The sequence below is a fragment of the Maridesulfovibrio sp. genome, assembly GCF_963678865.1.
GTDB lineage: Bacteria > Desulfobacterota > Desulfovibrionia > Desulfovibrionales > Desulfovibrionaceae > Maridesulfovibrio.
On record NZ_OY787459.1, the window covers coordinates 3,092,501 to 3,323,186 of the forward strand.

Annotated in this window: 193 protein-coding genes, 8 tRNA genes, 2 rRNA genes and 3 pseudogenes (2 of these 206 cut by a window edge); 110 read left to right on the forward strand and 96 right to left on the reverse strand. The window is 46.6% G+C overall.

What is annotated here, in order from left to right; translation table 11 throughout:
* Together ACKU41_RS14155 and rrf are read left to right on the forward strand one after the other, a co-directional pair.
* Nucleotides 1-377, forward strand: a 23S ribosomal RNA gene (locus ACKU41_RS14155) (it extends 2,558 nt beyond the left edge of the window).
* A 201-nt stretch (nt 378-578) separates the two neighbouring features.
* Nucleotides 579-693, forward strand: a 5S ribosomal RNA gene (gene rrf, locus ACKU41_RS14160).
* Between the two features lie 245 nt (nt 694-938).
* Here the strand turns inward: rrf and ACKU41_RS14165 are convergent.
* Nucleotides 939-1,514, reverse strand: a complete 576-nt coding sequence (locus ACKU41_RS14165) for a hypothetical protein (RefSeq protein ID WP_321401672.1) — start codon at nt 1,512-1,514, stop codon at nt 939-941.
* Nucleotides 1,515-1,639: 125 nt separating this feature from the next.
* Between ACKU41_RS14165 and ACKU41_RS14170 the strand changes: the two genes are divergently transcribed.
* Entirely contained in the window at nt 1,640-2,599 is a 960-nt protein-coding gene (locus tag ACKU41_RS14170; RefSeq protein WP_321401673.1) for an AEC family transporter, read from the forward strand.
* 63 nt (nt 2,600-2,662) lie between these two features.
* On the opposite strand, the gene ACKU41_RS14175 is transcribed toward ACKU41_RS14170, so the two are convergent.
* On the reverse strand, nt 2,663-3,730 hold the full coding sequence (locus ACKU41_RS14175; protein ID WP_321401676.1) for an HD domain-containing phosphohydrolase: 1,068 nt from the start codon (nt 3,728-3,730) through the stop codon (nt 2,663-2,665).
* A gap of 208 nt (nt 3,731-3,938) precedes the next feature.
* On the opposite strand from ACKU41_RS14175, the gene ACKU41_RS14180 reads away from it, so the two are divergent.
* Nucleotides 3,939-4,118 carry a hypothetical protein gene (locus tag ACKU41_RS14180; RefSeq protein WP_319778049.1) on the forward strand — a complete coding sequence of 60 codons (180 nt, stop codon included), beginning with the start codon at nt 3,939-3,941 and terminating at the stop codon, nt 4,116-4,118.
* Between the two features lie 29 nt (nt 4,119-4,147).
* Here the strand turns inward: ACKU41_RS14180 and ACKU41_RS14185 are convergent, their stop codons facing one another.
* Together ACKU41_RS14185 and ACKU41_RS14190 are read right to left on the reverse strand one after the other, a co-directional pair.
* Entirely contained in the window at nt 4,148-5,896 is a 1,749-nt protein-coding gene (locus ACKU41_RS14185) for a chloride channel protein (RefSeq protein ID WP_319778050.1), read from the reverse strand.
* 21 nt (nt 5,897-5,917) lie between these two features.
* On the reverse strand, nt 5,918-7,159 hold the full coding sequence (locus tag ACKU41_RS14190) for a nucleoside transporter C-terminal domain-containing protein (protein WP_319778052.1): 1,242 nt from the start codon (nt 7,157-7,159) through the stop codon (nt 5,918-5,920).
* A 224-nt stretch (nt 7,160-7,383) separates the two neighbouring features.
* Between ACKU41_RS14190 and ACKU41_RS14195 the strand changes: the two genes are divergently transcribed.
* Together ACKU41_RS14195 and ACKU41_RS14200 are read left to right on the forward strand one after the other, a co-directional pair.
* Nucleotides 7,384-7,842 carry a chemotaxis protein CheX gene (locus tag ACKU41_RS14195; RefSeq protein WP_319779567.1) on the forward strand — a complete coding sequence of 153 codons (459 nt, stop codon included), beginning with the start codon at nt 7,384-7,386 and terminating at the stop codon, nt 7,840-7,842.
* A gap of 33 nt (nt 7,843-7,875) precedes the next feature.
* The gene (locus ACKU41_RS14200) at nt 7,876-9,465 is read left to right on the forward strand and encodes a HEAT repeat domain-containing protein (protein ID WP_321401680.1); all 1,590 of its coding nucleotides are present in this window, start codon (nt 7,876-7,878) and stop codon (nt 9,463-9,465) included.
* A gap of 48 nt (nt 9,466-9,513) precedes the next feature.
* Here the strand turns inward: ACKU41_RS14200 and ACKU41_RS14205 are convergent, their stop codons facing one another.
* Complete coding sequence (locus ACKU41_RS14205; protein WP_319778054.1) at nt 9,514-10,332, reverse strand: alpha/beta fold hydrolase; 819 nt, start codon at nt 10,330-10,332, stop codon at nt 9,514-9,516.
* A gap of 108 nt (nt 10,333-10,440) precedes the next feature.
* Between ACKU41_RS14205 and ACKU41_RS14210 the strand changes: the two genes are divergently transcribed.
* Nucleotides 10,441-11,478 carry a DUF1786 domain-containing protein gene (locus tag ACKU41_RS14210; RefSeq protein WP_321401681.1) on the forward strand — a complete coding sequence of 346 codons (1,038 nt, stop codon included), beginning with the start codon at nt 10,441-10,443 and terminating at the stop codon, nt 11,476-11,478.
* A gap of 127 nt (nt 11,479-11,605) precedes the next feature.
* Nucleotides 11,606-13,765, forward strand: a complete 2,160-nt coding sequence (locus tag ACKU41_RS14215; RefSeq protein WP_321401683.1) for a PAS domain S-box protein — start codon at nt 11,606-11,608, stop codon at nt 13,763-13,765.
* 47 nt (nt 13,766-13,812) lie between these two features.
* Here the strand turns inward: ACKU41_RS14215 and ACKU41_RS14220 are convergent, their stop codons facing one another.
* From ACKU41_RS14220 to ACKU41_RS14255, 8 genes and pseudogenes are all read right to left on the reverse strand, one after another.
* A complete protein-coding gene (locus ACKU41_RS14220; protein WP_319778057.1) occupies nt 13,813-14,232 on the reverse strand; it encodes a hypothetical protein in 420 nt (139 codons plus the stop codon).
* Between the two features lie 152 nt (nt 14,233-14,384).
* Nucleotides 14,385-14,885, reverse strand: a complete 501-nt coding sequence (locus ACKU41_RS14225; protein WP_321401686.1) for a hypothetical protein — start codon at nt 14,883-14,885, stop codon at nt 14,385-14,387.
* On the reverse strand, nt 14,885-19,009 hold the full coding sequence (locus ACKU41_RS14230) for a two-component regulator propeller domain-containing protein (RefSeq protein WP_321401688.1): 4,125 nt from the start codon (nt 19,007-19,009) through the stop codon (nt 14,885-14,887). Before ACKU41_RS14230 ends, ACKU41_RS14225 begins: the two co-directional genes overlap by 1 nt.
* A gap of 49 nt (nt 19,010-19,058) precedes the next feature.
* Nucleotides 19,059-20,258, reverse strand: a complete 1,200-nt coding sequence (gene rocD, locus ACKU41_RS14235; protein WP_407944432.1) for an ornithine--oxo-acid transaminase — start codon at nt 20,256-20,258, stop codon at nt 19,059-19,061.
* A gap of 199 nt (nt 20,259-20,457) precedes the next feature.
* Nucleotides 20,458-21,056: pseudogene (locus ACKU41_RS14240) on the reverse strand (TIGR00730 family Rossman fold protein).
* A gap of 1 nt (nt 21,057) precedes the next feature.
* Nucleotides 21,058-21,912 (reverse strand): hypothetical protein, encoded by an 855-nt coding sequence (locus ACKU41_RS14245; RefSeq protein WP_321401696.1) that lies wholly within the window; start codon nt 21,910-21,912, stop codon nt 21,058-21,060.
* Entirely contained in the window at nt 21,909-24,101 is a 2,193-nt protein-coding gene (locus ACKU41_RS14250; protein WP_321401698.1) for a SpoIIE family protein phosphatase, read from the reverse strand. Before ACKU41_RS14250 ends, ACKU41_RS14245 begins: the two co-directional genes overlap by 4 nt.
* A gap of 72 nt (nt 24,102-24,173) precedes the next feature.
* Nucleotides 24,174-24,857: a DUF554 domain-containing protein gene (locus ACKU41_RS14255; RefSeq protein ID WP_319778064.1), complete on the reverse strand. Its 684-nt coding sequence runs from the start codon at nt 24,855-24,857 to the stop codon at nt 24,174-24,176.
* A 202-nt stretch (nt 24,858-25,059) separates the two neighbouring features.
* Between ACKU41_RS14255 and ACKU41_RS14260 the strand changes: the two genes are divergently transcribed.
* Nucleotides 25,060-25,146 (forward strand) — tRNA-Leu (locus tag ACKU41_RS14260).
* A 247-nt stretch (nt 25,147-25,393) separates the two neighbouring features.
* A complete protein-coding gene (locus ACKU41_RS14265; RefSeq protein WP_319778065.1) occupies nt 25,394-26,302 on the forward strand; it encodes a hypothetical protein in 909 nt (302 codons plus the stop codon).
* A 119-nt stretch (nt 26,303-26,421) separates the two neighbouring features.
* Here ACKU41_RS14265 and ACKU41_RS14270 read toward each other — a convergent pair whose 3' ends face one another.
* From ACKU41_RS14270 to ACKU41_RS14280, 3 genes are all read right to left on the reverse strand, one after another.
* On the reverse strand, nt 26,422-26,859 hold the full coding sequence (locus tag ACKU41_RS14270; protein ID WP_319778066.1) for a hypothetical protein: 438 nt from the start codon (nt 26,857-26,859) through the stop codon (nt 26,422-26,424).
* Nucleotides 26,860-26,951: 92 nt separating this feature from the next.
* A complete protein-coding gene (locus ACKU41_RS14275) occupies nt 26,952-27,632 on the reverse strand; it encodes a hypothetical protein (RefSeq protein WP_319778067.1) in 681 nt (226 codons plus the stop codon).
* A gap of 51 nt (nt 27,633-27,683) precedes the next feature.
* Entirely contained in the window at nt 27,684-29,879 is a 2,196-nt protein-coding gene (locus tag ACKU41_RS14280) for an RHS repeat-associated core domain-containing protein (RefSeq protein ID WP_321401703.1), read from the reverse strand.
* A 397-nt stretch (nt 29,880-30,276) separates the two neighbouring features.
* Here ACKU41_RS14280 and ACKU41_RS14285 point away from each other — a divergent pair, with 397 nt between their 5' ends.
* From ACKU41_RS14285 to ACKU41_RS14305, 5 genes are read left to right on the forward strand one after another with little or no spacing between them, the layout of a single operon-like run.
* Nucleotides 30,277-30,486 carry a helix-turn-helix domain-containing protein gene (locus tag ACKU41_RS14285; RefSeq protein WP_319778069.1) on the forward strand — a complete coding sequence of 70 codons (210 nt, stop codon included), beginning with the start codon at nt 30,277-30,279 and terminating at the stop codon, nt 30,484-30,486.
* Nucleotides 30,483-32,117 (forward strand): YfjI family protein, encoded by a 1,635-nt coding sequence (locus tag ACKU41_RS14290; RefSeq protein WP_321401707.1) that lies wholly within the window; start codon nt 30,483-30,485, stop codon nt 32,115-32,117. The genes ACKU41_RS14285 and ACKU41_RS14290 overlap by 4 nt, the downstream gene beginning before the upstream one ends.
* Nucleotides 32,114-32,410, forward strand: a complete 297-nt coding sequence (locus tag ACKU41_RS14295) for a plasmid mobilization protein (RefSeq protein WP_321401709.1) — start codon at nt 32,114-32,116, stop codon at nt 32,408-32,410. The genes ACKU41_RS14290 and ACKU41_RS14295 overlap by 4 nt, the downstream gene beginning before the upstream one ends.
* Complete coding sequence (locus ACKU41_RS14300; protein ID WP_321401711.1) at nt 32,401-33,603, forward strand: relaxase/mobilization nuclease domain-containing protein; 1,203 nt, start codon at nt 32,401-32,403, stop codon at nt 33,601-33,603. Before ACKU41_RS14295 ends, ACKU41_RS14300 begins: the two co-directional genes overlap by 10 nt.
* A 3-nt stretch (nt 33,604-33,606) precedes the next feature.
* Nucleotides 33,607-33,807, forward strand: coding sequence for a hypothetical protein (locus ACKU41_RS14305; RefSeq protein WP_321401712.1), 201 nt, complete (start codon nt 33,607-33,609; stop codon nt 33,805-33,807).
* A gap of 90 nt (nt 33,808-33,897) precedes the next feature.
* On the opposite strand, the gene ACKU41_RS14310 is transcribed toward ACKU41_RS14305, so the two are convergent.
* Nucleotides 33,898-35,925: a pentapeptide repeat-containing protein gene (locus tag ACKU41_RS14310; protein WP_321401713.1), complete on the reverse strand. Its 2,028-nt coding sequence runs from the start codon at nt 35,923-35,925 to the stop codon at nt 33,898-33,900.
* Nucleotides 35,926-36,232: 307 nt separating this feature from the next.
* Between ACKU41_RS14310 and ACKU41_RS14315 the strand changes: the two genes are divergently transcribed.
* The 3 genes from ACKU41_RS14315 (at nt 36,233) to ACKU41_RS14325 (ending at nt 38,914) form a co-directional block, all read left to right on the forward strand.
* Nucleotides 36,233-37,150 (forward strand): Fic family protein, encoded by a 918-nt coding sequence (locus ACKU41_RS14315; RefSeq protein ID WP_321401716.1) that lies wholly within the window; start codon nt 36,233-36,235, stop codon nt 37,148-37,150.
* Between the two features lie 237 nt (nt 37,151-37,387).
* A complete protein-coding gene (locus ACKU41_RS14320; protein WP_321401718.1) occupies nt 37,388-38,428 on the forward strand; it encodes an IS481 family transposase in 1,041 nt (346 codons plus the stop codon).
* Between the two features lie 90 nt (nt 38,429-38,518).
* Complete coding sequence (locus ACKU41_RS14325; protein WP_319778078.1) at nt 38,519-38,914, forward strand: DUF2391 family protein; 396 nt, start codon at nt 38,519-38,521, stop codon at nt 38,912-38,914.
* Nucleotides 38,915-38,949: 35 nt separating this feature from the next.
* On the opposite strand, the gene ACKU41_RS14330 is transcribed toward ACKU41_RS14325, so the two are convergent.
* The 3 genes from ACKU41_RS14330 to ACKU41_RS14340 all read right to left on the reverse strand — a co-directional run bounded on the left by ACKU41_RS14330 (nt 38,950) and on the right by ACKU41_RS14340 (nt 41,568).
* Complete coding sequence (locus ACKU41_RS14330) at nt 38,950-40,131, reverse strand: HAMP domain-containing sensor histidine kinase (protein ID WP_319778079.1); 1,182 nt, start codon at nt 40,129-40,131, stop codon at nt 38,950-38,952.
* A 7-nt stretch (nt 40,132-40,138) separates the two neighbouring features.
* Nucleotides 40,139-40,351: a hypothetical protein gene (locus ACKU41_RS14335; protein WP_319778080.1), complete on the reverse strand. Its 213-nt coding sequence runs from the start codon at nt 40,349-40,351 to the stop codon at nt 40,139-40,141.
* 242 nt (nt 40,352-40,593) lie between these two features.
* Nucleotides 40,594-41,568 carry a site-specific integrase gene (locus ACKU41_RS14340; RefSeq protein ID WP_321401721.1) on the reverse strand — a complete coding sequence of 325 codons (975 nt, stop codon included), beginning with the start codon at nt 41,566-41,568 and terminating at the stop codon, nt 40,594-40,596.
* 671 nt (nt 41,569-42,239) lie between these two features.
* On the opposite strand from ACKU41_RS14340, the gene ACKU41_RS14345 reads away from it, so the two are divergent.
* From ACKU41_RS14345 to ACKU41_RS14395, 11 genes are all read left to right on the forward strand, one after another.
* Nucleotides 42,240-44,846, forward strand: coding sequence for an AAA family ATPase (locus ACKU41_RS14345; RefSeq protein ID WP_321401723.1), 2,607 nt, complete (start codon nt 42,240-42,242; stop codon nt 44,844-44,846).
* A 9-nt stretch (nt 44,847-44,855) separates the two neighbouring features.
* Nucleotides 44,856-45,167 (forward strand): hypothetical protein, encoded by a 312-nt coding sequence (locus ACKU41_RS14350; RefSeq protein WP_321401725.1) that lies wholly within the window; start codon nt 44,856-44,858, stop codon nt 45,165-45,167.
* A gap of 84 nt (nt 45,168-45,251) precedes the next feature.
* Entirely contained in the window at nt 45,252-45,653 is a 402-nt protein-coding gene (locus ACKU41_RS14355; RefSeq protein WP_321401727.1) for a hypothetical protein, read from the forward strand.
* Between the two features lie 112 nt (nt 45,654-45,765).
* Nucleotides 45,766-46,005, forward strand: a complete 240-nt coding sequence (locus tag ACKU41_RS14360) for a hypothetical protein (protein WP_319778086.1) — start codon at nt 45,766-45,768, stop codon at nt 46,003-46,005.
* Between the two features lie 5 nt (nt 46,006-46,010).
* The gene (locus ACKU41_RS14365) at nt 46,011-46,604 is read left to right on the forward strand and encodes a bifunctional DNA primase/polymerase (RefSeq protein WP_321401729.1); all 594 of its coding nucleotides are present in this window, start codon (nt 46,011-46,013) and stop codon (nt 46,602-46,604) included.
* On the forward strand, nt 46,528-48,051 hold the full coding sequence (locus tag ACKU41_RS14370; RefSeq protein ID WP_321401731.1) for a hypothetical protein: 1,524 nt from the start codon (nt 46,528-46,530) through the stop codon (nt 48,049-48,051). The genes ACKU41_RS14365 and ACKU41_RS14370 overlap by 77 nt, the downstream gene beginning before the upstream one ends.
* Nucleotides 48,052-48,317: 266 nt before the next feature.
* Entirely contained in the window at nt 48,318-48,617 is a 300-nt protein-coding gene (locus tag ACKU41_RS14375) for a MobC family plasmid mobilization relaxosome protein (RefSeq protein WP_321401733.1), read from the forward strand.
* Entirely contained in the window at nt 48,608-50,068 is a 1,461-nt protein-coding gene (locus ACKU41_RS14380; protein WP_321401736.1) for a relaxase/mobilization nuclease domain-containing protein, read from the forward strand. The genes ACKU41_RS14375 and ACKU41_RS14380 overlap by 10 nt, the downstream gene beginning before the upstream one ends.
* Nucleotides 50,069-50,211: 143 nt before the next feature.
* A complete protein-coding gene (locus tag ACKU41_RS14385) occupies nt 50,212-50,481 on the forward strand; it encodes a hypothetical protein (protein ID WP_321401738.1) in 270 nt (89 codons plus the stop codon).
* 61 nt (nt 50,482-50,542) lie between these two features.
* Entirely contained in the window at nt 50,543-52,642 is a 2,100-nt protein-coding gene (locus ACKU41_RS14390) for an AAA family ATPase (RefSeq protein WP_321401740.1), read from the forward strand.
* Nucleotides 52,642-54,750: a UvrD-helicase domain-containing protein gene (locus ACKU41_RS14395; RefSeq protein WP_321401742.1), complete on the forward strand. Its 2,109-nt coding sequence runs from the start codon at nt 52,642-52,644 to the stop codon at nt 54,748-54,750. Before ACKU41_RS14390 ends, ACKU41_RS14395 begins: the two co-directional genes overlap by 1 nt.
* A gap of 28 nt (nt 54,751-54,778) precedes the next feature.
* Here the strand turns inward: ACKU41_RS14395 and ACKU41_RS14400 are convergent, their stop codons facing one another.
* The 10 genes and pseudogenes from ACKU41_RS14400 to ACKU41_RS14445 all read right to left on the reverse strand — a co-directional run bounded on the left by ACKU41_RS14400 (nt 54,779) and on the right by ACKU41_RS14445 (nt 64,607).
* Complete coding sequence (locus ACKU41_RS14400; protein ID WP_320174254.1) at nt 54,779-55,075, reverse strand: HigA family addiction module antitoxin; 297 nt, start codon at nt 55,073-55,075, stop codon at nt 54,779-54,781.
* Nucleotides 55,075-55,353, reverse strand: a pseudogene (locus tag ACKU41_RS14405) (type II toxin-antitoxin system RelE/ParE family toxin). Before ACKU41_RS14405 ends, ACKU41_RS14400 begins: the two are co-directional and overlap by 1 nt.
* Before the next feature lie 58 nt (nt 55,354-55,411).
* Nucleotides 55,412-56,599 (reverse strand): site-specific integrase, encoded by a 1,188-nt coding sequence (locus ACKU41_RS14410; protein ID WP_321401745.1) that lies wholly within the window; start codon nt 56,597-56,599, stop codon nt 55,412-55,414.
* Nucleotides 56,600-57,064: 465 nt separating this feature from the next.
* Entirely contained in the window at nt 57,065-59,209 is a 2,145-nt protein-coding gene (locus tag ACKU41_RS14415; protein WP_321401747.1) for an HlyD family efflux transporter periplasmic adaptor subunit, read from the reverse strand.
* Between the two features lie 12 nt (nt 59,210-59,221).
* Nucleotides 59,222-60,583: an HlyD family efflux transporter periplasmic adaptor subunit gene (locus ACKU41_RS14420; RefSeq protein WP_321401749.1), complete on the reverse strand. Its 1,362-nt coding sequence runs from the start codon at nt 60,581-60,583 to the stop codon at nt 59,222-59,224.
* A 411-nt stretch (nt 60,584-60,994) separates the two neighbouring features.
* The gene (locus ACKU41_RS14425; protein WP_321401751.1) at nt 60,995-61,642 is read right to left on the reverse strand and encodes a sulfite exporter TauE/SafE family protein; all 648 of its coding nucleotides are present in this window, start codon (nt 61,640-61,642) and stop codon (nt 60,995-60,997) included.
* Nucleotides 61,642-62,199, reverse strand: a complete 558-nt coding sequence (locus ACKU41_RS14430) for a metal-sulfur cluster assembly factor (protein WP_321401753.1) — start codon at nt 62,197-62,199, stop codon at nt 61,642-61,644. The genes ACKU41_RS14425 and ACKU41_RS14430 overlap by 1 nt, the downstream gene beginning before the upstream one ends.
* A gap of 176 nt (nt 62,200-62,375) precedes the next feature.
* A complete protein-coding gene (locus ACKU41_RS14435) occupies nt 62,376-62,684 on the reverse strand; it encodes a hypothetical protein (RefSeq protein ID WP_321401755.1) in 309 nt (102 codons plus the stop codon).
* 144 nt (nt 62,685-62,828) lie between these two features.
* Nucleotides 62,829-63,893, reverse strand: coding sequence for an ACR3 family arsenite efflux transporter (gene arsB, locus ACKU41_RS14440; RefSeq protein WP_321401757.1), 1,065 nt, complete (start codon nt 63,891-63,893; stop codon nt 62,829-62,831).
* Nucleotides 63,894-64,262: 369 nt separating this feature from the next.
* The gene (locus tag ACKU41_RS14445; protein WP_321401759.1) at nt 64,263-64,607 is read right to left on the reverse strand and encodes a metalloregulator ArsR/SmtB family transcription factor; all 345 of its coding nucleotides are present in this window, start codon (nt 64,605-64,607) and stop codon (nt 64,263-64,265) included.
* Between the two features lie 153 nt (nt 64,608-64,760).
* On the opposite strand from ACKU41_RS14445, the gene ACKU41_RS14450 reads away from it, so the two are divergent.
* Nucleotides 64,761-65,222 carry an HD domain-containing protein gene (locus ACKU41_RS14450; protein WP_321401762.1) on the forward strand — a complete coding sequence of 154 codons (462 nt, stop codon included), beginning with the start codon at nt 64,761-64,763 and terminating at the stop codon, nt 65,220-65,222.
* A 97-nt stretch (nt 65,223-65,319) separates the two neighbouring features.
* Here ACKU41_RS14450 and ACKU41_RS14455 read toward each other — a convergent pair whose 3' ends face one another.
* From ACKU41_RS14455 to ACKU41_RS14475, 5 genes are all read right to left on the reverse strand, one after another.
* Nucleotides 65,320-66,441 carry an SEL1-like repeat protein gene (locus tag ACKU41_RS14455; protein ID WP_321401764.1) on the reverse strand — a complete coding sequence of 374 codons (1,122 nt, stop codon included), beginning with the start codon at nt 66,439-66,441 and terminating at the stop codon, nt 65,320-65,322.
* Between the two features lie 193 nt (nt 66,442-66,634).
* Nucleotides 66,635-68,293: a PQQ-binding-like beta-propeller repeat protein gene (locus ACKU41_RS14460; protein ID WP_321401767.1), complete on the reverse strand. Its 1,659-nt coding sequence runs from the start codon at nt 68,291-68,293 to the stop codon at nt 66,635-66,637.
* A gap of 434 nt (nt 68,294-68,727) precedes the next feature.
* Nucleotides 68,728-71,463 (reverse strand): autotransporter domain-containing protein, encoded by a 2,736-nt coding sequence (locus ACKU41_RS14465; RefSeq protein WP_321401769.1) that lies wholly within the window; start codon nt 71,461-71,463, stop codon nt 68,728-68,730.
* A 301-nt stretch (nt 71,464-71,764) separates the two neighbouring features.
* Nucleotides 71,765-72,388 carry a response regulator transcription factor gene (locus tag ACKU41_RS14470; protein ID WP_321401771.1) on the reverse strand — a complete coding sequence of 208 codons (624 nt, stop codon included), beginning with the start codon at nt 72,386-72,388 and terminating at the stop codon, nt 71,765-71,767.
* Entirely contained in the window at nt 72,378-74,381 is a 2,004-nt protein-coding gene (locus ACKU41_RS14475; protein WP_321401773.1) for a 7TM diverse intracellular signaling domain-containing protein, read from the reverse strand. Before ACKU41_RS14475 ends, ACKU41_RS14470 begins: the two co-directional genes overlap by 11 nt.
* 215 nt (nt 74,382-74,596) lie before the next feature.
* On the opposite strand from ACKU41_RS14475, the gene ACKU41_RS14480 reads away from it, so the two are divergent.
* The gene (locus ACKU41_RS14480; protein ID WP_321401775.1) at nt 74,597-75,121 is read left to right on the forward strand and encodes a C40 family peptidase; all 525 of its coding nucleotides are present in this window, start codon (nt 74,597-74,599) and stop codon (nt 75,119-75,121) included.
* A gap of 8 nt (nt 75,122-75,129) precedes the next feature.
* Here ACKU41_RS14480 and ACKU41_RS14485 read toward each other — a convergent pair whose 3' ends face one another.
* The 8 genes from ACKU41_RS14485 to ACKU41_RS14520 all read right to left on the reverse strand — a co-directional run bounded on the left by ACKU41_RS14485 (nt 75,130) and on the right by ACKU41_RS14520 (nt 82,475).
* Entirely contained in the window at nt 75,130-76,461 is a 1,332-nt protein-coding gene (locus ACKU41_RS14485; protein WP_321401778.1) for a hypothetical protein, read from the reverse strand.
* A 35-nt stretch (nt 76,462-76,496) separates the two neighbouring features.
* On the reverse strand, nt 76,497-77,444 hold the full coding sequence (locus tag ACKU41_RS14490) for a hypothetical protein (protein ID WP_321401781.1): 948 nt from the start codon (nt 77,442-77,444) through the stop codon (nt 76,497-76,499).
* Between the two features lie 279 nt (nt 77,445-77,723).
* Complete coding sequence (locus ACKU41_RS14495) at nt 77,724-79,781, reverse strand: AsmA family protein (RefSeq protein WP_321401783.1); 2,058 nt, start codon at nt 79,779-79,781, stop codon at nt 77,724-77,726.
* Nucleotides 79,782-79,819: 38 nt separating this feature from the next.
* Nucleotides 79,820-80,164: a hypothetical protein gene (locus ACKU41_RS14500; RefSeq protein ID WP_321401785.1), complete on the reverse strand. Its 345-nt coding sequence runs from the start codon at nt 80,162-80,164 to the stop codon at nt 79,820-79,822.
* A 101-nt stretch (nt 80,165-80,265) separates the two neighbouring features.
* Complete coding sequence (locus tag ACKU41_RS14505; protein WP_321405262.1) at nt 80,266-80,607, reverse strand: DUF805 domain-containing protein; 342 nt, start codon at nt 80,605-80,607, stop codon at nt 80,266-80,268.
* 143 nt (nt 80,608-80,750) lie between these two features.
* Nucleotides 80,751-80,942 (reverse strand): hypothetical protein, encoded by a 192-nt coding sequence (locus tag ACKU41_RS14510; protein ID WP_321401787.1) that lies wholly within the window; start codon nt 80,940-80,942, stop codon nt 80,751-80,753.
* Complete coding sequence (locus ACKU41_RS14515) at nt 80,935-81,303, reverse strand: hypothetical protein (protein WP_321401790.1); 369 nt, start codon at nt 81,301-81,303, stop codon at nt 80,935-80,937. Before ACKU41_RS14515 ends, ACKU41_RS14510 begins: the two co-directional genes overlap by 8 nt.
* A 377-nt stretch (nt 81,304-81,680) precedes the next feature.
* Complete coding sequence (locus tag ACKU41_RS14520) at nt 81,681-82,475, reverse strand: class I SAM-dependent methyltransferase (RefSeq protein ID WP_321401791.1); 795 nt, start codon at nt 82,473-82,475, stop codon at nt 81,681-81,683.
* Between the two features lie 848 nt (nt 82,476-83,323).
* Here ACKU41_RS14520 and ACKU41_RS14525 point away from each other — a divergent pair.
* Together ACKU41_RS14525 and ACKU41_RS14530 are read left to right on the forward strand one after the other, a co-directional pair.
* Complete coding sequence (locus ACKU41_RS14525) at nt 83,324-84,832, forward strand: sodium-dependent transporter (protein WP_321401793.1); 1,509 nt, start codon at nt 83,324-83,326, stop codon at nt 84,830-84,832.
* A gap of 2 nt (nt 84,833-84,834) precedes the next feature.
* On the forward strand, nt 84,835-84,930 hold the full coding sequence (locus ACKU41_RS14530; RefSeq protein ID WP_319778132.1) for a MetS family NSS transporter small subunit: 96 nt from the start codon (nt 84,835-84,837) through the stop codon (nt 84,928-84,930).
* A gap of 496 nt (nt 84,931-85,426) precedes the next feature.
* Here the strand turns inward: ACKU41_RS14530 and alr are convergent, their stop codons facing one another.
* The 4 genes from alr to ACKU41_RS14550 all read right to left on the reverse strand — a co-directional run bounded on the left by alr (nt 85,427) and on the right by ACKU41_RS14550 (nt 91,580).
* Complete coding sequence (gene alr, locus ACKU41_RS14535; RefSeq protein ID WP_321401796.1) at nt 85,427-86,572, reverse strand: alanine racemase; 1,146 nt, start codon at nt 86,570-86,572, stop codon at nt 85,427-85,429.
* A 149-nt stretch (nt 86,573-86,721) separates the two neighbouring features.
* Nucleotides 86,722-88,116 carry a sodium:alanine symporter family protein gene (locus tag ACKU41_RS14540; protein WP_319778134.1) on the reverse strand — a complete coding sequence of 465 codons (1,395 nt, stop codon included), beginning with the start codon at nt 88,114-88,116 and terminating at the stop codon, nt 86,722-86,724.
* A gap of 240 nt (nt 88,117-88,356) precedes the next feature.
* Nucleotides 88,357-89,478 carry an alanine dehydrogenase gene (gene ald, locus ACKU41_RS14545; RefSeq protein ID WP_319778135.1) on the reverse strand — a complete coding sequence of 374 codons (1,122 nt, stop codon included), beginning with the start codon at nt 89,476-89,478 and terminating at the stop codon, nt 88,357-88,359.
* 476 nt (nt 89,479-89,954) lie between these two features.
* Entirely contained in the window at nt 89,955-91,580 is a 1,626-nt protein-coding gene (locus tag ACKU41_RS14550; protein WP_321401799.1) for a sigma 54-interacting transcriptional regulator, read from the reverse strand.
* 260 nt (nt 91,581-91,840) lie between these two features.
* On the opposite strand from ACKU41_RS14550, the gene ACKU41_RS14555 reads away from it, so the two are divergent.
* Nucleotides 91,841-96,415, forward strand: coding sequence for a response regulator (locus ACKU41_RS14555; RefSeq protein WP_321401801.1), 4,575 nt, complete (start codon nt 91,841-91,843; stop codon nt 96,413-96,415).
* A 5-nt stretch (nt 96,416-96,420) separates the two neighbouring features.
* Complete coding sequence (locus ACKU41_RS14560) at nt 96,421-97,332, forward strand: diguanylate cyclase (RefSeq protein ID WP_319778138.1); 912 nt, start codon at nt 96,421-96,423, stop codon at nt 97,330-97,332.
* Nucleotides 97,333-97,335: 3 nt separating this feature from the next.
* Here ACKU41_RS14560 and ACKU41_RS14565 read toward each other — a convergent pair whose 3' ends face one another.
* From ACKU41_RS14565 to ACKU41_RS14575, 3 genes are all read right to left on the reverse strand, one after another.
* Entirely contained in the window at nt 97,336-100,011 is a 2,676-nt protein-coding gene (locus ACKU41_RS14565) for an ATP-binding protein (RefSeq protein WP_321401803.1), read from the reverse strand.
* Nucleotides 100,011-101,123 (reverse strand): substrate-binding domain-containing protein, encoded by a 1,113-nt coding sequence (locus ACKU41_RS14570; RefSeq protein ID WP_321401805.1) that lies wholly within the window; start codon nt 101,121-101,123, stop codon nt 100,011-100,013. The genes ACKU41_RS14565 and ACKU41_RS14570 overlap by 1 nt, the downstream gene beginning before the upstream one ends.
* 73 nt (nt 101,124-101,196) lie before the next feature.
* Complete coding sequence (locus ACKU41_RS14575; RefSeq protein WP_319778143.1) at nt 101,197-101,841, reverse strand: queuosine precursor transporter; 645 nt, start codon at nt 101,839-101,841, stop codon at nt 101,197-101,199.
* 238 nt (nt 101,842-102,079) lie between these two features.
* On the opposite strand from ACKU41_RS14575, the gene queF reads away from it, so the two are divergent.
* From queF to ACKU41_RS14615, 8 genes are all read left to right on the forward strand, one after another.
* A complete protein-coding gene (gene queF, locus ACKU41_RS14580; RefSeq protein ID WP_319778144.1) occupies nt 102,080-102,598 on the forward strand; it encodes a preQ(1) synthase in 519 nt (172 codons plus the stop codon).
* A gap of 135 nt (nt 102,599-102,733) precedes the next feature.
* Nucleotides 102,734-103,063 carry a metalloregulator ArsR/SmtB family transcription factor gene (locus ACKU41_RS14585; RefSeq protein ID WP_319778145.1) on the forward strand — a complete coding sequence of 110 codons (330 nt, stop codon included), beginning with the start codon at nt 102,734-102,736 and terminating at the stop codon, nt 103,061-103,063.
* An 88-nt stretch (nt 103,064-103,151) separates the two neighbouring features.
* Complete coding sequence (locus ACKU41_RS14590; protein ID WP_321401809.1) at nt 103,152-104,300, forward strand: permease; 1,149 nt, start codon at nt 103,152-103,154, stop codon at nt 104,298-104,300.
* A gap of 129 nt (nt 104,301-104,429) precedes the next feature.
* The gene (locus ACKU41_RS14595) at nt 104,430-104,846 is read left to right on the forward strand and encodes a putative zinc-binding protein (RefSeq protein WP_321401811.1); all 417 of its coding nucleotides are present in this window, start codon (nt 104,430-104,432) and stop codon (nt 104,844-104,846) included.
* Nucleotides 104,847-104,957: 111 nt separating this feature from the next.
* Entirely contained in the window at nt 104,958-106,196 is a 1,239-nt protein-coding gene (locus ACKU41_RS14600) for a diguanylate cyclase (protein WP_321401813.1), read from the forward strand.
* Nucleotides 106,197-106,404: 208 nt separating this feature from the next.
* Nucleotides 106,405-106,707 (forward strand): late competence development ComFB family protein, encoded by a 303-nt coding sequence (locus ACKU41_RS14605; RefSeq protein WP_321401817.1) that lies wholly within the window; start codon nt 106,405-106,407, stop codon nt 106,705-106,707.
* Between the two features lie 144 nt (nt 106,708-106,851).
* Complete coding sequence (locus ACKU41_RS14610) at nt 106,852-108,027, forward strand: efflux RND transporter periplasmic adaptor subunit (protein WP_321401819.1); 1,176 nt, start codon at nt 106,852-106,854, stop codon at nt 108,025-108,027.
* 74 nt (nt 108,028-108,101) lie between these two features.
* Nucleotides 108,102-111,239 (forward strand): multidrug efflux RND transporter permease subunit, encoded by a 3,138-nt coding sequence (locus ACKU41_RS14615; RefSeq protein WP_321401821.1) that lies wholly within the window; start codon nt 108,102-108,104, stop codon nt 111,237-111,239.
* Between the two features lie 137 nt (nt 111,240-111,376).
* Here the strand turns inward: ACKU41_RS14615 and ACKU41_RS14620 are convergent, their stop codons facing one another.
* From ACKU41_RS14620 to greA, 5 genes are all read right to left on the reverse strand, one after another.
* Nucleotides 111,377-112,015, reverse strand: coding sequence for a phosphatase PAP2 family protein (locus ACKU41_RS14620; protein ID WP_321401823.1), 639 nt, complete (start codon nt 112,013-112,015; stop codon nt 111,377-111,379).
* Between the two features lie 15 nt (nt 112,016-112,030).
* Nucleotides 112,031-113,218, reverse strand: coding sequence for a PAS domain-containing sensor histidine kinase (locus ACKU41_RS14625; RefSeq protein ID WP_321401825.1), 1,188 nt, complete (start codon nt 113,216-113,218; stop codon nt 112,031-112,033).
* Between the two features lie 22 nt (nt 113,219-113,240).
* On the reverse strand, nt 113,241-113,675 hold the full coding sequence (locus ACKU41_RS14630) for an META domain-containing protein (RefSeq protein ID WP_319778159.1): 435 nt from the start codon (nt 113,673-113,675) through the stop codon (nt 113,241-113,243).
* A 79-nt stretch (nt 113,676-113,754) separates the two neighbouring features.
* Nucleotides 113,755-114,513 carry a hypothetical protein gene (locus tag ACKU41_RS14635; protein WP_321401828.1) on the reverse strand — a complete coding sequence of 253 codons (759 nt, stop codon included), beginning with the start codon at nt 114,511-114,513 and terminating at the stop codon, nt 113,755-113,757.
* Nucleotides 114,514-114,619: 106 nt separating this feature from the next.
* Nucleotides 114,620-115,105 carry a transcription elongation factor GreA gene (gene greA / locus ACKU41_RS14640; RefSeq protein WP_319778162.1) on the reverse strand — a complete coding sequence of 162 codons (486 nt, stop codon included), beginning with the start codon at nt 115,103-115,105 and terminating at the stop codon, nt 114,620-114,622.
* A 409-nt stretch (nt 115,106-115,514) separates the two neighbouring features.
* On the opposite strand from greA, the gene ACKU41_RS14645 reads away from it, so the two are divergent.
* Nucleotides 115,515-116,705, forward strand: a complete 1,191-nt coding sequence (locus tag ACKU41_RS14645) for an HD-GYP domain-containing protein (protein ID WP_321401831.1) — start codon at nt 115,515-115,517, stop codon at nt 116,703-116,705.
* 81 nt (nt 116,706-116,786) lie between these two features.
* Here ACKU41_RS14645 and ACKU41_RS14650 read toward each other — a convergent pair whose 3' ends face one another.
* Complete coding sequence (locus tag ACKU41_RS14650) at nt 116,787-117,086, reverse strand: hypothetical protein (protein WP_319778165.1); 300 nt, start codon at nt 117,084-117,086, stop codon at nt 116,787-116,789.
* Nucleotides 117,087-117,975: 889 nt separating this feature from the next.
* Here ACKU41_RS14650 and ACKU41_RS14655 point away from each other — a divergent pair.
* The 3 genes from ACKU41_RS14655 to ACKU41_RS14665 are packed head-to-tail and all read left to right on the forward strand — an operon-like array spanning nt 117,976 to nt 123,067.
* Nucleotides 117,976-119,112 (forward strand): glutamate synthase, encoded by a 1,137-nt coding sequence (locus tag ACKU41_RS14655; RefSeq protein WP_321401834.1) that lies wholly within the window; start codon nt 117,976-117,978, stop codon nt 119,110-119,112.
* On the forward strand, nt 119,076-120,710 hold the full coding sequence (locus ACKU41_RS14660; protein WP_319778167.1) for a glutamate synthase-related protein: 1,635 nt from the start codon (nt 119,076-119,078) through the stop codon (nt 120,708-120,710). Before ACKU41_RS14655 ends, ACKU41_RS14660 begins: the two co-directional genes overlap by 37 nt.
* Nucleotides 120,711-120,739: 29 nt before the next feature.
* Nucleotides 120,740-123,067: an FAD-dependent oxidoreductase gene (locus ACKU41_RS14665; protein ID WP_321401837.1), complete on the forward strand. Its 2,328-nt coding sequence runs from the start codon at nt 120,740-120,742 to the stop codon at nt 123,065-123,067.
* 300 nt (nt 123,068-123,367) lie between these two features.
* Here ACKU41_RS14665 and ACKU41_RS14670 read toward each other — a convergent pair whose 3' ends face one another.
* Complete coding sequence (locus ACKU41_RS14670) at nt 123,368-124,012, reverse strand: RluA family pseudouridine synthase (protein WP_321401839.1); 645 nt, start codon at nt 124,010-124,012, stop codon at nt 123,368-123,370.
* 600 nt (nt 124,013-124,612) lie between these two features.
* Between ACKU41_RS14670 and ACKU41_RS14675 the strand changes: the two genes are divergently transcribed.
* Nucleotides 124,613-124,945, forward strand: a complete 333-nt coding sequence (locus ACKU41_RS14675; RefSeq protein ID WP_319778170.1) for a NirD/YgiW/YdeI family stress tolerance protein — start codon at nt 124,613-124,615, stop codon at nt 124,943-124,945.
* A gap of 246 nt (nt 124,946-125,191) precedes the next feature.
* Here the strand turns inward: ACKU41_RS14675 and ACKU41_RS14680 are convergent, their stop codons facing one another.
* From ACKU41_RS14680 to ACKU41_RS14695, 4 genes are all read right to left on the reverse strand, one after another.
* Entirely contained in the window at nt 125,192-127,516 is a 2,325-nt protein-coding gene (locus ACKU41_RS14680; RefSeq protein ID WP_319778172.1) for an ATP-binding protein, read from the reverse strand.
* Between the two features lie 56 nt (nt 127,517-127,572).
* On the reverse strand, nt 127,573-128,553 hold the full coding sequence (locus ACKU41_RS14685) for a BMP family ABC transporter substrate-binding protein (RefSeq protein WP_319778173.1): 981 nt from the start codon (nt 128,551-128,553) through the stop codon (nt 127,573-127,575).
* 226 nt (nt 128,554-128,779) lie between these two features.
* The gene (locus ACKU41_RS14690; RefSeq protein ID WP_321401842.1) at nt 128,780-129,721 is read right to left on the reverse strand and encodes a DMT family transporter; all 942 of its coding nucleotides are present in this window, start codon (nt 129,719-129,721) and stop codon (nt 128,780-128,782) included.
* A 222-nt stretch (nt 129,722-129,943) separates the two neighbouring features.
* Nucleotides 129,944-130,759, reverse strand: coding sequence for an AraC family transcriptional regulator (locus ACKU41_RS14695; RefSeq protein ID WP_321401843.1), 816 nt, complete (start codon nt 130,757-130,759; stop codon nt 129,944-129,946).
* A 202-nt stretch (nt 130,760-130,961) separates the two neighbouring features.
* On the opposite strand from ACKU41_RS14695, the gene ACKU41_RS14700 reads away from it, so the two are divergent.
* Both ACKU41_RS14700 and ACKU41_RS14705 read left to right on the forward strand, forming a co-directional pair.
* Nucleotides 130,962-131,300, forward strand: a complete 339-nt coding sequence (locus tag ACKU41_RS14700) for an MGMT family protein (protein ID WP_321401845.1) — start codon at nt 130,962-130,964, stop codon at nt 131,298-131,300.
* A gap of 14 nt (nt 131,301-131,314) precedes the next feature.
* Nucleotides 131,315-132,160 carry an aldo/keto reductase gene (locus tag ACKU41_RS14705; protein ID WP_321401847.1) on the forward strand — a complete coding sequence of 282 codons (846 nt, stop codon included), beginning with the start codon at nt 131,315-131,317 and terminating at the stop codon, nt 132,158-132,160.
* A gap of 70 nt (nt 132,161-132,230) precedes the next feature.
* Here the strand turns inward: ACKU41_RS14705 and ACKU41_RS14710 are convergent, their stop codons facing one another.
* From ACKU41_RS14710 to ACKU41_RS14730, 5 genes are all read right to left on the reverse strand, one after another.
* The gene (locus ACKU41_RS14710) at nt 132,231-134,375 is read right to left on the reverse strand and encodes a methyl-accepting chemotaxis protein (protein WP_321401849.1); all 2,145 of its coding nucleotides are present in this window, start codon (nt 134,373-134,375) and stop codon (nt 132,231-132,233) included.
* Nucleotides 134,376-134,651: 276 nt separating this feature from the next.
* A complete protein-coding gene (locus tag ACKU41_RS14715) occupies nt 134,652-134,828 on the reverse strand; it encodes a hypothetical protein (protein WP_321401851.1) in 177 nt (58 codons plus the stop codon).
* A gap of 41 nt (nt 134,829-134,869) precedes the next feature.
* Nucleotides 134,870-135,094 (reverse strand): DUF1538 family protein, encoded by a 225-nt coding sequence (locus ACKU41_RS14720; RefSeq protein ID WP_321405263.1) that lies wholly within the window; start codon nt 135,092-135,094, stop codon nt 134,870-134,872.
* Between the two features lie 129 nt (nt 135,095-135,223).
* Nucleotides 135,224-135,568: a DUF1538 family protein gene (locus tag ACKU41_RS14725; protein WP_321401853.1), complete on the reverse strand. Its 345-nt coding sequence runs from the start codon at nt 135,566-135,568 to the stop codon at nt 135,224-135,226.
* 27 nt (nt 135,569-135,595) lie between these two features.
* Complete coding sequence (locus ACKU41_RS14730; protein WP_319778181.1) at nt 135,596-135,988, reverse strand: response regulator; 393 nt, start codon at nt 135,986-135,988, stop codon at nt 135,596-135,598.
* A 595-nt stretch (nt 135,989-136,583) separates the two neighbouring features.
* On the opposite strand from ACKU41_RS14730, the gene ACKU41_RS14735 reads away from it, so the two are divergent.
* The 9 genes from ACKU41_RS14735 (at nt 136,584) to ACKU41_RS14775 (ending at nt 145,399) form a co-directional block, all read left to right on the forward strand.
* The gene (locus ACKU41_RS14735; RefSeq protein ID WP_321401855.1) at nt 136,584-138,290 is read left to right on the forward strand and encodes an ATP-binding protein; all 1,707 of its coding nucleotides are present in this window, start codon (nt 136,584-136,586) and stop codon (nt 138,288-138,290) included.
* A 3-nt stretch (nt 138,291-138,293) separates the two neighbouring features.
* A complete protein-coding gene (locus ACKU41_RS14740) occupies nt 138,294-138,725 on the forward strand; it encodes a response regulator (RefSeq protein ID WP_319778183.1) in 432 nt (143 codons plus the stop codon).
* Nucleotides 138,726-138,759: 34 nt separating this feature from the next.
* Nucleotides 138,760-139,176, forward strand: coding sequence for a response regulator (locus tag ACKU41_RS14745; RefSeq protein ID WP_321401857.1), 417 nt, complete (start codon nt 138,760-138,762; stop codon nt 139,174-139,176).
* On the forward strand, nt 139,148-139,525 hold the full coding sequence (locus ACKU41_RS14750; protein WP_321401864.1) for a response regulator: 378 nt from the start codon (nt 139,148-139,150) through the stop codon (nt 139,523-139,525). The genes ACKU41_RS14745 and ACKU41_RS14750 overlap by 29 nt, the downstream gene beginning before the upstream one ends.
* Nucleotides 139,526-139,541: 16 nt before the next feature.
* Nucleotides 139,542-140,822 carry a sulfite exporter TauE/SafE family protein gene (locus tag ACKU41_RS14755; protein WP_321401865.1) on the forward strand — a complete coding sequence of 427 codons (1,281 nt, stop codon included), beginning with the start codon at nt 139,542-139,544 and terminating at the stop codon, nt 140,820-140,822.
* Between the two features lies 1 nt (nt 140,823).
* Entirely contained in the window at nt 140,824-141,510 is a 687-nt protein-coding gene (locus tag ACKU41_RS14760) for a hypothetical protein (RefSeq protein WP_319778187.1), read from the forward strand.
* Nucleotides 141,511-141,665: 155 nt separating this feature from the next.
* Entirely contained in the window at nt 141,666-143,156 is a 1,491-nt protein-coding gene (locus ACKU41_RS14765; RefSeq protein WP_321401868.1) for an ATP-binding protein, read from the forward strand.
* Nucleotides 143,156-144,493 carry a sigma-54 dependent transcriptional regulator gene (locus tag ACKU41_RS14770; protein WP_321401870.1) on the forward strand — a complete coding sequence of 446 codons (1,338 nt, stop codon included), beginning with the start codon at nt 143,156-143,158 and terminating at the stop codon, nt 144,491-144,493. Before ACKU41_RS14765 ends, ACKU41_RS14770 begins: the two co-directional genes overlap by 1 nt.
* A gap of 297 nt (nt 144,494-144,790) precedes the next feature.
* Nucleotides 144,791-145,399: an EF-hand domain-containing protein gene (locus ACKU41_RS14775; protein ID WP_319778190.1), complete on the forward strand. Its 609-nt coding sequence runs from the start codon at nt 144,791-144,793 to the stop codon at nt 145,397-145,399.
* Between the two features lie 129 nt (nt 145,400-145,528).
* On the opposite strand, the gene ACKU41_RS14780 is transcribed toward ACKU41_RS14775, so the two are convergent.
* Entirely contained in the window at nt 145,529-146,683 is a 1,155-nt protein-coding gene (locus tag ACKU41_RS14780; RefSeq protein ID WP_321401873.1) for an iron-containing alcohol dehydrogenase, read from the reverse strand.
* Between the two features lie 281 nt (nt 146,684-146,964).
* Between ACKU41_RS14780 and ACKU41_RS14785 the strand changes: the two genes are divergently transcribed.
* Entirely contained in the window at nt 146,965-148,074 is a 1,110-nt protein-coding gene (locus ACKU41_RS14785; protein ID WP_321401875.1) for a metal-dependent phosphohydrolase, read from the forward strand.
* Nucleotides 148,075-148,155: 81 nt separating this feature from the next.
* Here ACKU41_RS14785 and ACKU41_RS14790 read toward each other — a convergent pair whose 3' ends face one another.
* Nucleotides 148,156-148,467 carry a TIGR03905 family TSCPD domain-containing protein gene (locus ACKU41_RS14790; RefSeq protein WP_319778194.1) on the reverse strand — a complete coding sequence of 104 codons (312 nt, stop codon included), beginning with the start codon at nt 148,465-148,467 and terminating at the stop codon, nt 148,156-148,158.
* A gap of 231 nt (nt 148,468-148,698) precedes the next feature.
* Here ACKU41_RS14790 and ACKU41_RS14795 point away from each other — a divergent pair, with 231 nt between their 5' ends.
* Entirely contained in the window at nt 148,699-150,048 is a 1,350-nt protein-coding gene (locus ACKU41_RS14795; protein ID WP_321401877.1) for a radical SAM/SPASM family putative metalloenzyme maturase, read from the forward strand.
* A 142-nt stretch (nt 150,049-150,190) separates the two neighbouring features.
* Here ACKU41_RS14795 and ACKU41_RS14800 read toward each other — a convergent pair whose 3' ends face one another.
* Nucleotides 150,191-150,985, reverse strand: a complete 795-nt coding sequence (locus ACKU41_RS14800) for a DeoR/GlpR family DNA-binding transcription regulator (RefSeq protein WP_394700673.1) — start codon at nt 150,983-150,985, stop codon at nt 150,191-150,193.
* A 620-nt stretch (nt 150,986-151,605) separates the two neighbouring features.
* Between ACKU41_RS14800 and ACKU41_RS14805 the strand changes: the two genes are divergently transcribed.
* The 3 genes from ACKU41_RS14805 (at nt 151,606) to glpK (ending at nt 156,107) form a co-directional block, all read left to right on the forward strand.
* Nucleotides 151,606-153,168 (forward strand): glycerol-3-phosphate dehydrogenase/oxidase, encoded by a 1,563-nt coding sequence (locus tag ACKU41_RS14805; protein WP_321401880.1) that lies wholly within the window; start codon nt 151,606-151,608, stop codon nt 153,166-153,168.
* Between the two features lie 661 nt (nt 153,169-153,829).
* A complete protein-coding gene (locus ACKU41_RS14810) occupies nt 153,830-154,537 on the forward strand; it encodes an MIP/aquaporin family protein (RefSeq protein WP_319778198.1) in 708 nt (235 codons plus the stop codon).
* A gap of 82 nt (nt 154,538-154,619) precedes the next feature.
* On the forward strand, nt 154,620-156,107 hold the full coding sequence (gene glpK, locus ACKU41_RS14815) for a glycerol kinase GlpK (RefSeq protein ID WP_321401881.1): 1,488 nt from the start codon (nt 154,620-154,622) through the stop codon (nt 156,105-156,107).
* An 88-nt stretch (nt 156,108-156,195) separates the two neighbouring features.
* Here glpK and ACKU41_RS14820 read toward each other — a convergent pair whose 3' ends face one another.
* Nucleotides 156,196-158,088, reverse strand: coding sequence for a DUF3365 domain-containing protein (locus ACKU41_RS14820; protein WP_321401883.1), 1,893 nt, complete (start codon nt 158,086-158,088; stop codon nt 156,196-156,198).
* Between the two features lie 100 nt (nt 158,089-158,188).
* Entirely contained in the window at nt 158,189-159,862 is a 1,674-nt protein-coding gene (locus ACKU41_RS14825) for a DUF389 domain-containing protein (protein ID WP_321401884.1), read from the reverse strand.
* A gap of 198 nt (nt 159,863-160,060) precedes the next feature.
* Between ACKU41_RS14825 and ACKU41_RS14830 the strand changes: the two genes are divergently transcribed.
* Nucleotides 160,061-161,212, forward strand: a complete 1,152-nt coding sequence (locus ACKU41_RS14830) for an ABC transporter substrate-binding protein (protein ID WP_321401885.1) — start codon at nt 160,061-160,063, stop codon at nt 161,210-161,212.
* Nucleotides 161,212-163,398 (forward strand): ATP-binding protein, encoded by a 2,187-nt coding sequence (locus tag ACKU41_RS14835; RefSeq protein ID WP_319778204.1) that lies wholly within the window; start codon nt 161,212-161,214, stop codon nt 163,396-163,398. The genes ACKU41_RS14830 and ACKU41_RS14835 overlap by 1 nt, the downstream gene beginning before the upstream one ends.
* Nucleotides 163,399-163,406: 8 nt before the next feature.
* On the opposite strand, the gene ACKU41_RS14840 is transcribed toward ACKU41_RS14835, so the two are convergent.
* The 8 genes from ACKU41_RS14840 to ACKU41_RS14875 form a co-directional block, all read right to left on the reverse strand.
* Nucleotides 163,407-164,855 carry a transglycosylase SLT domain-containing protein gene (locus ACKU41_RS14840; RefSeq protein ID WP_321401887.1) on the reverse strand — a complete coding sequence of 483 codons (1,449 nt, stop codon included), beginning with the start codon at nt 164,853-164,855 and terminating at the stop codon, nt 163,407-163,409.
* A 185-nt stretch (nt 164,856-165,040) separates the two neighbouring features.
* Nucleotides 165,041-165,117: transfer RNA gene (locus ACKU41_RS14845), tRNA-Asp, on the reverse strand.
* 40 nt (nt 165,118-165,157) lie between these two features.
* Nucleotides 165,158-165,233: transfer RNA gene (locus tag ACKU41_RS14850), tRNA-Val, on the reverse strand.
* A 69-nt stretch (nt 165,234-165,302) separates the two neighbouring features.
* Nucleotides 165,303-165,659 (reverse strand): STAS/SEC14 domain-containing protein, encoded by a 357-nt coding sequence (locus tag ACKU41_RS14855; protein ID WP_321401889.1) that lies wholly within the window; start codon nt 165,657-165,659, stop codon nt 165,303-165,305.
* A 22-nt stretch (nt 165,660-165,681) separates the two neighbouring features.
* Nucleotides 165,682-166,818 (reverse strand): HAMP domain-containing sensor histidine kinase, encoded by a 1,137-nt coding sequence (locus tag ACKU41_RS14860; RefSeq protein WP_321401891.1) that lies wholly within the window; start codon nt 166,816-166,818, stop codon nt 165,682-165,684.
* A gap of 141 nt (nt 166,819-166,959) precedes the next feature.
* Nucleotides 166,960-167,478, reverse strand: a complete 519-nt coding sequence (locus tag ACKU41_RS14865) for a DUF2087 domain-containing protein (RefSeq protein ID WP_321401892.1) — start codon at nt 167,476-167,478, stop codon at nt 166,960-166,962.
* A gap of 283 nt (nt 167,479-167,761) precedes the next feature.
* Complete coding sequence (locus ACKU41_RS14870; RefSeq protein WP_319778209.1) at nt 167,762-168,097, reverse strand: zinc ribbon domain-containing protein YjdM; 336 nt, start codon at nt 168,095-168,097, stop codon at nt 167,762-167,764.
* Between the two features lie 285 nt (nt 168,098-168,382).
* Nucleotides 168,383-168,988 carry a LysE family translocator gene (locus tag ACKU41_RS14875; RefSeq protein ID WP_321401895.1) on the reverse strand — a complete coding sequence of 202 codons (606 nt, stop codon included), beginning with the start codon at nt 168,986-168,988 and terminating at the stop codon, nt 168,383-168,385.
* A gap of 137 nt (nt 168,989-169,125) precedes the next feature.
* Here ACKU41_RS14875 and ACKU41_RS14880 point away from each other — a divergent pair, with 137 nt between their 5' ends.
* Nucleotides 169,126-170,010 carry a LysR family transcriptional regulator gene (locus tag ACKU41_RS14880; RefSeq protein WP_321401897.1) on the forward strand — a complete coding sequence of 295 codons (885 nt, stop codon included), beginning with the start codon at nt 169,126-169,128 and terminating at the stop codon, nt 170,008-170,010.
* A 594-nt stretch (nt 170,011-170,604) separates the two neighbouring features.
* On the opposite strand, the gene ACKU41_RS14885 is transcribed toward ACKU41_RS14880, so the two are convergent.
* Complete coding sequence (locus ACKU41_RS14885) at nt 170,605-171,054, reverse strand: GNAT family N-acetyltransferase (protein ID WP_321401899.1); 450 nt, start codon at nt 171,052-171,054, stop codon at nt 170,605-170,607.
* A 159-nt stretch (nt 171,055-171,213) separates the two neighbouring features.
* On the opposite strand from ACKU41_RS14885, the pseudogene ACKU41_RS14890 reads away from it, so the two are divergent.
* Nucleotides 171,214-171,324 (forward strand): annotated as a pseudogene (locus ACKU41_RS14890) (transposase); the annotation flags it as partial.
* 137 nt (nt 171,325-171,461) lie between these two features.
* Here ACKU41_RS14890 and ACKU41_RS14895 read toward each other — a convergent pair.
* Nucleotides 171,462-171,538 (reverse strand) — tRNA-Asp (locus ACKU41_RS14895).
* A gap of 264 nt (nt 171,539-171,802) precedes the next feature.
* Between ACKU41_RS14895 and ACKU41_RS14900 the strand changes: the two genes are divergently transcribed.
* Nucleotides 171,803-173,248, forward strand: coding sequence for a glycosyltransferase family 39 protein (locus ACKU41_RS14900; RefSeq protein ID WP_321401901.1), 1,446 nt, complete (start codon nt 171,803-171,805; stop codon nt 173,246-173,248).
* A 37-nt stretch (nt 173,249-173,285) separates the two neighbouring features.
* On the forward strand, nt 173,286-175,238 hold the full coding sequence (locus tag ACKU41_RS14905; RefSeq protein ID WP_321401903.1) for a glycosyltransferase family 39 protein: 1,953 nt from the start codon (nt 173,286-173,288) through the stop codon (nt 175,236-175,238).
* A gap of 82 nt (nt 175,239-175,320) precedes the next feature.
* Here ACKU41_RS14905 and ACKU41_RS14910 read toward each other — a convergent pair whose 3' ends face one another.
* From ACKU41_RS14910 to ACKU41_RS14925, 4 genes are all read right to left on the reverse strand, one after another.
* The gene (locus ACKU41_RS14910) at nt 175,321-176,223 is read right to left on the reverse strand and encodes a hypothetical protein (protein ID WP_321401904.1); all 903 of its coding nucleotides are present in this window, start codon (nt 176,221-176,223) and stop codon (nt 175,321-175,323) included.
* Nucleotides 176,220-178,052 (reverse strand): adenylate/guanylate cyclase domain-containing protein, encoded by a 1,833-nt coding sequence (locus tag ACKU41_RS14915; protein ID WP_319778212.1) that lies wholly within the window; start codon nt 178,050-178,052, stop codon nt 176,220-176,222. Before ACKU41_RS14915 ends, ACKU41_RS14910 begins: the two co-directional genes overlap by 4 nt.
* A gap of 26 nt (nt 178,053-178,078) precedes the next feature.
* Entirely contained in the window at nt 178,079-180,379 is a 2,301-nt protein-coding gene (locus ACKU41_RS14920; RefSeq protein ID WP_321401907.1) for a caspase family protein, read from the reverse strand.
* A 99-nt stretch (nt 180,380-180,478) separates the two neighbouring features.
* A complete protein-coding gene (locus ACKU41_RS14925; RefSeq protein ID WP_319778214.1) occupies nt 180,479-181,456 on the reverse strand; it encodes an autotransporter outer membrane beta-barrel domain-containing protein in 978 nt (325 codons plus the stop codon).
* A gap of 295 nt (nt 181,457-181,751) precedes the next feature.
* Here ACKU41_RS14925 and ACKU41_RS14930 point away from each other — a divergent pair, with 295 nt between their 5' ends.
* On the forward strand, nt 181,752-182,507 hold the full coding sequence (locus ACKU41_RS14930) for a hypothetical protein (RefSeq protein ID WP_321401910.1): 756 nt from the start codon (nt 181,752-181,754) through the stop codon (nt 182,505-182,507).
* Between the two features lie 19 nt (nt 182,508-182,526).
* On the opposite strand, the gene ACKU41_RS14935 is transcribed toward ACKU41_RS14930, so the two are convergent.
* The 3 genes from ACKU41_RS14935 to ACKU41_RS14945 form a co-directional block, all read right to left on the reverse strand.
* Nucleotides 182,527-183,780 (reverse strand): sigma-54 dependent transcriptional regulator, encoded by a 1,254-nt coding sequence (locus ACKU41_RS14935; RefSeq protein ID WP_319778216.1) that lies wholly within the window; start codon nt 183,778-183,780, stop codon nt 182,527-182,529.
* A 32-nt stretch (nt 183,781-183,812) separates the two neighbouring features.
* Nucleotides 183,813-185,459, reverse strand: a complete 1,647-nt coding sequence (locus ACKU41_RS14940; RefSeq protein ID WP_321401913.1) for a DUF4384 domain-containing protein — start codon at nt 185,457-185,459, stop codon at nt 183,813-183,815.
* 66 nt (nt 185,460-185,525) lie between these two features.
* Complete coding sequence (locus ACKU41_RS14945; protein ID WP_321401915.1) at nt 185,526-187,466, reverse strand: protein kinase domain-containing protein; 1,941 nt, start codon at nt 187,464-187,466, stop codon at nt 185,526-185,528.
* A 598-nt stretch (nt 187,467-188,064) separates the two neighbouring features.
* On the opposite strand from ACKU41_RS14945, the gene ACKU41_RS14950 reads away from it, so the two are divergent.
* The 31 genes from ACKU41_RS14950 to ACKU41_RS15100 all read left to right on the forward strand — a co-directional run bounded on the left by ACKU41_RS14950 (nt 188,065) and on the right by ACKU41_RS15100 (nt 214,482).
* On the forward strand, nt 188,065-188,331 hold the full coding sequence (locus tag ACKU41_RS14950) for a hypothetical protein (RefSeq protein WP_319778220.1): 267 nt from the start codon (nt 188,065-188,067) through the stop codon (nt 188,329-188,331).
* Between the two features lie 40 nt (nt 188,332-188,371).
* Nucleotides 188,372-188,647 carry a hypothetical protein gene (locus ACKU41_RS14955; RefSeq protein ID WP_319778221.1) on the forward strand — a complete coding sequence of 92 codons (276 nt, stop codon included), beginning with the start codon at nt 188,372-188,374 and terminating at the stop codon, nt 188,645-188,647.
* Between the two features lie 30 nt (nt 188,648-188,677).
* On the forward strand, nt 188,678-188,956 hold the full coding sequence (locus ACKU41_RS14960) for a hypothetical protein (RefSeq protein ID WP_319778222.1): 279 nt from the start codon (nt 188,678-188,680) through the stop codon (nt 188,954-188,956).
* 213 nt (nt 188,957-189,169) lie between these two features.
* Nucleotides 189,170-189,442: a hypothetical protein gene (locus ACKU41_RS14965; RefSeq protein ID WP_321401918.1), complete on the forward strand. Its 273-nt coding sequence runs from the start codon at nt 189,170-189,172 to the stop codon at nt 189,440-189,442.
* A 64-nt stretch (nt 189,443-189,506) separates the two neighbouring features.
* Nucleotides 189,507-190,499 (forward strand): ATP-grasp domain-containing protein, encoded by a 993-nt coding sequence (locus ACKU41_RS14970; protein ID WP_321401920.1) that lies wholly within the window; start codon nt 189,507-189,509, stop codon nt 190,497-190,499.
* 117 nt (nt 190,500-190,616) lie between these two features.
* Nucleotides 190,617-191,156, forward strand: a complete 540-nt coding sequence (locus tag ACKU41_RS14975; RefSeq protein ID WP_319778226.1) for an OmpA family protein — start codon at nt 190,617-190,619, stop codon at nt 191,154-191,156.
* A 96-nt stretch (nt 191,157-191,252) separates the two neighbouring features.
* Nucleotides 191,253-192,821, forward strand: a complete 1,569-nt coding sequence (locus ACKU41_RS14980) for a hypothetical protein (RefSeq protein ID WP_321401922.1) — start codon at nt 191,253-191,255, stop codon at nt 192,819-192,821.
* 326 nt (nt 192,822-193,147) lie between these two features.
* A complete protein-coding gene (locus tag ACKU41_RS14985) occupies nt 193,148-193,897 on the forward strand; it encodes a peptidylprolyl isomerase (protein WP_319778228.1) in 750 nt (249 codons plus the stop codon).
* Between the two features lie 58 nt (nt 193,898-193,955).
* Nucleotides 193,956-195,326, forward strand: a complete 1,371-nt coding sequence (locus ACKU41_RS14990; protein ID WP_319778229.1) for an HlyD family efflux transporter periplasmic adaptor subunit — start codon at nt 193,956-193,958, stop codon at nt 195,324-195,326.
* A gap of 91 nt (nt 195,327-195,417) precedes the next feature.
* Nucleotides 195,418-198,663: a peptidase domain-containing ABC transporter gene (locus ACKU41_RS14995; RefSeq protein ID WP_321401925.1), complete on the forward strand. Its 3,246-nt coding sequence runs from the start codon at nt 195,418-195,420 to the stop codon at nt 198,661-198,663.
* Nucleotides 198,664-198,700: 37 nt separating this feature from the next.
* Nucleotides 198,701-200,017, forward strand: a complete 1,317-nt coding sequence (locus ACKU41_RS15000) for an FHA domain-containing protein (protein WP_321401927.1) — start codon at nt 198,701-198,703, stop codon at nt 200,015-200,017.
* A 132-nt stretch (nt 200,018-200,149) separates the two neighbouring features.
* A complete protein-coding gene (locus tag ACKU41_RS15005) occupies nt 200,150-202,042 on the forward strand; it encodes a TolC family protein (protein ID WP_319778232.1) in 1,893 nt (630 codons plus the stop codon).
* A 14-nt stretch (nt 202,043-202,056) separates the two neighbouring features.
* Complete coding sequence (locus ACKU41_RS15010; RefSeq protein ID WP_321401930.1) at nt 202,057-204,006, forward strand: TolC family protein; 1,950 nt, start codon at nt 202,057-202,059, stop codon at nt 204,004-204,006.
* Nucleotides 204,007-205,902: a TolC family protein gene (locus ACKU41_RS15015; protein ID WP_321401933.1), complete on the forward strand. Its 1,896-nt coding sequence runs from the start codon at nt 204,007-204,009 to the stop codon at nt 205,900-205,902.
* Nucleotides 205,903-205,929: 27 nt separating this feature from the next.
* A complete protein-coding gene (locus ACKU41_RS15020; protein ID WP_321401934.1) occupies nt 205,930-206,943 on the forward strand; it encodes a hypothetical protein in 1,014 nt (337 codons plus the stop codon).
* 40 nt (nt 206,944-206,983) lie between these two features.
* Nucleotides 206,984-207,817, forward strand: a complete 834-nt coding sequence (locus ACKU41_RS15025; protein WP_319778237.1) for a protein phosphatase 2C domain-containing protein — start codon at nt 206,984-206,986, stop codon at nt 207,815-207,817.
* A gap of 406 nt (nt 207,818-208,223) precedes the next feature.
* Nucleotides 208,224-208,745, forward strand: coding sequence for a tetratricopeptide repeat protein (locus tag ACKU41_RS15030; protein ID WP_321401936.1), 522 nt, complete (start codon nt 208,224-208,226; stop codon nt 208,743-208,745).
* Entirely contained in the window at nt 208,745-209,500 is a 756-nt protein-coding gene (locus ACKU41_RS15035; protein ID WP_321401938.1) for a class I SAM-dependent methyltransferase, read from the forward strand. The genes ACKU41_RS15030 and ACKU41_RS15035 overlap by 1 nt, the downstream gene beginning before the upstream one ends.
* Nucleotides 209,501-209,512: 12 nt before the next feature.
* Nucleotides 209,513-209,869: a hypothetical protein gene (locus tag ACKU41_RS15040; RefSeq protein ID WP_321401941.1), complete on the forward strand. Its 357-nt coding sequence runs from the start codon at nt 209,513-209,515 to the stop codon at nt 209,867-209,869.
* A gap of 302 nt (nt 209,870-210,171) precedes the next feature.
* On the forward strand, nt 210,172-210,528 hold the full coding sequence (locus ACKU41_RS15045; protein ID WP_321401942.1) for a hypothetical protein: 357 nt from the start codon (nt 210,172-210,174) through the stop codon (nt 210,526-210,528).
* 62 nt (nt 210,529-210,590) lie between these two features.
* Complete coding sequence (locus ACKU41_RS15050; RefSeq protein WP_321401944.1) at nt 210,591-210,935, forward strand: hypothetical protein; 345 nt, start codon at nt 210,591-210,593, stop codon at nt 210,933-210,935.
* A gap of 62 nt (nt 210,936-210,997) precedes the next feature.
* A complete protein-coding gene (locus ACKU41_RS15055) occupies nt 210,998-211,345 on the forward strand; it encodes a hypothetical protein (protein WP_321401946.1) in 348 nt (115 codons plus the stop codon).
* Nucleotides 211,346-211,407: 62 nt separating this feature from the next.
* Nucleotides 211,408-211,752, forward strand: a complete 345-nt coding sequence (locus ACKU41_RS15060) for a hypothetical protein (RefSeq protein WP_321401948.1) — start codon at nt 211,408-211,410, stop codon at nt 211,750-211,752.
* Nucleotides 211,753-212,003: 251 nt separating this feature from the next.
* A complete protein-coding gene (locus tag ACKU41_RS15065) occupies nt 212,004-212,252 on the forward strand; it encodes a type II toxin-antitoxin system Phd/YefM family antitoxin (RefSeq protein ID WP_321401950.1) in 249 nt (82 codons plus the stop codon).
* Complete coding sequence (locus ACKU41_RS15070) at nt 212,242-212,526, forward strand: type II toxin-antitoxin system RelE/ParE family toxin (protein WP_321401953.1); 285 nt, start codon at nt 212,242-212,244, stop codon at nt 212,524-212,526. The genes ACKU41_RS15065 and ACKU41_RS15070 overlap by 11 nt, the downstream gene beginning before the upstream one ends.
* A gap of 138 nt (nt 212,527-212,664) precedes the next feature.
* Nucleotides 212,665-212,943 (forward strand): hypothetical protein, encoded by a 279-nt coding sequence (locus ACKU41_RS15075; protein ID WP_321401955.1) that lies wholly within the window; start codon nt 212,665-212,667, stop codon nt 212,941-212,943.
* A complete protein-coding gene (locus ACKU41_RS15080) occupies nt 212,930-213,064 on the forward strand; it encodes a hypothetical protein (RefSeq protein ID WP_321401956.1) in 135 nt (44 codons plus the stop codon). The genes ACKU41_RS15075 and ACKU41_RS15080 overlap by 14 nt, the downstream gene beginning before the upstream one ends.
* A 173-nt stretch (nt 213,065-213,237) precedes the next feature.
* Nucleotides 213,238-213,567 carry a type II toxin-antitoxin system RelE/ParE family toxin gene (locus ACKU41_RS15085; protein ID WP_321401959.1) on the forward strand — a complete coding sequence of 110 codons (330 nt, stop codon included), beginning with the start codon at nt 213,238-213,240 and terminating at the stop codon, nt 213,565-213,567.
* Between the two features lie 2 nt (nt 213,568-213,569).
* Nucleotides 213,570-213,866, forward strand: a complete 297-nt coding sequence (locus ACKU41_RS15090; RefSeq protein WP_321401961.1) for an addiction module antidote protein — start codon at nt 213,570-213,572, stop codon at nt 213,864-213,866.
* A gap of 144 nt (nt 213,867-214,010) precedes the next feature.
* Complete coding sequence (locus ACKU41_RS15095) at nt 214,011-214,235, forward strand: DUF6290 family protein (RefSeq protein WP_321401962.1); 225 nt, start codon at nt 214,011-214,013, stop codon at nt 214,233-214,235.
* Complete coding sequence (locus tag ACKU41_RS15100) at nt 214,219-214,482, forward strand: type II toxin-antitoxin system RelE/ParE family toxin (protein WP_319778248.1); 264 nt, start codon at nt 214,219-214,221, stop codon at nt 214,480-214,482. Before ACKU41_RS15095 ends, ACKU41_RS15100 begins: the two co-directional genes overlap by 17 nt.
* A gap of 100 nt (nt 214,483-214,582) precedes the next feature.
* Here the strand turns inward: ACKU41_RS15100 and ACKU41_RS15105 are convergent.
* Nucleotides 214,583-214,658: transfer RNA gene (locus ACKU41_RS15105), tRNA-Thr, on the reverse strand.
* Nucleotides 214,659-214,823: 165 nt separating this feature from the next.
* Nucleotides 214,824-214,900: transfer RNA gene (locus ACKU41_RS15110), tRNA-Pro, on the reverse strand.
* 287 nt (nt 214,901-215,187) lie between these two features.
* On the opposite strand from ACKU41_RS15110, the gene ACKU41_RS15115 reads away from it, so the two are divergent.
* Complete coding sequence (locus ACKU41_RS15115) at nt 215,188-217,764, forward strand: PEP/pyruvate-binding domain-containing protein (RefSeq protein ID WP_321401967.1); 2,577 nt, start codon at nt 215,188-215,190, stop codon at nt 217,762-217,764.
* A 94-nt stretch (nt 217,765-217,858) separates the two neighbouring features.
* On the opposite strand, the gene ACKU41_RS15120 is transcribed toward ACKU41_RS15115, so the two are convergent.
* Nucleotides 217,859-219,988: a mechanosensitive ion channel family protein gene (locus ACKU41_RS15120; protein ID WP_321401970.1), complete on the reverse strand. Its 2,130-nt coding sequence runs from the start codon at nt 219,986-219,988 to the stop codon at nt 217,859-217,861.
* A 232-nt stretch (nt 219,989-220,220) separates the two neighbouring features.
* Here ACKU41_RS15120 and ACKU41_RS15125 point away from each other — a divergent pair, with 232 nt between their 5' ends.
* The 3 genes from ACKU41_RS15125 (at nt 220,221) to ACKU41_RS15135 (ending at nt 222,518) form a co-directional block, all read left to right on the forward strand.
* A complete protein-coding gene (locus ACKU41_RS15125; RefSeq protein WP_321401971.1) occupies nt 220,221-221,885 on the forward strand; it encodes a glycosyltransferase in 1,665 nt (554 codons plus the stop codon).
* A gap of 131 nt (nt 221,886-222,016) precedes the next feature.
* Nucleotides 222,017-222,343: a metalloregulator ArsR/SmtB family transcription factor gene (locus ACKU41_RS15130; protein ID WP_319778252.1), complete on the forward strand. Its 327-nt coding sequence runs from the start codon at nt 222,017-222,019 to the stop codon at nt 222,341-222,343.
* A gap of 13 nt (nt 222,344-222,356) precedes the next feature.
* Complete coding sequence (locus ACKU41_RS15135) at nt 222,357-222,518, forward strand: hypothetical protein (RefSeq protein WP_319778253.1); 162 nt, start codon at nt 222,357-222,359, stop codon at nt 222,516-222,518.
* Between the two features lie 155 nt (nt 222,519-222,673).
* Here the strand turns inward: ACKU41_RS15135 and ACKU41_RS15140 are convergent, their stop codons facing one another.
* The 5 genes from ACKU41_RS15140 to ACKU41_RS15160 all read right to left on the reverse strand — a co-directional run bounded on the left by ACKU41_RS15140 (nt 222,674) and on the right by ACKU41_RS15160 (nt 226,345).
* Entirely contained in the window at nt 222,674-223,666 is a 993-nt protein-coding gene (locus ACKU41_RS15140; protein WP_321401973.1) for a hypothetical protein, read from the reverse strand.
* Between the two features lie 300 nt (nt 223,667-223,966).
* A tRNA-Asp gene (locus ACKU41_RS15145) sits at nt 223,967-224,043 on the reverse strand.
* A 41-nt stretch (nt 224,044-224,084) separates the two neighbouring features.
* Nucleotides 224,085-224,160 (reverse strand) — tRNA-Val (locus ACKU41_RS15150).
* A 136-nt stretch (nt 224,161-224,296) separates the two neighbouring features.
* A complete protein-coding gene (locus tag ACKU41_RS15155; RefSeq protein ID WP_321401974.1) occupies nt 224,297-225,070 on the reverse strand; it encodes a 2-amino-3,7-dideoxy-D-threo-hept-6-ulosonate synthase in 774 nt (257 codons plus the stop codon).
* A gap of 18 nt (nt 225,071-225,088) precedes the next feature.
* On the reverse strand, nt 225,089-226,345 hold the full coding sequence (locus ACKU41_RS15160) for an RsmB/NOP family class I SAM-dependent RNA methyltransferase (RefSeq protein ID WP_321401975.1): 1,257 nt from the start codon (nt 226,343-226,345) through the stop codon (nt 225,089-225,091).
* Between the two features lie 378 nt (nt 226,346-226,723).
* Here ACKU41_RS15160 and ACKU41_RS15165 point away from each other — a divergent pair, with 378 nt between their 5' ends.
* From ACKU41_RS15165 to ACKU41_RS15180, 4 genes are all read left to right on the forward strand, one after another.
* Nucleotides 226,724-228,370: an FG-GAP-like repeat-containing protein gene (locus ACKU41_RS15165; protein ID WP_319778258.1), complete on the forward strand. Its 1,647-nt coding sequence runs from the start codon at nt 226,724-226,726 to the stop codon at nt 228,368-228,370.
* 129 nt (nt 228,371-228,499) lie between these two features.
* Nucleotides 228,500-229,522: a TRAP transporter substrate-binding protein gene (locus ACKU41_RS15170; protein WP_319778259.1), complete on the forward strand. Its 1,023-nt coding sequence runs from the start codon at nt 228,500-228,502 to the stop codon at nt 229,520-229,522.
* A 99-nt stretch (nt 229,523-229,621) separates the two neighbouring features.
* Nucleotides 229,622-230,119, forward strand: a complete 498-nt coding sequence (locus ACKU41_RS15175) for a TRAP transporter small permease (protein ID WP_321401977.1) — start codon at nt 229,622-229,624, stop codon at nt 230,117-230,119.
* Between the two features lie 4 nt (nt 230,120-230,123).
* Nucleotides 230,124-230,686 carry the start of a TRAP transporter large permease gene (locus ACKU41_RS15180; RefSeq protein ID WP_319778261.1) on the forward strand. The gene runs 739 nt beyond the window's last position, so 563 of the gene's 1,302 nt are visible here — the first part of the coding sequence; its start codon is at nt 230,124-230,126; the stop codon falls past the right edge of the window.

A 230,686-nucleotide genomic window follows, 5' to 3' on the forward strand; every position in this document is an offset into this window, starting at 1 on the left:
GCTGAAGCAGGTCCCAAGGGTTCGGCTGTTCGCCGATTAAAGTGGTACGCGAGCTGGGTTTAAAACGTCGTGAGACAGTTTGGTCCCTATCTACCGTGGGCGTAGGATAATTGAAGAGGGTCTGTCCCTAGTACGAGAGGACCGGGGTGGACGAACCTATGGTGTTCCTGTTGTCACGCCAGTGGCATTGCAGGGTAGCTAAGTTCGGAAGGGATAACCGCTGAAAGCATCTAAGCGGGAAGCCTGCCTCAAGATTAGTTATCCCTATGCTTTAGCATCTAAAGATTCCAGGTAGACCACCTGGTTGATAGGCCGGAGGTGTAAGTGTGGTGACACATTCAGCTGACCGGTACTAATAAATCGTGCGACTTATTTTTCTTCTCTTCCCTTAACTTTGCTTATGGCACGCCATCTGCGAATTTTAAAATTTAATTTGTCGGCTCACGTATTAAGATACGCTTCGCCAACAAATGAAATTTGAAAATCCACATCTGACGCACCCTAAGCCAAGTTAAGAATCTTCTTTAGAGGATTCTATTTTGACAATATATTTTGCTCATCGATAGCAAGCCAAATTTGCTTGCGACCATTGAGGAGAGGTCACACCCGACCCCATTCCGAACTCGGAAGTTAAGCTCTCCATCGCCGATGATACTGCTAGGTAGCTAGTGGGAAAGTAGGTCGTCGCAAGCTTTTATTTCAAAGCCCTGATTAAGTTCAGGGCTTTTTTTTTGCCTAATGAATTTATTTATAGACCGGCATAGATATATGGGGCGGGATTTTGGCGTTTGTTGGAAGTGAGAAGCTTGGGGATACACGGAAGAAAGAGGCGCAAGGACAAAGCCTCTAATGATTTTTAAGTGGAATAGGAAGAATATAAATAAAAGTTCTTAAACCCGCGCAGTTAAGCCTTGGTATTGAATTGAGGTAGTGGCTTTTTACTTTGTGGCCAGTTTCCATCTTGCCTGCAGCATCGCGCATATTTCTTCTTGTGTCTGCGCAGACATTATTGCCATATCTAATGGGATGCGGTTTCCTTGTTTAGACAATTTGTTTATAAAATTCTCCACCTTGCGAGCTGAAAATTTTTGAACCAGACTATCGAATAAAATCTTTTCACTGGCATAAAGCTCGATATAAATTGTTTTGGGCGGCATAAGGGGCATTAATGGTGATAAGTTCTCTGAATCCGGTTCCGAAGCTGATTTCTCAATAGTGATATTTTTAATGTTGTCCCAAGTTATATATTGGGTAATTCCCCCCGTGATTCTGATTCCGTATTCACTGGTTTCCAGATAATTTTTTTTTGCGTTAAGAGTTACTATTTTCCAGATGAACACTGCCGAGCCAGTGCAGGCTAGAATACGGGCAATATAGATTTCTCCTTCACTTTGTGCCGTCAAGGAACCGAAAAAGCTGAAGAGCAAAAAAAACAGTGTAGCGATTAGTCCCAAAAAACACAGGGCAATCTCTACTGGACGCATGTTGTTTCTTAGAATAATTTCGCCTGACAAATCAGCCTCCAGTTGGTTCCAATAATTACATCATGTTATTATATAGATATTTTTTATAAAAATTGTCTACATTAATCCTACTGCTAGCAGTCTGGGTTTCAAAATTTTTAACCACAATTTCCATTATGCTTGTAATTGCTCTATCGGCTTTGACGCCTCTATTGATGATGATTTTGGCTGGGTATTTTACCTACCGCTACATGGTACTGCCTGAAAACTCAGCAGAAGTACTAAACGGTTTCGTATATTACTTTACTTTGCCAGCTCTTCTATTTTGCTCCCTCGCCACAACTCCTTTTGATGAGATTGCACAGGGGCGGTTTATTGCGGGTTATATGCTCGCCTTGCTAGTGATTTATATTGTGGGGTTTTTAGCTTCAAAGTTTATACTTAAGGGACATTTTACTGAAAACACCATGCGGGCCTGCTCTGCGTGTTTCCCAAATTCAGGCTATCTCGGCCTGCCGATAATGATGTATCTCTTTGATGGCTCCAGACAGGCGTTACTTGCAACAACGCTCGGGATTATTCTCCCGATTGTCATCGTGATTCTAATTGTGTCGAGTTTTGCGTTGCACCATGCTGATAAGTCTCAACCACGCATCAGAATTGTCTGGGATATAGTGCTGTCCATGTGTAAGGCTCCTATGATTGGAGCATCATTAATTGGTGCCGTTTTTTCTTTTATGCAATACGAGTTGCCTGATTTTCTTGAAACCGGCCTTCATAATTTCGGTATGGCATCAGTACCTTGTGCTTTATTTTCTGTAGGTATTCTTCTGGCAAAGAATAAAATGGAAATGAAGGTTATGAACATCGGGATGGTTAATTTCATCAAATTAATAATTCATCCCTTGCTCACTGCTATGTGTCTTCTGGCATTCGGGGTTAAAGGTACAATGTTATTGATGGGGATTCTGCTGACTGGAATGCCTGTTGCGGCTATTTCATGCGTATTGGCTGAATCCAATAAGACCCTTGAAGCAGAGACATCGGCCACATTCCTTTTTTCCATGGTACTATACATACCGATGCTGTATCTGACTTTACTGGTAACTGATATGTGGGGGCTATCTCTGGTTTGAAGTCAGGGATAATATTCTGACACAAAGAAAGTCCGAAATGTTTTTAACTCTTCGGACTTGTTTTTATTGAGCTGCTTTCTGCAAGGCTATTGCTCGAAGCTGCTGCATTTTTGCCTTATCCTGGAGCAGTGCTTTCATGTCCGGGTTGTTGGATATAATGAATGAAATCAAAGAGGTTGTCAGAGAAGTATCGTATTTGGTCTTGCTTTCTGTAAGGATGATCGCGGCGAGAATGGGGTTAAGGCCGGGCCGATGATGCCGATCTGAAATCATGCCGCAAAATGCGTCTGAAATAGCGCATACCCTTGCTTCCAGGGAAATGGCATCTCCCTTGCGCCCTTTTGGATACCCACTGCCGTCTATGCGTTCATGATGGTCAAAGACACAGGATTTTATGGTTTCATCGCGTATTTCGAGACGGTTGAGCATCTTTTCAGAAATATCCACATGTTCCTGCATGCGCATTCTTTCTTTGTAAAGTAATTTTGATGGCTTGGCGGATACGGCGGACGGGATCTGGGTCATGCCCAAATCGTGGAGGACCAGCCCCATTGCCAGAGGTTTCAGATCCATCTTTTCCCCTGGTTTGTAAATAATTTTCAGGTAGATGGATGTCCCTACAAAGAGAGTGTTTACGGCATGGCAGCAGATATCTTTTTCTCTTTTCAGGGTATTGAAAAAAAATGTCCATCTGTTTGGGTCCACCCATACGTATTCGCAGAAAACTGCGAGTACAGTATTAAGTTCGGAGAGGGTTTCCCCTATGGGATTGGAATAAAATGCACGTACCTTTTCCAATACTCCATCATAGAAAATTTCTGCTGCAGCGGCTTCGTCTAAAAAATGCTCAGTCAACAATGCACCTAGGTTCTGGCTGATGTGTCCGGCCAGTGAAGCATAATCCTCTTTGGAGATGAACAGGTTTCCTTCATTGCAGTAATTGTTTACCAGCTCCTGTTTCTTGTCTGAAAGTCTGGTGCCTTTGGAAAAAAGAGGAACGACGCGTTGGAATTCATCATCATGTATACATAATGATACCGGAAGTTTACTCCCGAAGGTATTCAATATGTTGAAACTGATTTGCAGGAATTCTTCTAATCCGGCATTCTGGTTCTCGGTGTCGCTACTCATGGTACTGATTCCTTTCAGTATGATACACTTTCCAAGTTATAAAGATTAAACGAAATTTAAGATTATTACAGGGTTGTGAAAAAGTAAATACCCCTCTTAATTTATCGTTAACCTTTCACTGTTTTTGGTATGTATTTTTGAAGATAGTGTAGTGGGGCAGGCTCCGTTAGACTATAGCGGCAATGTTAAGTATTGTTTCGGAGATGATATGGAAAAGATTCCCGGTAAATTCATGAGCCTTTCCAAAAAGTTGTTAGAGGAAGAGCCTGACCTTAAACGCAAGCTCGAGAAGGTCATGGGAAGAGTGGCTGATACAATTGTAAAAGATAAGTATGTAGATAATAGCGGGCATCCGAAGGGGAAAAGCAAAGATGGCGAACGGGACTGAGTGTGGAACCCTGTAAATTGGAACGCAGCCTAAAAAAGATTGTCGCTTTTTGCGTATGATTTCATCTCGCCTCTGTATGCAGCCAGAATATCTTCTTTGCTGATGAAACCTGCAAAGTCCCCGTCATTGATAACCGGCAGGGTGCGCTTGCCGCTGCGATTCATTATTTCCAGGATTTCGGCTGCTCCCATTCCGCTTTCGATCTGTGGAGCATTCCTGTCGATGGCTACTTCACCGATATTGCTTTGCTGTTGTTCGGGGTCGAAGATTGAAGAGCGGGCTGAAACCACATCCACCATGCCCATGAATTCCTTGGTTTCGTTGTTTATGATGGGGATGTGAGTCTGGCTTGTGCTGGCCAGAACTTTCAAAAATTCGCTTACTGTCATTTGCGGGCAGGCGTTGGCCGTGGCTTTACGTACAAGTTGCCCGGCATCAATATCGGCAAGGATTTTTTCATCGGTCTTGGGGCGGAGCAACTGGCCTTTTTCAACCAGATCCTTGAAGTAGAAAGATGACGGCTCAAAAGCATGGGTGAGCATGGAAGAAAGGAAAGTGACGGTCATGATGTGCATGACATCCTGATAACCGTGAGTTATTTCCAGCACCAAAAAAACGCTGGTCAGTGGCGCCTGCATCACTCCGCTGACAATTCCGGCCATGCCCAGTAAAGCATATGAACCTTCCCCGGTAAGTAGGTGCTGGGGGATAAACTGGGCGATTAGCCGGTAATATAAGGTTCCGAAAAGTGATCCGATAACCAGGCAGGGCGCGAATATTCCGCCCAAACCACCGCTGCCCAGAGTGAGTGAAGCGGTTGCAATGCGCAGGCCAACCATCAGGGCGACGATGCCTATGCCGGAAGGCAGGGCTCCGTGGATAGCCATTTTGATGGAATCGTAGCCCTCTCCGAGAGCCAGAGGATAGAAAATACCAATTATGCCTACAGCCAGTCCACCGGCAGCAGCTTTGAGCCATGGTTTGTTGCTTAATGCGGAGCAGACTGATCCGACCTGCCTGATGGAACGCACAAAAGCCACTGAAATAAGGGCTGCCAACAGGGCCAGCATGATGGATGTCCCCAGATCGGTAACCCCCATGGGCGGGAACTGATCATTGAAGGGAATGATATTACCCTCCAGAATACGTGATGTCTGGGTCGCTACAACAGATGATATGGCAATGGGGATTAAGTGGTAAGGTGTCCATTCCCCGAGGATTATTTCAACGGCAAAGATCATCCCGGTTACCGGGGCGTTGAATATGGCTGAGATTGAACCGGCTGCACCGCAACCGATTAGGGTCATGCGGGACTGTCCGCTCATTTTGCAGAGCCGGGAAAGGTTGGAACCCATAGCCGCTCCGCTGACTACAACCGGGGCTTCCGGTCCGGCAGAACCGCCGCTGGCGATGGTCAACAGGCTGGTCAAAAGAGAGCTGAGAATTGAAATCGGACGTAGAATTCCCTGTTTCAGCCCCACCTTGGCTATAACCTCACCCACTCCGTGTCCGCCAGACTCCTTGAAAACTTTTCGGCTAAGGATGAGGGCTGTGCCCGCACCGACAGCAGGCAGCAGGAACATCCACCAATGGTGGGAATTTGTTTTGCGCAGCATGGTCAGGAATTCAAGTGCCTTGTTCAGGGCTACTGCGGCAAATGCCGAGCAGCAGCCGATAGCAATTGCCGCCAGAATCAGGGCTGCATTGCGCGAGGGGGCTCTTCTGTGCAGAAAATGCTTCAGCTCTGCTTTATCTATTCCGTTAGCTATCTTAAACATGCCGTCTGATTCCTTTTAATTTCAATAAAGTAATCCTACGATCGCCCCGGTCATACATGTTGCCAGCGTCCCGCCGATAACTGATTTGCTCCCTAAATCCACGATTTCATCTTTACGCGATGGCGCGATGGTGATCAGTCCGCCGATCAGTATTCCAAGGCTGCCGAGGTTGGCAAAGCCGCACATGGCGTAGGTCATGATGATGGTCGAGCGTGGTGAGAGTGTTCCTTCCGGGAGTCCTGCCATTTGCAGATAGGCAAGAAATTCGTTGAGGATTGTCTTGGTCCCCATGAGCGAGGAAGCTGTATAGGCTTCACTGGCTGGAATTCCCATCAGCCATACTACGGGCCACATGATGAAGCCGAGAATGCGTTGTAGGGTCAGCTGTTCTCCGAAAATATCCGGCAGGAATGCCAGAACCTGATTTATCAGGGCTACAAGGGCGACCAGTACCAGCAGCATGGCTACAACGTTGATGAGAAGAGTAACTCCATCCGATGTCCCTTTGACCATTGCGTCCATGGAACTGGAGGCATTGCTTTTTATATTCAGGCCGTCCTCTCCCTGATGGTTTTTATGCTCCGGGACCATTACCCGTGAGATGAGGATTGCTGCCGGGGCGCTGATGATGGAGGCGGTCAGGATGTGGCCTATGGCACCGGGAAGTACCGGGTTGAGTATCGAGGCGTACAGCACCAGTACTGTGCCGGATATGGTTGCCATGCCGCTGATCATCAGGGTCATAAGTTCGCTGCGGCTCATGCTTTTCACATAGGGACCAATGATTATCGGCGCTTCGACCATGCCTACGAAAATATTGGATGCAACACCGAGCCCGAGCGCTCCGCCTATGTCCATGGTTTTTTGCAGGGCCAGAGAAAAAAATTTGACCACTACCGGGATGACTCTCCAATAGAAAAGAAGAGCAGAAAGGGCACTGACCACAAGGATAAGCGGCAGGGCGCGGAAGGCCAGAGTCCAGCTTGCTCCCGGTGAGTTCTCTGTGAACGGCAGGGGAGCTCCTCCCAGATAGCCGAACACAAAACTGGTTCCGGCTTGTGTGGCCTGTTGCAGGGCGTCTACAGCATGGTTCAAGTACATGACAAGGTCGCTGAAAAACGGAACTTTGAGCATAAGTACGGCAACTCCGAACTGTAGAATCAGTCCGCTGAGTATGTTTTTCATGCTTAAGTCTTTCCTGCTTTCGCTGAAAAGCCATGCTATAAAGATTAGTCCCAACAGTCCGGCCAGGCTTTGAATCATGTATATTGTCCTTTTTAAATTAGTCGCAAAATGATTACTTTGATTACATTATCCTATGCAAGCCTGCAACTTGGATTGCTTTGCCGGTGGTTTTTAATCATGTTTCTTGAACCTTTCTGTTTTTGCAGTTAGTATCGCTTAAATTGTGTTCTAAGTGGGAACAGGCCATGAGGCTGCAGGGAGTCCTGCTGCTGCAAATAACATCTGATGTAGGGAATGTTTATATGAATGTTGAGCTTGCCAAACCGTTTATCAAGGCTGCGGTGGATGTTCTGTCAATGATGGCGATGATCACCCCCAAACCGGGGAAGCCTTATGTAAAGAAGACCAAGACTGCCGTGGGCGATGTAACTGGGCTTGTGGGCATCACCGGCGACATGAACGGAACAATTTCAATTACCTTTACAAAAAATTGCGCAGTGACCATCGTCAAGAATATGCTTGGCGATGATATTCAGGATATTCTGCAGGATGTGCAGGATGCAGTCGGTGAGATCACCAATATGGTTTCCGGGCAGGCCCGTGCCGGGCTGGCCGAACAGGGGCTCCAGTTTTCGGGGGCGACACCTTCAGTTATTATGGGAGATAACCATACCATCACCCATATTGCCAGCACTCCGATCATGGCAATCCCCTTTACTACAGATGCAGGGGAGTTCACCATTGAGTTCTGCTTTGAATAACGAATAAGATTTATTGAAAAAGAGAGATCAGATATGTCTATATTAACCGATTTCAGGGAAAAATCTTTCTTGGATAAGATCAGTATCCTCAATGAGGTGGCTACCGCCAAGGATCCGTTGGAGCTTGAAGAACTGCTTGAACTCTTCCTGAATCCCGTTGGTGATACTTCCGTTGATTATATGGTGGTCACAGCTTTGAACGGCGTGCTTTCCGTTGATGAGCAGAAAACAGTTGATCTTTTAGAGCAGGGTGAAGGCAAGCTGCGTACCCTGTGCATCAGGGTCTGCGGTGAATTTCAGTTCAAGAGTGCTGTGCCCGTGCTGTTGCGTATGGCAGAAGAAAATTCCGATCCTGATTTTCTGTTTGAGGTTTTAACTTCCCTGTCCAAAATAGGAGGGGCGGAAGCTCTTGATCTTTTCCGCTCCAATATCAACAATGAAGATGATCTGATTGTGGTCATGTCCATTGAAATGCTGGGTGAACTTAAAGATAAAGAGTCCGTCCCCGCCCTTAAAGGATTTGTGGAGCGCAATAACGAAGACGGCAATTATGAGGTCTGCGACCTGACTACATGGAAAGCTGTTGAATGCCTTGCAGCCATCGGCACTGACGAAGCCCTTGATTTTATTGTCGCCAACCTGCATCACCGCAATCCCACCGTGCGCAGGGTGGTCACTGATTGCCTGACCGTACTCGGCGGCGCGGCTGTACCTTATCTGACTAAAGTAATCAGTCCGGGCAGCGACAAGGATGATATGATCCTTGCCGCCAACGTACTCGGTTTTGTCGGGGATAAGGCCGGTCTTGATGTGCTCATGGATGCCATTGAGAAAGAATACTCCACTGATTCCAGTGTGAAATATGCAATCTATGAAGCCATCGGAAGGATCGGAACCATGAAGGGCGTAATCAGCCTGATTGATGGTCTGGATGATGATGACGACCTTATTGCCGTTGCGGTTATGACCGGACTTGACGGTCTGGTTAATCCGGGTGTGAATAAAAAACTTGTTGAAATAATAGGTGCTGGCGGAAGCAAGGCCGGGAAAATTCTCAGGGCCATTGTCACTGCAAAGGCTGTGAATGTCTTTCATGGGTTATATGGTGAGGGTAAGATCGGCCGTTTTCTGATGAATGCCATTGTCGCTTCCAAGGACGCCGAGGTGCATGAGGCCTTCCGGGCCAAGCTGGTCGAGATTGGTGGTGAGGGAGCCGAAGCCGACATTTCAAGGTTGCCCGAGGCAGTAGAGGCCGTTGGGAAAAGAGCTCTTGCTGTCGACGATTCCAAGTCCATGCTTGCTCTCTACCGCAGCATTCTGACCAGTGCCGGGTACAACCCCACGGTGGCTGAGAACGGGCAGGATGCCTACTCCTATATCGAGATGAATGAAGTATTCGATGTGATTATCACCGATATGAATATGCCGGTCATGGATGGAATGGAATTTGTTTCCAAGCTGCGCCAGACCGATGACTATGCTGATATCCCGGTGATCATGGTTACGACCGAATCCGAATATTCCCAGCAGGAGCTGGCGCGTAAAACCGGGGTAAATGACTTTATTACCAAGCCTTTTACCGCTGATCAGCTGAAAGCAAAAATTGCTGAGTATGTTTCTTGAAATACGCGGATAAATTAATGAAGAAAGGGGCTAAACAGCCCCTTTTTTTTATGCTTTTTGAATTTTACGTATATTTTCCACTATGAGACCACTGACTTCCCTGCTGTAGAGCATGGCTACATGTCCAAGCGCATGGCTATGTATGATGTTCCAATTTCCTGAAGAAGGTTCAAGGTTGGTCCATGGCAGCACCAGTTCATCCATTGGGGAAATGATAGCCGTTTTGGGGATATCTTGCGGGTAAGCTATTCTGTTTTCACCTTTGAATAACCCACTTGCTGGATGGAGGCTTCGCCCCAGCCTGCCGATGGCTATTGATGCCAGAATACTTCCTCTGTACGGGGTGCCGAGAGATATGAGCCCGGCACACATGCTTTCTGTTTCCGGGGCCTGAGTTGCTCCGCAAGAAAGCAGACCTCCAAGGCTGTGCCCTATGAGAATTATTTTTTTGTTTGATTTATAGTGAAGTTTTTCAATGGTATCGCGTAGTTCTAACACCAATTCAGGATAAGATGTCATAAAACTGCCGTATTGCCACGTGTGCAGGTTGCTGTACCCGGCCAGATTTAAGCGGTAACGCATAATCAGCCATGCGGCTTTGTTATGGTAAAGCCCGTGGACCATTAGTATGGGAGTGTCATCACTATTTTTTTTTATCAGCGGCAGATTGCACAGAAAGGTGAAAGGACGGGTGCAGACGGCGTTCAGCAGACTTAATCCAGCTGAAAATGCAGCCCTGACAAAATCCTTGAGCATCTGCTTGGCACCTCTTTTGCGTACTTCTGCGGGATTGCAGAGGGTTGCAAAAAGAAAAAGAGGAATGGGCATTAATACCAGCAGCACAACGGCATTTATTATAAAGTTCATAGCGTCCGGTTATGGGTTTCGGTTAACATATTCTGTTTTCAATTGACGCAAATCGTTTCCGCCTGCAACATAATTATCAATCTTTACTGTTACAAATGGAGAGTTGAAGTGAAAGATACGGTCTTAAGTCTGGACATCGGCAGTGGAACTCAGGATGTCCTTTATTATATGAAGGGGGTGGAGATTGAGAATTGTTTCAAATTCGTACTTCCTTCGCCTGCACGGGTGGTGGGCGCCAAGATTAAGGAATTGACCGGACAGGGACGTGATATATATCTTTCCGGCAGGAACATGGGGGGCGGTTTCGGGCGTTCAGTCTATCCGCACATGGAGGCCGGGTACAAGGTCTACTCCCACCCTCGCGCTGCTCTCGCTCTTGGAGACGACCTGACCCGTCTGGAAAAAAACGGAATAATCCTTTGCGATGAAATGCCTGAAGGGTGCGTCGAAGTGCCACTTGCTGATTTTGATCCTGAGTGGTGGAAGGAATTTTTTGCGGCAGCGGGGCTTGATTATCCCGGCTATATTACTGCTTCGGTTCAGGATCATGGTTACCATCCGGGCAAGAGTAATCGTATCGGGCGGTTTAATCTTTGGAAACACCTGCTGCTGGAGAATAGCGGGCGTCCCGAAAGTCTTGTTTTTGAAACCGTACCCCCTGAATTCACCCGCATGGCTGAGCTGCAGGACAGTATCGGCGGTGGTGCAGTAAGTGATACCGGGGCGGCAGCAGTGCTGGGAGCTCTGTTTGTGGACGGGATTATGGAGCACAGTCATCGGCAGGGGGTCTGCCTGATTAATGTGGGCAATAGTCATACGGTTTCTTTTCTGATCTTTAAGGGTGCGGTTTACGGAGTTTATGAGCATCATACCGGAAATATGACCCCGGAAAAGCTCTGGAATGATTCCCAGCGTTTCCGGCAGGGTAAAATAAGTTTCCAGGATGTTTTTGATGACTGGGGACACGGCTGCCTGACTCTTGACCTGCCGGAAGAGGCGCAGGGGTTTGCTCCCACATATGTGCTTGGTCCCCGCCGGGCATTGCTGGAAGGTTATCCGGTAGAATTCCCTGCTCCCGGGGGGGATATGATGCTTGCCGGAAGCTTTGGCCTGATAAAGGGAATGGAGATGAAAGGCATATTGTAATGTAGTTGGCAAAATGACTTATCTCCTTGCTCTGCCAGCGTATTAGCGCTATTGATGATCAGGATTGTTCTTTTGTGAACTGTGCTGAATACCTTAAACCGGACTGATGTACTGAAGACCAGAGGCCATGTTTCGATCCATACTGTTTGCACTATTATTATTTCTGCCCGGCTGTACTGATATTTTTGCAGAAGGCTGGCTCTCCAGTACTCTTACTGAGCTGGGGGCGGGTAATCTGGACAGGATTCTTGTGATTGGTGCGGGTGTGATTATTGCTATTCTGCTGTTTTTTATCGGTTTTCTTTATTTGAATATCGATAAGAGAAAAAAAGTGGAAACGGAATTGCAGCGTGAACGCGATCTCATGGGCAGTATTATGGAAACCAGCCCCATGGGTATTTTGGTTATTGATAATGACGGCAGGATTATTTTTGCCAATGATCAGGCTGCCCGTGTGCATGGTGTGGCCCGTGAAGACATTATAGGTAAACAGCATAATGACCCGGTTTGGGAAATAACCGCCCATGACGGATCCCCTTTTCCTGAAGAACGGCTCGCTTTCAACAGGGTCATGAAAATCCGTAATGCGGTTTTGGATATTCGTCACGCCATCCATTGGATGGATGGACGCAGGGTCCTGCTCTCCATCAATGCTTCCCCTATTTTTTCTGATGACGGGAACATTCAGAAAGTCGTTGCCTCTGTAGAGGACATCACCACCAGAAAAAAAGTGGAGGAAGCTCTCAAGGAGAGCGCCTACCGTTTTCGTTCACTTGTTAAAACAGCTGAAAGTGTCATTATTCTCCTTTCCCCCGAGAAAAAAATTCTTGAATTCAACCGTATGGCTGAGCACATTTTCGGACGGACCCGCCATGAGGTACTGGGCCGTGATTATTATGAACTTTTTGTTCCGGAGAGATTTTGGGCTGACCATAATAAGCAGTTCTCAACAGTGCTTTCCGGTACTCCTTTGCGGTTGCTTGAGGGCTATGTGGTAGCCCATGGCGGTGAAGAGCGCATGATGCAATGGTCCCTTTCCCGGTTGCTGGATGCCAAGGGCGGAGCTTTGGGGGTTCTTGCAGTGGGACAGGACATCACCGAGCGCAAGCGAAGTGAAGCCGAACTTTGCGAAGCCCGTGATGCTGCCGAAGAAGCCAGCCGGGCAAAAAGTGAATTCCTCGCCAATATGAGTCATGAAATCCGCACTCCTATCAGCGCAATTATCGGCATGAGTGAAATGACTTTGAGCACCGACCTGACCGAAGAGCAGCAGGGGTATCTGGTAACGGTTAAAAAAGCTGCGGAATCATTGCTGCACATTATTAATGATATTCTTGATATTTCCAAAATTGAAGCCCGCAAGATGGAGTTGCGGCCCGAGGATTTCAATCTCTTTGAAATGCTGGAAAAACAGCTTTCAGTTTTGAAGGTGCAGGCAGAGGAAAAGGGCATAGAACTGCGCGCCAATGTCAGCGACGATGTTTCCCGCTGCTATTATGGGGATGAATACCGTCTTGGGCAGATCATAATCAATCTGGTGGGCAATGCCATCAAGTTTACTGAAAAAGGTTACGTGAAAGTCTCTGTGGAGCATGCCGGAAGTTTTGAAGAGGGTGCGGTTCTCGAGTTCAGGGTTAAAGACACTGGAATAGGTATTTCAGAAGATAAGGCCGAGAAACTTTTTGAAAGTTTTGTGCAGCTCAATGCCGGATATTCCAAACGCCATCCCGGAAGCGGTTTGGGGCTGGCTATTTCACGCCAGTTGGTGGAAATGATGGGGGGGCAGATTACCTTTACCAGCAGTGAAGGCAAGGGCACTGAGTTCAAGTTTACAGTAAGGCTCAAGTCCAGCGAAGGTGAATGTCTGGAAACCCCGGTTACTATTTTTGAGACTCCCGGTACTGGAAAGGCTCATCCTGCCCGTATCCTTCTGGCTGAGGATAATGCTACCAACCAGCTCTATATTGCCCATTTCCTGACTGAACAGGGCTTTGAGGTTGAAACTGCGGAAAATGGGATTGAAGCTTTGGAATTGCTGGCGAACAGTGATTCTTTTGACGTTATCCTTATGGATGTGCAGATGCCTGAGATGGACGGTCTTGAAACAACAAAGAGGATCAGGGAGCAGGGGAACGATATCCCGATCATTGCCCTGACCGCTTATGCCATGGAAGGAGACCGGGAAAAATTCTTGAGCAGTGGCATGGATGCCTATTCTTCAAAGCCGGTTAAGATTGACGAGCTGGTTAAGATTATCGGCAGGCTTGTTCCCCACAAGACCAATTAAAAAAGCGCCAAATCTGCGTGATCTGGCGCTAGTTCGTTTAGCATAATTTATTGTTCGTTTTTTTTATCTTCAATATTCCCTACCAGATCCTTCTGCAGGATTCCGGCAATCTGCTCTTTGAAGTCCATGAGTTCTTTGTTGTTGATTCCTGCAAGAATGTCTTCCGCAGATTCAATTTCATCGAATCCTTTGTTTAAGGAGCACACAAGATGAATACCCACTTTTCGACCTTCAAGATCAACTGTTCCAAGAATATTTGACTTTTTTATCTTTTTTCTTACCGCTTGCGGAAGCTGGGGGATGGCCAGCAGCATGTCGCGGGGGTAGAACAAGTAGCCGAAGGAAAAATTCTCGGCAGTAAAAGCGTCATTTTGAAATCCACCATTGAGGTCAAGATCACTGCCTTTGGCTGATTCCAGCATCTGCATGATATCAGAAGCGATAGTTTCCGCGTAACCTTTGTCCATATTGTTTCTCCCTGAAATATTATGTAGCCTTCGTTTGTTTGTAATTATTTCCCCGGCAGCGGCTGCGGGGGCAAAAGAGAATCAAGCATTTGCAGCCTGCAGATGTCAAGCTGATTGGGAGGCTTCGGTATATGAAATCGTATAGTCAGGAATTATGGCTGTTTTAATTTACCCCAGGGTTTAAATACAGAAACCCAGACCAGAAAGAGCAGGCAGCCGAAGACAGCAAATGCTGAGATTTCATTGAGCAATTGGCTGCGCAGGTATTCCGGGGTCTGCAGGGCCAGATCTCCTGTATTACCTGAAAGTTTACTCATATGTTCCAGCCAGGGCATGTAGCAGGTGAATCCGAAGACGATGAAGCCTATGTTGATTGCCCATTTGGTGATAATCCATTTAAACTTGAAAAATCCCCATGCACTTTTGCAGGCAAAGATAAATCCCGTGCACAGACAGCCCAAAGCTCCGGCGGTGACTACATATTGATCCACCAGCTTCAGGCAGATGTCCCGGCCATACAGGGCTTCCCCTGATCCCGGAACAAAAAGGCAGTGCAGCAGGACCAGTGAGAGTGCTCCGCCGCCCCAGAGGCAGGCGCTTAGCATGTGCATGGCGCGTAGCCATTTGGTTTGTGTCGGTGTGAGTTTTGTCATTATTTCAGTTTGTTGTATAAGTTAAGTGCGGTCTGTAGTAGTTTATCCCTTTTGATGGGTTTGGCTATGAACTCGTCCGCTCCTCCGGCAAGGCATTTTTCCCTGTGTTCCGGTGATACATGGGCCGTAAGAGCAATTATCCCGGATCGTTTCCCGGAATTCTCCTCCTCTTTTCTGAATTTATCAAGAAATTCATAGCCGTTCATTATGGGCATTTCCATGTCCAACAAAATTATATCAAAATAATTATTTGAGGTAAGTTTCATAGCCTGCCTGCCATCACCGGTCATGACAAGATTAACACCTGTGTTTTTAAAAAAATGTCTGATCAGGTCCTGATTGGAGAGGTTGTCTTCAGCCACCAGAATTCGCATGGCTGGGAGTTTAAATTCGTGCCTCTCTTCCGGGCTTTGTCCGTTTTTATGGGATAAATTCAGCAATTCCATTGTATTTCTGAGAAGTAATCTGCGTGAAACCGGCAGGGGTTGTCCCCGGCCTGTAATCCCTTGTTCCAGCAATTTTCTGTCAAAGCCGGCTCCCTGCTGGAGCATAAGAACCGGAGGCAGTTCGATGCCTTCAGCTTTAAGTGTGTGCAGCAGCCTCAGACCTTCTGAATTCTTAAGCGAAAGATCGTAGATGAGGAGTCTATATTTCTGCTCCTGCGCTGAATGGAGCAACGTTTTCAGACTTTCCGCAGTGGAGCAGGGCGTGGCTCTGCCATTGAAATAATTCAGGGTTTCGCAGAGAGAGATCAAGGTCTCGGGATTGCGGGCGGCCACCAGTATTTCAGAACATTTAAGATCCGGCTGAGGTTGCGGATTCGTTTCCGGGCAGTGGGGCAGGGGCAGGGTAACTGTGAAGGTGCTGCCTTTTCCGGGAGTGCTGCTGGCAGTAATGCTTCCGCCCATGAGCTCCGCCAGCTTACGGCTGATGGAAAGTCCAAGTCCGGAACCCCCATACCTGCGGGTGGTGGAAGTGTCGGCCTGCGAAAATGGTTCGAAAATGGTTTCCAGCTTTTCCGGTGAAATGCCGATTCCGGTATCGGATACGGTGAAGGTGATGTTGTCCGGTGAAGACCCTTTTCCTGAGCGTGATACGGTAACGTTTACTTCTCCGCTGTTGGTGAATTTTACAGCATTGGAAAGGAGATTGAGCATGATCTGGCGCAGACGGGTTGAATCTCCGGTTACAATTTCCGGTACCTCAGGCTTGTAACGCAGGACCAACTCCACATGCCGTGACGAAGCTGCTGTGCTTTGCAGATACATGAGTGATTCTGTCTCTTGCAGCAGGTCAACAGGTATGGATTCCAGTTGTATGTGGTTAGCCTCTATTTTGGAAAAATCAAGAATATCGTTAATGATAGTCAGCAATACTTCGCCGGAAGACTCAAATATATTAACGTATTCAGCCTGTTCTTCGGATATGTCCGTGTTTTTCAGCAGGTCGGCTACCCCCAGAATAGAGTTGAGGGGAGTGCGTATTTCATGACTCATGCTGGCAAGGAAAACACCCTTGGCTTTGTTGGCTTCCTCTGTTTTCAAAATTGCCTGTTCCAGTCTTTCTTCGGTTTTTTTGTGTTCTTCAATTTCCTGATTCAGATCGGCTGTACGTGCTTCCACCTGCATGGCCAGCGCATCTTTCTGTTTTTTCATCGAACGGGTTCGCTGGCGTACGATCAGGATAAACAGGAGGATGAAGGCGCAGAAAAGACCTGCAGCGAACCATGATGTTTTCCAGAACGGAGGGGTAATTGATATTCCCAGCCGGATTCCTTCTGTGTTCCATATTCCGTCACTGTTGGCTCCGCGGACCCTGAACACGTAGTTGCCGTGATCAAAATTAGTGAAAGTCGCTGTGGCATCCGGGGCGTCGATCCATGCGTCATTAAAACCTTCCAGCATGTATTGGTATTTGTTCAGTTTCGGGTTCTGGTAGTCCAGGGCTGAAAAATTAAAGCTGAACATGGCATCTTTCCATGACAGGGTAACATGAGCGGATTCGGTTATGTTACGTTCAAGTTTTGCCGGCCTGTTCATTATGCTCAACCCGGTGATGACCATGGGCGGGGGAGTGATGTTGATTTTTATTTCGCGGGGATCGAACATGGTTATACCCTTGAGACCGCCGAAGTACATCTTGCCGCTTTGGCCTTTGTTGTATGAATTTATCCAGAATTCTATTCCCTGCAGCCCGTCTGAAAGACTGAAATTCCAGACCTGTCCGTTAACCGGATTAAGGCGTGAAATACCCTTGAAGGTGGATACCCAGACGTGACCGCTATCGTCTAGGCAAAGCCCTTGAATCCCGTCGTTGGCAAGGCCGTTTTCCGTAGTGTAGCGAGTGAACATCCCGCTTACCGGATCAAAACGGTTCAAACCGGAATCAGTGCCCAGCCAGAGGGAACCATCCGCAGCTTCGGCAATTGGCGTAACTCGGTTGTTCGAGAGGGATTGCGGATTGTCCGGATCGTGCCGGAAATGTCTGAATGTACCCTTTTCCCGGTCCATCAAATTCAGTCCGGCATTGGTGCAGACCCAGAAATTGTTATTGCTGTCTTCAAAAATGTTGCGGACCCTTTGATGTCCAAGACTGCTCGGATCGGAGGAAACATAGTTGTAATGTTTGAACTTGCCGGTTTCACGGTCCAGCCTGTTGAGTCCTTTTTTGCTGGTCCCGATCCAGATATAGCCCTTGCTGCCTTCGTATATCCACCAGATATTGTTCTGGCTCAGGGAGTTGCTGTCAGCATTGTTCCGTTTGTACCTTTTGACAACTCCTCTCTCTTTGTTGATGACACAGATGCCTTTTTTACGGGTTCCCACCCAGATCAGCCCGGAACTGTCCTGAAAAATGCAGTTGATCCGGTCGCCGGATAACTTCCACGGGGCCGCAGATTTTGTATTGTAGGTTTTGATTTCTCCGGTTCGGGGGTCATAGGTGTTGATCCCGTTTTTATAGGTTCCCACCCAAAGCAGCCCTTCTTTATCTTCAAGGACGGCACTTATTTCCAGCCCCGAAAGTGTGTCCTTTTTCCATGGCTGGCGGGTAAGTAAGCCGAAAGCCTGCATTTTAGGGGTGAGTTTGCTCAACCCGGCTGTATAGGTGGCAATCCAGATAACTCCTGAGTTGTCCTCGAGGATTCCGGTAACCTTGTTACTGCTCAGGCTCTGACGGTCAAACTGGTTGTTCTTGAAGAAATGAAATTTCATTTTTTCCGGGCTCAATCCGGCGGTTGCAGGATCCCGTTTCGCCAATCCTTCAAGGGTTCCCAGCCAGATATTTCCGGAACGATCTTCGTAAATGTCGTTAATTTCCAGAGAGCTGAGTATGGACCTAAACTTTCCGCTACGGGGATCAAGGATGGAAATTCCTTTTTTAGTGCCTATCCATAATTCATTTTTTTTCTGCTGATAAAAGCAGAGGATTGTGTTGTCGTTGAGGCTTTCAGGATCATCGGGGTCATGCATGAAAGTTTTAAATGTTTTTTGTTTACGGTTGAATAGGTTAAATCCTCCGGCTGTGCCTACCCATATCCGGCCCTGCAGGTCTTCATAAACAGTCCTGATTTCATCATCACTGATGCTGCCCGGCTGTTCGGAATGACGGAAGCTGGTAAAGTTTCCTGATTTCCGGTTGAAAATATGCAGACCATAATGAGTCCCTACCCAGAGCTGCCCTTTGGAGTCCTCATAGATGGAGCTGACGTCTTTATCCGAAACGGGATGGGTATTATCTGTTGCAGGCTGAAAGCTTATGAAGCTGTCTGTTAAGCGATTATAGCGGTTTAATCCTCCGCCCTTTGTGCCGACCCAGATGATTCCGTCCTTATCTTCATAGAGGGCGCGTATATTGGCGTCGGAAAGGCTTCCGGCTTCTGTGCCGTCCTTGTATACTTTAATATGCCTGCCATCGTAGCGGTTAAGCCCATCATAGGTTCCGAACCACAGGAACCCCCGTGAATCCTGCAGCATGCAGAGGATGGAAGATTGCGACAGTCCGTCATTCAGGGATAAGTGGTCAAACCTGAGCTCTTCCTGGTACGCCAGTGCCGGTATTATAGGTAAGATGAATAATATCAGTATGCTTGTGATTAATGTCGCAATTCTTATATATCGGGGCATGCGTTGATCCATATCAGTTGGCGATGAAAGGGCAGTCCACTCTGTTCTGTTAAACTGAGAGGACTGACTTGATACGTTCAAGGGCCCAGTCCACTTGTTTTGCATTGATAACCAGCGGAGGCGCAAATCTTATGATGTTGTCGTGTGTTTCCTTACAGAGGAGCCCGTTTTCCTTGAGCTTTTCGCAATACTGCCTTGCTCCTCCGGCATTAAGCTTGAATTCAACGGCCAATAGCAGTCCTCTTCCGCGAACTTCCTTGATTTTGCCGTTTTGGATGGAATTAAGCCCGGCCAGAAATTTCGCTCCCATATCTTCAGCATTCTGAATGAGTTTTTCGTCTTTCAGGACTTTGAGAGCCTCTCTTGCCACAGCACAGGCCAGCGGGTTTCCGCCGAAGGTGGAGCCGTGTTCGCCGGGCTTGAGTACGCCGAGGACCTCGGTATTGGAAAGTACTGCCGACACCGGGTAGAATCCCCCGGAAAGGGCTTTTCCTATGAGGGTGATATCTGCCTCGATGCCTTCATGCTCTTCCGCGAGCATTTTTCCGGTCCGTCCGAGTCCGGTCTGAATTTCGTCCAAAATCAGATTGATGTTATGTTTGTTGCAAATTTCGCGGACTTTTTTCAGGTAACCTTCGGGAGGTATTATGACCCCTGCCTCACCTTGGATTGGTTCGACCATGAAAGCCACTGTGTTGGGAGTTATGGTCGCTTCAAGAGCCTCGGCATTGCCGAAGGGGATGATCTTGAAGCCGGGAGTGAAGGGGCCGAATCCCTTGCGGGAGCCTAGATCAGTGGAAAAACTGACGATGGTGATGGTCCGGCCATGAAAATTGTCGCCGCATACAATGATCTCGGCGCGGTCTTCAGGGATTCCTTTGACCATATAACCCCATTTGCGCACCGCTTTGATGGCGGTTTCAACCGCCTCGGCGCCGCTGTTCATGGGCAGGACTTTGTGGGAGTTGGTCAGTGCGCAAAGCTCTTCGTAAAAAGGACCCAACTGGTCGTTGCGGAAGGCTCTGGAAGTCAGGGTCAGTTTTTCTATCTGTTCCTGCATGGCCTTTTTGATACGAGGATGGCAGTGGCCCTGATTTACTGCGGAGTATGCGGAAAGGCAGTCCATGTACTTGTTTCCTTCAACGTCCCAGACCCAGACTCCCTCTCCTTTTTCAATTACAACGTCGAGGGGTTTATAGTTCTGCGCGCCAAATTTATCTTCAAGTTCAATGTATTCGGACTGTTTCATCATCTGAATCTCCGTTGAAGGATTGATTTGTCTATATATCTACTAGATTCAGTTTCATTTATCCAGCTTTGTCCTTTGTGTTTGTATAATATATTAGAGACCTTTGCGTTGTTTGAAGAGTCAGACGTGTCAAACGCCGCATGATTTTTGTTTTCATGCGGCGTTTGGTGAAGAAGATGTAGTACTTAAATAATAAAATTTATTGCCTTTTGCGTGGGGCTACCTCAATTTTTTCCACCCACTTTGATCCGCTGGGCGGTTCATAAGTAGCAAATGAGTCGATGAGCAGGTCCGGAGTGTCTGCGGTGAGCAGTTTTTCCAGATGGATGTCTTTCAGGAAACCTTCTTCAACAACACCGCCCAGAAAAGAGAGCAGTTTGTCGTAGTAACCGTCCACATTGAGCAGCCCGCAGGGTTTGGAGTGGAAACCGAGCTGTGCCCAGGTAAAAATTTCAAATATCTCATCCATGGTGCCGATGCCGCCCGGCATGGCGATAAAACCGTCGGAAAGATCGGCCATGAGGGCTTTGCGTTCATGCATGGAATCTGCAACGTGCAGCTCTGTCAGTCCGTGTGAGCGATTTCGATTTTATAGAGGCTTTCCGGGATAACCCCGATCACCTTGCCCCCAGCATCCAAAGCGGATTGGGCCAGTATGCCCATCAGTCCGGTGCGTGAACCTCCGTATACGGTGGTCAGGCCGCGCTGGGCCATTTCCCGGCCCATGTTGCGGGCCGCCTGAGCGTATTTAGGGTCGTTACCCGGATTGGCTCCAAGAAAAATGCATATGCTTTTCATTTCAGGATTCCTTGTCTTTTAGGTAAAATGAGTTGTAGGCGATGGTTAAAAGGACCGCAAACCCGGCCGAGGCAACTCCCAGAGCGGCATTGTAAAAGGGCGGTGCCGCAAGTGCAAGCCGAATCAACAGGGTGACCAGCGCGAATCCCGAGTTACGGAAAACCGCATGGAATGCCGGGAGGAAACGTTGGGAAATGAGTACCAGCAGAATGTCGCTGAAGATGAGTATGGTATAAAAAGTACTAAAGAAATCAAATGAGTGAATGCCCATGGCCGAGCGGAAAAAAACGTATCCTCCCAGACCCATGAATAAACCCAGCAGGAGCAGGGCAACCAGTTTTTTGCTGGCAACATAGCTGAATTTAAATGAAGGTTTTAAGGTCGGGCCTGATTTTTGGACACGGTAATATATGCCCAGCAGAACAAAAACCACAAAGGCTCCTGTTCCGTCTGAAAGGATTTGGTAAATGGGTGTCATGTTTCCGGTGAATGTTATCGGTTCCGGAAAATTAACCAGTTCCTTGAATGAGTTACGCATGAGGATCAGACAGAGAATCTCCAACTGCTTGCCGACGGATTTTGAAAAAGAGCAAGGCAGCACAAAGATGAAACTGATTACCTCAAGCACAAGAACCAGAGTGAAGGCAATTCCCACTGCCGCGTAGTGGCTGCTCGGTGTTTTGGCTGCAATTGCTGCGGGGAGCAAACCCTGCCTGCCCAGTTCGATTCCCAGCAGGGCGGCCAGAAAGCAGCCGATTAGAATACCCGCCACAGCCCGTTCCGTCTTTTCATTTTGCCAGAGCGAGTGCAGGGGATCAAAAACGTATGTCGCTAATTCATAGATTGAATATTTCATAAGAATTTTATTACTATGACCGTACAATCATCTTCCAATGGAAGTCCTTTGCGGTAGGCTTCCACCTCAATGAGGATCGTGTCGGCGATTTCCTGTGCTTGTTTGTGGTGGTTATCGCGGATTATCTGCTTGAGACTATCCTTGCCGAATTGCTTCCCGGACGGGCTGTGTGCTTCCCATATCCCATCGGTATAAAGGATCATGATCTGACCCTGCTTCATGGAAGTTACATAGTCCCGGTACGGGTAGTCTTCATCAACTCCCAGCGCAAGTCCTTCGCCCAGAAGCTGGTCGAAACTGTCACTGTCCGGGGAATAGATCAGTCCTGGATCATGCCCGGCCCTGATCCAGTTGACTGTCTTCTGCTCTGCATTGCATATGGCCATGAACATGGTCATAAAGTGCCCGGTCTGGGCACAGTCTTTTGTTATCAGCCTGTTGACATCCGTTACGGATTCCACCAGCGTCCTGCCCTGTCCGGAAAGGGCGCGCAGATAAGCCCGGGCGCTGGTCATCAGCAGGGCCGCACTTACGCCGTGCCCGGACACATCTCCGATTGCCGTGGCAAAACTTTTGGGTCCGCAGGTGGCACAGCCTGTAAAGTCATAATAGTCTCCACCTGTCTGTTCTGAAAAGGTGCAGCGCGCGCCAATTTCCACACCTTCAATCTCGGGCGGGGCCTTCGGGAAGAGTGATTGCTGGGCCTCATCCGCCAGATCCAGGGCTTGCCTGATCCTTGAGTGCTCTCGCAGTTGGGGGACCATATGGTTAAAATTCTGGGCAAGATCGCCGAGTTCGTCTTTTGAGTGGAATTCAGCGCGGACATCCCAATCACCGTCTCCGACTTTGATCATTGCTTCCGATAGCTTGCGGATGGGGGTGGAAAGGCTTTGCGATACAAAATAGGCTACAACGGCAATGGATAGAATCACTGCCAATGCAATCAGCGAGGTCCCTTCGAGCTGGTTGGCTATGCTTTCACGTACAGATTGTTCGGCCTCATCCGCTTCCGCAGTGAATTTATTGACCGGTGTTATAATGAGGATGGATACGGATTTATTGATAGGACTGTAAGTCCACAAAGAGGGGACCCCTTTGTAGTTCATGTGCAGAACTCCGGGGTTCTTGTCGTTGATATCCTTGATCAGGGATTCAAATTGCGGGTTGTCTTCAGTCAGCCATTCTTTTTCCGGCGGGGCCTGCCAGAAACGTCCGTGTGCAGGGTGGAATTCTTTTTCAGTCTGATTGTCATCAATTTTACCGATGACCAGCAGGGAATCGTGATGTGCTTCATCCCGGTGAAGAGTCGTGACCATGATCACTTTGGCGACTTGCGTGTCCGTTGACACCAGTGCCGTGTTCAGGCTTTCCTCCAGAGGAATTACCAGCGATGCAACTCCGATGAATTTACCCTTATCGTCGTAAAGGGGGGCCGTCAGTCTGTTGCATAATGTTTTGGTTGCAGCATCGAGTGATGGCAGAGTCCAGTTCTCTTTACCCTGTTTACGTGTCTCTTGATACCATACGTGCGTTCTTGGATCATAGCTGCGGGGAAATGAATTGTGACCCGGATAGGTGGCAATAAGACCGTTTTCGAGGATTATTTCCTGCCAGAGAACCAGATTTTTCAGGGCTGCGGCACATGATTTGAAATCATCAAGCAGCGGGGTGATCCTGTTGATATCCGTTAAGGCCTGCTCAAGGGGCAGATTTTCGCTCAGCCAGAAAGAGATATGGTCCGTTGTGATGGGCAGGTCGATAAGGTCACCGCGCTGCATGCCCGCCATGTGTTCACCCCTGCGGTTTGTTCCTCTGCCCATGAGTGCGCGTTTTTTGTAAGCCGGGAGATTGATGAGTTCAGGCTCATTAATATTTTTAGAGTGGGTAGTGATAAACGGTTTTATTGCCGGCGAAGCAACTTCGTTGGTGTTCAGCCGCAGTTCCGCTTCTCCTTGAATGCTTTTCAGGGTGGTCTTGTACAGACGTTCTTCAAGGTTGATCATTATCGCAGCACTTCTGGCCTGTTCGGCAAGGTTACGGGTGGCCCGCTCAAGGAGGGTCATACGAGTCTGGGTCTGCAAGTCCGATCCTAATGCCTTGAGTGAGTTGATCCCGTGTGTCTTAAGCACAAACAAGGGAATAAGGGAAAAGGTAAGCAGTATTATGAGCAATTTCCAGCGGATTTTCATAACAGTATTAAAACCTATCCAAACCAAATATTCAATGATGAAAATGTTTAAAACGTCCGCTTTACCGGGAAATTAATTGAGCAGAGCGGTTAGGGTTATAACCACTGGCAGTGAAGGCAGTAGATTTGCCAGGTTGATACGTTTTATTTCGAGCAGGGTCAGGCTGATACCGATTATGAGCAGACCTCCGGTTGCGGTAAGCTGGTCAATGATAAACGGCGAGAACCATTCCTGAAATGATTCGGCGAAAAGGGTCAGTGCGCCCTGATAGATTATTACCGGAATGAAAGAGAAAAGCACCCCGATTCCGTAAGAGGAAGCCAAGGCTATGGATGCGAAGCCGTCGAGCATGGCCTTTGTGAAAAGGATGGTGGTATCTCCTTTTATTCCTTCTTCCAATGAACCTATGATGGCCATGGCCCCGATGCAGAAGATAAGTGAAGCTGTAATCATTCCATCAATAAAACCGGTATCGCTGGAGCCGACCTTTTTTTTCAGCCATCCTGCACCTCGCTCGAATAAGGTATCAAGCCTCAGTAATTCACCAATGATTCCGCCAATGAGAAGACTGAAGATAACCACAAGGATATCTTGAACTTTTAAAGCCATCTGGATGCCGATCAGAACAACACCCAGACCAAGTGCCTGAAAAATAATCTGTCGAATGCGTTCAGGAAATCTGCTGTGCAGGAGGATACCGATTATGGATCCGGCGATGATGGCACCGCCATTGACCAGTGAGCCTATTGGAATCATGGGAATCTCTTTTGTGTAGAAAATTAATGAAAGGAGGCTGAAAATAGCACTGAGTTTTATGGTTTACAATAGAGCAACACCTTAATTTTATGTTTGCTGTGGGGTGTGTATGAGTATGACGATGAAGGTTTTTCCCGGAGATATATTGCTAAATGGTCTTGACAGCTGCTCAGTCATTTAATATTAACAATCCCTCACCTATGCCGGGATGGCGGAATTGGTAGACGCAGCGGACTCAAAATCCGCCGGGTTCACGCCCTTGCGAGTTCGAGTCTCGCTCCCGGTACCATCTGAAATTAAAGGGTTTTTCGCAAAAAGCGAGAAGCCCTTTTTTCATGTCCAAAACAGTTCTCCCCACACTCTTCCCCATAAAATTAAAAAAAGTGAAAAAAGTTTGATTAAGTTCAAATTTTTTTCACTTGGCGTTCCCCATGTCTGTTTAACTACTCAGTTAACTTAATTATTTTTAGATTTGTAAATATAATTTAGCTCGGTTAAGGATGGCTAAGCCTGATATAATTATGGAGAGTTTGAGCATGAATAAATCGCAAAATGGTAAAGCCAAGTCCAAAGTTGATGAGGAATCAAAACGTGAAATCCTGATTCAGCCGCTTGTTCAAGAAAAGCTGGATGAAGATAAATTGGTAGATGCAGTTATCCTGTTTCTTAGTTTGATTGGGCCTGTTCTTTTGGTCCAATATGGGCCGAATCCTTCGAACATGGCTTTTTTAGCTTATGCTTTTGTGTGTACCCTGATTGTTTGCGGATCAATTTGGTTGCTTAATCGTGCGGTATCTTATTTGGCTGAGGGCTTGAACTGGTTCGTAAAGTATGAAGTTAAGCGTAGAATACCAGTTTCAGAGTTGAGAGTTCGATGGAACAGAACGTCTAGTGCGGATTTTACAAATGTTGTTCTTGAAACCAGATTAAATGTATATTTTCAATTTGAGTATAATTCCAAAAAATTCTCAGTGCTGCGTTATTTCTATTCCTCATTTTTCCGTCAGGCCGAAAGATTGAAACGGCTTTTTGATGAGCGATGTTTCTTTGATTTAGAAGAAGTTGAACAGATTGAGCAGAAGTATCCGAGGTTTTTACCAAAAGCCGATAGAAGTGGAATAGAACAAGATTTAAAGATCGAAGAATTGGAAAAAGAGCTGGAAGATGCGCGAACTATGAAGGCCAGATTGACTAAGGCCAAGAAAAAGTTGGATGGCGCACGCAAGGAAGGTTTTTTCTTTTCCAACATGATTCTTGAGATGGTCGTTGACCCAACTCCGAAACAACAGTTTTCACACGAAGAATATAAAGCGATTGCGGACACGGTTATAGAAAAGGATTACATCAAAAAATTAAAACTGGTCAGACCAGCCAATTCCGTTATTGAAGAATTTAGGAAAAACATTCCTATCGAGTTCAGAAAAGAAAGCAATACAGCAAAATAAAAACTACGGGACAAAATGGACAATATGGACAAAATTAGATTTCTGTCCATTTTGTCCATATTGTCCGGGGTAATTTGATTCAAGAACAAGACCCCGAACCGAAGTCCGGGGCCTTGTGGTTAATCATCCTCTGGCTGAGGGAATTGTTCTGGAACATCTTTCAGCTCTGGATGCCGTTCATAAAAACCATCCAAAAGTTCTAATTTGGCTCCACATTCTGAGCAAATATCTTTCCGGCAATTTTCAGGGAGATCTTCTGCCAAATAAACCGTCTGGCATTTTGGACAAATCATGTCTTCCGGTTCGTTGCTTTCATCTGAGTTCAATGAAACGCTTTCTCTTGTTTTCCATAAATAAATAAGAACAATAGCACCGATAAATAATTGTATATATCCCACAAAGTCATATACTTTAAAACCTTTATATTTCCCTCCGCCAGTAAGAGGGGTCAAAATTCCAGATAAGAAAAAAGCCCAGCCTGCTAGGATAAGAACAAGTCTACCCGTTCCACCTTTTGATGGTTTGATTCTGTGTGATTCTTTTCTACTTTTTCCCATAATTATCCATAGCTTCTAGTGTTCTTGCTAATTAATGAGGCTATCGAATAGATATTCTTAATCAAGTTTTCCACATGCAAGTCCGCAGCTAGTTATGCAGCATTATCAGCAAAGGAGTTTTTGCCCACAGCATAAGACAAAACAGTTAGAATAATATAATACACAGAAAGAGCAGAAGCATATATATAAATATTGACTATCGACATTCCAATTAATGCGACTATAGAAAAAATAATAGAGTTTACAAAGAGTATCACCATTCCCATCGTTAGTTTAATAATAGATATAGACATCATTTTTTTTAAAGAAAAGCATAAGCACGCAAACATATAGATAAAAGGAGATGATAATGTATAAAAAAATGGCTCTATCAATATGCATACAAAACCTTCGTAGTTTAGATAACCACGATTCAACATGGATAGCATTTCAAATACATGCAATTTTAAATTAAAAAAATTTTCATCTATCATATACCATGATGAACTTGCAGCTAATTCTGTCGCCAGAAGCAGTGTCAAATATGCAAAAGTCATCCTGAATTGAAAGTCAAACCTAAATATTTTTAATCCTGAGTCTCTGCATCCGATACAACTTAATACAAATGACACAACTAAGCATGATGTGTAAGGGCTTATGTAATCTGTTATATGCCCAAAAAAGCAACTTATAAAGTTAAACATAAAATATGCATATACAATAACCAGAAAGGCATAGTCTCTATGTAGAATGGCCTTAAAATCATTCTTAACTTTTTTTAAATATATAAGCATATCTTATCCTAGCCCTGCAACAACATCGGTTTGTCGTTGCAGGGCTTGTTTTTAATTTTTATTTCTCTTCATAAATTCGCCCAGCTTAGTAATTCCATACTGAACTGGATACATTTTATCATCAGGAGTAGAAAGATAGACATCAGCATAATTTTCCAATTTATCCTGAACGCCAGCCTTAATAGTATTAGCCCTATTTTTTCTCACCTTTGGATCATTGCTGAAAATATCTGTGACTTTACTCGGATTAAGGTTTTTAGCAGCCGCATCTCTCCTTTGCTGATTTCGTTTTTCTTTTGCTGCCATATTATCCCAGCTTGCCTTTACGTAATCCTCTGCTTTTTCGAAAAATCCTTTATCCTTATCATCTTCATCGGCTGCCAGAGACGCACGTCGTGCTCGGCTTATCCGGTCGGCCTCAGCAAGAGCTCTATGTTCTTTTTTTGCCTGTTCATTAGCATTGAATTTATCCTGTCTACTAGTCAGCTCTTGAGCCTGCTTATCCACTTCCAAACCTTGTTGCACGCCTGCGTTATTTAGCTGATCAATAGCTTGCTGACTTTGCTGACCGAAAAAATCGTCATCTTTTGCCTGTTGGGTACTACGTGTCGCATTTTGGCTATGCCCTTCCCCGCCTAGGGTGTCATCACCATTGTAATGAGAGCCTCCCGGATCGGTATTATACCCCCAACCAGCGTCTGTAGGGCCGTAGGCACTTCCACTGGTTCCATTATACCCCGGACCGAAATCATTTCCAGCGTACCCACCGGAACTTGACGATTTGCTTTCGCTCTTCCCATCATCATCTGAACTGGATTCATCAAACAACCCCAGCCGATCGACAAAGTTAACCGGATCATCCCCGCAATAGCCATACAAATCCACATCACCGCCAGCATAGCCCAGCGGATCAGGAGAAATGAAACGCCCAATGGCAGGATCGTACTCACGGTAGCCGAAATGAATCAGGCCGGTATCGGAATCATACAATCCTCCGGCAAAGCCGAGCGGAGGCGCGAGTTCGGGACGACTGTTCTGTATCATCACCCCGAAAGAATCATATAGGATTTCCTGTACACTGTTTCCCGACAGATCAGCAACAGTAAAGGTACTACCCAACTGATCGGTAGCCAGTAGCAGCTTCTGGCCGTTGCGGATCATCCCGATAGCGTCCCCATCTTCATCATAGCGGATACGGGTCACACCGGAACGGTCTTCCACCGCAGACAGAGTGATCAGATCGTCCCACTGGTAACGCTGCACCAGCTTGCCGTTGATGAGCTTCTCGACACGGAATCCATTTTCATCAAAGCGATATTCAATTTCCCTGCCGTCAGGAAGCTGCACACCGCAAAGCTGTCCGCTTTCCAGATAATGATAGCGGGTAAGGCCATCTGAGTCCTGTTTAGCTGCAAGGTAGCCGTCTTCATTGTAGGAATAAGAGACCTCTCCGGCTTGAACGAGCTGCCCCTGTTCATTGTAGCTATATTTCAGCGGCTGACCGCCTGATACCTGCGAAAACACGCGCTGGCCCATGCGGTTGTAGCGATACACTTCAACCGGCTTTCCCTCGTAATGCACAACCTGCAACCTGCCTTCTTCATCGTACTGATATTCAAGGGCATGGCTGGATTCTGCTGAAGCGAGGATTTTACCAACAATGCGCAGTGTTTCATCCCGGTCAACACCCATGACAGCAAAAGTGTTCCGGGACTTGGGAGTCTGGAACTGCACGACCTCATCAGCCACTTCATTGAGGTCCACGTTATCGCGTTCAAGTTCATCACGGATAGTCCGCCCCGTACCAGCCTGCGGCATGCGGGACTTAAGCATCGACTGGCTTCCGCTGAGCATTTTCTGGAACTCAGCCTGAATTTCACTACCGTAAGTTGTGCCTTTCAGACCCTGAATCACGGGCAGGTTGGGATTTTCCTGCAGAAACTGGGCATGAACCATACGCTTCAACTTTGCATGTTGAGCTTTGGTTTCTTCCCATTCATAATTTTTCAGGTCCCAGCGGCGTTTGACTTCCGGATTCATCATGGATGGGTACATGCGGTCAGAGGATGAGAATTCATCAAAGTCAGGCTTTGGGTCTGCAAGTTCTTCACCTGTTCTGCGGTCAACGATTTTCCAGAGATTTTCAATCTGCATTTCCGCAGGTTCAGTTTCACCGTACAGTACCAGTTCGGTTGTCAGTTCGCTACGGGGCCTCAGTTCCATTTTGTAATGATTGAAAGATTTCATCTTTCCTCCATCGTTTATAATTCTGGGGATGTGCTAGGAGCCCTAGCGGTTCAAAAGCAACTCTTCCCCGGACATTTATAAACTAGCCGGGAGGTCGGACATGGAATGACTTGACAGTGTCCGTCTTGGAAGAAAGGTGAAAATTGATGATTCAGGTAGCCCAAAAGCAACTTCTGTCCTTCAATTCAGGACTTTTTTCAGAATTTGGATACTTCTTAGTTTGATTTTCATTACCTACTGATAATATAGAAATTTTATTACCAATTTCTGTCGTGATCTCACAGAACTTGGTGGTCCCTCCACACCATTTGTCCCCTTCCAGATGGTTTTACTGTCCGATTAAACGTGGTTGCCTTGCATCGAAGAAAAAATACCTCCAACCAACAAGGAGAAATCGATGCAAGGACTATTAAGCACAAAAGAAGCTGCTGAAAAATTAGGACTCAGCCCCGGAACCCTCGAAGTATGGCGTTGTCTTGGAAAAGGGCCGCGCTATATCAAAATCGGCAGGCGGGTCGGGTACGATCTTAAAGATCTGGATGCCTATGTGGAATCCTGCAAGGTCATTCCGCTTGAAGAAATGTCTGACCTGCCGAGGCACAGATGAACGAGTCCGGCACAGACATTCTTTCCATGTTCGGAAATAAGGCCCCAGTTCCATTGGGGCCTCAGTTTCCTCCTTCTCTATCATCGGTTCAATTACCGCCGATTCTGGCTGATTACAGCTTTGAGCTTAGCGAAGCGTTGCAGGTGCCTTATGAGATGGTGCTCTGCAATCTCCTTGGCGTCCTATCAACCGCAGCGCAGCGGAGGTTCCATGTGCAGATTAAAGAAGGTTATGAGGAATCCTTAAACCTGTACCTGCTTTCGCCGCTACCGCCCGGAGAAAGGAAAAGCGCGGTGACGCAGGCCGCAAGAAGACCGCTTATCGGCTGGGAAAATGAGCAGGAAAAGCTCATTGGTCCACTGGCGCAGGAAGCGCGTTCAAAACGGATGACTCTTGAACGCGCCATTGAGCATCGGCGCAACATGGCGGCCAAGGCAAAAAACTCGCAAAGCCGGGACAACCTCATTCAGGAAATCCGGGATTTGGAAGATGAAATGCCGGAGCTGATTACAATCCCGCTCTTGCTTGCCGATGACATAACTCCTGAATGCCTTGCCATGCTCATGGAGCAGCAAAGCGAATGCATGTCCATCATTGAAGCTGAAGGCGGTCTTTTTGATACATTTGCCGGTCGTTACAGCCGCATGCCTAACCTTGATCTGATTTTAAAAGCATTCAGTGGCGAACCGTGCCGCGTGGACCGTAAGCATGGGCAGTTTATCGGCCTGAAGCATCCACTGTTAACTATCTGCGTTACCACTCAGCCGGATGTGTTGCGTGGAATGGCCGGAAATCCTGAATTCCGTGGACGCGGTTTCTTGGCGCGTTTCCTCTATTTCTTTGGTCAAAGCAGGCTTGGTTATCGAGTGGCGGAGCCTCCGCAGGTATCATTACAGGTGGAACGAGCTTTTCTAGAGCGGGTTGAGTTTCTGCTTTCTCTCAAAAGTAATTCTGAAATGAATGCACAAGGTAAGTCTCTGCTGCTTAGTGCCGGAGCTTATGAGTCGTGGAAAAACTTTTTCCTGCTCATTGAGGGAGAGTTGCGACCGGGGAGTAGTCTGGAAAATATGACTGATTGGGCGGGTAAGGTTCCGGGGCCGGTTGCCCGCTTGGCCGGTCTGCTGCATCTGGCTTCAGCGCAACAGGTTGAGTCGAAGGTTGATTCCGCTGTCATGCTTGCGGCTACTGAATTGGGAAAGAAGCTTGTTCATCATGCCCGCTACGCATTTCATGATATGGGGTGTGATGATCTGACTTCCTGTGCTCAGGCTATCTTGAAATGGATCACGGGCCGCAAAATTGAGCTGTTCACTGGTCGTGAATGTCAGCGTGCGATCCGTGGACGGTTTCCGAAAAAGAAGCAGATTGAGCAGGGACTAACCATGCTCGTGGAGTTCGGATATGTGGTTGTGCTTCCGGTGCAATCTTCCGGTCCGGGGCGTCCTCCGAGTCCGAGTTACCAAGTTCATCCGGCTGTGCATGCTGCCGAAGCTATCCCAATATCGAATCCTAGCCAGCCTACCCACTGTGACACTGTTAGCTGCGCAACAGGTGTCCCCGTGGGGGCTGGCGAGGGAGGCAAGCCTCCCTTCGAACCCTCCGTTTACGCCAGAAAAATGGAGGCCGTATGAGCACGGCCCGCACTAGATGGTTGAATGTCCGGGTTACGCCGGATGAGAAAAATAGCGTTGTGGAAGAAGCAGAAGCCAAGGGCATGACCATCGGTGATTTCATGCGTCAGCTTCTGGGTAAAAGACGAGTACGCAAGACCAGACGTGAGCGGGAGAAGCTTCTTCACCTTGCCCGTATTGGCAACAACATCAATCAGCTCGCTCGCTGGGCAAATACCTATAAGAGCAATGCCGATTCCGTTCTCATCCTCGCCGAACTGGCTGCCATTGAGAGGGAGCTGAAATGTATATGAAGGTTTTCGCCCATGGCCGGGGAAACGGAGCCAAGGCCATTGATTATGTAATTGATCCCCGGCGCAAAGGGCGAGAAGAATCGCCGCCGGAAGTTTTGCGCGGTGATCCTGAAGCCGTACAGCGGGTGATTGGTTCAACTTATCGGGTATGGAAGTTTACATCCGGGGTGCTCTCATGGGCACCGCAGGACAAGGTTTCCCCGCAGCTTGAAAAAGAAGTGATGGACGACTTTGAAAAGGTCGCTTTCGCAGGACTTGAGCCGGATCAATATTCGATTCTTTGGGTCAGGCACAGCCATGCCGGTCATCATGAAATGCATTTCATTATCCCGCGCACCGAATTGCGCAGTGACAAGGCCATGAATCCATGCCCGCCCAACTGGCATAAGCAATATGATGTCTGGCGCGACCTTTGGAATGAGCGCATGGAGTGGGCAAAGCCTGATGAGCTAAAGCGATCCCGGTTGTTGCAACCCGGCAAAGACATTCATTCACCCAAAGGAAAACAACTGCACAATTTCAGGAAAACCGTAACCGATTTCCTAGCTCAAGGCATAGCTGACGGTCTGCACAAGGACCGTGCGGATCTGGTCAAGGCTTTGGAGGAAGAAGGGCTTTCCGTGGTCCGGCAGGGCAAGAAGTATATCACCTTGGAGTTACCCGAAGACAAGACACGAGTCCGATTGAAGGGAGGAATATATGAATCATCTTGGAGAGCTAAGCGACAAACTGAAAGAGCGAATGAACTCGCAGTCGCAGGAAGTAGAGCAGATCGCCAGCAGCGCATTGAAAGACTTGAGCGGGAACTTGCTGAAATATGCCGAAAGCGAGCTGAATTCCATCACAGCAGATATGGACGGCCACATCCAGAAGCTCAGGAAAAAGCAGTCCGCGATTTCGGCAAGCTACTGGAAACAAAACATTTTGGTGAACATCGTATCCGTGCTGCTGTTACTCATAATGTCGGTCTGCATAACCGGATTTTACGGTTGGAGAATCAAGGCCAGCCACGAAGAGCTGACAAGAATCAACGCGCAGGTAGAGAGTCAGAGAAAGAACATAAGCAAATTTACGGAATGGGGGATCAAGGCATATCAGACCGAAGAGCAGCAGTATCTGATTTTCCCAAGGGGATAAATCTGAAAATCGCACAGACAAACAGCGGCCAGCCAGCCGTTTTATTGCAGAGGTAGATCATGAACGAGTTATCAAGGAGCTTGTCGGAGGCCCTAGCCGGAATGGAGAAGGAGCAGTCCCGCCGCTTGAAAGAGCAGGATCAGAAAATAGCCGAGCAGGGGCGCAGGATATCGGATCTGGAAAAGGAAGTTCAGGGTTGCCGGGACTTGCAGAGCGAATTGGAAGGTGTTTTGCGGAAGCTTACGAGGTTGCGCGGGTGAGGGGGAAGCGTATTTGGCGGGGGATGGGGCAGTAAAATAAAAGGGGATGAACTGGTTTGGAGTTAGCCCCTTAATCTTGAATGGATAATTTTACCTACGTAGTTTGTTGCGTAGGGCGAAGGCGAAGAGCGCTGCTTGGACAGCTATGAGTATACGTCCGAGACCATGAATAAGTATAGATAGGTAGGATGTCTCAGAACTTGTTTGCGTCAAAGGTAAATAGTTAACAGTGTCTTTGATCCATTGAGGATCTTTGTAAGTTGTTAAATCGATAGGTATAAATGCTGGTAACAATATGAAAATAGTAAGCCAAATTAAAGCTCTTAATGGTTTTTCTCCGTAGCCACTAATTAAATTGTATATTGAATAGTATGTTATTGCGAATAATTGTTCAGATTTTTTGTATAACTTAAAAATTAATACAATAGGGGTTAAGTAGGCTAGGATACCAACAGAAAAGGGGATATCATAATAGGTCAGGCACAGAGATGAAATTATGACAGCTAAAACAAGAAAGAAGTGGCACATAAAGTCTTGATGTAAAATTGTGCGTACATTTTTGGCCTGCATTTCTTTTTCTTTGTAATGCCAGTGTGACGTTTGTACTTCATCTGATCCATCTTTAGCAATTCTTTTCAAACGTCTGTAAGTTGATTCTAGGGTTGAGTTAGCAAGTTTATCGCTCTTGTTTTTGGGGTTTTCATTATAAAGGGGGCCATATTTGTTTTTGTCCTTATGCCAAAGGCACTCAATAAATTGAAATGATTCAATATTCATTCTTTTTAATGAAACATTACACATGTTAGCTCTTTCAAAAATTATTTTTTGACCACTGATAGTGTTTTCAAAAGTTGCTATTGACTTGAAGGTTGTATCTTTAAAATATACCCAAGAATCAAATGTGCAATTGTTTACCATGCAGCAATAGTGCTGATTGGGATTAGATTTATTTTCTATTTCATTATGTGTGGTGTTAGAAAAATCAGCAAGTTTTTTAAAGGAACAACTGAGTATTTGAAATCCATTATATGAGTTGCCGTTAAATTGAACCATGTCATCAAAGTGGGAGTTCCCAATGTATAAGCGACATCTACCAAACATTCCTGAAAAAAAAGATGGACTATTAAAATAGCTATATCTAATCCTAATAATATTTATATTTGCATGGGCGAACATGATTTCTTTTTTAAAGATACAATCTTCAATTATTAGGCGTTTAGACGTATTTGCTTCTGCAAAAACAATATTTTTATGAAATTGTGTTCCTACTAATTTGGCTTCAATGAATTTTGATTTTTTAAAAGAAGACATTCCAAGGAAATCACAGCTTGTAATTTTTATTGTGCTATTAAATATGCATCTACCAAGGTCAAATGCGTCATTGACGATGTTTCTAATGAAAGAAAATTCATCATTAAAAATGGTTCTATTAAAATCTAAAAATGTGCATTTCTTTTCAAAATGACAGTGTTTAAATTTAATTTTAGCATTAAAGAGACAACGCCCATACGAGACGTCATCTTTGAATGTAATGTTGAAAAAAGAACAACCACAACTTATGCCCAAATCTTCAAGGGATTGAGGATAATCATAGCAGTATATACTTCTTTCTGGATTGGATTGGTAATCAAATGTCGAACCATCAAAATGAACAGGTCCATTAAAAGTATTGTTTGCAAAAATAACTGGGTCTTCAAAGACGGTATGAAAAAAACATGTCTGCACTTCAAATATGCAATCTGAAAAATCGACGATACCTTTGAATTTGCATTCATCAAATTTTATAGCAGGAAGTTTATCGATAGATTCAAAAGTAATATCCCAAGGGAATATGGTTCCTGCTAAATTACACCTTGGATCATTTGCCCACCACGTATAATTGCCTTGCCATTCATCTGCTCCGCTTTGTATGCATTTTTTTATTTTTGAAAGAACAAATGTATTGAAGTCGGTGTCGGACACCAGTTCCGGGCGCTGCCCTTTGCCTTCAACATAAAGTTTGGAGTATTTATGCTCGGCAGGAGCATGGAAGAGACAGTATTCTTTACCTTTACTGTCTTTATAGACGATATCTTCTCCCGCGCACCAACCGAACTTTGCATCCATACAACAGGCCATATCCAACTCCTAAATTCAAACTTATCTTCAAGATAAAAGTCTCATACTACAATCAACAGGAGTAAATAAAGGCCTAAAAAAGCGGAATTAAATTTTACCCCCTCAAGCCACTCCGCAAATCCTCATGCTCAAAATCTGACAGCCTCATATCAACTTCATTCTTGCTGACACCAAGCCGTGAAATATTAATATTGTTTACAATTTAAGACCTTGCTAAACTTCCCCCATGCCAACCTACCACCCACCCCACACAATAACCCCACTCATCGTAAATCTGATAGCCCAGATAAGCGAGGAAGTAGGGCGTTTGACCGTTTTAACCGATAACTCAAAGGAGTTAAGGCTAAGACGTATCAACCGTGTGCGCACAATTCGCGGATCACTGGCTATTGAAGGTAACAACCTTAGCGAAGAACAGATAACAGCGATTCTGGACGGCAAAAGAGTAATAGCTCCGCCTCGTGAGATTCAGGAGGTGCATAACGCCATTGCTGCTTATGATCGGTTCGATGATTGGTCGGTAGAGAGCGAAGCGGATTTGAAAGAAGCGCACAGCGTGCTCATGGCCGGACTGATTGACGAGGTTGGCATGTATCGCCGTTCCGGTGTGGGCGTGATCGCAGGGGAGAGGGTGATTCACATGGCCCCGCCTGCCGATAGAGTCCCGGCACTGATGCAGGATCTATTTTCATGGCTGGGTGCCACTGACGACCATCCTTTGATTGCCAGCTCGGTCTTCCACTACGAATTTGAATTTATCCACCCCTTTGCGGACGGCAACGGTCGTATGGGCCGTTTATGGCAGACTTTGATCCTGAAAGGATGGAATCCACTTTTCGCGGATATCCCGGTGGAAAGTCTGGTTTTCGAACACCAAGAAGAATATTATGACGCTCTCCAGCAGAGCACGAATAAGGCGGACTCGGCACCCTTTATAGAGTTCATGCTCAGGATGATTTTGAATGCCGTTTCATCTGCCACCCCCCAAGTTGACCCCCAAGTTGCCCCCCAAGTTAAAGCATTGATTGAAGTCATTTCTGGCGAAATGAGCCGTGATGAGCTGCAAACGGCTTTGAGCCTTAAAGACCGCAAGTCATTCAGGGAACTTTACCTCAAACCTGCATTGGAAGAAGGGCTTGTTGAAATGACCATTCCCGATAAGCCCAATAGTAGAAATCAGAAGTATCGGTTGACTGAGATGGGGCAACTTGCTGTATATCGCTAATCCGTCTTTTTCTGTGTATTTAGAATCAGGATTAGATTGGTGTGTCTGTTGCCGAGAATGCGGATACAGCATATCTGGTTTTGTGTAGAAAGTTGTTATTGAAGATACGAAATAACAACTTATCTGTATTAGTTCCGACTTGATCTGACATTTCCTCTTGAAACAGAAGAGGTTCTCCTTTTTGATGGGAATACTAAGGAACCATCAAAACAGGGCACCGTGCCCAAGGAGAACCACATGTCCAGTTTCAATCAAAACATCATAAAACACAAGATAGGTCTGCTGAATCTGGCGGAAGAACTCGGTAATGTTTCCAGAGCTTGCAAGCTGATGGGCTTTTCTCGGGACACCTTTTACCGGTATCATTCAGCCAAGGAAGAAGGCGGTGTGGAAGCACTTTTTGATAAGTCCCGTCGTAAACCGAACCTGAAGAATCGGGTAGATCAGGCAATCGAAGACGCAGTTGTTGTTTACGCAACTGACTTTCCTGCTCATGGACAAACAAGAACCAGTAATGAGCTAAGAAAGTTGGGCGTTTTTGTTTCGCCTTCAGGAGTTAGATCCATTTGGCTCCGGCACAATCTCCATAATTTCAAGCTCCGGTTGACTGCGCTGGAGAAGATTTCAGCAGAGCAAGGAGTTGTACTCACCGAGGCGCAGGTTCAGGCCCTTGAGAAGAAAAAGGATGATGATTTGGCCTGCGGTGAAATCGAAACAGCCCATCCTGGCTATCTGGGTAGTCAGGACACCTTCTATGTCGGCACAATCAAAGGCGTTGGGCGGATCTATCAGCAGACTTTTGTGGACACCTATTCCAAGTGGGCAGCCGCAAAGCTCTACACAACCAAAACGCCGATCACTGCAGCCGATATGCTCAACGACAAGGTCCTTCCTTTCTTCGCGGAGAAGGAGATGGGCATTTTGCGCATGTTGACCGATAGGGGAACCGAGTACTGCGGATGCGTTGAGAAACACGATTACGAGCTGTTTCTTGGCGTTTGCGGCATTGAGCACACAAAGGCTAAGGCACGTCATCCGCAAACAAATGGGATTTGCGAACGTTTCCACAAAACAATTCTGGATGAATTTTACAGGGTCACGTTCAGGCGCAAGATCTACACTTCACTGGAAGAATTGCAGGCTGATCTCGATATCTGGATTGATGAATACAACACACAACGATCTCATCAGGGAAAAATGTGTTGCGGTCGAACACCACTGGCAACTATGCTGGATGGAAAAGAACTCTGGAACGACAAGGTTCTGAGTTTAAACTAAACTGACAATTTCGGTCCCATCAAAAAGGCGGACTGTCAGATCAAGTATGAACCACTACAACTTATCCATCGTTAAGACGGAGTCGTTGATATGAAATCGCATTTTAATTTTGAAGATCTGAGCCAGACTTTTGTAGGGGCGTTTGCATTGGCGGTACCGATTTCTTTTTCCGAGGAAGCTTGGAGCATAGCCCCATCTTTACCGTTGCTGAATTTGCTTTTGATTTTTACTTTGTCGGTTTTATTTTTAGCTTTTTTTACTTATGAAAGCGTCTTTCGAGGGAACGTGAAACATAGGATCGGAGCTTTCTTTTTTCGTCTTTTTGTTGCCTATACTATTGCAAGCTTAGTGGTTGCTCTCCTTCTTTTTGCCTTGGATAAGTTTCCGTTAATTTCAGCTCCTGAAGTCGCAATCAAACGTCTGATCGTCATAACTATGCCAGCTTCTATGGGTGCTATTGTCGTAGACAGTTTTGATAAGGAATAAATTAGCCTGCCCTGATAGTGTGTGCTCCTCTTTGCTTAGGCCTTTGGCAGATGGACATATATAGTTGTTATTTCGGGGCTAGAACAGTTTAATTCAATATTTCCATTTTGGGCTTTGACCATCATCATGGCTAAGTATGTTCCCAATCCAGTTCCGAATTCTTTGCCTGATGTAACCATTTTGTTGAAAAAAGTTTTTCTTATGCTTTCTGGAACTGATCCGTAGTTACTAATAGCGATCGAACAATACTTGTTTTTACTGAGAATAACTGAAATAGGCTTTCCTTGAGGAGAAGCTTCCAATGCATTTGTAAGTAGGTTCATGAAGATGCTGTAGAGAAGAAATTTATCTCCAGTTACGGGGAAACTATCACTTTCAGCGCCATCAGCGTCCATACAGGTGATTGAAATTTCATGTTCGTAATTTGAATGGGAACCAGTGATACGTTCGACAACAGTTGTGATTATTTTGAATAGGTTTACAGTCGTAAATTCTTTTTCATAGGTTCCTTCTTCTATCCGATAAAGTGTTAAGCTTGAGTCAAGTATCTCAAGCATTTTTTCCCCACTGTCCCGTATCAGTCGTACAATGATCTTTTGTTTGTCAGTTAAGTTGGGATCAGAAAGAACTGATTCTGGTAATGATGCTGAAGCTATCAAAGCACTTCTGAGATCGTGCTGGATCATTTTCTCTATTAATTCTCTCGCTTCGATTTCTTCATGTAAACGGTCTATTTCGGTTTTGAGTACAGAGATAGATTGATTTGCATCATCCAGATCAGCAATACTTATTGTTAATTCGGCATCTGTGATACGTTGTTTTTTCTTATAACCATCAATCCGATCTATGGCATTTTGAGATTTTGTATCAAATTCTTCAAGACTTAGTTTGAATTTGAGACGTTCAGACTGCATATCTGTGATCACATCATCCTGCTCCAAAATCTTATTTTGGATTTTGGATTTTTCCACATCACTTTTTGAAGTTGCTGTCTTGTTCCATATACCTTTCATTATAGTCGCAATTGATCCGATAAGAATACCAAGGAGTAAGGTTCCCAGAAGTACTAATGCACGTGATATTGGAATAGTCCAGAATAAGAACGCGATCTGAATCTGCTCAGTATTTTGGATGATAAACAATACGAAAAAAAGAATTATCAATATGATGACAGCTAAGTATGACTTTTGTCTGATTTTTGTTAGAAGTTTCATCATCAAAACCTCAGGAAATATCCATTTTTTCTAGATGAGGGGGGTGGGCCTTTTTGGGAGAGTATTTGCCACACCAATCTATTTTTTCTACTCTTGGCCAAATTCCCATGGTGTTATCTGATGTTGGTGAAACTGTTGGAGGCGAGAACCTGCATATTCCGTCTTCCTTATAGTCCCTTTGGCTTGGAAGGTAGTAACGACAATTTTCACATGCTTTATCCATTGAATGATCTCCTTAAAAGTATCGCTGTCGGTAAAGTTGTGTGCTTTTTATGATTCTACCTTTAATCTTATTACTTCTGTAATCTTAGGTCAACCGGCATGCAAAAAATGCTCAGCCCTAATCCCGTTCCTTGTTTTTGAAGATGAGGTTTGAGCCCGTCCTACGAAGTTTGTTTCATTATAATGCCTAATAAAATAGTCTCTAAATTGATCTATGACTAAAATATTAGGCATTAATTTGGGTTAAGCGTGAGTCTTCTTCTGCATCACCCTATACATATCCCCAGCAACCTCACTGGCCCGCTGCATGGCGTCATCCCGTAAGTGGGCATATCTTTGAACCATTGATGGGGTCTTGTGGGTGAGCAATTTTTGCAGAGTATACATATCTACCTGCCCGGAGCTGGCAAGAGTGGAAGCGAATACATGACGTAGTCCGTGCATGGGCCGGAAGTCTTTGGGCAGACCTGCATTATCGCAGATACGGCGAAAGGGGATGCGCATTTCTTTTGTTGGACCGTTCTTTCTGCCGGGAAAAATGTATTCACTTTTTCTGGGCTGTCTTTCTAAAACAGATCTTGCTGAGTTATTTAAAGGTATACGTTGGTCTGTTCCATTTTTAGGATCTCCCAGCGTGATGAAGCCACGGTTTAAATCAATGTCATTCCATCTCAGCTTAAAGATTTCTCCTTTTCTCATGCCTGTGTATAGTGCCATAAGCATCATGTTCGCAGCGGGCTTATTGGGTGAAGTTTCAATGGCTTCCATGAGAGCTGAAAGCTGTCCGGGCGTAAGGTCTTCCGTTTTGATGTTATTTATTTTGGGCATTTCGAAGTAAAGCTTTGCCTGATTGATTGGCTGACACATCCCCCGTTTGGCTCCGAAATTTAAAATGCGTTTAAGCAGGACAAGTCCCTGCTTGACTGTTCCGGGAGCAAGGCCTTTATTCTGTAATTTTCGGCGTAGCCGGTCGATGTCGGTGGTGACTACTTCTTCAGGAATCTTTTTCCCGAAATCCTTGAGCAAGTAGCTCTGCCAGCGGTTACGGTCATCCTTGATACTTTTGTTTTCTTGTTTAGCGTCATAAAATGCTTCCCAGATCCGGGCAACGGTCATTCTGTTGCGCTCCGCCCGAACTTTCTTCCTTCGCTCGTTGTTGGAGTCAATTTTCCCCTCAATGCGCAGCACCCGCAAACGGTTCGCCTTGGCAGGTGTCATCTGATCCTGATGCTGGCGTCCGGCTTTTTCTTCAATGGACTTTCCGTCTTTATAGTAGCGGATGTAATAAATCTTTTCCTATACCCCGGTGACTTGGTTTTTACTATCGATGTAGAACACGCCCTTATATGTTGTCTTGTGTCTTTTTACTGCGGCCATCTGCTTTCCTTTTTGAGCTGATTTGTGGGGAATTATGGGGAAGAATATATGCTCACCACGTACTTAGATACGCAGGGTGGGGGGAAGTCTTATTCCCCATGCTATTCCCCATAAAGGAGGCCAGAATACAATAAATTATGGGGAAATCAAACAAGCTCAGTTAAATAAGGATGTCCTTTTAAATAAAGACCTTGTAGCTGGGTTAAGTCCGGTTAAACAGTTCTATTCAGTACTCAAAATCCGCCGGGTTCACGCCCTTGCGAGTTCGAGTCTCGCTCCCGGTACCAGATAATACAAGGACTTACAGCTTTTGAGTTGTAAGTCCTTTTTTTGTGTCTGGTGTTTTGTACAACTCCTGTACAACTTTTTTTGGGGGTGGAGGGGGATAAATCATAATTATTTTGCTTAGGGGAAATAGGGAGAGCTTATCTTGACAAGCGAGCTTGATTGGGAGTTACATATTTATGTGCTGAATAAATGTGTCGCTTAATGAGCTAACGAAGGAATTTTATATGATCCGTGCTGAATACCAACGATTTATGCAAACCCTTGTCGATAACTCTGTTTCCGATGATGTCCGCAAAATAGCTAATCTCGTATTATTTAATTTAGATACACTGATTCCCCTTTCTACAGCCCGCGGACAACGCATAATAAAGATTGTTGAGTTGGCACAACTGAATTGGGACAGGCTTAGCACTCAAATTCATACTGATCCTGTCCAAGTTGGTGCACAAACCAGTTCCGCATGTGCGTTAAAGAAAATTTCTGTAGGTCCATTTCGTGGATTTGCCCAAACTGAAGAATTTGATCTTTCGAATAAAATTGTCCTCATGTATGGGCCAAACGGAACAGGAAAATCAAGCTTTTGCGAAGCACTTGAATATGGGCTTTTAGGAAGTGTAGCAGAAGCTGATAACAAGAGATTCCGTGATCAAAATAAATATTTGAAAAATGCTTATACCAATAATTTTGAAGCTCCAGAAATTATTGGGGACAACGATACAAAAATTATTGCCAATGAACCTTTGTATCGTTTTTGTTTCGTTGAAAAGAACCGCATAGATAATTTTTCGCGTATTGCTGCTCAGGCTCCGGCGAAACAAGGAGAATTGATTTCTACTTTGTTTGGGATGGATGCCTTCAATTCGTTTGTACGCAATTTTAGCGCAGAGATGGGTAATAATCATATCGATGTCGAAGGATTAAAATCAAAAGAATTGAGCTCGAAGGAGCAGTCTTTAGCGGGGGCGAGAGCACAAAAGAAAGAAGCCGAAGACGCGTTAAAAAGGCTTGCAGGAGAAGAACAAAATTTAGCTAATCAATATCGTGCAGGCTTAACTTTTCCCCAAATGGAGATCGAGATCAATGGTAATGGGGAAAAAGCTGGAGCAATAAGTCTTCTGGAAAATGAGTTAGCGCAACCAGTTAACCTCCAAATGGGATTATCTCTAGCAACACTGCAAAGTTTAGGGAATTCAATTAGGGCTAATGTGTCTGATTTGGCATCAAAGCAACAAATACTTCAAGATGCAAGCGAACAGGTCTCTTTTAAAAATTTATATGAAGCTGTACGGCAAACCCAAAATCTCAACGCTGATATATGCCCAGCATGTAAAACACCGCTCACTAGTACTGTTGTGAATCCATATACTCATGCAAGTAGCGAACTTAAAAAATTGCAACATTTAGCGCAGACGCAAGGGGTTGTCGAAAAATTAAGGCAGGATTTGAATGTTTCTTTGAACGGCGTTTCACACATTATAAATTCATGTTGCACATTTTATTCTGAAAATGTGATTTATGCCTATCGTTTGGCTCCTAACTCTCAAGTGTCAAATGAGTGGTGGAATTCATTGAATCAATCTCTCCCCGAAGGGGGGACTCCATGGCAGCATTTAGAGAGTCAGGTTAAGCAGATTGAAGACAATGACAAAGAAATAGATCAAATTAAGCAAATTCGGGCGAAGAAACAACAAGACCTAAACATTCTTCGGCAGTATAACGGCTTAATAATCAAGATAAAGGCACAACACGATTTTGCTCAGCAAAGAATTGTAAAATCTCAAAAGACTATTGAAAATTTTAACATTGAAAATGCTCAGCTTATATCAGAAGCAAAATCTGAACAGGTAGTAGTTAAAAGAAATATTTCTATTGCAAGTAGTTATGCTGATTTTGTGGTTAGATTGAATGCGTATAAAAATGATTTGCCAATTCGTTTAGTTGCTGATTTAAGTGTCTCAGTCGTTGCATTATATAATGCGTTCAACCGCAATGATGCAGCAAATGAACGATTGGCAGAAGTGTATTTGCCGTTGGCTCAAAATCAACGGTTAGAAATTTCATTTGAGAATGATCCTGCAAAGCGGTTTGATGCCTTACATATATTAAGTGAAGGGCATATTCGGTGTCTCGGTCTTGCCATTTTAATGGCTAAAAATTTAAAAGAAAATTGCTCTCTCTTAATTTTTGATGATCCGGTAAATGCCATTGATGATGATCATAAAGAAGCGATTAGGCGAACTCTTTTTGAAGATGACTTCTTTAATGAGAAGCAAATTATTTTGGCATGTCATGGTGAAGAATTTTTCAAAGATATTCAGAATTTATTGCCAAGGGAGGTTGCTTCGCAAGCAAAATTATTTTCCTTTTTGCCTCGACTTGGAGAACAGCATGTTCGTGTTGATCCTCATTGTAGGCCACGTAATTATATAATTGCAGCAAATGATTGTCTTGATCGGGGTGAGATCCGTAATGCCTTGGCTAAGTCGAGGCAGGCTCTCGAATCGCTCACTAAAGGTAAGGTCTGGAGGTATGTAAATAAATATGGAGATAGTAATCTCTCAATTAAAATGCGTTCAGCAACGTCACCAATTGAGCTCTACAACCTTACTACTCAACTTAAATCAAAAATAGCAAAAAATGATTTTGGCGATAGCAATAAATTCATCGTACTCACGCCTCTCGACACTTTATTAGGTATGAATGGTAATTCTCGTGAATGGAGGTATTTGAATAAGGGGACGCATGATGAAGCAGATCGAGCTGAATTTGATCGTAGCACCGTAATTAAAATTGTTAGTATGATTGAAGCTCTTGATTCAGCTCTTCAGTAAGGAAATCGAATGGATAAAATTTATGACCCAGAATACTACTGGCACAAAAGGTCAACCCACCTAACAATCTACGCAGAAGACATGCTCAAACACGTGAGATCCTACTCGCGTGAAAATAGGCATTTTAAACTTTCACTATCCCTGCTCGAAGACAGAGCACACGGAAGCCTTTTCCTGTTTCCTATGAAGATTGTTGAGCAGATGCTTAAAGCTTCCCCGATCATTGTTTATACAAATCTCGTTGATATCGATTTAAGCCATGTCTCTGTCCCATCTCCGGGCATTCTTAAAGAAGATGAAAATTATTCACCAATCCAATAGCTGCTTAAAATCATAGCCATTTCTAACGATCTTTTAGACGACCTCAATGAAGATAAAAGGATTTCAAGATCATCCCTGCATGAATTGTCAGTCACTGTTGATGACTTTTACAACTGGGCGGTTGAAACTTTTCCACGTTTTGAGGAAGAAGCTGAAGACGAGGCTCCTGTAAAAACGACCGAGAAGAACATTGAGTGGTTCGCTATGCTTTGCGATCATCTTGAAGTGGATGATAAAATTACTGCTCGCAGCTTGTGTAATAAAATTAAAAAAAAGTCTGCCCCCGAAAAGCCAATATACTTTGATATTTATCAGGTAGTTATTTATGAGGACGTTCTTTTTTATTCGATTCTACCCATGACCCCGAAAGAATGGAAAGATTGGTTTGTCGATGCGGAGGCAGACAAAATCGTTTTCAAAACGTTTGAAAATTACCTGTCCAGATACAAAAAGAATCTCCCAACTAATCCCAAAAGCATCAAATAGTATTAATTAACGGCAGTTAACGCAGGGTAAAAAATTCTCCCAATTTTACGCACAGCCATCCCGCCAGTGCTAACCTTCACTCATCTTAACAAATGTTTGGAGGTTAACACTTATGCCAATCAAAGAATCAAAGGAGTCTTCCGGTGCTGATCTGACGATCCTGCACAAAACCCTTCCACCCATCATTGCCCGTAAGGATGTAAAACTTTACCTCGGCGGGCTGATCTCAAGCGGCTATCTTGCAAATCTGGATTCCCAAGGGCGAGGTCCGAAAAGTATCAAAAGCGGCAGACGAGTCGCGTACCTGCGTGAAGATCTGATTTCATGGCTTGAAAACTGGTTGCAGGGGTAGGCTGAATGGCCTCCCTTTTATCCGTATCAACTATGACGCTTGGCGATGCTGCTTTGTTCTATGCAAAGCAGGGTCTTCCCGTCTTCTCATGTTCAGGAAAGCGGCCTTGCGTTTCCGGTGGATTCAAGAGCGCGACTAATGACCTTAATCAAATCACCCAATGGTGGCAGCAATTTCCACAGGCCAATATAGGCAGCCCGACCGGAGCGAACAGTTTTGTTCTGGATATTGATCCACCGCACGGGGAAGAGTCGCTTGCTTTGCTTGAAAGTCAGAACTCACCACTACCCGAAACATTAACCCAGAGAACCGGGAGTGGTGGACGGCATCTATTCTTCATACAGCCTGCTGATGTTGAGATCCGCAACTCTGCCAGCAAGATCGGCAAGGGTCTCGATATCCGCGGAACTGGCGGTTATATCATCCTGCCGCCATCGGTTCATGCTTCGGGTAATTCTTACCAATGGATAAACGAATATTCCCCCGCTGAAGCTCCTGCTTGGCTGGTAGAGCTTATTCTCGATGGCTCAGCGTCCAATTCACAGGCAAACCAACCTGCATGTCCAATCCCTACTGAAGTCAGAGAAAGGACCCCGTAACGATTCTCTAAACAAAGTTGCTTTTCGGGTCGGGAAGGACATTGCTTCAGGGAAGGCGGATGGCGGGAATGTTGAAGCTATTGTCAAAGCAGCGTTGCAAACAGGTCTGGGACCGAAGGAAGTTCAACGGACTCTTCAGAGCGGAGTACAGGCCGGAAAGAAGGTTGTTGAAGAAAGCAACCCATATTCAGGGCTAACCACCTCTGCGTGGCCGATCCCGGACAAAGCGGTTTTTTACGGTTTTGCCGGGGAATTTGCAGAATTTGCGGTGGAGAAGTCTGAAGCCGATCCTATTGCTGTACTTGCAACTTTTCTTTGCCGATTTGGTGTTGAAGTCGGGCAGTCTCCGCACATGTTTGCTGGAGAAAAGCAGTACAGCCGGATAAATGCTGTGCTGGTCGGGCAGAGCTCAAAAGCGCGTAAAGGGACATCGTCTATTCCAATCCGAGAATTGTTCGTCTTCAATGAAAAGGAATGGATTCCGGCACAGACATCCCAAGGACCGCTTTCCAGTGGGGAAGGGCTGATACATGCCATACGTGACCCGGAGCTGAAATATCACGTGGATAAAAGCACCGGAGTTGGTGAGCAGATTACTATGGACCCCGGAGTTGAAGACAAACGTCTTTTTATCCTTGATCAGGAATTTGCAGGGGCTCTGGCTTGTACAAAGCGGGAAGGCAATACTCTTTCAACCATTGTCCGTACCCTGTTTGATGGCGGCACCATCGAGCCGCTGACCAAAACAAGCAAGTTGGTGGCAACAAATCCACATGTTGCCATTACCACCCATATTACTTTGCAAGAGCTGCACGCCCGACTTGATCGGGTTGAGATCTTCAACGGCTTTGCAAACCGTTTCCTATGGCTCTGCGTCCGTAGAACAAAATTGATCCCCTTCCCGGAACCTTTGGACAGTCAGCTGGTGAGAGCGTTTCAAAAGAAGCTTCACTTATTGCTGGAGTCATCGAAAGCATGTTCTCAGATGGATTTTGATCCTGAAGCCAAAAAGGAATGGGGAAACATCTATCCGCTGTTGGCGAAAGAGCGTGCTGACTTGCTCGGTTCGGTGTTGAATCGTTCAGAAGCCTATGTCCGGCGTATTGCGTTGATCTATGCCCTACTTGATGGGAGTGACTGCGTTCGGCTCCCTCATTTGAAAGCGGCTCTTGCTCTTTGGGATTATTGCGAACAGTCAGCGCGATTCATTTTTGCCGGACTAGAGAGTGATTCGACTTGTCAGAAGATTATGGAAGCTTTGGAGGAGTCTGGCGGAAAGCTGGATACTTCCGGTCTGTATAAATTTTTCGGAAATCACATCTCAAAACGAAAGATGACCGTGGCCCTGAATAACCTCCTTGCCAGCAAAAATATTCGAGTTGAAGAGCTGAGACCGCAAGGAGGAGGACGACCACGAAAAATATTTTATTTATGCGAAAAAAGCTAATTTTGCGAATTTACTCGAAGTTCATTGCGAGTATGTTCGCAAAATTCGCACACTTCATATTGAATTAGTAAATTCGCAAAGTTCGCGAAATTCGCAATATAAAATAAAAAAAAGTGGATGTTGCACCTACTGAAGGGCTTCGCTGGTGGAGTGTGCTTATCCTGTTAAGCCAGCCTACCCAATGTCGGACTTTTGCTCCGCAAAAACATTGGGGCTGGTGAGGGAGTTGCTCCGCCTCCCTTCAAACCCTCTGGATTTTGAAAGACATGACTGACGCCAAAAAAACTGAAAAATTATCCATGCGAGTTAGTTCGAAGGACAAAGAGTTAATTCTCGCTATGGCTGCTGAAAGTGGAATGAGCATGGCCGATTTTGTGCGCGTGCGTCTCGGACAGACCAGAGTGCGCCGCAGCAAAATTGAAAGAGAGAAGCTGCTCCATTTGGCTCGCATCGGAAATAATTTGAATCAAATTGCACGCTGGGCAAATACGCACAAGAGCGGCGCGGACGCACTCCTAATTCTTGCCGAGCTGACCTCCATCGAGCAGGAGCTGAAATGTATATGAAGGTATTCGCTCATGGTCAGAGTAATGGTGCTCAGGCCGTGGGGTACGTGATTGACCCGAAACGGAAAGGTCGTGAGGAGTCCCCGCCGCAAGTCCTGCGTGGTGATCCTGAAATGGTCCAACAGGTAATTGGCTCAACAGATCGTAAATGGAAATACACATCCGGTGTGCTGTCTTGGGCTCCTGAAGACAAAGTCAGCCCTGAAGTTGAGCACAAGGTCATGGACGACTTTGAAAAGATAGCTTTTGCAGGAATGGAGTCGGATCAATATTCCATTCTTTGGGTTCGGCATAGCCATGCCGGACATCATGAGTTGCATTTCATCATCCCGCGCACTGAGCTTCACCAAGATAAGGCCATGAATCCATGCCCGCCGGGATGGCAGAAGCAATATGATGTCTGGCGGGATCTTTGGAATGAGCGAATGGAGTGGGCAAGACCGGATGACCCGAAACGGGCGCGAATCTCTCAGCCCGGAAAGGCAATCCAGTTCAACAACAAGAGTAAAGCAGAATTCAAAGAGCAAATAACCAATCATCTTGCCCAAGGCATTATGAAAGGCATTTATCAAAACAGGAATGATTTGATTCAAGCTCTGGAGTCCGCTGGTTTTGCTATCCCGCGCAAAGGTAAAAACTATATAACTCTGGAGTCCCCGCAGGACGGCCAACGCATACGGATGAAGGGAGGTATATATGCAGCATCTTGGCGAGCTGAGCAACAAATTAAAGGAGCAGGTGGATTCTCAATCCAAGGAGATGGAGCGAGCCGTACAGAGCGTATTTCGAGACTTGAGCGAGAGCTTGAAGAAGTGCGCAGCGTCCGAGCTGAATACCATTTCCAAAGATATGGAGGACCGTCTTCAGGAACTCAAGAAAAAGCAATCCAAGATCTCGGCCCACTACTTGAAACAAAGCATTTTGGTGAACTTCGTGTCCGCACTGTTGTTGGTCATAATATCAGTTTGTGTGACCGGATTCTACGGATGGAGAATCAAGGAAAAGCATCTGGAGTTAACAAACATCAACGCGCAAATAGCAATCCAGAAGAAGAAAGAAAGCAAATTTACGAAATGGGGCATCAACGCCTACCAGAACGACAGTCAGAAATATCTGGTCTTCCCCAAAGGGATACAGCTGAAAATTGTCCAGACAAACAACGGCCAGCCAGCCGTTTTACTTACGAGGTAAATCATGAACGAGTTAAGTCGGAGCTTATCGGAGACGCTCAGACGGTTAAGCGAGGAGCAAAGGCAAAAGCTCAAAGATCAGGATCGCAAGATAGCCGAGCAAGGACAAAGGATTTCCGAACTGGAGCAGGAGGTCCAAGGTTGTCAGGATTTGCTAAGCGGATTGGAAGGTGTTTTGAGAGAGTTGGAGGCGTTGTCCGGGCGTTTGCGCGGCGGGCGGTGAAAACGAAACAAGTAAATAACCAGGGGCCAAGTCTTTAACTAAGGTCGTCTATTTTATATATGATCACAAGTTAAGGTTCTGGCTTGCTTTATGCTGAGTCTTGAAATAACAATCTTGGTGTCGTTGGTTAAAGAGAGGTGTGTAAAAGTTTAATATTTTGGTAAGTTAAAAGGGTAGGGAAATGGCATATATTGTTCCTTTGTTGGTTATTGGTGGTTGTGTCGGTGGTATATTTTGGGGAGCGAAAAAAATTTGGGATAGGGATGATTCTGCTGATCGCAAGGCTGCTGAAATTTTGCAAGAAGTACCTCGCCACTTAAAAAAATATGTTGATAATATTTCTGTAGATGAACACGGTGTAAGATTTACTTTTAAAAAAGATACACCTCAAGAAGTCTATGACGAGGTGAAGCGGGAAGCTAAACCCTTAGAGGGTAAGTTGATAAAATAACTTTTTAAAAGAGCATATGTACGTCTGGAGAGTCAAATTAGTCAGTTAAATGAGGTTGGTTATGTATTTAAAAAGCTTGAATATAAAAAAATTTAGAAAATTTGGAGAGGGCGATAATACTATTTACTTTGTCTCTGGAGATAAGTCAGAAAGTTCAAATAATATAGCGGCTGCAACAACATTGATAGTTGGGAGGAATAATGCCGGAAAAACAACTGTTATTAAAGCGATAGATTTTATTTTAAGGGGGACCAATCCTAAAAGTTGCGACATAAATCTAATCTATTTAAAAAAGGTTTATGAAAAATACTCCGAAGCATATGCGGGTGGAACTTTCGAAGATTTAGACGAATATCCAAGTATTGAGTTTTGTATTTCAATTGGTGTTGAAGAAAACTTATCCTCAACAATAATATCCAACCTGTCTGAGCTGATAGATATTTCCTTTGCAACAAATGACTCTGATTCTACTGTAGATTGCAGGATTACATATGAGATTAAAGAACAGGCAGTCTTTAAGGAAAATGTAAAGGTTCTTTTATCTAAAGTTCATAGTACTAAGGGTGAGTTGCATTTTGACCCATTCAAAAAGTTTTTGCTGTTGATTGATCATGCTGAATTTCGAAAAAAATATTGGCGTAAAAATGGAGATATGGTTGATCCCAGTTTTAAGCTTTCTGACTTAATTGATCTAGAGTTCATTTCAGCCAATAAGCCTTTGGATGAGAAAGGCCTATCTTCGATGTTCAATAAGATAATCACAAGGAAATGTAGTCCAAAGATAAAAAGTACAACATTTAATAGTTTAAATGATACAATAGATTCTCTCAATGAAAGTTTGGCAACAGAAATAATACAGCATAAACCTGATGTGAATGGTGTTTTAGGATGTATCGAATCTACAAAGCATCTAGAAGTCGAACTGTCTTCGGATATTAATATTGATAATATTTTAAGTAGACTTGTTAAATATGAATATAACGAAGGTAGAACTTTAATTCCTGAGGGACAGTTTGGCCTTGGATATGCGAATTTGATGCATATTATTGGTCAAGTTATTGATTATGTAGATAAGTGTCCTGACAACAAAATGCAGAGTAAGGTAAATTTGATATGTATTGAAGAACCTGAAGCTTTCATGCATCCTCAAATGCAAGAAAATTTTATAGTAAACATAGATAAAGCTGTTAAGTATTTACTCAATGGATCTAGTAAGAATATCAATAGTCAGCTTGTTGTTACCACTCATTCATCTCATGTCCTTCACAGCAAAATTCACAGTTCAAACTCTTTTGACAATATAAATTACATGTCAACAAAAAGAGGATTTCCAATTGTAGTTCAATTGAATGATAAAAAGCTAGAAGAAGTGCTAAATATAGATGAGTCTAAAGAGGCTTCAAAGCTTCTGTCTTTTTTGAAGAAACACATAAAATATAAAGCTTCAGAGCTATTTTTTGCAGATGCAGCAATACTCATTGAAGGTGTAACGGAAGATGTCTTGTTGCGTTATTACTTGGAGCAATCCCCTATTGGTAAGTATCACATCACAACTTTTCAAATAGATGGGGCTCACGGTTTAGTCTATTATCCTTTAGTGAAGTTATTGCAGCTCCCGACATTGATAATTACTGATTTTGACCTACAGAGAAGTGCTGAAGAGCGAGGTGCAGTGAAGAATGATGGCGAAAAACCCGTATACCTTCAAATAGATAATCTTGCAGGACGACATACAACTAATGCTACAATTAAATTTTTCTTCAAAGGTGATAATCTAGAAGATCTTCCTCCATTTTTGGATGATGATGTAATACGCTGTGTGTTTCAGCGGAATCCAATAGAAGGTTTATATGCCACGAGTTTTGAAGAAGCTTATATTTTAACGAACTTTAACAATGATATTTTTAATAGAGCCTTAAGGTCGGTAAAGCCTAATGTTTATAGTTCTATTGTTGGTAAAGCTGGAGAAGAAGAAGTCGAGAAATTAAAGAATAACTCATATCAATTTCAAAAAAAATTATCGAAGTCCAAAAGTGGGCTTGCTACTGCATTACTTTATGAAATTGTTAATGCTAATGAAGATCCAATTCCCGTTCTACCAGAGTACATTTTGGGCGGTTTTGAGTGGCTTAAAAAACAGTTTGCCCATGGAGATTCATAATGAAATTAAATAGTCCAACTTTATCTGAAAAAGCAATTTATGCAGAAGAAAAAATCCAGCGGCAATTAAGAGACTTTGTTGATCAGAGAGAAAAAGTTCTTTTTGATGCAGGAGCTGGATCAGGTAAAACTTATTCCCTAATTGAATGTTTAAGACATATACTGATAAACTATTCTAAAGAGCTGCATACAAATAATCAAAAGGTTCTGTGTGTTACTTATACGAATGTAGCAGTTGATGAGATAAAAAGACGTTTAGGAAATTCAGATTTAATTTATGTATCTACTATCCATGATTTACTGTGGTCCATCATAGGTAAACATCAAAGTCAGTTGATAGATATACATAAGAAAAAGCTTATCAAAGAAGCCAATGAATTTGAAACACGTTTATCAGGGCAAGATAAAGAATATAAAGTTTTCAAAGATCTTTCGGATTCTTTGCAGGAAGATTTTAGAAAGGATATGTTAGAGAACAGAGATATTTTCTACCAAACTTACAATATGAAGGCAAAAGATGTTCGAGATAATTTTGGTGGAATATTAGCCAGATATCCTAATGTTCTAAAAAACATAGGTAATTTTCGTAAGATTGGAACAGCGATATACAAAATATTTGATTATAATAGTTGTTTGAATTCAATAGATCATGGGGATGATGGTTATTTAAATATTGCATACGACTCGAGACGGAATCGTGATTCATTGCACAGAATGCGTATTAGCCATGACACTGTTTTAGAATATGCTTTTCAAATAATAAGTTCCTATGATGTGCTTAAACAAATTTGTATAGACTGTTATCCATATATTTTGGTTGATGAGTATCAGGATACAGCTCCGGAACTTGTACAGATTTTAAAAATGCTTGACGATTATTCTACTAAAATTGATCACCCGATATTTATCGGATACTTTGGAGATCATGTACAGAATATTTACGATAAAGGGGTTGGGGGGAATATTATAGATTTGCATCCAAGCTTAAATTCAGTGAATAAAGACATTAATCGACGTTCGTTCGTTGAAATAATAAATACGATTAACGAGATAAGACATGATAAAATAAGGCAGTATTCAATATATGAAAATTATTCTGGAGGAAGTGTTAGGTTCTATTACTCTTCTGAAGAAGATAAATTAGGCATTGTTAGAAAGTTTATCAACAAGTATGAAAAAAAATGGTTAGGTGGATCAGATGATAAGATACATTGTTTAGTACTTACGAACAAATTACTTGCAGAATTATCAGGCTTTGAAAAAGTGTACTCAGTGTTTTATGAAAGTAAGTATTACAAAACTGGGCGCAACTATGAGCTGTTGAAAACAGATCTACTGAGTCACCAAAGAGAAAAATTAGGGGATGTTCCTGCCTTATTATTTAAAATATTAGACTTCAGAAAAATAATTTTTGATGAGAAGTCTATTGTGAGTCAGCTAGTCAGTGCAAATGTTGCATCTGCCCTATCGTTTACTGATCTAAAACACGTGGTGCTAGCCTTGCAACAAACTTGCGGTAATTCTCTCTGTGAATACATGTATTCAATGTTTTCTGTTATCGATGATGCCTCAGAAGAGTTAAGGGGGTATATAGTTAAGGTTCTTTCACAGTTTATTGATGTTAATAGTCTCTCTTTCCGTAGTGTATATGATTATATTTTAGGGAAATTAAATCCAGAATTAGATTATGACGATGACAATGAACTAATGGAAGCGAAGGAGCATCTAGATTACCTACTGGAAATAGATATATCTGAATGGGACAAGTGGCATAATTATGTTTCTGGTCTTGGAAGTGCTACCGTGAATTTTCATACTTATCATGGAACAAAGGGTGAGGAGTATGAGAATGTTCTGATTTTCATGGAGAACAGTTTTGGTCGCGAAAAAGAGTACTTTTCATGTTATTTTAAAGATATTGAGGGAAGTGGAATAGACACTGAAGATGAACGCAGGAAATATGAAGCAACTAAAAATTTGCTATATGTTTCATGCTCGCGAGCTGTTAAAAATTTAAGAATTTTGTACCTTGATGATATTGCCCCATTTAAGAATGGGGTAGAGTCTGTGTTTTTAGAAACAACTGAATTTAGTATCCAAGAAGAATAGTTTTAAACAAAGAGCAATAGTGCTTCTCTTACACCACAGCCCCACGCCCCACAGGAGTAACCCCAGACAAATCAACCTGACTGCGGACCTTACCAAGGTCATAGTTAGCCTGCATAGCCAACCAGCTTTCGGGGGTACGTCCGAGGACCTTTGAGAGGCGCAGGGCCATTTCAGGGGAAACCGCGCTCTTGGCGTTCAGGACACGGGCGAGAGTAGAGGGAGCCACGCCGAGCATCATTGCCAGCTTGCGGCAGCTGAGATTGTATTCTTCCATGTATACGGAGCTGATAAGCTCGCCGGGATGTGGGGGATTGTACATAGTCATTAATGATAATCCTCGTAGTTTAATATGTAGGCATTCCCATCGCGAAACTCAAAGGTCAGTCGCCAATTTCCGTTAACGGTTATGGACCAGAGGTCCGCACGGCTTCCTTTGAGCTTGTGCAGCCTGAATCAGGGAAGGTTAATGTCTTCCGCTTCCTGAGCCGTATCAATGACTGAAAGCTGGATTCTTAGCCGCTTGGAATGCTTGGCCTGTATCCCGGCTGTTGAACCGGATCGATAAAATTTTTCCAGACCTTTGTGCTTAAATGTTTTGATCATTGCTCTTCATTTGTGTGTTGCGCACTACGCAACATTTTGTCAAGAAGTGTTGAGGACACTAGTTTTCTAAAACGGCCACCGCAGCTTTCAAATTATCCGGTGCAAGATGGGCATACCGTTCTGTCATAGCCAGAGTGGAATGGCCCATGAGCTTTGCCACGGTATAAAGTGGAGTGCCCCGCTGAACTAACCAGCTTGCGAAAGTATGGCGCAGGGTATGGAAAACAACCTTCTGCCTACGGTCGTCGATACCGACATTTAGACCAAGCTCGTCGACAGCCTCATTGAACAGTCTGGATACCTCATTGAGCTTTTTACCGCGTTGTGCACTGAAGACCGGCTTTTGGTCAGGGTCAATTTGCTTGCGCAGTTCTCGGAGCTCTTTCTTTACCTGTTTGGTCATGAAGGCGTGTCGTGAGAAACCATTCTTGGCGTCACGTATCAGGATCATGTCTTCTGCAAAGTTCAGATCCTTCCATTCAAGATCGATGATTTCGCCCGCTCTAAGGCCGCAGTAAAGGGAAACTAAAGAAACGCAATGCTGCAGGGGATTTCTTTCCAGCAATACACCAAGAAGCTGGTCAGCTTCATCTTCTGACAGGAAACGCGTCCGACGGTTATCCATCTTGGGCATTTTGATTTTTTTGACCGGATTGTCACCTTTGAAAATATCCAGATTCTTGGCGACATTGTATACTTGGCGCACGGTCGCAAGGGCATACTGTATGGAGCGGGGGCTACGTCCCTTTTCAGACATATTGGTTTTGATCTTTTCAAGGTCGGTCGCTGATACACAGGCAAAAGGGCAGTCGCCTATGGCAGGTGAGATCCAGATGCGGTGTAGGCTTTCTTCTCGCTTCCATGATTTGGCCGCTTTGTTGGCTTCTGCTTGCGGTCGATAGAATTGAGCCCAGATTTCATCAAAGGTGATGCTTTTGTCTTTCTCGGCTCTATCGCGTGCTTCCTGCTCTTCGAGTTCAGCGGCGGCCATCTCTTTTTTCTGCTTCAGCGTCTGGGGAAATTTGCCTTGCGTCTGGTTGACCTTAAGCTCACTGAGAACGTTCGCAGCATCTTGAGCTTTAACGCCTTGACTGGCCCAGCCTATGGACTCGGTTTCGGTCTTCCCTTTATACTTGTAAGTGATGGTAAAGTACTTGTCCGGCTGAATGCCGTGCTTGCGGGTTTCGTGTTCCCGGTAACGTACTCCGGGGTACTTCGTTTTGTTCCACTTAGGTCTCGTTGCCATCATTACCTCCAATTCCTGTACAACTCGGGTTCGTTTTTTTGAGGTGAATTGAAATCAGAACCTTTTGTTGGAGATATTCATGGTGATTGGGCCTCGTTTAATTAACTGATTGATTAACATCAGTCTCAAGTGATTCTTCAGTGTGGTGATTTTGGAAACTGGCCGGGAAAAAAATGTTGTTCTCCTGCAATTAATATTGAACATACAAGGAATTTCACGCCGTTTAAAAGGGCAGGATCAGAAAATAGTCGAGCGGGGACGCAGTATTTCGGAGCCGGAAAAGGAAGTTAAGGGGTTCCGGGACTTACAGAGCGAATTGTGGCGCTTGTGCTGGGGGCAGGGGGACTTAGATTGAAACGATTCAAAATGAAAAGTATTCAAAGATAAAGAACTCGTTTTTTCTTTTATTATAAATGCAGATAAGCCAGAGCTGGATTTATTTGTTGAAAGGTTCCGTGTCTCACATCAAAACCCGCTTTCACGCAACAAAAGGTTATATCCACTGCGTAGCCAGCTAAGTAGAAGTGATTTGGGTTTGGTTCTAAGACGTGCGGTTCCGCTCTGCCCGATTAATAATGAGGACTTTGGCTCAGGCTTGATTTCTATTACGTAATAGCTGTCAACCATGTTCATGCGACCTTTCTCATCCGGCGCTACAGGAATTACTCCCTGCGAAAGGGAGGTCAAGGCTATATGTTCCACATTCTCTGAACGGGCCGGGCTGATACGGGTGACTTCTCCGGATACCGGACCTGCAGCCGAGGCAGGGTAGAATTTTGCGAAATCCCCGACATGAATTGAAGATATGTTTTTTTCTTCAACAAAAGCCCGGACAAGAATTTCAGCCTGATTTGCAATGCGTCCCATGGCAACATCCTTACCTACGTAGCTGCCCTTGCGCAGGTTTTCATCCCACCAGAGAACCATGCCATCCATGCGGGCCTTTACACGCTGTTCTTCCAGCTTCTTTTCCAGACCTGCCAATTTGGATTCAGCCTGTTCTATTTCCTCATTCTTTTGCGGTAACAGGGCGCGTGATATAGCATCCAGTTGAAGGTTAGAATGTTCAAGAGTCAAAATTGCCAGCCTGTTACGGGCCTCCGCCAATGCCGTCTCCAGCTCGCGTGAATGGAAGACCGCCAGCACCTGTCCTTTTGATACAAAGTCACCCTTACGAACATTTATGTCCAGTAACTGACCGGCTGAAGGGGCATGCACAACCTGCATCTCACCGGGAACAATTACTGCCGGAGCTTTTAGATCGTGCTTTAAAGGAGCTGCTCCCCAGATTAAGATGGCTGCCAGCAGTGCCAGCAGCGCTAAACCCGTCCAAGTGAAGTGTATTGACTTTCTGCTTTGTATGATACTTTTCATTTCCATTCCAAGAGGCTTAAGTATGAACCACCATATCTCTACGATAAAAAGGAACAGGCCGAGGGTTTTGGTAAATTTGTAATACACGAGCACTGCAATACCTAAATATAATACCAGCCGATAAAGCCATGCATAGACAGAATAGCAGATAAAAGCGCAGAGACGTCTCGTTTTCAGGTTTTTTTCGGGACAGGCATTATCTATCCCCAACAACTTTTTCCGATAAAACCAGCGGGTGGTCGCGAAAGCGCGCGGACGCAAATTATCCACACCCCAGAGGTCCATGAGTATAAAGTAGCCGTCAAAACTCATGGCTGGGTTCAGGTTTACCGTCAGCGTTGAAATAAGCGAGGTGGATGATACAACAAAACAGATGCTGTTGAATACTCCCGGAGGAGATACGGACCAGCCGAACAGGGCCAGACCGGCCATGATTATTTCGGCCTTGATTCCCGCTGTGGCTATTGCGGCTCTCTGCCTGCGGTCGCTAAGCCTCCAGCCATCTGTGACATCACAGAAGGCCACGGGCCACATGACCATAAAGGCAATTCCCATTACAGGCACGCGCACTCCAAAATTCTTGGCCGTATAGGCGTGTGAAAATTCATGGATAGTCTTGATGATTATGATGAACCCGCCGTACCAGATCATCCCGTTCAGGTTGAAAAAATATGGAAAGGTGCTCAGGTAGAGGGCAAAATTACGGAGCATAGCGGAAAGCCCCAGCAGGCCGAAAGTCAGATATAAAATTATGGCCGGTCTGGATACCAACAACCTTGCTATGCCAAGAGTTTCGCTCAGAAATCGGTCCGGGCGCAAAAGGGGGATGCGGATATAGAGATAATTTTTAAGCAACCAGTTAAAAATGCTGAGCCGGGTGGCCTTGTTTCGGGCCATAAGCTTTTCCACGGGCTGAATAAGCGCTGCCGTGGTCAGTCCCGCAAGATTGGCCTGATCGATAAAATTCAGCAGTTCCCGATCCGAAAGGCGGATAGTGCTGGAGTCGGTCAATTTTTTTTGCAGCGAAGCAAGGGTTGCGGGGCGACGCAGCAACTCCAGAATTATAGCCTCGGACCAGCCCACCTTTGAGAAACTGCGCGGCACGGGATCGTAAATGGTATAAGTTGGGGAGCCGTTAAGGGCTGCCGGTCCGGCTACGATCTCCAGATCGGGACGCAGTTGTGGAAGCGGTGCGTTTACATCAATTTTATTATCTCCAGCAGAGGAAAGCTGCATACCGCTCCTCCATCAAAACCCGAAGTATGCATTAAAGGCGGCCCACGGCTTTCTGAACAGCCAGTAACCCAGACTTACCTTTTCTCCATAAATAACAGTTGTCCCCTTCAAGCCAATTTTAACGTCGGGGCTATCCCCTTTCCATTCAGCCTCGGCCAGAACACTTGCTACACGCTGCGGGCTGACTTCAACTTCACTGCCCACGAATTCCAGCTTGCCGGGCAGGACTGATTCAGGCATTACGTTGAGCATTGTGCGGACAGGGACATTAAAATCAAAGTCCATATTATCATCTTCGGGAATCCAGATACGGACCTTTGTCTGAGAAGGGTCCACTACGGAGAGTACTCTTTCACCCATGAAAACCGGACGGCCTCTCCATTTTTCGGGATCAGCGATGACGGCCACGCCGTCTTTCTCTGCATGTACCTTGAGCATAGCAATATTGTGCTCGGCCAGCTTGAAGCGGGCCTGCTCCTGATCCAGACGGTGTTCAAGAATAGCGATCTCAGATCTTGCTCTGGCATCGGCGAAGGCCTGCATGCGGGCGCGGTCAAGTGATGATTCTATAATCAGAACCTGTTCGCGGGCTACCTTAAGTTCTTCAACTGCAGTACGCTGGTCATACTCAAAGAGTATCTGACCCTTGGTTACCTTATCCCCCGGATTGATCTTCACCTCTGCTATGACTCCGTTCAGGGGTGCGGAGACGATGAAAGGATCATCAGCAACCACCTCACTGGGTGCCACAACACGTAAAGGCAAACGCACCAGCAGCAGGGTCGCCACAACTGCCGCAAAGAGAAGCAGCGTTAATTTTTTACCTGCAAGAGTACTGAGTTTATCTGCCAGTGGATGTTTCGGGTGCAGCCGTTCCCATGCTCCGGAGTAACCAGCGATAAGATGGCTTAAAAGATTCTGCTCCTGATCATTCCAGGGCCTAGATCCCCAGCGTTCAAACCAGAGTCCGCCGACATGTTTCCCCCATCCTGTCAAGGGAAACCAGATGACCGAGATACCGCCGTTCTTTTGCACGTAAGCCTGCCAGTACTTGCGTATATTCTCAGGAAAGTGTTCTTTGCTAAGGACGCACGGTTCTGTGGCCTTGTTTAATGCTGCAGCAAAACTGTTCCATTGTTCCACCATCTCGGAGGTCTTGTTGATCGCAGACTGTCCAGAAATTCCTTTCAGTTTCAACCGTTTTACCCCTTGCTCGAAAAACAGGGCGCGGTCATATCCGCACAGGGATACAGTGCGGTTGAGCATGCTGAAAACTAGTTCCTCTGCGTTTTTAGCATGCAGGCTTTCAAGGCTGAGCTTCTGGAGCACACTGAGAATGCGGATACCTTTTTCAGCGTCAGAGGGAGTTCCCATTATACTTAATTGCTCCTGCAGGATGACTGTTCCACGCATTCCGCCACGCAGAGAGGAATCGTTTTGCAGCTAGGCCCTGGCTACCTTGTATTCATCTGAATAACGAGTCAGACGAATGACCAGCTCGGCAATACCAATACTGCTCTGAAGTCCATCTATTTTAGGAATATGCCCCTTTTCCATCTGGTTGTCGATATGTAAAAAACCTTACATAACAACGGATTTTCATTAATTCCAAATATTATTTTTTGCAAAAATAAATCCTAACCTGAGCGATTCTCCAACCTGACACAATATCAAAGCTGGCATATCTTATTGTTTTTGTTTGCGATCACATTCATCTGCTACGTCATAATCATTTCACCCATCAGGTGGAGGGCTGGATGTCCAACTCAAAAGGGAAAGCAGGAACTATTTGACAAGCAAGTCGATCGGGCCTTTGCCAGCCTGTACGATTTCGCTCACTCCTTCATAAATGAAGTAGGCTCCTGTCATGCCGCAAACGATTTTCGCGGCTGTACGGATGTCCTTGAAACGGCTGAGCAGGCTCGTGAACAGAAAGGGCAGCATGTAGAGGCTTGTGGCCAGGAAGAACAGCAGGAAAAACAGTGTGCCGTTCAACATGGAACCGGTTCGCAGCCCCGCCCCCACAGCGAGGAGGAAGGGGGGGCAGACATTGATACCTGTGAGGAAGCCGGTGACTAACATCAAGCTGCGGCCTCTTGTTTTGCCTGCCACGTAATGGCACACGGACCAATGCGGGAAGTGGAGCCCCAGGCTGTGGCCCAACATGACCCCGCCCAGAATGATCTCGGTAATGGGTAGAGCCGTGCTAAAGACAAGGCTGCCGGAAGCAAAGAACTCGCCAGCCAGGCCGCTCAAGGCACCAAATAGCATGTAGGCCATGAGCCGCCCGCCCATGAATATGCCCAGTGAAACGGCGTTGCCATGAAACCCTGCTTCGTCTCGGGACAGCATGAGCCCCATCAGGACAGGAGCGCAGTACCCCAGGCAGAACATGCCTGTGGAGAGCCCCAGACCGAACGCTTCTGCGTACATCAGTCTTCCCCCAGCAAGAGGCGGTTGCCCTGGGCAGTCATATCCGCGGGCGTCCATCGGGTGTCCAGGTCTATCAAAACCGTGACGTTACACCCTGGGCACGTTGCGCCTGCCTGCTGCTTGATTTCGGCAACGATCACTTCCATAAACGGACACGTGGGGGTCGTAATAATCATGTTCACGACAATCAGGTCCTTCGAAACGGAGATGCCTTTGATCAGCCCCAGATCAACCACGTTCACGTCCAGTTCGGGATCTACAACCTGTTTCAGCTTTTCAAGTATGCGTTGTTCAGGGCTCCCTTTGGCGTACGACAACTCCGGTACAGGAGAAAAATTGGCGGATGAAAGGCAGGCCTCTGTCCGACGGTTGGCGAGTTCATCGTTGATGCGAAGCAGGGATTGAGCTTCATTGGTAGTGGAGTTCACTGTTGCAGTGGGCTGAACTGGTTTCTGCCCTATGCGCAGTGAATACAAGAGGGTCGCACCCTGTCTGACTGCAGCAAGCGCGACCAACAGGAGCATGACAAACACCGACACTCGAAATATTCTGCTCATTTTCGACTCTGTCCTTGGCGATCCGTTTTTTTTAGCCTTTGTTGGGCCTAACAGGAGCAATCCTCCAGCCTGGCACAACATCACTGCTGGCATATGTTGTTGTTTTTACTTGCAATAGCATCCAGTCGAAGCCTCATAATCATTTCACCAGTTTGGTGGCGGGCTGGATGTCCAACTCAAAGAGAGCCAAAGCAAAATTCATCGACGATGTCCAGGTCACGAACGACTGTCTGACAAGTCGAGCCGGACTCAACCTCTTTGCTCGCTGCAGTCGCGTTATTGATATGTACCCACACATCAATCGTCTCTTCGGCTCCATGCGCAAGAATCCCAAAGGCGCACCAATCGATGAGCTGTTCAAGCAGCTTCTCTGTTTCCTTTTCGACGGCACGAGCCGCCGTCTCGCGCATTTTGACGTCCTGGCCAAAGACCCCGGTTACGCCGCCGTTATCGAGACGAGCCAGAAAGGCATGGTCTCCTCGCATACCGTCAAACTGCTTTCGTCCTCGTGGTCATCAAGACAAGACTCGAATCCGCCCCCATTTGCGTCGCTTCGTGCCGGTTTTTCCCGGAGGGAGCCATTACAGCGCCACAAACGCACGATTTAGGTAAATATTAATTGTTCTGCTTCAGCTTGTGCTTACACAGCCCTCAAAAAAATATTTCTTTTTGAAATGTAAGGCTACATTAACCAGTGCGATAAGCACAGGAACTTCTACAAGGGGGCCTATAACTGCAGCAAAAGCTGCCCCCGAATCAATTCCGAATACTGCAATAGCAACAGCTATCGCGAGTTCGAAATTATTTGAAGCTGCAGTAAAACTCAGTGTGGCAGCCTGGCCGTAAGTCGCATCCGCCTTATACGAGAGGTAAAAGGAAACCAGAAACATGACCAGAAAATAAATGGTCAGAGGTATAGCAATACGAAGAACATCAAAGGGAAGCTCGATGACCTTGTCACCCTTAAGTGAAAACATGACCACAATAGTGAAAAGCAGAAAAATAAGTGTCAGCGGGCTGATGCGGGGTATGAACTCATTTTCATACCATTCCTTGCCTTTTATCCTGATTCCGACATAACGGGTCACCATACCGGCTAAAAACGGAATTCCCAGATAGATAAAAACACTCTCGGCGATCTGGCCAATGGAAATATCTACAACTGCCCCTTCAAGACCGAACCAACCGGGCATAACGGTCAGGAAAATATACGCATATACAGAGAAAAAAATAACTTGAAATATGGAGTTAAACGCGACCAGCCCCGCGCAGTATTCGGTGTCACCCTTTGCAAGATCATTCCAGACAATGACCATAGCGATACAGCGAGCAAGGCCGATCATAATTAACCCCACCATATATTCGTGGTAACCGGACAAGAAGGTTATTGCCAACGCAAACATAAGCACAGGGCCAATAAGCCAATTCTGTATCAGAGAAAGAAAAAGTACTTTATAGTTTTTAAAGACCTTTCCCAATTCCTCATATTTAACCTTGGCAAGCGGCGGATACATCATCAGGATAAGTCCGATAGCAATTGGAATATTTGTGGTTCCAACCTGAAACGAATTGATAACGTTTTTGATTTCAGGATAAAAATACCCGCTGCCAACCCCGATAAACATTGCCAAAAATATCCACAAGGTCAGATAACGATCCAGAAAGGAGAGTTTTTTCATTGTTGACTCAGACATATTTGCTCCGGTTAACGCTGTTTAGTGCTATGATTTACACATAAAAACTACATTTCCAATTCAGCCTCCTAAAAGTCATTATTGACTTCAATCAAGCTACTAAGAACTTATCCGCATATGCAGATATGTCAATTTTTAAAATTGAATCGTAAAAAGCGAAGTCGCCGGAAGCGATAAGCACGTCCTACAACAGGGTGTCCACTGTCTGCAGCTTAACGATCCTGAAATATCGTAAGAATTGGTAATCATAGAGTATAAATTCAGCCAACCTATGATTAAACGGCAAAATTTAAACTCTATAAAGTGAAAGAAGTCGCTCAGCTTTATGAATAATATGAATAAAAAGAACAGAACCGAGTTAATGATACATCAACAACCATCATTTTTCTTGCATTTAAGGAAAGACTGTAGACGCTGAAAGTCCTCTTCAGCCTGAGAAAGATTCTGAAGTTCTTCACACAATACATGCAGAACACGGGACTGAATAGGGTCATCCAGACCAGAAAGCTTGTAGTAAACCCACTTCCCTCTTCTTGTGCCGACCACCCAGCCTGATTTTTTCAAAAATGACATGTGCCGAGAAATATTTGACTGGGGAAGTTCCAATGCTCCCATTAGATCACAGACACACAACTCTCCATACTCAAGAAGGCGGATTATCCGTAAACGAGTCGGATCAGAAAGGGCCTTTAAACATTCTGCTAATTTTTCCATGTGCATAATTTATGCGTATATGAGGATATGTCAACAAAGCACCGGATTAAACAGCGGCTCGAAACGGAATTTAGCTGCTCGTCCATGGGGCTTATAAGTGTGTACAACCTGCATAAGGTGTGTTTATGATTTGGAAAATATTATGGAGGCGGTATGCAGTACTGGGGAAAAGCGTTTGAAGATGGACAATGGCACCACCTACGGCGGCATTGCATTGAAGTTGCTGCGGTGATGAAGACCCTGCTGCATGCTGACGCGGCTCTGCGTGCGAGAGTTTTTAAACTATCTCCGCTTGATCCTGATTTCACTGAAGAACTGCTGGTTTATCTGGCCTGTGTTCATGATCTGGGGAAGTTTTCTCTTTGCTTTCAGCACCAGAAGCCGGAACTTGCAGTCTTAAACGGTATACCGGAACCAAATGGCAAAGAGCATCATACAGAATTGGGTGTCCAGTTCTGGGGAGCTTATAAACTCTACGAAAAAATTGGATGCCAAGGGGCCGGAGTATTTACCCTATGGCAGTCGCCATGTGTTCCCCGCACACGCGGGGATGATCCGCAGGAAATGGTTGTGCGCCGCTCCGAGACAGGGTGTTCCCCGCATACGCGGGGATGATATTACACTGAGTTTAGTGTGGTATAGTTGCTAAAAATGTATTCGCGATATTTATATTTGTCTTTATTACAATAGATTACTTTCGTGTTTTCAAATTTTATTTATTATGTCTGGCAAAATTCTTTTTTTTTAAAATTTTTTGCGCTGTTTCGTCGCCGTGTTCTGCGGCTAATCTCAATAGTCTTTTTCCCTCTTTCAGGTCCTGTTTGACTCCATCTCCTTTTAGAAACATAACTCCTAAATTATATTGTGCTCTGACATTACCATGGTCCGCCGATATTTTAAACCATTTATATGCTTCTTTAAAATTATCACTGCTTAAATACATTGATCCTAAACAGCATTGTGATTCCGAATCGCCATTATTTGCAGCAATTGTGTAATATCTAATGGATTCTGCATGGTTCTCTGGAACTCCTTGTCCATACTCATACATAGCACCTAAGTAATAACATGATCTTATGTTTCCATTACTTGCGGATGCCTTGAATAGCTTTGCTGCTTCTGCATAGTTTTGCGGTACACCTATACCGTCTTTATACATTTCGCCTAGTTCGTATTGAGCTTGCGGCTGTCCTTCTATGGCCGCTTTTTCATACCATTTTGCCGCTTCCAGCAGATTACGGGATACGCCTTTACCTTTCATATAAAGGGTTGCAAGGCGATACATGGCATCCATGTCGTCCTGCATGGCCGATTTGGAATACCATTTTATTGCTTGAGCATAGTCCTGCGGAACCCCGGAGCCGAATTCGTACATGTAACCCATAATGAATTGTCCCTTGGACGAATCCTGTGCAACGGATTTTCGGCACCATTTCAGGGCTTCCTGTTTGTCCTGCTCTATTCCTTGTCCAAGTAAAAGAACTTCTGCGTAATTGCCTTGTCCGCTGGCATAGCCGTTCTCGGCAGATTTTCTGTACCAATCAGCTGCAGTGGCGAAATTCTGTTCTACGCCGTTGCTGTGAGCATAGAGGATTCCCAAAGCATTTTGCCCAGCGGCATTACCCTGTTCTGCAGATTTTTTAAACCACTTGAAAGCTTCGTTGTAATCAACAGGTCCGCAAGCTCCGCTGTGGTAACTCAGGCCGAGTTGAAACTGTGCTCCGGCATTTCCTTTCTCAGCCTGCTGTTTCAGATCTGTGCAGCTTGCTGCGTAAGATGTGCTGCTTAACAATATGAATATCAGAACAAAATATAACGAATTGCTGATTCTCATGCGTGGCTCTCTGGATTTTTAAAATTGAAAAATAATTATTTTTTTACTTGATGGAAGGAAATCTGTCTGTCCGTCAAAACACGTACAAATGTATTTGAGCGGTTAAAATTAAGCCCCCTCTCATATTGAAAAGGGGGCCTATGGGAAAAGGATACAGGGTACGGTGAGGTGGTATCCTTATCTTTAAATTTGACTACCTTTTAAAACTGCCGCGCAGCCATAACAGCAACGGAGCCAGCATAAGTAAAATCCATTCTACACTGAAGGTTGCCTGCGGATTCAAAGTGCAGCCCGTTCCGCTGCTGCCTGAACCAGTCCCCACTGCCACCGGGTCAGTTATTTCACCGAGGTCGGAATCCTCGTCGTAGTCGCCGTTATCCTTGACCACGAAATAGATATAATACTCAGTGCCGAGAGTAATGTCGTCAGTTTGGCTCATGTAATTTCCGTCTGCATCTGTAACCCACCAGTAGCCGTCAAGATTATATTCAGGTCCGCTCAGGGCGTAATTTTTGTATGCCTTGGAAGTTCCACTGGTGTTGTAAAACTTCATCAGGATCAGGTCGGAGACCTTCCCGGTTGGGATGGAAGTGGAACTGATCCTGAAAGTTGCCGTAGCTCCATTGGAGCTTACTGTGGCATTGAAAGAAACTACTTCCGTTATAGGATCGAAGCTCCCTGACTTATATTTAGAATTAAGGTCGGTAGTGTCCAACTCTTTGGAGCAACTGTTCTGTATGGCTACCTCTACGCCAGTTGCCTGAGTCTGACTGGCTTCTATAGATTCTCCGCGTCCTGTATTTTCAATGTCTTTGCGAAATTTGGGCCATGGAGTTAAGGCCAGTCCTCCTGAAGTGGTTTCTATGGCATATAATTTACCGTCATCTGACCCGAAATAAACTGTTCCATCGCTTGAAATTGTCGGTGAAGAACGTATGAAGTTTCCAGTATCAGCTATAAGAACAGGATCTTCTGTTGGTTTTTTCGAGTCTACAGCATACAGGTTATGCCCCTGGCTGATATAAATAGTCCCGTCACTGGCGACGGCAGCAGAAGTGAACATGCTATTCGTCCCATCGAATAAAATCCATTTTTCTTCACGATTAGGAGATAACGCGTACAATTTATTAGCTGCTGCTATAATAATTGTTCCATCTTCCGTTATCACAGCTGAATTGTTAATAGTCACCGATTTTCCAAATTCAAACCTCCACTTTTCTTTACCGCTCGGGGATATTGCGTAAAGGTTTCCATCGTTTGATCCTACATAAATGGTTCCGTCAGCGGCAATGGCGGGGGAACTGGTAATGCTACCCCCTGTAGGAAGAGCCCATTTTTTCTTTCCTTCAGGGGTTATTGCGTAAAGAAATTTATCGGCTGATCCAACATAAATAGTTCCATCAGCAGCAATGGCGGGGGAGCTGCTAATACGGCCCCCTGCAGGAAAAGCCCATTTTTGCTTTCCATCAGGGGTTATCGCGTAAAGAGACTTATCGGTTGATCCGACATAAATGGTTCCGTCAGCGGCAATGGCGGGGGAACTGTAAATACTCTCCCCTGTAGGAAAAGCCCATTTTTGCTTTCCATCAGGGGTTATCGCGTAAAAAGACTTACCGGTTGATCCGACATAAATAGTTCCATCAGCAGCAATGGCGGGGGAACTGCTAATACTGCCTGTTATGGGACATTCCCATTTTTTGCTCCCGTTCGGGGATATTGCGAAAAGATTATTTGCCTCGGAGCCGGCTGTTCCTACATAAATGGTTCCATCGCTAGCAATGGCAGGGGAAGACAGTATCTTTACATTTGCACCGAGACTTAACGGCCAACCATTTGTAGTTGCAAAAGCCACTGAGTGTTGCAGTAGCACTGTAGTTAAAATTGCTATTGAAATAAACAAGCGCAAATTAGTGCTGAAATTACAAAAGCACGAAAGTGTTCCCTTTCTGGCGATGCTATATCTATAATTAGAGCATTCACGAAGAGTAAAATAGTATGCTTTTCTCATCATTTACCTATTCTATTTTAGAATTTTATCAGGTTACACAAAGAAGATAGAAACTATCTGGAAACCACAACTTTGACCCAGTATAAGGCTATCATTTCTAGTTTAACGATTATTGTAATTAATTTTAGATACTAAAGTATACATCACGAATCGGGTTTGTGTCTGTCCGTCAAAAGACGTACAAAGATATCTTTTGAGCAAATTAAGAATTCCTTTATGTTAAAGGGAGATCAAAAAAGGACACAGAGTATGTAGCGGTTTGTACTTATGCAAAGGACCTAAAAATCCATGCGCAGAACACCGAAAATGGAATGACTGTCCGTGGTTTCGCCATATTCACCGGCATAGCTCAATGTGAAGCTGGCATTTTTCTTGCCGAAAATAACGCCCAGTTCCGGAGTAAGACGATTGGAATCATTCTCCGTGGTCACCTGTGCCGAGGTGGTGGGCAGATACTGGCGTACGGTGATGTCGTTGCTCCCCAGTGAGTGGATAACACCAATCCCCGCGTAGGGTGTTACGAGCGTGTCCTCAATCTGAATGTCATACTTAACGCGTACTCCTAAAATTCCGTCAGCAAAGGTTTTGTCCAGAGTGTCGTAGGAAATGGCGTTGGTTGCATCCGTCTCACTGAATCCGGCTCGATGCAGATGGGTAATGTTCAGCCCGATGCATGGCACAACCTCCCAGTCTTTGACTGGCTGCCAGTGATATCTGGCTGTAAACTGGTTGGAGGTAAGTATGGAATCGTAATCTCCCTTGGCGGTCTGCGACATGCCTGCATTACGGGATGATTCGTGGGTTGCATAGGTGGTGCTCAGGGTATCACTGAAGGTCCAATCCATGAACTTGTACCCCCCATACACTCCGGCGATATATAACTGTTGGACTTCGGAATCACCGGAAACAAAATCCGACCCGCTGAAATTGATCTGCGTAGCGCCTATTCCACCCATAATGCCGAGAACCAGGTTTTCACCGAATTTGCGGTCCACGCCGATTTCCAGTCCTGCCATATACGAATCATAGCCCTCGCTGTCAGAATTGCCGTCTCTGGATCCACGGCTGAATACCGGCTGAAGGTACATACCCCAGGAGGTTTCGGGTTTGCGGGCATTGAGCAGCCCGACCAGAGAACCGCTGGAAGCGACTAATATTTCTTTGTCGCTATCCTCCCCGCTGTCCGCAAGCATGGTTAAGTTTCGGCTTTGGGCCACATTGGCAAAGGCCTGAACTCCGGCCAGCGTTGCAGCGGTTCCGAGAGAGGATTCATCATTGTGGGGAGTGAAAGAAGTGGATACGGTCACTGTGCCTGATGCATCGTTGTCAGTACGGGTTACCGTGAAATTGGGATTGCTGGAAATAACGGACGCCGTGTTCAATGACGAGCTGGCAGAGAGAACTTGCGAGCTTGTGCTTATTGATTCGGCAGAAGGATCCACTTCAAGTGTACCTTCAATAGTTGCGGTTGTAGCTGTTACGCTGGCTGAGCTTTGCCCATAGGCCGCTATGTTCAGTGTCCCCCCGTGATTTACAGTAAGATTGTTGGTGTTCAAGCTTGTATCACTGCCTATGCTCAGTTCGGCACCTGAATAGATATTTATGGAATTAAAGGCAGAGGCACTGGAACCTGCGCCCCAGATCCAACCAGCGGAGCTCTCGCCATCGCCCACTACCAGATTTTCAATATTGCTGAAAAGAGAAGATGTTGTGCCTGAACCCAACAATGTTAATGTATCAGTCCCTGCCCCCAGATCGACCTCACCGGTCAGGTTTGCGCCGGTGTCCAGAGTTACTTTATCGGCGTTATTTCCGGTTTTAATCGCATAGGCTGTGCCGCTGGTCGCTGTGGCCTTGATTGTTCCCGTTATATGCACATTTGTCGCGCCATCGGCGTACAAGGCGTATGCCGCGGTCGCACCCGTTGCCTCCACCGAACCCGAAATCAGCATTGCCGTGTCGGTATTGCCGCCATTTAGTGTGCCGGATGAGTATAGGCTATAGGCATTGCCTCCTGCGGATGTCGTACTTACCGTTCCGGATAATGTACCAATACTTATACTGTCAGAATACAGGCCGTAGGCGGGAGCTTTGACGGTTGTAATGTTGCCGAAATTATCTGCGGTCACATACGTACCGCCGAGAGATTTTGTCGTTACGTTACCGGACAATGTGCCGATAGTAATTCCATCGTAGGGACTGTATAAGCCGTAAGCAGAACCATCGGCAGAGGTTGTACTCACTGTTCCGGATAATGTCCCGATGTTTACGTTGCTATTCCCCAGTCCACGGGCAATTGCGCCTGTGTCATAGTTCAAGATAGAGATCCCGCCGCTGGAATTTATTCCATTAGTGTATACCTGTCGTTGACTTGAGACCGTACCGGAAGCTGTAGTACTCACTGTGCCGGAAAGTGTTGTGATGTTTGTGCTGCCACTGGCGTATATGCCGTAGGATTCGTTGTTTGAGGACGAGGCGCTTATCATCCCGGATAAGGTTGAGATGTCTATCTTTCCACGTCCGGCAGAACTTCCCGTAGCCCATAGACCGGCAGCTGCGGCATTGGTTCCCGTTGCGGTTATAGTCCCTGACAGTGTGCCGATATTCAAATTACCATCATTCTCGTCACCTTCAGCGTACAGGCCAAAAGCCTGCACCGCATTTTCGGCTGAGGCACTCACTGTTCCAGCTAGTGTTGTGATATTTATATCAGTAGAGTACAGGCCGTAGGAATGAAACCCGGTCCCTGTGGTCGTTGCGCTTACCTTGGTTCCAGTTCCCAGAAGGCCAATATTAAGTAACGATTCAGTGGAGTAAATACCGTACACGTCGGTGTCAGAATCCTCCACAGAGAACGTTTCCCCCGGAAGGTTTACAGTTTCAGTTGATGATACCTTCAAGGCATAGCTGGAACTGCCTGTTGCCATTGCCACGGCAGGGAAGCCAAAAGCCAGTATAAAAATAACAATTAAAGCAATAGAACTAAGCCGGTAGCATCCTGAAAATATCTTCACTTTTTCCCCTTCAGTACATCAAACAATTCTATGGCGTTATGTCAGAATAACATTTTCAGGCATGCGCACAGTCAACTGATTCAATGCTAAAATATATTCCCTGACCATAAACTTTCGAGACATATGGGATTAATTTATTTTGGATGAAGATATACCGAAGGATGAAGGGCATGTCTGTCCGTCAAAAGACTTACAACTGCACTTGCTTAAAATAATTGCGGATGGAAAATGGTTCAGCCTGCATGCTCGTGCCCTGAACGCCATGTGAAATAATACTTCGTAAGTGGGGGCGATAAATCAATTATGAAGCCGAGATCGCGTGTTTGCGCAATTCCTTCCTGCCTTTCAAATCAAATTTACTGACCATTCGATTGCAATATGTCTCTACCGTACGGCGGCTCAGTCCCAGTTTGTCTGCAATTTCAGTATTCCCGAATCCCTGTCCCATCAGGCTGAATATCTGTCTCTCCCGGTCACTCAAAGACTCTTCCAGTCTCTCTTCTTTTTCGTTTTGCGCCAAGCATTGAGCAACGCAGGGACTGAGGTATCTTTTTCCCGCAGTAACATGATCTATTGCCTCGAAAAGGATATCCGCGTCTTCCTGTTTGGACACGTAGCCCAGAGCACCGCTACGAAAAGCACGATCAATCAATCCGGCCTCTTCATGCATTGAATAGACCAAGGCTGCGATATGGAGTCTTTCGAGATCAGGAAGCAGGTCAAGCCCGCTTCCATCCTGAAGAGACAGGTCAAGCAGGGCTATATCAAAATTATGCTGGTCTAAAACTTTCCGGGCCTCGGCGATGCTGTTAACCTCAGCGGATATCCGATGCTGACGTGTGCCCAGAAGGATTCCCAATCCTTTTCGGATAGCAGGATGATCGTCAATGAGAATTAATCTTAGGGAAGAAGGATTATCTGTCATTATCCACCTCGAAATTTTTATTTGATTTAACGCATGTGGCTGTACATCTGACTACGGTACCGCCTAAGGGGCTTTTTTCTATTATCAGTTGCGCACCGATTACTTTTGCCCTGTGGTACATGATACTTGTACCGAGTCCTCCGTCTTCATTTTTCGAAGCACTTCGTCCTACTCCGTCGTCACTTACTGTCAGGGCAATCCTATCGGCTTTGCAACAATTCAGTTGAACATGGATATTTTTAGCCTCTGAGTGTTTCGCTGCGTTAGTGAGCGCCTCCTGAGCTATACGGTACAAGGCAGTTATGTTTTCATTCATACATTCTTCGCATGGGCAATTTTGGTTAAAGGTAACCCGTATGCCTGTTGCCTTGGCGATGCTACGGACCAGAGCCTCCAACGAAGGGCCGGAATTTCCATGTTCAACAGGCCACAGTCCTCGGGCTATCTTGTATGCCTCGTGAGTTGACGTCTTTAAAATTTCCGCTAATTCTGCCAACTCAGGACCGTCTTTGTCTTCTACATGTTCATATGACATGGCTATGGCGCGCAGCCGCGCACCGGTCAATTGCTGACAAAGGCTGTCATGCAATTCGCGGCTGAGCTGACGGCGTTCTTCCTCACTGATGCTGACAATTTTTTTCTCCAGCCTGTTTCTTTCTTCCATTTCTTTATGCAGTGACTGGTTTTTCTGCTCTAATTCAACGGAAAGGCGTTCCACAGAACTAAACGCATTGGAGAAAAGTTTGGATAATACCAGCGATTGAGAAAGTATAAATAAGCAAACAGCAGGTTCGACCAAATACACTGATTTTATGATTCCCATATGGACTAAAGGATCGTTAATGCCTGCGACAAACTGGATAATCAACCCGGTCAACAGGATTCTTGCGCCGGTCCGCTTACGTTTTACACACAGGGAAACCCGGTGCAGGTAATATGCAGCATAGAGAAAAGTCTGTAGCAGACAAACTGCAATAAACCAGTAAAGCGGGAGACCGGGTGCAAAGATAAGCAAAACAGAGAAAATAACGATTCTGGCATCCAATAAGTAGACGGGGAAAGAATGAAATTCATTTGGGTATATAGTCTTAAGAAAACGGTACAGCAGTGACGCCCAGCAGACAAAGCAGGTCAGGGAAAAAACTTCCATGGAGACCGAATTCCATCCGGGAAGTAGAAGGGAAATAACCCAGCGGGATGAGTTGGAAGTCACGCTGTAGCCGACTACCAACAAGCAGTAGAGGCCGAAGTATAAGGGAGCTACGTCGCGTTTACGCCATAAGTAAAGTACAAGATGATATATCCCCATAATCAGCATGCATCCGGCGAAAAACAGTGAAATGGCCCAGTCCCGTGTCTGCATAGCTTCCAACGGTCCGGGGCGGGCAATGAGGATCGGTTCACTAATCCCCCCCCTGCGAAAATGATAATTGGAGACCTGTAGAACCAGATCGATTGGCTGTCCCTGCAGCGAGACTTCCGCCAGTTTTAATGTTCGGGCAGGAGTTTCAGTCTCAGACGATTTTCCCGGCAGTCCGCTCTGTGCTATCAGCTCGCCGTTGGCCCATAATTTATAAGCCTCGTGGATGTCGAAAATACGCAGAGTCAACCGATCAACAGATTGATCCGTAAACAATTTCAGCCGGAATGTGGCCTGCCCGGTACTGCCGAGGCGTTTTCCTTCAACAAGATGTCCCCGCCATGTTCCGGGCAGAGAAAAAAAACCGGACATTTCGGGTAAGTTGTTTTCCGGGCTGAATTTCTCCGGCGTCAGCAACCTGTCCCAGTAAAATTCCCATTCTCCATTAAGCGCAAATATCCTTCCTCCGGAAAGATCCTGCCCACGCAGATCAATTACTCCACGCTCCGCGTGAAGTTTTTTATCAGGCCTATCTGCAGTACAGCCTGTTAAGCCCAGCACTATCACTGTTATTAAAATGAATACGATCTTATGGTGTTTCCATTTTAGAATAGGGAAAATATTATTTAGCACAACATGATATCCTGAGATGATTGCTAACAACTGAGTCTTTGAACAGCATTTCTTGTAAACGTGACCATACAAAAGCAGAGCAGGACAGACAACTTCTATATAAAAGCAGGGCTGCGTCCGTACTTTGGCGGACAGACTCGTGCATAATTCTATGTTATTTGTTAATTCTGTTTTGATAAACTGAAAATCTTTAAGTCCTGTTTGGAGATTTTATAATGAAGCTTTCATTATTGTTTATGCTTCTACTACTTGTCGTAAGTGGGTGTACCACTACGTCTGCCCCGTCGCCCAAACGTCAGGCATATGAATCGGCAAAAATAATTTCAGCAACCAAAATAGGACGGGCAAGTAAAGTCACTCGAACGTCAAAAGGCTCCAGAGTCGTCAGCACAGCCAGATCCCTTCTTGGTATACCCTACAAATGGGGAGGACGTTCTCCCCAAACCGGCTTCGACTGTTCTGGTTTCGTCTGGTACGTATTCAATCAGTACGGGATCAATCTGCCGCGCTCCTCATCGCAATTATTGTCTGTAGGTCGCCCTGCTGATAAATCTTCAATCCGTCCCGGCGATATTCTCATTTACAAGGTGAGCAAGAAAGGTAAATCCCTCCACGCCGCCATTGCGACCGGAAGCGGGACCTTTGTGCATTCACCCAGTTCCGGTAAGACTGTAAGCGAGGTGTCGATGTCGGGACCGTACTGGCGAGGACGTCTTATCGGAGTCAGAAGGGTTCTTTAATCCGGTTATCAGTAGAGATTGCGAAGCGGCAATATCCCCGCTTCCCTTGCCCCGTTGATACTGATGTAAGTTACAGCCGAAGGATTATCGTTGTATTCATTGATTTGTTCAATGCCGGAATCCTTAGCCTGCTCCAGATCGCAACTGGCCAGAAGGGTTGTTTCTATGGGAATCACAGGAGAGTCTTTTTCCGCACTGCTGGAAACACCGACCATCATATGATTCGGCAGAAGAATCAGATAGGCATCCAAACCGATTTTTCTGAAAATAGAAGCCAGCAGCACAGCTCCGTCAGCACAGTTGGCCTGCGCTCCACGGGTAGAATCTCCCACAAGGCGAACATGCTGCACAGCTACCACATCAGATTCCACCGATGTTGTCGAGATGGAACTGTATTTGAATCCTTTGTCCTGCAGGGCTTTCCAGATTGCTTTCAGTTGAAGTGCAACGTCACTCTCTTCACCTTGATAACCGATAAAAGCGTCAACATAACCCTTGTGCAAAGCCTCGCTGAGTATTTCGTCGATGATAGGGTCTCCCTCGTTGACATATGCAGCAAACATCTCCGACCAATCTTCAAAGCGTTGGCCTCCGTTTGTGTATAATCCGAAAAAACAGTCGTTTACAGAACGCACAATAACTGTCTGCGTATGCTCGCCGACCTCTTCTCCATTAACGAAAACTTTTGCTGTGATATCCTCGGGATAGGGCTGGCGAATGGATAATAATTTTTCATATTCGTACTTCAGGTGCGGACTTATTTCATAAACATTCTCAGCATCGGGAAGGGTGACGGTCATTCTGGAAGGGCGGATGAGCTTGGTGCTTGTTATTTCTACGGTTACCCTGTCACCGGGATTCACTGCACGGATGAAGACCGAGGCCATTGCCAATGGAGATCCAAAAGTCTTTGAATCCCGTTGAACCCCGATGTTTTCCGGATCAAGAGTGGATAGGGCGATAATAGCAGCAGGAAAAATCTGATCATCAAGGCCGAAAGCAAGAAGCCAGTCTCCCGGCGCAAAGTTCTTATCGTCATTACCGGCTTCCTGTTGAGTTTCAGGGGATGCGGCCTCACTTGTTGTGCTGGCTTCTTCCTGCGGTGCAGAGGGAGTTGTTTTTCCAACGGAACTTGTAAGATCGGTATCGGTGAACAATTCGCCCGCTACTGTTTTATGACCATCTGTTTCCCGCTGATTACTGACATCCCAGCCCGCGAAAGCCTCACTGGAAATCAAGAACAGCACCACGATTAACACGGCCTGTATTGTCATATTTATCCGGCGATTGTAATTGGCGACTTTGCCGGAAGTTATAAGGCCGTTGAAGAGAAGCCCCATATTACACTCCATTAATTTAAATCATTCCTAACAAGCTAATCGTCTGCACCATCTGCCAGAGTTGCAATCGTCTCGACCTTGTCTCTTTGCGCTTGACGGGCGACCATTACAGCCATTCCGGCCATGAGCGGCAGGTATTCTGGAGCACTGACCGATATGATAAAGTTATCAAAAATAACGTTGCCCAAATCAATGTTCAGCTTTCTGGCAACTGTCCCGATCTGCTTGCCATCAAGCTTAACCTGATAGTTGGAACCAATGGTGGCATTCATGCTTCGCAGCTCCAACCGGCCGAGAGATGTGTCGCCGACAAAATGAACATGGTGAAAAATAAACCGTTTCTTGAGTCGACCTATTTTCTGCCCTTTTTCAAATAGATCGTAAGTGGGCATGAAATGGAATATCCGCTTGGTCAGACTGAATAGTTCTTCTTCGTTGCCCGGTTTTGTGATGGAAAAAGTTTTACAGGGAACCAGCGCTTTCACTTCCAGTGTTTCGTTCTCGTCAACATCGAACATGGCGAACTCCTGTCCGGTCCAGCTGAAATCTTCCTCAAAGATATAAATTTTCTCATCCTGATCAATTCCAAGGGGAGTCAGATCGGCTATACCCGTATCCACGAAGTCCTGAACCCGCTTAGCCAATTCCGGGAGAATGCAGGCGCTGACAAATGAATAGCGGATGACGTCTTCCAGAGTTTCCGGTTCCGGCTGGGAATCCAATCTCCATTTATCTGCTTCGCCAAACTTAATAAATGATGGTCTGTCGCTGAAGGCTACGTTGATGCTCCCTTTTCCGAATGTGTCGATGTAAACATACTCGCCATACACGTCGGGGCCGAAGATAATTACCTTGTTCCTGATACTCTTTATTTTGCCGATCCAAGGTTTCCCGAGGATTGTCTCCAGCCCCTCAAAGGCGTTAAAAACGGCATCCAGCCCGACTTCTTTCGAGTTGGTAACCATTTTAACTGTATCGTTCATAGAGTTGTAGATGCTCGCACAGGCAAACTGAAGGCAGGTGAAGGAAGCGATTAACAGAAGAGTTGCATACGTAGTGTACAGAGTCATCTCCGAATCTGTATCGACAATAAACGCAAGATAGAAATAGTAACAGGAAAATGCAAAGGACCCAAAAGTGGCGAGCCACAACAATATCTTAACTAATATGGATTTTAATAAATGCATGTCTTGTTCGCTGTCTGTAGCCGGGTTGAATTATTAATTAAAGTTTTCCTGTTTACGATTGATAACAATGCAGGATTAAAACAAATCACCAAATAAATTTTCACTCTCGTCATCATCTGAATTATTGATTCCGTCTTCATCGTCGGAGGATTCGTCATCATCAGGATTGCCCAGTAGTGAGTCGGCCAGAGTGTCCAGTCCGACACTGATGCCGGCTGTCACCAGCAACTGGGCCATTACTTCCTCGTCTAGACCTATGGACGGAGCGCTGAGGTTTCCTTTCACACGCAGGGGGAGAGGAATATCCTTGACGGTATCCAGAATTTCCCCCTCAAGCCCGTCAAGGGAACCGACGACAGTGATCATTGCCTTGTAGTCAACCTTCTCTGCAGGAAGGTCGGCCCAGCCTGCACCATTGGCTTCCACCAGCGGGGAATCAAACAACAGGTCATTGTTAATGATATGCCCGTTCTTGACTTTCGCTGAAGCTTCAAGGCTGGAAAAATTGAAATTGCCCGTTTCATTACCTTCCTCATCAGCCCTCATAATTTTGTTCCAGCTGTCGCGGATCATTTTGGCAACATCCACACCAAGCACTGCTCCTTCAGTGACAGCAAAGGACGCCGAGCCGCATACGGTTTTTTTTACGCCATCCGGTGTTAATCCCGATCCTGAAAGGTCATATTCAACCGAGGCTGAGCCGCTTATCACATCTTTGCCAAGCAGGTCATGCAGCAAAGACCGGATATCAAGTTTCTGCAATGAACCGCTTCCACTCCAAATGGGAGTTTCGTTATTCGCGTCAAGTCTGGTTTGTGCCTCAAATTGTCCGTCATAGAGATTAAAAGAGGGTGCCACAGCAAGCACCCCGTCATGGGCATCTACGTCGATCTGAATGTCTGTGGCTTGTATCTTATTCACCTTGAAGCGGCCGATTCTCAGCCGGGCATTCAGAATCAGATTGCGTAGCACATCCAGACTCGGTTCCGTCGCAGGCTGGGCTGAATCCGATGCTTCTGTGTTTTGTCCGGGCTTGCTGCCTGATTCAGATTTTGATTGCGGAGGCAGGTAGCGGTCGGCATCGAAGGAATCAACCTCAGCGTTGATGGAGATCTGAGGCGAGGTGAAATTGACAACCTGCCCTTCGGCTGTGAGCGTGCTGCCGTCGAGCTTGACTGTCAGGGATTTTACTTTCGCTGAATTATCGGTCCCATCAAATTGTATCTCAGCTGAAAACCCTTTCAGCGCGTTGGAATCCGACATGTCCGAGATTTTAACTCCAAGCTTGTCCATCAGCTCTCGCAGAGATGTTTCCGCCAGCTTTAAGTTCCCGGAGAAAGAAGGAGTTCCACCCTGAGTTCCGGCATGGATCTGTCCTGTAAGGTGCAGATCAAGAACTGACAGGGCAAGGTTATCCAAGAGTACCGTATCGGTCTCAGGGGTTAACTGGATTTTTCCTGAAAGATGTGGCCGGAGAGCAATCTCGGGCTGATTCAGTTTAAGTTCAAATCCGAGTTCAAAGGGAAAACTGGAAGTCCCTTGGATCGCCCCTAAGTTCAGGTTGAGATTTTCGATGGATGTCTCGGATTCATCCTGCAAATCGGTGTAAAGCAGATTGGCGTTGGTAATCTCGACACCCTGAACGGAAATATTCTCAAAGTTCATACCGCTGCCGCTGTCTTTAGAGTCAGTTGGAAGATCAGCAGGTTCAGTCTCCTCTTCATTACTGCTCCCAGCCAGATCGTCCCAGTTGGAGACTCCTTGAGAATTCTTGGCAAGGTGCAAGGAAAGTCCATCCAATAAGACTTTGCCGACAGACACCTTCCCGGACAGAAGAGGTATAAGGCGTAGAGAAACTTCCGCCTTGTTAATGCGGGCCATGTCATGATCAGGAAACCCCGGAGCATTTCCCAGAGCTGCAGGCCCGACGTTAAAACCGAGATACGGATAGAAATTCAGCCCGATGTCGCCATTAAAGGATAGTTTTCGCCCTGTCTTTTTTTTTACAAGTTGGACTATTTCATCCTTGTATTCATTAGGGTCAACTATAACCGTGACTATTAAAACCGCAGCGAGGCAAAGGATCACTAAAGCGGCACAAGCAGTCAGTATGAGTTTTACGATATTCTTCATGGCTCGAAAGTCCTTCTTTAATTGATTTGAAGGTAACCCTAATCGAAACGCCCGGTACCATCGTTGAAGAGGGTCAGTGAATCAAATTCTCTGAAATCAAGTTCCATGAGAGCCAACTCCTGATCTTCGTCATCAATGAGGGCTAAATCCAGATCCTCAGGTGTACCGGATACGGAAATTCTCAATCCTTCGCCGGGGCGCAGCACATCATCTTCCAGCAGGTTGGCACCCCACAATTTGTCTTCAGCGGAAGACATATAAACACCATGTATTTCGAAATCCGTTTCATTAAAGATGACGATATCCTTTGCCATGGCCGTCTTCGCCATGAGCACGGAAAAAGCCAAAATCACAGTCAGGATTATCCGCTGCCTACGATTCATGATATTCTCCTCAAGATAACCTTTGTGCGTTAGCCGGGGAACTTCCGCATAATTTCCGGCCAAAGGTTATTTATGAAACGTTGGGATTTAATCAGACAGAATCAACAAGCCGATTGTTTTTTGCTTGGGCAGACATACCAGTAGAGCAGCAATAAAGCCCCGATTACAGTAAACGTAAGCAGGAACCACCAGCCGGAATGTCCTGCATCATGCAGGCGCCGAACGCTGACCGCCATGGTCGGGACAACGGTTAAAAACATAATTATGTTTGAGACGAGTAATGTGCGGTTCAAGGGATCGGTGCTGCCGGAAATGGCTGTATCTATGGTGTAGGCGATCATGGAGAGAATCCACGTGAATAGCACCCAGTACCAGAATTCAGGGCGTCCTGCGCAGCCATTGAATGTCGCATATTTTTTAAAACATGTTTTGATTGCTTCCATGAATTCCACTTTGTTTTTCTCCTTGGATTTGTCCTTACTTATAAAAAATAAAAAAATGTGTCTGTCCGCCAAAATGCGGACATGGTGAGTTTCTGCCTCGACAGAATAATGAAAGGGAAGGCTTCATAACCGAGTAGAGCCTTTCAAGTCTGCCTGTAGCTCTCAGGTTTTTGGGCCTGCACCGGGGCTGAAGCGCAGCCGAAGCAGATTATGCTCAACATGACAAGAATTGCTGGAAGTACTTTCATGGGCTGACCCTTGACCTGATTTTTGTCTGCATGAAGAACGGAAAGTCTTGCTCTCTGTTCTTCATGCAGTTGATGTTGTTTATTCATTGAGGGACTGGCGAAGAATTTCGTTTACTTCCGTAAGATTAGCTTCAAATTCCTGTTTTTCTCCGGTTTTTGTGTCAACGAAAACCCATTGGATTCTGTCCTGACCGCTGCCTATTTCCTGACAGGTGAAGGTGAGTCCAACCATGTCTTCCCCTTGGGCATCGTTGGAAATAGTGATGTGGTAGCAGGAGTTGTTGTCACACATACCGCCAAGGTAGTAGTTGCCGAAATTGGGGTCCTGAGCAGGCTGACTTATCCAGAGCCCTTCCTTGCCCTGACACAGACTGTTGGCATGGGCGGCGGGAACTAAAAGCATGCACAGCAGTACAGCCGAAAATATCGGTGCAAAAAATTTCATCATATCTCCCTACTGTAATTCAAGGTTATGGACCCGCCACTACAAGTCCTGATAATTGATTATGCGTCTTTTCCAATAACAACCTTATCTTCCAGTGGCTTTATAAAATGGTATTTTGATTAATAGAATACAATTCTATTTCTGTCTGTCCGTCAAAAGACGTACATTTCATATTGATGTATTAATTAGTCATAAGGCAGAACCGTTTGTTGACTTACCATTTATTAAAAATAAAAGACCCCCATTACAGGTAATGGAGGTCTACTTAATCTGCGTGGTTAAAACGCATGGGATGGGACGCTTCTCCCAGTAAAAAAAGAGCCTTGTTGCTGGAAATGCTTTCCGGCAACAAGGCTCGATAGAAAAAATATTATTGTGAGTTAGTGCAATTTCTTCTTAAGGAAAAATGTTGCTTGGTCTCCTTCATTATTTAGGCGCAGTTTTTTAGCAAACTGAACAAAATTTTTACGTTCTTCATCCGTAAAAACTTTTTTGTTTGATAATGAATAGCTTAAGTTCTTTTTCAGCTTTTCCGAGCTGGCTACACTTCCGGCATGGCATTCATTAAATGTCTGGAAAACTTCAAATCCATTGGAATCTGCTAATTTATGAAAACTCTTTTCGGAATGTAAAAATAAATGCCTTGGAGGATCAAGCTGTGCCCAGTTTTCCCTGAATGTTTTCCATAAATATTTTTGGCTTAACGGAATTCGTATTATCAGACATCCTTGTTCGGTAAGCAGATCTCTCAACACACCGAGAATGTTTTGGTTGGGCATATGCTCCAGAGAATGATTGCAGATGATTAAATCGAACTGTTCCGAAATTTGATTTATATCGCCTTTTATTATGTGAAAATTTTTTTTGTAGTTTATCGGAGACGGGATGAAAGGATCGATCCCCACAAGAGTATGTACCCCGCAATTCCACATCTTACACAGAAGTCCCCCCATGCCGCAGCCGACATCAAGGACTTTAGATTCATTTGATACACCTGCCGTTAATAGCCACCTGAAAATTGAAGATTGTTTCAGAACACGTTGTAAAAAAGATTTAAAAAAAGGTCGGCTTGAAGCAGTCAGCAAGATTTTGCAGATCATCCTTTTGTAAGGTTTGATCTTTTTGGCAGAGACCGGTGTATGTGATCCATACTCTTCGGGGTAGTATTGAGACATGTCTTCAGGGATATCTATTATCTGAACACATCCGCATTCATTGCATTCGAAGTACTCAAATTTTTCGAAGGTCCCGAATATCTTTTCCGGAAAAACATCTATTACCCCGTCTGAGGAACCGCAAATTCGACAATTGAATTTGCTCCTATTGGATGGGTTGATGGTTTCTGCTGTATTTGTCATATCAATTACCTTCTTAATTTGATCTTTATTTACTTATATTGCAGGAAAAGCAGTTAACTGTTTTGGTTGAATGCAGTCAACTTATTCTTTTTCTTGAGTCGGGATAGGAATTCGGACTGCCTCACTTCCACCCGGATGTTGAATGTTGGAACCAGCCGCCTTTTGGAGGTTAAGCGGGAGTCCTTCAGCTCTCCCCGGGGTGTTCGACATAGATCATGTTATTTTATACAAATTATCTAGATATTTGTTGTTGATTTGGTCGATGATCTTTCGGTTATCGAAAACACCTCTCTCTTTTCTGTTACATCTCTAAAAGTAGTGTTTTTTTGTATAATACGATTTTGATCGGTTGGTTATTTGCGTATATCGTAAAACAAAGGGCTTGAAGTTGACCTTGGTCGTCATCTGGTCTATCAATTCTCCCCCAAGGGCTATCAGCTCCCCTCAGCCTGTCCAAAACATTTCTTTTCCCCGTTGAAAACGTTGAAACATCTGTGCCGCAGTGTCCATCTCTCCGGGAGGACCGGCTGAAAGCTCACCTCTAATTTCCTTAGCCCTGAATTTTATAGGAAAGGCTGTCCCTGCGGGCAGTTCACATTCATTTATTCATGCCGGTTCCGTGTGGCTGTTATGGGACCGGTTTTGCCTCAAGGAGTTACAGCAACATGCAGAAAAGAGAAACATGGGGCTCCCGTACCGGCTTCATTATGGCCGCAGTGGGGTCCGCAATCGGATTGGGAAATATCTGGCGTTTTCCGTACATGGTTTATGAAAACGGTGGTGGAGCTTTCCTCATTCCTTATTTTGTGGCCATGCTTGCCGCAGGTATGCCGTTTATGATTCTTGAGTTCGGTCTGGGACAGAAATTTAAGGGTTCAGCCCCCAAGGTGTTTTCCTCCATTTCCAAAAATTGGGAATGGCTCGGCTGGTGGCAGGTTATGGTTTCTTTCATCATCACCACATATTACGTGGTGGTTGTGGCCTGGGCCATCAACTATTTTATCCTTGCCTTCAATCAGGGTTGGACTGCTGCTCCAAAAGATTTCTTTTTCGGTGAATTCCTCGGATTAACAGACTCTCCCATGCATATGGGCGGGGTGCAGACTTCCATTCTGTTTGCTACTGCAGCTGCATGGCTGATGACTTTTGCGGCTGTATTTACCGGTGTTAAAAGCGGTATTGAACGGGTCAGCAAGATTTTCATGCCCCTGCTTTTTCTGCTGGTATTTATTTTTATAGGCAGAGGGCTGATGCTGCCCGGAGCAACAGAAGGTCTCGATTGGCTTTTCAAGCCTGATTTTAACGCCCTTACAGACGGTAAGGTCTGGGCCGATGCTTTCGGACAGATTTTTTACAGCCTGTCCATCGGTTTTGCCATCATGCTTTCCTATGCCAGTTACCTGCCCAAGGATTCGGATATCAACAACAACGCCTGCATGACCGTATTCATCAACTGCGGGTTCAGCATCATTTCCGGGATCATGATTTTCAGCGTGCTTGGTTACATGGCTCATCAGCAGGGCGTTCCTGTCAGTGAAGTTGCCGGGTCCGGTGTGGGATTGGCTTTTATCACCCTACCCACGGCTATCAACCTGATGCCTGCTCCTGCGTTTTTCGGAACCCTGTTTTTTCTCGCTCTCACTGTGGCCGGGCTGTCTTCCATGATCTCCCTTGCCGAGGTAGTTGTTGCCGCGCTTATCGACAAGATCAAGGTTTCCCGCAAGGTGGCGTCCTGCGTATTCTGCGGGCTCGGTTTTCTGGTCAGCATCGCTTTTACTACAGGCGGCGGCTTGCTCCTGCTTGATATTGTGGACCACTTTATCAATAATTTCGGTATACTCATGAGCGGTTTTATTGAGATTATTTTTATTGCATGGTTCTGCAGGCTTGACGATCTGCGTAACCACGTAAATATGACTTCAGAAATCAAGGTCGGCGCGCTTTGGCTGAACAGCCTGCGTTTTGTGGTTCCCGCCATGCTCGGCTTTATGCTGGTGTCAAATTTTGCTGGTGATATTTCCAAGAATTACGGAGGTTACTCAACCACCGCTACTATTGCATTCGGCTGGGCTCCTCTTGTGCTCTGCCTTGTGTTCGGCCTTGTCTGCGCCCGCAGTGGACAGGGATTTGACTCCATTACCGGAGTCAACAGAAGCTTTTTGAAAAGGAGCTAAATATGGAAGTTTCAGCAATTATTATGATGCTTTTCGGACTTACAATAACTTGGGGAGGGGCTTATGCCTGTTTCCGTATTGCTTTTAAGAATAACTAAGTCCAGATGAGTTTGAATAAAAAGCCCAGCCCCGCCAATTCGGGGCTGGGCTTTTCTAATGCACGCCATAGTCGTTGTCCCGAACGTTCGTGTCCGGGTAAGAATCCATAAACTCTGTCTTTTACTTTCAGCTTAAGAACTCGTTTGCCGCCAGAGTTGCACGGCATTTCTTTTCGATTTGTTCATATAGTTATCCCTTGATAAGTACCTCCATTCGCCGTTGCCATGCCTGATCGATACATGTCTGTTGGCGGTGTCTCAGGTCGTGTCCGGCAGAAAATATTTCAAGCGGTGACATTTCTGCCGTCGGGCAATGCTCATTTTCATGAACTTCCATGACTGTCGAGGGGCTTAGCGTACTTCCGTAATGCGGACGGGAAGCACGTTGCAAGTCCTGTAGCCATTTTTTGACAGGTCCATTTCCGGAAGTGGTGTCCGGAAATAATGTGCGTAGAGTTTGAGGGATTGCACATTTATCGGGCCTCTGTCAGAAAATTTAAATATCCTTGTAAATTCTGGGAACTCTGGCCATAAGGGTGGAAACGATCTCGTAATTGATAGTTCCCAGTTCGCAGGCCATCCTTTCAGCTGAAAGTTCCGCGTTTTCCTGCCTACCTATAATGACTACCTCATCCCCTGCCTGCACATTTTCTATTTGTCCCAAGTCGATAACGCTCTGATCCATACAGACCCGGCCTACAATCTGGGACAGCTGCCCGTGGACCAGTACTTTTCCGGCGGATGAAAGCTGCCGCCTGTATCCGTCCGCATAGCCTAAGGGAATTGTCGCCAGCCTTGTGGCTGCGGGGGTAGTGTAGGTGTGTCCGTAGCTGATCCTGAATCCGGCGGGAACATCTTTAACCTGCGCTATGCGGGCCTTGACCTGCATGGCCGGTTTAAGGTCCGCGTTGATCTGGCGGACGCCGCTTGAAGGATAGAGACCGTAAAGCATGATTCCGGGGCGGACCATGTTAAAATATGATTCCGGCAGGTCGATAACCGCCGCACTGTTTGCTGCATGTTTGAGGGGAATGGTGATTCCTTGTTTTTCTATGTCTTCGATGAGGTTTTTGAATTGTCTGAGCTGGGTGTTGGCGCTGGTTTTGTCCGCTTCGTCGCTGGCCGCAAAATGGGTGAAAAGTCCTTCTGTTTCCAGAAGCGGGAGCCGGTGGATAGCTGCCACTGATTCGGAAAGCATGCCGTGCTTGGTTTCATGCACAAGTCCCAGACGGCCCATGCCGGTATCGATTTTAATGTGGATTCTTATTTTACCGCAGGTACGGGCCTGTTCATTGAGCCGCAGAGCGTAATCAGTTGAAAAAACGGTTTGGGTTATGTTGTTCCTGTGCAGTGCTCCAGCTGCTTCCGGGGGCGTGTAGCCGAGGATCAGAATCGGTTTTTCAATGCCTTGATCACGTAGGCAGATTGCTTCGTCCAGCCTTGCAACTGCGAAATAATCCACTCCTGCTTTATCTAGACACCGGGCCACTTTTGTCAGGCCGTGCCCGTAGGCATCCGCCTTTACCACAGCCATTATTTTCGACTGTCGGTTCACAAGACGTTGCACTTCCTTGAAATTTTGTTTGATGGCACTCAGGTCTATTTCTGCCCAGACCGGGGCGAAGCTGGCCGGATTTTTCATTGCTTACCTCGCTCTCATCTAAGTTCCTGTGTTTGTTTCACAGGCGTATATTTTGAATTTCAGAGGCTTTTGCAGGCCTCCTTCCGGGCGGTGGTCTGCACCCGGAAGGAAAGCCTATGTGAGGTCCGTATGCTTTTGCTCCTATGAAACTATTTTTCAGTTTCAGTAGCAGCTGATGGGGCCATACTTTCTGATTTGTCTTCCTGTCTTTCAAAGAACTTTTTGGTCTCGGATACAACAACCGGGGTCAGCAGCAGGAGACCGACAAGGTTGGGAATAGCCATCAGGCCGTTAAGGGTATCGGAGATGTTCCATACCAGACTGAGTTTTGCCACGGCTCCGATACCGACGAATACGATGAAAGCGAGGCGGTAGGGCAGAACTGCCTTGATGCCGAGCAGGTATTCGATGGATTTTTCACCGTAATAACTCCAGCCGAGAATGGTGGAGTAGGCGAAGAGGACCAGACCGATGGTGACAACATGCTCTCCGCCGGAGAATCCTGCCCCGAAACCCAGAGTTGTCAGTTCCGCGCCGGTTGCGCCGCTTGACCATACTCCGGTGAGGATCAGTACGAGGCCGGTCATGGTGCAGACAATCAGGGTATCGATGAAGGTCTGGGTCATGGAAACCAGAGCCTGAGTAACAGGCTGCTTGGTCTGTGCAGCGGCAGCCGCGATAGGAGCACTGCCGAGTCCGGATTCGTTGGAGAATACACCGCGTGCAACCCCCATGCGGATAGCCAGCATGATAGTTGAACCTGCAAATCCTCCGACAGCTGCTGTCGGGCTGAAAGCCTGTTCAATGATGAGTCCGAGAGCTGCGGGCACTTCAGTGATGTTTGCAATGATGATGTATGAGGCTCCAGCCATGTAAAAGAGGATCATTACGGGAACGAAAAATCCGGTAACCTGACCGATCTTTTTGATACCTCCGAGGATAACCGCGGCTGTGCAGACCATGAGTATTGCGCCGGTGATGAAGGGGGAGATATTGTAGGTGGCTTCAACTGCGTCGGCCACGGAGTTGGACTGCACCATGTTGCCGATACCGAAAGCGGCAATGGAGGCACAGATTGCGAATGCGCTACCCAGCCAGGGCATTTTAAGACCGCGGGAGATATAGTACATGGGGCCACCGCTCATTTCGCCGTTTTCATCGACGATGCGGTATTTTACAGCCAGAACTGCTTCCGCGTATTTGGTGGCCATTCCCACGAGGCCGGTAATCCACATCCAGAATAATGCGCCGGGACCACCCACTGCAATGGCGGTGGCGACACCTGCGATATTACCTGTTCCGACTGTTGCGGAAAGGGCGGTCATCAGAGCCTGAAAGTGGGTGATGTCGCCGGGTTCATCAGTGTCTTCTTTACGTTTAATGAGGGCAAGGTAGAGGGCGTACCACAATTTCCGGAATTGCAGTCCGCGTAGAGAGAAAGTCAGCCATATTCCGGTTCCAACCAGCAGGACCAGCATGGGCGGTCCCCAGGCAAAGGCTCCTACTTTTCCAACCAATCCGTCCAGTAAGGTCAAAAATTCCATATCATCCCCTTGTATGTTTACAGGTTACTCCCAGACTGCCGAGAAAGCTCCATCTGTGGCGTAAAGTTGCCGGTGAGCAGACCGGCTATACTTTTTCCTGTGGGGTGGTCTGAAAAAGCACTGAAGCTTGCGCAGTGCGGCCTGCGCACGCTTCAGTGTTTTCATTCGATTATATCCAACTCCTTCTCAACAGTCTTCCTGATGTGGCTTAATAGTCTGAATTGTCAGCAGATTTACTTTTTAGTTGTCGTAAAGAACGCCTTCAACGGGGGTGTATTCAAGGTCGAATGCATCAGCAACACCCTTGAAGGTTACTTTTCCGCCGACCATGTTCAGGCCGGTCTTGATGGCGTGGCTGTCCTGTGCTGCTTTTCTCCAGCCTTTGTTGGCGATCTGGAGAGCGTAGGGCAGGGTTGCGTTGGTCAGGGCCATGGTGGAAGTCATGGGTACTGCACCAGGCATGTTGGCTACGCAGTAGTGGATAACTCCTTCAACATCGTAAACGGGATCGCCATGGGTTGTGGCCTTGGAGGTTTCAAAGCAACCGCCCTGGTCAATGGCAACGTCAACGATTACGGAGCCGTCTTTCATGGACTTGAGCATTTCGCGGGTAACCAGTTTGGGTGCCTTGGCTCCGGCAACCAGAACTGCACCGATAACAACGTCTGCATCAAGAACCAGTTCACGCAGAAGTGCAGGGGTGCTCATCATCGGGAAGCAGTTTTTGGGCATGATTTCAGAAAGGTAGCGCAGTCTTTCGAGGTTCATATCGAGCAGGTATACTTTTGCGCCCAGACCGCAGGCCATCTGCGCTGCGTTGGTACCAACCACACCGCCGCCGATGACAACGACATTTGTGGGAGCTACACCGGTAACTCCGCCCATGAGCATGCCGCGTCCACCGTAGTAGCGTTCGAGGTATTTTGCGCCCTGCTGAATGGACATGCGTCCGGCAACTTCACTCATCGGGGTGAGCAGGGGCAGGTCGCCTTTGGGGCCTTCAACGGTTTCATAAGCGATGGCTACAGATTTGTTCTTGATGAATGCGCGGGTCAGGGGCTCATCAGGAGCAAAGTGGAAATAAGTGAAAACGATCTGTCCTTCACGGACCATTTCGTATTCAGAAGGCTGAGGCTCTTTAACGTGCATGACCATTTCGCATTCCGCATAGATTTCTGCGGGGGTGTTGATGATTTTTGCACCGGCTGCAACGTAATCTTCGTCTTCGAAGCCGCTGCCTACACCTGCGGATTTTTCAACCCACAGTTCATGGCCGTTTGCGATCATTACTTCAACACCGGAAGGTGTCATTGAAACTCTGTTTTCTTCTGATTTGATTTCTTTCAAGATACCAACTTTCATTTCCAACTCTCCTGATTTGTTTGTTTATGCCCCGTAATCACGACAGGGCAGCTGTTGAAAAAATGAGTCTGAACTCTTAGCTGTTTTCCCTATGGCAATCCGTATGCCAAAACAGGTATAATTTTCAGGATTGTTTTTTGATGAAAGTTAAATATTCATGATAACGGAAACTTATGAGAAATAATTAAATATTGTGCAAATATTCACGAAATAAGTTCGTTTTTAAAAGCTTTTTGCCGATTTTGATTTGGTATGTAAAGTTTCCATGGTTGGGAGTGAAGGTAGTGTAAATTGCTTAAATTATGTTGTTTTTTAGGTATGGTAATTTAAGTTTCCAAAATTGACGTTGTAGCTAAAATCATGCTCGGTCAGCGGAAATTAAGGAAAATGACTGGTAACTAAAGATACCAAAAAGCATCCCCGCTCTCTTCTTCAGAGGAGCGGGGATGCGTTAGAAACAAAGTTGCGTTTGAATTTTAATTCAGCGTTGTGGTCGCCTCCCATGGAGATACGCTGCTTTCGTTGCGCAATTTATGCTTCTCAATCTTTTTCAGCAGCGCGGTATGAGAGATACCCAGCTTTTGGGCTGCCTTGCGTATGCTGGAAGTAGAGTTGAGAGCCTCGAGCAGGATTTTTGTTTCATACTTGCCGATCATTTCTTTCAAGGACATTCCGTTTTGCAGTGTCGTGGGGACTGCTTTGCATTTCTGCCCGCATGTGGATTGTTGTTTGGAGTTCAAGTGGATTGAGTCGGCTGAAATTTCATTGGAATTACTGAATATTGAGGCTCGTTCAATTACATTCTGTAATTCCCGGACGTTGCCCGGCCAACTGTAGTCCAGCAGTTTTTGCTGCCCGGTCGCGCTTATCGTCTGTTCTTTTTTTTCAAGTTTGCGGTTAAAGCGGTTCAGGAATTTTCCGGCCATAAGTATTATATCGGTATCCCTTTCGCGGAGGGGAGGAATCTGAATGTTCAAAACATTGATGCGGTAGAAAAGGTCTTCCCGGAAATCTCCGGCTGCCACCATATCGTTCAGGTTTTTATTGGTGGCGGTGATTACTCTGGTGTTGACCGGAATTTCTTCAACCCCGCCGATGCGGCGTACGCAGCCTTCCTGCAGGACACGCAGAATCTTGGCCTGTGGGCCGGGGGGCATGTCACCGATTTCATCAAGGAATATGGTTCCGTTATGAGCGGCTTCAAAGAGTCCGGGCTTGCCTTTCTTTTTGGCTCCGGTAAAGGCTCCGTCAATGTAGCCGAAGAGTTCGCTTTCAATGAGTTGTTCTGGCAGGGCCGCACAGTTTATGGGGATGAACGGTCCGGGCCTTCCGCTTTCGAAGTGGATTGCCCGGGCAAAGAGTTCTTTGCCTGTGCCGCTTTCTCCGGTGATGGAGACGATAGTGTCCAGTTCGGCAATGCGTTTGGCAAAGGTGATCAGGTTTTTGATGGCCGGACATTCTCCGATGAAATCATCAAATTTAAAGTCGATGGGGGTCATTACCGCATCAACCATAGCCCTGACTTCCTGCAGGTCCTTCATGAGCAGGACCGCGCCGACGAATTCCCCCTGAGAATCAAGGATGGGTTTGGCTGAGCCATAGAAGTCAACCCTTCCGGTGCTTGTCATGACGGACTTGCGCCTGTTGACCGGAATGCGTTTTTGCATACACTCCATGAGGAGATTGTTTTTGGGCGTTATCTCTCCGACATAGGTATTGACGAGGCTTTCGTAGGGTGCGTTGAGGATACGGCAGGCAACGCTGTTGGCCGTGTTGATTATGCCTTTGGAGTTTACCGAAACAATCCCCTCGCTCATGCCGTCAAACAGGGTTCGGAACCATTTTTCCCTTTTTTCCTGCGGGAGTCTTTTCAGTTCGGTCTGGCTGTGAATTCCGGGCAGGGAGGAGAACAACCTCAGCATTTCTTCCGTATCAAGGGTGTGTCCGCCCTCAATCTCCACTGAAGTCCGGGCGAAGCCTTCCTTCTGTTCTACTTCCATGCTGATGATATTAAGCTTGTGCTCCAGCATCAGTTTGGTGATGTCGAAGACAATTCCGATACGGTCCTTAAACAGAAGTTTATACTTTTTATTTTCAACCATCCGGCTTTCCTGCCTACATTATGTGTTGAGATTGTCTTAATGCTGAGGAACTTATCTTCTTCAGTGCGTCTAGGGAAGTCTTTTGTGGTAACTTTTTGAACCGGATGATGCAGTTGCCGGAAATGTTGGGATGAATATGTGTTTTTTGTTTCACCTGTTATGGATGTTCCTCGCCCTGAGGGGGAGTTCCCTTCCCTTGTTTCTTGACCTTGCAGGTGCTAGTCTTGCATATATTCAAAAACATTATTTATGAGGCCCTAGTGATTTTTTTTTGTGATACCGACCAAGTGGCGAAACTCAGCTTTGTCCGTGGGATATGTCTTTCGTTTTTTCTGCTTTTCATAGTTTGTCTTTTGGGACCAGGATGCACTGCTGTTGCCGATGATTTTCCTGGCACCGAAAAGAAAAAAACTGAAGTTGACCTAAAACTGACCCCGGAAGAAGAGGCCTTCGTCCGTAGCGGAGTCAAGCTCCGGATGAGTGAGGTTAACTGGGAGCCTTTGTCTATAGTTGATGAAGATGACCAATTTAAAGGTATCATCGCGGATTATATGGACATGATTTCGGTCCTTTCGGGGCTGCAGTTCGAATTCGTACCCAGCAGGTCCTGGGCGGAGGTTCTTCAGAAATATACCAATGGTGAGCTCGATATTATTCCGGCTTTGAGCATTAGGGATATGGTTGAAAGGGACGTGTTGTTTTCCGATGCATATGTCTCTTTCCCTCTGGTCATAGTTACAAGTGACACTGCGTTGTCCGTGAAAAGTCTGGATGAATTCAAGAAGAAAAGGGTTGCTGCCGGACTGAATTATACCAGCTATTACTATGTGCAGGAGAATTATCCGGAAATAGATCTGGTTGGAACACTGGATGTGGAAGAAGGACTGTTGCTTCTGACCAAGGGCAAGGTTGACGCCTTTGTGGGGCATCTTGCGGTTGTGGTCGATAGCATGAACAGGCTGGGTCTAAAAAATCTTAAGATCGCCGGAACCACCAAATTTGATTTTGACCATCGTATAGGGGTTTCACCTGATTATCCGCTGGCCTTTTCAATTATAAATAAAGCTCTTGCGGCCATTACTGATGATTACCACCGTAAAATACGCCAGAAGTGGTTTAATGTGCGTTATGAGCAGGTCTCTGATTACCGTGAACTGCTTTTCCTTTTCGCTTTTCTAATTATGGCTCTGGCTACCATTATCTTTTGGAACCGTAAGCTGTTCAAGCTTAATGAATCCTTGAACAAAGAGGTTGCCCAGCGTCGCAGAATGGAAAAAGCCCATAATCTCCTGTACGAAATTGCCCTGGCTGTGCCGCGTGTTTCAGGTATTGATGAATTTTATCCAATAATACAAGGGCAGATTAACAAGCTGATGCCTGCGCGAAATTTTTATATCGCAGCATATGACAGGGAAACAGATATAATCAGCTTTCCATATTTTTCTGATGAAAGGGAAACAACCCCTGCTCCTAGAAAGATAGGAGCAGGACTTACTGATTATGTGCTCAGAACCGGAAAGCCTTTGTTCGGAGATTGGGCAACCCGCATGGAGATGCTCGAAAAAGGTGATTATGAGCAGATAGGAGCCGAGCGTGAACTCTGGCTGGGCGTCCCTTTGAAGCTTCAAGAAGATGTTGTGGGGGTCATGGCTGTTCAGTCTTATGAAGATGACCAGATTCTTGATGAAAGGGATTTCGAAGTACTGCTTTTCCTATCAAGTTATGTGGGGCTGGCTCTTGAGCGTTTATTCCTTATGGAAAAGGGGCGGGAACAAACTCTTGCCTTGAAGGAAAGGGAAATTAAATACCGATCCATCTTTGATAACGCCAGTGATGCCATCCTGTTAATGGATTTAGACTACAATCTTGTCAGCGCCAACCCGGAAGCTGTTTCCATGTTTCGTTGCTCTTCCGAAGAGGAGTTGCTTTCTTATCGTCCGGAGAATCTGATTGTCCCGAACCAGTTTGAGGGTGTTTTTTTTGATGGCCTGCTGGAGGATTTGTCCCGGACCTCCGTGGCAAAGGGAGAGCTTGATTTTGATATAGTCTGCAGACGGCTGGACGGAGAAGAGTTTTTTGCCAGTGTACGTGCCCGTAAGATGGATATCAGCGGCAGGCCGTTGCTGCAGACTACACTGAGTGATGTAACAGAGCAGCGCAGGACCAAGAAGGAATTGCAGGATTCGTATCACCGCTTGCATGATATAGTTGAATTCTTGCCTGACCCGACTATCGTTATCGACAGTAAAGGGACTGTTCTTGCATGGAATAAGGCTGTGGAAGAAGCCACTGGAGTACGTAAGGAAGATATCATCGGTAAAGGTGATCATGAGTATTCACTCTCTTTTTATGGTGAGCGCAGGCCTATTCTTATTGATTTTGCCCTCAGGGATGATCTGGAGCCGCTTACCGATGAGTATGAATCGCTGGAGCGTCGGGGGGACAAGGTTTACGGCGAGGTCTATACACCGAGGGCCTTTGGTGGTGAGGGGGCTTATTTCTGGGGAATTGCCGGACCGTTACGCAATCAGACAGGGCAGATAGTCGGTGCTGTAGAGTGTATGCGAAATGTTACTGAACGCAGACAGGTGGAAAAAGAACTCAACCGTTCAAGACTGGCTGCAGAAGCCGCAACACGTGCGAAATCTGAATTCCTTGCCAATATGAGCCACGAAATCAGGACCCCCATGAACAGCATTCTCGGGTTCGGGCATTTGCTGCAGAATGCCGAACTTGATCCGTTGCAGCGGGAATATCTGGATAAAATGATGTCCTCAGCCGACTCTCTGCTCTCAATTATCGGCGATATTCTGGATTTTTCCAAAATTGAGGCCGGCAAATTCGTGCTGGAGGATGTTGAATTCAATCTGGACGATGTGCTGGAAAAAATATGCAATATGGTTGCGGTCAAAGCAGAATGCAAGGGTATTGATTTTGTCCTTTCTGTTGAGCCGGAAGTTCCCTTTAACCTCAGGGGTGATCCTTTGCGCCTTGGGCAGGTGTTGATCAATCTTACTAACAATGCAGTTAAATTTACTGATACCGGAGAAGTCAGTTTGATTGTTGCTTGTGAAACCGATTGCGATGGAGATTCCCGGATCAGGTTTACAGTCAGGGATAGTGGTATCGGTCTTAGCAGGGAAGAAATCTCTATGCTGTTTAATTCTTTTACTCAGGCTGACGCTTCCACTACCCGTAAATACGGCGGAACCGGGCTGGGGCTGGCTATTGCCCGCTCTCTTGTAGAGCTTATGGGCGGTAGTGTCAGTGTTGAAAGTCAGCCGGGACTCGGCAGCTCTTTTTATTTTACCATTCCATTATCCGCAGTTGGCAAAGAGAACAGCATTGTCCTGCCCGAGATTGCAGAAGGTATGAAGGTTCTTGTGGTTGAAAGCAACAGGATTGCCCGTGATTTTGTGCGGTCTACACTGGAAAATGCAGGTTTCAGGGTTGCGGTGGACAGTTCTGCCTCTGCAGCTCTTGAAAGGCTGGCAGGACAGAGTGCGAAAGATGCTTTCTCTTTTATCCTGATATCCGGGAAATTGTATGATATGCACGTGACTGATGCTGTAGGGCGGATCAGGGGCATCGCAGGACTGGAAAATATACCGATTATATTAATGGCTCCCGTTAACGTTGATGATTCTTTTCGCCGGGAAGCGGCATTGATGGGGGTGGACGGTTTTGTTTCCCGTCCGGTGACCCGTACATCCCTTTACTCGTCTTTAGGCGATGAATTTGCTGAACTGGAAAATTCTGCTGCTCCGGCTGATTATGGTGAGCCTGTTCCTGAGATCGGTTTTTCAGGAACGGCGCCAAGAGTTCTGGTTGTTGAAGATAATGAACTTAACCAGCAGGTTGCCCGCAGAATGCTGGAGTCTCTGGGGCTGACAGTGGATGTTGCAGAGAATGGACGCAAGGCCTTGGATGCCCTGAATTCTGAAATCTACAATCTTGTGCTTATGGATATTCAGATGCCGGAGATGGATGGTCTCACTGCAGCCCGCATCATCCGTTCCGATATACGCTACGCCAAGCTGCCTATTCTTGCCATGACCGCCCATGCCATGCCCGGAGACCGGGAAAAAAGTATTGCGGCCGGGATGAATGAACATTTGATAAAGCCTGTTAATCCTGATGATCTGAAAAAAGCTCTGGGTAAATATCTTGATGTGGATATTGTTGCTTATACTCCCTTGGCGGACGATGCCGGTATTGAAGATGAGCCTCCTTTGCAGTTTCCCGGCATCAACAGCGCCAAAGGTTTGTTGAATATCGGTAATAATCGTGAAAGTTATTTGAAGGTATTACAGGGATTCAGGAACGGGTATGAGAATTTTCCTGCAGAGTTGAGGAGCATACTTGACGAATCCGGCAGGGAGCAGGCTTTAATGAAAATTCATTCCTTGAAAGGAGTTGCCGGTAATATCGGGGCCGGGAATATTTATGAATTATGCCGTGCTTTGGAATCGGATATGCGTGCTGAAGGATCAGGCGGTTATACTGAAAGTCTGAATTACCTTATTGCCGAGCTGCAGATGGTACTTAAGGGATTGGAAGGTCTTGATGTTTCCAAAGTACCGCAGAGCCGTGAATATGTATTCGATAAAGAGAAAAGTTTTAATCTTATAAGCAAACTGTATATAATGCTTGGCGAAGGTGACGCCGAGTCCGGAGATGTTCTGGACGAACTGCGCGTACATTTTAATCTTGAAAGTTATACAGAGCAGCTTGATGAATTAACCCGGCATATTGAGAACTTTGATTTTGATGATGGTCGTTCCGTGCTGGAATTTATTGCTGAAAAACTAGGTGTTCAGCTTGGTAAGGGGTAGGAATAATGGAAGAAAGATCTAAAATTCTTATTGTTGATGATGAACGTTTGAATCTTAATGTCCTTTCGGATCTGTTGCGTCAGGATTATAAGGTGGTTCTGGCCAAGAACGGTAATCAGGCCCTTGATCGGATTAATTCAGACAATCCTCCCGATCTGGTTCTTCTGGATGTGCTTATGCCGGAAATAGACGGCTACGAGGTGCTGCGCAAAATTAAATCCAGAGAGGAAACCAAGTCTATTCCGGTTATTTTTATTACCGCCCTTGATTCCGAACACGACGAGGCTCGCGGACTGGAGATGGGAGCTGTCGACTACATCCGCAAACCTTTCCACCCGCCAATTGTCACGGCGCGTGTCAAAAACCATCTTACAATTGCGCGCCAACGCAAATTGCTGGAAGGACTTGCCAATCTTGACGGGCTTACCGAGATGCCCAACCGCAGGAGTTTTGAACTGGCCCTGGAAAAGGAATGGCGACGCTGCAGTCGTTCCGGGGATAAAATTTCTCTTGTAATGCTTGATGTTGATTGCTTCAAACAATACAACGACAATTATGGTCATACTGCCGGGGATGAAATTCTGAAGAGAGTTGCCGGAGTCTTGCAGGCCGAGGTGCAACGTCCGGCTGATGTGGCAGCCCGTTACGGAGGAGAGGAATTCGTGCTGCTGCTTCCCGAGACTGATTCTGACGGAGGCAGGTATATTGCCGAAAAAATCAGGGTTCTGATTTCCGAGCTGGATATCAAACACGAATTTTCATCAGTCTGTAATGTTCTTACTGTAAGTCTTGGAGGAGTCACTGTTGTCCCCTCCACTTTTTCCAAGGCGCAGGATTTGACCATTGGAGCAGATTCCATGCTTTATGAAGCCAAGCGAAGGGGCAGGAATATGGTTCTCTGGACTGATTTTACCTGATCGTTATTTCCCTTCCGGGAACCAGATTTCGTATGAAGTCCCTTCTCCGGGGGCACTCTTGCATTCGATGGTGCCGTTCAACGCCCTTGTGACGAGATTGTAGACCAGATGCATTCCCAGACCTGTGTTACCGGAGCTTCTAGCCGTAGTGTAGAACGGTTCAAATACTTTCAGTGTCTGCTCTGGGCTCATGCCGATGCCGTTGTCGGCAAAGGTAAGCATTACCCCGTTTCTGCTGGGAGCTGCGGTAATGGAGATTTCACCTTCTTCCGTGTCAGGGAAGGCATGGAGCAGAGAGTTGCTCACGATATTGGTGATGACCTGCATGAGTGATCCCGGTGAAATGTATATTTCCATTCCTTTGGGGCAGTCCACGGTAAGCTTGTGTTTGTATTGCTTGAATCGCGGTTTCAGCGAAAGCAGTATGCCCTGTATATATTCGTTAAGGTTGACCTGTCTTATATCGTCAGATGCCTGATCCACTGCCAGCTGTTTGAAGTTGCTGATTAAAGAAGCGGACCGTTCAAGGTTTTTCATTATATTATCAAGGGCTTCCTTGCTGGTCGCCAAGTATTTCTCAAGGTCCGACCTCTTCATTTGCCCTGAAATGAAGCTGTTGTGCAGGATTTCGTTCAGTTCTTTGAGAAAAGATGCACTGGTGACGCTTATTCCCAGCGGAGTGTTTATTTCGTGGGCTACCCCGGCGACCAGCTCCCCTAGGGAAGCCATCTTTTCCGTTTCAACCAGCTTATCCTGAGTCTGTCGCAGTTCATCCATGGATTTAACCAGTGCGGTATTGGCATTTTCCAGTTCTGTTGTGCGCATGGTTACCCTTTCCACCAACTCCTTGTTTAATGATTTAAGTTCCTGCTCAACTTCTTTGATACGGGATATGTCCGTGGAGATGGTCAGGATAGCAGGTGTGTTGTTTTCAGCAGAAATATAGGGAACCCGGGTTGTTTCAATCCAGTGGGTGTTGCGGTCTTCGTCCCGGAAGCTTTTTTCGGTTAGCAGCTTTTCATTGCGTTCAATTACCCTGAGGTCATCTTCCATGATCCGGGTGACCTCCACCGGATCACTAATAACATCGGGCAGGAATTTACCGGTAATTTCATCCACCGGACGACCCATTTTTTTGGCCTTGATACTGTTGACCAGCAGGAATTTACCTTCAAGGTCATTGGCAAATATTTCTTGTGGCAGCAGGTCGATGATCTGGCGCAACCTTGCTTCGCTCTCGTGGGCTTTTTTGACTGCTTCCCTGTTTTCCGTGACATCAAGCCCCTGAAGAAGAATAAAGTCTGGATCACTGTCTGGGGCCATCCTTACTGGAGAAAAGGTCCAGATATAATATTTGACTGTGCCGTCCGCAGAGGTGATAGGCAGTTCCAAAACAGGGGTGAGGTCTTCCTGTGCTGCCTGCTTCAGGGCTTCGGTCACTTTTTTATGGAAGTCCTTATGGAAAAATGATGTCAGAGTTTGGCTCCAGACATGATTGTCGTCAACTCCGGCAACAGTCGCCGCTGCCGGGTTCATATCAAGAATGGTCCCGGTCAGATCACAGTTGATGATCGGCGCCTTTGCGGAAGAAAACAGTTTGGATATGTATGCACTGTTTTCATCCAGCCTTGAAACCATTTCTTCCAGTGTTAATCCGAGGTTATTGAATTCTTTGACCTGACCGGGGATGAAGCTTGTATTTCTGTTCCCGGAAGCGACATTTTTGGCGTAATCTGTAAGCATTTTCAAGGCCTTGAGGATTCTTTTCTGCAGTCCCCATGCCGTGAAAATAGCCAGCAGGGTTGTAAATGAAAGCAATATGCCCAGATTCTGCATGTAATTTTGTTTCAGATACTTGAAGGTAGGGTTTATCCGTGAAAAGCTGAACAGCAAAGGACTGTCTGATTGCTGGGGCAGCAGTTGAATTGTAGAATAGATAAGATCCTCATCGATCTTGAATTCGCCCGGTTCGATGTTCATGGTCCAGTCTATGAGCTTTTTCATTTCCGTCTTGGACGGATTGGAAGTGCTTATGATCAGTCTGTGCCTGCTGATCAGTGCCCCGTTTATGGCTGCGGAGGCTTTTTTCAGACGGTCTATAAAAGATACGTTGGAATTTAGGTCTATGCCGCCGTACAGGATTCCGGCAACTTCCCCGGTTTCTTTGTTGAAGACCGGTACTGCACAAACCAGCATGGTCCTTATGTTGTTCAGGGACCTGAAAGAAAGATAACCCCATGCCGGGGAAGAGCTCATGGTGTTTTTAAATTTGTTGCGCAGCTGCACAATTGGCAGCTCTATAACTCCGGCTTCTATCCAGTTGCGGCCATCGCGGTATATGGTCAGCACGTCCAGCAGGTACCCCTGTTTTGAGTTCATGAATTCGTATAGTTTACGGTCAAGAACTTCTTTGTCCCCGCTGATGATTGCACTCCTGACTTCTGCGTCAAGTGTCATGTCTATGAGGTCGTCCTTGATATCTTCAAGGGTGTTCTTCAGAGATAGTGAAACAATGCTTTCGGTCTTTTCGGTGTCTATGGCGAGTTCGTGTTCAAGGGTGGTTTTGGACAGGTAGAAAGACCATGCAAATATAAACATTCCCATGACTACTACCAAAGCCAGCATTGGAGCCAGCAATTGTGTCGTTAACCCCAGCGGTTCCTTGAAAAGACCTTTCATCAGTTATCCTCTTGAAGACTGGAGTAGCGGAAACTCTCCTGCTGCAGTTGCTGTAATCTTTTTTCTGAGATTCCTTTTTCCAGTATTTCAAACCTGCCGGAAAAGACAAGTGGGATTTGTGAGTCTTTACCAAGTAGATCAAGAATTATGGCGTCGGCAATGGCGACTCCGTTGTCATCATTGATCCGCATGATGGTTACATCCAATTCTCCTTTTTTTATGGCGTCTATTTCGGGTGAACCTCCACCCCAGCCGTTGATCATGATTCGTCCCAAATAACCCGTTTCACGCAAACCTTCGACGGCTCCCAGGGCTATATCCGTGGAGCAGGCATAGATAAATTTAATTTCCGGATGTTTACGTACAATATTACGGGTAGCAAGTCTGGCCTTTTCTTTGTTTATTCCGGTTTGGAACAGGGAGACAAGCTTGAGGGATGTTTTGTTATCCATATAGGATATGAATGTTCTGCCGCGTTCTTCATTCAGATAGCCGGGGTCCGGCAGGAGTACAGCGTAGTTTCCAAGTCCACCGGTCTTGTGTTCAAAGTACCGTGCAAGGATTGTGGCGCCTTCGGCGTGATCGAATCCTACGTACATGAAAGGCTGTTTGTCGTCCCATTCCTTCAGGGGGGTGGTGATGTTCTGCAGAATTATCCGCGGCTTACCTGAAAGAAGAGCAGGCTCTATCATCCGTTGATGGCGCTGTGCATCGAGGGTGGAGATCAGGTAATCCGGATCGGTCTGCAGTGCTTTGCGGAAAGTGGCTGCATGTTTGGTTGGATCCCCGGATGTTTTTATGGAGAAAATTAAAATTTCAGGCGTAACCCCGTATTGATTCAGCCTGTTTTTGAGGGATGAGATGCTTCGGCGCCAGTAATCGGAAACCTGTCCGCCGGGATAAACTATGGCTATTTTGGGGGGGGGAATTTTTCCGGGCCGCTGGACGTTGTTTTTGCTGATAATCTTTTTGAAGTTGTCTTCACGGATTTTTTCTGCCGGATGGGTTTCTATATATTTGTCAAGAGTATAGTATTTATCGGCTTCCGCCATATGCGGTAGAAGCAGAAGTGAAAGAAAAACTATGAGCGGCAGGAACAGCTTAGGATTCATTACTGTCTCCATATTTCGGTTTTTACACGGGAAATATGGAGACAGTGTATCAGATTTACAGGTGAATGTAACTCTAGGATGATGGTGTCGCGCCCAGCGGGGTGCGTTGGCGGAGCAGGGTCACTCCGGCGTAAACCAGCGGGGTGTCCAGAAAAGCGATTGCAACCTTGGCAACCCATTGGCCGATGATGATATCGGTTACGGGCATGATTCCGTAAAAGGCTACGGTGACAAAGATTGTGGAATCAATCAGCTGTGATACAATTGTTGAAAGGTTGTTGCGCAGCCAGAGGTGTTTGCCGCCGGTCATCCTGCGCAGCAGGTGGAACAGGTGGACATCATTGGTCTGGCTGACCAGATATGCCAGCAAAGAGGCGAGCACTATACGAGGAGTGCTGGCAAGTACGCTGGCAAAACCTTCCTGCCCGTGCCAGAAGGGTGCAGGAGTCCAGTACAGGGCGGCCCATGAAAGGGCGATGGCTGTAAGCAGGGCGATGAATCCGCAATGGATTACCTCGTTTGCCCGTTCCTTGCCCCAGATTTCGCTGATAATGTCCGAGACAATGAAAGTGATGGAGTAGGCAAGGACCCCGGCAGGAGCGTAAAAACCGAAGATGTTGATGATTTTGGTTGAGACCACTGCGGCCATAACCAGCGAGCCGATGAAAAGGCTCGTGAGAAGAGTGAACGCTTTGCGTTCAAAAGTTGAAGAGAGCATTGGATTCCCTTGTGTTGAATGGTTGTTCTTTGAAGCGGAAACAACCCGACACGGGCAAAAGGGAGAAAGTCCCGCACCTCGGCAGTTCCGCTCCGGGGCAAAAGTTCAAGGTGAGGGTTGCCACTGTTCGGGGGAAAAGTCAAAACAGAAATGAGCCTCAGCAGGACTTGCTTTTGCCGGGCAAGCTGCTAAGTGCTGTGAACCGTTTGAGGAACTTTTCAAATTAGACTGTTTATCTATGGAGAAGATTAAAGTGAAGACGACCAAAAGCCAGGACAAGACTGAATCCCTTGTCTCCCTCGGTCAGGCCGGGGCTACTGAGTACAATTACGATAGCCCAAGTCCTGAAATACTGGAGACATTCCCCAATAATTTTCCGGGTAGGCCCTACATCATCAGTATTGAATTTCCAGAGTACACCTCTCTGTGTCCGGTCACCGGCCAGCCGGATTTTGCAACCATTATTGTTGAGTACATTCCCGATGAGCTTTGTGTGGAGTCCAAGAGTTTCAAACTTTACATGGGAGCTTACCGTAACCATCAGTCCTTTATGGAAACCATAACCAACAATATCCTTGACCACTTTACAAGTCGCCTTTCACCTCTTTGGATGCGGGTAAAAGGGATTTTTTCTCCCCGTGGTGGAACCGCCCTGCATGTCTTTGCCGAACATTATAAAAAAGACAGTGCGCAGTATAAAGATGTCCGGGAAATTGTGCGCGAATGGAAGCTGGAATCAGGTAGACATTCAGCATAGTTTTATTTACTCGCAATATTAGTATGTTGCCCTGTGTTTTTTGAGCGCGGGGCAAAATAAGCTGCGGCTACTACTTGACAGGTTAAGATTAATTTTTATATTTTGCCAAACAGGAAAATTCTGGAGGCGCAATAAATGTCAGCAAGTATCGAGACAAAATCAAAAGTGTTCAAAGCTCTGGGGCATCCCAGCAGGCTTGCCATTGTGGAGGCCCTTTGCGATGGAGAACTTTGTGTCTGCGATATTGTTCCTATTGTTGGGAGGGATATCTCCACTGTTTCAAAGCACCTTTCCCTGCTCAAGGACGCTGGGGTGCTTAAGGACAGCAAGCGAGGCACCAATGTTTACTACAGTTTGGCTATGAATTGTGTGCCCGGATTCCTGAACTGTCTTGAGAATTTTTTTGCTGTGAAGTTTGAGGAGCAGGCCAAAGCCTACGCCGCAAGCTCCATTAAAAGGCTGTAAACCGGGAGCAGCTGCGTTTTTGTTGCAGCTGTTCTTTTTTGAACCTAAAGTTTCGTATTTGGCAAAATATAAATACCGGAGTAGTTAAATGGAAGAATTAAATTTGAAACCATGTGCCTGTTCATCCAAGTCTAAGAATCCTCAGCCGCTAGGTCTTGAACCCATAGGGTTGAATCCCGAAGCGGAAGCGGCCGCGCAAAAGCAGAAAAAATCCCTTCCGGTGGGCGGTAAAGCTTTGTGGGCGTTGATGGCTGGCGGGGTGTTGCTCTGGTATGCACTCTATGCACAACTGTTGCCTTTTTCGAGATATGCGGCGTTTGATTTATTCGGACTTGTCCCCGGCAGTCATCTTGGTGAGGCTGTGCAGTTTTTTGTTTATGACACCCCTAAGGTGTTGATGCTTTTGGTGCTGGTGGTCTTCGGCATCGGCATTGTCCGTTCTTATGTGACCGTGGAGTGGACCCGTAAAGTGCTGGCCGGTAAACGTGAGTCTGCGGGAAACGTGCTTGCCGGCCTGCTCGGTGTAGTTACTCCGTTCTGTTCCTGCTCAGCTGTACCTCTTTTTATCGGCTTTGTGGCTGGGGGAGTTCCTCTCGGAGTTACTTTTTCCTTCCTGATTTCAGCTCCCATGGTTAATGAAGTCGCGTTGGTTCTTCTTTATGGGCTTATGGGCTGGAAGGTTGCGGCCCTGTACTTTACAACCGGGATATGTATAGCCGTTGTTGCCGGGTGGGTCATAGGCCGTCTGGGTATGGAAAAGCATGTGGAAGGCTGGGTCAAGCTGGCCAGTGCCCAGAATAACGGACCTCAGTCAGGAATGAGTGTTGAGGACCGCGTTGTTTTCGGTCTTGATTCGGTGAAGGACATTGTCGGTAAGGTCTGGATGTATGTTGTGCTCGGTATTGCCGCCGGGGCGGCCATCCACGGATACGTTCCTGAAGACATGATGGCTTCCATCATGGGCAAGGATGTCTGGTGGGCGGTTCCTGTTTCCGTGTTGCTTGGTATACCCATGTACACAAATGCTGCCGGGGTTATTCCCATTGTTGATGCTTTGCTGGGCAAGGGGGCTGCTCTCGGCACAGTGTTGGCTTTCATGATGAGTGTAATTGCCCTTTCTTTTCCGGAAATGGTTATTCTGCGCAAGGTGCTCAAGCCCAAGCTTATCGCAGTATTTGTCGGGGTTGTTGGCTGCGGAATTCTCATTGTAGGCTATCTTTTCAATATGATTATTTAATCTGTATAAGATTGAGCTGCTGCAGCCGCATTGCCTTTTGGGGCGGTGCGGCTGTTTTTTTGTCATTTATCTCAAGTGCGGAATTGTGTTATTGTTGAAGTGAACGATTATTATGGGAGGTAATTCCAAATGACTGAAGAATATGAAACCGGTTTTTTGGTCGTCAGTTGCTCGGGCGGTTCCGGTTCCGGCCAAGCGGCAAATAGTCTTGCGGTGGAGTTGAACAGAAGCGGGTTTGCCAAGATGGTTTGCCTTGCCGGGGTTGGGGCGGGTGTAGCAGAGTGCGTAGATGAGGCAGGCAAGGTCCGGGATCTGATTGTTATTGACGGTTGTGAAAAGGGGTGCTCCCGGATAATGTTGCAGAAGATGGGTATAGAACCGGTCCATACCTTTTGTCTTACAAAGATGGGCGTAAAGTGTCCGGTTACTGAGGTTGATGCTGAAATGCTGGCCGAGCTTCGCAAGAAGATCAAACTGTTGTTCGGACAGCAGCGGTCTGATTCGAAGTATGCAGTGTGCGGATGTGATACTTGTGTCCGGGAATAAATGTAATGTATTTTTTAAAAAATAATATATTTGAAGCGGTTTTATGTTATGTAGGGGGCAAGCCTAAATAAGGCTTGTCCCTTTTTGTTTCTTTTGCAGTCGGAGTACGGTGTGGATAAAGTTTTTATTCTTGATTCGAGTAAAGTTACAGCTTCACTTATTCAGAGGCATTTGCAACAGGCCGGATTTGTCTGTGATATTGCCTTTTCATATGAAGATGCGGAACGGCTTATTGCTGAAAAAAAATATTTTGTCGGTTTAAGCAGCCTTGTGCTTGAAGGAGTTCCCTCCGGCAAAGGACTTGACCTGCTGATTAAAAATAAAATTCCTGCCATTGCAGTTACTTCAAACCTTGATGAAGATGTTTTGAATGACATTTCCCAAAAGGACATAGTGGATTATGTGCTCAAAAAAAGTGAGCACATTGACTACATTGTCCGTATTGTGAAGCGGGTATCCAAAAACCGTGGTCTGAAGGTGATGGTTGTGGATGATTCAAGAGCTGCGCGCTCCTGGCTTTCCAATATTCTGGGACATCAGGGACTGACTGTTCTTCAGGCAGCTGACGGCGCAGAAGCTGCAAAGGTTTTTTACAGTAATCCGGACATCAAGCTTGTTCTCACCGACTATGCCATGCCCAAAATGGACGGCCTTCAGCTCACTGCGCATCTGCGTACTATCCGTCCAATGGATGAATTGAGTATTGTTGTTCTTTCTTCTGATTCCAAATCCCGGACAGCGCCGCTTTTCCTCAAGACCGGAGCGAATGATTTTATACACAAGAGCGCACGGATTGAGGAAATTCTCTGCCGGGTGAATTCCAACCTCGAAACTTTGGAGCTGATTGCCGAGTCCAGAGACCGGGCCAACAAGGATTTCCTTACCGGTTTGTGGAACAGGAGGTATTTTTTCGAGCATTCAGAGCCTTTGTATGCCAAATATGCTGGGCTTGGTCGGGGGCTTTCTGTCGCTTTGATGGATATTGATCATTTCAAGAAGGTCAATGACACCTACGGTCATGATGCCGGAGATGAGGTTTTGAAGAGGTTTGCGACTCTGCTTGCGGATTATATCGGGGAGAGAGGGCTTGTGGCCCGTTTCGGCGGCGAGGAATTTACGGTTGTCTTTGAGACTGTCTCTTCTGAAGACCTCAAGTCTGTTCTGGAGGGGTTCCGGGAGTTGATTGAATCTGTTTCTGTGGAATTTGAAGGTGATGTAATCAGTTTGACTGTTTCTATCGGGGCTACCTCGGATATGGGGGAATCGCTTACCGGTATGATCACCCGTGCTGACGAAATGCTGTATGAAGCCAAAGCCAGAGGGCGTAACAGGGTCCTTTTCGCTGAATAATCTCAGTTTTGCGTATCTCTGAAACGGGGTGACGGTATGTTTTGTCTCAGAGTTGTGGATTTCCTGCCCGTCTTTTCGTTCGTATATATGCTTCGGCGTGTTGCATGCCGGGGTTTTTCTTTTGAAAATGACCTTTGAATGACATGCATTGTACGGTATACTTGATGTAATTATTGGAATGCCGTGGGCAATAAACAAGGAGGAAGCCATGCTCTCCAAAGATGAATTTTTCAAGACCGGTGAAATTGTTAATCTTGCAGAAGAGGTTGTGTTCGAAGAATTGAAAGCTCTTATAGAACGGGCGGAAATTGAATTCTGTCAATGTGACAAGTGTTTGTTTGATATTGTCTGCGTTGTTTTAAATAAAATCCCAAGCATGTATTCGTCCAGCATTGCGGACCGGACTTATCCCAGCCCGGAATTCAAGGCTGATTATGAAACACTGAAGCAGCTTGCAGCCGAAGAACTTCCTCTGGCCATTGAGCGCATAAAGGAGCGTTTGCATCATTAGATATTTACAGCCGGAATCTACAATTATTTACTTTTTTTTGAGATGGTAATCGGTTAGTGTCTCGTATTATTATAAATAGGATAGGGACCGGATTGCAGTTTTAAGGGTAATCCCCGGTTTTTAATATTTTTTAGGGGGAAGTTCGTGAAATTTCTTTTTCATTCGGCAGATGGACGGAAGGTTTCCGCAGCACTGATTTTTACTCTTTTGTCCATGTCGGTTTTGCTGTGCGGATGTTTTGGTGAAGACAAGAAAGAGCAGGCTTCTACTGAAGCCGTACCTGTGAAGGTCATTAAGATTACCGAGCATCCCTTCCCGGTGATGGGCGAGTATGTGGCCCAGATTCAGGCTTTGAAGACCGTGGAAATCAAAGCGCGCGTACAGGGCCATATCAAGGAACGGTTATTCACCGAAGGTCAGTCCGTAAAGGAAGACCAGCTCCTTTTTGTTATTGATCCCAGACCTTATGAAGAGGCACTTAAAAAAGCCAAAGCCGAGTTGGCCAGCACTAAGGCTACTCTTACCAAAGCCAGCAAGGACTATAAACGGTTCAAGGCCCTTTTTGATCAAGGGGCGGTTAGCCGCGAAGAATTTGATTCAAAAATTACCGATAAACAGGTTCTTGAAGCCGATGTGAGCAACGCCAAAGCTCAGGTCGAGCAGGCCAATCTGGATCTGGGCTTCACCCGGATAAAATCTCCCATGAACGGCATCATCGGACGTACTCAGGTTGAACCGGGAACTCTTGTGGCTGCAGAATCCACAGTTCTGGTGACCGTATCTGCCGTTGATCCTGTTTATGTGAACTTCAGCATCCCTGAAAAAGAATATCTTGTGGCTATCCGTGAAATAGATGCCGCTCGTAAAGCCGGAAAGCAGTCCAAGCCCACTACCTTGCGTATAATTCTGGCTGACGGCGATTACTACGAACATAATGGAACCTTCAATATGGCAGACCGGGCAGTTGATTCTTCCACCGGTACGCTGGGCATCAGGGCCGAGTTCCCCAACCCGGAAAGAATTCTGCGTGACGGGCAGTATGCCAAGGTTGTGGCCAAGCTTAAGGATTACCCGAATGCGCTGGTGGTTCCCACTAGGGCTATGCTTGATATTCAGGGCCGTAAATCCTTGCTGACAGTTGCCAACGGTACTGTGGTCGAAAAGCCGATAACTATAGATTACAGCGATGACCGCAACACCGTAATCAAAACCGGGATCGAATCCGGTACCCTGATCATTGCCGACGGCGTGAACAAGATCCGTCCCGGAACAGCGGTAACGCCCCAGATTGTTCAGAACCAGCCCGAGCCAGCCAAATAGTAATCTTAAGTCAAAATTATCAGCAGTCTTATCTCCCCGCAGAAGCGGGGAGATAAGTTTCGCAGGAAGCAGTCATGGTCAATTTTTTTATCGACAGGCCCATTTTTTCGTCCGTAATTTCCATCATTATTACTCTGGTCGGTTTGCTGAGTATTTTTACCCTGCCAATCGCCCAATATCCCGAAATTGCGCCGCCCACAGTGCAGATTGCTGCCCAATATACCGGAGCCAGTGCGGATGTTGTGGAAGAAACCGTTGCAGCCCCGATTGAGGAGCAGGTCAATGGGGCGCAGGATATGCTTTATATGAGTTCCATCAGCTCCAATGACGGACGTATGGTGCTTAACGTGACCTTTGATCTGGGGCGTGATCTGGAACTTGCCACCGTCGATGTTCAGAACAGGGTCAGCCTTGCCACTCCCCAGCTTCCTTCTGAAGTTAACAAGTCCGGAGTCAGCGTTAAGAAGCAGTCTTCCAGTATGATCTGCGTGATCAGCCTGCTTTCTCCTGAAGGGACATTCGATTCTCTTTTTCTGAACAACTACGCTAAAATCAACCTGTTTGACGCGGTGTCCCGTATACCCGGTGTCGGGAGTGTCTCCCTTTTCGGTGATCAGGATTACGGCATGCGTATCTGGCTGGACCCGGACAAAATGGCCCGGCTGGCAATTACCGCCGATGATATCATTTCCGCTGTGCAAGAGCAGAACCTGCAGGCACCGGCAGGGCAGGTGGGCCAGCCCCCTGCATCTTCCGGTCAGCAGTTCCAGCTTACCGTGCGGGTCAAGGGACGCCTCAGCGAACCGGAGGAATTCGGCAACATCATTATCAAGGCCAATCCTGACGGCAGCACTGTCCACATTAAAGATGTGGCCCGTGTTGAAATGGGGTCCAAATCTTATTCCGCATTTGGCAGGCAGGGGGAAATTGATTCCGCAATGCTGCTGGTTTATCAGCTGCCCGGCGCGAATGCCCTTGATATCGTGGAAAATGTTCGTTCGACTATGAAGGAACTATCGAAAGATTTTCCCTCCGGGATGAAGTATGACATACCTTACGATACAACACTCTTTGTGACCGCTTCTATCGATGAAGTTATGGAGACCCTCTATGAGGCCATGGCACTTGTGTTTATTGTAGTTTTTATTTTTCTTCAAAATCTGCGCGCAACCATCGTACCCATGATTGCGGTTCCGGTTTCTCTGGTTGGTACTTTTGCATTCTTTCAGGTGCTTGGCTTTTCTATCAATACCCTGACTCTGTTCGGCATGGTGCTGGCAATCGGTATTGTTGTCGATGACGCTATTGTCGTGGTCGAGGCAGTGCAGTCCAAGATTGATGAAGAAGGTCTGGATGCAAAAACAGCCACCAAGGAAGCTATGAAAGAAGTTTCCGGGCCAATTCTGGCCACTACAGCCGTGCTTATCGCGGTGTTTGTTCCGGTTGCATTCATGGGCGGAATTACCGGGCAGCTTTATAAACAGTTTGCATTGACCCTTGCGGTCTCGGTGGCGATTTCATCCATTAATGCACTTACTTTCTCCCCTGCCATGTCCGCGCTTCTGCTTCGCCCGCAAACGGAAATGCGTGGTCCGCTGGGCTGGTTCTTCGGGCAGTTTAATAAGTATTTCAGCAAGATTACTTCCGGGTATACTTCCGGGGTGAGGATCATTATCCGTAAATCGGTCATTGCGCTGGGAGTTTTCGGGATTTTACTGTTCGGGGCCTACACTCTTTTCAAAACCGTACCCACCGGATTCGTACCCAACGAGGATCAGGGTTACTTCATGATCAACGTGCAGTTGCCTGAAGGCGCGTCCCTTGAACGCTCGGATGCGGTTGTTCATCAGGTTGAGGAAATTTTGAAAAATGAGCCGGGTGTTAAAACTTATTTTGCGCTTGGTGGATTCAACCTGATTACCGGGGCTTATTCCTCATACACTTCCACCCTGTTCGCTTCTCTTGATCCGTGGGATGAACGAACCGATCCGAAACTGCATGTCAACGCGATTCTCCGTAATGTGCAGCAGAAGGCGCGTGGGATTCAGGACGGCATAGTTATCTGCTTTAACCCTCCGCCAATTAACGGAATCGGGTCTACCGGCGGTCTGCAATTTGAATTGCAGGACCGTTCCGGAGGTACTGTAGAGGAGCTGGCAAAGGTGGCGCAGGATTACATGGCCGAGCTTCGTAAACATCCTGAGTTGACCGGGATATTCTCCACATTCAGTGCTAATGTGCCGCAGCTTTTTGTCGATGTGGACCGTGATAAGGTCCGTAAGCTTGGTATCCCGCTTAACGAAGTCTTTACCGCCATGCAGACCTTTCTTGGCGGATATTATATTAATGATTTTAATAAGTATGGCAGGACCTACAGGGTTATGGCGCAGGCAGATTCCCAGTTCAGGACCAGCCCGGAAGATGTATCCAAGTTCTATGTACGCGGGGATACCGGGAAAATGATTCCCCTCTCAACCCTGCTTAACCAGAAAAAGATATTCGGACCGGAGTACATTCAGCGTTACAACCTGTTTCGGACTATTGAGATTACCGCTGCCAACGCTCCGGGCTACAGTACAGGGCAGGCTATGGCAATTATGGAAAAAATTGCCCGCGACACCCTGCCGAGGGGCTACGGTTTCGACTGGACCAACATAGCTTATCAGGAGAAAAAGTCCGGCGGGGAAATTATCGTCATTTTTGCCCTTGCGGTTATGATGGTATTTCTTGTGCTTGCAGCACAGTATGAAAGCTGGATTATTCCGCTGGCTATTGTTTTCGCTGTTCCTCTGGGGGTGTTCGGAGCTATTTCCGGGCAGTTTATCAGGGGGCTGGATAACAACGTTTATGCTCAGATCGGCTTGATTATGCTGGTCGGTCTGGCTGCCAAGAATGCTATTCTGATTGTGGAGTTCGCGAAGGCCAAGTACGAACAGGGAGCGTCCCTTGTGGATGCGGCAGTGCAGGCCGCTCAGCTTCGGTTCCGGCCTATCCTGATGACTTCGTTTGCCTTTATACTCGGCGTTGTTCCGCTGGTAATTGCACAGGGGGCAGGTTCAGCCAGCCGCCATGCTCTCGGAACTTCAGTGTTCGCTGGGATGATTGCCGCAACGGTTCTGGGCGTACTTTTTGTGCCGCTTTTCTATGTTACACTGGTCAAGCTGCAACGCAAAAAAAAGGTGGATGGTGAGCCTGAATCCATGGAAGAATAGTCTGATTAGAATCATTAAGTTTAAGTCGCCCTGCCGGAATTCCGGCAGGGCTTTTTTTATATAGATTCTTAAATGCTCGATTTTTTAGACTGTTGGAATATGTATTGGTTTGCTGAAATGAGCCAAGTATATAGAACTTATTCTTTTCTTTCCGGCATGATGTAAATAAAACAGTAGGACCAGAATGCACAGGTAACACCGATGAAACAGCCGAAGATAACGTCTGCGGGGTAGTGCTTGCCAACAACCACCCGGCTGATTCCAACCAGAATTGCCGCAATGAGCGGAATGTATTTTTTGCCCGGCAGCAGTATCGCAACTGCAGTGGTCAGGGAAAAAATACGCAGGGTGTGCCCGGATGGAAATGAATTCTGCAGGTATTTCCCAGAGAACCATGTGAAGCCGTAGGAACCGTCTTCAAAGAACATGGGAGGACGGCAGCGTCCGAAAAACCACTTCAATTCATCACCGATGAGCATAGCGGACATGGTTGAGAGTGCTATGAGCAGCAATCCTTTTGCCCGTTTTCCGAAGCCATTTAGCATGGCGTCTACAGTTCCACAGAGAAGAGCGACAAAGGAAACAGTCTGGATTACATGTTTTGAAGCAAGGTAGCTGAGCAGTTTGCCGAGGGTAACGGCAAATGTCCCGTTCAAAGTGTGGGCTGATTCGGCAATAGGTAGGTCCAGCGACCGGTAAAAAATAATAATCAGCAACAGGGCTGCAAGCCCTCCTGCTGAAGTGTATGACAACAGTCGTTTAGGGGTGAGACTCATCAGTTTCTCCTCATTTTAAGTCCCTCTGTTGCGGGGACAAGGATTTGCGGCAAGTTCCTCCCCGGCAGGGGAGAGTGGCAGTTCCACGTAAAAATTTGTCCCATCCTCATTTGAAGAATCGAACCACACCTTTCCACGGAGATAGTTTTCTGTGAACAGCTTAACGCTGTAGGTCCCCAGCCCCCGCCCTGTTCCTTTGGTGGAAAAGGATTTCCTGAATATCTGGTGGGCTACGGTCATAGGAATTGCTCCTTGATTCGTAACTTTGAAAAGGGCTTTGTTATCTCTTTCAAAAGCTTGCACCTTCACGACCCCGTTTTCCGGGGAGGCCTCAAAAGCATTTTTGACAAGATTTTCAATAATTCGGTGCAGGATGCGTTTGTCGGTGATCAGTTTCAGTTCATCCACGTTGGATGTGATGGAAATATTTTTATCTTTGGCCAGCAGGCTGTTGTTATAAAAAGCGCATATGGATTCAATTAATCCGCTCACTTCCACCGGTTCGTTGTGGAGTTCCAGTTGCCTTGCCTCTGCTGATATGAATAGTCGGTGGGCGTTGATCTCATTGGCCATATATTGAGCCCGGTCTATTATCATTGAGGCCAGTTCTTTTTGTTCCTTTTTGGTTGCGTCGATTTTAATCAATGTACCTGTATTGGTGATCCCGTTTACTGCATTCAAAAGATCATGCAGAAAAAACCTTTCCATCATTTCTTTATGTTTGATGTCAGAAAGATCAGTCAGGTGTATGATGAAATATTGTTTCTTTGTGATTTTAATCGGCGAAGCGTTAACCCGGAAGGTGTAGCCTTTGACCTTTCCATCCTTATTGGCCAACAGCGTACATTCCTCTTCACTTTTTTTCCCGGTCATGGCGGTCTGTATAGCGCGCAATGCCCCGCACTGAACGCAGGCGACGGAATCCCCGCACAAATCTGTCCTTGAATTGCAGCAACGGAGGAGTTCTCCGGGACGGCGACCTAGAATCCTGTCTTTGCGCTTTTCACCTACGGCTTCTGCCAATGCTTCATTGTAAAAGACTATTTGCCTGTTTTTATTAAGAATGAAACATGGGTTCGGTACAGACTCAATTAGATCCGCAGCAAATTCTTTTTTTATCCTGTTGTGCTCTTCCAGAATGTCCGGATTGCACGGAGTTTCGTCATTACCCGGAGTGTCGGGGTAATATGCTATATCGCTCATGCAGTTCCTCAAGGGTTTAGGATCAATGTCCTTTATACAAAAGAAGTGAGTTGCCTTGACCTTCCATATAGAGCATGCCGTTTCTTTTCTGCATGGAGTCAACCCGGTCCAGAGCCTGCATAAATTTGAATTCCTGAAGGTTTATTCCTTTGGAACATGTTTTGCGGGTTGTGCCCAACGGTCCGGTCCTGAAAATCCCGTTCACGTAGGAATAGTCGCCCCGAAAACTGTTACATCCGCCGGAACCGTAAATTTTGCCGTCACTGTCCAGACGCATCCATATGTGGGCAAATCCTTCGACAGGTTTTCCGTCGATATCTTCCACGATCCATTTGGTGTCAGTAGGGTTTTCAAAAATTGGATAGTTTGCCTGTTTAGGAGCACAGGATGCGGAAAGAAGAAGTGCGCAGACAGCTATGGCCGATAGTAAATACTGTTTCAGGATATTGAATTTCATAAATTATTCCTCCATTTGCGCAGTATACTTGTATCCTGTTCTTTTTGGTAGAGGAATTTTGTGAATTAACCTGACGCCGTTAAAGGCCGCAAAGCATGTAGCCGAGGATGAGTCCGCACTTATCCGTGCAGGATGGGTAAAATTGTTTGTGGCTGCGCGTTGCGGACTTGTTTTCCCTTCCATAGTAGAACTCGGCTATGTTCAGGGGGGTATAGCCGTTGCGGGCCGCGAAGTTGAGCAGCTTGGGGGCACAGCAATCCCCGGTTCCGGTCGGGATGCCTTTGGATTCGTAGATGATTTCCGGCATGGGTCTGGTCTCTCCCCGGAAATTGTGGACCTTGTAGATGGCGTGAATCCTGCGCATCAGGTCTTGGGAGAGTTTTTTGCGCCGGGAAGATAGTTCGGTATGGGCTGGGGAGCCGTGAGCATGGTTTTCCATTTCCATGCCGATCCTTTTTATTTCCTTTTCGGTACGTTCGGTCAGTGAATAGAACTCTTGAGGGTTGATAATCGGGGGCACCCAACCGGGGATTTCCCAGTGACTGTTATATTGTCCGGAAAAAGCTTTGGCCGTTTTTAAAGTCCCGGAGTTGTCCAGATAGGTCATGACCCCGAACATCTGTCCCCGAGCCTTGCCGAAAAGGTAGTCGGTGCTGAAGTCCGGGGTAGCCTTGTCTTGTGGCAGCTCAAAGTCCGCACGTCCTTCGCGGTCCATTTTTTCCATCAAAGCACGGCAGTGCAGCAGTGCATCCCCCGGTTCCAGAGAGTGTCTGGTCCCGCAGCGGCTGCAGAAGCCGGAGCATGAAATATTTTTGATCGGTATTTCCGTGCCATGCATGGTGAATGCTCACTGATGATTATGAAAAAAGGGGATGCGTCTGAACACATCCCCTTTTTGGTAGCTTTTTTTCAGAACCTGCGTACCGGCTGACGGAAAAACTTTTCTACTGGGTAATAGGTCCGTTAAAATTAACAGAGACAATGCCGTATTCTATTTTGCCTTTGGGAGCATTGACCACAACTTCATCGCCTTCCTCTTTACCGAGCAGGGCCTTGCCCACCGGAGATTCAATGGAGATAATCCCTTTTTTGAAATCGCTTTCATCCGGTCCCATGATGGTGTATTTTTTTTCATCGCCGGTTTCAATGTCTTCCAGCTCGACAGTTGCGCCGAAGGTGACTTTGGGGCCGCCGAGGGTTGTCATATCCACCACGTTGAAGTGGGGAATCCGTGATTCGATGTAGTTGATCTTGGCCTCAAGCATTCCCTGTCTTTCACGTGCTGCATGGTAGCCGCCGTTTTCTTTCAGGTCGCCTTCTTCGCGGGCTTCCGCAATTGCCTTGATTACCTCAGGGCGTTCCTTTTTCAGAGCTGCAAGCTCTTCTTTGATTTTTGCAAATCCTTCTTTTGAAATGGGTATATTGCTCATTCCATAAACCTCAACTATTTCCGTCGTTGTCAATAAAAATGCAGCCACTGCCGATAAAATATATAACGGAAGTGAAGCTGCTTCAGGTACAGGTTTCAGAGCAACCGGTCAGTTGCTGAAAGTCCTGCGTAGAACATCCTTTGAAGTAGGTCAAGTCGCTTTTGATCTAAGATAATAAGTTTAGGTGTTTTTCAAAACTTAATAGGTTGTTGACTTAAAAATAAGATTTGTAGATCCTTTATTTTACTTAGTTTAATGGTGTTCGTTAAATTATAATTGAGTTGGCAGTAGCTTGGTTTTATTTTACTGTTTTTTACTGAAAAGATGCTTTTTAATTATGTCGTTAGCAGTTAAGTTCAGCTTAAGTGAAATATGTTTTTGGATAGCATCAGTTTAAGGGGTTTGCGGGGTGTCTGAGGAAATCATAATTATAAAAAAGGAAGATGTTAGACCGGGTATGTATGTGCAGACATACGGAACCGGTACATTTAAAGATCCTTATGTGAAGGTAGGGAAGTATATTGAATCGCAGGATGATATCGCCAAATATATTCCCGATGATACCGAGCATGTTGAGATTCTGACAGGTAAGTCCTTGCCGGACCTGAAGTATTCCTGTGACAAAGGATCGCTTACTGCCGAGGACTCCGCCTGCAATCTGGCGAAAGGCATCCCCGAAGCGCGCCGGGTTCATGAGGAAGCTCTGGATTATGCCCGCAAGTTTATTGAGGACGTGCGTAAAGGCAAAACTGTTGCAGTTGAAGAGGCGATACCCATTGTCGGTCAAGTGATTGATAGTCTGGGCAGCAACGAGCCTGCGGCGCTGACCCTCGCTTTTTTAAAAAGATATGATGAATATACATACACCCACAGTATTAATGTGAACCTTTATTCACTGTTGCTGGGTAAGGCTCTCGGGTTGCAACGCAATGAATTGGAAATGCTCGGCATCGCGGCTTTGTTTCATGATGTCGGCAAGGGGCGTATTCCCTCTAAGGTGCTTAATAAACCCGGTAAGCTTACTGACGCCGAGTTTTGTATAATGAAAAGCCATTCCCAGAAGGGGCTGGATGTTTTGAAGGGTGTGGAAGGCCTTAATAATGCCATCCTGCGCGGGGTTGTTGAGCATCACGAGCGCTATAACGGGAGCGGTTATCCTCATGGTGTCAAAGGTGAGAATATCCATCCTTTTGCGCGTATAATCGCCATCAGTGATGTGTATGATGCCCTGACCAGCGTGAGGGTCTACAAGAAGGCGGTGACTCCGGCCAAGACCTTGAGCCAGATGTATAAATGGAAAGGTACTGATTTTGATCCGGCCTACCTGAACAGGTTCATACGGGTTATGGGTATATATCCTCCGGGAACCTTGGTTCAACTGGATGACCTCCGTTTCGCTATTGTTCTTGAAACCAATGAGTCAAAACCACGGCATCCGAAGGTCAAAGTGTTATTCAATGATAAGATGCAACCGGTTCTCGCAGAGTGTATTGATCTTGACACTTACCGGGAGGACGGCAGTGGTTTGAAGGTCATGCGGCAACCGGACCCCCGTTCGCTTGGTGTCGATATGCAGCAGCTCGCCCGGTTTTTGGTTTAAGCATATTAACAGCAGTTTCCGGACTTTTTTCGCCATGTTTTGTCTTGAGGCTTATCTCCTTTAACCCTGATTTCTGCATCGCTACAGAACAGATTCCATTTCGCTGAATATCCGTTCCTCGTCATAAAGACCCGGATATCCGGCTGCCACCCCGCCTATGGCTGCGAAATACGCATCCCAGCCCAAAACCTGTGCTTCCTTCTTTTTGTTTACGAAAATTTTGAACGTAGTTCCTTTAGGGCATTTGGTCATATTCAGCTCCAACGTTCCGGCTCCCGTAGTCTCAAGCCAGACAGCAGACCATGCCGTGCGGTCACCTTCTGTTTTTTTGTATTTTTCAAAATAGGCTTCGAAAATTCTTTTGATGTCTTCCCGTTCCATCTGTGTTCTCCTTTATTATATGTTTGCGTTTTGAGCATAACTTTTTTGTCTGAAAATGGGCAAGCTTTCCGGTTTGAGCCTCTTGCTGTGTGTTTTTTCAAGTCGACAGAATCTCCGCCGTTTCCGGCTACATTTTTGTATGTGTCTCCAAATGCGTAGTGTCGGTTTTGTCAAAAATGTCATTTATGTAAAACTGGCGAGTGTGGCGTTATTGATTTGAGCTGCTGCTTTCTGTCCGGTGCTGTCCTCGTGCTTGATTTTTGGCTGTATAATTACGCAATCTATAATCTTGATGGAACTCTTTTAGCCGCTGATTATCGTTTTTTGCCAAAAGAGAGACGCTGTATTTTTAAAAATTACCATTTTGGTCTAACTGAGTGTGCTATACCTTTTGCCTTTAAAGATAATTTATTATTTCAATGCCTTAGTTGATCACATATGGCGGTTTTTTTATGGTTTTTAGGGAGGCTTCTGGGGGTTGTGTATTCAAATTTAGTGGTTGAGTGAAGCTGTATTGGGATTAAAAAACTTCATTTTCGTATTTTTGTTTGCCAAAATTGTTTTTTTCTGCCATTGTCGAGTTCCTGAATCGCTCTAATCATCAAAAAATGATCTTTTTATTCTGGTTTCGATTCAATTTCAGATTACTGAAAAAAACGCTGTGCCAATTTTGAGGGGTGGAAAAACTCAAAATGTCAAAAAATGATTGGTGCACATTACTTATTTCGAAATATGGTTAGATTAGAGCCGTATTGGCTGATACATTTTTTTTGATAAAAACATGTCAGCTGCCTGCCGGATTAAACTCTCAGATATTCGGAATAGTCCGACTTCTGCCTGCAGGGCGCTGCACCTGTTGAACCTTATAATCATGGAGTGAGCTGACAATATGTGCCGTTTATTTGCGCTTACAAGTCGCGATCCGATTTCACCCATGCTGGCCATCAATGCCCTTAATACTATGAAAGAAGGTCATGACGGATCCGGCGTTGGTCTCTGTCTCAGGGGGCTGGGCGGTCGTTTTGAAGAAGAATTGCAGGGCTGTCCCATTCTTTCCGGTATCTTTACTGAAGCGGGCCTGCGCAGGCTGGAACAATACACCATGGACCATGGTTTCAAGTCCCAGTACAGCATCCTTTATACCCCGGAGACCGAACCGCCGGCCGGCACACCTGTTCGCGGAACATACGCAGCGATTGCTTACAAGGTTCCCAAGGGCTGGAATGAGCTGCCCCCCGCACAGCAGGGTCAGAAACTGGTGGAAATGCGTCTCGAATTGCGCAAAATGGGCGAGGAAGAAGGGGACATCATGGTCTTTTCCTTCTGGCCCGACACTATAGTAGTCAAAGAAGTGGGTGATCCCCTTGAGATCGGTGAATGGCTTCAGCTCGGTGCCAACCGCAATCTTTATGCCCGGCAGATTCTGGCTCAGGGCAGGCAGAACACCAACTACGCCATCAACCTTTATGCCTGCCATCCTTTCTTCATAGAAGGCGTAGCTTCCATGACTAACGGTGAGAACACAGCATTCATCCCCATCAAGGAATATATGCAATCCAGGAATGTGCCCGGCTATGAGGGCTACCAGTCCGACTCCGAAGTTTTTACCCACATAGCACATTACACCACTAAGCGTCTGGGACTCGATATCCGTGCCTACAAGCACATCATCACCCCGCTTATGGATCATGAAATGGCCGACCATCCGGATCGCGAATTCCTCGCGACCCTGAAGCGTTCCTGCCGCAAGATGATTATTGACGGCCCCAACTGTGTCATCGGGACCCTTGATGACGGCTCCATGTTTATGGTTCAGGACCGTAAAAAACTTCGTCCCGGCATTGTGGGCGGTAAAGACGGCATCTACGCCTTCTCTTCAGAAGTATGCGGAATAGATGCGGTTATTCCCGACCGTGACAAGTCCAAGGACTTCCAGCCAATGCACCTCGATACAGTAATCGTCGGACCCGACTGCAAGGAGATAGAAACATGCTCACAGAAAGACCAATTACCCCGTCAACTTTAGGCGTTAAAGACCTGAACTGGCAGATCGAGTGGGACAAGAATCTCTGTACCCAGTGCGGTCGCTGTACTTCAGTCTGTCCGGTCAACGCCATTGAACTCGGCGTCTTCCGCAAGCGCGAGATTAAAACTCCCGCAAGCCTGCTGAAAAAAGCCGAGAATGAATATACAGTTTTTTACGGTATCCGCCAGAAGACCGACCCGGCCTACGCATGTATCGGCTGTTCCATGTGCAACATGGTCTGCCCCAACAATGCAATCGGTCCCAAGCGCGAAGAAGGTTCCACCACCCAGAAATTCCATAATGACCGTGGCGGCAATCCCCGTACACGTGGTGGACGCCGCAACTCCGGTGAATCCCTGCTGGACCAGATCAAATTCATGCGTATTTCCATGCTCACCGACCCCGCACTTGATGCCGGTCGTCATGAGTTTCGCCTGAATACCCTGCTGGGTAGGGTTCAGTCTCCTGAAGAAAGCTTGAAAACATATCAGGATCACGGCTGGAAGCCCCCGGTACGGGAGATCTATCCTTTGATTATCGGTGGTATGTCCTTCGGAGCACTTTCCCCGAACATGTGGGAAGGTCTGCAGATGGGGGTTGCTTACCTGAACGAAGAGCTGAACATGCCCGTTCGTATCTCCACAGGTGAGGGCGGATGTCCCCCGAGACTGCTCCGCTCCCGTTTTCTTAAATACGTAATTCTCCAGATTGCGTCCGGTTATTTCGGCTGGGATGAAATTATCCACGCCATTCCGGAAATGAAGGTCGATCCCTGTGCAATCGAAATCAAATACGGTCAGGGCGCAAAGCCGGGTGATGGCGGACTGCTTATGTGGTACAAGGTCAACAAGCTTATCGCCGCTATCCGCGGTGTTCCGGAGCGTGTCAGCCTGCCCAGTCCCCCGACACACCAGACCCAGTACTCCATTGAGGAGTCCGTTGCGAAGATGATCCAGTCCATGAGTATGGCCTGGGGATTCAGGGTCCCGGTCTACCCCAAGATTTCCGCTTCCTCCACATCGCTGGCGGTTCTTAACAACCTGACCCGTAACCCTTACGCCGCAGGTCTGGCCATTGACGGTGAAGACGGTGGTACCGGTGCGGCATACAACGTCTCCATGAACCACATGGGACATCCCATCGCCAGCAACCTGCGCGATTGCTACAACGCACTCGTTGTTACCGGTAAACAGAACGAACTGCCCCTCATTGCTGGCGGTGGTATCGGTAAGTCCGGCAACCTCGCTGCCAACGCTGCGGCCCTGATCATGCTCGGCGCAAGTGCCGTACAGGTCGGTAAGTACGTCATGCAGGCCGGTGCGGGTTGTCTCGGTTCCGAAAAGGACCGCTGCAATGTCTGTAACCTCGGTGTATGTCCCAAGGGCATCACCTCTCAGGACCCCAGACTTTACCGTCGCCTTGATCCTGAAAAGGTAGCCGAAAGGGTTGTTGACTTCTATCTGAGCTTTGACACTGAAATCAAAAAGATCATCGCCCCTCTGGGCCGCTCCACATCCCTTCCTATCGGTATGTCGGATGCACTTGGTATCAGTGACCGTGATGCTGCTGAAAGACTCGGCATCAAGTACGTGGTTTAACAACAGCTCACGATTTACGGAGATTTAAAATGGCAACAGAAAAAATATGCATCAGCGGTCTTGAAGAAGGCGCCCGTATTGAATCCCGCATCCTTGAAGAGCGGGTTCAAAAAGCGGTGGCCGACGGAGCCCGCAAGCTTGAAATAGACGCCATGGGCCAGCACGGCATTGGCGGAAGGCTTTGGATTTCCAAGGAAGAACCCATTGAAATTGATGTTATCGGTACTTCCGGTCAGCGTCTCGGCTCCAAGGGTTTTCCCGGAACAGTAATCAACGTTCACGGTTCGGTTTCCGATGACGTAGGTTGGCTCAACGCCGGTGCTGAAATCATTGTCCACGGCAATGCTTCCAACGGCGCATGTAATGCCATGGCTCAAGGTAAAGTCGTTGTAAACGGCGATATCGGTGCCCGCGGCATGACCATGACCAAAACCAACCCCCGTTTTGATCCGCCCGAACTCTGGATTCTCGGAGGCGTTGGAGACTATTTTGCCGAATTCATGGCCGGCGGTACTGCTGTCGTCTGTGGTTACGAGGCCCAGAATCCCGAGAATGTCCTCGCTTTCCGTCCTTGTGTCGGTATGGTTGGCGGACGTATTTTTGTCCGCGGACCCCACGGCGAATTCTCTACTGCCGATGCCATCCTTGAGCCTATCACTGATGCTGACTGGGAATGGTTGACCACCAACCTTAAAGAGAATCTTGCCAAAATCGGTCGTGAAGATGTTTATGATCTCCTCACCGTGCGCAAGGAATGGCAGCTCATCCGCGCCAAGTCTCCTTTTGAAAAGACCGGGCGCAAACGTCGTTCCATGTCCGAATTCCGTTCCGAAGTATGGGACGGTGAATTGGGACAAGGCGGTCTTATCGGCGACCTGACCGACCTTGACCGTTCTCCTATTCCGCTGATTGCCCATGGTGATCTGCGCAGGTTCGTTCCTGTATGGGAAAACCGCAAATATCAGGCTCCATGCCAGTCCGCTTGTCCTACAGGGATGCCGGTCCAGAAGCGCTGGCAACTGGTCCGTGACGGTCTTGTTGATGAGGCTGTGGACCTTGCCCTTGCATACACACCTTTCCCGGCAACTGTCTGCGGTTACCTCTGTCCCAACCTCTGCATGACCGGTTGTACCCGCGGCGTGAAAGACATGCTCTCCGTGGATATCACCAAGCTGGGCCGCGATGGAGTGAAGAGCCCCGTTCCCGAACTGCCGCCTCTTTCTGGTAAGAAAGTAGCCGTTATCGGCGGTGGACCGGCCGGTATTTCCGTTGCTTGGCAGATTCGCCGCAAAGGTCATGAAGCTGTTGTCTACGACATGGCTGACAAACTCGGCGGCAAGATCACTTCTGCTATCCCTTCCAGCCGTATTCCCAAGGAAGTGCTGGATGCGGAGCTTGATCGTGTATCCAAGGTCATCCCTCACGTCCACATGCAGAAAAAGCTCACTGCTGATGATTTTGCTGAACTGCGTCAGAACAACGATGCTGTTGTACTGGCTATCGGAGCGCAGAAACCGCGCATGATCCCCATTCCCGGTCATGAACGCATCCTTCCTGCTCTTGATTTTCTCAAGGGTGCCATGAAGGGTAAAGCAGAAGTTGGCGAGAAGGTGGTTATTATCGGTGCTGGTAACGTCGGTTGTGACGTTGCCACTGAATGCGCCCGTCTCGGAGCCAAAGATATTCTACTTATTGATATCCAGAAGCCTGCAGCATTCGGTAAGGAGCGCGAAGAGGCCGAGCATGTCGGTGCGAAGTTCCGTTATCCCTGTTTTACTCAGGAAGTTACCGAGGAAGGCGTGGTGCTCAAGTCCGGTGAACTGCTCCCGGCTGATACCGTAATCATGTCCATCGGTGATACCCCGGATATCGATTTTCTGCCTGATACCATCGCCCTCGACCGTGGGCATATCGTGGTTAACGAAGATTACCAGACCACCGAACCCGGTGTTTACGCCATCGGTGATGCTGTGCGCCCCGGCCTGTTGACTCATGCCATCGGGCATGGCCGCGAAACAGCAGAAACAATTGATGAAGTATTTACCGGCAAGCGTCCTCACGCTGAACCTAAAGAGGTCATTGATTATAAACGCATGACTCTTGAATACTTTGATCCGCGCCTGACTGAATTCAAGAATGTTCAGGAATGTGCTCAGGAATGTTCTTCCTGCGGTTCCTGCCGAGATTGCGGTCTTTGTGAAACCGTCTGTCCGCAGGCGGCGATCTCCCGCAAAAGCGGTGAAGGCAAGGATTTTGAAATGGTCTGTGATTCCGAGAAATGCATCGGTTGCGGTTTCTGCGCCAATGTCTGCCCCTGCGGTATCTGGAATCTCGTGGAGAACAGTCCTCTCGGCTAATATACAGTCTTAAAGAATGGAGAACCGGACGGTCCGGTGACCCAGTATGGATTCTATAGATGGATGCGGCTGCCGAAATTGTTTCGGCAGCCGCATTTGTTTTCTATGGACAATGATAGCCTACTGGCTCAGTGTCTTTAATAAAAACAGGAGATTGAGGTGAAGGATCACATGTTGAAAATAGCCGGACCGGAGGATCTGGGGTTTCGGCTGGATGCTTGAATTATGTGTCAAGAATAATATGTACTACAGCCGAAGCTGATTTTATTCGCCGGACGAGAAGGTGGGTTTTAAAGAAGCCTAGAACAACGGCGCAATCTCGAATTCCATCCTTTCTTTGGTTTTTGGATGCTCAAAGCAGAGATATCCTGCATGCAATTTGAGCTGTCCCGGTTCTGTCCCTGAACCGTAGAGCCTATCTCCCACAATGGGGCAGCCAAGTCCTTGCGGATGAGCGGAATGGACTCTTAATTGATGGGTACGTCCGGTGAGCGGAGTGAATTCCACGCGGGTTTTGCCATCCTCAATGCTCAGCTTTCGCCAGTGGGTTATGCCCAGCTTGCCGTGAATGGGGTCGTAGACCTGATACGGGCGATTGTATGGATCAAGCCGGAAGGCCATTTCGATTACCCCGCTGTCTTCCTTTACTATGCCGTCCAGCAGGGCGACGTAGCGTTTTTTTACCTGCCGTTTTTGAAATTGCTCCACCAGTTCGCGCACCGCCCGTGCAGTAAGTCCCAGTACCAGCAGTCCTGAAGTATCCATATCCAGACGATGCACAGTGGGAAACTTCCGGCATTCGGGGTACATTTTCTGTACCCTTGCGACAACGCAATCCTGATTTTCCGGTCCACGTCCGGGAACAGAAAGAAGGCCGCTGGGCTTATTGACCACCACGATTTTTCGATCCGCATAAACAATATCTAAACGTTCTGAGTTGCTCATGGCTGTTTAATCCTTTGTTTAGACCAAAAAAGCAACTATCAATTTTGTTGATAGGTAACATTGAGTACTTGCCGTTGAGTTGATATTCCCTAAGATTTAGCGAAATTGATGCCTAAGAATTCTCATTGTTGCTTTTTAATGATTTTTAGGTGCTACGATTCTTTTTTTGATTAAAAGTACATAACTACAAGATGTTAGCTCATTCAAAATAGATAACAGTTAAAATAGTATCCGGTTAAGGTATGAAATCACTGTGTTTGAACCCGGATTCAGTGTCATTTGAATGCTAATTCTTGGTAGCACGAAGAATAAAATCTTATGCACGCAGTCTAAAAGTGGTTGTGAAAAAAATATCTATAAATAATATGAGTAGTTAAGGTGTATTTTGTACAAAATTTCACAAGTAGCTTATTTTTTTGATTGCATAATCAAACAGAGATGTCTATTACTTGATCAACGGATCAAGAACAGGTCCTCTTAAAAAAAAATGGCCGGTAACAAACCGGACGTTTGCATAAAGGTAAAATAAATTTTCATAAATATGATTTCAAATCTTTAACTTCCACCTCTGAGTGGGACGGGTAATAAGAGATGAAAAAAATGAGCGTACTATTTCTTTTGCTTCTGGTTATTGTGGCTGCAGCAGCAACCTCTGAAACTCTGGATTTCAAATCCAAGGACGTAACCACCGTAGCTGAAGCTCGTGTGTCCGGTGCTGACACCAAGGCTGTTGTAAAAGGGCACATCGTAAGAAAGATCAATGACAATAAATACGTTTTTCAGGACAAGACCGGCGAAATCATAATCGACCTCACTCCGAAAGCGGGATCCCTCCCCGTTGACGTTAATGCTGAGATCGAGATTGAAGGCAGGGTCGAGCAGGACCTCGTCTTCGCCGGAATCGAAGCCCAGAAAATATCCGTTATCAACTAAACGGACCTCACAGGAATAATTATTCCGAACCAGAAAGGTCGCTAATCCGACTCCCTTGAATCTGAATTGTCAGCAGTATTCAAAGCCGCGTCTGAGGACGCGGCCTTTCTTTTTTGTAGCCCCGGAACTAAGCTTGAGCTTGGCTTCGGGGATTAGTTTATTCTGCACTTCTTCGGTTGCAGGAGGGGGGCAGGGAGTGATCCTAGAGTGGATGAATAGCCGTTGTGCTTATCGATGCAATGCGGGCTAAGTAAAGTAAGGGTTGCAAAGTTCGTTGATAGTGCTGATGATTTTATCTTTGGAGATGGGTTTGGTCAGGAAAGAGTCACATCCGGCCTCAATGATTTTTTCCCTTGCCTCAGTCAGGGCGTGGGCAGTAAGGGCCACGATTATGCTTGGCCTTGTTTCTGTCTGGTTTTCCCACAAGCGTATCTTGCGGGTACACTCATAGCCGTCCATTACAGGCATTTCAATATCCATGAATACAAGATCGAATTTGTTGGTGCGGGCCTGTTCCAATCCTTCCGCCCCGTTATGCGCGATTTTCAGTTTGTGCGGCATGTCCTTGAAAAAAAGCTGGATCAACATGCAATTGGCTTTGTTGTCTTCTACCAGAAGGATGTCGAGGGGACGAATTCTTCCGGTGTGCTGAATCGGAGCCGATGGCTGTTTCCTGTTTTTGTCCAAAGATTTTTTGGAAGCAGTTTCAAGGGAATGTATATCTACGGGTGCCAACAGGACACTGCCGTTGAATTCTTCAATATAATCCTGTCCAACAGTAGTGACCAGGATGATTTTTTCTTCATCTATTTCCATGCCCCGTAATTCATTTAGGGTCTTTTGCTGTTTCCAGCCGTGAATTCCTCCGCGTACAATAACCAGATCATAGGGGGTGTTTGATTTGATGCTGTTTACAATGAAACTGCGCCCTTCTTCCATATTCTGGGCTTTGCTGATTCGTTTTGTCCTTTTGCTCAGACGTATGGCCAGTGCCTGTCTGGAATAATCCTGATCATTTATGATCAGCACGGATTTGCCGCGCAGGGGTGAACTTTCCACTGAACTTCGCGGATCCTTTTCAAGGGGCATTTCCAGATGGATTGTGGTGCCGAATCCCTTGCGGCTTTCTATCCATATTTTACCGCCCATAGCCTCGCAAAGGGATTTACAGATGGAAAGCCCCAGGCCTGTACCTCCATATTTGCGGGTGGTGGAGGAGTCTGCCTGCGTAAAGCGGTCAAAAATCGAGTCCAGCTTGTCTTCTTCAATACCTATGCCGCTGTCTTTGACCGCAAAATGGATGTTCATGATATTGGCGGAGCCGTTTGCATCCTGCCCCTGAACGAGTGAGCTTTCCACTACAACGAATCCTCGTTCAGTGAACTTGATGGCATTACCGATAAGGTTAACGAAAATCTGCTGCAGCCTTGTAGGGTCTCCGAGAAGTTGTTCGGGTACATCACGGTTGATATTGTATGAAAGCTCCAGCCCCTTGCCATGTCCGGCATGGGCGGTCACCTTGAAGGCCTTGCCGATAAGCCTGTCAATATTGAGGTCTTTCCTCTCAAAAGGAATTTCACCGGCTTCAATTTTGCTCAGGTCAAGGATCTCATTGATCAGGTGAAGCAGAGATTCTCCTGATTCCTGCAGGATTTCAACAAATCCTTTTTGCTCATCATCAAGGCTGGAGTCAGCCAGAATTTCTGCCATGCCCAGAATTGCATTCATGGGGGTACGGATTTCATGGCTCATTGCTGCCAGAAATTGGGATTTGGCTAATGTCCCCTTGGCGGCTTCCACTGCCATGGCTTCGGATTTGGCAATGGCTTTGACCAGTTTGCGGTTTGCGGTTTCGAGTTCATGGGTCCGTTCCTGTACGTTGACTTCCAGATTCTTATAAAGGCTTTCCAGATTACGGCTCATGTGGTTGAAATTGAGGGCCAGAATCCCGATTTCATCCATGCGTTTGCCGACATCAACTGTAACAAATTTGCGTCGTGCGATTTTTCTGGTGTTGTTGGCAAGCATACGCAGCGGTGAAATCAGGATACGTTGAAAAAAAGCGTCAAGTGTGATGATGGTGCAGAGCATACAGGCACTGAACAATATGATCAGGCTGAATGTGTTTTCCTGTATCTCTTGGCGAGCCTTATCAAGGCGCATGCCGATCTCAACCCGTCCTATATGTTCATTTCCGCTGATTATGGGTTTTGATACGATGAGAACGTCTGCCCCGTAAGTGGGCTTATTTTTTGAAATATGAGATTTGGAGACAATGTTCCCTGATTGCAGGATAGGTGAACCTTCCCGGTTGTAAATTTCGCAGAAAGCCACCTGCGGGGATTGTTCAATGGACAGGGCTAGGTCTTCGATAAGGAAAAAACTGAATCTGGGCAGATACTCCGCACATGAGCGCGCGGCCAGCGCGGCAATCCGGTTGCCGTGCTCATAGAGGTTGTCCTCAAGCATCCTTTTCTGGGAATCGACAATATAATATCCCAACAGGAAAAAGAAGAGCAACAGGATCAGTCCTGTGCCTATGGAAATTTTAAACCGTAAGCTATCTCTCATTCTTCTTTGCTAACCGTTTCCATTGAACGTTTGTCCTTCGCAGCAATTTACCGGGATTATTTTTTTAATTCTACTTTGATTTCGCCGTTGATTATTTTTTTTCTGATATCTTCAATTCTTTTCAGGGCTTCAGCAGGAATTTTGTCACGGGTGTATTTCATTGCGCTTAGGCCGACGCCGTCCTCTTTTAAACCGTAGCTGGTGGGGCCGGGGGAAAAATTGCCCTGCATGACAGCCTTCAATTCGTTGTATGCCGCCACATCCAATTTTTTTATCATACTGGTTAGTACAAAGCCTTTAGCCAATGAATCCTGATCTGAATCAACACCGATAGCTAATTTTCCGCTACGACGGGCAGCCTCGATTACCCCGTTCCCGGTTAGTCCGGCAACTGTGAAGATTATGTCCACGCCGTCGCCATACTGGCCCATGGCTACATTGTAGCCTTTAGCTGGAGCATCGAATCCTGAAAAGTCGTTCAGTGGGCTCAGGTAGTCCACTTCCACTTTTATATCCGGAACAGCGTATTTTGCCCCTGCAACATAACCCTTCTCAAATTTGAGGACCGGGGGAACCGGAGTGGCTCCGATGTATCCGATTTTACCTGTTCTGCTGGTCATGGCCGCCAGTGCTCCGGCCAGAAAGGAACCTTCTGCCTGTTCGAAGGAAACCGAAGAAACATTGGGTATTCCGGCCACCGGAACTTCATTGATGATAAATTTTTTATCGGGGTAATTCGGGGCGGTTTTTTTTACCAGCTCAGCATGCTGCGCACCGACCAGAATAAGGATGTCGGATTGCCGGATCAATTTGGTGAAATTTTCAATTTTTAATTCACCGTTTTTTTCCGGCTCAAGAATAATAAGTTTGAAATTGAATTCCTGCTGGGCTTTGCGGATGCCGCCATAAGACATGTCATTGAATGACAGGTCTCCAAGGCCGGATGCTCCGGTAACAAATCCTACAACCTGCTGTTTTGCGCAGGCGGTTCCGATAGTGAGGAAAAGGAACAGGATGGCGGCAAATATTTTTTTCATGCATACCCCGGATTTATGAAAAAAAGATGTTTTTAAACAGAAAATGACTAAAACTGGACCACTTATCGATTATCGAGATCATCTTACTATAAAAGTCTATTTTATTAAAGGTTCTTCGAGCAAGTCTGCCCGTGTGGCGTTTGGGTAAAAAAAGCCCGGCAAGTCTAAAAACTTACCGGGCTTAGATTGCTGATATGGTTTTATTTTAAAGTAATAGGTCAGCGGTTCAGTTTTTTTGATTTAAGGCCGGCCTGAGAAAAGGAATTTTATCCCAGCTAAGGTTTCCCCCGTATTGGGCCAGCCCTACTCCGGCGAAAATGATTAATGAAGCAAGTAACTGCAGGTTGTTCAGGGTTTCACCGAGCAGGAACCAGCCGAAAAATGCGGCGATAGCCGGGACAAGGTTTATGAAAGCTGATGCTTTACCTGCCGGGAGGCGGCTCATGCCAACATTATATAACCCGAACGCCCCGAGAGTGACGAATGCGCCCAGATAGCCTGCAACAACGAGAACGCTCAGCGGATCGGTGCCCAGTCCGTCCCGTAAAAGCAGATAGAGTCCGGGCAGGAAAAAAAGGCATCCCGCAGCATTCTGCACAGCTGTCAAAGTCCACGGGCCGTAGTTGGCGGAAAGTCTTTTGACCAGAAGCATATATCCTGCAGCACAGGCCATGGCGACCAGTTCCAGCAGGTTGCCAAGAGCGGGATTTGCCGCATTGCCGGAAGGATTTCCGCTCAAGGTGAGCGCAGCCACTCCGGTCATGGACAGCGCCAGTCCGCACCAGCCGGCTATGGTAGTTTTTTCCTTGAAGAAGATTCCGGCTCCTACTGCGACCATCATGGGCAGGGAGGCTGAAATCAGCCCGGCCTGTGTTGCGCTGGTAAAGGTCAGGGCATAGGATTCAAAAAGGAAATACAGGCAGGGCATGAAGAGGGCCATGAGAGCCAGTGCCAGCTTGTCCTTGCCGTTTTTGACCGGACCGGCCAACCGAGATGTAAAAGGGGTCAGCGCGAGGGTTGCTATTCCGGTGCGCAGCCACATGACCGCCCACGGGTTGAGAGTCTCCACCATATGTTTCATGGCCGCAAAAGCGCTCCCCCAGAGCAGCACTGCACCCAATATGGCGATTACAGGGATTATCGTTTTATTTGACTGATTGCTGTCCATGTTTTTCTCCTTGAATGAGAAATAGCTTTTCACGGGATTTGCGGTCTTGGAAAATATTGCTCTTTCACAGCGTTTCAAAATGTTTGTAATAAGGAAGTAGTCATGTGCGGGTGTACATGCGTAATTGAAGGAATTCGCTGATGGCTTTTGCAGAATGGAAGGATAGTTGCAGTCTTGCAATGAGTTAATTGCTTAACAGCACAAGTTGTTTATCCGTAATTCTTAAATGTTTATATATTGTGAGGGAGTCGCGCCTGTGTATCTGCGAAAGGTATTTGTAAAGTGGCTCTGATCTGAGAATCCGCTTTGCAGGGCGGTCTCGGCAAAAGGCAGCCCGGATCGGAGCAGTTGCTTGGCGTGTTCAACTCGCAGTTGCAGGTGGTAGCTATGCGGAGGAAGTCCGGTTGCTTTGCGGAATACACGCAGCAGATGGTAACGGGAAAGCCCGGTGGCATTGGCAAGCTCTTCCAGAGATACCTTCTCAGAAAGATTTTCATTCAGGTATTCCCGGGCTTTTTTCACTGCTTTCGGTTCTGCTGTCTGCGGTACTTTTGAACGGGTCTCGCAATGGCGGGTCAAAAGGGCCGCAGCCGCACGGGCAAGGGCGATATCAAGTGCCAGCCTGCTTTTGATCGTTGAAGCAGCATAGTTGAGTTCGGTAAGGGTTCCGGTGGTTAGTTTGTCTTCTGTTACCACAGACCTGAATTCCGGGAGACCTTCTTTTTGGCTTAAGTCCTGCCGGGCTTTCTCAAATAATTTGTTATCAAAACTGAAGACCCGGTATGTAATACGGGTTTCCGAGTCTGTAATTACTCCTGAATGTACCAGACCGGGATTGAAGAGAGCTATTTCTCCACCGCGCACAAAGGAACTGCCTGCCCCGGGTTGACGGCAATAGCAGCCGCCGGCTTCCATTACCCCCACAGAATGGACCCCGTGGGTATGATTGGGGAAAGAATGATTGGAATTTATTACTTCCTGTATTTCGAGGCCTTCGATTGCATCGGGCCGCAAGTATCTGATTATCCCTTTATTCATAAGTCTCACCGTTTGACCGGAAGCTTTGCATAAACATCCGGGGAACACAAGTTATCCCCTACCTCCGAAACCGTCTTGTAAAAAATTGCTCTCTTTTGCAGCAGGCTTTTTTTTAACCCGTTATTGGTGGATATATACCGCTTGCAGTGAAAATTCATTTCGTTTTTAATATATGGCTAAATTTAGCTGAGAGGTGTTTGATATGGGCAGAACCGTTTTTACGGAAAGGGTAATCAGAATTATCAAGGCGATTCCGGAAGGACAAGTCTGTTCCTATGGCAAGGTTGCGGCACTGGCGGGTAATCCCCGTGCAGCACGGCAGGTAGTGCGCATCCTGCATAACAGCTCGAAAAAAGAAGAGTTGCCGTGGCAGCGGGTGGTTAACCGCGAGGGGCTCATTTCGCTTAAAAAGGGACAGGGTTATGAAAGGCAGCGGGAATTGCTTGAACGCGAGGGAATTGAATTCTGCCTTGACGGAAGTATTGATCTTGATGCTTATTTGTGGATGCCCGGACCGGCAACCAACAGTGAGGACCTATAAACGCGGGAGGATAAATGGGCGATATCTCCATACCTGATTTGCAAATGAATGACGGGAACACCATTCCCGCATTGGGCTTTGGAACCTACAAGCTTAACGGTTCTTCCGGAGTGGAAACCATGGTCAGTGCCCTTAAGGCCGGATACCGTTTACTGGATTCAGCTTTTAAATATGAGAACGAAGGTGCAGTGGGCGAAGCGGTTCGCCGCAGCGGAATTGCCCGTGAGAAAATTCTGGTTACCTCCAAGATTCCCGGATTGCGTCACCGCTACAATGAGGCCCTTTATTCCATAGAGGAGTCACTTTACCGGGCAGGGCTGGATTACTATGATTTTTATTTCATCCACTGGCCCAATCCCAGTCAGGATTTGTATGTGGAAGCATGGCAGGCATTGATCGAGGCACGTAAAAGGGGCTTGGTGCGTTCTATCGGCTGCAGCAATTTTCTGCCGGAACATATTCAGCGCCTGATAGATGAGACCGGGGGTGTTCCGGCAGTGAACCAGATTGAGCTTCATCCATATTTTATACAGCAGGAGCAGCGCCTCTGGCATGAGCAGCATTCCATTATTACCCAGTCATGGAGTCCCTTGGGACGGGACAATTCCGCTATGCAGGAGCCGGAAATCGGGGCCATTGCCCGTCGCCACGGTAAAAGTGCGGCCCAGATTATTCTGCGCTGGCAGGTGCAACTGGGAGCTGTTCCTATTCCCAAAGCAACTTCTCCGGCCCGGCAGTTGGAAAACATCAGTATTTTTGATTTTGCGCTAACTGCAGAGGAAATGGCAGTCATCAGCGCTCTGGACAGGCCGGATGGCAGGCGCAAGGATCAGCATCCAGCTTATTACGAGGAATACTAAAGAAATGAAGGCCCGGAACAGAAATGTTCCGGGCCTTCATAATGTTGCTAAAGCACTGCCTGTGTCTATTTTATTCTGCTTTCAGATCTTCCACAATTTTTTGCATTTCCGAGATCTGTTCAGCCAGTGATTCAAGGGCCAAGGCAAATTCGCGGGCTCCGTGGGCTGTTTCTGCTGTGATACGGCTGATTTCCTCAACTGAGCTATTAATTTCTTCGGAGGTGGCGGATTGTTCCTCGGCTGCAGTAGCTATGCTTTGGATCTGGATTGCGCTTTCTTCGGCTCCGGTTACGATCTCCTGAAGAACAGAGCCGGAGTTTTCTGAGAATTCGTTAGCTTCTTCAATATGCTTGTAAACTGTTTCCATCGATTTGATGTTTTCTCCGGCAACACGTTGAATGGAACCAATGGAATTTGAAACCTCCCCAGTGGCGGTCATGGTTTTTTCCGCCAGCTTGCGCACTTCATCGGCGACCACTGCGAATCCGCGTCCTGCTTCACCTGCCCGGGCCGCTTCAATGGCGGCGTTCAGGGCCAACAGGTTGGTCTGGTCGGCAATGTCGGTAATTACGCCGATAATAGCCTCGGTTCCTTTGGCTTGCTTGTCCAGTTCTTCCATGTTGCCTTTCAGGTTGTTGACCTCGGTCACGGTTTGCTCAAGAGCCGACTTGGATTTATCTACAACCGCAGCACCGTTTCTGGCTTTGTCCTGAGCCTCGTTACTTGCTTCGGCGGCATCTCCTGCGTTACGGGCGATTTCCAGCACAGTAGCATTCATCTCTTCCATGGCAGTGGCAGTGGATGAAATACGGTCGCTCTGCACCTCTGCCCCGCTCAGCATTTCGTTTGATTGTACGGACATCTGTTCGGATGCGGAAACAACGTGATGCAGAACCTGCTCAACCCGGTCGGCAGCATGGTGCAGCCCTTCTGCTCTGGCCATGTCCGCTTTTTCGCGGGCTTTTTCAGCTTCTGCCGTTGCCTGCCGTGCTCTTGCTGATTCTTCTTCCGCCTTGCGGGTTTCATCTTCGGCCTTGCGGATGGTTTTTTTGAGTTCGCCGACCATCGTCCGCATAGAATCAGCCATATTGCCGATTTCATCTTTCTGGTTGATGTCGAGGGCAGCATCAAGATCACCTTCGGCTACTCTGGCGGTGTAATCGGCTGTTTTGAGAATTGGTTTGCTGATTACACCGGCCAGTACGAAGAGAATTCCCAGCAGTAAAAGAATGGCAACAACACTTACAATAATACTGTTCTGGGCAATTGCATTGGCCTGTGCCTCAACCTTGTCCATGGGAATTACCAGCGCAATAGACCACGGAAGAGAGGTCTTGCCCACTTTGATAGGGGCGAAAGTTATGTATTCGGCGGCACCGGTGACAGGAGATTTTCCAACGTATGAATGAGTGCTGCCGTTTTTAATGGCGTTTTCAACATTGCTTTTCTGTTTGCTGCTAACCAGATCAAGTATGTTTTTTGTCTGCAGATCTTTATCCGGATGAGCCACAATAGTACCTTTATTGGTCATGAGAAATGCGTATCCGGTCTCAAAAGGCTTGATCTTCAGAACTGTCTGCAGCAGGTCGTTGAGGTAAAAATCTACCCCTACCACCCCTATATTACGACCATTTCTTTTTACCGGATGTCCGGTGGAGCAGAGCCAGAATTTTTTGCCTTTCACATCCCATGGATATGGTTCGCTGATGGTCTCCACATTACCGGCCATGGGGTCATCAAACCAGCTTTGGCCGACCATGTTTTCCGCCCCGCTGAAGTTCTCGGCTATTTTGTTGCCGTCGCGGTAGTACCAGTTACGGTAAGCCCCTTTGTATTTGCCCATGTATTCTTCTTCTCGTCCATCGTAACTGTCGGGCTTGAAAGCGCACCATGATCCGGCAAGTCCCGGATGACGTTTAAGAACATCGATTAAAACCGAGTCTAGTACTTCGCGGTCAGGGATGTTTTTGTAGTTTGTGCCCGTTTCAAACATGGAGGCAAGTGTTCTGGTCACAGTTAGGGCTTTTCCGATGGTTTCGGAGATTTCATTACCGTATCCTTTAGCTTCACTATCTGCGGATTTACTTGCCTGTTCCACAGCGAGACTTCTGGCTTGATCGGTCATTACCCATGTACTTGCCGCAAGAATCAAGGCTACAAAGCAAAATGTAGGTATGATTATTTTTGTTTTCAGACTCCAGTCCTTGAAGTTCATTGCTATCCCCCTCTTTTGAATGATGACAGTTTCCGGTGCAGCCTGTTGGCTGTTATCGGTTGAAGTGCGGCAACCGAAGTTTTGCATATAACAGAATATATAATATTAAACTTGACGAAACTGCAAAGAAAAATGCTGGACGCTACTCGTGCTTATTTTGTGTTGAAAAATTATCAGTAAAGCAAGAAAAACGGCGGAAAGGGTAATTCCGCCGTTTTAAGGGGCTCGGGAAAGGATAAACCGTTCCTTCCCTGAGGTCTGTATGGATCCTTTTGCTTAAGGACTTTGGAAGTTTTCTACTTGGGTTCCGGGTGGAGGCAGTTTTTTTCCGCATTTTCGGCATTTCACTGCTTTGTTCTTGTTTTCAAAACGTATAATATTGACCTTGCCGCACCTGGGACATTTGCGTTTGCGGTTGAATGCCGCCATGAGTGTTGAGTAGATTCCCCACATGGTGAATTTTCCTGCACTGCGTGCCGGTTAAAGGTCCGGTACTAAATTGCGGCGACCCCGCCTTCGCCCGCCAGCAGCGAAGGCGCGGAGAGTTGGGTCGCCATGATCCTGCCTATCGGAAACAGCGCTTTTTCCAGGCCGACCAAAAACATCGCCAGCCCCAGCATCACGTACACACCGCCTATTCTCAGGCAGCTCAGGCTCGGAATGCGCTGGCGCAGAACAAAAATCTGAAAGCAGGTGATCAGGGCCAGTATGGGGATTATTTACCGCATAGTGGCAAGGAGTATCATTTAAAATACAGGAAGTTTACGATCATGCTTTCCTTTAATGAAAATTAGTCCGGAGGGCAGGGGAGGGAACGCTGTCTGTCGCGTTTGCAAGCCCTCCGGATATTAAAAAACGGTCAACCCGTATCCCATTACGAAAATCATAGGTAGCAGTGAGGCAAAGGCTATCAGCCCGAATCCGTCAAGCAGAGGGCTGCGTCCTTTGATGATTGAAGCCAGTCCCACTCCAAGTGCTGTCACAAGGGGGACAGTGACGGTGGATGTGGTGACACCGTCGGCGTCGTAAGCAATGCCTACGATTTCTTCGGGAGCAATGAGGGTCATAAGCATAACAACCACATAGCCGCCTATGATCAGGTAATGTACGGGCCAACCGCGTAGTATACGCAAAACACCGGTTAATATCGTCACGCCTACGGAGAGGAGTGCTTTCCATGTACTCGTCTTCATCAATCGGTGCTAAAAAGTTGTCTTTTCTCAGCCTGTTTTATGAATGCATACATTGCTGCTCTTGGCGGCATCGTAAATCCTGTGAGTCAGGATTTCCGTGTTTGCCGGCTTGAGCATGAAGTCAAAAGCTCCGGCGTTCATGGAGGCAAGTGCGGAATCCATATCCGCATTTCCGGTCAGCAGGATAACTTCCACATTGGGATGACGGTTTTTTATGGTCTTCAAAACCTGCAATCCGTTCATTCCGGGCATTTGCATATCCAGAATCACTACCTGAAAAAGTTCTATCTCCAGTCTGAGCAGCCCCGCAGCTCCGTCTGCGGCTGTGACTACTTCAACACCTCTGCGGGACAGCCTTTTGGCCAGAACCGAAGAAAAGCCTTCTTCATCATCTATGAGAAGTATCCGAATATTTTTCATAAATATCCTCCTTGGCTTTATCTGGTAGTACAATGAGCATGCCAAAACATGGCGGAAGTTGTGCGAGTGAAAACGCTGATTTGATATATATCAACAAAAGTAAGATTTTTCAGAGTGTTATGTTTGAGTTGAAAGCTGTTTTGATTCGCTGGTTGGTAATAATGATGGAAAATTTTGATTCAGTAAGGCTGACTTTTTCAGATGTGGTCATTTGGGAAAAATGAAAGCGGGGCGTTTTGTATCGGACGGTGCGAATTTAAGCAGCCGCTCTTGTGAAAAAACGCACACACGCTTGCTGTCTGTGTACGGCAAGTCTAAAAGGGGCGTTTTGTATCGCCGGGGCGAAATGTACCGAATAGTTGTTACATGGTATGAGAACAGGTCTAACCTGTCGGGTTGATTTGTTTTTACATTACTATGTTTGCAGTGGTTTTTATTTGTATAATTCCCATGATAACAGTGTGTTGAGAGTTATTTTGTCTATTCGGTCAAGACTGTATTTTCTGCTGAGTCTGGCACACCACTTGCTCAATGGGGTCCAAGTGTCCGCACTGCCTGCGGAGCTGAAACCAGTTGAAACCCAGAGTTGTGAAATATGCAGACCGAAACCAAGAAGACATACGACAAGCTTTCCCGGAAGATCGCACTTACCGTGATCACGGTATCACTTGCGCCATTGATTCTTGTGGGCGGTCTTATTTTCGATCAGTTCCGGTCCATCTACCGGGCCAAGGTTTATGCCCATCTTGCCGAGGTGGTGGATAAGCATAAAGATAATGTAAATAATTTCCTGAATGAAAAGCTGGCTGAAGTGCAATACCTCAGCCGGGTGTTTACCTACGAAGAACTGAGCGATTCCCGGAATCTGGAACAGGCGCTGAAAGGAATGCAGCAACAATACGGGCGTATCTTTGTTGACCTCGGGATAATCAACGAAAACGGCACCCAGGTTGCCTATGCCGGACCGTTCAACCTGCTGGGCGCTGATTACTCCAAAGCAGACTGGTACCTTAATTCCCGGACCAAAAGTACCAATATCAGTGACGTCTTCATGGGATTGCGCCAGTCACCCCACTTTATCATCACGGTTAACAGCAGCAGGGCGGGTAAGCCGTGGACTCTGCGTGCCACAATTGATTTTCTCGCTTTTACAAATCTGGTTGAGAATATCCATATAGGTGAAACCGGATATGCCTACATCCTGAATAAGAGCGGCGTGTATCAGACCAGACCGCAATCCAACCTCAACCGAGAACTGGTGCTGACTCCTTATGAGAATATTCAGGACCCTGTATATGAGGACGGAGTCTCTATCCAGCTTTCAGGGGGCAGTGACGGAGAAAAGTATGTGGCAGTCTCCTCCCTGCTCAAGAGTGGAGATTGGAAACTGGTTTACCAGCAGAACATGTCAGACGCCTTTTCTTCCATGATCCGCAGCGAGTTCATTACTCTGGCTATTTTTCTTACCGGCGGATTGGCGATTATTGTCATGGCCCTTTATCTCTCCCGAAAGCTGGTCACCCATATTGAATTTATCGATTCCGAGAACGAAATGATGAACCGCCAGATGGTGGAGACCGGAAAGCTGGCCTCCATAGGTGAGTTGGCCGCGGGTATTGCCCATGAAATCAACAATCCGGTGGCGATTATGATTGAAGAGGCCGGATGGGTCTGCGATCTGCTGGAAGATGAGGGCAGGGAAATGTCCTCCTATGCTGAAATTTCCCGTGCTCTTGAGCAGGTGCGCACACAGGGAGGACGCTGCAAGGACATCACTCATAAGCTGCTCAGCTTTGCCCGCAAGACCGATTCAAGGGTTGTAGATGTGTTTTTGCCTGACCTCATTGAAGAAGTGGTGGGAATTTCAATGCAGCAGGCCCGCTATGCCCAGATCAACCTTTCCCTTGATCTTGACCGGGAAATGGGACCGGTGCGGGCTTCTATTTCTGAATTGCAGCAGGTTTTCATGAACCTTTTCAATAACGCCGTTCAGGCCATGGAGGCTAAGGGCGGGACGCTGAGCGTCGCCTGCCGGGCTGAAGGCGGTCAAGCATATGTTTCCGTGGCGGATACAGGTCCCGGAATACCTGCAGCCAATTTAAGCAGGATTTTCGATCCCTTTTTCACCACCAAGCCGGTGGGCAAGGGAAGCGGACTGGGGCTTTCCATCTGCTTTGGATTGATCCACCGGATGGGTGGGGAGATTGATGTTGAAAGTGGAGTGGGGCAGGGAGCGCGGTTCAATATCCGGCTGCCTTTACCCTCAGCAGGTACCGAATATGAAGTCGAAAAGGAGGATTAAACCATGATGGATGCAACCATTCTGTTCGTGGACGACGAGGCTGGATTTGTCGATGCAATGTCCAAGAGACTTGCCAGAAGAAATATGACCATCCACAAGGCTTATGACGGAGAGCAGGCCCTGAAGAGCCTTGCGGAAAATCACGGTATCGAAGTGGTCATTCTGGATATGAAAATGCCGGGCAAGAACGGTCTTGAAGTGTTGCGTGATATCAAGCGTGATTTCCCCATTGTCGAGGTCATCATGCTCACCGGTCACGCCACTGTGGAATCGGCAATTGAAGGCATGCAGAATGGTGCATTCGACTATCTTATGAAGCCCTGCAATATCGATGATCTTGCCGAAAAACTTCGTAAGGCTGTGGAACTGTACCGTTCCCATGCGGATGAAGAAGTTAAGGCCCGCATCGATGACATTACCCATCGTATGGCCTGATCGTACGGGGAAAACCGTATCCGAGGGTTTGAGAATGATCAGCAGCGATAAACAGATAAGACTTCTCATAGTCGACGATGAAGTCGGCTTTGCCGAAGTTTTACGCAAGCGCCTTGAGCGGCGGGGAATTCTGGTTGAAACCGCTTACAGAGGTGAAGATGCGGTCAGGGTGCTGCGTGAAAAGCATTTTGACGTGGTTCTGCTTGATCTCAAACTCGAGGGAATGGATGGAATAGAGATTTTAAAGGTGTTCAAAATGCTGGACCCGAATCTGCCGGTGCTGATGCTCACCGGGCACGGTTGTGAAAAAGCCGCCGCTGAAAGTATCAGGCTGGGGGTTGCGGATTATCTTTCCAAGCCGGTCGAGTTCAGTCTGCTGCTGGAAAAGGTGCAGCAGGCGTCCAGCCGGAAGGAGGTGCCCCGTGGAAAGGGTGAGAGTTCTTCTGGTTGATGATGAAGTTGATTTTTCCCGTGTTTTTGCCCGTAGGCTGGAAAGACGGGGACTGACTGTAAGCACTGCTGCCGGGGCTGACGAGGCCGTAGATGTCTTGAAGGAGTTACCGGTGAACGCAGTGGTGCTGGATATAAAAATGCCCGGCAGGGACGGGATTCAACTGCTTGGAGAAATTAAGAGACAGTATCCTCAAATTGCGGTCGTGATGCTCACGGCCCATGCTGAAGCGGACATAGTCGTTTCCAGTCTGGCCATGGGGGCTTGTGATTACCTCCTGAAACCTGCTGATGTGGATGAAATTGTCTGCAAAATCAAGGATGCCGTCTTAAGACACAACAACCAATGACAATGTGAGGATAACCATGGGTTTTTTCAATCAATGGGGTAAGTTTATGATGGCTGGGGCCGGTTATATGGCCCGCTGGGAAATAGACAACGCCAAGGCGATTATGGGCAGCAGCAAGCTGCGTATGCTCCTTGGGCTGATGCTTATTCCCGTTATTCTGGGCGGTATTGCGTTCGCTGATGATATTGCCCCGATCCTTCCGGATCTGCTGGGTGGCAAGAAATCATATAGCCCGGCCTTTTACAGTTTCGGAATTTTTATGGTCTCCATAGCCATCGGTATCGGTGCCGGACTGATTACCGGCTGTATCGGTGCGGGGGGAGGCTTTATCATCGCTCCTGCTTTGATGAGTGCCGGGATCAAGGGGATTCTGGCTGTCGGTACCGACCTTTTCCATATTTTCGCCAAGGCGATTATGGGCAGTGTCATCCACCGCAAGATGGGTAACGTCTCCGTACCTCTGGCAGTAGTATTTCTTATCGGGGCAATTCTAGGTGCCACAGCAGGCGGAATAATCAACCGCGTTCTCTATGAGATCAACCCGGTTCTTTCGGACGCATTTATCACAACCGTGTACTCCCTCATGCTCGGCTTTCTCGGAAGTTATGCCATGATGGATTTCCTGAAGGCACGTAAGGCCGGCAAGGGCGGCAGTGCTCACGGTGGCGGTGAAGGTAGCGATCTGGGAGCTCTCTCCAAGTCTCTGCAGGGAATAAATTTTCCGCCCATGGTTAAATTCGACCATGATCTAGTACCCGGCGGTCGCCAGATTTCATGGGTATTCCTCGTACTTTCCGGTGCGCTGGTAGGTCTTGCGGCCGGTATTATGGGCGTTGGCGGCGGATTCCTGACCTTTCCCATTTTCGTATACGTACTCGGCGTTTCTTCCATGACCACCGTTGGAACCGATATTTTTCAGATTGTATTCACTGCCGGATTCGCTTCCATCAGTCAGTATGCGATTTACGGTTTTATCTTCTACACACTGGCTATGGGCATGCTGCTGGGTTCCCTGCTGGGTATCCAGATAGGCGCGCTGGTAACCAAGGTGGTTCCGGGTATCACCATCCGCGGTTTCTACGCCATGGCGGTTCTGGCCGGTTTTGTAAACCGTATTTTTGCCCTGCCCGGTAAACTCGGTGAAATGGGCTACATCCCCATCTCGCCCTCCATGGGCCGTATTCTGGACTCCATCGGCATCTGGGCGTTTTTTGTGGTCATCGGCGGATTCTCCGTCTGGGTCATCGGAACCTTCATTGTAAACATCAAGAATCTTAAGGTTGAGGAGGCACGTTAAAATGATCGTCAACAAGAAAGAATTCACCGGCGGTTTTGCTCTGCTCGCTCTCTTCTTCATAGTGCTGGTTGTCATGTTTCAGCCGATATTCAACGGCAAGAATGCCATGGCTTATCTTGACGCCATGTACAACTCCATATCCAAGGGATCGGTGAATTATATTTCCGATCTGCGTGAAAATGTGAAAACCGTTGAAGGAAAGAAAGTGAGCCTGAAGCTTACTTACTCCACTGCCGTGCAGGCTGAGCAGTCCGAAAAGCTGTTCAAATCTGCCGGAGTTCAGGCTGCCGTTAATGGCAAGGAACTGGGCATTAACGGGTCCATCTCAACCATTCTGGAATCATGCCTTGGTGATGCTGATCTTATGTATCATAACAAGGGGGATGAAGTTTCAGGAAAGTATGACATGGAACCGCGCCGGGCGATCTTTAACTGGTGGACCAGTCTGGGCCTCATGGAAAAAGCACTGAATGATCAGAGTGAGTTCAAGCTCGCCAAGGTTTCTGCTTCAGTCATGAAGAAGGGGGTGGAAACCGCATACAACTACTACGAAATTGTACCGCTGAATATCATGGATGAATTATGGTTGGTCATCTTTTCGCTGATATTCTATGTAGTCTATACCTTGTGGTACGGCTTTGCCATCCTCTTTGTTTTCGAGGGATGGGGCTTAAATCTCGGCCATTGATGCATTGCCCCAAGCGTTAACAGGCCTGCACGGCCCGGCTACCTCCAGTGCCGGGCCGTGTTTCTGATAATAAAAGATATCCGCGGCTGCCATTACTGCGGAAAGAGTTTACTCGAATCTGATTTCCCCCTATCCTTTAAGATGAGGGTATTACAATGAATCTTCAGGAATATTACGACACCATAATGCAGCTCAGCCACGGAATAGTGGTAACTTTGGATTTGAACGGGGAAATCATCCACGGCAACACCCGTCTGGAAAATATTACCGGTTATTCCATGAAGGAACTGGCCGGAAAAGACTGGTTTGAAACATTTATAGCCAGAGATGAGCGGGAAGACGCCAGAAGGGAAGTCTTCAGGAAAGCTAAGGAAAATAAAATTTCAAAAATATCGGGGGATATCCGGACCAGAGGCGGAAGTAAGGTCTATATTGACTGGAATATCAAGCAATTAACTGATTCAAGGTCCAATATAGTCAGTATTCTTTGCGTAGGTCAGGATGTAACCGGGCACATGCTGCGTCAGGAAGGGTTGCTTTACGAACGTTTTACTCTCATTGAACGCAACAAGGAATTGAACTGCCTTTTTGAGATATCCAAGCTGGGTGGAGATCTGGACCTGAACCTGAAAGAAACAATGGACCGTATAGTCCAGTTGATGCCTTCCGGTTTTCAGAATCCGGAAAAGACACATGTCAGATTGCGAATCGGCAATCTCAGCTGGGAAACTCCGGGATATCGGAAGACGGAGAATTTTCTTGTGGAGGCGGTGGATGCTCATCGTGATATTCGGGGAACCATAACCGTGGCGGTCGAGGCCCCTGAGAATTATGGCAGGCCTGTTTTTATTGACGATGAGAAAGACCTGCTCATGACTGTGGCCCAGCAGATAGCCATTATTGTAGCTAAAAAGGAGATCAAATCTGCAAAGATTGAGCTTGAACAGCAGCTTAGGCAAGCTGATCGGCTGGCTAAGATCGGGCAGTTTTCCGCAGGGGTTGCCCACGAAATAAACGAGCCGTTATCCAATATTCTCGGGTATGCCCAACTTGCATTGCAGACACCTGAGCTTCAGGATCAGGTCCGCATGGATTTGAGCAGTATTGTGGATTCCTCATTACATGCGCGGGAAATAATTAAAAAATTGATGTTTTTCAGCAGGCAGTTACCTCCTCAGCTTATCCCCACCAACATCAATGAAACTATTACCGAGGCCTTGCGTATTACCGAGACTGCGGCGAAGAGGAATGATATCGTTGTGAAATGTGATTTTGCAGCGGATCTTCCGTCGGTTCCGGCTGATCCGCAGCATATTAAGCAGGTGATAGTAAACCTTGCCGCCAATGCCATTCAGGCAATGAGCGGGGGCGGGACGCTGGAAATAAGAACGCTTAGCGATAAAAATGATGCATACATCATAGTTGAGGATAATGGACCGGGAATACCCGAAGCCGAGCTTAAACAGATTTTCAATCCTTTCTTTACCACCAAGGATGTGGATAAAGGGACCGGATTGGGACTTTCCGTTGTGTTGGGTATAGTTAAGGCCCATAAGGGCGTTATTCAGGTGCGGAGCGAACCGGGCAAGGGAACATGTTTTGAAATAGCACTTCCCTGCCAGCAGAATAATATAACGGATGACTGATGACTGGAAAGATAAAAATTCTGGCAGTTGATGATAGCAAAAGCACTCTTGAGGTGCTGAAGAGAAATCTTGAATCCAGCGGTTATGAGGTGTTTACCTCCCTGCGGGTTGATGAAGCCCTGCCGCTGCTGGAGGAATATGATATTGATATTGTCATAACCGATTTCAAGATGCCTCAGGCTAACGGGTTGGATCTGATCCGCCACGTACGCGAGAATCATCGTGATGTAGAAATCATGATGATTACCGGATATCCGTCCATTTCCGGAGCAGTGGAGGCCATCAAGGACGGGGCCGGGGAGTATCTGCCCAAGCCCTTCACCGCTGAGGAACTGCTTTCTGCCATGGACCGCATTATGGAGCGGGTCAGGCGGCGTAAAGCTGTTCAGCCCGCGGAGGTTTCCAAAGAAAACTACGGCATTTACGGAAAGTCTCCACTGATGCAGCTGGTTTTCAGGAGGATAGCCAAGGCTGCGGGCACAAATGCCAACGTGCTTATATCCGGTGAATCGGGAACAGGTAAGGAGTTGGTGGCAAGGGCCGTACATTATCACAGCGACCGCAGGGCCGCCCCTTTTGTTCCTGTAAACTGCGCGGCCATCCCTGATTCTCTGGTGGAAAGCGAGCTTTTCGGTCACGTTAAGGGGGCTTTTACCGGTGCCAAGGAAGCTCGGATCGGTTTTTTTGAAATAGCCAACGGCGGAACGATTTTTCTCGATGAAATAGGTGATGCCAGCCCGAATATGCAGGCCAAGCTGTTGCGTATTCTGCAATCCAAGGAATTCTGCAAGGTCGGATCGAGTACCGTTAATACCGTGGATACCCGCATACTGGCTGCTACCCACAAAGACCTTAAGCTGCTGGTGGATGAAGGTTCCTTTCGTGAGGACCTGTATTACCGGCTCAATGTTGTGGACATTCCGGTCCCATCTCTTGCCGAGCGCGGCGACGATATTCTGATCATGATCAGCAGTTTTCTGGAGCGTTTTGCCACGGCGATGCAACGATCGGTGCCGGGGATGACCGATGAGGCTTTGCAGGCCATGCGTAATTATGCATGGCCCGGAAATGTGCGTGAACTGGAAAATCTCGTCCAGCGTTTGGTGGTCATTGTCGATCACGATCCAATCGAAATTACCGACCTGCCTGCCAATATGCGATTCAGCCTCCCCGTGGACGGACGTGTGGACCGTTCTCTTGCAGACGTAGAAAAAGAGCATATCAAAAACGTGTTGGCCATGACCAATAACAACAAGACCCGAGCCGCAGAAATTCTCGGCATCAACCGCAAGACCTTGCGTGAGAAGCTGAAGAGGATGGAGGAAGGGCAGGGGTGATCAAGCGGAGATAAAAAGAATCCTTGTTGCCAGCAAAATATAAACATGCGAGCATTTGTTGGTCTTCACTACGTGTCTCTGCTTTAGTAAAATGATTTAAGACTTACTTGATTTTAGTTATGAGCCGTGTGTTTTTTTGATTACTATGTAAATACATGCGTTGAAAATCTTCTTTTTTAAAATTAATACACTATTAATATTTCTTAATGTGGTCCGGTCCTATAGTTGCTGCACTCCCGGTCAGACAGAGGAACAGGCAATAATTGCCTCTTTGTAAAAATGATCAGGAGGACAAAAATGAGTGTTTCCGGTATAGGCGATTCGTCGGTCAGTAGTCTGTTTTCAAGTCAGATGAGCCAGATGAAGCGTCCTGAGGATTATGATTCCTCGGATGACTTTGTAAGTTCCATTATTGGAGATCAGGACAGCGACGGTGACGGTCAGCTGAGTTCATCCGAAGCTGGTTCCCTGAGTGATATTTTCTCTGAAATTGATTCTGATGGTGATGGTTACCTCTCGCAGGAGGAAATGGTTGCCGATCTGGAAAGCAGACAGCAGGAAAAAGCTATGATGGGCAATATGTCTGTTATGATGCAGAGCAGTGAAGCCGGAATCGGCTGCGGTGAAAGTTCGGAAAGTTCTTCCAGCGAAGAGTCCGAAGAAGAGTATGATGAATACGATTACAATCAGGACGGCGTAGTAACCCTTGATGAATTGCAGAAAGCTTTCGCCAACGGAGACACCTCGCTTGCAGGCATAGTCGGTGATAATTCTGATCCCAGCGGGCAGGACTCTGAAGAAAGCGGCCAATCAGGTCAATCTATTCTGCAACGGATGGCCATGAGAGCTTACGAGCAGCAGGAAGCAACAACCTCTGCCAGCGAGTTGCTCGGGGCCAGCGCATAAGTTTCAGCATCATGATTACGGCTGTGAAAGGATTCACGGCCCGGCGTATTAATTCAAAGCAAGGAAATATGTCGTGAACATGGATGTAGAAAAAGGCTTACCATAAGTCTGGTAAGCCTTTTCCATTTGTTAAAGAGCCATTTCTAATATTTCCAATAGTTCTTTTTCAGTCAGCTCAAGAGGATTGCCTTTCATGCTGCTGGATCGTGCGGCTTTGGCGGACAGAGATTTGAAATCTTTTTTCTGTACTCCGATTTCGCCTAGTCCGGGGATTTTCATCTCAGCACAGGTATTTTTCACCCACTGGATTCCGTCCGTAATTTGGGCGTCATTGTTTCCGGTCAGGATTTTTGCGGTTTCAGCATAAGCAGCAAGGGCCGGGTTGCCGGGATCGCGTTCCTTAAGCGCACGGACATTTATCTCCATGACAGATGGCAGCAGTGCAGCGCAGACCGCGCCATGCGGGGCCTTGAATTCCCCTCCAAGGGGAGCTGCGAATCCATGTACCGCGCCGAGCTTTGCATTGGCGAGGGTTATGCCGGAAAAGAGGCTGGCCAGTGCCATTCCTGTTCGGGCTTCAATGTCTTCTCCGTCATTGTATGCCTTCAAAATATTTTTTGCCCCGTGTTTTAAACCTTCGCGGCAGAGCGCATCAGTCATGGGCGAACCGGAGCGGGAAACAAAGGATTCCATGAGCTGGGTCAATGCGTCCAGTCCGGTTGCCGCAGTTACAGACGGGGGAGCGGAAAGGGTCAGCAGTGGATCGACTATGGCGATATCCGGGATCATCTCCGTAGAGCGCAGGCTGACTTTGACTTTGTGTTCTATACTGAGCAGCACTGCGTTTGAAGTCACTTCCGAACCTGTTCCCGACGTAGTCGGTACGGCAATGAGCGGCAGTGGTTTTTCGGAAAGCGGCATGCCTTTGCCTACCACTTCAAGATAGTCCAGCACATCCCGTTTGTTAGGGATAAGTGCGGCAATGGCCTTGCCCGCATCCAGAACGCTTCCTCCGCCAACGGCTATAACAACGTTGCAATTTTTGGCACGGGCTTCGGCTACGAGTGCGGTAATCCTATCCGTGTCCGGTTCACCGGGTATAGAAACCGTATGCAGTTGTATGTTTTTTTTGTGTAGATCATCGATGAGCCACTGGATTCTTTGCGGAGATTTACCGGTAACAATGCAGGCTCTGCTGCCCATTTTTATTGTGTGTTCAGGAATGGTTCGTGCAGTGTCCGGGCCGAAGACAATTCTGGGTGCTGTGGAAAATTGAAAATTCATGGGGGCAGGTTAACACCGCACTCCCTGGTCCGGCAATTTATATTGGCGATTAAGAAAGATTAAGTATGTAAGTCATGGTGAGTTTCTTTTTGTCCTCTCCGGCTGGGATCTATGGAAGAAGGATGCTGCATAGCCTCTGTCTGGTCCATTTCTTCCAATAAATCTTTTTGACACAATCTTGTAATTAAAACGGACTCTTGTCGTAATCCAATTGTCAAAAAAATCGAGCATAAATTCCCTGTCTCAGGGGAGGCCCAATTACGTTTACAAGGAGTTATATTATGGAAAGACGCGAATTTTTGAAAATGGGTATTATTGCCGGGGCCGCTGTTGCCGCCTCCGGCATGTCTGTTCTGGCTGAAGCTTCTTATACTGAATTTACACTCTCAGAATGCAGAAAACTGACTCCGCAGCAGATGGCTGAAAATTCCGGTGCGGTAATGGAGTCATGGAAGTATATTCAGGCGCAGGCCGCCGGTATTAAAAATCCAGGATTGCGTAAAGCAGTGCAGGATATCATAGCCAATCCTGCGCCAAGGCTTATGAACGCTGTGAGCGGGCGCAAGAAGGAAGTGTACAAGGAACTTGAAAAGAATGGCTGGCTCGAGGGTGTATCCTATGACACTTTTCTGCCGGAGAACGGTTCCGCCAAACAAGCCAACCAGCCTTTCTACGCCGCTCCCGGAAGCGGCTATAGCAGTCATCACTGTTACCCCGGCGGCCTTGCCACCCATACTGCCCTGAATGTTGAAATGTCTCTGGCCCTCTACGACAACTATAAGAAAATTTACGGTTTCGATCTTGATCGTGATGTTGTGGTTGCCGCCCAGATTTTGCATGACCTGCATAAGCCTTGGGTTTTCCAATGGCAGAAAGACGGCTCCAGCCGCAATGAGAACAAGCTTGCAGGTACCGGCGAACACCACGTCCTCGGCGTGGCGGAATCAATTGTGCGCGGTCTTCCTGCCGAAGTGTGTGTAGCACAGGCCTGCGCCCATAATCATCCCGGTTTTTCCAAAGATGAAGAGGGTCCGGTTCGCTGGCTAAAGGCCGCATCCATCATTGCTGACGTTGATCCGGTTAAGTACGGACTGCTTGCTGCAGACGGCAAGACTCTGCCTCTGCAGCGCAGCATGGAAGCTTTTGTTACCCATCTCGGCGACCATGACTGGATTCTGACCGTTCCTGCTGCAAAATGGCTCATTCCGGCTATGGAAGAGATTGCCATGCAGGATTACGGTATGAGCAAGGCAGATCTCAAGTCTGCAAAGTTTTATGCCTTCCGCAATGCCGTGTTCAGTCAGGCTACTATTATGGCTCTCTATCACCTGATGCAGAAGGATGGTAAGGAAGCTCTGCGCAAGCAGGTCCATGCCATTGTGAAAGCTTAGCTTAAACTGGTCTGATTTCTAAATGAAAAAGGCGGTTGTCGATGATCGACAACCGCCTTTTTCCGTGACATAAAAATTAACTTATTTTTCCATGTATTCGTGCAGGGCCTTGCATAGCTGGTCGGCACAGGAAGTGGATTTCTTGCCGCAGGTAATTCCTTCAAGAGTTTCGATTATCTTGGGAAGTTCCATTCCTTGCACAAGCGCGGAGACAGCCTTGAGGTTGCCGTCGCAACCGCCGGTGAAGTTGACATAGGTAAGTTTGTCGCCTTCCACTTTAAAGCGGATTAATTTCGCACAGACGCCTTTAGGGGTGAAAACATGGGTGTCCGCGGGTGCTTCAACTCCGCCGAGGGAATTGAGCATGGTCGGTTGAAGTGAGATGTTTTCCATTTCGTCCTCTGTATTTGATTAAAGTCATATCCGCCGCAGGATGAAGCGGGCAATATTGAATTAATTGTAGTCAAAGTTTTTTCACCATGAAAATGCTGGTCAGGTCAAGGGACTTTTAAGCCCGTTTTAGGCTTGCTCTTTGACTTTTGCGGCTTATTATGGAATTTTCAATATTTGCTGTTTGGCAAAAGAAGAAAATTAATTCAAACGTAATCAACAAGGAAGGGTGGAATGCTGAAAACAATTGGCGACGGTGTGCAGAGTTCTTTTCCCGCAGCCTTTCATCGTTATCCTGCACGGCTTCAAGTGGAAGTTACCACCCGTTGCAATATGAACTGCTCCATGTGCGTGAAGTATGCTCCGGGGAGCGATATTTGCGAAACGGATTTAAGCCTTGATGATTTCAAAAAGCTCGATCAGGCTTTGAGACATTGCGAAAAACTGGTCTTAAACGGTATCGGCGAACCGTTGCTGCATCCTGATTTGGCGGCGATGGCTGCTTTTGCCCGTGAGTGCATGCCTGAGCATGGTTCTATCGGTTTCCAGACTAACGGCTTACTTTTCACGGAGGAGAGGGCAAGTGAATTGGTCGAAGCCGGGGTGGATACTTTCTGTATTTCGGTTGATTCTTTGGATGCATCAGCCACGGAAGGGGAACTGCACGGACAGGTAAGTACAGATCGGCTGGCCCGTACTTTTTCGTTTTTAAATGCTGCCGGAAAAAAGAGTGAAAGAAAAGTCCGGTTAGGCGCTGAATTTGTCCTTATGGCTGATACATATAAACAATTGCCTGATGTTATCCATTGGGCTGCAGAGCAGGGTGCAGAATTTATTCTTTGTTCACATGTGTTGGCCTATCATGAATCCATGCAGGAACAATCTCTGTTTAATCCGAATACTCCAAAAGCAGTTGCCCTGTTTAAAAAATGGAAGGATATAGCCCGTGAGCAGGGACAGGATTTGCAGAATTACTTCGGTTTTGTCTGGAATCCGGGGCGGAGCATGAAGAGGGAAAAACTTTTTGAGCTGATTCGAGAAATGCGTGCAGAGGCTGAAAAAAGCAATATATGGATAAACCTGCGCAGCCTTGCGGATTGGGATCAACGCAGTAATACAGAAGAGTATCAGCAACTACTGGAAGTTTATGCCCGTTCAAAGAATCTGGCGCGGAAGTTGGGAGTTGATCTGCGTCTGCCTCCACTCATGGCGGAAAATGAATTGAGTTGTTCATTTATAGAAGAGGGTGCGGCATTTATCACCTCTGCCGGGGATGTAGCGCCCTGCCAGTTTCTCTGGCACAGCTGCACCTGTTATCTGGACGGCAGCGAAAAACTGCTCCGCAGTAAAAAGTTCGGTAATATTGCTGATGGTGATATCAGTCACATATGGTGCTCAAAGGCATATTCAGGTTTCCGTGCCGAAGTTCTGGAATATGAATATCCGTACTGCTCAAATTGTCCCATGGTTCCCTGTGACGATATAGTCGGGCGTAGTAACGAGTTCGAGTGCGACTGCCTCGGAGTTGAGGTCCCTTGCGGGCATTGCCCATGGGCTATGGGGGGATTGCAATGTTTGATGTGATCTCAGGCTTGTAGATAAAGCATTTTCTTCAACGCTTATAAAAAGGCTGGAACAACACGTATGTTTATGTACGCATTGTTCCAGCCTTTTTATTGTCAGCAACAGTCTGCCTGCTCAAAAAGGTAAGCTGGCCCGCCTGTATTTATTCTTCGTCTTCGGAATTTTTTTCTGTGACGTAGAGATCTACTTCTTTGCTTTTCATCAGGTCGCAGAAGACCTGTGGAGGTCTCCTGTCGGTGAAGATTGCATCGATTTCTCCAAGGTCGGCTATGCGGACCATGGCGTTGCGGTTAAACTTGGTGTGGTCGGTAACCAGAAAGATGTTGCGGGCGTTGTTGATTATTTCACGGGCCACGCGCACTTCATGATAGTCGTAGTCGAGCAGGGTTCCGTCCTCATCAATACCGGACACACCTATAATTCCGTAATCCACCTTGAACTGCTTGATGAATTCCACAGTGGCTTCCCCGGTGATTCCCTTATCGCGCTGGCGAACCATGCCGCCGGCTACGATCACTTCGCAGTCGTTGTTGCTCATGGTCTGAGCTACATTGAGGTTGTTGGTTATAATCCGCAGAGACTTGTGGTTGGCGAGAGCTTTGGCAACTTCTTCGGTGGTCGTTCCGATATTTATGAACATGGAAGCATGTTCGGGAATATGCTTGGCGACCATTTCTGCAATAAGCCGCTTTTCCTGATGCAGGATATTCCGGCGAGCGCTGTAGTCAACATTTTCTACGCTGGAAGCTCTGCCTGCTCCACCATGAAAACGTTGTAGTAGGTTGTTTTTACAGAGTTTGTTTATGTCTCTTCGAATGGTCTGGGGGGTAACTTCAAAATGCTGTGCAAGGGATTCAATTGGTGTGAAACCTCTTTCATTAACAATATTAAAGATTTCCCGTTGTCTTTTTGATAATGACTCGAGGTTGAATTTCATGCCTTTGTTTTTTCTTTTTTGTTTTTCAGTCAAAATGACCGTCTCCTTACTTTCACCACCGAACAAATTTGCTTATATAAAGAGAGGCTTCGGTACTTTTAGGTTGTTTTTATGTCCAAATGTATTCGTTTCATGTAAAATGAAAATTATTACATCTCATCTCAATCCTGTAGCAGTACTCGCACTCACAAGCAAGGCAAAGACGTTATTTTTTATGCGGTTGTTTTTTATAGAAGCTTGTCTTTTTCATTTTTGAAAGGATCAGAGGCGATAATTAATGTTTTTGGAACGTTAATATGTTACTTTTTGTGTTCGGATGGTGTCTTTATTTCGCTGATCTAAAATCTATTTTCATGCGTAAGGTTCAGTTTTTATTTTCTTTTTAGGCTAAGTTCTTGCAAAATGAAAATAAATTCTTGTCATATTGTTTTCAATATGTCACATTTTGTTCAAAAGCGAAACGAAAAGAGGTGGCTTACGAAATTATCAGCGTTTTGCTTTGAAATATGGTGCGTGGGATGAATCCGGGCTCGGCGGTAAGTTCTTACAAGGATGCGGGTTCATATGTTTATTACAATTTTTATCCACCGTTCGCGGTCGGTTTACAGAGTGGGTGTTGCATGAAACGGTCAGATTTTATCCAGCAGATGGAAGACAGCTCAAAGGTCTGGGATTTCATTATAATAGGTGGTGGTGCTACCGGTCTCGGATCCGGTCTTGACGCTGCTGCCCGTGGTTATTCCGTGCTCCTCCTTGAGCAGGGAGACTTTGCCGAGGCTACTTCCAGTCGCAGTACCAAAATGGTTCACGGCGGGGTCAGGTATCTCGCACAGGGTAATATTTCACTGGTTATGGAAGCGCTGTACGAGCGTGGTATTCTTAAGCAGAACGCTCCGCACATGTGTTACAACCAGAAATTTATCGTTCCTGACTATAAATGGTTCGGAATTCCCTACTACGGTATCGGTCTGAAGTGCTACGACATGCTGGCTAGAAAATACAGTTTCGGTCCTTCTCAGATTTATTCCAAGAAATCTGTAATGAAGGAAGTTCCAGGTGTACTCACCAGGAAGCTTAAAGGCGGCGTGACCTACCATGACGGCCAGTTTGACGATGCCCGTCTTGCTCTTACTCTCGCCCGCACCATGGCTGACATGGGCGGTTGCCCCATGAACCACACCAAAGTTACCGACCTCGTGAAGAGTTCCACCGGATATGTCTGCGGAGTCAAAGCGGAAGACAAGCTCTCCGGAAAATCTTATGAGCTGAAAGCAAAAGCCGTTATCAATGCAACCGGTATTTTTACCGATGACATCATGAATATGGATAACGGCGATCATAAGAAACTCATCGCACCCAGTCAGGGTATCCACATTGTTATTGACCGTGATTTTCTTGGCGGTGATACCGGCATCATGGTTCCCAAGACTGATGACGGTCGCGTAATTTTCTTCGTGCCCTGGCACGGCAAGGTTGTTGTCGGTACTACTGACACCGCGCTTGATTCCGTATGCATGGAACCCAAGCCCCTTGAAGAGGAAATCAACTTCCTCGTTGAGCATTCTGCAAGGTATCTTGCCAAGGCACCCACCCGTGCGGATGTCCGCAGTGTGTTCACTGGAATCCGTCCTCTGATCGCAGCAGGTGATTCCGAATCCACCTCCGCACTTTCCAGAGACCATTACCTGACCGTCTCCCCCAATAAGCTGCTGACCATTGCCGGCGGGAAGTGGACTACTTACAGGCACATGGCTGAAGACTGCATCGACAATGCTATTCAGATGGGCGGGCTTCCTTTCCGTCCCTGCGTGACCAAGAATGTCAAGCTGCATGGTTATACCGAAGATTTTGACCACAACGATCACATGCATGTTTACGGTAGTGAAGCTGCAGAAATCAAAGCTTTGGCATCCGAATACCCCGAGCTTGATACCCGCATGCACGAAAGACTGCCTTACTCATGGCTCGAAGTTGTCTGGGCTGCACGTAACGAATGGGCTCAGACTGTTTCCGATGCTCTTTCCCGCAGGACCAGAGCATTGATTATTGATGCCAAGGCTGCCAATGAGGTTGCTCCCAAAGCTGCTGAAATCATGGCTAAAGAGCTCGGCCAAGACGACGCATGGATTAAAGAGCAGACTGAACAGTTCCAGAAGCTGGCTAAAAATTATATTGTAGATTAATACATAATAGATTGTAATTTCTCCGGATCGGGTGTTGATGTATCCCTACTGCATTAATACCCGTACCGGACTATTACTTTATACATTTCGCACTGGTTTCAGTGTACTATATTCTCCAAAGAACGATGGAGGGCTTCCCTACCTCCATCACCACTTCCCTTTGCCGTCGGTCGCCTGGGCCGACGGCTTTCTTTTGTTTCGTTTCAGCATAAAAAAATAGTGTGTACGTGTTTGAAATTGAGTCTATTCCATTTCAATTTAATTGCATGGATGTTCATTTGGTATGCATGGGAGTAGCTAAAAGACTCTTTGTGTTTACTTCATTGTTTCATTTTCGTTTAAGGTAAAGGGCTTTCAACAGTTGCTGAGCTCCACAAAACCCGTGCTGCTGGCGGAGATGTGCGTGTTGGAAGAGAAAAAAGATTTTAAAAACGTATGTTGCAACTGTTTAATATCAAACTCTTTTTACTAAAACGAAAACTTAAAGTGATAATTTCTTTTCGATTTTGAACATTATGGGGTTGATTTTTTATTTGTTACAAAATAGTGTTAGCCCATAGGAAATGGAAAAGCGTTAGAGTTAATCGAGCGCGAGGTGGTATTCGTTTCCGAAAAGAAACGAATTTGTGTTTTAACTGCTTTAAGAGATGTGGGAGTGATTATGAGTCCTTTCTTAGGCGAAGTAATTGGTACTTTGATTCTTACCCTTTTCGGTTGCGGCGTAGTTGCCAACGTCCTTCTTGAAAAATCCAAAGGTCAGAACGGTGGGTGGATTGTTATCACCATGGGTTGGGGTTTTGCTGTTGCTTTTGCAGTATATGTTGCCGGTAAATATTCCGGTGCACACATCAACCCTGCTGTTACCATCGGCCTTGCTGCCGGCGGCTATTTTCCCTGGGCACAGGTTCCCCTCTACATTGCCGGACAGATGCTCGGTGCATTCCTTGGTGCAGTGCTTTGTTACTTCACCTACAAATGCCACTGGGAACCCACTGACGATGCAGGCCTGAAGCTGGCTGTATTCGCCACCGGACCTGCTATTCCCTGCACTGCAGAAAACTTTCTTTGCGAATTTATCGGCACCTTCTTCCTGGTTTTTATTCTTCTCGGAATCGGTGCCAACGAATTCACTCAGGGTCTTAACCCCCTGATCGTCGGTTTCTTCATTATGGCCATCGGCCTTTCCCTTGGTGGTCCCACCGGCTACGCTATCAACCCTGCTCGTGACCTCGGTCCCCGTATTGCCCACGCTATCCTTCCCATTCCGGGTAAAGGCAGCAGTGACTGGGGATATTCCTGGATTCCTGTTGTAGCACCTATCTGCGGTGGTGTTGCAGGTGCTTTGGTATACAAAGCCATTGTCAGCTAATTGTCACGATTGATGGATAGAAACTAAATGATAATACAGGGCGAAGTTAGGCTTCGTCCTGATTACAAAGGGGAAATTTAGAATGGAAAAAAAATACGTACTTTCAATTGATCAGGGTACCACCAGCTCTCGCGCAATCATTTTCGACAAAGCTGGCAAGATCGTAAAAGTTACTCAGAAAGAATTCACCCAGATTTTTCCTAATCCGGGCTGGGTTGAGCATGACGCTATGGAAATCTGGTCTTCTGTCCAGTCCGTAGTTGCTGAAGCCCTTAGTGATGTTCCTGCCGCTGAAATCGCAGCCATCGGTATCACCAACCAGCGTGAAACCACTGTTGTTTGGGACAAGAACACCGGTAAACCCGTTTATAACGCAATCGTATGGCAGTCCCGCCAGACCATGGACATCTGCAACGAACTTAAAGAAAAAGGTCTTGATCCTATTGTTCGTGAAAAGACCGGTCTGCTTATTGATGCATATTTCTCCGGCACCAAAGTAAAATGGATTCTCGATAACGTTGAAGGTGCACGCGCAAAAGCAGAAGCAGGCGACCTCCTCTTCGGTACCATTGACACTTGGCTGGTCTGGAAGCTTACCGGCGGTGCAGTTCACGTAACTGATTACACCAACGCTTCCCGTACTCTCATGTACAACATCCATGAGCTCAAGTGGGACGAAGAAATCCTTGAAGCTCTTACCGTTCCCGCTTCCATGCTTCCCGAAGTCAAGCCTTCTTCCGAAGTATACGGCAATACCCACAAAGATAAGTTCCAGGGTATGGAAATCCCCATCTCCGGTATGGCCGGTGACCAGCAGGCAGCACTGTTCGGTCAGGCTTGCTTTGAAGAAGGTATGGCTAAGAACACCTACGGTACCGGTTGCTTCATGCTCATGAACACCGGTGAAAAAGCAGTTCCCTCCAAGAACGGCCTGCTGACCACCATCGCATGGGGTGTTGACGGTAAAGTCGAATACGCTCTTGAAGGTTCCATCTTCGTAGCAGGTTCCGCTATCCAGTGGCTGCGCGACGGTATGAGAATGTTCCGTGACGCTAAAGACTCCGAACTTTACGCAACCCGCGTACAGGGCACCGACGGCGTATACATGGTTCCCGCATTTGTCGGCCTCGGCGCTCCCTACTGGAACTCCGAAGTTCGCGGCGCAGTATTCGGTCTGACCCGCGGTACCACCAAGGAACATTTTGTCCGTGCTACCCTTGAGTCCCTTTGCTACCAGACCAAGGACGTTCTTTCCGCAATGGAAGCTGACTCCGGAATCAGCCTCGCAAAACTCCGTGTTGACGGCGGTGCAGTTGCCAACGACCTGATGCTCCAGATTCAGTCCGACCTCCTCGGTGTTCCCGTTGAGCGTCCTCTGTGCATTGAAACCACTGCTCTCGGCGCTGCTTACCTTGCAGGTCTGGCTGTTGGTTTCTGGGCAGACAAGAACGACATCAAAAAGAACTTCGGCATCGACCGTGAGTTCGATCCCAAAATGGAAGAAGCAGAATCCGCAAAGCTGTACGAAGGCTGGCAGAAAGCTGTTGAAGCAACCATGGCTTTCAAATAGCAGAACATACGCAGCTTAACCGCTGTATCTCACTGTATATAAGAAGGGCACCGCTTGCGGTGCCCTTCTGTTTTTTTGAGGATGGTATTTATGGAAGTGGAAGCTCGATGGTGAAGCGGGTCCATTCGCCTGGAACAGAATCAACTTTCATGGCTCCGCCATGCTGGTCGGTGATAATGAAGTAGGAGACTGAAAGTCCAAGGCCGGTTCCCCTGCCGACTCCCTTGGTGGTGAAAAAGGGATCAAATATCCTGCTCTTGGGGCTGACGATTATGCCCGGTCCGTTGTCTTCAATTTCAATAACTGCCATATCTTTATCCTTTTGTATGCGACAGATAAATTCCGGCTCTCCCTGTTCGTATTCTTTTTCGTTCATGGCTTCAGCTCCGTTTTTCAGAAGGTTAAGGAAAACCTGCTGAATTTCATTGCCGTCGCAATATACAGGAGGGAGTTCTTCTGCGTATTGGCGGACTATTTTAATTTGTCTGAAATCATATTGTTTCTTCAGGTTATAATCATTTGCCGCCAGTTCAATTGTGCTATCCAGAAGCTCATCCATACGGTAGTATGCGTTTTCTTTCTCGCTCTTGCGACTGAAGTTGAGCATGTTGGAAACTATTTTTGCTGCTCGTTTTCCGGACTCTATAATACCCTCTATCATTTTCCGGATATCCCTTTTCTGCATATATTCCTGCAGCTGTTCAAATGTAATACCGCATTCTTCCGCTGCAGATTTGTTTGCTTTCATGTCACTTAAAAGGCGTTTATGTATGTTTTGCGCATGACCGAGAATCCCGGCCAGCGGGTTATTTATTTCATGAGCCATACCTGCGGCTAATCCACCCACGGACATCATTTTTTCAGACTGGATCATCATCTGTTCAAGGTAAATTCGTTCAGTGACGTCATCGATACGAATAACTGCGCCTTGAACTCCGTTAGCGATAAGCGGATAAATGGTAATATCGTCGTAGCGGGTTAGCCCCCCGTCAATTCTCGTCTGTATTGAGTCTGTTTCAATGACCTTGTTTCTCATGGCTTGAAGTATTTTTTCCAGTTCATCCTGCATTATGGGTAATGCCTCAGTGAGCGGACTACCTACTACGTCCTGATACCTCTGGTTGCTGAATTTTTCTGCCTCCATATTCCAGTGGGTCACTTTCCCATTCGGGTCAACACCTACTAGTATCGATGGCATGGAGTTGATAATGTTGGCCAGATAGTTTTTTGTTTTTGCAAGCTCCTGTTCGGTCCGACTGCGGTCTCGTTCATATTTGGCGAGGAAGTAGAAGCCGACGACTATGAAAAGTATTCCGGTAAACCAGATTATTGTGAAGGAGGTTGTGGTTTCGTCAATAAATGTGAGCATAGCCTGCTGGTATTTTGCCATGGGGACAGTCACGCTTATTCCACCCCTGAGGTCTCCTTCCTTATAGCCTTGCGAAGCATGGCATTTGAGGCAGATTTTTTGCGTTTTCATCGGACGCATGAAGTGGAGGATCGGTTTCCCGTTTTCAGTTGAAATTTGGTAATAGTCTACCGGGTTGGTCCTGAATGATTTCAGGGCTTCTGCCTCCCATGCAGCAGGTGCGTTTTCCGGGCGTATGGGGGTCAGGCTGGTAATATGACCGTGCAGTCCTGCTTCCTTATTCATCAATCCGTAGACCATGCGCATCATGTATGCAGGGTTTATCATGGTCAGCTTTTTACCTTCTACTGTGGTCAAATCACGGAAAGGGACATTAAGATATTCATTAGGAGGGAGCTTGGGTGAAATTTCTGCATACAGACCTCCCAGACCTGCTACCCAACGGCGGTATGTCAGGTCTTTTTCAAAGGCTACTTCCGCTTCTTTCTGTGCTGTTTTGTATATGTTGTCTTTTTCAGTTTGAATTATGCTGGAGTAAAAATAATATATAGTTGCGCTCCAGATCACGGCCAGAATAAGGCCGAAAAGTGATAGTTTATGGTAGTGTTTCAATGTATTTCTCCAAAGCTGGAGGTGAATATTAAGTGACACTGTAACAGATTGGGAGAAACCCATCTAGAAAGAGTTGAAACATGGACATAGATAACTGGTTTTACTTTTTGAATTTATCGTTCAGCCGTTTTGCCTGCCCTCCCTTACTGAATAATTCCAAAGGCTTTAATCCGTCATCTTCAACAACACCTTCTGTTTTGGAATAAATGTATAATTTAACCGGAACAGCGAATTCATCTCCCAGTTTTTTTTCAATATCTTTGACTTCCTTGCTTTTAACAAGTCTTTCTCCAGTAACATCGGCCATTATGTGCCACACTTTTTTCATCTTTTGAGCCTCGATATACACAGGAAAAATATTGCGTATCTCATCAATGAGCTCAGATGTACGTTTTTCAATTTTCCGGGAAAGAGGGGGCTCTGTTCCGCTGTAATGGACTCCGAAGAGATTTCGACCATTGCGGGTTATGTCATCACTTTTGTAATAGCGGATGATCAGGGTCAGGTTTTGTTCTCCGGTTCTCTTGCGCAGCATGTCCTCCATCTTTATGACCGATTCCGGTACAGGCCGTTCCGGTCCGCTTATTTCAATGATCACCCCCGGTCCTTTTTTTAGCTCAGTGTAGTTGATGCCGGAAAGAGTATACCACGGCAGTTCAGAAATAATTGTACGGAAAAGCAGTTCAGCCTGTTCGAGGATCGACGCACTTTTTTCAAGTTTGATGTTCTGCCTTTTGGCATGTGCATTGATCAAAGAGTTGGTTGACCGCGGTGAAGATGAAATACTCTGGGTCAGGCTGGTCCTCACAATGATACTGACCGGCTTTTTTAGTGTGGCTGAAGCAGTTTTTTCCATCTTTTTTACCGTTCCGGCTTTAAGTGACAGAGGGCCGTTCAAAGTAATGAAACCGTCCACAGTTCCCTGATTGATTTCGTGGGTGATGTTTTCAATGGTTGTGTTAGGAATTGAGGATATTGCCTGAATTGCTACCGTGCGCAGGCAATTATCGATCTGTCTGGCAAGGGCGACGTCCATGAGGGATTTGGTGAGCAATCCCGCTACGATGATCAGTCCTACGGTGCTGATTGAGAAATGTTTGATCAGTCTAGGCAGGGGTTCATCTTCGGAGTGGGGTATGAATCCGGTGATTATGAACAGGACACTGCCTATGGAGAGGATAACCAGAAAGTTGGCGAAAAAAAGCAGGAAGGCTCCCAATCCATCAGAGTATTCTTGCAGGGCAATACACAAACCGCTTGCACAAAGCGGGGGAACGAGTGATGTGGCAATGGCTATTCCGGGCATAACCGGACTGACCCGCTCATCTATAAGGGCTACGGTTCCTGCGATTCCCGCAAATGCGGCTACTCCGAGATCAAGTAGATTGGGTCTGGTTCGGGAGACAATCTCATGGGTCAGTTCAAAGAAAATCGGAAAATTACCGATCAGCAGACCTCCGATGATTCCTATCAGGATACCTGCGGTTACTGAAAAAACAGAATCGCGGATGAGTGGCATTTCACCCCGTACAAGACCCAACGACAGTCCGAAGATTGGTGTCATCAGGGGCGAAACCAGCATAGCCCCGATCACAACAGCAGGGCTGTCCGCTGTGAGCCCGATGGAGGCGATGAATGACGCAATGCCCATGAGCAGGTAATACATTCCGCTTGGAACAGAGTTGCGGGTTATTTCCGAGATCAGGAATTCCCGGCGCACATCCGTGACGAAAAGTAACGGTATCTTTTTTTTGCGGGTGAATATCAGCCCCATAGCCCCTCCGGTTGTGCTGATTATAATTCTGCTGCAATTATTTAGATTACGACTAAGGATGTAATGGGTCAACTACAGGCAGATTTATTTCTGCTTTCATGGCGGTCTTTAAATATTATATTCCATGATATTGGCGTTAAAGCATATTTAAGGTTATAAAGGTATTGTAGACTCATTATTTTAAGCTGGAGGGAATGAATGTTGGAATTTAAGGTTCAGCCTTTCTGTTTGGGTAAGGGATTAATTTTATTATTGATACTGGTATTCAGCTTGACGTTGAGCGCATGTTCGGATGCTCCTGTTAAGATTGGTTTTTCAGGAACACTTAAAGGAAAATATTCCGATCTGGGTGTGCAGGGACGTAACGGGGCATTGCTGGCTGTAGAAGAAATTAATGACGCTGGTGGCCTTGATGGGCGTAAATTGGAATTGCTGGTCCGCGACGATCTGAATACCCCGGAAGGCGCAGTCAAGGCGGACAAGGAACTTGTTGCCGCAGGGGTGTCCGCTATTCTCGGACATATGACCAGTTCTCAGTCTCTGGCTGCTATTGGGGAAATGAAAGACAGCGGAGTCCTTTATATTTCTCCCACCACCTCAACACCGTTGCTGCAGGGAATTAAAGATAATTTTTTTAGGGTCATCCCGACACTCTCAGAGCTTTCAAAAGGGCTTGCCGAGTATTCAACCGGTAAGCTTGGTATGAAAAGACTGGCTGTTATTTGGGATACGTCGAATAAGGCCTTTACCGTCCCCTATAAAGATGTATTCATCAGCACTTTTGAAGAAAACGGGGGCAAACTTGTGGGCGAGGCACGCATCGGCAAACAGAAGGATAATGTGGATTGGCAAAAGGTTGTTGAAGAATTGAAAGCCGTTAAGCCGGATGTGGTCGTTATGGTTACTTCGGCCCGAGATCTTGCCGCTTTTGCTCAGTATTGCAAAATTAATAAAACGGACTGGACTATCGCAAGCAGTATGTGGGCTTTTACTAAAGAGCTGGTGCAAACAGGCGGTAAGAGTGTTGAAGGGGTCTTGTTTGTGGTTCATTTTGCGGAGGATAATGCCGCACCGGGATACAATGAATTCAAGCAGAAGTTTATTGATCGTTACGGCTGGGCTCCGAATTTTGCAGCTGTTTTCGGCTATCAGGCTGTTCAGGTCTTTGCCGAAGCAGTAAGATTAAATGGCGGGAGCACTAAAGGGCTGGACAAGATAATCCCCGGAATATCCTTTGACACAAGTATAATAGGTCCTTTCTCTATAGATGATTTCGGTGATGTGAAGGGTGTCGGACATATTGTATTCGTGAAGAATGGTGAATTTGTCACTGTCGCAAGAGGAGAATGATGAGCAGCCATTCTGTTTCTAGAATCTTTCAGGGAAAGCTGATTCAGTGGATACTCATTCCGGGCCTGCTCATGACAATGGTTCTGGTTTCCATCGTTGCCTTAAACCAAATGAGCATTATGGAACGGGGGATTGTCCAGCTTTCAAGATCCTTGTCCCGAAATGTTGATTTCTACATCGACGGTGCGGAGGATGTTTTGCGGTCCGTGGCTATTATGAGCGGTGGCAGCAAGGACGAAAGTCTGCGCAGCTATTTTGATGGGCTACAGGATCGTTTCGGTCAGTTCGAGCGCCTCTTGTTGCTGGATAAGAATGAAAATATAATCGCTGTTGCTCCTCAAGGAGTAAGAGGGATTGATTTTCCTATCCGTTTTGATGGAGTAGATAAATCAAAACGGGTGCTGACTTCCCCCATAATTTCCCTGCATTCAGGAAAACTGGTTGTGTATATCAGTATTCCGGTGAAAAGCGGGGGGAAGCTCGTTGCTGAACTCAATCTCGAGACCTTGCAGAAATTCATTTACGGTTTCCTTTCTTCAAACAGGATAATTATTCTTACGGATTCCTACGGCAATCTCATTGTTCATCCCGACCGGGAATTGGTTAAGACTCAAACCAATGTTGGTACACTGGATGTTTTCAACAAGCGGCTGGAGCCGGGAGAGGGACAATTTTACATGGCCGAAGGCAGGCTTTGTTTCGGCAGTGTTGAAAATATCCCCGGAACTGGGTGGAAACTGCTGGTGGCAAGTTCAGCGTACCACCTGTTTCAACCGGTAATTGCGCTCGGGCTGCTGATCAGCGTTCTGGTAGTTTTTTTCTTTCTGGTTCTTCTCTTTGCATTGAAAAAGGAATTCCGGTTAAGGGTTGTCGTTCCGCTGGTTGGTTATGTGAGGAAGTTATCAGCGATAACCAAAGGGGAGTATCCTGCGGCCTCATCGGTGAGTAATTCTTTTACCGAGTTTGACGAACTGGGCAGGGTCTTTGACTCCATGGCTGAGAAAGTCCGAGAACGTGAGCATGACCTGATTGTATCAAAAAGGTATTTTCAAAGTGTTATTGATTCTATGCCTTCGGCATTGATCTGGGTGAACGAGGCCATGAATGTCTGTCAGTGTAACCTCAAGGCTTTGGAGTTGTTTAACCTTGAGTCTACAGAAATTGAGCCGGAGAATGTGGAGACCTTTTTTTCCGGGCATAAAGATGTGGTGGGTGTGATTACGGAAGCTCGGGAGTTCAAGGAACCAAGATCCTTGGAGCGAGTCAGCGTGGGCAATGATTCTTCTGCGGTGTATGATATTACTGCTTTTCCCCTGCGTAAATTTGAGAGAAAGGGCGTTGTTGTCAGGATTGATGAGGTTACTTCGCGGGTACGCATGGAGGAGATTATGGTTCAGACTGAAAAGATGATGTCCGTGGGAGGGCTTGCTGCGGGGATGGCTCATGAAATTAATAATCCGCTTGGCGGGATAATACAGGGAACTCAAAATCTTGAGCGGAAGTTTTCACCGGATATTAAAGCCAATCTCGTTGCAGCTGAAGAAGCAGACTGTTCACTTGAAGCCATGCAGAAATACCTTAGGGCCCGGAAGGTTTATACGATAATGGAAGGGATCAAGACATCCGGCCTGCGTGCAGCCAAAATCGTTTCCAACATGCTGGAGTTCAGCAAGCCCGGTAAATCAGTTTTGACTACTGTTAATGTACACGATTTGATCGAAGATTCCCTTGAGCTTTCAGCCAAGGATTATGATCTGAAAAAGAAGTATGATTTCATGCACATCAACATCGTGCGTGAATTTGAAGCTGATCTTCCTGAAATAATATGTTCGCGGACCGAGATTGAGCAGGTCTTATTCAATATTTTTAAGAATTCCGCACAAGCCATGCATGATGACGATGGGGGCGCAGTTGCTCCCCATATTTATATAAGGACCCGCAGTAATGGTTCGAACATTGTTATAGAGATTGAAGATAACGGCCCCGGCATGGGGGCTGAAGTGCGTAAAAGGATTTTCGAACCGTTTTATACCACCAAGCCCTCGGGAGTGGGGACCGGTTTAGGACTTTCGGTTTCGTACTTTATTATTACCCAGAATCATGGCGGAACGTTTACGGTCAGTTCCGAGCCGGGCCGGGGAGCGCGTTTTTCCATTACCCTGCCGGTGCAGGGCAGAGGAGAGTGATCCTAAATTTAGTTTTTACCTCGTCCTTTTTTCCGGGATTTAATCAGCATGTCCGAGAGAATCATGGCCCGGTAGTACATGTTTATGTTGCTCACATAGCGAACCGGTTCCATTCCAACCAGTTGCATGGTTCCGTATTCGGTGTTGTGGAACCAGATGTCGTCATGAAAGCCCAGTTTGGTGGCTATTTTGCGGGCATTGCGGATACGTCCGGGGCCTGCATTGTATGAAGCCAGCGCAAAGCGCAACCGTTCCGTCTCATTGGGAATAGCATCTGCAGGGTAATAGCGGTCCCGGAGCAGGGCCAGATACTTAACTCCGATGTGGATGTTATTTTCAAGATCGTTAATGTTTTTAATTCCTAGACGTTTATCCTTAGTCAGCATAGGCATTATCTGCATGATTCCCACAGCCCCGACTCTTGACCGGGCATCATGGTTAAAGCCGGACTCCTGGTATGCAAGAGCCGCTACCAGCCGCCAGTCGAGTCCGTACATGGCCGCATATTTTTTGAATATGGGCGTATAGGCACTGAAATTTTCAATTTCTTTTGTTTCATCAAGGGGATTCTCAATAAACTTAACGTCACTGTAGTATTTTTTTAAGTAAATGTTGCCGAGAAGGGTTCCCTTGCGAACCGTTTTGACAAATGCATTAAGGCTCTGTAGCAGATCCGGGTTGTCCTTGCGGACCATCCATGCGATGTTGCCTCCTTCACGCACTGTCACATTCTCAAGCACCCGAATGTGAGGGAGCACTTCTTTCCATATATTTGCCAGAAAATCATCGGCAATGGTCAGTTCAATAATTCCGGCATTTACCATCTGCATAATTTCTTCTGTCGGCTCATATTCAGGAGCAGGAAAGATTTTTACCGGAGCAAGTCCCTGCTCTTGAAATTTTTTATTCAACTCCAGAAGACTCTGGTGAAAACTGCTGGATTCGCGGACCATAACCATTCTGCCGGAGAGGTCATTTATGGAGTTGATTCCGGTTACCGCTTCGTTGGCCACAATGACTTCTTTGACATCTGGCAGGTAAGGATTACTGAATGCAACCTGTTTTCGCCGGGATTCGGTTACTGTGGTCAGGGCTGCTGCAATATCGCCATATCCCTGATTAAGAAGCGGAATAAGCTTGTCTGCCGGGACGGGTATGAATTCAAGGTGTACTTCCTTTTTGCGGGGCATTTTTTTGTTCAGGAAATTTTCATATTCTTTGAGCAGGCTGTATTCAAATCCGTAGATCTTACTTTTATCCATGAAAAATGTTGTCGGTGAGAAAGATGTAAGGACCCTGATGGAGCGCTTTTCCAACATCCCCGGAAGGTCATGTGTTGTTTGCTCTGCAACCCGTGAAAACGCGGAAACCTTATCTCCGGCATGAACCGCGGGGGTATTCAGAAGTATAAGGGCAAGCAATAAAACGATCTGGGGAATAATTTTTTTTTCAATCATGGCGCAATACTAGATGAATGAGTTTTTTGTTTCAAGCATCGGTTTTTGTAGTCGCATATGTTGCAGTAAGACATTGTTTTATATCCTGTGCCGCCGGCCGGAGGTCTCTTTTGGACAGATTGAGGGAAATATCCCTGAAAACAGAAAAGCCACCAATCTTTCGATTGATGGCTTCTCCTGAAAAGTGGCGGAGCCGAAGGGACTCGAACCCTCGGCCTCCGGCGTGACAGGCCGGCGTTATAACCAACTTAACTACGGCTCCGCATATATTAAACGTGTTAAGCAACGTTTATTATCTGGGGTGGTAGGCGGAACAGGGCTCGAACCTGTGACCCTCGGCTTGTAAGGCCGATGCTCTCCCAACTGAGCTATCCGCCCCCAGTGAGGAATCAGTTCTAAAGATACTCGCTAAACTTGTCAACACAATTTTTTATAAAAGTTGAAAAATTATTCTTTTACCCAGTTCAGGGCTTCCTCTTGCTGTTCCGGGCTGAAGTGGCGGACCTCGATTGAAGGGAAGAGTTTGTCTCCGATTTTGATCAACGGTTCATGCCACTTACTGTCCGAAACTACAGCCTTTTTGGAGAATCTCTTCAGGTTGGGCAAGGCAAATTTGAGGTCTTCTATGAGGGCATCAAAGGTGATTCCGCCCATTTCCAAAACTTCCACATAAACAGCAATGCGCTCTTCTGTTTTCATTTTTTCCAGGCAGGCAGAGATTACATTCTTCATATCCTCTTCACGGATTTTGCCTATAATTCTGAGGCCCAGAACTTTTGGCGCTATTTCAATCAGTTCAAGCATGGCTTACTCCTTGCCGCAGCTTTTATCCCTCTATTGAAGGTAATAGTATTGAAAAAATTGTACCTGTTTCGGCTGTTGATTGAAATGAGATTTGTCCACCGAGGTATCTTTCAACCAGCAATTTCATGCTGTATGTCCCGAGTCCCCTGCCTTCTCCTTTAGTTGAAAAAGAGCGCTTAAAGACCTGACGCTGAACTTTTTCCGGCATGACATACTCATTATGGACCCAGAAAAGAATTTCGCCACTCTTTTTCCGGCAGCCGAGGGTAATTATTTCTCCGGGGTCGGATGCTTCCAGAGCATTTTTTACCATGTTGCCCAGCACTCTAGCCAGAATGGTCGGGTCAGTTTTAAATATTGGATTCTCGCTGTGCTCGGATAATGAAATCTGCCGCTCTGCGCACAGAGGGTGACCGGAATAAATATCCCGGAGGTGGGTTAGGATTTCATTTGCGGATGTGGGCTGAATGCAAACTCTTAGAGTCCCTTCTTCTGCTTTACTGAAATCTTTCTGGGCTAGAATTTCTTCCGACATCTGAGTGATTGCACGATTGATTTTCCGGCACTGCGTGTTCATGTGTTCTGAGGTGGCTACTTTGCAGAGCATTTGTGATGCATACTTTGCCCCGGTGGCCAGATTGAGAACATCATGGAAAAACATGTGCTCAAGGTTTTTCCGTCTTTTTTCGTGGGTTATGTCGAGAACTGTGAATATAATCAGGTCCTTTTCCCGGTATTTGAAGGGCGATGTGAAGACCTGCAGGTCAAGTGCTTCATCGTAGTCGGGGGTGTGCCGCAGTATGCGACATTCTTCAGTGTGGGCAACTCCCTGAAGGGATTTGATTATTGCCGATGCGGCTCCGCAGTCACGGCAGAACTTGCTGGTTCCACATCCTCCTGCGTTGATATGGGCATGAATGCAGCCCAGAGCTTCTCCGGGCCGGAGTCCTATTATTTCCTGTGAATTTTTACATTTTGTGAAGGACTGGAAAACTGAATTACAAAAAACCAGCTGTCTGTATGCATTGATAATCAGGAGCGGCACGGGTAGCGCATTCAAGGCGGGAATCATCGAGGCTTCTTTAATGTCTTCGGCCAGTTCTTGTATGTCCGGCTGCGGGCATCTTTCAGCAGGAGCAAAGTCGGTGGGCAGTGGCATCAGTCACCTCGTCAGGCTATTATTTTATTTCATTTACAGTCCTGAATAGATTTATAGCTTATTTTTGGCGTTATGCATACTGCTCCCTGCAGAAGGAGAGCAAACCGGAGGTGCATCAAGCCCCTCCGGTTTGCCGGGAAGTTATCGGTTAACTTGTTTGATCAGCTCTACTGCTTCAGGTAGAGGTCGTTTTTCAATACGTCTGTACTCGCTTCCGTCGGTTGTTCTGAGTATCAATCCCTCGTCAACCAGCCAGCGCCTGAGCATGGCGTGGTCGCAAAAGGTGTGCGCCAGAACAAGCCGCTCATCCAGTTCCAGTTCGGTCATCGCTTTGCGGGCGGGCAAGCGGGACCAGAGAACCCAGAGGCAGAGAATCCGCTGATTGTGTTTCTTGGGCCAGCGGTTGAGTACTCCGTTCAGATCGAAATAGCGGGTCGCTTTTTTAACCCGTTTCTTGTCTATTGTGACGGAGGGAAGCTTGTGTGCTTTTTCCTGTTCAGCCTTGAGGTGCTGGAAGTTTTTGTAACCTCCGGCACGAGCCAGCAGGTTCAGCATTTCTACATGGCCGGGGGGACTCTGTGCATCTTCCAGTTGTTTGCGCAGATTGCGTGATAACGCGGATATGTCATTGATAATGAGAGGGAGTTGAGTTCGGGACATGTCTTATCCTTACTTTCGTGCCTTCCGCAAAAAAAGAGGTTGCCGGTGGCCGTCCTTCCGACTCGGCACGGGATAAGTGTCGGACGGGATGAATGTGTGGCAGGTTTAGCTCCCCGAAAAGGGGCGACGGCGCCTTGGTGAACTGCCGACCGGAAAGAACGTTACATTAGTGGAAAAATAGAAGCAATAAAAAAGGATACCGGTCAATTTGAGAGGTATCCTTTTTTATTGCAATGAGCTGTTGGCAGCAGATGCTATCCGTCTGCAACGGCAGAAGGGGAGCTTAAGCTTTTTTGACTACTGAAGTCTTAAGCATCATTGAACCGAAGCCGGGTATTTTACATGAAATGTCATGCACTCCATCTTCAGGTTCAACCAGTTTGATATTCTTTACTTTTGTACCTTTTTTGATGTCGGAAGAAGCACCTTTGACTTTAAGTGTCTGGGTGACGATTACAGTGTCGCCGTCGGTAAGGACCACTCCGTTAGCATCTTTATACACTTTTTCCGCTGCGTCCTCGGGCTGAAATTCAAGGCCGCATTCAGGGCAGATAAGAACACTACCGTCTGAGTACACATATTCCGATTTACACTGTGGGCAATTAGGTAAGTTTTCCATGATATTCCAAATATTGTTTAGTTGTTGTTTGTTTTAAAACAAGTTCGCTTAACGAGCCGCGCGCAGTATTTACTATTTGTCCGGTTTTGTAAAATAGAACTATGTGTGGATGCTGTTTTTAGCTTTTTAAAGTCTATAAAAACACTATCAGACAAACAAATTGGCAAATCCGGCTGGCAGCAACCCGAAAAGCACCCCGTAAAACTTAGAAAACGGTCAACTCAAAAAATAAGTTAACCATTAATTCTATTCAAGATATCCTCACGCTTCTTGAACAAATCGTTTTTAAATTGCTGCATGAAGAAAATCAAAAAGAAGATAACATGCGCATACGCTTAGAAGACTTCCTAAAGACACATTAAAAAACCGTATTCTTCTGGGGGTGTTTAGCAATAAACCAACCTTGCTACCCATTATTGCCCACATAAAAAGAGACAGATAGCATATCACAAAATAAAGAATTGAGAAAATTAACAGTGGGTCAAGTGATTTATCATCCATAAACATTGATAAACCGGCTATGCATGCGATCCATGCTTTCGGGTTGAGCCACTGCATAAGTAAGCCTTGCTTAAAACTTGGACAACTGTCCTCTTCTATAGAAATATCAGGTCGAGCTGTTCCTATTTTATATCCTAAATAGATAATAAATATAGAGCCTGCGATCGCGAGATATTTCAGAAGAATCGGGTGGGTGGTTACAATTTGCATAAGCCCGAGGCCAAGAACAATTAACAATAGAATAAAACCGATAGTCGCACCTGAGACAAAAGGTAATGTTTTTCTCAATCCGTGGTTTGCTCCCGAAGCGACAATAACCATATTTACCGGACCTGGAGTAATGGACATTGAAAGTGCGAAAATGCACATTGCTGCAATTTGTGTATACATGCTCTTTCCTTTTTGAGATTGTTAGGCGAATGGTTTTTAATAGTACAAGCGTATTTTTAGATCCAATCAAATGGTTTAATTGAGCGTATAAATTTTACTTATTAACATCCGATATAGTCGATTTAAAAAGGACAATAATGGAGTTATATCAGCTTGTTTCATTTGTCGTATTGGCAGAAGAAGGAAATATGACTCGGGCTGCTGCTCGCTTAAATTTAAGTCAACCAGCAATTAGTTCCCAACTCAAATCTTTAGAGGAAGAATTGCATCTTTCTCTTTTTCAGAGGACCCCAAAAGGGATGAATCTTACAGAGGAAGGCCAAAAACTAAAGATAAAAGCTGATGTTGTACTGAGCGGACTGAGAGACTTCAATGCAGAAGCGGAAAAATTGAGAGGAGGATCATATGGTGAGATAGTCCTTGGAGTTAACACAGATCCACTTCTTCTGCGTTTGGAAAAAATATATACAAAACTAAAAGATCAATACCCTGATATTTTATTGACTGTGCAAGAATCGATGAGCTGGGATGTTGTTGAAAAATTGAACTATGAGAAAATTGCTTTAGGATTCTCCTACAGTATTCCAAATGACAATAGAATAGATGTGCAATTCCTTGGAGAAATAGATTTGGCCATTGTTGCACCGGAGAAGTGGCGCAAACGCTTAGAAGGCAAATCGGAAAAGGATATTGCCGAATTTCCGTGGATCTGGACAAGTGAGCACTGCCCGTTAAATATAGTTCTTACCAACTTTTTTAAAGACATCAACCAAACCCCACTCAAAGCGATTGTTGTCGATCAGGAGGCATCAATTCTAAAATTAGTTTCAGACGGAGTTGGTCTCTCTATAATGCCCACAAGCAAGATAGAAAATGTAAAATCACAATACGAAATCTTTCCTGTTAAAAAGCTGGCTGAGACCCTTAAACTCTACATTCTTTGCCTCAAACGTCGTAAAATGGATAATAAAATTTTAATTCTTTTAAAATTGATTAATGAAGTGTGGAAAGGAAACGACTAGCATTCTTGTATTTTACACGTGATGTATCTTTCATACAGACTCAGCCCCCCCCCCACTGGGACTTTGAATCCGGTTTCTTTCGCCTGTCCGGCCACATCGATTAAGTTCCCGTCTTTTAATACATTTTTCCGAGTGTAAGAATAGTGATACCGAAGAGCGTATTGCAATACACAATTATTAAACTTCCCAGATTGAAAGACGATTCGAAGGAAGGCTCCGTGTACATGTTTTTTGGAAAGGGTAGATTTTATGAATATTATTGGAAAGAACTGGACCACAATATTGATCAAGCCCTAGAGGGCGATGGACTATATTAAATCTGAGCTTCACGTCTCAAAACCTGACACATCCCACTTCCCAAGTGAATCCGAGATGATACGTGCATTTATCCGGAAGCCGTGGCAAAATCGCACATTCCAACCATGCGGGTTTACTATCCAAAAATAATAATGTGTACGATGGATGTGTCCTGTGGTTTCAGGACACACCAAAAAGAAAAAGGATACTAATCGGTTAGGTTAGTATCCTTTTTCTTGAAAAGTGGCGGAGCCGACGAGACCCGAACTCGCGGCCTCCGGCGTGACAGGAGGGATGCTACAGCTGAAGGGTTAAGCGAAGCATGTCCTTGAGTTGGATGCCCAACTCAAAAATTGGTTCAGCATAATTGTCGACAAAATGATTTTTAATCACTGCTTCTACCCGGAACCCTGCGCGTTGGTAGAATGCAAGCTGATAACCGAACGTCCCGGTTCCCAGCTCAATGCGCTCGAAGCCTTTAGCTCTTGCTTCTTCTATAGCATGAGACAACAATTTTGTACCGACTCCCTGATTCTGAACACTCGGACAAACGGCAATATTATACAGTTCCAGAGTTGCCTCATCAGTACGCCCCAATACACATACGCCAACGGGCACATCTGACTTCAAAGCAAGGTAACATAATGACGTATCAAGGTATCTCTTAATGCTGTCTTCAGAAGGATCAGCCTCGAGTAATAGATGCATCGGCACCTTATTTGGAGAGACTGCAACAATCTTTAACACGACACATTCTCCTTGTTATAATTGGCGGTAATATCCCGTAAGGTATTAATCGTTTAAGCATACAGAATATAGGCAGTCCCAGTAAATAAAAAGAGTATGGTTGTTAATGTCTTGATTTTTATTTGTTTTTGTCGAAGAGGCGATGAGAAGTAATCGGTCAAAAGCAACGGAACAACTGAAGGATTTCACCGCAAAATAAAGATCATCCCGAGGCAGGCATACGGGTTCAGAAAATTCGAAAACTATCGGCTGCGTGTGCTGATTTTGTGCGGATTGTCGAGACGAGAATTAATGGCTGGGAATTTGACCAATCGGGCTGGTGCCCCTTTATTTGGTGTGATCAGTTTTGCCCGCACCAAAAAGAAAAAGGATACCAATCTAAATGATTGATATCCTTTTCGGAAAAGTGGCGGAGCCGAAGGGACTCGAACCCTCGGCCTCCGGCGTGACAGGCCGGCGTTATAACCAACTTAACTACGGCTCCGCATATATCTTTAAGCGTGTTAAGCAACGCTCAATTGCGCTTTCGTGAAAAAGGTTCTATGCAAAACAGCAATCGTCCGCAATTATAATGTTGCAATTTGTTTATAAGTATTTCTCGCGGAATTTATTTCACATAACTATTTAGAATTAAAACTTATTTTGTTTATCTTGTTTTTTTATTCCCCGTGAGGGAATCTTGCAGCAAGGCTGATGTTACTGGTCTTCATAGCTGGTAAACTTGTAATGTATCGGCTATAACTCGGCTATGACTGACATAAAGCGACATTTTCCAGCTGCACTGCTGTTTATTCTTTTTCTGGTATTCATTTCTCAATTGCCGCTTGATACCATTTTTCAGATGGATACCCATGATGAGGGGTATAATCTAATCAAAGCCCAGTTGCTGGGAGAGGGGCACCTCATATACAGCGAAATCTGGAGCGACCAACCTCCTTTGTATACTTGGATTTTACAACATTTGTTTAGTTTTGCGGGGCACTCTGTATACTGGGTGCGCTTGAGTTCGGTTTTTTTCTATTCCATATTGCTGGCTGCCATTTATTATATTGGGTGTCGTCTTGCAGAAGGGTGGAAAGGGGCGGTTTGCGGCCTAACTTCCTGTATTACCTTTGTGTTTTGTGCTTATTCGTTGCAGTTGAGTTTTTGTGTCCTTGTGGGTTTGCCCTGCCTGATGTTCGGGGCGCTTTCCATGGCTCTTCTGCTGGGGGCTTCCCCTCAAACCAAAGCATGGCGTATTGCCTTGTCCGGGCTTCTGCTTGCGGCTTCATTGCAGGTAAAACTGATCACGCTGCCCTTAGGATTGATAGGGGGAATCTGGCTGTTATGGAAGCCCTTTTCACTGCGCAATCTGTGCATTTGGGGTGGCAGTATCGCGCTGGGCTATGTCTTGATATGGATTCCGTTCTGGCCCGGCTTTGATACTTACTGCAATATGTTACTTTTCCCGCATTGGAATCAAGATCTTGGCCTGCTGGTCAGCCGTGAAGAGTCGTTCCGTTTTATTCTGGAACTTCTCCGTAAAGATGTGCTTGTTTTGGTTCTTGCCTTTTTCGGGCTGGATATGATTTATCGCAAAAAAGAAAAACTCACTTTGCAGATCACGGTCTGGTTTGTGCTGGCCGCTCTTTTCCACCTTAGTCATAATCCGTTCTGGATTCATCACTATCCATTTTTCTTTTTACCGGTTAGTTTACTTGCCGGGGTCGGCATGGTCGGTATTGTCGAGCGTATGCTTGCAGCATCAAAGGACCAAAAGAGTGTTTTTAAGCAGTCAGCTGCTGTGTTGACCGTCTGCGGGCTGTTTTATGTTAACTCCTGCGTGGACCGGGTAGAGGCGATGGATAAATGGATCTCTAAAGCCTTACCTAATTCAAAGATTGTATTCATAATGGATAGGATGCAGCGGGAACGGGCTAAATATTCACATCAGCCTTTGCTGGTTACGGATCAGCAGATGTATGCATTCCTGTTTGATTATACTGTGCCCCCTAATCTTGCCGTTACGTCTTTTAAGCGCCGAGCTTCAGGATTGCTTAATGACTCTGATATCCTGCGGTCAATCAGAGAGTTGAAGCCTGAGGCGGTCCTTCTACGTGAAGTCCCGCTCAAGAAATTGGAGGAAGATAGCTTTTTGCGAGAGAATTATTCTCGGGTAGACGAAGCCAGTCTGTATCTTTTTTTCAGGAAGTAGATTTTATTTAAACCATCAATAACCAGAATTTAGCAGTATGGAACCGAAAAAAGAATCAACGTTTGACTGCTTCTGTCGCCGGAAGTGGCCTTTTCTTATTGGGCTGTTGCTTATATTTTCAGCGGCTGTGTCCATTTATGGATCAGGGTTGAATTATTTCTATGATATTGATGAGCCCAAGTATGCCCGTGCGGTCTACGAAATGGTCTCAGCTGGGAATCCTCTCGCCCCTATGTTTGACGGGATACCCCGGATGGAAAAACCTCCATTGACCTATTGGGTTATGTACCCGTTTGCATGGCTGGCTTCATATGATGGGTTCGGAGGCAATGCTCTTTTCCTGTTGCGTCTGCCTGCGGTTATCTGCTCCATTTTAATGGTGCTGGGCACGGCATTGATAGGACGCAGACTTTTTGGTCCGGGTACCGGATTGCTTGCCGGACTGATTCTGCAAAGCTCAGTGCTTTTTAAATTCATGTCCGTAATGATGAAAGTAGACGTTGTTTTCGCCTGCACCATGACCTGGATAATTTATTTTTATTTGAAGAGGTTTCTGGGGGACAAGTCTGTGCGGACAGCTTCTGCCGGGACGATTCTGACCGCACTCGGGATGCTGGCCAAGGGCCCTTGCGTTTTTTTACCCATGGCCGGGTATGCTTTGGCTGTGGGAATACGTGCTAATCAGCGTAGACTTGATGAGTCCGGTAAGCCAGTAACTTTTTTTTCTTCACTAAGTTTCAACGGGCTTGCTCATGCTTTGAGGCAGGAGCACAAAATCTTGTTACTGTGGCTTATTGTCGGAAGTATTCCGTTTCTGCTCTGGCTTGGCGCCGTGCAGTCCAGTAGCGGTATAAACTACCTTTCGGGAATGCTGGGAGATCTTTCGCACAATACTTCCGCTACCGGTTCCAAATTTTTGTACAGGCTGAACAGATTTGATCCTTATTTTGATACCCTGACCTCTATCTTCTTTCCTTGGGGGGCATACCTGTTTGGAACAGCAAATGATATCTGGGAGAAGATAAAAAAGCGGCACGATGAGAAACTTATTTTCATGGTTTGCGTTTTTTTGATCTACCTGCTTGTTTTTACCCTGTTCTTCAAGCTTAAGGCCAAGCGGTACATGCTTCCTATGCTGCCTTTGCTTTCAATTTTAATCAGTAATTGGTTGTTGAACGCCTGCCGGGACAAAACATACCGCAATTTATTTGCCGTGGGTTTTGGTTGGATTTGCTTAATTGCTGGACTGTTCAGTTATCGCTCTTTCAAGTTTTCAAGCGTAAGTGTAAATTTATCGGACAGGGTGCCTGTTGGGCAATACATGGAATTGATGCTCCCTTTCTTCATAGCCTTATGCTGTTTTCTGGTTGTTTTTCTGGTGGTCAGTCTTATGCAGAGGGAAAGGCCGGTTCTTCATATTATTGTAGGTGCCTTGGCAATTACCGGGGTTATGCCGTTCTACTACCAGACGTTGCCGTCCTATACTTCCTTGGCTGAGAACAGGCCCTATCCCATACTGGGGAAGGCTCTCATTGACCGTGTGGCTGAAGTGGCGGAGGGAGAAACGTTGATTCTGCATCGGCCGGATTTTGTTAAAAAATTCCCGGATATGCTCTATTACATTAAAAATATTTCGCAGGATGGCAAGCCCAGCTATTCGCTGGGCTATAAAGCCGGACCTGCGGAATTTATTCAGGCCCTTTCTGCGCCGGGCACGGCAGGGGAGGTGTTCTGCAGGGAGCATGCTGATGCTGATAAATATCCGGCCTATAATTTCTTTAGGAATACCGGATTCAATGATGCGGTACTCTTGCTTGATCCCGAGGAGTATCCTGAATTTGAGGCCTATCTCAAAATAATGCCCCCTAAAATCAGCAACAGGATCAAGGTTGAAAAAATCGAGTTGCTAACCATAAAATGGGTAGTGATAAATGTTTATCTTGTTCATTGGGAGCCTGAAGATGAATTCTCAGTTCAGAATAACGGCTAGGGAGTAAAGAATTAAATAAAAGACCTCCCTCTCCTGCAACGATGCAGGAGAGGGAGGTCTTTTAATGGTTGCTTATGGCTGTTTAATAGTTGCTGAGTCCGTCGATTATTTGCAACTGATGTTGGAGCATCCTGCTCAATTCAACATTGCGGGGGTAGCTTTTTGAAAGCTGAGAGAGCAGTTTCGCGGCATCCATGTTTATGCCGCAGGCAATATACAGGCTGACTTCCATGGCGTTTTTGGCCAGCAGATCATCCTCAGGGAGTTTCTTGATTTCTTTTTGGGCACTTTTGAGCTTATTGAGCTGGGTGGCGTTTATTACCCGGATCGATCCGGTTTTTATGGCTTCATCTTTTCCGGCTGCACAGACTTCCCATGTAAAAGTCTTTCCGGACTGGAGCATTTTAGCGGGAATGTTCAGATAACTTTTTTTAACCTTTTTGACTGTGCTTTTAGCGTTAGCTCCCTTTCCTTCGGTGAACTTGACAGTGTACGGTGAAGAGCTGCCTGTGCAATTCCATTTGATTCTGATTTTACTGCCGGGAATGACATTTACAAAGCTTTGTTCTCCATGGGCCTTGAGCGGCTTTCTGAAGGCAACCGTTCCAAAATTGACGACCTGACTTTTAGCTATTTTGTCGCCGGAGCCTGAGGGCATGAAGGAAGTTGATTTTTTTTCAGGTTGTTTGCCGGAGAGCAGTTCGATCTGTCCTTCCCTGATTATGAAGGTCGCGGGGCCTTCTATTTTTTCAATGGTTGATGATTCAAAGTTGTTCAGGGTTACGGCTGAACCGGACGGCACGGAGATCTCTTCCATCGGGTTTATGAATTCCAGCAGTTCCAGTTTTGTTCCGGCCAGAGGACCGTCTTTGTATGCCGCTCCACTTCCTTCAAAAGATATGAGCATGGTTGTTTTGCCCCCAGCCATAGCTGAGGATACTGCCATAACCAGAATGAATACTATAAATAAAATTTTTTTAATCATTTTTCCTCCGTATTGAACATGTTTTCGCGGACCGCGTAGACATATTCCTCTTTGCGGCCTTTAATTTTTACCTTGCCACATGACTCCACTTCTACAAGGTCTTTTATATCTTCTTGTACCGCTTCACTGACAAGAATGGAAGCACCTACGGTTTTTGTCATGCTTTCCAATCTTGAAGCAAGGTTCACAGCATCTCCAATGACAGTGAATTCAGCCTTGTATTTGCTGCCGATATTACCGACCATCACATCGCCGGTGTGCAGGCCGATACCTATTCTGAATTCAACCTCCCCGGCATTTGTCCATTCGCGGTTCAGTTCGATCAGGGTTTGTTGCATCTCCATGGCCGCTTTCACCCCGCTCATGCTGGGGGAGGTGTCGGAATCAAGCACACCGAAAAAAGCCAGTAGTCCATCGCCGATAAATTTATCTACAACCCCCCCATGATTATTGACGATTTCTGCCATGGACTCAAAATAACGGTTGAGCCTGTTGACGATTTCTCTGGGAGACCTGTTTTCCGAGTACGTGGTAAAGCTGCGTACATCGGAAAAAAGGATGCACAGGCGGCGGTAATCTCCTTTGAAAAAATCTGCATCATTTTGTTCCAGCAGGCTTTCAGCTACAGAAGCCGGAAGATAACGCTGGAAAATTTTTTTCAACCTGCGCTGCTCGGCACTGAGAACGCCTTCCTTAAGCAGGATAGAGAGAATATAGCTCAAAACTATGGCAAACGAACCTGATGCAGCCGGTAGGACGGTGTAATTGAAAAAAGCGTACCCACTGGCCGTGATGTAGCCGACAATGAGCAACGGTGCCCAGATAAAGGTCAGCTTTGGTGGAGCAAGAACTACCAAACCACTGGCAAGGAGCGCGAGCAGGAAAATGGTTCCCCATTTTTGCAGCTGTGAAAGATCCTGAAAATGCTGGTCGTCCAGCATTGTCTCCAATATCTGGGCCTGAATGAGCACTCCGGGTGATTTGCGGGATTTGCGTTCTGTGAAATTAAAAAGGGGGGTCGGGTGGCGGTCCTGATTGCGGATGTCCATGGCTCCAACAAAGACTATTTTATTTGCAAAATTTTTGCGCAGGTATTCAAGGTCATTATCTTTTATCCTGCGGGTTATTTCTGCGAATTCAAATATCTTGAAATGGGATTCCGGCCTGTAGTTGATGCGTAGCTGGTGGGGCAGATTCTCTATTTTTATTCCGGCAGCTTTTAAGGCTGCCAGAGAGAAACTGTCTATAACTTTACCTTCTCCGTTTTTAATCCATAGATTCTGGCGCCTGATTACACCGTCATCATCTGTGGTCAGGTTAAAATAGCCGCAGTTGTTTTTACCCAGAGCCTGCAGAAAGTAGGAGTGGGGGGCAATTACAGAACTGCCTAGATCCATGAAGCCGGTCACTACCGGGGTGCCGGACATTTTTGATTTTAATATGGCTTTGAGCCAGACCTTACTGTATCCGGGAACGTAATCATCAAAAAGGACATCGGGCAGGAGGAAGTCCAGCCCGATAACCTTTGCCCCGGCAGCCTGCATTCCCCCGACCAAAGCGGCCAGATCTTTGTGCCAGAGAAGGAAAGGCTTGCGGAATTCTTCTTCCCTGAAAGTCTGGTCGCTTATGCCGATTATCGCTACATCAGCGGGTGGAGGAGGGCTTATCCGGGACCGGAGACCTTGCACGTTATCAAGAATGAGTTCCTGAACAGTGCTGAAATATCCCCGCGAACCCGCAAAACATATGAGTAGTGATACTACCAGAGCATTCGCAATAAGAATGGCAGGCAGGTATTTTTTCAGCTGTGCTGTTTCCAAGTGTAGCATTTCGCGCGGATTCCCCTGAGGCCCGGTTATTTTTTCAGCAGGTTAAAGTCATTACCACGAGAATGGGAAACCGGGAACTGGGCGTAGTTGGCAAATTTTTTGCTTAGTGCCGGAACCTCTCTTTCCACAGCGGTCATTATTTCACGAATTGTGATTATCTGATCATCAGTTTTGGATTTGATATTTTTACCATCCAGAGCGTGGAGCAAGGAATAGGTGAAAACACCGTGTCCGAGGGATTCCAACTCTACAGCGAATTGTTCGCGGTCTGTTGCAGCCAGAATATGTACTCCCACATCACGGGCAAGCATCCTCAAGGACTTAATGCCCTTGAAGTTTTTGATCGGTGAGAGAGCTCCACCGGATTGGCAGGCGTCAAGAAAAAGCACTACCCGGTCCGCACCCACGGACTCTACATGTTGTTTTAATTCTTTGGTGGAAATACCGTTTTTGAGAACCTGCTCCTCACTTGCCGCATTAATATTAGAAGGCAGGAAGTACCATTCGTCGTCCACAATAATACCGTGTCCGGCCATGTAGATTACGACAAGGTCATCACGTGGAATGTATTGCAAGGTGTTGAAAACTTTATTGATACTTTGGCTGCTTGCTTTTTCGTCGTACAGGGCAAGTAGTTTTTTCTTATTGACCATGAGTTGGGTGTTTTCGTCAAAATATTTATACAGGGATTGAGCGTCCGGCCTTGCGTAGTCAAGGTTGAGGTCGGCGATAGCGTATTTATTGACCCCGATGGTTACGATCCATATATTCCTTTTTGCTTCCGGTCTTCCGCTTTTAATTACGATCTCTGCAGGATCGCTTTCAAGTTGTTCATCATTAACAGCCACTGCAGAGAAAACGTTTTCTCCGCTGCCAAGGGTTACATTGTATTCACTGATCAGTTCTTTTTTACCGTCTTCAGTTTCCTTTGTAGTGGTTTTTCCCTTGCCGTCGGAAACACGTTTCCCGTTCTGGTACAATTTTACATCACGGATACCGCTACCTTGCTGATCACTGCCTACAACACGGATAATTGCGTCCTGCCCGCCTCTGGCCTTACCGTTAATTTCAACATTGGCCGCAAGGTGAATTCCTTCGGAAACAGTATCAACGTCTTTCAGCTCGGAGGATTTACCGCCCATGACCCGTGGCAGCAGGTTCGGCTCATAGTAAACCTGAGAGAATTTATTGATATTGATGACGTGTTCTCCGTCCTGCCATTCGACTCCCTCCAATGCAGCCTGAGTGCCGTCGAAACGTCCCTTACTGTCTACGACAGCCCAGCCGTCGATAGCTGAGACCATTGTCAGTTGAAGTTGTTTTGATTTCAGGTTCCAGAGTTTGCATGTTCCGTCTTCAGAAGCAGTGAGGGCATTTTCCGCAATGTTATCCATGCGTACAAAAGTAATTTTTTGGGAGTGTCCGCCGATTTCCTCAGTCTTACCGTTCTTGAGGTTTACAGAGTACAATCTCCCGTCTTCTGTACCGCAGACTGTTTTTCTGCTTTTACTGTTTATATCAATACTGGTGATTGTTCCGTTTATTTTCTTATAAATATTGGCCTGACTGTTTGTCTTAAGGTTCCACACCACAAGCTGGCCTTTTTTAGTTCCCCAGATGAGGGTGTTGCCGTCGCAGGCTATGGCTGTTGGAGTGGTGCCGGTAGAAATCTTATCCACAACGTTGCTGGATGCTTTGTCGACAATATAAATAGATTTGCCGGTCGCAAGCAGGACCTGGCCGGCCTCGTTTATTTCTATGGCCTGAAAGGGGCTGTCCCCTATCTTATGGATACTGATATTTTTGCTGTCTGCGGGGTTGAACTGGCTCAATTCACCTTTAAGACCTCCTACAGCCACCCGGCCGTCCTTATGGAAGGCGATTAAATTGGATGGCGGGCAGGATTTGTAGACTTTGGATTCAAGCGTCTTAAGATTCCAAGAGTGAACAGAACCGTCTGAGCAGGTATAAAAGCAGAGTGTGGAGTCAGGAGAAATTTCCACATTGATAATGTCCCCTTGTGCCGCACTGCTGACAGCAACTTCCCGTCCTGCGTTCAGGTCCCATAAGCGCAGTTTGTTTTTCCCTATGACGGTTACCAGATAATGTTCATCCGCACTCAAGGCCAGTGAGGAGACCGGACCGGCAATGATTTTTTCGAAATTCAATGTCGGCCTTATTCTGAGGTCAAGTGCCCGGGAAATTGCAGACCGGGTCATTCTTGCGGCCTGAGCTCCACGGGAAGGGAATCGTGCATGGGCCGAATCTATGAAAAATGCGCTGAGAAGGATTATTACTGCACTGCTGATAATATATTTGTTTTTCATAATTCGCCCCTTAATTAAAAAGGCCCGGTCCCTCTCAATGAAGAAACCGGACCTTTATGTTAGTATTTCAGATCGTATATTTTGCTTGATCTTCTAAAATTAGAAGTCGAAGCGTACCAGGAGGGAACCACCTACGTTGTTTTTGTCTTCGTTGGCTGCGCCGTAACCTTCTGCAGAAATCGCGAAGCTTCCGATGTAGTAGTTAAGACCGAGAGCGCCTTCCCAGAGATGGTCTTCCATGTGCGCTCTATTGTTGTTGATAAGTTCCTGATAGAAGGTACCACGGAAGTAAGGCTCAAAGCCGTTGTCAAATGCGTAGCTGACTCTACCGGAAAGACGACCTTCCCCAAGATAGGTGTCTTCGATATTGTGGTTGTAGTCTTCATTCATGTACATGAAGCCAGCTTCGAAAGATGTAATGAAACCGGCGATACGCCATGCATATTCACCGCTTACGTCACCGACAAGTCTGGTGCCGGAGTAATCCGGGTTGTTGGCGTTGGCATCGTAGTCTGTAAAAGTGGCACTGAACATACCTTTTACTGTAAAAGCGTCATTTACGCGGTATGCAGCATAAGGAGAAACAGAATAACCGGAACCGTCTTCTTTGTATCCGGTAGCTGTAATTTTACTCCAGGTGTTTTCGTAACCGGCGGCGATACCCACTGCCAGTTTGTCGTCAAGCAGGAGTTTATCAACACCCATCATGGCAATACCCACGTCGGAGTCGGATCTGTATCCGGACTTGTTCACATAGGTTTCGGAGTAAGCACCGAGAGCCCATACGCCCATACCGAGTTCGCCGAAAGCATCACCGGAGTTCACACCGCTGGTGCTGGTGCTGACTTTCGGAGAAGGTGCGAACACGTTCATAACACGGGTTGAGATGATCTGGGTGGTTGTACGGGCTGTTTCAGCAGCTTTTTCTTCCCTAGTTACAACCTGTTCACATACAGGAGAACTGGAGTCGTAAGAGCTGGAGCTGGACGTTTCAGCTTTCACCTGCCCGACTCCGGGAATGCAAAGAAGCATCGCTATTAGCAGCAACGCGCATTTGAGATAATTGTTAAGTTTCATTAGTAGGTTACCTCCATTGGAATTATATCTCGTCAAATCTTTATACCCACATCTTGATGGATAAGCAATTTTTTTTTTAAAAAAAATGGCTACATGCGTTGATTTGACTGGCTTTCTCCGCATTTTGCTGTTTTGCTAGATTTGCAATTACTATGATACTTCAACAATATGCCCGGAAATAGTTATTTTTATAAAAATTTAGAGAGATAAACTTATGGTCAATAAGTTGTTTTTTTTGTTTTTTGCATTTCTGTTGTCTGCTTGTTCAATACATGAAGATCCTCTGAATAACGCCATGAATATCGGAGTTTCGGCCGGCTTTGAGCCGTTGGTCCTTAAAACATCATATTTTGACCAGTTTGTTTTTTTGAAAAATGTGACAGGCGCTGATAAAATAGTTGTTTATATTGAAGGTGATGGAAGTGCTTGGGCCAGACGGTATAAGCCGTCGGATGACCCTTCACCCAGAAACCCTCTGGCCCTGAAGCTGGCAGTTCTTGATCCGCAGCCAGTGGTAGCCTATGTGGCCAGACCCTGTCAGTTTACGGGGGGGGATGACGGACGGGGGTGTGATACTTCTTTTTGGACCTCCCATCGATTTGCCCGAGAAGTAGTGCTCTCTACTGAAGAGGTTATCGATAAGTTGAAGGATATGACCGGTGTGAAGAAGGTGGAGCTTGTCGGATATTCCGGGGGCGGGGCCGTGGCTTTGCTGGTGGCATCCGAGCGGACAGATGTTATTTCAGTAAGGACCGTCGCAGGAAATCTTGACCATAAAGCTTGGACTGATTTCCACTCAGTAAGTCCTCTGTATGGCTCGCTTAATTCTGCTGATGTGGTTGAAGAAAATTGTTCGATTCCCCAGCTGCATTATGTCGGTGACGAGGATAGAATTATGCCTCTTGATATTGCTAAGGCGTATCAGAAAAAAGCAACTGCTTTTTGCCGAAGCCGTGTGCGGGTTATTCCCGGCTGTACCCATGCAAAAGGGTGGGTCGAAGTTTGGCCGTCCCTGTGTGCCGGGTTTTATAAGACAGAATCAGTCCGGTAGCTGTACGTCCGGAGAATGGTCAGCGGCGGAAATCAGACGGGACGATTTCATACTTATTGAACAGTTGGTAGGCCCGTGAACGGGAAATGTTCAATTCGGCACAGGTCTTGACGATATTCCCTTTGTTTTTCTCAAGAAATTTTATAAGCGAAGCTACTTCTGCATCCTGACGGGCTTGGAGCAAGTCCAGCTGTTCGTTCTCTTCGTTCATCATTTCCTTCACAATTGTAGATCGGTAATGGGCCGGGATATCTTCTATGGTCACCGGGGTGGTGCCATCGTATATGCAGTAGATGAACTGGGCCAGATTTTTAAGTTCGCGGATATTGCCGGGGAAAGGGTAGTCATTGAGTATATAAGAATATAGATCCTTATCAATTTCAGGCATATTCCTGTTCCCATGCTTGCAGAAGTCTTCCAGAAAGTATTTAAGCAGGACCGGGATTTCGTCGCGCCTATCCCGCAAGGGGGGAATAATAATGGGGCAGGTGTTTATGCGGTAGTACAGGTCTTCCCGGAATGAACCCTCATGCACCATGCGGACAAGATTGCGGTTTGTAGCCGCAACTACCCTGATATCGGTGCGGGTAGTTTTTTCAGAGCCCACGCGCTGCACTTCACCTGTCTCAAGCACACGCAGAAGTTTTACTTGTGCGGAAAGTTCAAGTTCACCTATTTCATCAAGGAAGAGTGTGCCGCCATCCGCTTCTACAAATTTTCCGTTGCGGTCTGAGACTGCTCCGGTGAATGCCCCTTTCACATGGCCGAAAAGCTCGGACTCAATGATGTTTGGGGCAAAGGCCCCGCAGTTAACCGCCAAAAAGTTTCTGCGGTTGGAATTCAGGTGGATGATACGGGCAAAGAGTTCTTTACCGCATCCGGTTTCACCTTCCAGAAGCATGGTCATGTCTGTAGCTGCAACTCTGGAGAGAGTGCGTATAATCTTTTGGATAGGCTGAGAATTTCCGAGAATACCTTCAATTTCCAGCGCATCAGTTCCGGCCCCGGATATCTTCCCCATGGAAACTGCACCCGCCGGGGATGCCGGTCCGGGGAGTGTTGATTGCACAAATGCTTCCCGCAGCGTGTCCAGATCGTTAATAAACGATACTTGATCTTCATGGGTGATGCACGAAAGAGTCATGACCTTTATTTTAAGCAGCTCTATCCGGGCGATGTTTTCATTCAGTCTATCCTGCGGAGTGAGTTCTTCTGTCCGCGAAGGGGCCGGGTAGAAGTCGTCTATGTCATCGAAAGCAAAATCATCTATCATAATATATCTCTTTTTTTCTGCTTTACGAATGACTACTTTTCAGTCGTTATGTTCCAAACCGATTTACTGGTCCAGACCGGTTTGCCTTCAACTGTGGACAGGTTAAAGAGTTTATTTTCGAATTGTGAAAGGGACCCGGAGTAAATAGCCAGTCCGTTACCTACATCAGTCCATTTTATTTTACCCAGAGGTTGGCTGGCAGCGTAGAAAATGATTCGGTCCTCGCCAAAGGGAGGAGCTACTTCAAGGCTGAATGCATCACCTTTACCGGGGATTATGTATTCTCGGTCTGCTTCGAAAGACTCGATTTTTCTGTTTTCGTTGGGCAGCAGTCGTACAATTTCACCACTGTTGGCCACAAAAACGGCGACACCGTGACAATTGCGGTTGGTTCTTAGGTTTACGCTGATCTTTTCGGCTTCATGATAGGTTTTGGAGTCGGTCCATATCCGCGATGTCAACACCGGAACCACTCGTTCAGAGGGCTCATTTTCGGCGCCAAGGGTGTAACTTGCCCTTGCCAGAACGGTGGATTCCGTATTGCCGTTAATGTTCTTTTCTTCTTTGCCGAGAAATTCAATTCCGGAAATCGCATTCGGGGATACGGGGATCGGGGATTCCTCCTTGATCTGTTCCAGAATTCCCTGCAGCTCTGCGTCGGCGTTGCTCCTTGCATCGGAAAGTGCGGATGATGCACTGCTGCCACTTCCGGAAACCGCAAACACAACCCCCCACTCCTGTAAGTCCGGTGCAGGAAGCGGTGCAGGTTTTTCCTCCACCTGTTCAGCTATTTCTGCGGGAGCAGGCTCCTGCTGCATCACGGTTTCCTGTTCGGAAGGTTCCGCAATGACAGACTCTTCTTCTACCATTTCTTCCGCTACGGGAGGTTTTTCCTGACCGACTGCGGTTTTTCCCTGAAGAGGCTCAGGTTCTGGAGCCGATTCCGTGGTCATTTCCGGAGCCTCTTCCGGAGTCGGTTCCGGTTCGGGGATGGTTTCGGTTACTTGTATATCTTCTACAACGGGTTCTTCAGAACTGTCTTTGGACAGGAAAAAATATGCTCCACCGCCGGCAAGAGCCAAAACAAGAACAACTGCCAGCATAATCATCATGCTGCCGGATTTTTTCTTTTTGGGCTCGGGTTTGACCTGTGCCTTGGGTGCCGGAGCTGGTTTTGGCTTTTCTTTCTTCGGGGGCTCAGGTGGCGCAGTCTTTTTCGGAGTACGGAAAGTCGGGCTTTTAGACGCACCGGAGCTGTCTTCTTCAGATATGGATTGAAGTATTTGGCCAATCTTGGTCGGAGGATCAGCTTTGTCTTCTGTCTGTGACGATTGTTTTTCGGTTTGCGGTTCCGGGGTCTTTTGCTCAGCCGGTTCAGGTTCAGGTTCAGGTTCAGGTTCAGGTTCCGCAGGCTCATCCGCTTCGGCAAAGAGCTGCGTTTTGTCATCGTCAGGTTCGGGATTGTTCTGAGGGGCCGGTTCTGACGGCGGCTCAGGACTTGATTCCGGTTCCTCTGCTGCTTCGGGCAGAGGAGAATCCTCGTCCATGTCCAGCAGGGATGAAAATTCATCTAAAGCACTTTCGTCAGCGGGTTGTTCCGCATTGATATTTACAGCAGTGCTTTCGTCATCGTTATCATTAGGTACATATGTTTTTTCATCATTTTTATCTGCAGCCATTTTTCTCCCCTCCGAACAGCTTGCTTTTTGTATTCAATGCCAGAGATTGTTTCTACAATATCCTTTTTAAGGACCTGTTGTCACTTCCCAAGTGCCTTCAAAGAACTCTGCGGAATTTTCTGGACTGATTTTAAGATCCATCAGTTTGTGCCGGAATTCATTTAGGGTCCCGCTGAAAAGACTCAGGCTGTCTCCCACATTCTGTAATTCAACGTTCCCCAACGGTACTGTCGATGAAAAAAGCACTATGCGTTCTGTTCCGTAGGGAGGAGCGACCTCAAGAGAAAAAGCATCTTCCGAGTTAGGAATCCTGTACATGGTTCCGGCCTTGAAGATTTTTTCCGTCCGGTTGGAGTTGGGCAGTAGACGGATGATTTCCCCTGTGGAGGCAACAAAGGCGACAAGGCAATAATAATCTTTGTTGCCCTGCATAATCACGTTGATATGCGCTCCTTTCGGGTAGGAGGAGCGGTCTGTCCAGAGCCTGTTCATAAGTAGACCGTCTTTGCTGCTGTATTCGTAGCGTTCTGTTTTATCGGAACTGAATACAGCCTTGAAAGGAACACTGGCCTTGCCTTTAATAATGTACTCTCCATTAAGTTTCTTTTGACCCTGCTTGATATCCATCAGCTCTATTTCATTGATGTTGTCAGGAAAAATGAGGTTGTACCAGTTGTGTGCTGCCTTGGTTCCGTAGTGCAGCTGTGCGAACCGTCTTGCCTGTTGCAGTCCGTTACGTCTGGCTTCAAGCAACGCCTTTTCATGTGCCTCTACCATGGTTTCTGAACTTGGTGCCTTGCCCTCGACTTCGACAACAAAGTAGCGTGACTCAGATTTAAGTGCCGGAGGCATAGGTGTCAGACGAAATGGAATTTCAGGGGCATCTGATTTTACCTCTGTCTTGATTTCTTCCCTGTCCTGTTCCTGTTGGGTAACTACAGGAGTCTCTGTGACTGCTTCGTGCTGAGGTTCTGGCTGAACCTTTTTCGGGGCCGGTTCAGGCTCAGCCTGTTTGGCAGGGGAATCTATTTCAATTTGTGCTGTTTTCGGTTTTGCAGGGGGGGTAGGCTCCTGTCCCTTTGAAATAAAGAAGAAGGCGGCGGCAGCGATGCCCACAATGATCACGGCAATTCCTGCGATCAGGCCTTTGGATATGCCCTGACCGCCTTTTTTGCTGCTGGCGGCTGGAGAGTCCCAGGATTCGAGTATCTCTTTAAGTTCCGTTGCTACGGCGGTGCAGTTTTCATAACGGTCTTTCGGATTCTTGTTTAAACATTTCTGGACGACCTGTTCCAGTTGCGGGGGGATATCAGTACTGCCCATTTCCTCAAAAGTGGGCGGTTGATCATTTATATGCATCATGGCGGTGAGTTGCGGAGTATTGCCTTTGAAAGGTCTTTTCCCGGTCAGCAGATAGTACATGACCACCCCCATGGAGTAGATATCACTACTTTCGTTGACCATCTCTCCGCGAATCTGTTCCGGGGACATATAGGATGCGGTTCCTACTCCCATAGTTGTCATTTCGGAATTTTCTTCTCCAATGAGTTTGGCTATCCCGAAATCTGCGACCTTGACCTGCCCTTTGTTGGTAACAAACATGTTGGCGGGCTTTATGTCCCGGTGGACCACCCCTATTTCGTGTGCGGCCTGCAAGGCTTTGAATGCCTGGATGAACATATCAACTTTTTGCTGCATGGGAGCATCCATGCAGTCGCTCATTTCTTTGCCCTGCACGTATTCCATTACCATGCAGTAATTATCGGAATCGAAATCAATAACTTTTACAATTCCCGGGTGGTCGATATTGGACTGTGTGACTGCCTCGATTTTGAATTTTTCCCGTACGGATTTGTTTTCAACGAAATTCTTCTTAAGCCGTTTGATTACGACCTTGAACCCAAGATCCTTGTTATGGCCGAAATAAATGTCGGCCATACCGCCGCCCATATCCAGAGCTTCATCGATTATGTATTTACCGAGTACAGTGTCGCCCACTTTGTACATTTTTTTCTTCCGTTTGTTTGAAAATAGAAAGGGAGGTTCAACTCTGGAAACAGGGGGGCTGCTTCCGGATCTCTGCCGTTATAGTTTGGAGGCGGAAGTGCGTACAAGCACGGTTTGCGCCATATTTTCATAATTCCTATAACACATTAATCGTTCCTATCAAATATAGCAAGATCTCCCCAAATTTTCAGGATATAAAAAAGAAACAGGAGTCTTTTCATCCATTGCGATGGCAGTGGAACCTTGGAAGATTATGACGGAACCCGTTTCATGAGGGTCTGAACGGAGATTCATTCTAGGTCAAGGATGCACGGCTTTCTTAATGTGTCTCCCCTGTTCTTTAGGGTTATTTTTGTTAACACTTTGAAATATAAGCATTTGATTGATCGGTAACATGAGATGTGTCCACAGTGATGGACAAAGAGTCTTGCTTTATGGACAGTTTTATGGTTTATAATTTGTGTCTCTTATTTTTACATTAAGAAATGTTCAGTGAACACGGTCCTTATATGTCTTTCAGGGTAGATTAGATGTTTTGGCACGGTAAGTGCTTAAAAAGGGCAGTGAATTTAAAAACCATTTATTGGAGGTAAAGAGAATGTCTTTTGATGATGCAAGCGCAAATGTTGGTGTGAATCAGGCCGGTAAATCCGGTGGCGATGCAGCTGGTTACGCTGGTGCAAGCTCCGGCGCAAGCGCTGGTTATGGTTCCGGTCATGGAACTGCGACTGTGCAGAATGTAGACCCCATCGGTACCGGTGTAGGTGTTGGCGGTGACGCTGCTTCCGGTGCTAGCGCAGCCGGCGCAATGGGTGGCGATGCAACTGACAACACCTCTATCGGTTCTATCAACATCAGCTCTTAGGCTGTTTGGCTAACATTAATCTTTAAATCTGGAGAAAATTATGTCTTTTGATGATGCAGGCGCAAATGTGGGTGTAAATCAGGCCGGTAAATCCGGCGGTGATGCAATGGGTGGCGCAAGCGCCGGTTCATTTGCAGATGCAGGTCAAGGCAGTGGTTCCGGTTCCGGTTTTGCTTCCGGTGGCGGCTCTACTTATGCTGAAGGTACCGGTGTTGGGGTAGGCGGCGATGCTGCTTCTGGTGCTGGCGCAGCCGGCGCAATGGGCGGCGATGCTACTGATAACACCTCTATCGGTTCTATCAATATCAGCTCTTAAGGCCTTAACTTTTAATAAAAGGAGACCAGTATGTCTTTCGCAGATGATTCCCAGGCAAATGTGGGTGTAAATCAGTCCGGTAAATCCGGTGGTGATGCTGCTGGATTCGCAAGCGCAGGTTCCGGCGCAGATGCAGGCTCCGGTGTGGGTTCCGGTTCCGGCTCAGCTTCCGGTTGGGGCGGTGCTTATGCAGAAGGTACCGGTGTAGGTGTCGGAGGTGACGCAATGTCCGGCGCAGGCGCAACCGGCGCAGCAGCTGGCGATGCTACTGACAACACTTCTATCGGCTCTATTAACATCAGTTCTTAATAAGCCGTTTTTGTATGTTTGGTGGGAGACTGTAAGGTCTTCGGCAAATTCAGGTGTAAACCTAGCCGATACATAAGGTGGTGATGTTATGTTCACTGCTTGTGCGACCGGTGCTGCCGGTGGCGATGCCACCGACAACACTTGTATCGGTTCTATTAACGTCAGTTCCTAGTTGCCATAAGGCAATTTTAACTTCAGTTCAAGGAGAAAATTATGTCTTTTGATGATGCTCAGGCAAATGTTGGTGTAAATCAGTCCGGTAAATCTGGTGGCGATGCAATGGGTAGCGCAGGCGCTTACTCCGGTGCAGACGCAGGTTCTGCTAGTGGTTACGGTCATGGATCAGCTTCCGGTTCCGGCGCATTCGCAGAAGGTACCGGCATAGGTGTTGGCGGCGATGCAGCTTCCGGCGCAGGTGCAGCTGGTGCAATGGGTGGCGATGCTGCCGATAACACCTCTATCGGTTCCATCAATATCAGCTCCTAAGTTAAGTATATAAAAAAGAACGGAGGGATTCCTCCGTTCTTTTTTTAGAAATGAAGGAAAGATCATGAGTAAACCCGTTATCGGATTACTGGCAAATCATGGAAGTACTCAGTTAGACGCGATCCGTGAAGCAGTTGAAGCGGAGGGAGGTCAGCCGCTTGTTTTAGATATCCGTTTGGGTGGTGAGAACAAGCCGACAATGACCATTACTGATGATTCTCTCAAATATGACGGATATGACCTTTCAGATGTCCGGGCCATACATATCAGATGTAATGCTTTGAATACGATTCCTTCACTTCCGCCGGTAATGAACCCGACTACCTACGCTCAGTTCCGGCATCAGTTTCTCGTCGAACAGGAATACTATGCTTCGACCATGAGTTTTTTTGATGAATACCGCTCTCGCGGGGGGCTGCTGGTCAATTCGCTCTCAGAGGTCTACCTGGACCATGATTCCAAAAGCCAGTTTTACGAAAAGCTTGCAGCTAACGGGTTTCCGGCCCCAGTAACTTTAAGCACCAATTCACCGGAACGCGCGGAAGCCTTTGTCAGGGAAGTCGGCGAGGCTGTTGTCAAACCTGCCTCCGGTGTAGGGTCCACCCGTATTGTCACAACTGCGGATCTTGCTTCTCTGTCGAGGTTGAGCCACAGCCCCATTTTAATGCAGGAATGTGTTAAAGGCCCTACCATCCGGGTTCATATTGTTGGCGATCAAGTCGTACTGGCACTCAAAATTATCAATGAAGGCGGGGTTGATTCCCGCACAGAGACCAAAGAATTTCATTACTATGACATGCCGGAAGATGCGTGTGAGAAAATTGTTCGCTGCAACCGTATGCTCGGACTCCACTACGCAGCCTGGGATGTTATAGAAGTAGAGGGTGGCAACGGATATTGCTATCTTGATTGTAATCCCGGTCCATATGTAATGTGGATCGGAGAAGATTTTTACCGGGAGGTTTTCAGGAATCTTGCGCGGTATATGATCGTCTTTGCAGAGTCCGGGTCGGTTGAGCAGGCATCCCGGTCAGTGCGGAGAGTGGAAAGGATTTGATGATATTTTTTATTGTTTGAGGAACCGGAGTTTGTTCCGGCTTGAGGGGAAATTCAGGAAAGCCGCCATTTGGCAGTTCGTTCATGGGGGTGGCCTGAAAAACAAGAAGGTGTAACCATGAAGAAAACCATTCTCTTTTTAAGTGTCTTCTGTATGATTCTTTTTACGTCTGTTGTCTATGCGCAGGACCGCAATCTGATGAAAACAGATGACATCGTCAACCAGCTTAATGCTGAACCCAAACCCAAAGTTAAATTCAGGGCTATCAAAATCGGAGGTGCTCCTGCTCCTGCCGAAAAGGCCGTTGAGCCGCCGCAAGTGACATTTGATATCCGTTTCAAGTATGATTCCACTGAACTGGCCGATGCAATGTCCAAAAAGCAGTTGCAAGAACTCGCCAAAGCTTTGAGCAATGACGCTTTTGCCAATGCCCGTTTTGAAATCGGTGGGCATACCGATTCCAAGGGCAGTGCTGCTTACAATATGGCCCTCTCCGACAGAAGAGCAGATGCCGTTCGTAATTTCCTGCTTGATAATGGAGTGGCAAGCTCCAAGATGAGTGTAAAAGGATATGGTGAAACCCTGCCGATTTATCCGAACGATACTGCAGAAGGACGGGCTAAAAACCGTCGTGTTGTAATCAAAAGGCTTAAGTAAGCTTTGTTGAACCGGTATAAGGAGATTTGTACTTCTTATACCGGTTTGTTTTTGGGGCAGTTTTTATATTCACCAAAAAGCAATGGAGGTACACAAGTGCGCCTACAATCGAGAGCTCGGTATTGTTCCTGCTTCCCGGTTTCTCTTAGCTCTGTTGCCGGTGTATTTTTATTCTTCTTTTTGGTTTTACTGCTTTCAGGGTGCGATTCCGGGGAGCAGGAAACTCCCCCCCCGCCGAGGACAGCTATTCAGCTTCCCGAAGATTCGGGACTGACTTCGGCTGCCAAATCCGGTCCTCCTGTTTTTTACCAGTATACCATTCTTCCCGGATCTCCCCCGAAAATGCTGGTGGAGTTCTCAGTTACCGAGCTTAAACCCGGTATTGATTATATTGTCGTTCCGACTCAGTTCGGTACTGCTCACAATATTCAAAAATATTTCAAAAATATAAGGGCATTCGACAGCCATGATAAAAAGGTTGCCGTAGTCCCGGACAGGTCCCATTCCCCAAGGTTGCTTGGGCTTGCCATGGCGGCATGGAAGATCAGTGTCCCGCAGGACGGCTTTATTAAAGTCAAAGCTGAGTTGGTCGAGCCGGCGGCGAAGGAGTTGGGTTACGGTTGGATTCTGCAGAATCATTTGCGTGATGACTGGGTCCAGTTTGCTGCCACCAGTTCGCGGATATCATTGGAGTCGGTGTTAAAGTCCAGAAGGGTTGAACGCTTTGATTTCAAGCTTCCCCAAGGAACACGCATAGTCTGTTCTGAAAAGAAACAAGAAGACGGATATGCCTATGATCTTTGGACGATGGCTTTTATAGGCGACTACAAAAAAGTGCAGAGTTTTTCAGACGATTTCGTGAGCGTTGAAGCATATGCCAATCCTCCAGGGCTAAAGCTCAAGGAAATTATTGGCAAATCGACTAAGGACATAGCCGGAATTCTCCGGCATGCCATCAAAATTTATGGTGGCCCGCCAGACCCTGCCAGCGGACTCCCATTGAAAGTCAGGACTGTTTATCAGACAGATTCGGCTTTTTCCCGTCCCAGATTTAAGGCCGGTGTAGCGTGCAATAAAGATTTCTTTTTCGCTTTCACCAATACCGAGGGCGGCCTTACAGATTATGTGACGCATGAAAGTTTGCACTTCTACAATGAGTGGGCTTTCAGCGGACAACCTATCCCTCCATCCGGTACTCCTGCAGATGTAATGTGGGTGCTTGAAGGCTTCAACGAGTACGTTACATTTAAATGGCAATATGATGCGGGGATGATTAGTGCAGAAAGTTTTTGGAAGCATATGCGGGATAAAAAGAAAGCATACATGGCTTCCAAGTGGAAGAATACGCATTCAATACGCAGTGCTGCTGATCATTATAACTCTCAGGAAGCATTTGATATTATTTATGCTAAAGGGCCGTTGGTGGCTCTGTTGCTTGATCAAAGCATCAAGGAACAGACAAATAATTCAAAGTCTATTGACGATGTTTTTGTTCAACTGTATAGAAACTATAATAGATATCAAGGTAGGCGGTTGTACACGAACAAAGATGTGCTGAATATCCTTACGGATATTACCGGTGCTGATTACAGCAATTTATATAAGAAGTGGGTTTTGGGTACAGAGTCACTTGATTTCTCATCTGTTCCGCAACTTGGCGGTTGAGTCTTGCTGCGAGGGGCAAGGGGGACTTTCAAAAAATAGTCCATTTAAGGACATCTACGTTTTCGTGATGGCTGCTTAAACATATTCGGAATATTTTTTATTCCGACAGGATTTTCACGTGCTGTTTTTGGATAATGCCCTAATACTGGGTATTCCGAACGTGCCGTTTGATTTTTGATGCCCTGTTCACGAAAGGATTGTTATAGGAAAATCACATATTCAACTTAATTTTTGTATAATTTTGTTGTAATGTGGTTATTGATCTGTTTTTTGAGGTGTTATGAAGTGTTAACAGGATATGAAAGGTATAGGTCAAGGCAAGTTCAATGGATTTGAATGCGACGATAACAACAGTGTACGGCACGCCCATAAGAGGGAAAGATGTCGTTGACCTGCTCAAGGTTGAAGGTTCTTTTCGAAGTGCCGTTTACGGCCTCATTGAACGGGAAGTGGTCAAGACAAAATTTCAGGAATACAAAATTAAGTATTCCGATAGAGAATATAAGCAGTTTCTGATTTCCCGTAAGGTGGAGAGCGGGGTTCCGTGTGCCAGAAGCATGGCTAAATTCTGCAGATTGAACGGCGTTACCGAGTTGCTCTGGGAAGAACATGCCAAGGTTTTATTCTATAAAGAAAAAGTAAAGGAATTTGTAGTTACCCCGGTAAAGATCAAAGATTATTTTAAGCAGAATAAGCTCTGCTTTTCCTCTCTCGAAGTTTCGCGGATTGTCGTCAAAGACAAGAAAACCATCGATTTCATCCATAATATGTGCACCCAGAAGGGAAAACATTTCGCCACACTGGCAAAAAAATATTCCCTCGACGAAAACACCGGTAAACTTGGCGGTTCTCTCGGACTGATCAGGCGCGGAACTCTGCCTCATGATGTGGAAAAAGAGCTTTTCTCCTGCAAGAAAGGTGATATTTGCGGTCCATATAATGAGGCCGGGCTTTGGACTCTATATAAGATTTTCAGCAAGAAGACTCCCAAGCTGACCAAAAGTCTGGAGGAATATATTTCAGGTATTATTTTTTCCGACTGGTTGAGGAGTCATGTACTGGAGGCTAAGGCCTAATACCCGTTGAGAGTGGTATCTGTGCGTATTGTCACTAATTTTTCCAAACGAGAAGACTATGGCTATTGACGAAAGAAAGACTGTTAAATTTGAGCAGCAGGCCATTGCTGCCTCTGTCAGGCATCCGATTAAGGCAGCGAAGCTGCTTTATTCCGTACCCAGCTTCATTCTCCGCGGGCCGATATATATCGTGTTTCTGCTGCTGGTTACACTTGTTGTTTATTCCTTTTGGGCTAGAAAAGATGTGCTGGTCACGGCTCCCATGACAATTGTCACCGAGTCCACAACTATTCAGGCCATTGGCGGGGGACAGATCACGGATATACGGGTGGGAGAGAACAGCTATGTCAATTCCGGAGATATGTTGCTGCTGATTCAGGAGCAGACCCGCGCAGGTATGGATACCGAGCAGGAGTCCTTTGACGCCCGCATCAGTGAGCTTGAGCGTGAAAAGGAAAAGGCCAGTAATGAGTACAGTCACAAGCTTTCCCAGTTTAAACTGGAACTTGATGACATGGTTAACAACAGGGGGACCCGCAAGATTTCTCTGGAAGGCCAGATCGCGCAGCTACGCACCCGGATCAACTCTGCAGCAAGAGAACGGGATTTGCGCCAGAAAGAATACAAGACATCTGCCGCACGCTATCAGCGGATGAAAAAACGTTATGAAGCACGCGATATAACTGTAACCCAGTTCGAAAGCGCCCGTTCCGATTATGAACGCCGCAGGAGTGCTGTCAGCGATGCTCAGGCATCTGTTTCCGAGCTCAGTGTGCAGCTGAATACATTGCGCAACCAGTTGTCCAATCTTCAGGACCAGCACGGTGCTGATAAGTTGAAAAAAGAGATTCTGCAGCTTGAGCTTCGGCGCGACAGGGAACTCAAACGTTTTGATGATCGTTTGGCAGGCATGCGTGAACGCCAGGAAAAGGCTCAGCAGCTGATTGAAGGTGTTTCTTTTGACGAGACCTCAACCGAATACGCTGCAGTGTTTGACGGTCTGGTGACCAATGTTCATGTTTCCAAAGGAGAACTTGTTTCTCTGGGGGCGCCATTGATTACTTTGGTTAAAGATACTGCTGCTCTAGAGGGACAGCTTCTGGTCATGAACAAGGACATAGGTAAGCTGGAAATAGGTCAACGGGTCAAAATCAAGTATTTTGCCTTCCCGTATCAGGAATACGGAATTCCGGAAGGCACCATTTATGATATCGCCAAGCGTCCCGGCGGTGTGGATGGTCAGGAGTCTATGTATTTGGTCAAGGTCGCACTTGACGAAGAAACCATCAAACGTGTCGGTTCTTCCAAATCCCAGCCACTTGAAATCGGACTGGAAGGTATAGCCGAGGTCAAGACTGGTGAAAAGCGCTGGATCGAAATGTTCTTCACTCCCATCTCGCAGTTCTTCAACAAGGATAGCGAGGAGTAAGTTTGAATCCGGAGGACATGTTCTCCGGCCGGAACAGCTTTGAGCGTATAGGTTTCAACTGCTGCCAACCGAGAAAATGAGGAAATGATAGATGGATTCGTATAAAGAAGCGGTAAGATATATCCTTGCCACCCATATTATGTTCAGTACCCTCTCTACAGAGGATAAAAAGGCCATTGAGCCGCTGTTTGAAGCCCGCAAGTTTGAGGAAAGTGAACTCGTTTCCGAGCAGTCCTCTCCCATTGACGGGATGTATTTTGTTTATTCAGGCAAACTCAAGGTAAAGCAGACCATTGAAGGGCGCAGGGTGCTGGTCGGAGAATTCGGTCAGGATACCACTCTTGGCGAAATGAGCCTGATCAAAGATAGTGAGTGGGAATATCAGCTTACTTCCACCTCCTCCAAGACTGTCCTCTTGGTTCTGCCCAGTGATCAGGTGCGGGGCATGCTGCCTTCCCGTCCGGCCATGGAGAAGAACTTCAAACGTTATATAGGTCAGGTTGTCGTCAGTCAGCGGCTGCGGGCCATGCTGGGGTCTGGGGAGTGTTCGCAGGAAAAGTTTAAGGAGCTGCTTTCCCATCTGGGCGTAAAGCGCATCCCCAAAGGCAAGAATATTTTTTCTCAGGGAGATGATGATCCGCGTTTGTATTTTCTGGAAACAGGCACTGTCGATCTCATCAAGAAAGTACGTGATGATCTGGTCATTCTGGACCGTGTCTCCCGTGGGGAAGTCGTCGGTGAAATCGGTGCTCTGGCCGAGGATGGAAAACAGACCTATACGGCTCAGGCGGTCACCGATACAACCGTGCTGGTTATCAAGAAACCTGCTGTGGATGCCCTGCTCTCCATTAACCCCCTGCTTGGCGACCAATTCAAGGAACGCCGTGATTATCTGGTCTCCGTGGAACAGGCAGAACTGGAGTCACTTGATCGCGCAGAAGGCATCGATATGCGTATCCGCCTTTCCGAAGGGGTTACCGAAGACGAATTCCGGGCTATGGAAGATAAGCAGGAAGTCAGAACTTTCCCGATTATCAAGCAGGGTAATGACTCAGAATGCGGTGCTGCCTGTTTGACCATGATCACCAAGCATTACGGTAAAAATTTCAAACTGGGCCAGATCAAGGAACTCTCCAATACGTCCAGTGCCAATGATTCTCCGCTGGGAATAATTACCGGTGCGGAAAATCTCGGCTTTCAGTCCAAGGCCTACGCCCTGAAGTTCGAAGAGCTTAAAACCGTCAAGCTGCCGGGCATTGTGGGCTGGGAAGGAAGCCAGTATTCCGTGCTCTACAAGGTCTCCGGTAAAAAAGTATTTCTTGCCGACCCGGTGGATGGAAAGTCCAAAACCCTGACCAAAGAAGAGTTCATTACCGGCTGGACCAGAGCCTCACTGAGTGGGAAGGACAGTTCTGAGGATACCGGACTTTTCATCGGGCTGAACCCGACTACCAGATTCAATCAGCTGACCCCGCCCAAGAAACCGCTGCATCACTTCATTAATTTCCTGCTGCCGTATAAGCATTTCTTCATGGAAGCCATGGGCGCGGCTTTGATTATCAACCTGCTGGGACTGGCCTCGCCGCTTTTCATTCAGGTTATTGTTGATACCGTTGTTGTTCATAAGGACGTCAGTCTCCTGAACATGATGCTGGGCGGTATGGTTTTAGTGGCAATGATGACCACATTGACCAGAGTTGTGCAAAGCCTGCTGCTGGCCCACACCACGGCAAGAGTTGATATGCGTATGATGAGTGAGTTCTACAGGCATATCCTCAGTCTGCCCATGCCTTTCTTCCTGACCCGCAACAAAGGTGAAATTCTGGCCCGATTCGGGGAAAATGCCAAGATCAGGGCTATCTTAACCGGCTCGACCATCACGGTAATCCTGAACACCCTCATGTTGACCATCTATTTTCTGATGATGTTCAGCTACAACTCGAAATTGACTTTTGTCGTACTGGCCTTCATTCCCGGCTATATCGGGCTGATATTGTACTTCACGCCCAGAATTAAGGCCATTTCCCAGCAGATATTCCTGACCAACTCGCAGTCTCAATCATATCTGATTGAATCCTTGAACGGTATCGAGTCAATCAAGGCCACAGCCAATGAATATATGGCCCGTTCCCGCTGGGAAGACGCGTTTGTTGAAAACGTCAACAACTCTTTCAAACAAGCCAAACTTATTCTGACTTCCACAAGTCTGCATAGCCTTCTGGGGTTGGGGTCCACAGTATTCATCCTCTGGATCGGTGCCAACCAGGTTATTGCCGGGACTATGTCCATCGGTGAATTGATGGGCTTCAACATGCTGGTAGGTTTGGTCATGGCCCCTATCCAGCAGATGGTCCAGCTCTGGAACAACCTGCAGGATATCCGTATCTCCATTGACCGCGTGAGCGATGTCCTGAACGTCAAGCCGGAACAGGAAATGATTACCGATGTGGAAAAAATGCCGAAGATTATGGACGAGTGCGATGGATCCATCGATTTCAAGGATGTTAACTTCAGCTACATGGCCGGAGAAAACGAACAGCTCGTTATGCGAGGTTTCAATCTTAATATCGGTTCCGGTGAACACGTAGCGTTTGTTGGTGCTTCCGGTTGCGGTAAGTCCACAATTGCCAAGATGATTCTAGGCTTCAACATACCCAAGAGCGGTGAATGTACCATCGACGGGGTCTCTATCCTTGATTACGATTTTAAATCCCTGCGCCAGAATATAGGTGTGGTTCTTCAGGATCCGTTCCTCATTTCCGGTTCAGTTGCAGAAAATATTGCACTCGGCGATCCCGAGCCGGATATGCGTGCTGTTAAGCGTGCAGCCATGCTCTCTGGTGTTGACGGGGAAATCATGAAGTGGCCCCTTGGTTACCAGACCCGAATAGGTGAAAAGGGAATGGGTATCTCCGGCGGACAGCGGCAGCGTGTCTGCATAGCGCGAGCTTTGTATCGTCAGCCTAAGATTTTAATTTTTGACGAAGCGACTTCCGCCCTTGATAACGAATCAGAAAGCCTGATTCAGGAAAACATGCGTTTCATCCTCAAGGGACGCACATCCATTACCATTGCCCACAGGCTGTCTACCATTATCGATGCGGATAAAATCTGTTTCATCGCTGACGGAAAAGTTTCTGAAATGGGCACCCATAAGCAGCTTATTGATGCCAATTATCTGAGAAAGATGGGCTATCAAGGCAAATACTACAAACTGGCTCAAACCCAGTTCGGCTTGCCGGATCTTGATCTGGACGGCAATAATGAGAAAAAGGCAGATGCTTCTGAGGCTCCGGTTGCTGATTCTGTATCCGGAAATGCTGAGAGTCCTGCTTAGATTCAATCGGTTAAATTGAATACATATCGGGGGAAAAATGAGTGATAGTGATGACAAAACAATGCTGCAGGTTGGGGATTTAAATCAAGCTGGCAGCGAAGAGTCTCCAGAAGCGAAACTCATATGCCTTGACGATTCGGCCTTACCGGAAGAATCAAAGAGTCTGGTGGTTAAGCTTAAGGAAGATGACGTTGTTTTCGGTCGCGGAGGCGATTCGACGGTAATCCTGGCATTTAAAAAAGTCTCGCGGATGCATGCGCGGGTCTATCCATCAGGTGACGGTTGGGGCATTGAGGACCTTAAAAGTACCAACGGTGTGTGGATCAACAACAAGCGGATTACAAATTCCCTGCTTGCTTCAGGAGATACTGTAACTATTGGCTCCATTCCTTTCAGGTATGAACTTGTCAGGCCTGAGATTGAAGGGGTTGCATCTGAAGTCGATGAAGAACCAAGCGACGAGAAGACTATGCTTTTTGGTGATCTCGGAGCTTCAGATGCCATGATTTCCGCAAGCGAAAAGAAAGACGACGAGCCTGAAAAGGTTGCCGAAGAAAAACCGGTGGCCAGACCGGCCGCTAGAAAGGCGGCACCAAAAGCTACTGTGAATAAACCGGCGAAGAAGGGTGTAATGGCGAAGATCGTCGTCCTGTTGCTTCTTCTTTGTGCCGCAGGCGGTGGAGCTTATTACTACACATCCATATATTCAGTACAGCAGGTTCAGGAGTCCTTAGTCAGAAAGAACCAGAAGAAAATTAAAAACTTTGTGCGTGACTACGAAGTCTATAATGATACATTCGACCATCAATCCTATGTCGAGGAAATGGGGACATTGAATGATTTGCTCAGCCTTGTGCAGGAAGGGTTGACCCGGTACCCGGACAACGTTGATCTACAGGCAGAAGAATCCACAGTTATCCTCCTGCGTCTGGAAAGGCAGGTGGCCAAGCTCTTCGCAGAAGGCAGAGAGTCCGAAGTGATTGGGCTAATTGAAAAAACTGAAAAAGAAGTACTTAATTACTTCCGGAACGGTGAAGATGACAAGTCTTCTGCATTTAGCAGGATCAAAGAAGTGGCAAGTCTTATTGATCTGCTTGATATTACTGCAAAATATCAGATTTTTGCTCTCAAATATCCTTTCCCGAGTGTACCAAGCACTGTAAAGATAACTTCACAACTTAAAGATGATATTATTCGTATTAAAGGGTTGAAGGATAATTTCAGTGATCTTCTTAAAAGTAACAACAAAGCTTTACGGGTAACATTCAAATATATGAATGGAATGGTTAAACATGTTGATGATCAGGTCTTGACATTAGTGGAGAAATGGTATCATTTCATTTATAAAAGTTAATGATACTTAAAAAAAATTATCCGAAAGTCAGTCGCGCATAAGTACGGCTGACTTTCAGATAATATGGATATTAAATTTCGGCAAGAATGCTCGTTGGTTAGGGCAAATTATAGACAGAACTAGGATACTTAAATGAAGCACAAGCGAAAAATATTACTGCTAGCCTTCGCACTGACATTCCTGATGCACGTAAGTGCGGGTACGGGATTCGCGCAAGATGATCAAGACTCGCTTTTGGATAGTTTGTTTCAGTCCAAAACAGACGATACATTAGTGTCATTGATTAAAGAGGCGACAAGCAAGAAGGCCGAAGGCGGGCAGGGATTGATGTTCGGAAAGGATGTAACGGTTCTTTCTTATGAGGAAATCCCGCGTACTGTGCTGGAAAGCAATCCGAATATTGAAATGTCCGAAATCAATATTAAGATGTCTGAATCCAAGAAGGATGAGGCGGACGCATATTTCTATCCTACCTTTGATTTTATGTTCAATTATTACCAGTATGATACCTATAACCGCAGCGAGGAGATAGGGCGTCTACGTCAGGTGGAAATTGATTTTGATGAGTTTGAGGCTTCATTTGTACGCATGCAGACCGGTGAGGCTGAGGTCAGCTCTCTGCAGTGTTTGCCCAGAGTTTATGACAGTACTACTGATACCTGGCTTTATGAAGGTGACTGTGCTGACCAGACAGCATATTCTGTAAGGACTGAATTTGCCAGTGGGAGTGCTTCATATCCCACATATCCGGAGCAGCTGTCCGGTTCAGTTGGAATTGCCCAGCCTTTGGAGTGGGGGCAGTATTTGAATTTAGGCTTTTTGGTCGAATACCAGAATGTCCGATATCCTTCGCTGGGTGAGTGGAGTGCCTTGTACAGTGCTCCTACCGGAGTTGATTTCCCCCTTGGGCATAATCCGTGGGCTTCAACCCTTTCCGGCGGATTTACCACCGCACTGCCTTATACAAAGGATTTCGGTAAGGATGGATTTAGGCCTACAGTAGCAGCCAAGCTGGCTCAGATCGGTAGTAAACAGCAACAATTTAATCGTAAAAACGCAATTAACTCGCTAATTTCCGGGTCGCAAATAGCTTATTGGGATCTGGTTAAATCTATCAAGAAATTACAGATTATCCATAATCAGCTGGTTGTAATGAATGATATTGTTGAGCGAACAAAGCGTCTTTATCTGGACGGCATGCGTACCACCTATGATATGGTGCAGGCTGAATCAAATTTTGCTCAGCTTCAGGATCGCAAAGAGATAGCCTGGAGTGAAATGGTGGTGGCATCCAACCACCTTTCTGAATTGCTGGGCCGTGAACCTGATGAATTCCTTTTCCCTGTCAATTACATCCCCAGACTTAAAGACCGTTTTGAAGTTGACGAAAAGGCCAGTTTGGCGGAGGCCAACGAAAATCGCCCTGATTTGAAGTTGGCCCAGATAAATCTTGAATCTTCTTCCATTGAGGAAAGATACAGTCAAAACCAGATTCTTCCCGATCTGAAATTTTTTGTGAATTTCAGTCTTGCTCAGGAGAATAATGTTTATGGCTACTCAACTTTTGGCGAGTCAATCGGACATCTTGGCGATCCCGATTCCGTAAATTGTTTTGTGGGATTTTCGTACAGCCTGCCTTGGGGTAATAAAGCTCTGGAAGCTTCCTATGCTCAGGCCAAAGCCCGCAAACGGCAGGACGCGATGAAGGTTGAACTGACCAAAAACAAAATGGTCGAAGAAATTAATCTGGTAAGTTCTCAGGCCATGAGCAGTAAGCGGTTGATCGATATGTCCGCTTTGAATTTGAAATTGAAACAATATGCATACGACAAGGCAAAGCAACTCCGACAGGATGATCAGCAGATTTCAGATTTTGAGTTTCTAGAAAAATTCAATGATCTTCTTGATGCAAAATTGAGTTATCTCAATGCATTGGTGGAACACAGGAAAGCTTATGTTCAACATCAGGCTTCAATTGGTACTTTGTCTGAAATTTATGCTCCCGAAACGGGTGAAGACAAATAACAGGATAGAGCAGCATGATGAAAAATAATTATATTTACGCACTTAAGTCCGTTTCTCTGCTCTTGTGTCTTCTTCTGCCGGTAGCAAGTTACGCGCAGGAAACACCGGAGAATCAGCCTGAACAGGTTATTGCTGAGAGCAATGCCGGTTCAGAAATTCTGGTTGATGAAAAGGCCGGTGAGCAGGAAAGTGAAACCATAAAATTTTTAAAGGCTTCACTTGAGTCCAGCGGTTCTCCTGCATTGAAGAGTCTGGTTCTTGATAAATCCATGTTTGTCGCAGGCTCGCGTGTTCTTGCGCTAAAGGCTCTGGAGAAAAACCTTTCCATTGAACGTTCCAAGATTTGGCGTGAAGTCGCCGGAGAGAGTATCGAGGAGGCACGTGCCTATTTTGATCCGGTCTTCAACCTTTCGGTAAACTACACCCATTCTGAAAAAAATAAGAGAGAGGTCAGGCTGGATTCGGACCGCAGAGGGACAACCAACGCTGCAGGTGTTGAGACCGGTACTGACGCGGACCGCTATATCATTTTTGAACCTAACTCTCCTATTGAATATCTTTATTATGATCAGCCGAGACGGGCCGGGTATTACCCTGAGACCACTTCGGCATGGAATAAGCTGACCTCAAACGATATTCCGTATCTTTATGAGCCTGATGAATCCGCAACTTATAATATTAACATTAACCAACGTATCCCTTGGGGACCGAATCTTAATCTTGCCCTGACCACAGTGGAGTCTGATTCCCGTTGGATTCTTTTTGATAAGAGTGATTGGGGTCATTATGACCGGCCATGGAAATCAACTTTGACGGCAACCTTGTCTCTGCCGCTGCCGTTTACCCGTAACTTTGGTGAGTATTCATGGGCTGATTCCGAAGTAGAGCGTACTAGGCTGGATGAAAAGCAGGCGTATTGGGAAGTAAAATCCACAATTAACAATACCTTGTTGACAGTTGGTCAGGCATACTGGGATCTTGTTTATGCTGTTAAATCCTTGGAAGCATCCATAAGCCAGCGTCAGCGTGTGGAAAAAATTCTGGAAAAAACCCAGTTCAGGTATGATGAAAGATTGGCGACTGAATATGATCTGGCACAGACCAAATCACGTTTAGCATCCGCCAAGGATAGTGAAGTCCAGTCCTGGAAAAATCTGCTGACCGCATCTAACGTACTGGGAGATCTGCTGGATATTAAGGAAGAGGTTCTCATCCTTCCCAGTGGCTATGAAGCTCTTATGGGCAAGAGACTGGATGGTCTTACTGAACAAGCTTCCTCAGGAATTAAAAATAACCCGGAATTGAGAAAGCAGGCAGTTATGATCAAGTCAGCCGACTTGATTGTAAAGCAGCGTGATAATTATACAAGGCCGGACCTGCAGGTTACTGCAGCATATACCAGCACACAGGCCAGCTCTGTTTACGGTTACAGAGATCTGGGTGAATCACTTGGTGATGTTTTTCTGAACTCCGATAAAACTTCGTCTAATTTCACTTTTAACTACGGCTACCAGCTTTTCAACAAAGGGCCTGAAGCCATGCTCGTGACCTCCAAACATTCCCGCGATTATCAGCAGGTGGATAAGAAAAGGATCGAGCTCAGCCTTAGGCATGACCTTGCAGATGGTATGGCCCAGCTTGTTTCTGCAGAGTCCCGGATAGGTATTACCGAGCAGAACCTGAAACTGGCTAACACAGCATATGAAAAGGCTCTTGCTTTGCGTGATGATGACGAAACCACTGAGTACGAGGTTCTGACCAAGAACATCGATGTACTCGCCGCAGAGTTGCGGTATGTCAGGGCCAGAGTTGAGATGAAAAAGGCTGAAGTGAGTATGCTGCATGCCCTTGGTGTTCTTCCGGAAGTTTATGCTGACGTAACGGCGCAGACCGATTTTGATCGTCATCGGATCCATCTCCTGAGAGCATCCAAGAAAAATAAAAACATACAGGAAGGCAGTTAAATGACTTCTAGGTTAATTTCCAAAAAATATACACTGCTATTAGCTGTATTCCTGCTTTTGGCAGCAGGGACTCAGGCCTTTGCCCAGCAGGCTGAAGAAGGCAAGGCTGCTGTAGGCGATCTTATTGCTGAATCTCTTGGCGAGCATAACAGTGAATGGGCTACTCACCTGATAAATCAGGCTCTTACTGATAGTGATCAGGATTGGAAAGATGTGAAAGGTAAGGAGCGTGTGCTGGTCAGCCCGAAGCAGGCTGCGCTTGGTGCTCTCCAAAAGAACCTTTACATTTCACTCTCGCGTGAAGATGCGAAAATCGCAGATGAGGCTATTCAGGAAGCCAAGGCTATTTTTCTTCCGGTATTTCGGGTTTCAGGAGACTTCACAAGTAAAACTGTGAATAAGCGCAGCAAAGAGGCTGTGATTATGACCAGCAAAAACTTGTTTACTCCTCCTACAAATATTCCGCCGAACCCGAATGTAACAACACCGCAAATTACGCAGATCGGTTGGAAACAACAGGCGGAAGGGCAGCTTGAAACTCATGAAGTTTATGCTTCAAAGCCCGGTAAAGACGATCCTAGTTATGATGCCAATATGGATGTCGGCGTCACCCAGCAATTGCCTTGGGGACCGACCCTTGATCTGGGAGTGAATCTGGCTTGGAACGGAAATGAATATAATGAACATGGACACAAGCTTAAGAATCCCCGTCAGTGGACAATGGGTACTGTGCTTTCCATGGTAATTCCTCTGCCCTGGACACAGGGATTCGGTCCGGACTCAGCACAGGAACTTGCTCGTGATATAAGTGAAAAGCAAAGCGAGCAGTCTTTCTGGAACGTTAAGTCTACTATTAATTCCATCCTTTATCAGACTGACCATGCCTATTGGAACCTTGTTGGAGCTTGTGAAGCCCTTAAAGTGGCAATTGAGAACCGCAAGATGGCCAAGAGTCAGCTTGATCGGATGGAGGCAATGTTTGCAGACGGAATGGCAACCAACTACAGCAAGCTGCAGAGTGAAGCAGAATATGCATCCGCAAAAATGGCCGAGGAAGAGGCCTTACGGACAATGCTGGACAGCAGCTACGCCCTTGCCGTTCTGGTAGATAGCGATCCTTCCCGGACACAGGCCAATCTTTACCTTCCCGGTAAGGAGATGGAGGGTGTGAAAGGTTTGGAACTGGAAGCCAGCGAAGCCAGGGATATGGCTATGAAAACCCGGCCTGAATTGAAATCCAGTAAGTTGGGAATTGAGGTTGCCGAACTTGAAAGGGACGTGAGTAAAAACAATGCCCGTCCGAATCTTAAGGCTTACACTTCTTGGAATGTTCGTCAGGAAGGGGCAACAGTAGGTTACAAAACTCCTGGTGACGCAATCGGTCACATGGCTGATCCTGATCAGGTTATTCAGAGTTATTCCGGAGTATACAATTACCCTCTCTTTAACAGGTATTATGACGCCAAATACAAGAAGGCTAAGTTTTCCCTCACAGAATCCAAAATTGTGGAGAGTTCGGTTCAGAATAATGTAAATTTAGAAGTTGAAAACGCGCTTGCCTCCCTTGAGTCCGCGCGTTCCCGTTACGCATCATCTGAACAGGCCCTTGAGTTCGCTCAGATTGCTTATGATCGTGTTTCAGAAAATCATGAAATGGGAGAAGCAACCGAATTTGAACTTAATGCCGGACTGCAGCGGCTCATGAATGCCAAGTTGGCATTTGTTCAGGTTCAGCTCGATCTGCGCAAAGCCACCTCCTCTCTTTATGCTGCTCTCGGGTCTATTGGAGATGAGCTGGTTAAGACTCAGGCTGAAGTTGGAGATTTTGAAAAATATCGTCTCGGACTGCTTAAGTCCGGTGGTGCCATGAATTTTTTCAATCTTGCTGAAAAATAGACCTAACAACCAGAGAGCGCGGGATAAATGAGGATAGGTATTTTTGCACATACTGAAAGTCAACAGGCCCGGGCTTTGGTTGAACTTTTTGATTCTGAACAGGACACGCAATGTGTCCTGTTCGATTTGTCTATTCCATCTGACGCAGAAACATCTATATCCCCGGACAAACTCTTTTTTGCAGGTGAACGTGTTGATACTCTGGATGTAGCTATCCTGCATGGATATTCCTACGATAATCCGGTAGTTCCCCAAGCTGATGATTTTCAAGATTTCAGCGTATGGCAGTTTGGATATCTATCAACGCAACAAAACCAGAGTTACCTCTTCAGTCTATTTTCCGAAATGAGTCGCCGTGGGGTAGAGGTGTTGTGTCCTCCTCGGGCACATGTGCTATGCTACGAAAAGACACATCTGCTCTACCGGCTTAAGCGCAGTGGTGTATCCGTTCCCTCATTTATCCTTTCCAATACAATGGATGATGTTGTTGAGTTCGTATCCAAGAATGTGTGCTCGGTATGGAGGCCATCAACCGGCAGGGCTTTGTGGCAGCTATTTACCGATCGTCAACGTGAATTTTTAATCAATGCCGATAAGCCTCCTGTTATGGTAGCCGAGACTGTAAAGGGGCCTTTTTGCCGTGTTTTCTCATTTAGAGGCGAACCTGTTATGGCCTTGAAAATGGGATACCCTAACGCTGAGCCTCCTGAAAATTTGGAAGTGTTATGGGAATATGAGCCTTCTCAAAAATTAAGGGAAGCGTGCAAATTGATTTACGATAGTAGTGATATCGGTTGGGCTCAGGTCATGGGTGTAGAGGGTGATGATACATTCTGGGTATATGATGTGGATACTGATCCTATTCTTAACTGGCTTCCTGACGCTCAGCGAGTCTCCCTGCTCGATTCATTGGCGCTTTTATTGGCAGGTAAACAGGGTGAGAAAAAACCACTCTTGGAAGCAGAGGAAAGATCCCCTCTTTTTTTAAGACGGATGTTGAGGATTTTGTTTGATTTTGAATACGCTAAGTATGGAAATTAAGATTATTTAACAACACGATTGGGATGTGGTGGTTGCAGGTATGCAGAACAATGAGAGTTTGAAGATCAATTATATCGGAATGACCGATGTGGGGAATGTTCGTGAATTGAATGAGGATACGATCCTTGTCCACGGTGAAAACGGGCTTTTTGTTGTTGCAGACGGCATGGGTGGGCACGGTGCCGGGGATAAAGCCAGCCAGACTGTTTGTCAGGTTCTCGAAGACAGAATCGGTTCTGTGGATCCTGACCATGATGTTGAAGAAGATGATGATGCGACTGTAATAAATATTTTCGGAAGTGAAACAGAAGAAGACGATTCCGATGAAGCTACCAGTAACGAAGTTCCAAACCCGATAGTCGATTCTGTCAGCAGTGCTGTTGTGGCTGCTAATTTTGAAGTTTTTCGCAAAAACAGTGAGGACGGTTTCAAAGAAGGTCAGGGTATGGGAACTACTGTGGCCGGAATGTGGGTCTACGGTGAAGGTGAGTACGCCTGCCTGTTTCATATCGGTGATAGCCGTGTGTATCGTTTCCGCAGGAATGAATTGGTCCAATTAACTACGGATCATTCCATGTTTGAAGAATGGAAACGTAAAGGTCAGGTCGGGGAGCCTCCGAAAAAGAATATACTTATGAAGGCAATGGGGCCTTTTTCCCACATTGAACCGGATACTGTTATCTCCATGCTTACCAAAGGTGATATCTTTTTGATCTGCTCAGATGGACTGACAGGAATGATTACCGATGCCATGATCGCCGATATTCTGGCAAAGAGTGCTGATATAGATCAGGCATGCGCTAAGCTCATTGATGAAGCTAAAGCTCATGGCGGCAAGGATAATGTTTCAGTTATTCTGGTCCAGAGTATCTAGGGCTGCATGCATGTAATTTTTCCAGACTGTTTCATGCAAATGGAAACGGCCTAATCATTCGCATTAATATTTAGGGCAAAGTGCAGCCTTAGCCACCGAATTTAGATAGAACGCAAGAAAGCCCAGCTTTATTTTTAAAGCTGGGCTTTCATTTGCTGTGGAGCTTCCGAGCAGGATTGAACTGCCGACCTTGTCCTCAGTGCAGGGTGAATACGGCTTGGATGGGGTAACCTGTTCAATCCGTTTTTCATGGGGTGGTAAGTCTTTTGTATGCGGTGTCAGATAGTTTGACTAGGTTGGCTGTTGAAACAGCTGCTCTTATTTGATATCAAATTCGACTTGAAGCGAATTGATTTTCAGGCAGCAGATGAACAGTCTTGAATCTATAAATTTTAAGGGGTCGAAAATGAAGAAACTGAAAACACTGGTTACATCAGCAATTGTTCTGGTCATGCTCATGGGCATGGCTGCCACCGCTAATGCATGGACACTGTTCCTGCCCATTCAGGGATTTCATAAAAATGTAGAACGCGCCCTGCTGCGCGAAAAATATGAAGAGCCGCAGGAAGCCAAAGAGTACTGGGCCAAGGCCGCAGAACTGGGCGAAGAGTTGCTGGAATCCAACGATGAACGCACCTCGTACCTGATCGGAACCGCACGGGCTTATTACGGGCTGGGTGAGTACGAAAAGTCCATCGGGCTGTATGAAAAGATTATTGAAATCAAAAAGGGGCAGAAGGTTGAAGACATAGCTGCTGATTATCCGTGGGTTTACGTTTATCTCGGCCTTGCCAATGCCAAGGTTGGCAACAATGTGGATGCCGTAAAGTACTGGAAGCAGGTTCCCCAAAAGATAGGCCCTGTTTACAACTCCATTCAGGAACAGATCGGGGTGCTTGAGGGTAAACAGACAGCTGAAGTGAAGTAATGACCAACACTGTCGAATATCTGGACACACATGCCTATTGGGAAACTGTCTCTGATTATGATCAGCAGGTTGTTTCAATTTTTGTAACTGAAAATGCAGTCACCGAGGCTTTGAGGGATTTTCCTGATAAGCCGGGGGTGACTGTAGCCGATTTCGGGTGCGGGGTTGGTAATTCCTTTAAACATCTTCGTGAATTCCGACGGGTTTATGCCGTGGATGCTTCCTCGAATATGCTGGAGCAGGCCAAGGCACAGCTTGAGGATAATGTGGAGCTTGTTAAGGGAAAGATTGAAGATACCAGATTGCCGGAAAAATGCGGCTTAACGTTGGGGCTGGCTTCAGTCATGCCGGAGAGCATCGACCATTTTCATGTGTTGATGGACAATCTGGTCCAGAATACCTTGGAAGATGGTACTATCATGTTGTTCCTGCCTTCTTTGGAATCGCGTACCTTCGCTTTCCAGACCTATGTTGACATTATGGTTGAGGAAGGTCGTAGTCAGGAAGATATCTATGCTGAAATCAGCAATGATATTCAGCGGTATCAGTTCAACCCTTTGGGTTTTATGCTTACGGATCAGGGAACCATGCAGAAGGCTTGGCTTTACGAGGAAATCAAGTACAGGCTGGCAGGGTATGGGTTCAGTTCCATTGATATTAAGAAGTTTGAATGGGATTGGGAGAAGCAGATTAAAAAAACGAAATACGCCGAGTACCCTAAGCACTGGGGCTGGTTTGTAGTGATAAAAAGATAAGGAGATCCACGCATGAAAAAGAAATTAACCTCATTGGCAATAGTCCCCGCCTTGGCCCTGATAGCCCCGGCTGTTCCTTCCACTGTACAGGCAGATTCTACCATTACCATAGAGCAAGCCGCCGACAACATCGAATCCGCAATCCACGATGCCATGAAAACCGCAGGCCGTGCGGGTAATCCAACCCTGTCGCAGCTTGGCGGGGTGCAATCGGGAAGTACATCCCATGATGCAGGCGGTGATGGAGCTGGCGGGGGAAGTAGTCAGAGTGGTTCTAGTGGTAGTTCGACTTCCAGCGGTTCAACTTCATCGGGTACGAGTTCGTCGTCAGGCGGCGCAGGTGGCCCCGGCGGTGGTAATAATGGTTGAATAAGTCATGGATGTATTAACACGATTCTATAGTAACGTAGGGGGCGCAAAGTACGTACTGGGCACCGTTACAATGAGGTGTAGTGGAATGGAAGACGTAAGTTACGCGTCCAACCCTGAATGTATCAAAGAAGGATGAGACAGCAGTGCAGATAAAGTGGAGCTTATTTTTTCTTTGGTAATATTTGTGTCAGGTTTAACCATTAAACCGCAACCGCACCATCTCAACCATCTTTGCAGGTACTTTCCGAGCCGCCGTGATAGAGTGAATTAAATTATAATCATTTTTAGGATATCCATTCATGAAAAAGAAATTAACCTCATTGGCAATAGTCCCTGCCTTGGCCCTGATAGCCCCGGCTGTTCCTTCCACTGTACAGGCAGATTCTACCATTACCATCCAACAAGCCGCAGAAAACATCGAATCCGCCATCCACGATGCCATGAAATCCGCAGGCCGTGCGGGTAACCCGACCCTGTCGCAGCTTGGCGGTGTGCAATCGGGAAGCACATCCCACGATGCTGGCGGTGACGGGGCTGGCGGGGGGAGTAGTCAGAGCAGTTCCAGTGGTAGTTCGAGCAGTGGGACCAGTGGTAGTACCGGGGGTAGTACTGGTGGGTCCAGTGGGGCTTCTGGTCAGGGAGATAGTCCAGATTAGATTTATATTACAGGTACTTAGGTGGCATAATTAATATTCATTACTATTTAAATTGATGCATTATGAAAACATCCATACAAAGATTATTTCTCACCCTGCTCATCCTAGTGGCAGTGGCAACTATGGCACAGGCTGACACCATTACTATCCAACAAGCCGCCGACAACATCGAATCCGCAATCCACCATGCCATGAAATCCGCAGGCCGTGCGGGTAACCCGACCCTGTCGCAGCTTGGCGGTGTTCAATCGGGCAGTACGTCCCATGATGCTGGCGGGGATGGTGCTGGCGGGGGATCGAGTCAGAGTAGTTCTAGTGGTAGTTCGAGCAGTGGTATCAGTGGTAGTACCGGGGGAAGTACTGGTGGGTCCAGTGGGGCTTCTGGTCCGGGTAATAGTCCAGATTAGATTTATATTACAGGTACTTAGGTGGCATAATTAATATTCATTACTATTTAAATTGATGCATTATGAAAACATCCATACAAAGATTATTTCTCACCCTGCTCATCCTAGTGGCAGTGGCAACTATGGCACAGGCTGACACCATTACCATCCAACAAGCCGCAGACAACATCGAATCCGCAATCCACGATGCCATGAAATCCGCAGGCCGTGCGGGTAACCCGACCCTGTCGCAGCTTGGCGGTGTGCAATCGGGAAGTACCTCCCATGATGCTGGCGGTGATGGGGCTGGCGGGGGATCGAGTCAGAGTAGTTCGAGTGGGAGTTCGAGCAGTGGGACCAGTGGTAGTACCGGGGGTAGTACTGGTGGGGCTAGTAGGGGTTCTGGCAATGACGGAAATAGTCCAGGTTAGATTTATATTACAGGTACTTAGGTGGCATAATTAATATTCATTACTATTTAAATTGATACATTATGAAAACATCCATACAAAGATTATTTCTCACCCTGCTCATCCTAGTGGCAGCGGCAACTATGGCACAGGCTGACACCATTACCATCCAACAAGCCGCAGAAAACATCGAATCCGCCATCCACGATGCCATGAAATCCGCAGGCCGTGCGGGTAACCCGACCCTGTCGCAGCTTGGCGGTGTTCAATCGGGCAGTACGTCCCATGATGCTGGCGGGGATGGTGCTGGCGGGGGATCGAGTCAGAGTAGTTCTAGTGGTAGTTCGAGCAGTGGTATCAGTGGTAGTACCGGGGGAAGTACTGGTGGGTCCAGTGGGGCTTCTGGTCCGGGTGATAGTCCAGATTAGATTTATATTACAGGTACTTGGGTGGCATAATTAATATTCATTACTATTTAAATTGATACATTATGAAAACATCCATACAAACATTATTTCTCACCCTGCTCATCCTAGTGGCAGCTACAACTATGGCACAGGCTGACAAAAAAACATGTAGGCCGCTTCAAAAAGACACTTAAAATCATCTGTATCCTTGACGAGCATTGAAAACGATATTATTTTTGATGTTAAATAAGACACCTAAAAAGGAGTTGAAGATGATGCAAAAAATATATGCAAATAAAACTGTAAGTGTTACAGAATTGAAGCGCAATTTGGCTTCAATACTGGATCGAGCCGGGAACGATCCCGTGGCCGTGCTTAACCACAACAAGCCGGAAGCCTATTTGCTTTCAGCAGCTTCTTATGAGCGGCTGCTTGAACGGCTGGAAGATCTTGAAGATGCGCGTTTGGTGCAGGAGCGCGCGGACGGTCCGTTTGTAGAAGTGAGTATTGATGATCTATAAGCTGCGTTTTCACGAATTTGCCTTGAAGGAATGGAAAAAACTGGATTCAACGCTTCGAGAGCAGTTCAAAAAGAAGCTTGCTAAACGTTTGGAAAATCCTCGCGTACCCTCGGCAGCACTTTCTGGTCTGGCGGATTGCTACAAGATCAAATTACGCAAAGCCGGGTACAGACTCGTATACAGGGTTGACGACGATATTCTGTATGTAACTGTTGTGGCCGTCGGCAAACGGGATCGTTTCGGCGTATACCGCTCGGCAGAAAACAGGCTGTAGTTTTGCTGTTGTGGGCTGAAAATGACTAAATTATTAGTATAAACAGTGGACCAAGTGACGACTGGTGCCATCGAGAAAAAAATGAACAAGATACAAACACTACTCCTCACCCTGCTCATCCTAGTGGCAGCGGCAACTATGGCGCAGGCTGACACCATTACCATCCAACAAGCCGCAGACAACATCGAATCCGCAATCCACGATGCCATGAAAACCGCAGGCCGTGCGGGTAACCCTACCCTGTCGCAGCTTGGCGGTGTTCAATCGGGAAGTACCTCCCATGATGCTGGCGGTGATGGTGCTGGCGGGGGATCGAGTCAGAGTAGTTCCAGTGGTAGTTCGACTTCCAGCGGTTCAACTTCATCGGGTACGAGTTCGTCGTCAGGAAGTGGAGGGCCGGGCGGTGGCAATCAGTAAAAATAATGGTAAGCTGCTACCGCGTGGGCGCGATGATCAGGGTGCGACCGGCACAAGGATAAGTAGTGGGAAAGAAGACGTAAGTTACGCGCCCAACCCTGAATGTATCAAAGAAGGATGAGACAGCAGTGCAGATAAAGTGGAGCTTATTTTTTCTTTGGTAATATTTGTGTCAGGTTTAAGCATTAAACCGCAACCGCACCATCTCAACCATCTTTGCAGGTACTTTCCGAGCCGCCGTGATTTATTTTGCGGCGGTTTTTCTATTTTTCCACCCAGCCGGATATTGACACGGTGTATCCGAATGAATACATTTTAAACATGAATCAGTTCGACAGCACAGATGTCTTTGATAAATGGCTTTACAAGCTTAAAGATCATGTAGGGAAAGCCCGCATTCTTTCAAGGATTGACCAAGCTAAGTTCGGACTGTTCGGTGATTGTAAATCTGTTGGTAATAATGTTTCTGAAATGAGGATTTCAGTTGGTCCGGGCTATAGGGTCTATTTTACCAAAGTCCGTGACAGGTATTATTTTTTGCTGGCAGGCGGGGATAAATCCAGCCAGAAGAAAGATATTTCAAAGGCACATGTACTGGCTGATGAAATAAGAAGTGAGGTGTAATCATGGCAAAGACAAAGCCTTTTGAAACATATGAACATCTTGATAATGAAGAAGTCATAGCTGAATATTTGAATGCAGCACTTGAATCAGGCAATCAGGATGTAATGCTTATGGCTGTGGCTAATATTGCCAAGGCTAGAGGGATGAGCCAGTTGGCTAAAGATGCCGGACTTGGCAGGGAAAGCCTGTATAAGGCCCTTAGTCCCGGTGCTCAGCCGCGATACAGCACGATCATGAAGGTTCTCGGTGCTCTTGGGGTTTCACTGCGTGTTGAGCCTAAAGAAAAATCAATGCAGTAGGCTATCGACTGGTACTGCCACCAAATCTTACGATGTAATACAGCCGTTCCGTATCCTACGGGACGGCTTTTTACTTTTCCACCCAGCCGGATATTGACCATTTGTCATACACGTATTAATTGTATGACAAAGGAGGGTTAAAAAATGTTATCAGTACGTTTACCCGAAGAGATTGAACTGAAACTGTCCCAACTGGCAGAAAAAACAGGCCGTACCAAATCATATTATGCTAAGAAGGCCATCATCGCCTTTCTTGAAGATAGGGAAGATCATTTACTGGCTGTTCAGGCATATGAAGAACACCTTGAGAACGGCAGTAAGACCTTTTCCAGTGCAGAAGTGAGAAAAGACCTTGGGCTGGACGGTTGAGTACAGCTCAAGGGCCAAGAAGAGCCTCAGGAAGCTTGATAAGAAGGTTGCTGAACGCATTCTCGACTACATGGATGATCTGCCGGAAGACCCTCGGGATAAAGGTAAAGCCCTGCTGGGTAACCTTGATGGATTCTGGCGTTACCGTGTGGGGGATTACAGGGTGCTGGCAAAACTTGAGGATGATAAACTTATAATCCTCGTGGTTGAAGCTGGGCACCGCCGTAAGATTTATGGTGGTCATTGATTTTGGGGACTTCAGTGTAGTTAGTTCGTGCCACCGTCAAATTTATACAGAACGCTAGAAAGCCCAGCTTTATTATTAAAGCTGGGCTTTTTGATTGCTGTGGAGCTTCCGAGCAGGATTGAACTGCTGACCTCGTCCTTACCAAGGACGCGCTCTACCGACTGAGCCACGGAAGCATCCGATTATATAGTGGCTTTCTTTAGCGATAATGCCGCGAGCGACACGCTCAACCGCTTAAGCGGGAGCTTCGTTGAAAGCCTTAGAGAACTTGTTTGCAAAGATCATGTTGTCAAAAGAAAGGGTCGTAGAGGTCTACGACCCTTGGGGGTATCTTTTTGACGTGGTCGGGATGAGAGGATTTGAACCTCCGACCCCTTGAACCCCATTCAAGTGCGCTCCCAGGCTGCGCTACATCCCGACGTCACGAAGAGAGTATCTATGGAATTGTGGCGGACAAGTCAACACCTTTTTTTAAAAAAATGAATTTTATTAAAAATCAAATGATTAAAAGGATTGTGAACCTTGGGGCAGTATGCTGTGCGCCATTAGCTGGAAGGGGTCGGCCATGTGTATGAGGGCTATGTTTTTGTTCGGTTTTGATTGCAGTTTCTGTTGCTTGCGGGATAGACTTGCGGAGACTTTTTGCAGTGACTGTAGTTGCTGCAAATGTATTCAGAACAATTTCTTTAGTGAGGGTTGCAGTATATGAGTTTGCTGGACTGGTTGCCGTTTTTTAAGAAGAAAGAGCCGGAGTTGGACCCTGAAGAGGCTCGCAGGCAGTTGACTGCCCGTTATGATCAGTTCCGGCTTTTGATTCAGGCCAATACCAAGACCCATGAGCATATTGCTGAATTGGAAGAAGCTCTGCGCGGATTCCATCCTTACGGCATGCATTATGTCCGCGCTCTGTGTACCCGCATTTCCGTCAGTACCTATAAAATGATCCGGCATTTGAACGAATTGAATCCTGAACCTTATGGCAGGCTCTTTGATCGTTTCAATGAGATTCAGGAGCTTGTTTCGCAGCAGATTAAGCCTGTTAATTATTCCGGAGAAGGAGAACTTGTTCTTGATTTTGACCGTGTGGGGCGTGATCAGGCTGACCTTTGCGGACCGAAGATGGCTATGCTCGGTGAGGCCGGAAAGAGTCTCGGGCTTAAGATTCCGGCAGGTTTTGTCGTATCCACTGTGGCCTTCCGAAGGTTCATGGCTCAGGATGGGCTACAGACCGAAATTGACCGCATTATTCAGGCCACGGATTTTGATGACCGGGACGAGGTCTTTCAGGTTTCATCAAAGGTAATGCAACTGATCATCTCCACTGAGTTTTCCGAAGAAATTTCAACGGCGATAATGGACGGTTATAAACGGTTGCGGGATTTATTGGGCCGTGAAGTCCGGTTGGCTGTACGCTCCAGTGCTCTGGGTGAGGATGTGGAGGGTGCGGCCTTTGCCGGTCAGTACCGTTCTATTCTGAATGTGGAGTCCGGTTCCCTGCTAATGACGGTGAAAGAGGTAATGGCCTCCAAATATTCCATGCAGGCCATGGCCTACCGCAATAATCGCGGACTAAGGGATGAGGACGTGGCCATGAGTGTCGGCTGTATTGAAATGGTGGACCCTGCTGTTTCGGGCGTGGCTTATTCACGTAACCCGGTAAACGTGCGTGATGAAAATATTTCCATTTATTCAGTTTGGGGGCTGCCGAGGGCGGTGGTGGACGGCTCTACTGAAACAGATGAATTTGCGGTTAGCAGGGGTAAGTCTTTGCGGGTAGTGGAAAGCCGTGTTGTTGATAAGTGCGAAAAATATATTTGTGATTCCGGTGAAGGTATCTGTCGCACCGAACTGCTGGATAACTGCCGGGTTGATCCTTCGCTCACCGAGGAGCAGGCAGTATTGGTGGCCGGTGTGGCCGTGCGTATTGAGGAGCATTTCGGGCCGCCGCAGGATATTGAGTGGGCTTTGACTGATAGTGGTGAATTTTACCTGCTGCAATGCCGCCCGCTTATGTTGCTGAATGATGAAACGGGGCTCAGCGCGGCAACTCTTGAGCTGCCTGATCCACTGCTTTCCGGGGGCCGTACAGCGAGCCCCGGAGTCGGGGTAGGACCGGTTTTCCCTATCCGTAAGACTGCGGACTGTTTTTCTTTCCCTGATGGGGGAGTCATGGTTCTTAAGCAGGCTCTGCCTAATTATGCAGCCCTGCTGGACCGGTGCAGCGCAGTTATATCGGAACATGGAGGCATGGCCGGGCATCTGGCTAATGTGGCTCGTGAATTCGGAGTTCCGGCCTTGTTTGGAGTCAGTGGGGCTATGGATTCGTTGCGGGAAGGGCAAGTTGTGACTGTTGATGCTGACGGGCGCGGGATTTATTCAGGCGCGGTGGAAACCCTGCTTTCGGAAAAGCCCCGTAAACGGCTCATGAGAGGTAGCCCGGTACAGGCGGCCTTGCGTAAAGCCGCACGGCATATTGTCCGCTTGAATCTGACAGACCCGGATGGACCTGATTTCAGACCTTCCAAATGCATGACTTACCACGATATTATGCGTTTTTGTCACGAAATGGCAGTACGTGAAATGTTCGGGTTCGGCATAAGCGATAAATATATAAAGGCTGCATCAAAGCAGTTGATCTGCAATGTCCCCAAACAGTTTTGGATTCTGGATCTTGGCAATGGAGTCAGACCGGAGGGAGAAGCCAATGACAGTTGCGTATTAATGGAGCATGTGGAGTCCATTCCCATGCGTGCGCTTTGGGCTGGTATGCAGGCTGTGCCTTGGGACGGTCCTCCGGCGATTCACGGCAAGGGATTGATGTCGGTCATGTTTGAGGCAACTATGAATCCCAACCTCAATGTGGCAGCCAGATCAAGCTATACCCAAAAGAATTATTTCATGATTTCTAAAAATTATTGCTGCCTGCAATCCAGATTCGGGTTTCATTTCTGCGGGGTGGAGTCTTTTGTAGGTGATCGGACTTCGGAAAATTACGCCAGCTTCCAGTTTAAAGGAGGAGCAGCCAACCCGGAAAGGCGCAGATTGAGGGCCAAGTTTATAGGCGGAATTCTGGATGAATTTGATTTCAGGGTTCGCATCCGCGAGGACAACATGCATGCCCGTCTTGAGGGAGTGGGGAGCGAGGATATGGAATACCACCTCAAGATTCTCGGTTATCTGATAACCCATACCCGGCAGTTGGACATGATCATGACCAACCCGGCGCAGGTTGAGCATTACCGGGCGCGTTTTTTCAAGGATTTTGAGATTTTTAAAAGGTGATGAACTCTCTGGCAGAAATAGATAGGCAGCTTAGTGAAGCTTGAAAACAAACTCCCTCAAAAAGTGTATTTTGAGGGAGTTTGCTTAGTTCTGTTTAATCTTCGCTTTTTACCGGCCTGATACGGTTGGCATAATTGCGGGCCTCATTTACGGCATGGGAATCCGACTGGAATTCAGGATAGATGTCCGGGGTTTCATTTCTTAAGTGGACAGTAGTGGTTGGGAAAGCGATATTGATCTTAAGCTCCTCAGCAAGCCGCAAGGCGTCCACAATAAATTCATGCCTTACTATAAGTTCTTCAGCCCAGTCCTCGGTTTTAAAAAAGATATAAACCAGAATGTCTATGGACGAAGGACCGAAGTCGTTAACCACAATGTGAAAATCATTTTTCCGTGTTTTGGGATGGTTCAAGACCAGTCTTTTCAACCCCTGCACATATCCGTTAAGGTTTTCAGCCGGGGTATCGTAGGCCACGCCTATTGTTGTTTTGTACCTGCGCCATTCCCGGCGCCCAAGGTTGTCCACCGGCATGGTGATGAATTTGGCATTGGGGATGATAAGCTCGGAATTATAAAAGGTTCGGATGGACGTTGACCTGACACCTACTTTTTCAACCGTTCCGTCATGCCCGAGGAAGTTTATCCAGTCTCCAACTGCAAACGGGCGGGTGGTCATGATGACCATTGTGCCGAAGATGTTTTCAAGAGTGTCCTTGCCGGCCAGTGCTATTGCCAGTCCGCCAATACCCATTGCCGCAAATATCCGTGTTGAATCCTGACCGAACAATTGAGCTATGTGGGCAAGTCCCATGAGGATTATCGCCAGCTTGAATATCTGGGCAATGATAAGCATCATGGTGCCTCTGATGCTTGCTCCGCCTGTTGCGGTCAGAACATCACAGGACAGGTTGGTGACAACGGTAATAATCCAGATTGTTGAGATGGTGCCGATAATTTTGACCCCGTAAAGGGAAAAGATCATTAAGTCCTTATACAAAATAAGCACTCCGACCAAGGCCAGCCATGAGTAGCCCACAACCATAACCTGGATGGGGAGGATAAATTTGCGGCGGTTCGGCGGAATGATTCCTTTGGGAAGTTTCTTTTCGATTGAGGTCAGGACGATGTTTAGAAGGTATGAAATTATCCTGACAACAAGCGGGGTAATCAGAAACAGGACGAAGAGGGCTACCCATTTATAAATGTTTGTGTTCAGGTATTTGACCATCAGTTGCGGGTAGTTCTGCTGGACAAAATCATCAATGACGATGTGCAGTGGCAATTGCCTGCCTACAAACGGATCGGTCCCTTCCCGCAGCAGTTCCTGCATTGTGTCATCGTAGCATGTCTGGGTTACCTGCAGGCTGTGCGGAGTGAATTTCCATGCTTTACGTCCGTTTTCGAGGGTTACGACATGCATGGTTATCGAACCCATTTCTGGTATTACCATGAACACCGGTGCGTATTCACTGTCCGGTGCGGCGGAGAGTTCTTCAAGATGCAGGGAGGAACAGCTGTTGATGATCCGGTACAGCATTACGGCCAGAATGGGACCGTACACGGGTTTTTCAAGTGCAGTGAATCTGCTCATATCCAGTGAGTTCACTGCGGCTTTAAGGTTGTCGTGGCTTTTCCCTTCAACGCCAGACTTCAGAGTGAAAAATGTGCGGTAAGGAGACATGAGACTTTGTACGAAAGTATCTCCTTCCATTTTTTCAGAAGTGAATTTGGCATATTTGTGGCGTAATTTTTTGACCAGATTTATAAGTTCCGGGTTTCTGAACAGGGTACTGGAAAAATGCCATCCGTAAGGACCTCTTCTCATGCCTAGTTCAAGTTGTTGCCCTTCGTATTCAAAGTTTAATTTTATTTGATCACCCTGAACGGTTTCCGGAATATCGTCATCAATATCATAGTTCAGATTCTCAAGGAGCAGGAATATATCATGGGCTTTTTTGACCGCTTCGGATTTATTGTCATCGGCCATGTCTGCCGGTGAGGATACAACCTTTGTAAGGCAGTCAAATCCTGTAAAATTGTCCCGGTTGTAATTGCGGACACTGAACAGGAACGATCTTACAGCCCTACGGGGGGTTGATAAGTCGCAGGTATTGTCGACATTGAATATTTCAGTTTTATTCTCAAGAACAGGGGTGTTATCTGTAAGCAGGAATAAGCCGAGCAAAAGCCCGGCCAGCAGGGCGATAGACCAATATAATTTCATTGTGTGGCTCCGGTTGAGTAAATTGGGAATAAAGTATGGTTTGGCGGTTCGGTATTGTCAATTATGAGAAATAAAAGTTTTATTATTGTTTTAAATAAAGGGTTCCGTGATTCAAATGTGCATGCTGAATTGACGGTCTCAAACCGCTATGGCAAGTTCAGAATAAATAATCTTGATATTAAAGAGTGTTGTCTAAGTCATCTTGGAGCAAAATCAGGAAAAAGCTGTTACTATGAAAGATAAATTAAATGTCTGTGTTGTAGGCTCATTTAAATCAGGTGTTTCTGCGCTGCAGCAAATGGGGCATAGCGTTTTTAGTGTTATTCCATCTGCTGTTGGCCTGTTTTGCGATTTGCCGGAAATCCTTGCTAAGAACAATTTTCAGCCGGATCTGCTGTTGCAGGTGGAATTCCTTGGTAAACGGACATTGATTCAAGGTTTGGATAAGCTGGATTGTCCGACAGTCTTTTGGGCCATGGATCCACACCTGAACCTGCATTGGCACACTGCCTATGGCCGGTTGTTTGATCAGGTACTTTCAACACAACAGTCCATGGTTTCGCCGTTCAAGAATTATGGGCTCACCGATGTCCGTTGGCTCCCCATGTATGCTTTCAATATGGCCTCGCCTCCAGTCGCGGACCGAAAGCACGATATTGCTTTTGTGGGAAGGCTGAGCGATCAGCGTCCGGCTCGCAAGTGGATGGTTGATTTTATAAGGAGCAGGTTGGGGGACCGCCCTTTTCCGGTGGAACAATCCTTGAATTACAGCGAAATGCTGGAATTTTATCAGGATACAAAAATAATTCCCAATGAATCAATTTTGGGGGAGGTCAACTTCCGACTTTTTGAAGGAACGGCCTGCGGAAGCCTTGTGCTTACGCAGGATCTAGGCGACGAACAGGCCTCTCTTTTCGAACCGGGGCGTGAAATAGACACCTATGCAGATGTTTTGGAATTGGAAGAAAAGCTGAAGTTGTACCTTGGCAATGACAGGTTGATCCAAAGCATGAGCCATGCCGCGCATAAGCGGGTTCAGTCCGAGCATCTGGCTTATCACCGGATTGAGAAGATTCTGCAATATGCACGGGATGCTGCGCATAACCGGGCCACTGGTGTTGAAGCTGAAAAATGGTTTGCGATCACTATTTCCTCCATGATGGAGTCGGGTATGCTGGACTTGCCGCTCAGCGATGTATTATCCCGTCTCTCTACCCGGCAGCAGGATTCTTCTGTGGTCGTGGCCACGCTGCGTATGCAGGCAGTAGCGGGTATGAATAAGGTTATGGACGAGAATGTTATGACATTGCTCGGTGGAAGGTTGTATGAAGATTCTCTTGATGTGAATCTTACCTGCTCTACAGCGGCTCTTCGTCTTGAAAACTGGGATGCGGCCAAGGCGTTCTGGTACCGTCATTTAAAGGCCGTAAAGAAAAGCATGACCCTGCCTCCCAAAAATCCGAAAGAGCTTCTTATTTTTTGGGCAAAGGAGCTTAAACGGCATAATCGTTTGTTTCGGGGTGGATTTCCATTTAATCCCAAAAAACACCTGCCGCACAATGCGGTAGATTGTCTTATGTCTCTTAATGCGGCATATCCGGAAGATATAGAAGTATTGCGGCTTATTGATGTAATGCTTCGTTCCCGCATGGAGCTTGATCAGGCCCGGGGCAGCTTTCTTTCTACTCTAGTTCTGCACGAAAAGCAGGACTGGCGCATTGTTTTTGAGTTGGGGATGACGGATTTGCGCAGCTACCGGCTTGAACAGGGTTTGGAACACATTGCATCGGCTAGAGATCTGGCCCGTAAGCAAGGGCAGGAGAAGGCTTTTGGCATGACTTTGAAGGTTCGTGATACCTCAGGGCAAATTTCCAAACGGCTCGTGGAGTATGTTTGATCTTGGGATATTTCCTGAAGTCGCTATAAGGCAAAAGAGGCCTGAATTTTTTGCTGGTGCGTGGGAAGATTCTATTTAAGGATTGACAAATCTAATTAAGTATATACTAATATAAAACAGCAGTTGATAAAATGGATATTAATACAAACCCATTGGCTAAGGAACTGAAGATCTTAGGGGACGAAAAGCGTTTCATGATCGTCAGTTTGCTGCTTGAGTTCGATTTATGTGTAGAAGCACTTGCGGCCCGACTTGATATTTCCAAGTCGGCAGTTTCCCAGCATTTGAAAATTCTGCGGGACGCAGGCTTTGTGCGCGGTGAAAAACGTGGATATTTTACACATTATTCAGTTGATCGAGGGCGGCTAATCAGAATTTCCGGCCAGTTGATGGAAATGGCCGAAATCAGGAAATCAAAATGCAACTCCGGTTCCCGATGCTGTGGAGACCGAGAATAGCAGGGAGAAGAACATGCAGGACAACAATTGTCAGTTTCCGGATTTACGTAAAGAAGATGGGCAGGGTAAATGCAGTTGCGAACAGATGCGCATCTGCCACGAAAAGTCTGGCGGCAAGCATCCTTTGCCTACTGAAGAGCAGATTAGGGAAGAGCAGGAATCTAAAAAGAAATAAGTTTTGGGGTGTTGCTTTTTGTATAGATTACCCAAAAGCATAGCCTGTAATATTTTATCTGCATGAAAAGGTATTGGTCTTCATGATCAATACCTTATTTTTTGGGCATTACCACGAAGAAAAGGGATGTGTCCGATGTTAAGCAAGGCTAAATGTCAGGATACTTTTACAAGTTGTTTTTTGTTTTCTGATATGGCTGCAAAACCTTTTAGAAAAGAACTCTTGTAATATGGATTGGAAAGGCTCCTGTCTAATTCTGACTGAATCGTACCATAGCCATCTAGTGTGAAATGACACAAGGTGTGATTGATTTCGGCCCACTCTGCTATAGGCACCTCTTCATCATATGGGAAATTAGCAAATTTTTTCCTTCCCATACTTATATAGTTTAGGGAAGTAAGTGCTTTTTCAAATTTTTTATTAATTGATTTCAGATAGTCATCTGACATTAATCCACTCAAGACATTCATAAGATCGTTTTTTAAAGAGTCTTTAACTACATTCAATACTGTGCTTCTGGAAAGCCAGTATGCAACATCAAGAGACTCAACCCTTACACCTCCGCAGCCAATCATTTTTACCGGGGTATTTGCGTTTGGTTTTACTTTCTCAACATATTTCAAAAAAGCTTCCTGAGCATCTACTGGAATGCAATCTTTGAACTGATCGCTTAATCTCCTATGCCTTTCTTTTTTTACTATTCGCAGCAGCAAACCTTTCTCAATAAAATGAAATAGCAAAGAAGGTTTAACAACCATTTTCCCCAGATCTTCGGAGTATTGGCTGCCAATACAATCATGTACCTGTTTCTTAAACCAAAGCGGAATGCTGTCAGCAATGCCGTACTTTTCTGTTATCAATCCAGTATTTAAGATGCAGACGTCTATGTGTCTGGGGTTTACTACAAGATCCCCAAAATTAACCTTTTGACAATTATCAGCATACTTTCCAGCCAATAAAACGGTCAATTCTATTAATTTTGCATAGCTTAAGGCAATAAGAGGAGAATGTTTAACATCGGCATTTTTTGAGATTCCTTCTAGCTCAGTTTGTCTTAAGGTAATAAATTCTTCATCTAAATTCTTTGGATCTATTGTCGAATCCAAGAACTCGTTGAATTTAATTAAATCACAAATTGTCATATCCATCTTTTACTCCGTATGCCAAGTGGGAAAAAATACCTTGAAATGCAACAGAGTTCATAGCGAATAACAAAAAGAGGAATGATAGAAATTTAGGTTTCATATGTTGCATAAAGAATCTCTCCTGCTAACGGTAAGTTGCAGAGCGATTCGAAGTCTAGTTGGTGTGATATGTGCTCAGATTGACACAATAGAATTTTAATCAAATGGCAGGAGAAAAGGGTTCTACCTCAAAGGAAGGGGCGATCAAGAATCCCAAAAACAGAAAAGCCACCAATCTTTCGATTGATGGCTTCTCTTGAAAAGTGGCGGAGCCGAAGGGACTCGAACCCTCGGCCTCCGGCGTGACAGGCCGGCGTTATAACCAACTTAACTACGGCTCCGCATATATTTATAAAGCGCGTTAAGCTGCGCTTGTTGACGGTGGTAGGCGGAACAGGGCTCGAACCTGTGACCCTCGGCTTGTAAGGCCGATGCTCTCCCAACTGAGCTATCCGCCCACGTCAGTGTGGTTTATCGTAAGCCCCTTGAATGTCTGTCACCATTCGGTGTTGCTCACTGCCACGAGGAGGGATACTGCCGATGTCGGGCCTATTTGTCAAACGAAAAATTGAATATTTTTAAAATAAATTTTATTTATCTGAAATATTTGATTTTTTTATGTGCAATTTGAGCAAATCTCTCCATGCTTTCAATGGGGTTTTCTGTCTGGAAAATATTGCGGCCTATGCAGCATCCCCTGCATCCTGATTCAAGACCCTGCAGGGTGTTATTCAGGGCACCTTCCACATTTTGGCCCAGCGGTCCTCCTGTTACGAGAACCGGAATCGGGCTGGCGGCTACAGCTTTTACGAAAGTATCCCCGTTGTTAGGGTAGGATACGGCAACGATATCCGGACCCAGTTCAGCGCCTATGCGAATACAATGAGCAACAAGGCTGGAGTCGTATTCGTTGATTATCTGGCTGCCGCGGGCAAGTACTGTTGCCAAAACAGGGATGCCCAGTTGATGGGCTTCATCTGTTATTTCACCAAGATCCACGAGCATGCGGTCTTCCAGATCATTGCCGATGTTTACATGCATGGATACCGCGTCCGCACCGAGGCGCAGAGCTTCGGAAATGGAGCAGACTATATTTTTGTTATATGATGGGGAGCCGTGCCTTGTTCCCGCATTGAGTTGAATGATCAGGTTTACGTCCGGGGGGACGAGATGCCCGTAATGTTTTGCCAGTCCCTTGTTAAGGATGACTCCTTGCACACCGGATGCGGGCAGGGCTTCAAGTATGGACTGTATTGAACCCAGCCCTTCAATCATTCCTTCATTTGCTCCATGATCCAGAGCCAGAATCAGCGCATTCCCGCTTTTCTTGTCAAAAAGCCTTTTCAGGCGGCGGTTTGTTCCGTTCATTATTTATTGATCCTTATATTACTTGTCTGTCCAGACATACCGGGTTCCTTTTTTACCGGTGAATCCGAGCAGCATATCTTTATAGTACAGGCCTGCCGGCCCTTTTCCTTTAGCCGGGGCGGGAAGACTCTGCCCGGACAGCAGGTTGATTATATCCTGCGGTTTTTCAATGACCAGTGCTGCATTGTCCGGTTCTTGGGGCAGCAGGCAACGTCCGAACGGGTCCGGTCTGAACCGTCCTCGATTCAGTTTACCGATTGGGAATCCCTGCCAGCGTAATTCTGCGGGCAGGATCTTCAGGGCGTGCCTGTTCATAAACATGGCTTTGCCTTTGAATTCGTAAATATCGCCTTCGGGCAGGGAGGAAAGTTCAACTGATCCTGGAAATTCAGTTTCCTTCAGGTTTACCTTTTTACCCGGAGGATTGCATGTCCCCGGAATTTGAGTTTCTGCATTACCCGGCTTGCGCAGGCCGCAGAGATAGAATCCCTGTCCGCCGCCGGAACCGTCCACGCGCAGCACTCCGTCCATGTCAGGCAGAAGCGGATCAGCAATCGTGAATCCTTCCGGATGCGGTAGACTGAAAAGTTCAAAGCCCAGTTCTTCGATGGCGAAACGGGTCTGTTCCTCGTTTTCCTGTACGTTGGTGGTGCAGGTGGAATATACCAGTCTTCCGCCGGGAGCCAACAGTTCGTATGCTTTTTTCAGCAGTTTACGTTGCAGGTTTACCAGTGGAATGGTTTTTTCGTCCTTCCATACTTCCATGGCTTTGGGGTTTTTATTCAGTGTGCCCCAGCCGCTGCATGGGGGGTCAAGTTGAATAATCTTCCAACTGGAAGGGGGCAGGGGCAATTTCTGGGATTCGTAATGAACTGTAGCAGTATTGACTGCCTGCACTTTACGCAGGTTCTGGCGCAGTAAAGACAGTCTGTCGCTGGAAGGTTCACTGGCAAGCACAAAGCCGTCACGTCCTACCAGCCGGGCCAGCAGTCCTGTTTTGCTGCCGGGAGCGGCGCACATGTCCAGAACCGAGTCCCCTTCATTCGGGGCCAGCATAAGCGGGGGCAGCATAGAGGAACGGTCTTGAATATAAATCCGTCCGAATCTTGCGGCTACGGATTCGCCAAGAGGAAAAGGTTCTTTTTCCAGAATACGGGCCATGGAGTAGAAGGGTTCAGGCCTGAATTCAAAACCCTGAGCCCGAAGCAGTTCTTCTACTTTTTCCACGTTCCGTGGAGCGCAGACCAACCTGAATGTTCTTAAATCAGTACTCATAAAAATATATTGCGACCAACGGTGTTTCAGCAGGTAATGTAATGGGAGTAGGGAGCCGCATACAAAGGTAAAAAAATGTAAAAATCCGACCATATATTACTTAACAGAGATAGGCCGGAACATGAAAAAGCCCGAAAATCCTTGTAAACAGGAGCCAGAGAGATAAAACAGCAATGGATGTTTGACAAGCGAATCGTTTGTCTCCGGGTATCTTTGACTTTGCGTACTGATGCATTAGCTGCTACAAGCGTGTTACCGTTTTTGAAAATCGGCAGGGCCGGCTGTCGCAAAATTATATTGCCGGTATTCTTTGTTGATGGATAATATTTTATAATCACAATATATATTTATTGAAAATTTAGTCTGGAGGATTTCAATATGCCGTTTAGACGTTTGATGATTCTTATGCTTGTAGCCGCAACCATGTTGGCTTCAACAGCGGCTTTCGCAGCCGATGCTCGCTCATATGCGGTTTATCCATTTGAAATGAATGGGCCTTCTCAATACAAATATTTAAGCCGTGGTATCCAGACCATGCTTACTTCCCGCCTGAACTGGACAGGGCATTTTGAACCCATGGTCGGTTCTGCTGATTTGAAGGAAGCAGACAGACCCAAAGGTAAAATAGAAGAAGTTAAAAAGATACAGAGCCTTGGCGTTGATTACATTGCCCTCGGCTCTGTTGTCATTGCCGGTAAAAAGGCTTCAATTGATGTGCGTATGATTAACGGAGATGGACATTCATGGACAAAAAGTGCCCAGACCACCATATCCGAATTGATTCCTGCAATTGACGGTATTGCCAAGGATATCAAGGGTGAACTGTTTCAGAAGCCGGGTAGCAAGAAAGCTACTGAAGAAGAGCAGAAGCGTGAAGAAGCGCGTCCTGAAAGCCCTATGAACCCTGAGTTTGTTACTGCAGCCGGGGCCGGCAAGGTTATGGAAAGCACTATCAACCCTCAGTTCAGGTATCAGGGCGGCACCGAAACACCGGGACGCTGGCGCAGCCAGTCCATGAAATTTGTCAACCGAGGCGGATTTGTTCAGGACGTAACCGGTGACGGCAAGAAAGACCTTGTTGTCCTGACCGAGACAAGCGTTAAGGTTCTGGGGATTGATGGACAACGGTTGAAAGAGGTCGTTTCTTATGAGTACGGTAAGTTGTATTCAGGATTGCGCATAAGCGGTATCGATCTGGATCGTGACGGGGTTTACGAGGTGGTATTGTGTACAGAAATGAACAGGAAACCTTATTCGTTCATCCTTTCATTTAAAGGTAAGACCACGAAAGTTCTGCTCGACCGCAACAGGAATTTCCTTTCTGTAGTCAGGACTCCCCCGAATTTTACCGAAGCCCTCGTGGGGCAGCGTTATGATCCCAGCAGGACATTTTATTCAAAACATCTAGTAGAATACACTTTCTCCAACGGTGATCTTGTTCCGGTCCGCAAGATGAATGTGCCCGAATATACTAATGTATTCAACCTCACCTACCTGCCGCTCAAGGAAGGTGATTATAAGATTATTGTCCTGAACAAGTATGGCCGGATCAATCTTTACGATAAGAATCTGGAACCACTGTATGAAAGTGCCGACAGCTACAACTCTTCAAGTACATCCTTGGATACTGTTTCCAAGGGACGGGGAATGAATGAAGAGAATGAAAAAAGTCGGTTGGAGCACCTGTATTTTATTCCCATACCAATTGAGGTTGCTTCCATTTCTGATCCCAACAAGAAAGAAGTACTCTTGAACAAGGATCTTTCTGTTGCCGGACAGATCTTCTCCAACTACAAGAACTTCTCGCAAGGTGAAATCCATGCCGAGTTCTGGGATGGAGTTGGGCTGAATCTGGCATGGAAGACCCGCCGCATTAAAGGAACCGTTACCGGATACGGAGTTGCCGACATTGATAATGACGGTGCGGACGAACTTTACTGCATCATGAATACTTATCCCGGTGCATTGGGAATCAAGCACCGCAAGACTCTGGTCATGGCCTACGAACTTAATATGGGCCAGTAAGCTCTTTAACCGGGCCTCCTGCTTCTTGCGGGGGGCCTTTTCTTATACTAATGTAACCTTTCCTTTGTGCGAAGCTGCCTTGCCCTGCTTCGTTGATCAATCAAAATAAGTCCTTAGATGGAGGGAGCGATGATGAGAGCCGGAAAACTAACCGGAATGCTTATGGTTTTGATGTTTTGTGTAGCACTGCTTTGTTCTGTGGCAGTTGCTTCTGCTGCGGAGATAAGCCTCAGCTATGCTAACTTCCCGCCCGCAAAAACTTTTCCCTGTATCCAGATGGAACGCTGGAAGCAGGAAGTGGAGAAAAGAACAGGCGGCAAAGTTCAGGTCCAGACTTATCCCGGCTCAACCCTGCTCGGCGCGAAGAATACCTTGCGCGGGGTTATGCAGGGCCAGGCTGATATCGGCTGTATAAGCCTTGCTTATCATCCGGGTGTTTTTCCTCTGTGTTCCGTGTTTGAACTGCCCCTTGGTTTTACAACTTCCACCTCCGCCAGTCTTGCTCTCTGGGATCTGTTCAGCAAGTACCAGCCTAAGGAATTCAAGAAGTTCAAGGTGTTGACCATGTTTACCTCCGCACCTTCCAATATTATGACTGAAGTTCCCGTGCGCACCCTTACCGATCTTAAGGGTCTGGAAATCCGTGCTTCCGGTATACTTTCCAAGATTCTTGAATCTCTCGGTGCCACCCCGGTTTCAATGCCTATGTCCGCTACCCCGGAGGCATTGCAGAAGGGTGTTGTTAAGGGCCTTTTTTCCTCTTTTGAAGTGCTTAAGGATCTGAACTTTGCAGAAATCTGCCGCTATGAAACCGAGACCAACACCGCTGTTTATCCTTTCGCCATTATCATGAACAAGAATTCATGGAATGGGCTTCCTGATGATGTAAAAAAGGTGCTTAACGATCTTGGCCGCGAACAGGCTGAATGGACCGGTAATTATATGGACCAGCATGTGAAGGACTCGCTTGCCTGGGCCAAAGACAAATATTCCATTGAGATGATCAAGATGTCCGATGCCGATATGAAAGAGATCAAGGATAAGACCCAGCCTTTGATTGAGGACTGGAAAAAGAAAGCAGCTGACAAAGGTATTGACGGAGCTGCAGTTCTTTCCGATATCAAGGCTTCTCTCGTTAAGTATGAGAAATAGATAAATATGTCTCCGGCGGTTCACGAAGCTTCAACAAAAGTTTTTAACCGCCGGAGTCAGAATCAATTCATCAAAAAGCGCGAAGAGCATCAGAATAATATGATTGATCTTTTTGAAAAAACAGCCATTTGGATTTGTCGCACTCTGGCGGTAATTGCCGGGGCGGCATTGACGATGATGATTTTGCTGGCCTGTGCCAATATGGTTTTGCGGGCGGTATACGTTCCGGTTAAAGGTACTTTTGAGCTGATGGGTTTCCTCGGCGCGGTTACCGCCGGTTTTTCTCTGGGATTCTCTCAATTACACCGCAGTCATATTGCAGTGGGCCTTTTGTTCCGTCATTTTTCCGGACCTGTGCAGGTCCTGCTGGATGCTTTGTCGGGCGCGGTTTCCTGTGTCTTTTTTGTCTTTTGCGCTAATGAGACCTATAAATGGGGCATGTTTCTCTATGATCTTGATGAGGTCTCAGAAACTTTGGGTATTCACTTCTATCCTTTTGTCTTTGCCGTGGCCCTGGGCTGCCTGTCCATGGCCTTAGTAATCATGTTTGATATCCTTCGTACTCTGCGCGGCAAGGAACCGCTTAAACCTGCTTAAAATTATGGAACCGATTACTGTTGGAATTGTAGGCGTTCTCTGCCTGCTGCTGGTAATTCTTGTGCTGCGCGTGCCTGTTGGGTTTGCCATGGGCATTATCGGATTTGTGGGCTTTGCCAAGGTCTTGAATCTCAAAGCAGCTTACGGAATGCTGGGCACTGAAATCTGGAATGTTTTTTCATCCTATGGACTGACTGTCATCCCCCTGTTTATTCTTATGGGGCAGATATGTTTTTATTCCGGGGTCAATGAGCGGCTTTATAAGTCTGCATATGCATGGATGGGGCATATCCGCGGCGGGATTGCCATGGCAACGGTTATGGCCTGCGCCGGGTTTGCTGCTATCTGCGGCTCCAATACCGCCACCGCTGCCACCATGTCCACCGTGGCTCTGCCGGAGATGAAGAAGTTCAAGTACAATCCTATTCTGTCTACTGGATCGGTTGCCGCCGGAGCCACGCTCGGTGTGGTTATACCGCCCAGTGTAGTACTGATTATCATCGGTCTGCAGACAGGTGAATCTATCAGCCGGTTGTTTATGGGCGGGGTAATTCCCGGAATTCTACT

What these genes read in the sequence shown, in the direction of transcription:
- ACKU41_RS14170 (WP_321401673.1), top strand. Translation starts at nt 1,640, where the DNA reads ATGCTTGTAATTGCTCTATCGGCTTTGACGCCTCTATTGATGATGATT.
- ACKU41_RS14175 (WP_321401676.1), bottom strand. Translation starts at nt 3,730, where the DNA reads ATGAGTAGCGACACCGAGAACCAGAATGCCGGATTAGAAGAATTCCTG.
- ACKU41_RS14180 (WP_319778049.1), top strand. Translation starts at nt 3,939, where the DNA reads ATGGAAAAGATTCCCGGTAAATTCATGAGCCTTTCCAAAAAGTTGTTA.
- ACKU41_RS14185 (WP_319778050.1), bottom strand. Translation starts at nt 5,896, where the DNA reads ATGTTTAAGATAGCTAACGGAATAGATAAAGCAGAGCTGAAGCATTTT.
- ACKU41_RS14190 (WP_319778052.1), bottom strand. Translation starts at nt 7,159, where the DNA reads ATGATTCAAAGCCTGGCCGGACTGTTGGGACTAATCTTTATAGCATGG.
- ACKU41_RS14195 (WP_319779567.1), top strand. Translation starts at nt 7,384, where the DNA reads ATGAATGTTGAGCTTGCCAAACCGTTTATCAAGGCTGCGGTGGATGTT.
- ACKU41_RS14200 (WP_321401680.1), top strand. Translation starts at nt 7,876, where the DNA reads ATGTCTATATTAACCGATTTCAGGGAAAAATCTTTCTTGGATAAGATC.
- ACKU41_RS14205 (WP_319778054.1), bottom strand. Translation starts at nt 10,332, where the DNA reads ATGAACTTTATAATAAATGCCGTTGTGCTGCTGGTATTAATGCCCATT.
- ACKU41_RS14215 (WP_321401683.1), top strand. Translation starts at nt 11,606, where the DNA reads ATGTTTCGATCCATACTGTTTGCACTATTATTATTTCTGCCCGGCTGT.
- ACKU41_RS14220 (WP_319778057.1), bottom strand. Translation starts at nt 14,232, where the DNA reads ATGGACAAAGGTTACGCGGAAACTATCGCTTCTGATATCATGCAGATG.
- ACKU41_RS14225 (WP_321401686.1), bottom strand. Translation starts at nt 14,885, where the DNA reads ATGACAAAACTCACACCGACACAAACCAAATGGCTACGCGCCATGCAC.
- ACKU41_RS14230 (WP_321401688.1), bottom strand. Translation starts at nt 19,009, where the DNA reads ATGCCCCGATATATAAGAATTGCGACATTAATCACAAGCATACTGATA.
- rocD (WP_407944432.1), bottom strand. Translation starts at nt 20,258, where the DNA reads ATGAAACAGTCCGAATACATTGAACTTGAAGATAAATTTGGCGCGCAG.
- ACKU41_RS14245 (WP_321401696.1), bottom strand. Translation starts at nt 21,912, where the DNA reads ATGAAATATTCAATCTATGAATTAGCGACATACGTTTTTGATCCCCTG.
- ACKU41_RS14250 (WP_321401698.1), bottom strand. Translation starts at nt 24,101, where the DNA reads ATGAAAATCCGCTGGAAATTGCTCATAATACTGCTTACCTTTTCCCTT.
- ACKU41_RS14255 (WP_319778064.1), bottom strand. Translation starts at nt 24,857, where the DNA reads ATGATTCCAATAGGCTCACTGGTCAATGGCGGTGCCATCATCGCCGGA.
- ACKU41_RS14265 (WP_319778065.1), top strand. Translation starts at nt 25,394, where the DNA reads ATGAATAAATCGCAAAATGGTAAAGCCAAGTCCAAAGTTGATGAGGAA.
- ACKU41_RS14270 (WP_319778066.1), bottom strand. Translation starts at nt 26,859, where the DNA reads ATGGGAAAAAGTAGAAAAGAATCACACAGAATCAAACCATCAAAAGGT.
- ACKU41_RS14275 (WP_319778067.1), bottom strand. Translation starts at nt 27,632, where the DNA reads ATGCTTATATATTTAAAAAAAGTTAAGAATGATTTTAAGGCCATTCTA.
- ACKU41_RS14280 (WP_321401703.1), bottom strand. Translation starts at nt 29,879, where the DNA reads ATGAAATCTTTCAATCATTACAAAATGGAACTGAGGCCCCGTAGCGAA.
- ACKU41_RS14285 (WP_319778069.1), top strand. Translation starts at nt 30,277, where the DNA reads ATGCAAGGACTATTAAGCACAAAAGAAGCTGCTGAAAAATTAGGACTC.
- ACKU41_RS14290 (WP_321401707.1), top strand. Translation starts at nt 30,483, where the DNA reads ATGAACGAGTCCGGCACAGACATTCTTTCCATGTTCGGAAATAAGGCC.
- ACKU41_RS14295 (WP_321401709.1), top strand. Translation starts at nt 32,114, where the DNA reads ATGAGCACGGCCCGCACTAGATGGTTGAATGTCCGGGTTACGCCGGAT.
- ACKU41_RS14300 (WP_321401711.1), top strand. Translation starts at nt 32,401, where the DNA reads ATGTATATGAAGGTTTTCGCCCATGGCCGGGGAAACGGAGCCAAGGCC.
- ACKU41_RS14305 (WP_321401712.1), top strand. Translation starts at nt 33,607, where the DNA reads ATGAACGAGTTATCAAGGAGCTTGTCGGAGGCCCTAGCCGGAATGGAG.
- ACKU41_RS14310 (WP_321401713.1), bottom strand. Translation starts at nt 35,925, where the DNA reads ATGGCCTGTTGTATGGATGCAAAGTTCGGTTGGTGCGCGGGAGAAGAT.
- ACKU41_RS14320 (WP_321401718.1), top strand. Translation starts at nt 37,388, where the DNA reads ATGTCCAGTTTCAATCAAAACATCATAAAACACAAGATAGGTCTGCTG.
- ACKU41_RS14325 (WP_319778078.1), top strand. Translation starts at nt 38,519, where the DNA reads ATGAAATCGCATTTTAATTTTGAAGATCTGAGCCAGACTTTTGTAGGG.
- ACKU41_RS14330 (WP_319778079.1), bottom strand. Translation starts at nt 40,131, where the DNA reads ATGATGAAACTTCTAACAAAAATCAGACAAAAGTCATACTTAGCTGTC.
- ACKU41_RS14335 (WP_319778080.1), bottom strand. Translation starts at nt 40,351, where the DNA reads ATGGATAAAGCATGTGAAAATTGTCGTTACTACCTTCCAAGCCAAAGG.
- ACKU41_RS14340 (WP_321401721.1), bottom strand. Translation starts at nt 41,568, where the DNA reads ATGACACCTGCCAAGGCGAACCGTTTGCGGGTGCTGCGCATTGAGGGG.
- ACKU41_RS14345 (WP_321401723.1), top strand. Translation starts at nt 42,240, where the DNA reads ATGATCCGTGCTGAATACCAACGATTTATGCAAACCCTTGTCGATAAC.
- ACKU41_RS14350 (WP_321401725.1), top strand. Translation starts at nt 44,856, where the DNA reads ATGGATAAAATTTATGACCCAGAATACTACTGGCACAAAAGGTCAACC.
- ACKU41_RS14360 (WP_319778086.1), top strand. Translation starts at nt 45,766, where the DNA reads ATGCCAATCAAAGAATCAAAGGAGTCTTCCGGTGCTGATCTGACGATC.
- ACKU41_RS14365 (WP_321401729.1), top strand. Translation starts at nt 46,011, where the DNA reads ATGGCCTCCCTTTTATCCGTATCAACTATGACGCTTGGCGATGCTGCT.
- ACKU41_RS14370 (WP_321401731.1), top strand. Translation starts at nt 46,528, where the DNA reads ATGGCTCAGCGTCCAATTCACAGGCAAACCAACCTGCATGTCCAATCC.
- ACKU41_RS14375 (WP_321401733.1), top strand. Translation starts at nt 48,318, where the DNA reads ATGACTGACGCCAAAAAAACTGAAAAATTATCCATGCGAGTTAGTTCG.
- ACKU41_RS14380 (WP_321401736.1), top strand. Translation starts at nt 48,608, where the DNA reads ATGTATATGAAGGTATTCGCTCATGGTCAGAGTAATGGTGCTCAGGCC.
- ACKU41_RS14385 (WP_321401738.1), top strand. Translation starts at nt 50,212, where the DNA reads ATGGCATATATTGTTCCTTTGTTGGTTATTGGTGGTTGTGTCGGTGGT.
- ACKU41_RS14390 (WP_321401740.1), top strand. Translation starts at nt 50,543, where the DNA reads ATGTATTTAAAAAGCTTGAATATAAAAAAATTTAGAAAATTTGGAGAG.
- ACKU41_RS14395 (WP_321401742.1), top strand. Translation starts at nt 52,642, where the DNA reads ATGAAATTAAATAGTCCAACTTTATCTGAAAAAGCAATTTATGCAGAA.
- ACKU41_RS14400 (WP_320174254.1), bottom strand. Translation starts at nt 55,075, where the DNA reads ATGACTATGTACAATCCCCCACATCCCGGCGAGCTTATCAGCTCCGTA.
- ACKU41_RS14410 (WP_321401745.1), bottom strand. Translation starts at nt 56,599, where the DNA reads ATGGCAACGAGACCTAAGTGGAACAAAACGAAGTACCCCGGAGTACGT.
- ACKU41_RS14415 (WP_321401747.1), bottom strand. Translation starts at nt 59,209, where the DNA reads ATGCAGCTTTCCTCTGCTGGAGATAATAAAATTGATGTAAACGCACCG.
- ACKU41_RS14420 (WP_321401749.1), bottom strand. Translation starts at nt 60,583, where the DNA reads ATGGGAACTCCCTCTGACGCTGAAAAAGGTATCCGCATTCTCAGTGTG.
- ACKU41_RS14425 (WP_321401751.1), bottom strand. Translation starts at nt 61,642, where the DNA reads ATGTACGCAGAAGCGTTCGGTCTGGGGCTCTCCACAGGCATGTTCTGC.
- ACKU41_RS14430 (WP_321401753.1), bottom strand. Translation starts at nt 62,199, where the DNA reads ATGAGCAGAATATTTCGAGTGTCGGTGTTTGTCATGCTCCTGTTGGTC.
- ACKU41_RS14435 (WP_321401755.1), bottom strand. Translation starts at nt 62,684, where the DNA reads ATGCGAGGAGACCATGCCTTTCTGGCTCGTCTCGATAACGGCGGCGTA.
- arsB (WP_321401757.1), bottom strand. Translation starts at nt 63,893, where the DNA reads ATGTCTGAGTCAACAATGAAAAAACTCTCCTTTCTGGATCGTTATCTG.
- ACKU41_RS14445 (WP_321401759.1), bottom strand. Translation starts at nt 64,607, where the DNA reads ATGGAAAAATTAGCAGAATGTTTAAAGGCCCTTTCTGATCCGACTCGT.
- ACKU41_RS14450 (WP_321401762.1), top strand. Translation starts at nt 64,761, where the DNA reads ATGCAGTACTGGGGAAAAGCGTTTGAAGATGGACAATGGCACCACCTA.
- ACKU41_RS14455 (WP_321401764.1), bottom strand. Translation starts at nt 66,441, where the DNA reads ATGAGAATCAGCAATTCGTTATATTTTGTTCTGATATTCATATTGTTA.
- ACKU41_RS14470 (WP_321401771.1), bottom strand. Translation starts at nt 72,388, where the DNA reads ATGACAGATAATCCTTCTTCCCTAAGATTAATTCTCATTGACGATCAT.
- ACKU41_RS14480 (WP_321401775.1), top strand. Translation starts at nt 74,597, where the DNA reads ATGAAGCTTTCATTATTGTTTATGCTTCTACTACTTGTCGTAAGTGGG.
- ACKU41_RS14485 (WP_321401778.1), bottom strand. Translation starts at nt 76,461, where the DNA reads ATGGGGCTTCTCTTCAACGGCCTTATAACTTCCGGCAAAGTCGCCAAT.
- ACKU41_RS14490 (WP_321401781.1), bottom strand. Translation starts at nt 77,444, where the DNA reads ATGAACGATACAGTTAAAATGGTTACCAACTCGAAAGAAGTCGGGCTG.
- ACKU41_RS14495 (WP_321401783.1), bottom strand. Translation starts at nt 79,781, where the DNA reads ATGAAGAATATCGTAAAACTCATACTGACTGCTTGTGCCGCTTTAGTG.
- ACKU41_RS14500 (WP_321401785.1), bottom strand. Translation starts at nt 80,164, where the DNA reads ATGAATCGTAGGCAGCGGATAATCCTGACTGTGATTTTGGCTTTTTCC.
- ACKU41_RS14505 (WP_321405262.1), bottom strand. Translation starts at nt 80,607, where the DNA reads ATGGAAGCAATCAAAACATGTTTTAAAAAATATGCGACATTCAATGGC.
- ACKU41_RS14510 (WP_321401787.1), bottom strand. Translation starts at nt 80,942, where the DNA reads ATGAATAAACAACATCAACTGCATGAAGAACAGAGAGCAAGACTTTCC.
- ACKU41_RS14515 (WP_321401790.1), bottom strand. Translation starts at nt 81,303, where the DNA reads ATGATGAAATTTTTTGCACCGATATTTTCGGCTGTACTGCTGTGCATG.
- ACKU41_RS14520 (WP_321401791.1), bottom strand. Translation starts at nt 82,475, where the DNA reads ATGTCTCAATACTACCCCGAAGAGTATGGATCACATACACCGGTCTCT.
- ACKU41_RS14525 (WP_321401793.1), top strand. Translation starts at nt 83,324, where the DNA reads ATGCAGAAAAGAGAAACATGGGGCTCCCGTACCGGCTTCATTATGGCC.
- ACKU41_RS14530 (WP_319778132.1), top strand. Translation starts at nt 84,835, where the DNA reads ATGGAAGTTTCAGCAATTATTATGATGCTTTTCGGACTTACAATAACT.
- alr (WP_321401796.1), bottom strand. Translation starts at nt 86,572, where the DNA reads ATGAAAAATCCGGCCAGCTTCGCCCCGGTCTGGGCAGAAATAGACCTG.
- ACKU41_RS14540 (WP_319778134.1), bottom strand. Translation starts at nt 88,116, where the DNA reads ATGGAATTTTTGACCTTACTGGACGGATTGGTTGGAAAAGTAGGAGCC.
- ald (WP_319778135.1), bottom strand. Translation starts at nt 89,478, where the DNA reads ATGAAAGTTGGTATCTTGAAAGAAATCAAATCAGAAGAAAACAGAGTT.
- ACKU41_RS14550 (WP_321401799.1), bottom strand. Translation starts at nt 91,580, where the DNA reads ATGGTTGAAAATAAAAAGTATAAACTTCTGTTTAAGGACCGTATCGGA.
- ACKU41_RS14560 (WP_319778138.1), top strand. Translation starts at nt 96,421, where the DNA reads ATGGAAGAAAGATCTAAAATTCTTATTGTTGATGATGAACGTTTGAAT.
- ACKU41_RS14565 (WP_321401803.1), bottom strand. Translation starts at nt 100,011, where the DNA reads ATGAAAGGTCTTTTCAAGGAACCGCTGGGGTTAACGACACAATTGCTG.
- ACKU41_RS14570 (WP_321401805.1), bottom strand. Translation starts at nt 101,123, where the DNA reads ATGAATCCTAAGCTGTTCCTGCCGCTCATAGTTTTTCTTTCACTTCTG.
- ACKU41_RS14575 (WP_319778143.1), bottom strand. Translation starts at nt 101,841, where the DNA reads ATGCTCTCTTCAACTTTTGAACGCAAAGCGTTCACTCTTCTCACGAGC.
- queF (WP_319778144.1), top strand. Translation starts at nt 102,080, where the DNA reads ATGGAGAAGATTAAAGTGAAGACGACCAAAAGCCAGGACAAGACTGAA.
- ACKU41_RS14585 (WP_319778145.1), top strand. Translation starts at nt 102,734, where the DNA reads ATGTCAGCAAGTATCGAGACAAAATCAAAAGTGTTCAAAGCTCTGGGG.
- ACKU41_RS14590 (WP_321401809.1), top strand. Translation starts at nt 103,152, where the DNA reads ATGGAAGAATTAAATTTGAAACCATGTGCCTGTTCATCCAAGTCTAAG.
- ACKU41_RS14595 (WP_321401811.1), top strand. Translation starts at nt 104,430, where the DNA reads ATGACTGAAGAATATGAAACCGGTTTTTTGGTCGTCAGTTGCTCGGGC.
- ACKU41_RS14605 (WP_321401817.1), top strand. Translation starts at nt 106,405, where the DNA reads ATGCTCTCCAAAGATGAATTTTTCAAGACCGGTGAAATTGTTAATCTT.
- ACKU41_RS14615 (WP_321401821.1), top strand. Translation starts at nt 108,102, where the DNA reads ATGGTCAATTTTTTTATCGACAGGCCCATTTTTTCGTCCGTAATTTCC.
- ACKU41_RS14620 (WP_321401823.1), bottom strand. Translation starts at nt 112,015, where the DNA reads ATGAGTCTCACCCCTAAACGACTGTTGTCATACACTTCAGCAGGAGGG.
- ACKU41_RS14625 (WP_321401825.1), bottom strand. Translation starts at nt 113,218, where the DNA reads ATGAGCGATATAGCATATTACCCCGACACTCCGGGTAATGACGAAACT.
- ACKU41_RS14630 (WP_319778159.1), bottom strand. Translation starts at nt 113,675, where the DNA reads ATGAAATTCAATATCCTGAAACAGTATTTACTATCGGCCATAGCTGTC.
- ACKU41_RS14635 (WP_321401828.1), bottom strand. Translation starts at nt 114,513, where the DNA reads ATGCATGGCACGGAAATACCGATCAAAAATATTTCATGCTCCGGCTTC.
- greA (WP_319778162.1), bottom strand. Translation starts at nt 115,105, where the DNA reads ATGAGCAATATACCCATTTCAAAAGAAGGATTTGCAAAAATCAAAGAA.
- ACKU41_RS14650 (WP_319778165.1), bottom strand. Translation starts at nt 117,086, where the DNA reads ATGGAACGGGAAGACATCAAAAGAATTTTCGAAGCCTATTTTGAAAAA.
- ACKU41_RS14655 (WP_321401834.1), top strand. Translation starts at nt 117,976, where the DNA reads ATGTGCCGTTTATTTGCGCTTACAAGTCGCGATCCGATTTCACCCATG.
- ACKU41_RS14660 (WP_319778167.1), top strand. Translation starts at nt 119,076, where the DNA reads ATGCTCACAGAAAGACCAATTACCCCGTCAACTTTAGGCGTTAAAGAC.
- ACKU41_RS14665 (WP_321401837.1), top strand. Translation starts at nt 120,740, where the DNA reads ATGGCAACAGAAAAAATATGCATCAGCGGTCTTGAAGAAGGCGCCCGT.
- ACKU41_RS14670 (WP_321401839.1), bottom strand. Translation starts at nt 124,012, where the DNA reads ATGAGCAACTCAGAACGTTTAGATATTGTTTATGCGGATCGAAAAATC.
- ACKU41_RS14675 (WP_319778170.1), top strand. Translation starts at nt 124,613, where the DNA reads ATGAGCGTACTATTTCTTTTGCTTCTGGTTATTGTGGCTGCAGCAGCA.
- ACKU41_RS14680 (WP_319778172.1), bottom strand. Translation starts at nt 127,516, where the DNA reads ATGAGAGATAGCTTACGGTTTAAAATTTCCATAGGCACAGGACTGATC.
- ACKU41_RS14685 (WP_319778173.1), bottom strand. Translation starts at nt 128,553, where the DNA reads ATGAAAAAAATATTTGCCGCCATCCTGTTCCTTTTCCTCACTATCGGA.
- ACKU41_RS14690 (WP_321401842.1), bottom strand. Translation starts at nt 129,721, where the DNA reads ATGGACAGCAATCAGTCAAATAAAACGATAATCCCTGTAATCGCCATA.
- ACKU41_RS14695 (WP_321401843.1), bottom strand. Translation starts at nt 130,759, where the DNA reads ATGAATAAAGGGATAATCAGATACTTGCGGCCCGATGCAATCGAAGGC.
- ACKU41_RS14700 (WP_321401845.1), top strand. Translation starts at nt 130,962, where the DNA reads ATGGGCAGAACCGTTTTTACGGAAAGGGTAATCAGAATTATCAAGGCG.
- ACKU41_RS14705 (WP_321401847.1), top strand. Translation starts at nt 131,315, where the DNA reads ATGGGCGATATCTCCATACCTGATTTGCAAATGAATGACGGGAACACC.
- ACKU41_RS14710 (WP_321401849.1), bottom strand. Translation starts at nt 134,375, where the DNA reads ATGAACTTCAAGGACTGGAGTCTGAAAACAAAAATAATCATACCTACA.
- ACKU41_RS14715 (WP_321401851.1), bottom strand. Translation starts at nt 134,828, where the DNA reads ATGTGGGGAATCTACTCAACACTCATGGCGGCATTCAACCGCAAACGC.
- ACKU41_RS14725 (WP_321401853.1), bottom strand. Translation starts at nt 135,568, where the DNA reads ATGAAGACGAGTACATGGAAAGCACTCCTCTCCGTAGGCGTGACGATA.
- ACKU41_RS14730 (WP_319778181.1), bottom strand. Translation starts at nt 135,988, where the DNA reads ATGAAAAATATTCGGATACTTCTCATAGATGATGAAGAAGGCTTTTCT.
- ACKU41_RS14735 (WP_321401855.1), top strand. Translation starts at nt 136,584, where the DNA reads ATGCAGACCGAAACCAAGAAGACATACGACAAGCTTTCCCGGAAGATC.
- ACKU41_RS14740 (WP_319778183.1), top strand. Translation starts at nt 138,294, where the DNA reads ATGATGGATGCAACCATTCTGTTCGTGGACGACGAGGCTGGATTTGTC.
- ACKU41_RS14745 (WP_321401857.1), top strand. Translation starts at nt 138,760, where the DNA reads ATGATCAGCAGCGATAAACAGATAAGACTTCTCATAGTCGACGATGAA.
- ACKU41_RS14755 (WP_321401865.1), top strand. Translation starts at nt 139,542, where the DNA reads ATGGGTTTTTTCAATCAATGGGGTAAGTTTATGATGGCTGGGGCCGGT.
- ACKU41_RS14760 (WP_319778187.1), top strand. Translation starts at nt 140,824, where the DNA reads ATGATCGTCAACAAGAAAGAATTCACCGGCGGTTTTGCTCTGCTCGCT.
- ACKU41_RS14765 (WP_321401868.1), top strand. Translation starts at nt 141,666, where the DNA reads ATGAATCTTCAGGAATATTACGACACCATAATGCAGCTCAGCCACGGA.
- ACKU41_RS14770 (WP_321401870.1), top strand. Translation starts at nt 143,156, where the DNA reads ATGACTGGAAAGATAAAAATTCTGGCAGTTGATGATAGCAAAAGCACT.
- ACKU41_RS14775 (WP_319778190.1), top strand. Translation starts at nt 144,791, where the DNA reads ATGAGTGTTTCCGGTATAGGCGATTCGTCGGTCAGTAGTCTGTTTTCA.
- ACKU41_RS14780 (WP_321401873.1), bottom strand. Translation starts at nt 146,683, where the DNA reads ATGAATTTTCAATTTTCCACAGCACCCAGAATTGTCTTCGGCCCGGAC.
- ACKU41_RS14785 (WP_321401875.1), top strand. Translation starts at nt 146,965, where the DNA reads ATGGAAAGACGCGAATTTTTGAAAATGGGTATTATTGCCGGGGCCGCT.
- ACKU41_RS14790 (WP_319778194.1), bottom strand. Translation starts at nt 148,467, where the DNA reads ATGGAAAACATCTCACTTCAACCGACCATGCTCAATTCCCTCGGCGGA.
- ACKU41_RS14795 (WP_321401877.1), top strand. Translation starts at nt 148,699, where the DNA reads ATGCTGAAAACAATTGGCGACGGTGTGCAGAGTTCTTTTCCCGCAGCC.
- ACKU41_RS14800 (WP_394700673.1), bottom strand. Translation starts at nt 150,985, where the DNA reads ATGAAATTCAACCTCGAGTCATTATCAAAAAGACAACGGGAAATCTTT.
- ACKU41_RS14805 (WP_321401880.1), top strand. Translation starts at nt 151,606, where the DNA reads ATGAAACGGTCAGATTTTATCCAGCAGATGGAAGACAGCTCAAAGGTC.
- ACKU41_RS14810 (WP_319778198.1), top strand. Translation starts at nt 153,830, where the DNA reads ATGAGTCCTTTCTTAGGCGAAGTAATTGGTACTTTGATTCTTACCCTT.
- glpK (WP_321401881.1), top strand. Translation starts at nt 154,620, where the DNA reads ATGGAAAAAAAATACGTACTTTCAATTGATCAGGGTACCACCAGCTCT.
- ACKU41_RS14825 (WP_321401884.1), bottom strand. Translation starts at nt 159,862, where the DNA reads ATGGGGCTGATATTCACCCGCAAAAAAAAGATACCGTTACTTTTCGTC.
- ACKU41_RS14830 (WP_321401885.1), top strand. Translation starts at nt 160,061, where the DNA reads ATGTTGGAATTTAAGGTTCAGCCTTTCTGTTTGGGTAAGGGATTAATT.
- ACKU41_RS14835 (WP_319778204.1), top strand. Translation starts at nt 161,212, where the DNA reads ATGAGCAGCCATTCTGTTTCTAGAATCTTTCAGGGAAAGCTGATTCAG.
- ACKU41_RS14840 (WP_321401887.1), bottom strand. Translation starts at nt 164,855, where the DNA reads ATGATTGAAAAAAAAATTATTCCCCAGATCGTTTTATTGCTTGCCCTT.
- ACKU41_RS14855 (WP_321401889.1), bottom strand. Translation starts at nt 165,659, where the DNA reads ATGCTTGAACTGATTGAAATAGCGCCAAAAGTTCTGGGCCTCAGAATT.
- ACKU41_RS14860 (WP_321401891.1), bottom strand. Translation starts at nt 166,818, where the DNA reads ATGCCACTGCCCACCGACTTTGCTCCTGCTGAAAGATGCCCGCAGCCG.
- ACKU41_RS14865 (WP_321401892.1), bottom strand. Translation starts at nt 167,478, where the DNA reads ATGTCCCGAACTCAACTCCCTCTCATTATCAATGACATATCCGCGTTA.
- ACKU41_RS14870 (WP_319778209.1), bottom strand. Translation starts at nt 168,097, where the DNA reads ATGGAAAACTTACCTAATTGCCCACAGTGTAAATCGGAATATGTGTAC.
- ACKU41_RS14875 (WP_321401895.1), bottom strand. Translation starts at nt 168,988, where the DNA reads ATGTATACACAAATTGCAGCAATGTGCATTTTCGCACTTTCAATGTCC.
- ACKU41_RS14880 (WP_321401897.1), top strand. Translation starts at nt 169,126, where the DNA reads ATGGAGTTATATCAGCTTGTTTCATTTGTCGTATTGGCAGAAGAAGGA.
- ACKU41_RS14900 (WP_321401901.1), top strand. Translation starts at nt 171,803, where the DNA reads ATGACTGACATAAAGCGACATTTTCCAGCTGCACTGCTGTTTATTCTT.
- ACKU41_RS14905 (WP_321401903.1), top strand. Translation starts at nt 173,286, where the DNA reads ATGGAACCGAAAAAAGAATCAACGTTTGACTGCTTCTGTCGCCGGAAG.
- ACKU41_RS14910 (WP_321401904.1), bottom strand. Translation starts at nt 176,223, where the DNA reads ATGATTAAAAAAATTTTATTTATAGTATTCATTCTGGTTATGGCAGTA.
- ACKU41_RS14915 (WP_319778212.1), bottom strand. Translation starts at nt 178,052, where the DNA reads ATGCTACACTTGGAAACAGCACAGCTGAAAAAATACCTGCCTGCCATT.
- ACKU41_RS14920 (WP_321401907.1), bottom strand. Translation starts at nt 180,379, where the DNA reads ATGAAAAACAAATATATTATCAGCAGTGCAGTAATAATCCTTCTCAGC.
- ACKU41_RS14925 (WP_319778214.1), bottom strand. Translation starts at nt 181,456, where the DNA reads ATGAAACTTAACAATTATCTCAAATGCGCGTTGCTGCTAATAGCGATG.
- ACKU41_RS14930 (WP_321401910.1), top strand. Translation starts at nt 181,752, where the DNA reads ATGAATATCGGAGTTTCGGCCGGCTTTGAGCCGTTGGTCCTTAAAACA.
- ACKU41_RS14935 (WP_319778216.1), bottom strand. Translation starts at nt 183,780, where the DNA reads ATGATAGATGATTTTGCTTTCGATGACATAGACGACTTCTACCCGGCC.
- ACKU41_RS14940 (WP_321401913.1), bottom strand. Translation starts at nt 185,459, where the DNA reads ATGGCTGCAGATAAAAATGATGAAAAAACATATGTACCTAATGATAAC.
- ACKU41_RS14945 (WP_321401915.1), bottom strand. Translation starts at nt 187,466, where the DNA reads ATGTACAAAGTGGGCGACACTGTACTCGGTAAATACATAATCGATGAA.
- ACKU41_RS14950 (WP_319778220.1), top strand. Translation starts at nt 188,065, where the DNA reads ATGTCTTTTGATGATGCAAGCGCAAATGTTGGTGTGAATCAGGCCGGT.
- ACKU41_RS14955 (WP_319778221.1), top strand. Translation starts at nt 188,372, where the DNA reads ATGTCTTTTGATGATGCAGGCGCAAATGTGGGTGTAAATCAGGCCGGT.
- ACKU41_RS14960 (WP_319778222.1), top strand. Translation starts at nt 188,678, where the DNA reads ATGTCTTTCGCAGATGATTCCCAGGCAAATGTGGGTGTAAATCAGTCC.
- ACKU41_RS14965 (WP_321401918.1), top strand. Translation starts at nt 189,170, where the DNA reads ATGTCTTTTGATGATGCTCAGGCAAATGTTGGTGTAAATCAGTCCGGT.
- ACKU41_RS14970 (WP_321401920.1), top strand. Translation starts at nt 189,507, where the DNA reads ATGAGTAAACCCGTTATCGGATTACTGGCAAATCATGGAAGTACTCAG.
- ACKU41_RS14975 (WP_319778226.1), top strand. Translation starts at nt 190,617, where the DNA reads ATGAAGAAAACCATTCTCTTTTTAAGTGTCTTCTGTATGATTCTTTTT.
- ACKU41_RS14985 (WP_319778228.1), top strand. Translation starts at nt 193,148, where the DNA reads ATGGATTTGAATGCGACGATAACAACAGTGTACGGCACGCCCATAAGA.
- ACKU41_RS14990 (WP_319778229.1), top strand. Translation starts at nt 193,956, where the DNA reads ATGGCTATTGACGAAAGAAAGACTGTTAAATTTGAGCAGCAGGCCATT.
- ACKU41_RS14995 (WP_321401925.1), top strand. Translation starts at nt 195,418, where the DNA reads ATGGATTCGTATAAAGAAGCGGTAAGATATATCCTTGCCACCCATATT.
- ACKU41_RS15000 (WP_321401927.1), top strand. Translation starts at nt 198,701, where the DNA reads ATGAGTGATAGTGATGACAAAACAATGCTGCAGGTTGGGGATTTAAAT.
- ACKU41_RS15005 (WP_319778232.1), top strand. Translation starts at nt 200,150, where the DNA reads ATGAAGCACAAGCGAAAAATATTACTGCTAGCCTTCGCACTGACATTC.
- ACKU41_RS15010 (WP_321401930.1), top strand. Translation starts at nt 202,057, where the DNA reads ATGATGAAAAATAATTATATTTACGCACTTAAGTCCGTTTCTCTGCTC.
- ACKU41_RS15015 (WP_321401933.1), top strand. Translation starts at nt 204,007, where the DNA reads ATGACTTCTAGGTTAATTTCCAAAAAATATACACTGCTATTAGCTGTA.
- ACKU41_RS15020 (WP_321401934.1), top strand. Translation starts at nt 205,930, where the DNA reads ATGAGGATAGGTATTTTTGCACATACTGAAAGTCAACAGGCCCGGGCT.
- ACKU41_RS15025 (WP_319778237.1), top strand. Translation starts at nt 206,984, where the DNA reads ATGCAGAACAATGAGAGTTTGAAGATCAATTATATCGGAATGACCGAT.
- ACKU41_RS15030 (WP_321401936.1), top strand. Translation starts at nt 208,224, where the DNA reads ATGAAGAAACTGAAAACACTGGTTACATCAGCAATTGTTCTGGTCATG.
- ACKU41_RS15035 (WP_321401938.1), top strand. Translation starts at nt 208,745, where the DNA reads ATGACCAACACTGTCGAATATCTGGACACACATGCCTATTGGGAAACT.
- ACKU41_RS15040 (WP_321401941.1), top strand. Translation starts at nt 209,513, where the DNA reads ATGAAAAAGAAATTAACCTCATTGGCAATAGTCCCCGCCTTGGCCCTG.
- ACKU41_RS15045 (WP_321401942.1), top strand. Translation starts at nt 210,172, where the DNA reads ATGAAAAAGAAATTAACCTCATTGGCAATAGTCCCTGCCTTGGCCCTG.
- ACKU41_RS15050 (WP_321401944.1), top strand. Translation starts at nt 210,591, where the DNA reads ATGAAAACATCCATACAAAGATTATTTCTCACCCTGCTCATCCTAGTG.
- ACKU41_RS15055 (WP_321401946.1), top strand. Translation starts at nt 210,998, where the DNA reads ATGAAAACATCCATACAAAGATTATTTCTCACCCTGCTCATCCTAGTG.
- ACKU41_RS15060 (WP_321401948.1), top strand. Translation starts at nt 211,408, where the DNA reads ATGAAAACATCCATACAAAGATTATTTCTCACCCTGCTCATCCTAGTG.
- ACKU41_RS15065 (WP_321401950.1), top strand. Translation starts at nt 212,004, where the DNA reads ATGATGCAAAAAATATATGCAAATAAAACTGTAAGTGTTACAGAATTG.
- ACKU41_RS15070 (WP_321401953.1), top strand. Translation starts at nt 212,242, where the DNA reads ATGATCTATAAGCTGCGTTTTCACGAATTTGCCTTGAAGGAATGGAAA.
- ACKU41_RS15075 (WP_321401955.1), top strand. Translation starts at nt 212,665, where the DNA reads ATGGCGCAGGCTGACACCATTACCATCCAACAAGCCGCAGACAACATC.
- ACKU41_RS15090 (WP_321401961.1), top strand. Translation starts at nt 213,570, where the DNA reads ATGGCAAAGACAAAGCCTTTTGAAACATATGAACATCTTGATAATGAA.
- ACKU41_RS15095 (WP_321401962.1), top strand. Translation starts at nt 214,011, where the DNA reads ATGTTATCAGTACGTTTACCCGAAGAGATTGAACTGAAACTGTCCCAA.
- ACKU41_RS15115 (WP_321401967.1), top strand. Translation starts at nt 215,188, where the DNA reads ATGAGTTTGCTGGACTGGTTGCCGTTTTTTAAGAAGAAAGAGCCGGAG.
- ACKU41_RS15120 (WP_321401970.1), bottom strand. Translation starts at nt 219,988, where the DNA reads ATGAAATTATATTGGTCTATCGCCCTGCTGGCCGGGCTTTTGCTCGGC.
- ACKU41_RS15125 (WP_321401971.1), top strand. Translation starts at nt 220,221, where the DNA reads ATGAAAGATAAATTAAATGTCTGTGTTGTAGGCTCATTTAAATCAGGT.
- ACKU41_RS15130 (WP_319778252.1), top strand. Translation starts at nt 222,017, where the DNA reads ATGGATATTAATACAAACCCATTGGCTAAGGAACTGAAGATCTTAGGG.
- ACKU41_RS15135 (WP_319778253.1), top strand. Translation starts at nt 222,357, where the DNA reads ATGCAGGACAACAATTGTCAGTTTCCGGATTTACGTAAAGAAGATGGG.
- ACKU41_RS15140 (WP_321401973.1), bottom strand. Translation starts at nt 223,666, where the DNA reads ATGGATATGACAATTTGTGATTTAATTAAATTCAACGAGTTCTTGGAT.
- ACKU41_RS15155 (WP_321401974.1), bottom strand. Translation starts at nt 225,070, where the DNA reads ATGAACGGAACAAACCGCCGCCTGAAAAGGCTTTTTGACAAGAAAAGC.
- ACKU41_RS15160 (WP_321401975.1), bottom strand. Translation starts at nt 226,345, where the DNA reads ATGAGTACTGATTTAAGAACATTCAGGTTGGTCTGCGCTCCACGGAAC.
- ACKU41_RS15165 (WP_319778258.1), top strand. Translation starts at nt 226,724, where the DNA reads ATGCCGTTTAGACGTTTGATGATTCTTATGCTTGTAGCCGCAACCATG.
- ACKU41_RS15170 (WP_319778259.1), top strand. Translation starts at nt 228,500, where the DNA reads ATGATGAGAGCCGGAAAACTAACCGGAATGCTTATGGTTTTGATGTTT.
- ACKU41_RS15175 (WP_321401977.1), top strand. Translation starts at nt 229,622, where the DNA reads ATGATTGATCTTTTTGAAAAAACAGCCATTTGGATTTGTCGCACTCTG.